179 protein-coding genes, 1 tRNA gene and 1 pseudogene are annotated in these 197,014 nt (G+C 40.9%); 61 read left to right on the top strand and 120 right to left on the bottom strand.

What is annotated here, in order from left to right:
• From FAX86_RS19865 to FAX86_RS19855, 3 genes are all read right to left on the bottom strand, one after another.
• On the bottom strand, nucleotides 1–4,248 hold a 4,248-nt coding region (locus tag FAX86_RS19865), incomplete at its 3' end, for an RHS repeat domain-containing protein (RefSeq protein ID WP_144395241.1).
• 342 nt (nucleotides 4,249–4,590) lie between these two features.
• The gene (locus tag FAX86_RS19860) at nucleotides 4,591–4,854 is read right to left on the bottom strand and encodes a hypothetical protein (protein ID WP_144395240.1); all 264 of its coding nucleotides are present in this window, start codon (nucleotides 4,852–4,854) and stop codon (nucleotides 4,591–4,593) included.
• A gap of 51 nt (nucleotides 4,855–4,905) precedes the next feature.
• Nucleotides 4,906–6,939: an oxidoreductase gene (locus FAX86_RS19855; protein WP_144395239.1), complete on the bottom strand. Its 2,034-nt coding sequence runs from the start codon at nucleotides 6,937–6,939 to the stop codon at nucleotides 4,906–4,908.
• 234 nt (nucleotides 6,940–7,173) lie between these two features.
• Between FAX86_RS19855 and sppA the strand changes: the two genes are divergently transcribed.
• The 3 genes from sppA (at nucleotide 7,174) to FAX86_RS19840 (ending at nucleotide 10,606) form a co-directional block, all read left to right on the top strand.
• Nucleotides 7,174–9,048: a signal peptide peptidase SppA gene (gene sppA / locus FAX86_RS19850; RefSeq protein ID WP_144395238.1), complete on the top strand. Its 1,875-nt coding sequence runs from the start codon at nucleotides 7,174–7,176 to the stop codon at nucleotides 9,046–9,048.
• 74 nt (nucleotides 9,049–9,122) lie between these two features.
• Nucleotides 9,123–10,136, top strand: coding sequence for an asparaginase (gene ansA / locus FAX86_RS19845; protein WP_144395237.1), 1,014 nt, complete (start codon nucleotides 9,123–9,125; stop codon nucleotides 10,134–10,136).
• A gap of 83 nt (nucleotides 10,137–10,219) precedes the next feature.
• The gene (locus FAX86_RS19840) at nucleotides 10,220–10,606 is read left to right on the top strand and encodes an MAPEG family protein (protein ID WP_144395236.1); all 387 of its coding nucleotides are present in this window, start codon (nucleotides 10,220–10,222) and stop codon (nucleotides 10,604–10,606) included.
• Between the two features lie 42 nt (nucleotides 10,607–10,648).
• Here FAX86_RS19840 and FAX86_RS19835 read toward each other — a convergent pair whose 3' ends face one another.
• Nucleotides 10,649–12,598 (bottom strand): GspE/PulE family protein, encoded by a 1,950-nt coding sequence (locus FAX86_RS19835; RefSeq protein WP_144395235.1) that lies wholly within the window; start codon nucleotides 12,596–12,598, stop codon nucleotides 10,649–10,651.
• Nucleotides 12,599–12,777: 179 nt separating this feature from the next.
• Between FAX86_RS19835 and FAX86_RS19830 the strand changes: the two genes are divergently transcribed.
• On the top strand, nucleotides 12,778–13,863 hold the full coding sequence (locus FAX86_RS19830) for a PA0069 family radical SAM protein (protein WP_144395234.1): 1,086 nt from the start codon (nucleotides 12,778–12,780) through the stop codon (nucleotides 13,861–13,863).
• 199 nt (nucleotides 13,864–14,062) lie between these two features.
• Here the strand turns inward: FAX86_RS19830 and FAX86_RS19825 are convergent, their stop codons facing one another.
• Complete coding sequence (locus tag FAX86_RS19825; protein WP_144395233.1) at nucleotides 14,063–14,419, bottom strand: hypothetical protein; 357 nt, start codon at nucleotides 14,417–14,419, stop codon at nucleotides 14,063–14,065.
• A 368-nt stretch (nucleotides 14,420–14,787) separates the two neighbouring features.
• On the opposite strand from FAX86_RS19825, the gene FAX86_RS19820 reads away from it, so the two are divergent.
• Nucleotides 14,788–16,008 (top strand): chalcone isomerase family protein, encoded by a 1,221-nt coding sequence (locus FAX86_RS19820; RefSeq protein ID WP_144395232.1) that lies wholly within the window; start codon nucleotides 14,788–14,790, stop codon nucleotides 16,006–16,008.
• Nucleotides 16,009–16,724: 716 nt separating this feature from the next.
• Nucleotides 16,725–17,300 (top strand): CBS domain-containing protein, encoded by a 576-nt coding sequence (locus FAX86_RS19815; RefSeq protein ID WP_144395231.1) that lies wholly within the window; start codon nucleotides 16,725–16,727, stop codon nucleotides 17,298–17,300.
• Nucleotides 17,301–17,371: 71 nt separating this feature from the next.
• Here the strand turns inward: FAX86_RS19815 and FAX86_RS19810 are convergent, their stop codons facing one another.
• The 3 genes from FAX86_RS19810 to FAX86_RS19800 form a co-directional block, all read right to left on the bottom strand.
• A complete protein-coding gene (locus FAX86_RS19810; protein WP_144395230.1) occupies nucleotides 17,372–18,625 on the bottom strand; it encodes a Rossmann-fold NAD(P)-binding domain-containing protein in 1,254 nt (417 codons plus the stop codon).
• Nucleotides 18,626–18,677: 52 nt separating this feature from the next.
• Complete coding sequence (locus tag FAX86_RS19805) at nucleotides 18,678–18,962, bottom strand: YeaC family protein (protein ID WP_144395229.1); 285 nt, start codon at nucleotides 18,960–18,962, stop codon at nucleotides 18,678–18,680.
• Nucleotides 18,963–19,150: 188 nt separating this feature from the next.
• Entirely contained in the window at nucleotides 19,151–20,470 is a 1,320-nt protein-coding gene (locus tag FAX86_RS19800) for a hypothetical protein (RefSeq protein WP_144395228.1), read from the bottom strand.
• Nucleotides 20,471–20,759: 289 nt separating this feature from the next.
• Between FAX86_RS19800 and mfd the strand changes: the two genes are divergently transcribed.
• The 4 genes from mfd to FAX86_RS19780 all read left to right on the top strand — a co-directional run bounded on the left by mfd (nucleotide 20,760) and on the right by FAX86_RS19780 (nucleotide 26,688).
• Nucleotides 20,760–24,191 carry a transcription-repair coupling factor gene (gene mfd, locus FAX86_RS19795; protein ID WP_144395227.1) on the top strand — a complete coding sequence of 1,144 codons (3,432 nt, stop codon included), beginning with the start codon at nucleotides 20,760–20,762 and terminating at the stop codon, nucleotides 24,189–24,191.
• A gap of 61 nt (nucleotides 24,192–24,252) precedes the next feature.
• Nucleotides 24,253–25,287, top strand: a complete 1,035-nt coding sequence (locus FAX86_RS19790; RefSeq protein WP_144395226.1) for a CsiV family protein — start codon at nucleotides 24,253–24,255, stop codon at nucleotides 25,285–25,287.
• Between the two features lie 2 nt (nucleotides 25,288–25,289).
• On the top strand, nucleotides 25,290–26,429 hold the full coding sequence (locus FAX86_RS19785; protein WP_144395225.1) for a saccharopine dehydrogenase family protein: 1,140 nt from the start codon (nucleotides 25,290–25,292) through the stop codon (nucleotides 26,427–26,429).
• Between the two features lie 10 nt (nucleotides 26,430–26,439).
• Entirely contained in the window at nucleotides 26,440–26,688 is a 249-nt protein-coding gene (locus FAX86_RS19780; RefSeq protein ID WP_144395224.1) for an EF-hand domain-containing protein, read from the top strand.
• On the opposite strand, the gene FAX86_RS19775 is transcribed toward FAX86_RS19780, so the two are convergent.
• Nucleotides 26,685–27,140, bottom strand: a complete 456-nt coding sequence (locus FAX86_RS19775; RefSeq protein WP_144395223.1) for a DUF4826 family protein — start codon at nucleotides 27,138–27,140, stop codon at nucleotides 26,685–26,687. The two genes, FAX86_RS19780 and FAX86_RS19775, sit on opposite strands and share 4 nt — an antisense overlap.
• A gap of 3 nt (nucleotides 27,141–27,143) precedes the next feature.
• Entirely contained in the window at nucleotides 27,144–27,665 is a 522-nt protein-coding gene (locus tag FAX86_RS19770) for a gamma carbonic anhydrase family protein (protein WP_144395222.1), read from the bottom strand.
• A 369-nt stretch (nucleotides 27,666–28,034) separates the two neighbouring features.
• On the opposite strand from FAX86_RS19770, the gene amaB reads away from it, so the two are divergent.
• On the top strand, nucleotides 28,035–29,558 hold the full coding sequence (amaB, locus tag FAX86_RS19765) for an L-piperidine-6-carboxylate dehydrogenase (protein WP_144395221.1): 1,524 nt from the start codon (nucleotides 28,035–28,037) through the stop codon (nucleotides 29,556–29,558).
• A gap of 64 nt (nucleotides 29,559–29,622) precedes the next feature.
• Nucleotides 29,623–30,663, top strand: a complete 1,041-nt coding sequence (locus tag FAX86_RS19760; protein ID WP_144395220.1) for a Glu/Leu/Phe/Val family dehydrogenase — start codon at nucleotides 29,623–29,625, stop codon at nucleotides 30,661–30,663.
• Nucleotides 30,664–30,810: 147 nt separating this feature from the next.
• Here the strand turns inward: FAX86_RS19760 and FAX86_RS19755 are convergent, their stop codons facing one another.
• Nucleotides 30,811–31,689 carry a M23 family metallopeptidase gene (locus FAX86_RS19755; protein WP_144395219.1) on the bottom strand — a complete coding sequence of 293 codons (879 nt, stop codon included), beginning with the start codon at nucleotides 31,687–31,689 and terminating at the stop codon, nucleotides 30,811–30,813.
• A gap of 224 nt (nucleotides 31,690–31,913) precedes the next feature.
• Here FAX86_RS19755 and FAX86_RS19750 point away from each other — a divergent pair, with 224 nt between their 5' ends.
• Entirely contained in the window at nucleotides 31,914–32,726 is an 813-nt protein-coding gene (locus tag FAX86_RS19750) for a class I SAM-dependent methyltransferase (protein WP_205859265.1), read from the top strand.
• Nucleotides 32,727–32,816: 90 nt separating this feature from the next.
• Here the strand turns inward: FAX86_RS19750 and gltX are convergent, their stop codons facing one another.
• Nucleotides 32,817–34,235, bottom strand: coding sequence for a glutamate--tRNA ligase (gltX, locus tag FAX86_RS19745; RefSeq protein ID WP_144395218.1), 1,419 nt, complete (start codon nucleotides 34,233–34,235; stop codon nucleotides 32,817–32,819).
• A gap of 151 nt (nucleotides 34,236–34,386) precedes the next feature.
• On the opposite strand from gltX, the gene FAX86_RS19740 reads away from it, so the two are divergent.
• The 8 genes from FAX86_RS19740 to FAX86_RS19705 all read left to right on the top strand — a co-directional run bounded on the left by FAX86_RS19740 (nucleotide 34,387) and on the right by FAX86_RS19705 (nucleotide 43,867).
• A tRNA-Val gene (locus FAX86_RS19740) sits at nucleotides 34,387–34,462 on the top strand.
• Between the two features lie 336 nt (nucleotides 34,463–34,798).
• Nucleotides 34,799–37,264 carry a penicillin acylase family protein gene (locus tag FAX86_RS19735; protein ID WP_144395217.1) on the top strand — a complete coding sequence of 822 codons (2,466 nt, stop codon included), beginning with the start codon at nucleotides 34,799–34,801 and terminating at the stop codon, nucleotides 37,262–37,264.
• Between the two features lie 8 nt (nucleotides 37,265–37,272).
• Complete coding sequence (locus FAX86_RS19730) at nucleotides 37,273–38,670, top strand: FAD-binding oxidoreductase (RefSeq protein WP_144395216.1); 1,398 nt, start codon at nucleotides 37,273–37,275, stop codon at nucleotides 38,668–38,670.
• A 97-nt stretch (nucleotides 38,671–38,767) separates the two neighbouring features.
• Nucleotides 38,768–39,520, top strand: coding sequence for a hypothetical protein (locus FAX86_RS19725; protein WP_144395215.1), 753 nt, complete (start codon nucleotides 38,768–38,770; stop codon nucleotides 39,518–39,520).
• Between the two features lie 113 nt (nucleotides 39,521–39,633).
• Nucleotides 39,634–40,989 (top strand): sensor histidine kinase, encoded by a 1,356-nt coding sequence (locus FAX86_RS19720; protein WP_164503683.1) that lies wholly within the window; start codon nucleotides 39,634–39,636, stop codon nucleotides 40,987–40,989.
• A gap of 4 nt (nucleotides 40,990–40,993) precedes the next feature.
• On the top strand, nucleotides 40,994–42,340 hold the full coding sequence (locus FAX86_RS19715) for a sigma-54-dependent transcriptional regulator (protein WP_144395213.1): 1,347 nt from the start codon (nucleotides 40,994–40,996) through the stop codon (nucleotides 42,338–42,340).
• Nucleotides 42,341–42,512: 172 nt separating this feature from the next.
• Entirely contained in the window at nucleotides 42,513–43,088 is a 576-nt protein-coding gene (locus FAX86_RS19710) for a hypothetical protein (protein WP_144395212.1), read from the top strand.
• Between the two features lie 191 nt (nucleotides 43,089–43,279).
• Nucleotides 43,280–43,867: a hypothetical protein gene (locus FAX86_RS19705; protein WP_144395211.1), complete on the top strand. Its 588-nt coding sequence runs from the start codon at nucleotides 43,280–43,282 to the stop codon at nucleotides 43,865–43,867.
• Between the two features lie 29 nt (nucleotides 43,868–43,896).
• On the opposite strand, the gene ggt is transcribed toward FAX86_RS19705, so the two are convergent.
• The 48 genes and pseudogenes from ggt to FAX86_RS22880 all read right to left on the bottom strand — a co-directional run.
• Complete coding sequence (gene ggt / locus FAX86_RS19700; protein ID WP_246128685.1) at nucleotides 43,897–45,645, bottom strand: gamma-glutamyltransferase; 1,749 nt, start codon at nucleotides 45,643–45,645, stop codon at nucleotides 43,897–43,899.
• On the bottom strand, nucleotides 45,642–48,956 hold the full coding sequence (locus FAX86_RS19695) for a ligand-binding sensor domain-containing protein (protein WP_144395209.1): 3,315 nt from the start codon (nucleotides 48,954–48,956) through the stop codon (nucleotides 45,642–45,644). Before FAX86_RS19695 ends, ggt begins: the two co-directional genes overlap by 4 nt.
• Entirely contained in the window at nucleotides 48,928–49,503 is a 576-nt protein-coding gene (locus FAX86_RS19690) for a lysophospholipid acyltransferase family protein (RefSeq protein WP_144395208.1), read from the bottom strand. The genes FAX86_RS19695 and FAX86_RS19690 overlap by 29 nt, the downstream gene beginning before the upstream one ends.
• 9 nt (nucleotides 49,504–49,512) lie before the next feature.
• On the bottom strand, nucleotides 49,513–51,036 hold the full coding sequence (gene purF / locus FAX86_RS19685; protein ID WP_144395207.1) for an amidophosphoribosyltransferase: 1,524 nt from the start codon (nucleotides 51,034–51,036) through the stop codon (nucleotides 49,513–49,515).
• A gap of 25 nt (nucleotides 51,037–51,061) precedes the next feature.
• Nucleotides 51,062–51,577 carry a CvpA family protein gene (locus tag FAX86_RS19680; RefSeq protein WP_144395206.1) on the bottom strand — a complete coding sequence of 172 codons (516 nt, stop codon included), beginning with the start codon at nucleotides 51,575–51,577 and terminating at the stop codon, nucleotides 51,062–51,064.
• Nucleotides 51,578–51,666: 89 nt separating this feature from the next.
• Entirely contained in the window at nucleotides 51,667–52,416 is a 750-nt protein-coding gene (locus tag FAX86_RS19675; protein ID WP_144395205.1) for an SPOR domain-containing protein, read from the bottom strand.
• Nucleotides 52,416–53,654 carry a bifunctional folylpolyglutamate synthase/dihydrofolate synthase gene (locus tag FAX86_RS19670; protein ID WP_164503682.1) on the bottom strand — a complete coding sequence of 413 codons (1,239 nt, stop codon included), beginning with the start codon at nucleotides 53,652–53,654 and terminating at the stop codon, nucleotides 52,416–52,418. The genes FAX86_RS19675 and FAX86_RS19670 overlap by 1 nt, the downstream gene beginning before the upstream one ends.
• 5 nt (nucleotides 53,655–53,659) lie before the next feature.
• A complete protein-coding gene (accD, locus tag FAX86_RS19665) occupies nucleotides 53,660–54,574 on the bottom strand; it encodes an acetyl-CoA carboxylase, carboxyltransferase subunit beta (RefSeq protein WP_144395203.1) in 915 nt (304 codons plus the stop codon).
• Between the two features lie 95 nt (nucleotides 54,575–54,669).
• Nucleotides 54,670–55,452, bottom strand: a complete 783-nt coding sequence (gene truA / locus FAX86_RS19660) for a tRNA pseudouridine(38-40) synthase TruA (protein WP_144395202.1) — start codon at nucleotides 55,450–55,452, stop codon at nucleotides 54,670–54,672.
• A 32-nt stretch (nucleotides 55,453–55,484) separates the two neighbouring features.
• A complete protein-coding gene (locus FAX86_RS19655; protein WP_144395201.1) occupies nucleotides 55,485–58,103 on the bottom strand; it encodes a motility hub landmark protein FimV in 2,619 nt (872 codons plus the stop codon).
• Nucleotides 58,104–58,385: 282 nt separating this feature from the next.
• Complete coding sequence (locus FAX86_RS19650) at nucleotides 58,386–59,411, bottom strand: aspartate-semialdehyde dehydrogenase (RefSeq protein WP_144395200.1); 1,026 nt, start codon at nucleotides 59,409–59,411, stop codon at nucleotides 58,386–58,388.
• A 74-nt stretch (nucleotides 59,412–59,485) separates the two neighbouring features.
• Entirely contained in the window at nucleotides 59,486–59,866 is a 381-nt protein-coding gene (locus FAX86_RS19645) for a DUF2802 domain-containing protein (RefSeq protein WP_144395199.1), read from the bottom strand.
• A gap of 31 nt (nucleotides 59,867–59,897) precedes the next feature.
• Entirely contained in the window at nucleotides 59,898–60,401 is a 504-nt protein-coding gene (locus FAX86_RS19640) for a chemotaxis protein CheW (RefSeq protein WP_144395198.1), read from the bottom strand.
• A gap of 196 nt (nucleotides 60,402–60,597) precedes the next feature.
• Nucleotides 60,598–61,869, bottom strand: coding sequence for a chemotaxis protein CheW (locus FAX86_RS19635; RefSeq protein WP_144395197.1), 1,272 nt, complete (start codon nucleotides 61,867–61,869; stop codon nucleotides 60,598–60,600).
• Nucleotides 61,869–62,657, bottom strand: a complete 789-nt coding sequence (locus FAX86_RS19630; protein WP_144395196.1) for a ParA family protein — start codon at nucleotides 62,655–62,657, stop codon at nucleotides 61,869–61,871. Before FAX86_RS19630 ends, FAX86_RS19635 begins: the two co-directional genes overlap by 1 nt.
• A gap of 35 nt (nucleotides 62,658–62,692) precedes the next feature.
• The gene (gene motD, locus FAX86_RS19625; RefSeq protein ID WP_144395195.1) at nucleotides 62,693–63,721 is read right to left on the bottom strand and encodes a flagellar motor protein MotD; all 1,029 of its coding nucleotides are present in this window, start codon (nucleotides 63,719–63,721) and stop codon (nucleotides 62,693–62,695) included.
• A 16-nt stretch (nucleotides 63,722–63,737) separates the two neighbouring features.
• Complete coding sequence (locus FAX86_RS19620) at nucleotides 63,738–64,484, bottom strand: flagellar motor protein (protein ID WP_144395194.1); 747 nt, start codon at nucleotides 64,482–64,484, stop codon at nucleotides 63,738–63,740.
• Complete coding sequence (locus FAX86_RS19615; RefSeq protein ID WP_144395193.1) at nucleotides 64,485–65,528, bottom strand: protein-glutamate methylesterase/protein-glutamine glutaminase; 1,044 nt, start codon at nucleotides 65,526–65,528, stop codon at nucleotides 64,485–64,487.
• A 25-nt stretch (nucleotides 65,529–65,553) separates the two neighbouring features.
• Nucleotides 65,554–67,716 carry a chemotaxis protein CheA gene (locus tag FAX86_RS19610; protein ID WP_144395192.1) on the bottom strand — a complete coding sequence of 721 codons (2,163 nt, stop codon included), beginning with the start codon at nucleotides 67,714–67,716 and terminating at the stop codon, nucleotides 65,554–65,556.
• A gap of 12 nt (nucleotides 67,717–67,728) precedes the next feature.
• Nucleotides 67,729–68,472 (bottom strand): protein phosphatase CheZ, encoded by a 744-nt coding sequence (locus FAX86_RS19605; protein ID WP_205859264.1) that lies wholly within the window; start codon nucleotides 68,470–68,472, stop codon nucleotides 67,729–67,731.
• Between the two features lie 12 nt (nucleotides 68,473–68,484).
• Nucleotides 68,485–68,862, bottom strand: a complete 378-nt coding sequence (cheY, locus tag FAX86_RS19600; protein ID WP_205859263.1) for a chemotaxis response regulator CheY — start codon at nucleotides 68,860–68,862, stop codon at nucleotides 68,485–68,487.
• 82 nt (nucleotides 68,863–68,944) lie between these two features.
• Complete coding sequence (locus FAX86_RS19595; RefSeq protein ID WP_144395190.1) at nucleotides 68,945–69,673, bottom strand: RNA polymerase sigma factor FliA; 729 nt, start codon at nucleotides 69,671–69,673, stop codon at nucleotides 68,945–68,947.
• Nucleotides 69,674–69,698: 25 nt separating this feature from the next.
• The gene (locus tag FAX86_RS19590; protein ID WP_144395189.1) at nucleotides 69,699–70,520 is read right to left on the bottom strand and encodes a MinD/ParA family ATP-binding protein; all 822 of its coding nucleotides are present in this window, start codon (nucleotides 70,518–70,520) and stop codon (nucleotides 69,699–69,701) included.
• A gap of 62 nt (nucleotides 70,521–70,582) precedes the next feature.
• Entirely contained in the window at nucleotides 70,583–72,133 is a 1,551-nt protein-coding gene (gene flhF, locus FAX86_RS19585; RefSeq protein WP_144395188.1) for a flagellar biosynthesis GTPase FlhF, read from the bottom strand.
• Nucleotides 72,134–72,159: 26 nt separating this feature from the next.
• The gene (flhA, locus tag FAX86_RS19580; RefSeq protein ID WP_144395244.1) at nucleotides 72,160–74,226 is read right to left on the bottom strand and encodes a flagellar biosynthesis protein FlhA; all 2,067 of its coding nucleotides are present in this window, start codon (nucleotides 74,224–74,226) and stop codon (nucleotides 72,160–72,162) included.
• 34 nt (nucleotides 74,227–74,260) lie between these two features.
• Nucleotides 74,261–75,388: a flagellar biosynthesis protein FlhB gene (gene flhB, locus FAX86_RS19575; RefSeq protein ID WP_144395187.1), complete on the bottom strand. Its 1,128-nt coding sequence runs from the start codon at nucleotides 75,386–75,388 to the stop codon at nucleotides 74,261–74,263.
• Nucleotides 75,381–76,169 (bottom strand): flagellar biosynthetic protein FliR, encoded by a 789-nt coding sequence (fliR, locus tag FAX86_RS19570; protein ID WP_144395186.1) that lies wholly within the window; start codon nucleotides 76,167–76,169, stop codon nucleotides 75,381–75,383. The genes flhB and fliR overlap by 8 nt, the downstream gene beginning before the upstream one ends.
• Nucleotides 76,170–76,175: 6 nt before the next feature.
• On the bottom strand, nucleotides 76,176–76,445 hold the full coding sequence (gene fliQ / locus FAX86_RS19565) for a flagellar biosynthesis protein FliQ (RefSeq protein WP_144395185.1): 270 nt from the start codon (nucleotides 76,443–76,445) through the stop codon (nucleotides 76,176–76,178).
• A 9-nt stretch (nucleotides 76,446–76,454) separates the two neighbouring features.
• The gene (gene fliP / locus FAX86_RS19560; RefSeq protein WP_144395184.1) at nucleotides 76,455–77,204 is read right to left on the bottom strand and encodes a flagellar type III secretion system pore protein FliP; all 750 of its coding nucleotides are present in this window, start codon (nucleotides 77,202–77,204) and stop codon (nucleotides 76,455–76,457) included.
• Nucleotides 77,194–77,628: a flagellar biosynthetic protein FliO gene (gene fliO, locus FAX86_RS19555; RefSeq protein WP_144395183.1), complete on the bottom strand. Its 435-nt coding sequence runs from the start codon at nucleotides 77,626–77,628 to the stop codon at nucleotides 77,194–77,196. Before fliO ends, fliP begins: the two co-directional genes overlap by 11 nt.
• Nucleotides 77,628–78,038, bottom strand: coding sequence for a flagellar motor switch protein FliN (gene fliN, locus FAX86_RS19550; protein ID WP_144395182.1), 411 nt, complete (start codon nucleotides 78,036–78,038; stop codon nucleotides 77,628–77,630). The genes fliO and fliN overlap by 1 nt, the downstream gene beginning before the upstream one ends.
• Nucleotides 78,031–79,041, bottom strand: coding sequence for a flagellar motor switch protein FliM (fliM, locus tag FAX86_RS19545; protein WP_144395181.1), 1,011 nt, complete (start codon nucleotides 79,039–79,041; stop codon nucleotides 78,031–78,033). Before fliM ends, fliN begins: the two co-directional genes overlap by 8 nt.
• Nucleotides 79,042–79,044: 3 nt before the next feature.
• Nucleotides 79,045–79,548: a flagellar basal body-associated FliL family protein gene (locus FAX86_RS19540; RefSeq protein WP_144395180.1), complete on the bottom strand. Its 504-nt coding sequence runs from the start codon at nucleotides 79,546–79,548 to the stop codon at nucleotides 79,045–79,047.
• Between the two features lie 391 nt (nucleotides 79,549–79,939).
• Entirely contained in the window at nucleotides 79,940–81,346 is a 1,407-nt protein-coding gene (locus FAX86_RS19535) for a flagellar hook-length control protein FliK (protein WP_164503681.1), read from the bottom strand.
• Between the two features lie 47 nt (nucleotides 81,347–81,393).
• Nucleotides 81,394–81,702 (bottom strand): Hpt domain-containing protein, encoded by a 309-nt coding sequence (locus FAX86_RS19530; RefSeq protein WP_246128690.1) that lies wholly within the window; start codon nucleotides 81,700–81,702, stop codon nucleotides 81,394–81,396.
• A gap of 8 nt (nucleotides 81,703–81,710) precedes the next feature.
• Nucleotides 81,711–83,408, bottom strand: coding sequence for a fused response regulator/phosphatase (locus FAX86_RS19525; RefSeq protein ID WP_144395177.1), 1,698 nt, complete (start codon nucleotides 83,406–83,408; stop codon nucleotides 81,711–81,713).
• 35 nt (nucleotides 83,409–83,443) lie between these two features.
• Nucleotides 83,444–83,743: an STAS domain-containing protein gene (locus tag FAX86_RS19520; RefSeq protein ID WP_144395176.1), complete on the bottom strand. Its 300-nt coding sequence runs from the start codon at nucleotides 83,741–83,743 to the stop codon at nucleotides 83,444–83,446.
• A 255-nt stretch (nucleotides 83,744–83,998) separates the two neighbouring features.
• Nucleotides 83,999–84,442 carry a flagellar export protein FliJ gene (gene fliJ, locus FAX86_RS19515; protein WP_144395175.1) on the bottom strand — a complete coding sequence of 148 codons (444 nt, stop codon included), beginning with the start codon at nucleotides 84,440–84,442 and terminating at the stop codon, nucleotides 83,999–84,001.
• Nucleotides 84,439–85,812 carry a flagellar protein export ATPase FliI gene (fliI, locus tag FAX86_RS19510; RefSeq protein ID WP_246128683.1) on the bottom strand — a complete coding sequence of 458 codons (1,374 nt, stop codon included), beginning with the start codon at nucleotides 85,810–85,812 and terminating at the stop codon, nucleotides 84,439–84,441. Before fliI ends, fliJ begins: the two co-directional genes overlap by 4 nt.
• Entirely contained in the window at nucleotides 85,790–86,497 is a 708-nt protein-coding gene (locus tag FAX86_RS19505; RefSeq protein WP_144395174.1) for a flagellar assembly protein FliH, read from the bottom strand. The genes fliI and FAX86_RS19505 overlap by 23 nt, the downstream gene beginning before the upstream one ends.
• Nucleotides 86,498–86,534: 37 nt before the next feature.
• Nucleotides 86,535–87,581, bottom strand: a complete 1,047-nt coding sequence (fliG, locus tag FAX86_RS19500) for a flagellar motor switch protein FliG (protein ID WP_144395173.1) — start codon at nucleotides 87,579–87,581, stop codon at nucleotides 86,535–86,537.
• Nucleotides 87,574–89,220 (bottom strand): flagellar basal-body MS-ring/collar protein FliF, encoded by a 1,647-nt coding sequence (gene fliF / locus FAX86_RS19495; RefSeq protein WP_144395172.1) that lies wholly within the window; start codon nucleotides 89,218–89,220, stop codon nucleotides 87,574–87,576. Before fliF ends, fliG begins: the two co-directional genes overlap by 8 nt.
• A 64-nt stretch (nucleotides 89,221–89,284) precedes the next feature.
• Entirely contained in the window at nucleotides 89,285–89,605 is a 321-nt protein-coding gene (fliE, locus tag FAX86_RS19490) for a flagellar hook-basal body complex protein FliE (protein WP_144395171.1), read from the bottom strand.
• A gap of 60 nt (nucleotides 89,606–89,665) precedes the next feature.
• Nucleotides 89,666–91,003: a sigma-54-dependent transcriptional regulator gene (locus tag FAX86_RS19485; protein ID WP_144395170.1), complete on the bottom strand. Its 1,338-nt coding sequence runs from the start codon at nucleotides 91,001–91,003 to the stop codon at nucleotides 89,666–89,668.
• 1 nt (nucleotide 91,004) lies between these two features.
• Complete coding sequence (locus FAX86_RS19480) at nucleotides 91,005–92,216, bottom strand: sensor histidine kinase (protein WP_144395169.1); 1,212 nt, start codon at nucleotides 92,214–92,216, stop codon at nucleotides 91,005–91,007.
• Nucleotides 92,217–92,435: 219 nt separating this feature from the next.
• A complete protein-coding gene (locus tag FAX86_RS19475; protein ID WP_144395168.1) occupies nucleotides 92,436–93,905 on the bottom strand; it encodes a sigma-54 dependent transcriptional regulator in 1,470 nt (489 codons plus the stop codon).
• A 620-nt stretch (nucleotides 93,906–94,525) separates the two neighbouring features.
• On the bottom strand, nucleotides 94,526–95,710 hold the full coding sequence (locus tag FAX86_RS19470; protein WP_144395167.1) for a tetratricopeptide repeat-containing sulfotransferase family protein: 1,185 nt from the start codon (nucleotides 95,708–95,710) through the stop codon (nucleotides 94,526–94,528).
• Between the two features lie 3 nt (nucleotides 95,711–95,713).
• A pseudogene (locus tag FAX86_RS22880) lies at nucleotides 95,714–95,887 on the bottom strand (tetratricopeptide repeat protein); the annotation flags it as partial.
• Nucleotides 95,888–96,844: 957 nt separating this feature from the next.
• On the opposite strand from FAX86_RS22880, the gene FAX86_RS22810 reads away from it, so the two are divergent.
• The 7 genes from FAX86_RS22810 (at nucleotide 96,845) to FAX86_RS19435 (ending at nucleotide 103,592) form a co-directional block, all read left to right on the top strand.
• The gene (locus FAX86_RS22810) at nucleotides 96,845–98,377 is read left to right on the top strand and encodes a flagellin N-terminal helical domain-containing protein (protein WP_144395166.1); all 1,533 of its coding nucleotides are present in this window, start codon (nucleotides 96,845–96,847) and stop codon (nucleotides 98,375–98,377) included.
• Between the two features lie 369 nt (nucleotides 98,378–98,746).
• Nucleotides 98,747–100,312: a flagellin N-terminal helical domain-containing protein gene (locus tag FAX86_RS22805; RefSeq protein WP_144395165.1), complete on the top strand. Its 1,566-nt coding sequence runs from the start codon at nucleotides 98,747–98,749 to the stop codon at nucleotides 100,310–100,312.
• 101 nt (nucleotides 100,313–100,413) lie between these two features.
• Complete coding sequence (locus FAX86_RS19455; protein WP_164503679.1) at nucleotides 100,414–100,860, top strand: flagellar protein FlaG; 447 nt, start codon at nucleotides 100,414–100,416, stop codon at nucleotides 100,858–100,860.
• Nucleotides 100,861–101,018: 158 nt separating this feature from the next.
• A complete protein-coding gene (fliD, locus tag FAX86_RS19450) occupies nucleotides 101,019–102,404 on the top strand; it encodes a flagellar filament capping protein FliD (RefSeq protein WP_144395163.1) in 1,386 nt (461 codons plus the stop codon).
• 24 nt (nucleotides 102,405–102,428) lie between these two features.
• Nucleotides 102,429–102,845, top strand: a complete 417-nt coding sequence (gene fliS / locus FAX86_RS19445; RefSeq protein ID WP_144395162.1) for a flagellar export chaperone FliS — start codon at nucleotides 102,429–102,431, stop codon at nucleotides 102,843–102,845.
• Nucleotides 102,829–103,128, top strand: a complete 300-nt coding sequence (fliT, locus tag FAX86_RS19440) for a flagellar protein FliT (RefSeq protein ID WP_144395161.1) — start codon at nucleotides 102,829–102,831, stop codon at nucleotides 103,126–103,128. Before fliS ends, fliT begins: the two co-directional genes overlap by 17 nt.
• Entirely contained in the window at nucleotides 103,125–103,592 is a 468-nt protein-coding gene (locus FAX86_RS19435) for a GNAT family N-acetyltransferase (protein ID WP_144395160.1), read from the top strand. The genes fliT and FAX86_RS19435 overlap by 4 nt, the downstream gene beginning before the upstream one ends.
• 4 nt (nucleotides 103,593–103,596) lie before the next feature.
• Here FAX86_RS19435 and flgL read toward each other — a convergent pair whose 3' ends face one another.
• The 13 genes from flgL to FAX86_RS19370 all read right to left on the bottom strand — a co-directional run bounded on the left by flgL (nucleotide 103,597) and on the right by FAX86_RS19370 (nucleotide 116,284).
• Complete coding sequence (gene flgL / locus FAX86_RS19430; RefSeq protein WP_144395159.1) at nucleotides 103,597–104,805, bottom strand: flagellar hook-associated protein FlgL; 1,209 nt, start codon at nucleotides 104,803–104,805, stop codon at nucleotides 103,597–103,599.
• Between the two features lie 11 nt (nucleotides 104,806–104,816).
• Nucleotides 104,817–106,802 (bottom strand): flagellar hook-associated protein FlgK, encoded by a 1,986-nt coding sequence (gene flgK, locus FAX86_RS19425; RefSeq protein WP_144395158.1) that lies wholly within the window; start codon nucleotides 106,800–106,802, stop codon nucleotides 104,817–104,819.
• 85 nt (nucleotides 106,803–106,887) lie between these two features.
• On the bottom strand, nucleotides 106,888–107,964 hold the full coding sequence (flgJ, locus tag FAX86_RS19420) for a flagellar assembly peptidoglycan hydrolase FlgJ (protein ID WP_144395157.1): 1,077 nt from the start codon (nucleotides 107,962–107,964) through the stop codon (nucleotides 106,888–106,890).
• Between the two features lie 14 nt (nucleotides 107,965–107,978).
• Nucleotides 107,979–109,070: a flagellar basal body P-ring protein FlgI gene (locus FAX86_RS19415; RefSeq protein ID WP_144395156.1), complete on the bottom strand. Its 1,092-nt coding sequence runs from the start codon at nucleotides 109,068–109,070 to the stop codon at nucleotides 107,979–107,981.
• A gap of 19 nt (nucleotides 109,071–109,089) precedes the next feature.
• The gene (gene flgH / locus FAX86_RS19410; RefSeq protein ID WP_246128681.1) at nucleotides 109,090–109,782 is read right to left on the bottom strand and encodes a flagellar basal body L-ring protein FlgH; all 693 of its coding nucleotides are present in this window, start codon (nucleotides 109,780–109,782) and stop codon (nucleotides 109,090–109,092) included.
• A gap of 47 nt (nucleotides 109,783–109,829) precedes the next feature.
• The gene (gene flgG / locus FAX86_RS19405) at nucleotides 109,830–110,618 is read right to left on the bottom strand and encodes a flagellar basal-body rod protein FlgG (protein WP_144395155.1); all 789 of its coding nucleotides are present in this window, start codon (nucleotides 110,616–110,618) and stop codon (nucleotides 109,830–109,832) included.
• Nucleotides 110,619–110,645: 27 nt separating this feature from the next.
• Nucleotides 110,646–111,386 (bottom strand): flagellar basal-body rod protein FlgF, encoded by a 741-nt coding sequence (flgF, locus tag FAX86_RS19400; protein WP_144395154.1) that lies wholly within the window; start codon nucleotides 111,384–111,386, stop codon nucleotides 110,646–110,648.
• Nucleotides 111,387–111,432: 46 nt separating this feature from the next.
• A complete protein-coding gene (gene flgE / locus FAX86_RS19395; protein ID WP_144395153.1) occupies nucleotides 111,433–112,713 on the bottom strand; it encodes a flagellar hook protein FlgE in 1,281 nt (426 codons plus the stop codon).
• Between the two features lie 44 nt (nucleotides 112,714–112,757).
• Nucleotides 112,758–113,444: a flagellar hook assembly protein FlgD gene (locus tag FAX86_RS19390; RefSeq protein WP_144395152.1), complete on the bottom strand. Its 687-nt coding sequence runs from the start codon at nucleotides 113,442–113,444 to the stop codon at nucleotides 112,758–112,760.
• Nucleotides 113,445–113,466: 22 nt separating this feature from the next.
• Nucleotides 113,467–113,883, bottom strand: a complete 417-nt coding sequence (gene flgC / locus FAX86_RS19385; protein WP_144395151.1) for a flagellar basal body rod protein FlgC — start codon at nucleotides 113,881–113,883, stop codon at nucleotides 113,467–113,469.
• 2 nt (nucleotides 113,884–113,885) lie between these two features.
• Nucleotides 113,886–114,287: a flagellar basal body rod protein FlgB gene (flgB, locus tag FAX86_RS19380; protein ID WP_144395150.1), complete on the bottom strand. Its 402-nt coding sequence runs from the start codon at nucleotides 114,285–114,287 to the stop codon at nucleotides 113,886–113,888.
• 215 nt (nucleotides 114,288–114,502) lie between these two features.
• Nucleotides 114,503–115,333 carry a CheR family methyltransferase gene (locus tag FAX86_RS19375; RefSeq protein ID WP_144395149.1) on the bottom strand — a complete coding sequence of 277 codons (831 nt, stop codon included), beginning with the start codon at nucleotides 115,331–115,333 and terminating at the stop codon, nucleotides 114,503–114,505.
• Nucleotides 115,334–115,357: 24 nt separating this feature from the next.
• Nucleotides 115,358–116,284 (bottom strand): chemotaxis protein CheV, encoded by a 927-nt coding sequence (locus FAX86_RS19370; RefSeq protein WP_144395148.1) that lies wholly within the window; start codon nucleotides 116,282–116,284, stop codon nucleotides 115,358–115,360.
• Nucleotides 116,285–116,510: 226 nt separating this feature from the next.
• Between FAX86_RS19370 and flgA the strand changes: the two genes are divergently transcribed.
• The 4 genes from flgA (at nucleotide 116,511) to FAX86_RS19350 (ending at nucleotide 119,090) form a co-directional block, all read left to right on the top strand.
• The gene (gene flgA, locus FAX86_RS19365) at nucleotides 116,511–117,206 is read left to right on the top strand and encodes a flagellar basal body P-ring formation chaperone FlgA (RefSeq protein ID WP_144395147.1); all 696 of its coding nucleotides are present in this window, start codon (nucleotides 116,511–116,513) and stop codon (nucleotides 117,204–117,206) included.
• Nucleotides 117,207–117,252: 46 nt separating this feature from the next.
• The gene (gene flgM / locus FAX86_RS19360; RefSeq protein ID WP_144395146.1) at nucleotides 117,253–117,561 is read left to right on the top strand and encodes a flagellar biosynthesis anti-sigma factor FlgM; all 309 of its coding nucleotides are present in this window, start codon (nucleotides 117,253–117,255) and stop codon (nucleotides 117,559–117,561) included.
• A gap of 4 nt (nucleotides 117,562–117,565) precedes the next feature.
• Nucleotides 117,566–118,048, top strand: coding sequence for a flagella synthesis protein FlgN (locus FAX86_RS19355; RefSeq protein ID WP_144395145.1), 483 nt, complete (start codon nucleotides 117,566–117,568; stop codon nucleotides 118,046–118,048).
• Between the two features lie 232 nt (nucleotides 118,049–118,280).
• Complete coding sequence (locus FAX86_RS19350; protein ID WP_144395144.1) at nucleotides 118,281–119,090, top strand: response regulator; 810 nt, start codon at nucleotides 118,281–118,283, stop codon at nucleotides 119,088–119,090.
• A gap of 73 nt (nucleotides 119,091–119,163) precedes the next feature.
• Here FAX86_RS19350 and FAX86_RS19345 read toward each other — a convergent pair whose 3' ends face one another.
• Nucleotides 119,164–120,063 (bottom strand): response regulator, encoded by a 900-nt coding sequence (locus tag FAX86_RS19345; protein WP_144395143.1) that lies wholly within the window; start codon nucleotides 120,061–120,063, stop codon nucleotides 119,164–119,166.
• Between the two features lie 417 nt (nucleotides 120,064–120,480).
• On the opposite strand from FAX86_RS19345, the gene FAX86_RS22800 reads away from it, so the two are divergent.
• From FAX86_RS22800 to FAX86_RS19320, 5 genes are all read left to right on the top strand, one after another.
• On the top strand, nucleotides 120,481–122,265 hold the full coding sequence (locus FAX86_RS22800; protein ID WP_144395142.1) for an ATP-binding protein: 1,785 nt from the start codon (nucleotides 120,481–120,483) through the stop codon (nucleotides 122,263–122,265).
• Nucleotides 122,266–122,456: 191 nt separating this feature from the next.
• Nucleotides 122,457–123,275: an HDOD domain-containing protein gene (locus FAX86_RS19335; protein ID WP_164503678.1), complete on the top strand. Its 819-nt coding sequence runs from the start codon at nucleotides 122,457–122,459 to the stop codon at nucleotides 123,273–123,275.
• Complete coding sequence (gene nosR / locus FAX86_RS19330) at nucleotides 123,275–124,582, top strand: response regulator c-di-GMP phosphodiesterase, NosR family (RefSeq protein WP_144395140.1); 1,308 nt, start codon at nucleotides 123,275–123,277, stop codon at nucleotides 124,580–124,582. The genes FAX86_RS19335 and nosR overlap by 1 nt, the downstream gene beginning before the upstream one ends.
• A 10-nt stretch (nucleotides 124,583–124,592) precedes the next feature.
• Nucleotides 124,593–125,120 (top strand): response regulator, encoded by a 528-nt coding sequence (locus tag FAX86_RS19325; RefSeq protein WP_144395139.1) that lies wholly within the window; start codon nucleotides 124,593–124,595, stop codon nucleotides 125,118–125,120.
• A 7-nt stretch (nucleotides 125,121–125,127) separates the two neighbouring features.
• Nucleotides 125,128–127,017 (top strand): ATP-binding protein, encoded by a 1,890-nt coding sequence (locus FAX86_RS19320; protein ID WP_144395138.1) that lies wholly within the window; start codon nucleotides 125,128–125,130, stop codon nucleotides 127,015–127,017.
• 36 nt (nucleotides 127,018–127,053) lie between these two features.
• Here FAX86_RS19320 and FAX86_RS19315 read toward each other — a convergent pair whose 3' ends face one another.
• The 8 genes from FAX86_RS19315 to leuC form a co-directional block, all read right to left on the bottom strand.
• Nucleotides 127,054–128,109: a saccharopine dehydrogenase family protein gene (locus FAX86_RS19315; RefSeq protein WP_144395137.1), complete on the bottom strand. Its 1,056-nt coding sequence runs from the start codon at nucleotides 128,107–128,109 to the stop codon at nucleotides 127,054–127,056.
• 187 nt (nucleotides 128,110–128,296) lie between these two features.
• Nucleotides 128,297–132,064 carry a transporter substrate-binding domain-containing protein gene (locus tag FAX86_RS19310; protein ID WP_164503677.1) on the bottom strand — a complete coding sequence of 1,256 codons (3,768 nt, stop codon included), beginning with the start codon at nucleotides 132,062–132,064 and terminating at the stop codon, nucleotides 128,297–128,299.
• A 2-nt stretch (nucleotides 132,065–132,066) separates the two neighbouring features.
• Nucleotides 132,067–132,978 (bottom strand): GGDEF domain-containing protein, encoded by a 912-nt coding sequence (locus FAX86_RS19305; RefSeq protein ID WP_144395135.1) that lies wholly within the window; start codon nucleotides 132,976–132,978, stop codon nucleotides 132,067–132,069.
• Nucleotides 132,975–133,343 carry a response regulator gene (locus FAX86_RS19300; RefSeq protein WP_144395134.1) on the bottom strand — a complete coding sequence of 123 codons (369 nt, stop codon included), beginning with the start codon at nucleotides 133,341–133,343 and terminating at the stop codon, nucleotides 132,975–132,977. Before FAX86_RS19300 ends, FAX86_RS19305 begins: the two co-directional genes overlap by 4 nt.
• Nucleotide 133,344: 1 nt before the next feature.
• Nucleotides 133,345–133,872 carry a chemotaxis protein CheX gene (locus FAX86_RS19295; RefSeq protein WP_164503676.1) on the bottom strand — a complete coding sequence of 176 codons (528 nt, stop codon included), beginning with the start codon at nucleotides 133,870–133,872 and terminating at the stop codon, nucleotides 133,345–133,347.
• Between the two features lie 298 nt (nucleotides 133,873–134,170).
• A complete protein-coding gene (leuB, locus tag FAX86_RS19290) occupies nucleotides 134,171–135,241 on the bottom strand; it encodes a 3-isopropylmalate dehydrogenase (RefSeq protein WP_144395132.1) in 1,071 nt (356 codons plus the stop codon).
• Between the two features lie 36 nt (nucleotides 135,242–135,277).
• The gene (gene leuD, locus FAX86_RS19285; protein WP_144395131.1) at nucleotides 135,278–135,910 is read right to left on the bottom strand and encodes a 3-isopropylmalate dehydratase small subunit; all 633 of its coding nucleotides are present in this window, start codon (nucleotides 135,908–135,910) and stop codon (nucleotides 135,278–135,280) included.
• A 1-nt stretch (nucleotide 135,911) separates the two neighbouring features.
• Entirely contained in the window at nucleotides 135,912–137,336 is a 1,425-nt protein-coding gene (gene leuC, locus FAX86_RS19280) for a 3-isopropylmalate dehydratase large subunit (protein ID WP_144395130.1), read from the bottom strand.
• Between the two features lie 144 nt (nucleotides 137,337–137,480).
• Between leuC and FAX86_RS19275 the strand changes: the two genes are divergently transcribed.
• Nucleotides 137,481–138,347, top strand: coding sequence for a LysR family transcriptional regulator (locus FAX86_RS19275; protein ID WP_144395129.1), 867 nt, complete (start codon nucleotides 137,481–137,483; stop codon nucleotides 138,345–138,347).
• Between the two features lie 15 nt (nucleotides 138,348–138,362).
• Here the strand turns inward: FAX86_RS19275 and FAX86_RS19270 are convergent, their stop codons facing one another.
• Nucleotides 138,363–138,572 carry a hypothetical protein gene (locus FAX86_RS19270; RefSeq protein WP_144395128.1) on the bottom strand — a complete coding sequence of 70 codons (210 nt, stop codon included), beginning with the start codon at nucleotides 138,570–138,572 and terminating at the stop codon, nucleotides 138,363–138,365.
• Nucleotides 138,573–138,815: 243 nt separating this feature from the next.
• Between FAX86_RS19270 and FAX86_RS19265 the strand changes: the two genes are divergently transcribed.
• Nucleotides 138,816–139,946 (top strand): sensor domain-containing diguanylate cyclase, encoded by a 1,131-nt coding sequence (locus tag FAX86_RS19265; RefSeq protein WP_144395127.1) that lies wholly within the window; start codon nucleotides 138,816–138,818, stop codon nucleotides 139,944–139,946.
• 11 nt (nucleotides 139,947–139,957) lie between these two features.
• Here the strand turns inward: FAX86_RS19265 and FAX86_RS19260 are convergent, their stop codons facing one another.
• Nucleotides 139,958–141,127: a 4-phosphoerythronate dehydrogenase gene (locus FAX86_RS19260; protein WP_144395126.1), complete on the bottom strand. Its 1,170-nt coding sequence runs from the start codon at nucleotides 141,125–141,127 to the stop codon at nucleotides 139,958–139,960.
• A 159-nt stretch (nucleotides 141,128–141,286) separates the two neighbouring features.
• On the opposite strand from FAX86_RS19260, the gene folE reads away from it, so the two are divergent.
• Both folE and mnmC read left to right on the top strand, forming a co-directional pair.
• On the top strand, nucleotides 141,287–141,859 hold the full coding sequence (gene folE, locus FAX86_RS19255) for a GTP cyclohydrolase I FolE (RefSeq protein ID WP_144395125.1): 573 nt from the start codon (nucleotides 141,287–141,289) through the stop codon (nucleotides 141,857–141,859).
• Between the two features lie 14 nt (nucleotides 141,860–141,873).
• Entirely contained in the window at nucleotides 141,874–143,916 is a 2,043-nt protein-coding gene (gene mnmC / locus FAX86_RS19250) for a bifunctional tRNA (5-methylaminomethyl-2-thiouridine)(34)-methyltransferase MnmC2/FAD-dependent 5-carboxymethylaminomethyl-2-thiouridine(34) oxidoreductase MnmC1 (protein ID WP_144395124.1), read from the top strand.
• Here the strand turns inward: mnmC and FAX86_RS19245 are convergent.
• Complete coding sequence (locus FAX86_RS19245; protein WP_144395123.1) at nucleotides 143,913–144,224, bottom strand: hypothetical protein; 312 nt, start codon at nucleotides 144,222–144,224, stop codon at nucleotides 143,913–143,915. The genes mnmC and FAX86_RS19245 overlap by 4 nt on opposite strands.
• Before the next feature lie 692 nt (nucleotides 144,225–144,916).
• Here FAX86_RS19245 and FAX86_RS19240 point away from each other — a divergent pair.
• The 3 genes from FAX86_RS19240 (at nucleotide 144,917) to FAX86_RS19230 (ending at nucleotide 147,603) form a co-directional block, all read left to right on the top strand.
• Nucleotides 144,917–145,999, top strand: coding sequence for a tRNA-queuosine alpha-mannosyltransferase domain-containing protein (locus FAX86_RS19240; protein WP_144395122.1), 1,083 nt, complete (start codon nucleotides 144,917–144,919; stop codon nucleotides 145,997–145,999).
• Between the two features lie 79 nt (nucleotides 146,000–146,078).
• Nucleotides 146,079–146,702: a fused MFS/spermidine synthase gene (locus FAX86_RS19235; protein ID WP_144395121.1), complete on the top strand. Its 624-nt coding sequence runs from the start codon at nucleotides 146,079–146,081 to the stop codon at nucleotides 146,700–146,702.
• Nucleotides 146,695–147,603, top strand: a complete 909-nt coding sequence (locus FAX86_RS19230; RefSeq protein WP_144395120.1) for a spermidine synthase — start codon at nucleotides 146,695–146,697, stop codon at nucleotides 147,601–147,603. The genes FAX86_RS19235 and FAX86_RS19230 overlap by 8 nt, the downstream gene beginning before the upstream one ends.
• A gap of 134 nt (nucleotides 147,604–147,737) precedes the next feature.
• On the opposite strand, the gene FAX86_RS19225 is transcribed toward FAX86_RS19230, so the two are convergent.
• Both FAX86_RS19225 and FAX86_RS19220 read right to left on the bottom strand, forming a co-directional pair.
• Nucleotides 147,738–148,901 (bottom strand): cystathionine gamma-synthase, encoded by a 1,164-nt coding sequence (locus tag FAX86_RS19225; RefSeq protein WP_144395119.1) that lies wholly within the window; start codon nucleotides 148,899–148,901, stop codon nucleotides 147,738–147,740.
• 33 nt (nucleotides 148,902–148,934) lie between these two features.
• A complete protein-coding gene (locus FAX86_RS19220; RefSeq protein WP_144395118.1) occupies nucleotides 148,935–149,900 on the bottom strand; it encodes a cysteine synthase A in 966 nt (321 codons plus the stop codon).
• A 131-nt stretch (nucleotides 149,901–150,031) separates the two neighbouring features.
• On the opposite strand from FAX86_RS19220, the gene pepE reads away from it, so the two are divergent.
• From pepE to FAX86_RS19190, 6 genes are all read left to right on the top strand, one after another.
• Nucleotides 150,032–150,757, top strand: a complete 726-nt coding sequence (pepE, locus tag FAX86_RS19215) for a dipeptidase PepE (RefSeq protein WP_144395117.1) — start codon at nucleotides 150,032–150,034, stop codon at nucleotides 150,755–150,757.
• 177 nt (nucleotides 150,758–150,934) lie between these two features.
• The gene (cmoA, locus tag FAX86_RS19210) at nucleotides 150,935–151,666 is read left to right on the top strand and encodes a carboxy-S-adenosyl-L-methionine synthase CmoA (protein ID WP_144395116.1); all 732 of its coding nucleotides are present in this window, start codon (nucleotides 150,935–150,937) and stop codon (nucleotides 151,664–151,666) included.
• The gene (cmoB, locus tag FAX86_RS19205; RefSeq protein ID WP_144395115.1) at nucleotides 151,663–152,637 is read left to right on the top strand and encodes a tRNA 5-methoxyuridine(34)/uridine 5-oxyacetic acid(34) synthase CmoB; all 975 of its coding nucleotides are present in this window, start codon (nucleotides 151,663–151,665) and stop codon (nucleotides 152,635–152,637) included. The genes cmoA and cmoB overlap by 4 nt, the downstream gene beginning before the upstream one ends.
• Before the next feature lie 12 nt (nucleotides 152,638–152,649).
• Nucleotides 152,650–153,288 carry an RluA family pseudouridine synthase gene (locus tag FAX86_RS19200; protein WP_144395114.1) on the top strand — a complete coding sequence of 213 codons (639 nt, stop codon included), beginning with the start codon at nucleotides 152,650–152,652 and terminating at the stop codon, nucleotides 153,286–153,288.
• Between the two features lie 31 nt (nucleotides 153,289–153,319).
• Nucleotides 153,320–154,165, top strand: a complete 846-nt coding sequence (locus tag FAX86_RS19195; RefSeq protein WP_144395113.1) for a sulfurtransferase — start codon at nucleotides 153,320–153,322, stop codon at nucleotides 154,163–154,165.
• Between the two features lie 233 nt (nucleotides 154,166–154,398).
• Nucleotides 154,399–155,688, top strand: coding sequence for a cyclic di-GMP phosphodiesterase (locus FAX86_RS19190; protein WP_144395112.1), 1,290 nt, complete (start codon nucleotides 154,399–154,401; stop codon nucleotides 155,686–155,688).
• 92 nt (nucleotides 155,689–155,780) lie between these two features.
• Here the strand turns inward: FAX86_RS19190 and trmB are convergent, their stop codons facing one another.
• A complete protein-coding gene (trmB, locus tag FAX86_RS19185; protein ID WP_144395111.1) occupies nucleotides 155,781–156,434 on the bottom strand; it encodes a tRNA (guanine(46)-N(7))-methyltransferase TrmB in 654 nt (217 codons plus the stop codon).
• A 62-nt stretch (nucleotides 156,435–156,496) separates the two neighbouring features.
• On the opposite strand from trmB, the gene FAX86_RS19180 reads away from it, so the two are divergent.
• The 4 genes from FAX86_RS19180 to FAX86_RS19165 all read left to right on the top strand — a co-directional run bounded on the left by FAX86_RS19180 (nucleotide 156,497) and on the right by FAX86_RS19165 (nucleotide 160,563).
• A complete protein-coding gene (locus FAX86_RS19180) occupies nucleotides 156,497–157,879 on the top strand; it encodes a DUF4397 domain-containing protein (protein WP_144395110.1) in 1,383 nt (460 codons plus the stop codon).
• A gap of 128 nt (nucleotides 157,880–158,007) precedes the next feature.
• Nucleotides 158,008–158,628, top strand: a complete 621-nt coding sequence (locus FAX86_RS19175) for a sigma-70 family RNA polymerase sigma factor (protein WP_144395109.1) — start codon at nucleotides 158,008–158,010, stop codon at nucleotides 158,626–158,628.
• Nucleotides 158,625–159,263, top strand: coding sequence for a ChrR family anti-sigma-E factor (locus tag FAX86_RS19170; protein WP_144395108.1), 639 nt, complete (start codon nucleotides 158,625–158,627; stop codon nucleotides 159,261–159,263). Before FAX86_RS19175 ends, FAX86_RS19170 begins: the two co-directional genes overlap by 4 nt.
• 196 nt (nucleotides 159,264–159,459) lie before the next feature.
• On the top strand, nucleotides 159,460–160,563 hold the full coding sequence (locus tag FAX86_RS19165) for a phosphoribosylaminoimidazolesuccinocarboxamide synthase (RefSeq protein WP_144395107.1): 1,104 nt from the start codon (nucleotides 159,460–159,462) through the stop codon (nucleotides 160,561–160,563).
• Nucleotides 160,564–160,659: 96 nt separating this feature from the next.
• Here FAX86_RS19165 and FAX86_RS19160 read toward each other — a convergent pair whose 3' ends face one another.
• The 10 genes from FAX86_RS19160 to FAX86_RS19115 are packed head-to-tail and all read right to left on the bottom strand — an operon-like array spanning nucleotide 160,660 to nucleotide 169,024.
• A complete protein-coding gene (locus FAX86_RS19160) occupies nucleotides 160,660–161,187 on the bottom strand; it encodes a DUF3833 domain-containing protein (RefSeq protein ID WP_144395106.1) in 528 nt (175 codons plus the stop codon).
• Between the two features lie 22 nt (nucleotides 161,188–161,209).
• Nucleotides 161,210–161,728 (bottom strand): chalcone isomerase family protein, encoded by a 519-nt coding sequence (locus FAX86_RS19155; protein WP_144395105.1) that lies wholly within the window; start codon nucleotides 161,726–161,728, stop codon nucleotides 161,210–161,212.
• A 6-nt stretch (nucleotides 161,729–161,734) separates the two neighbouring features.
• Nucleotides 161,735–162,265, bottom strand: coding sequence for a DUF2878 domain-containing protein (locus FAX86_RS19150; protein ID WP_144395104.1), 531 nt, complete (start codon nucleotides 162,263–162,265; stop codon nucleotides 161,735–161,737).
• A gap of 8 nt (nucleotides 162,266–162,273) precedes the next feature.
• Nucleotides 162,274–163,509 carry an SAM-dependent methyltransferase gene (locus FAX86_RS19145; RefSeq protein WP_144395103.1) on the bottom strand — a complete coding sequence of 412 codons (1,236 nt, stop codon included), beginning with the start codon at nucleotides 163,507–163,509 and terminating at the stop codon, nucleotides 162,274–162,276.
• A complete protein-coding gene (locus FAX86_RS19140; RefSeq protein WP_164503674.1) occupies nucleotides 163,502–164,284 on the bottom strand; it encodes a DUF1365 domain-containing protein in 783 nt (260 codons plus the stop codon). The genes FAX86_RS19145 and FAX86_RS19140 overlap by 8 nt, the downstream gene beginning before the upstream one ends.
• On the bottom strand, nucleotides 164,271–165,530 hold the full coding sequence (locus tag FAX86_RS19135) for an NAD(P)/FAD-dependent oxidoreductase (protein WP_144395101.1): 1,260 nt from the start codon (nucleotides 165,528–165,530) through the stop codon (nucleotides 164,271–164,273). Before FAX86_RS19135 ends, FAX86_RS19140 begins: the two co-directional genes overlap by 14 nt.
• Nucleotides 165,527–166,267 (bottom strand): SDR family NAD(P)-dependent oxidoreductase, encoded by a 741-nt coding sequence (locus FAX86_RS19130; protein WP_144395100.1) that lies wholly within the window; start codon nucleotides 166,265–166,267, stop codon nucleotides 165,527–165,529. The genes FAX86_RS19135 and FAX86_RS19130 overlap by 4 nt, the downstream gene beginning before the upstream one ends.
• On the bottom strand, nucleotides 166,267–166,698 hold the full coding sequence (locus tag FAX86_RS19125) for a nuclear transport factor 2 family protein (RefSeq protein WP_144395099.1): 432 nt from the start codon (nucleotides 166,696–166,698) through the stop codon (nucleotides 166,267–166,269). The genes FAX86_RS19130 and FAX86_RS19125 overlap by 1 nt, the downstream gene beginning before the upstream one ends.
• Nucleotides 166,695–168,086, bottom strand: coding sequence for a deoxyribodipyrimidine photo-lyase (gene phrB / locus FAX86_RS19120; RefSeq protein ID WP_144395098.1), 1,392 nt, complete (start codon nucleotides 168,084–168,086; stop codon nucleotides 166,695–166,697). Before phrB ends, FAX86_RS19125 begins: the two co-directional genes overlap by 4 nt.
• A complete protein-coding gene (locus FAX86_RS19115) occupies nucleotides 168,083–169,024 on the bottom strand; it encodes a YbgA family protein (protein WP_144395097.1) in 942 nt (313 codons plus the stop codon). Before FAX86_RS19115 ends, phrB begins: the two co-directional genes overlap by 4 nt.
• Nucleotides 169,025–169,172: 148 nt before the next feature.
• Here FAX86_RS19115 and FAX86_RS19110 point away from each other — a divergent pair, with 148 nt between their 5' ends.
• Complete coding sequence (locus tag FAX86_RS19110; RefSeq protein WP_144395096.1) at nucleotides 169,173–169,799, top strand: hypothetical protein; 627 nt, start codon at nucleotides 169,173–169,175, stop codon at nucleotides 169,797–169,799.
• Between the two features lie 138 nt (nucleotides 169,800–169,937).
• Here the strand turns inward: FAX86_RS19110 and FAX86_RS19105 are convergent, their stop codons facing one another.
• Nucleotides 169,938–171,683 (bottom strand): DUF885 domain-containing protein, encoded by a 1,746-nt coding sequence (locus FAX86_RS19105; RefSeq protein WP_144395095.1) that lies wholly within the window; start codon nucleotides 171,681–171,683, stop codon nucleotides 169,938–169,940.
• Between the two features lie 66 nt (nucleotides 171,684–171,749).
• Between FAX86_RS19105 and FAX86_RS19100 the strand changes: the two genes are divergently transcribed.
• Nucleotides 171,750–172,502, top strand: coding sequence for a phytanoyl-CoA dioxygenase family protein (locus FAX86_RS19100; protein ID WP_144395094.1), 753 nt, complete (start codon nucleotides 171,750–171,752; stop codon nucleotides 172,500–172,502).
• A 180-nt stretch (nucleotides 172,503–172,682) separates the two neighbouring features.
• Here FAX86_RS19100 and cysK read toward each other — a convergent pair whose 3' ends face one another.
• Nucleotides 172,683–173,645 carry a cysteine synthase A gene (gene cysK, locus FAX86_RS19095; RefSeq protein ID WP_144395093.1) on the bottom strand — a complete coding sequence of 321 codons (963 nt, stop codon included), beginning with the start codon at nucleotides 173,643–173,645 and terminating at the stop codon, nucleotides 172,683–172,685.
• Nucleotides 173,646–174,359: 714 nt separating this feature from the next.
• Here cysK and FAX86_RS19090 point away from each other — a divergent pair.
• Nucleotides 174,360–175,373: a LysR substrate-binding domain-containing protein gene (locus FAX86_RS19090; RefSeq protein ID WP_144395092.1), complete on the top strand. Its 1,014-nt coding sequence runs from the start codon at nucleotides 174,360–174,362 to the stop codon at nucleotides 175,371–175,373.
• Nucleotides 175,374–175,507: 134 nt separating this feature from the next.
• Here the strand turns inward: FAX86_RS19090 and FAX86_RS19085 are convergent, their stop codons facing one another.
• Nucleotides 175,508–175,939 (bottom strand): Hsp20 family protein, encoded by a 432-nt coding sequence (locus FAX86_RS19085; RefSeq protein WP_144395091.1) that lies wholly within the window; start codon nucleotides 175,937–175,939, stop codon nucleotides 175,508–175,510.
• 182 nt (nucleotides 175,940–176,121) lie between these two features.
• The gene (locus tag FAX86_RS19080) at nucleotides 176,122–177,456 is read right to left on the bottom strand and encodes a KamA family radical SAM protein (protein WP_144395090.1); all 1,335 of its coding nucleotides are present in this window, start codon (nucleotides 177,454–177,456) and stop codon (nucleotides 176,122–176,124) included.
• A gap of 232 nt (nucleotides 177,457–177,688) precedes the next feature.
• Between FAX86_RS19080 and FAX86_RS19075 the strand changes: the two genes are divergently transcribed.
• Nucleotides 177,689–179,188, top strand: coding sequence for a B12-binding domain-containing radical SAM protein (locus FAX86_RS19075; protein ID WP_144395089.1), 1,500 nt, complete (start codon nucleotides 177,689–177,691; stop codon nucleotides 179,186–179,188).
• A 15-nt stretch (nucleotides 179,189–179,203) separates the two neighbouring features.
• The gene (locus tag FAX86_RS19070) at nucleotides 179,204–180,676 is read left to right on the top strand and encodes an FMN-binding glutamate synthase family protein (RefSeq protein ID WP_144395088.1); all 1,473 of its coding nucleotides are present in this window, start codon (nucleotides 179,204–179,206) and stop codon (nucleotides 180,674–180,676) included.
• Nucleotides 180,677–180,724: 48 nt separating this feature from the next.
• Here FAX86_RS19070 and FAX86_RS19065 read toward each other — a convergent pair whose 3' ends face one another.
• Both FAX86_RS19065 and FAX86_RS19060 read right to left on the bottom strand, forming a co-directional pair.
• Nucleotides 180,725–180,967, bottom strand: coding sequence for a glutathione S-transferase N-terminal domain-containing protein (locus tag FAX86_RS19065; RefSeq protein WP_144395087.1), 243 nt, complete (start codon nucleotides 180,965–180,967; stop codon nucleotides 180,725–180,727).
• Nucleotides 180,968–181,078: 111 nt separating this feature from the next.
• Nucleotides 181,079–181,633, bottom strand: a complete 555-nt coding sequence (locus FAX86_RS19060) for a SprT-like domain-containing protein (protein WP_144395086.1) — start codon at nucleotides 181,631–181,633, stop codon at nucleotides 181,079–181,081.
• Nucleotides 181,634–181,815: 182 nt separating this feature from the next.
• Here FAX86_RS19060 and FAX86_RS19055 point away from each other — a divergent pair, with 182 nt between their 5' ends.
• A complete protein-coding gene (locus tag FAX86_RS19055; protein WP_144395085.1) occupies nucleotides 181,816–182,220 on the top strand; it encodes a group I truncated hemoglobin in 405 nt (134 codons plus the stop codon).
• 2 nt (nucleotides 182,221–182,222) lie between these two features.
• On the opposite strand, the gene FAX86_RS19050 is transcribed toward FAX86_RS19055, so the two are convergent.
• The 7 genes from FAX86_RS19050 to FAX86_RS19020 form a co-directional block, all read right to left on the bottom strand.
• Complete coding sequence (locus FAX86_RS19050; protein ID WP_144395084.1) at nucleotides 182,223–182,597, bottom strand: hypothetical protein; 375 nt, start codon at nucleotides 182,595–182,597, stop codon at nucleotides 182,223–182,225.
• Nucleotides 182,598–182,643: 46 nt separating this feature from the next.
• Nucleotides 182,644–183,123 (bottom strand): hypothetical protein, encoded by a 480-nt coding sequence (locus FAX86_RS19045; RefSeq protein WP_144395083.1) that lies wholly within the window; start codon nucleotides 183,121–183,123, stop codon nucleotides 182,644–182,646.
• 9 nt (nucleotides 183,124–183,132) lie between these two features.
• Entirely contained in the window at nucleotides 183,133–183,327 is a 195-nt protein-coding gene (locus tag FAX86_RS19040) for a hypothetical protein (protein ID WP_144395082.1), read from the bottom strand.
• A gap of 361 nt (nucleotides 183,328–183,688) precedes the next feature.
• On the bottom strand, nucleotides 183,689–184,027 hold the full coding sequence (locus FAX86_RS19035; RefSeq protein ID WP_144395081.1) for a hypothetical protein: 339 nt from the start codon (nucleotides 184,025–184,027) through the stop codon (nucleotides 183,689–183,691).
• Between the two features lie 286 nt (nucleotides 184,028–184,313).
• A complete protein-coding gene (locus tag FAX86_RS19030) occupies nucleotides 184,314–184,622 on the bottom strand; it encodes a hypothetical protein (protein ID WP_144395080.1) in 309 nt (102 codons plus the stop codon).
• A gap of 683 nt (nucleotides 184,623–185,305) precedes the next feature.
• A complete protein-coding gene (locus FAX86_RS19025) occupies nucleotides 185,306–185,857 on the bottom strand; it encodes a hypothetical protein (protein WP_144395079.1) in 552 nt (183 codons plus the stop codon).
• 167 nt (nucleotides 185,858–186,024) lie between these two features.
• A complete protein-coding gene (locus FAX86_RS19020; RefSeq protein WP_144395078.1) occupies nucleotides 186,025–186,453 on the bottom strand; it encodes a hypothetical protein in 429 nt (142 codons plus the stop codon).
• Nucleotides 186,454–186,772: 319 nt separating this feature from the next.
• On the opposite strand from FAX86_RS19020, the gene FAX86_RS19015 reads away from it, so the two are divergent.
• Complete coding sequence (locus FAX86_RS19015) at nucleotides 186,773–188,056, top strand: hypothetical protein (protein WP_144395077.1); 1,284 nt, start codon at nucleotides 186,773–186,775, stop codon at nucleotides 188,054–188,056.
• 175 nt (nucleotides 188,057–188,231) lie between these two features.
• On the opposite strand, the gene FAX86_RS19010 is transcribed toward FAX86_RS19015, so the two are convergent.
• The 9 genes from FAX86_RS19010 to FAX86_RS22320 form a co-directional block, all read right to left on the bottom strand.
• Nucleotides 188,232–188,450, bottom strand: coding sequence for a DUF6316 family protein (locus FAX86_RS19010; RefSeq protein ID WP_144395076.1), 219 nt, complete (start codon nucleotides 188,448–188,450; stop codon nucleotides 188,232–188,234).
• 170 nt (nucleotides 188,451–188,620) lie between these two features.
• A complete protein-coding gene (locus FAX86_RS19005; RefSeq protein WP_144395075.1) occupies nucleotides 188,621–188,917 on the bottom strand; it encodes a hypothetical protein in 297 nt (98 codons plus the stop codon).
• Between the two features lie 77 nt (nucleotides 188,918–188,994).
• Nucleotides 188,995–190,338: a tetratricopeptide repeat protein gene (locus FAX86_RS19000; protein ID WP_144395074.1), complete on the bottom strand. Its 1,344-nt coding sequence runs from the start codon at nucleotides 190,336–190,338 to the stop codon at nucleotides 188,995–188,997.
• 63 nt (nucleotides 190,339–190,401) lie between these two features.
• Nucleotides 190,402–191,028: a hypothetical protein gene (locus tag FAX86_RS18995; RefSeq protein ID WP_144395073.1), complete on the bottom strand. Its 627-nt coding sequence runs from the start codon at nucleotides 191,026–191,028 to the stop codon at nucleotides 190,402–190,404.
• 92 nt (nucleotides 191,029–191,120) lie between these two features.
• Entirely contained in the window at nucleotides 191,121–191,498 is a 378-nt protein-coding gene (locus FAX86_RS18990) for a hypothetical protein (RefSeq protein ID WP_144395072.1), read from the bottom strand.
• A gap of 100 nt (nucleotides 191,499–191,598) precedes the next feature.
• Complete coding sequence (locus FAX86_RS18985; RefSeq protein ID WP_144395071.1) at nucleotides 191,599–192,084, bottom strand: hypothetical protein; 486 nt, start codon at nucleotides 192,082–192,084, stop codon at nucleotides 191,599–191,601.
• A 324-nt stretch (nucleotides 192,085–192,408) separates the two neighbouring features.
• A complete protein-coding gene (locus FAX86_RS18980) occupies nucleotides 192,409–194,814 on the bottom strand; it encodes a hypothetical protein (protein WP_144395070.1) in 2,406 nt (801 codons plus the stop codon).
• Between the two features lie 17 nt (nucleotides 194,815–194,831).
• Nucleotides 194,832–195,212: a hypothetical protein gene (locus FAX86_RS18975; protein WP_144395069.1), complete on the bottom strand. Its 381-nt coding sequence runs from the start codon at nucleotides 195,210–195,212 to the stop codon at nucleotides 194,832–194,834.
• Between the two features lie 28 nt (nucleotides 195,213–195,240).
• A partial coding sequence (locus FAX86_RS22320; protein ID WP_205859262.1) for a hypothetical protein occupies nucleotides 195,241–197,014 on the bottom strand: 1,774 nt, incomplete at its 5' end.

Genomic DNA, 197,014 nt, shown 5'->3' with positions numbered 1-197,014 from the left:
TGAGCCGTCATTAAAGTTCTCTGACCAAAGTGCGTGTAACTCAAGATACATTTCTGACTCAGTGGTGATCGAAGACGTATCAATTTTATTTTCATAACGCTTCGTCTCTAAGACATTACCATTGGCGTCGTAAACGTTTTCTGATACGTAACCTTCTGCATCGATAACAAAACGGATTTGCCCCATGTTGTTATAAACATAACGCGTTGCATTGCCGTTAGGATCGGTCACCGTCAGCTGATTACCCAAGCCATCGTATTGATAACGTGTGGTACGTTTCAGCCCGTCGGCATCGTGTATTTGTGTTAGTACACGACCAGCTTGGTCGTAAGTAAATTCGGTTTTGATGCCGTTCTTATCAATGCGCGTTGTAACGCGTCCCGCTTTGTCGTAAACCGCTTCACTGACGTTACCTAAAGCGTCGGTGGTACGCGTTAATTCACCTTTGTCATTGAAAGTAAATTGCGTTTTATTACCTAACCCATCAACCGACTCAATAGTTTCACCGTGACGGTTTTGAATGCTTTTTGACGTTGAACCATCGGCAAAAATAATGGTGTTGGTTTTGCTGGCATCGTCGTAGCGATATTCCGTGACATTGCCTAATTTGTCGGTGGTTTTATAGGTGCGATTAAACGCATCGTAGGTGGTGTGTACTTGTCCGTTTAATGGATCGGTGATGAGTATTTCGCGCCCTAACCTATCGTAATCGTAACTCGTGGTATTGCCTAAGGCATCAGTGATGTGTGTCACGCGACCAAAGGCGTCGTACTCGGTCGTTACCGTTTGACCCAACGCATTGGTTGATGAAGTTTGCTCACCTCGGTTGTTGTACGTAAAAGTGGTTTTCGTTGCGATGGTTGAATCGTTGGCGGCGGTGATTAACTGCTCAGAAAGTTCACCCCAACCGTTGTATTGGTAGGTGGTGGTTCGTCCATTGCCTTGGATTTTCGTTGCTAACTGCCCGGCTTGGTTATAGTAGCTGGTCGAAACAACATCACGCACGGCATTGGCGATACTGGAAACACGTTGCTCAAGGATATTCGTCACTTTGCCGCCGGCCAGTCCACTGACGTTAATGGTATCGGCATAAGAGCGCGTGGTTTCTAACTCACCAAAGGCGTTATAAATTTGCTGGGTAACTTCGCCGTCACCATTGACCGAATAAGCCAGCTGACCGGCACTGTCGTAAAAATAAAGTTGACGATTGCCTTCGGCATCAACCGTTTCTACTAAACGCCCTAACTCGTCGTATTGATGCGACACACCTTGCGCACTGATTAAATTATCCAACGCACTGGTTGAAATAAAGGCACTGCTGCTGTCAGCAACTTGCCCGGTTTTTTCACCAAACAGATTGTAACGCGTTCGTTGCGTGCGCGATTCTGAGTTACCGAATTTATCCGTCTCACCCTCGGCCACATTCACTTGCGTTACTTGTCCGGCATTGTTGTAGTAATACTCAGTGACTGTGCCTTGATAATTGGTTTCAGTCGCTAACTGGCCGAGCTCATTAAAGGTTTGAATGGTTTCGCGTTTGTCAGAATTGTTGACGGCTCCGATAATCGTTGATTTCTGCGCATTGGCGAGACCCGTGTATTGTTTCGCGTATTGAATGGTTTTAACTTTATTGCCCGATTCTAAATAACGCGTTTCGGTCACATAACCTTCGGCATTAATCGCCATGATTTGACGACCTTGACCGTCGTATCGGAAATGACTGACCTGGTCGTTGGCAGAATCTTCACGAATTAACTGCTCGAGCGTTCCGGCTTCTCTTAAGTTCTCATCACTGGGTGTCGCGTAACGGATCACGCTTGTTAATAAACCGCGGCCGTTATAAACATTTTTCGAGACAGAGCCTTCCGCATCCAACTGACCGATGAGCTGACCGTCTTCGTTGTAAAAACTGCGAGTAACGCGCGCATTCGCCGAGCTGTTCCCATCACGGTATTCGGTTTTAATGCGTCGTGAGGCACCATCGTAAGAGTGATACGTATTATTCCCTTCACCATCGATGGTCCGTTTAACCCGTCCCGCCTCATCGTAAAAGGTTTGAGTGACGCGGTCTTCACCCGGTGTTGCTACCAATTGACTGCCTAACGTGAGTACAGCGGTCGCCTGAAAGTGGGTGTGATTGAGTTTAGCGTACAACTCAGAAGTATCGATTCTCTTCGCGTATTGTCGACTGCTGGATAATCGGCCGGAATTGTCGTATTCAAAGTAAACAACCGCACCGGTTTCATCGATGGAATACTCTAATTGACCTCGCGTGTTATAGAGCTGATAACTGACACCACCAAGACTGTCTTGCGTCGCCGCTAAACGCCCCTGCAAATCATAAAAATATTGTTGCTCTCGATTGATTGACGAACCTTCGGTCACACCTTTCGATTGGCTAACCAACACACCTTGGCTATTGTAAGTTTGCGTGGTCATTAAGCCTTGCTTGGATGTGGTAATGACTTGATTACCGACGTACTGAAGGGTGGAGGTTTTATCTTTGGCGTTGGTTGAGCTGACCAAACGCTGCATGCCATCGTAAACGAAGGTGGTGGTATTGATTAACGTGCGATTGGTGCCGGAAAACTGACGTTCACTCACTAAATTACCAAAGGCGTCGTAAGTGAAGCGCGTATCGGTCATCGCTTCGTTTTCTACGGGTCGACCTTCCGAGTCTGTATTGGCGTAATCCGCTTTTCGCCATAACTCACCACGAAAGTCATACCAATATAACGAGTAAGCATGAACACTTTTGTCACTCAACCCATCGCGCCATTGGTCAATATTACTGCGGGTGACTTGAGCCGCGCCGTCGTACCGAGCGGAATAGGTAATTTCATTCGATACCTTCCGTACTTCATTACCGTGCTGATAACGATATTCGGTCACTTTTTTATCCGCAGAAACAACATACCTAAGCCGGTCTTGTCCATCGTACAAATAGTGCGCGGTTAACTCATTGGTATTCGTGCTGTTTAAACTTAAATCGGGCTGGGCATAGTTGCCAATATTGGCCGCATCAAACGTAGATAAGAATTGCGTTTCGCTGGCCAGTCGATTGCTGTCGGTATAGGTGCGAACCACACGATTGCCGGCGCTGTCGATTTGCTCGATTAAATTACCGCGCGCATCGTAATCGTAAACGGTGGTTCGGTTTTCCCCATCAATGCTCTTTGTTAAGTTGCCGTCGGCATCGTATTGATACTCCGCCATTTGGCGAATGCCGTTACTGGCCGGAGAAAACATTTTTTCTAATCGGCCTTCAGTATCGTGCTGATAAGTCCAGGCTTGATTGCGAGCATCAATAATGCTTACTTTACGCTGAGCCATTTGGCTGTAATCGAAAGTGAAGCTTTGTTGCTCGCCATCATTGCCCGAGCCGATGCGATAGGTTTTTATTCGGTTACTGGCATCGTAAGTAAAATGGGCTTCGGTACCATCGCTTTGCTTGATGGATTCAATCAGCAGGCCCGTGCCTTGGTATTGATATTCAACTTCGTAGTATTCGCCGTCGGCAATGCTGTTATCACCCGGCGTTAAATCGGTTCGTACATGGGTCAGACGGTTGTAATTATCGTAAACATAGTGAGTGGCCGTACCAAACTTGGTGGGCGTTCCGTCTTGGTTAGTATCAAGATAAAGCTCAACGGAAGTTAAGCGGTTCGAAGCATCGTATTTAAACCAGGTGTTTTCGCCATTGTCGGTCATTAATCGACTGACCCGGTTTTGTGCATCATATCGTAGTGAAAAGCCTTGGCCACTGGCATCGGTGGTTGAATCGAGTAGCCAGCGTCCGCCGACTTGCTTATAGGTTTCCGTTAGTCCCGTTGAACCTTCAGTGTAAGTGTAGTTAGTTCCATCGAAGGTAATGGTATCGTGCGCGCCACTGCCATCGGTGCTTTGGTAGGTATTTGTTCCTGTAGACTCAAAAACAGAACGATGTTCATCGCCCGTGATGCGAGTAAGGGAGCTGCCAATAATCAGCTCGCGCTCAAAACTGAATCGCCAACCATCGGCATCGTTCATATGACCCAGGCTGTTATAGGTGCGCGCTATTTTAGCATCGACCCCTTTGCCCACGAGAATTTCGTCTTTTTGCTGAACAACCAGATTACCGGTTGCGGTATTGATGTACGCCATTCCATTGGCTTGTCCTAATTTATTACCACTCATCGGACTATTGCCCAAACGATCAGCGGTTGAATTAAATAAACCCAGTCCTTCAGAAGAAATGATTACGGCCATTTGAAAACCTATTTGTCTCTATGATTTAAACTACTGTCTATAAGAGTCCAACAAATGGCAGAAATGTTTAGAGTGAATTTCCGAAATCTGTAATATTCACACTAATTAGGAGGAGTGCATCAACTTTTTAATCGCTCACACAACACAAAAGCAATTAATAACTGTTTTTAATTTCTCTATATAAAACTATCTATAAATCGAGTCCAAAGTATTGTGATAATAACAATGAGAGTAAGCGCTTGAGAATTATAAGTAACGAAAGGATCAACAGTGATTATATGAAGGAGTATTCAACAATAATAAGATTGTATCGAACAGAATTTTAAAACGAAAGTTTCGGGTTTACTTTCTTATTTTTTGTTCTTTGACGTGTTTATACAGTTCTTTTTCGAACTTTTTTTCTTTCGCTGAACGAGACAGTTTGAATAAAAAACCAACGAATAAACCTATTGCGGCTAACAATGGAAACGCAATGTAAGGAGATTGATACTCGGTAAAATTTTGAGATTGCAACCAAACGGGAATATTTCGATAACCAATGGCGAACATAACACCCAGTCCACCCAATGATACGATAATGACGATTTTTTTAAACAGCTTTAACATTAACTAAAATCAATTTATGAGGCAGCTGAATTTCAACTGCCTCATCGAGGACTAAATGCTTAGAGCTAACTCTGTGCCTTGGCGGATAGCACGTTTCGCGTCTAGCTCAGCAGCAACATCAGAACCACCAATCAAATGTGCAGTAATACCTTTTTCTTGCAAGCCATCTAACAGTTCTCTCAACGGCTCCTGGCCAGTACACAAGACAACATTATCGACAGGATACACTCGCGGCTCTTCGCCAATCAAAACATGCAAACCTTCATCATCAATTTTTTGATATTGAACGCCGGTTACCATTTCTACCTTCTTATCTTTCAATACGGTGCGGTGAATCCATCCCGTAGTTTTACCAAGTCCTTTACCCATTTTGGATTCTTTACGTTGAAACATAATAACTTTGCGAGGAGAAGGCTCTAACTTTCTGCTATCCAGCAATCCACCACGATTCTCATAATCCTTATCGACACCCCACTCTTTAAGCCAAGTATCCGGACGTAATGTTGTCGAGCTGCCGGAATGTGTTAAATACTCACCGACATCAAATCCTATTCCACCAGCACCCAATATCGCCACAGTTTCGCCGACAGGTTCTTTATGCTTTAAAACATCCAAGTAGGTTTTAACTTTCGGATGATCAATGCCTTCAATTTTGGGTACTCTTGGTGAAACGCCGGTAGCCAAAATAACTTCATCAAAAGAACCATTACTCAATTCTTCAACGGTCGCCACAGTACCCGATTTTATTACAACGTCTGACTCATGCAGTTGGTGAGTAAAGTAATCCAACATACCGTTGAATTCTTCTTTACCAGGAATAAGTTTAGCAATGTTAAATTGCCCACCAAGTTCATTACTTTTCTCGAACAATGTAACCTCGTGTCCACGCTTCGATGCTTCGAGAGCAAATGACATTCCAGCTGGACCAGCACCAACAACGGCAAGCGACTTTTTCTTTTCGAACGGTGACGCGACTAACTCTGTTTCATAACAAGCTCTCGGATTGACCAAACAAGTGGCTCGCTCTTGTTTAAATACATGATCCAAACAAGCTTGATTACAACCAATACACAAGTTTATATTTTCTGGTTTTCCTTCTGCTGCTTTATTCACAAAATCGGGATCGGCTAAAAATGGACGAGCCATCGAAACCATATCGGCATGCCCTTCCACTAAAATACTTTCAGCAACATCCGGCGTATTAATTCGGTTGGTTGTGATTAGCGGAATATTGACCTCTTCCCGCATTTTTTGTGTTACCCAAGTAAAGGCCGCCCGCGGTACGGAAGTCTGAATGGTAGGAACACGCGCTTCGTGCCAACCAATACCTGTATTAATGATTGTTGCACCTGCGGCTTCAATTTCTTTACCCAATTGAACCACTTCTTCCCAAGTCGATCCTTCATCCACCAGGTCCAACATCGAAAGGCGATAGATGATGATGAAGTTTTCACCAACCGCTTCTCTTATCTGTTTAACAATTTCGATGGGAAAACGAATTCTATTTTCGTACGAGCCGCCCCACTCGTCTGTGCGTTTATTAGTTCGCTGGCAGATAAACTGATTAATTAAATAGCCTTCTGATCCCATCACCTCAACACCGTCATAACCGGCTTTTTGCGCAAGCTTCGCACAACGAACATAATGTCGAATAGTCGTCTTTACACCTCGACTTGATAATGCTTTTGGTTTAAACGGAGTAATCGGTGCTTTAATCGCGGATGGAGCGACGTTAAATGGATGATAGGAATAGCGACCACCGTGTAAAATTTGCAAACAAATTTTACCATCCGCTTCATGAACGGCGTCAGTGATAATACGATGTTTTTTTACATGACGGCCGGAAGATAGCTGAGAGGAAAAAGGAGCCAAACGACCTCGATAGTTGGGTGAAATACCACCAGTCACCATAAGACCGACACCACCTTTGGCTCGAGCAGAAAAATAGGCTGCCATTTTCTCAAACCCATCTTTTTCTTCTTCCAATCCAGTGTGCATAGACCCCATTAAAACTCGGTTTTTAAGTTGAGTAAATCCAAGGTCAAGCGGTTTTAATAAGTTAGGATAAAAGGCATTTTGGCTCATTTTTTATACTCTTTATTTCTGGTCTTACCACTAAGGCAAGACTTTAACAGTGCCACATCAAGAAATCTACGATTACATTTAATTACAAATACAAACCCAATGAAATTGTAAGAATCGCGATAATATTAGTACTTAAACAATGTTTAGTGACAATTACGTCTCAATATTATTAAATAGTCTACTTGATTAGCACTAAATAAACTATTGAATCCAATCAGAATTTAGGGAGTTATCGTGGAGAAACCTAGCAGCACAGTTGGTAAAATTTTTTACTACATTTGGCGCGCGTTTGAACTCAACCGCCGAATTTTATTTGGCTTTATCGCCCTGTTTTTGAGTATTTACATACTCATCGATATATTTAGCGACGGCGATAAAATTGAAGTTCCAGATGGCGCAGCGCTCGTCTTCGCTCCAAGCGGCATCATTACAGAGCAGACCGCTTTCGTCGACCCCGTTGAAGAAGCGCTTAATGATGCGATGAATAATTCAAGTCCCGCCGAAGAAAACATTTACGACCTCATCGAGGTATTACGCAATGCAAAAGAAGACGACAGAATAACCACCCTACTCCTTTACCCCGAAGGCATCATCTCAATTCAACCTGCAATGATGGAAATGTTGCGCGATGCGATTGCCGATTTTAAAGAAAGCGGTAAAAAAGTTGTCGCGATGGGCGATTTTTACTCGCAAGCCCAATATCACATAGCAGCACAAGCTGACGAAGTGTATTTACACCCTTTTGGTGGTGTTCTGCTTGAAGGCTATAGCCGAGTGAGAACCTACTTTGCAGAATTACTGGATAACCTCAAAGTCACGCCGAATGTTTTTAAAGTGGGTAAGTACAAAAGCGCGATTGAACCCTTTTTAAGAAATGACATGTCTGACTATGCCAAAGAAGCCAATCGAGCTTTCTTGGCGGATCTTTGGAACGCTTATAAAGGTGACGTCGCTAAATTCAGAAATCTCGATGTCGACCAAATGGACGAGCAAATTAACCAATTTGATAAAACGATTCGAGAAGTCGGTGGTGATTTCGCGCAGGTCGCTATCAAACATGGATTAGTCGATGAGTTAAAGACCCGCCCTGAGTTTAGAGAAATGATGATAGAACGTGTTGGTAAAGATGAAAAAGAGTTAACGTTCAAACAAATTCATCACCGTCGCTACCATAAAGCCATTAAACCAGCTTTCGAGATAATGAATCCAACATCGAAAAAAATCGCCGTTGTTGTTGCAAAAGGTGAGATTGTCGATGGAAATGCAAAAGAAGGCGTTATTGGTGGTGATACTATCGCTCGTAAAATCCGTCGTGCCCGACTCAATGAAAATACAGCCGCAATTGTATTGCGCGTTGATAGCCCCGGCGGAAGTGCATTTGCATCAGAAATCATTCGGCAGGAATTATTAAAAGCCAAAGAACAAGGCTTACCCGTTATCGCATCAATGGGTTCGTACGCGGCTTCTGGCGGCTACTGGATTTCAGCCAATGCTGACGAAATTTGGGCACGCCCAACGACTGTTACTGGCTCTATTGGAATCTTTGGTTTTATTCCAACTTTCGAAAAATCTTTAGCCTGGGCTGGCGTGCATCGCGATGGTGTTGGAACCACTAAACTTGCTGGCGCAATGGATGTTGGTCAAGGACTAAAAGAACCGGTAAAAGAAATTATTCAGGCCAATATTGAAAAAGGCTATGATCGCTTTTTGGAAATTGTGGCTGAAGGTCGCAACATGACGAAAGAAGATGTCGATAAAATAGCTCAGGGTCGCGTTTGGTCGGGAACCAAAGCGAAAGAACTTGGTTTGGTCGACAATATCGGAACTTATAAAGATGCGATTGAAGCGGCTGCAAAACGAGCCGAGTTAGAAAAAGATCAATACGATGTTTGGTATGTAAAACGCGAACTTTCCGATAAAGAAAAGTTCATAAAACAATTGTTAGGTGAAGCGTCGGCTAACTTCTCAGTTGAAGAAATGAACAGCCAGCTGAATAAATCGACACCTGCATTTAAACTAATGGAAGATATGAAAGCGCAATTTAAAACTTTAGAGCGCTTTAACGACCCTCACCACGCATACATTCATTGTAATTGTGTTGTTGAGTAAGGTGTCTTTCAACTAAAATAAAAAGCGAGCTTAAGGGCTCGCTTTTTTTTGCTATAACAAAAGAGTTTAAGTTTATGTCACAACGTTCGGTTTATATCGCCTACACCGGCGGCACCATTGGAATGAAAAAAACTGCCAATGGGTTTGCTCCCGAAGCGGGTTATCTCACGCAAGAGCTCAAACACTTGGCAGATTTAAACCGAGAAGATATGCCACACTATGAAATTCACGAATATCCAAATTTAATTGACTCTTCTAATATCACTCCTCACGACTGGTTTGACATCGCAGAAGACATCAAATCTCGTTATCACGAGTTTGATGGTTTTGTCATTTTACACGGTACCGACACCATGGCTTACACCGCTTCGGCTTTATCTTTTATGCTCGAAGATCTCGATAAACCCGTGATTGTTACAGGTTCGCAAATTCCATTTGGGGAATTACGGAGCGATGGTCGAGATAACTTGATTACTTCCGTTATTCTAGCGGCCAGTTACCACATTCCTGAAGTCTGTTTATTTTTCCATGATCGACTGTATCGTGGTAATCGTGCACAAAAAATTGATGCGACAAATTTTCACGCATTTGGCTCACCGAATTTTCCACCTCTTGCAAAAGTAGGGACGACCATCGATATTGATGAGACGTTACTCATTAAGGCTAATACTCGCCCTTTTAACGTGCGAAAAATCGAACCACCTGAAATCGCGGTGGTTAGTATTTTTCCTGGTATGTCAGCGCAAATGCTCGATAATCTTTTAATTGATCCGATCAAAGGATTAATTTTACAAACTTACGGTATGGGCAATGCGCCTTCAAATGATAAAGCCTTTTTAAAGGTAATAGAAAAAGCAACTAAACGCGGCGTTATCGTTATTAACATTTCACAATGCTATCGAGGCCGAGTCGACATGCAAGGCTATGAGACGGGTAATCGCTTAAGTCAGTGTGGAGTTATCAGTGGCTTTGATATGACAACGGAAGCCGCGTTAACCAAGCTATATTACTTATTCAGTTTGGGATTATCCCGAAATGAAATCGCTAAGAAAATGCAGATAAGCCTTCGGGGTGAAATGACGCAATAGTTTGTCTGTTCACGCCAGGTATTTTCGCTCCAAGTTCTTCATACAATCGTACTATTACAAAAAACAAATGAAGCGTGCTTAAAATGACATTCCTAATTTGGACTGTATTCTTTTCAATAATAATGACCGTGATCACAAAGCTTCCTGTCGCGATAGCTATGAAACGTCAATTTGGTCATTACGATAATCGAGACCCCCGAACACAAGAACGACAACTATCGGGTTTTGGACGACGTGCGATGGGCGCTCATGAAAACTCGTTTGAAGCGTTATCTATTTTTACGGCAGGTGCTGCTTTTGCTGGCATTGTTAATCCAGCTGCTGAGATAATTCCGATTCTCTGTCTTTCTTTTATAGTATCTCGTCTACTTTATGTCGTGTTTTATTACTACGATTTTGACAAGTTTCGCTCTATTGCCTGGTCCATTGGCTTTTTTGCGTCAATCGGCTTACTCTTCACTGGACTTTGATCGAGCTGTATTTTTTGTGATAAAGCTGTGGTAATTAACTTGTTATGAAGAATTTGCTCGCACACGATAGGCTTCTTTTGCAGAAATAATGCCTTCTTTCGCCAAGTTGAAAGCCTGACTCGAGAGAGGAATCATTCCCTCGCCTATCGCTAGCTTCTCGAGAACAGTAGTGCTCTCCTGGTTTTCAACCGACTCTTTCAATTGCTCACTCATAACTAAAAGTTCATAAACGGCAATACGGCCAGAAACACCTGTACCTCGACACTGTTTACACCCCGCTCCCTCAAAAAATTGAGTATGCTCATCAGCACCTATCGCTGTACGAATTGCGCCAGGAACCTCGGCTTCGTGCTTACAATGTTTGCAAATCTTTTTCACTAACCTTTGTGATAACACGCCTATCAGTGCATCTTTTAATAAATAAGGCTCAATACCAATTTCCAGCAATCGAGTTACCGTTGCTGCAGCCGTGTTAGTATGCAGCGTACTCAATACAAGATGCCCTGTTAACGCGCTTTCAATGGCTATTTTTGCCGTTTCTTCGTCGCGAATTTCTCCCAACATAATAACGTCAGGATCGTGCCTGAGTATATTCCTTAATGCTCTGGCAAACGTATAACCAACTTTATGATTAACCGGAATTTGTGTCACACCGTCAATTTGATACTCAACTGGTTCCTCGATCGTAATTATGTGCGGTCCTTCGTCTATTAAAGATTTAATGGCTGCATACAGAGTGGTTGATTTTCCTGAGCCTGTTGGACCCGTTACCAGAAATATCCCAAAACTGGCATGGAGCAAATGAACGAGTTTTTGTTGATCGGCACTATCAAATCCCAGTTCCTGAATATTCAAAACACTTTTTGAACTATCTAATAACCGAATAACAACGCTCTCACCAAAAACTGTCGGCATTACTGATATTCTTAAATCAACATTTTTACCATGGTGGGATATTTCTATTCGTCCGTCTTGTGGTAAACGATGCTCCGCGATGTTCATACCGCCTAATATTTTAATTCGACTCACCAAAGCGTACTTCAATGATTGATTTAATTTTCTAACGGACCTTAGCTCACCATCAACACGAAACATAATTTCGAAACATTGCTTTCGTGGATGACAGTGAATGTCTGAAGCACCTTGTTCAATTGCATCAAAAATGATTTGATGCAACAACCGCTTCACACCTTTTTGCTGTCCCAAACGCTCAATATCATTGACCGTTAGTTCATTTTTTAACGCGCCTTTCTCCTCCAGTTCACTTAATGCATCAAGCTCATTTTGACTTTGAATATAGTTCTCTAACTTAGCGCGAATCTTTTTGGCATTAAAGCTTACTGGTTCGATTGTCTTACCCGCGACAAAACTTAACACCTGAAGTGCATCTTCTCTTGGCTTTTCGGGTAACGCGACATAAACAGCGCCATCACGTTCAAACAATGGTAATGCGTTTAATTGGTTTAAAATTTCAGATGGAAACTGTTCTATCAAGTGCTCATCGATCTTTATTTGGTCAAGATTTTTTGCATTATCAATCCATTGGCTGGTTGAGGAGTTAAATAGTTTCGTCGTTTTTGCCGGCCAAATTTCATGATTTGAAACGTGAATCGATGGAATAACAACGTAGTAGACATGCCCTTGATGATACCTCAGGATGTGCCATAGATTCCGATCCAGCTCGCAATGAACCGCAAGTCCCTCTTTAACTGAACCATCGCTAAATTTGAATCGAAAATGATTAAGGTTTGGTTCTTCTTTCCCATTATTTAAACTTCTTACGTACTCTTCATAATTTTCAATAACAGCTTCATTGACAATCATGTATTTTAGAGCATTAAAAGGAATAGGATGAGATTGTAGATTGATGGCTTGGTCAACATAATTAATCCCCAAAAGATGGGATTCTTCAATGGAATTATCCATCAAACAGCAGACAACGTCTGAATCATTCAATTGTTTGAATGGCACCAATGAAGAGAATGCCGTCATAATTCATTTGCCCAAAAAGTTATACCTACAAATATCTTAGTTCGAGATTTCCAAGTTAACCAATATCTTCCTCCTATTAATTAAAAAACCCTTTTACGATCTGCCAAACAACTACTTGCATAAGTAGCCATTCTGATGTACAGTAAAGATCCCCTGCCTCGTAACTCGAGGAAAATTCTATGCTTTCTCACTCAAATGAAGTATCGATTGATCATTCACTACTCAAACAAGATAAAAGTCGTGGTAGTCAACTCAACTATCATCATCGCTTTTCCAATCTACGTACTATTCCAGTTGAGTCTTCTCAAGCACAAACAAGGATTAAAACTGAGTACATTGAAGAACAGTGCCGGAGTATTATTAGTACAAACCAATCACCCGACGTACCATTTGAACATAGTATTAATCCCTACCGGGGGTGCGAACATGGCTGTATTTATTGTTTCGCCAGACCTTCCCATGCTTATTGGGATCTTTCTCCTGGATTAGACTTTGAAACAAACATTATCTATAAATCGAATGCCGTTGCAGAACTAAAGAAAAAATTAAATAATCCAAATTATCAATGTAAGCCCATCGCATTGGGTGTTAATACTGATGCCTATCAACCGATAGAAGAAAAGCTTCAACTCACTCGAGCTCTGCTCGAAGTATTGTTAGAATTCCGGCATCCCGTTCATCTATTAACAAAAAGTAACCTTGTTTTGAGAGATCTTGATATTATCAAGGAACTGAATGCCCATAATCTTATTTCCGTTGGTATTAGTATTACAACATTAAACAATCATTTAAAAACTATTATGGAGCCAAGAGCAGCTTCGCCAAAGTCGCGTTTAAAAATAATGAAGGAACTCTCTGATATCAAAGTCCCTGTTCACGCACTAATCGCCCCTATTATTCCAGGTATAAACGACCATGAAATTGAAAAAATCGTACGTGCGGTTAAAGCCAATGGTGTCGAGAATATTAGCTATATCATGCTGCGCTTGCCCCATGAGCTAAAAACGATTTTCACCGACTGGCTTGAATTACACTTTCCTTATCGCAAAGACAAAGTATTAAGTTACATTAGAGATCTTAGAGGCGGACAACTCAACAAAAGTGAATTTGGAAAACGAATGACAGGGTGTGGTATATTTTCTCAGATTTTTAACGCTCGTTTTAAACTTGCTTGTAAAAAATTCTCTATGAATAAAGAAGGTAAAGATCATTTATCAACAGAACATTTCAGAAATGAATTACCAACTCAATTACCATTGATTTAATGAAAATTGGATCAGGTTGATACACTTTTTTGCTCGATACTCTTTCGGAAGTGTTATTTTGAGTATCTCAATCCTTTTTCACGGATTTGAGTAGCTCCTATTTTTTTCTTTTAATCATGTTTCGTTTTGAGTTATTGAGGAAGCGGTATTTTCGAGGTACTACCATGAATCACTCCCTCATAAACTCAAAAATGCAAAATTAATCACGAGCTGCCATAATTCGCTCGCCTTTACTTTTTGGGAATTCCCAGAATATATCCTCGACAGATAAATTATAAAGAAGGTTATTAAACACCTGCTTAGATTCAAAGTGATCAGCAGCACTCAGTAAGCTTCCGCCTTTAAACTTACCGTCGGGTGCACAATAGACATCACGATAAGTCGAGTGCAATCGAATGCTTTTTGACGCTAATACGCCTACAAATCCTTTTACATTATCTGTTTTAGCGTAAAAGCATAATTTGCCCTTGGTTTGAACTGCAACATTGTCTTTTGCCATCATAGGCAGCGCACCGAACGCAAAAAGAATCGAAAATGCCAAAGTGATAAATTTCATGAGAACTCCTGCAATTATTTACAAGCTCGCAACGACTTCAATTAATGTCCTCAAAGTTTATTAAAAGAATGAAAATCTGCATTAAGTACTCATTGGTTATTAATGTGCGACATTGGCCATTCCATAAGTGAGTCGTAAGTTAATCGCTGCTCTTTATTTCAGACTTGCGATACCTATCTAATTTATGAGGAGTTTTTCGGTGCTAATTATTAAGCTGTGGTTTAAGCTGGCGTGTCGACCTATACTCCAACTGATGGTTCAATGAACTCGAAAGTAATTATTACCAATTTACTGACAGCCTCTATTATTTCAATTTGATATTTATTTTTGTATAATTTGCGCCCAGATCTGACTTGTATATACTTTAAATGTTTAAAAAGCTCTTAATTCTCATATTTTCAATTGGTTACGCTCATTTAACTTGGGCGAAGCAGAGCGATCTACAAGCACTTGCGCGGTTTGAAAAACTTTCCACTCCTATTTATTACGCTGCAATCTACATGGACACAAAGGCCAATAGCACTCCTGAGCTATTAGATAACACGAAAGCTCGCATGATGGAGTATCGATTTATCGATGATATCTTGTCCTCTCGTACTTTCTCGCGGATTTTCCTTGAGCGAATTGTTGCCAACAACGACCGAGAATTTTTGTCGCATCATATTGCCGATATTCGTCAGTTGGTCGAATTAATTCGACAAGAGTATAAGAAAGGTGACCGTATTCAAGTGGTCTACGAACCGTCGAAACCCGTGATAATCATGATCAATAATGCCGTCGTCGCTGAGTTTCAGCAACAAGGATTCTTTAATGTTTTAATGAACAGTTGGGTTGGCAACACCCTTAATTCAGAAACTTTTATAAAGCAACTTATTGCAGAGCCAAACAAAGATGCGCTAAAGAAGTTTAACCGACTCGAGCTCGACTCACGCCGCTCCAGATGGGCAAAGTCCTTACCGACTTTGAAACCAGATACAAATGAAAAGCAGATTGCTCAATCTGACACGACCGAAAAGCCCAAGCCAGTGAAACGAGAAGTCACCAAGAAGACAAGCTCTAACACTAAAAAAGAACAACCAAAGAAAAAACAGGTCGCGTCAAAGCCGGTTAATAAAACTGTGAATAAGCCAGTGAAGAAACCAGTTAAGAAAGATCCACCCAAGCAAATTGCTAAAACAACACCTCAAGTAAAGAAACAAGTCACAGCAAAGCCAAAGGAAAACAAGGGTTCTGCACGGACAGAAGCTATGAATTCATTGCTGCGGGAGCTCCAGAATGAATATCTTGAAGAGCTGAAAGACAGTATCGTTAAAAAAGCAAACATTCGACCACCACTTAAAATGCGTAGAATTGGTCGAGAAGACTTAGTGGCTTCAGTGAGCTTAAATAAAAACGGCGACGTTCGCTCCGTTACTTTAGACGATAATCCTCACGGAGATAGAATGGCGAAAGTGGTTATTGATGAATTAAGTAACTTATCTGACTTACCTAAGCCGCCACCATTGCTCGAAGAAGCTCGTTTTACAGTTAGCGTTACATTCAATTTTGGTAAGTGTAAACGAACACCATCCGCATGGCTTTGTTTTTAATAGATTACATTTCGCCTAGTCTATTGGAGTCTTTCCGTAAGGCTCCACAACCTAAGAAAAATAAAATGATGTCTTATTTAAGTAAAGTTTCAACTTAAACTTAATCATACTAACTTTTGATAACGAAACTTTATTTCCTGTCGAATAGCGATTATTACAAAAGAGTCCATCCATAAAGAGCAAGTCTCGCCCACTAAAACAGCTTCTAGCTGAACTCTCAATATAATAATACACTCTTAAAACACTTTATTTTTAATCTTTTTCCTTTCGCAGTTTGATGTTAACTAATACCCCCGTAATAATTTGTGACGATATAATCTAGATAGGTATTTGATTTTAAAACAAGCAGGCGTATTATTGAAAGGTGTGAGAATAGATTAATAGCCCAATGCTAAGATTAATTGCTGTTTTCCTTCTTATTATATGTGCTTCAGGCCCGAAAGGTTTAATGATTGACACCTTGGTGAGTCAACAAATCTTCGAAGCCTCTGACGTTACTTTAGATGATTCATTTGAAAACCCTGACCTTGATCAATCTATCTCAAGCCAACCATTGACGACAAACTGTTTTATCACGGTTGGAATTCGCCCTACTCAAAATTTCCTATTAAAGAACCACTACGATTGCTCAGGATTAATAAGAGCTCCTCCTGTTTTACCTGTAATTTAGCTTTCAAACAAAAACTTTTAAACTCAATCAGACAGGTAAAAATGTTATGAATACGCACGTCAAATTTAATGCCAAAGCATTTGAAAAATTGAACCTTACAAAGAAGCAAGAGAATCATTTCTTAACAAAAGAGAATTTATACGACTATCTCACACACCCCATTTATCTAGTAGACTCAGTTAATATTGATCCTGAAACATTAGTGGATGAAGCGCTATTGATATTCTCCCGTACTCACTCACACATTGGTCTTGTAACGAATACCGAAGGTCAACTTTTCGGGGTTGTATCTATAAAACAGTTAAAAAGTCGTAAAGTATTACAACAAGCATCTCGAGCTAATATTCCTCGTTCTGATATGACTATTAGTCAAATTATGACTCCCCTATCACAGCTTTTGTGCGTGGATGGAAAAACATTTAAGGAAATATCAGGCGAAGAATTGGCAGTTCACCTCGCTCATTTGGATGTCGATTATCTTCTCGTAATCAATGAAGACAAGAGACAACTCGTAGGTTTAATTGATCGAACTGAGTTGGAAAATAAAGTAGGAATCACAATACCCAGAAAACATAAACCAAGATCGTTTGCAGAAATTGTTGATAACGTATTACATCATTGATAATTTTCAACTTGAAATGTAGCCGAATCAATTTCGGCTACATTAAATAGACTTGAGTGAACATGATAATTTTATAAATATTTCTTCAAATATTTATAATTAGGTGTCAACTTACCTTTATAAACGATCAATGAACGATACAACTCTGGATGCAGTTCCAAATCATCAAACTCCAGGTTTAAATCAAGTTGCATCAGGTGAGGCATATAATTCTTTAAAATGGCACTAAAGTGATTGGAAGCATCGAGTGACAGTTCACAAGGCAAATTATCAATCGACATGACGGTAGGTCCATCCCAACTGACACCATTTTTATAATCGTCTTTCTCTGGATTATAAGTGAATGCCGGCTCATCAATGGTACTGGCAATTTTAGTGCACTCTAAAGAGCCATTGATATCACAGCTAATATCACCAATTACCCAAGGTAATTTCGTCCGGTTATCAAGCATACGTTGACGTTCAAGATGCTTAGGATACTTTTCTGTCCAATAAGGTGTTTGGATTAATAGATTAAATTTACCCAATAGTTGATCAAACGTACTAACATACTCTTCTGTACCATTGGCAACAAAATCATCAAACTCAAAATCTTTACCATCTTTACGAGCATTGATGTGACGGCTGCTTGCAACAGTGTACCAACTGCCTTCAGGAATGTGGCCTAGCATAATGGATTGAATATCAACTTTCGGTAATTTAAGCCACCGACAAACTTCCTCGGCACCCTTTCCAACATTTCCAGTGCCCACAATTAACACCCGAATAGGTTCACCTTTTTGTAAGTCCAATTGCCCAAAACTTGATTTTATTTCCTCGATACCTTCATAGTTATGCGTTTGCGTAATTTTCTGAATGTCACTCGACTTGTTGATTAACGCAAGCTTCTCTCCAGCAATAGAAAATGTATCAATCGCGCCAGCAATTCCGGCAAACCGACCAAATGCAATGGTTCGTGCCCCGCGCTCATTAACAATGGTTTCGTAATCAAACAACGAAGCCCCTTCGTCAAGAAACTTCTGTAACAGCGGCATGTTGTAATCTTGACCCTTGATCGTATGTGAGAAAGCAACATGAACTTGATTCGGACGAATGGAATTTACTGGAGGCTCTTTAATACCAACAACTAACTCATAGTCATCTGGAGCATTAACCAAAGACGCGCCCGCCGTCTGATAGGCACTGTCATCAAAAATTCGAATGTCAGACGACTCAACATCAATCTCGAATCCTTTACTTTTAAGCTGAAAAATTGCTTCGGGAGTCAACGGTGTGCGACGTTCCCATTGATTTTTGTGTTCCTTTCGAACGATCGTTTTTAACATCAAATTATCCTGTGTTTCTTGCAAAGACTTCGGCCGAGAAACCACTTAACCGCTAATCATCGTTAATCGATTGCTTTACAATGATTGACGCATCATTTGCCAAAGCCTGAGTTGCAGCATCTTTACCGAGTTTAACGGAACCATCAGACTTAACACGAAATGGCTCGTCGGTTTCATTATGATGAGTAGCGTCGTAAATCATGACGGCTTGAATCGCAGTTTCTTTTTGCTCATCAGTTAACTTGGTTCCATCAGGCCACTTGCCTAATTCAACCGCTGTTTTCATATTGTGGTAGATCTCTGGCGTCATTGCTTTGATTAATTGATCGAGATTCATTAGGTTCCCCAGAGGCGGCTTACTACGAAGAGCGCGGATTATAGAAGAGACGATCCAGAGGTGCAATCGCCCACCAAGAGGTAGGGCGAGTTAAGTCATATTAAAAACAAAGAATTATTGTTACTTTACAATAATTTAAGATAACTTATTAAAGTACAATCTTATTTAGAAAAACAACCTGAAAATTCTTAGTATCCGTCAGAAAAGAGTACCATTTGAATACCACGCGTTGTCCAATCTCCACTTTCCCCTCCAGCAAGTGGCATCGGCGCATATTTCCGATCTCCTTGATTGTCTTTCTCATTATTGAGTACGTCTTTAATTTTCTCGGCAATACGTCCCGCAGCGAAAATAGTTTTCCATGAACGATAGCCCGATGGCCAACGCAGAGAATATTCTCGCGGACGGGTTCCGCCCCAGCCAGGAATAGTCCCAATTCCGGTAAAACGATCACCCAACTCAGTCACTCCGGCCTCCACTAGCAAGAAATCCAGGCGTGAAATAACAGAACTTGAGACCCGGCTATTCCAACTCATGAGCGGTAAGTAGCCATCAAGTCCTTCCCGACTAACAAGGGCTTTACTGGCGACATTGGTCCAGCCAGAATTCATTTTTGCGGTCGAGTTTTCGTTCTGTTTCAAAGCAGTCTCAATAACCTCTCGCACATTTTGCCAGGTAACCTCCCGTTGCGGTACGCCAGCAAACATAAAGATTTCGTTCGCCGTCTTAATGGCTAACTCGCGATCTTCAAGGGTAAACTCTTTCCCAGACTCAACCAAATCAGCCAATAAACCAGCACGATAAATTAACGGACTGGCATGATGACAATATTCCAAATAGCCAGTTCGGGGTTTAGGCCAGAAAAACCCTAATAACCGATCATGCCATCCGCTTACTGCCTCACCTACCGGCTTTTTCTGATAGAGAGGTTGAAAAGGATCTTCATCGATCCAGGCAACCATAGCGCGAATAAACTCGTCATCTGAAGCGGAGGCGTCAGGAATCACAGGCGGGTAGATATCTTCACCAATAATTTCCACACCGCTATCATCCAAAATACAAGGCTCATCCGATGGCGACTCGATATCGGCTTGAATACGCGCTTCAGCGAAATTGAGGTAAAGATCTTGCTCCGTATAGGTCATAGAATCCCAATAATCGAGCGCCTGATCGGTTAAACGAGCGGCATCAATCGCTTTACCTGATTCGGGATCAATGAATTGGCTGGGACGTAAGACGGCTGGATTCATACGAATAAAGTCGTCGGTCACTTGATTAGTATCTCGATAGGACCAAGGCACCATGATGCGGGTTAACACCTCAAGCGAAAACCGTTTACCCTGCTCAATCAACTGATGTAAGGGAACATCGTCTTTACCCAGCGGTATTTTCCCTTCTCGCCAGGCATAATGGTCATTACTGAATCGCTTGAACCAAACTTTCCAGGCTGCAATGTATAAAGCTCGCGGCGCCTGAAAGTTATTCGCGTTGAAAAAGGTCATGTGCATAGACGTTATCCCTACTCGGCATCTTGATTTAATTATAGGTTACTTCGATAGTCGACAACGTAACGTTCAGTAAACAGTGTAGCTCCAGAAAAGCAAAATTCTAAGCCTTAAGGTTATAAATTCTTGGTATATCTCTACAGATCACACCTTATTCGCCTTGGGAGTCCCTCTAAGTCGCACCATTGCGACAAAACTCAATCATTTCTCGCAAAATTTACGAATTAAACGAACAGCTGACCAGAGATTTGTCTATAATGCGGGGCTTTTCCAATAGAACCTTTTGATTTTTATGGCATTGAAGCTTGAGTTACCGTCTTTTAAAGTATCTGAGCAATTTATTAATTACTGGCCAGAATTGCCTGGTGCCAGCGAAGCCTTGGTCATTGCACAACTGGCAGAACACTATGATGGACCTATCCTGGTACTTTGTAACCATAGTAGTGAACAGCAACAGCTGGAAAGAGAACTCAGCCAGTTCACAGCAAAAGATACTCCCATTGTCACTTTTCCCGACTGGGAAACTTTGCCTTACGATTACTTTTCAGCCCATGAAACTATCGTGTCAGACCGGTTGAAAGCACTATCGATGCTGCCACAAATGCAACGCGGCATTGTTTTAGCCTCTCTTAGTTCCGCAACGGTCCGGTTATCGCCCAAAGAATTTGTCACCGGAAATGTTTTTGCCATAAAAACAGGTGATACGCTAAATATTGAGCAAGTTCGATTGGAGCTAGAAAGTGCTGGCTACCGCTGCGTCGACAAGGTCATGGAACACGGCGAGTTTTCAGTAAGAGGCGCACTCCTCGACTTATACCCGATGGGAACCGAAACCCCAATTCGTTTGGATTTTTTTGATGAAGAAATAGAAAGTATTCGCACCTTCGATCCCGAGTCACAATTATCAACCGGTACTCTGGATACATTTAATTTATTGCCCGCTCATGAATTTCCGACCGATGAAGCCGGTATTACTCAATTCCGACAAAGCTTTCGTCATCAGTTTGAGGTAGAGCTTAAAGATTGCACCATGTATCAGGATGTCTCAAATGGACTGTTACCCGCTGGCATCGAGTATTTCTTACCACTATTCAATGAGTCAACCGCCAGTCTGTTTGATTACCTGCCCAGTTTAACGTTGTTAATAACGCACAAAAAACAAAAAGAAGTGAAAGCACAACTGTGGCAGGATTTGGAAGAAAGATACGAAGAGCGTCGTTGGGATCGAACTCGTCCAATTTTAGCGCCGCGCTTAATTGCTTTACCCGACGATGAATTCAATCGCCGGTTAAAAGATTTTCCACAACTGCGTTTTTCATCCGAAAAAAGTGAACCAAAACCAACTCTTCAATTTGACTCGACTCGCTCACTGACCATTAACCACAAAGCCAAAGATCCCATTTCTGAGTTACGTGAATTTGTCGATGAACACGAACAGCCTGTCATTATTTGTGCCGAAAGCGCAGGTCGACGGGAAGCCATTTCAGAACTGTTGCAACGTTATCAACTCAAAGCACAACATGTCGATAAATGGCAAGAAGCCTACGAACAACAACTTACTCTCGCAATTTGTATCGCACCAATTGAAAGAGGTTTCATTCACCAACAAGTTGTTCTGATTGCCGAAACCGAATTATTCGGCCAACACGTTTTACAACGTCGTCGCCGAGAAAATAAGAACTACAGTGCCGATTCAGTCATCCACAGCTTGGCCGAACTCAATATTGGTGATCCAGTAGTTCATTCAGAGCATGGTGTCGGCCGCTATTTAGGATTGCAATGCATTGAAGCAAATAATCAACCATCCGAATACTTAATGCTGGAGTATGCTGAGTCTTCAAAATTGTATGTGCCTGTACAATCACTTCATTTAATTCATCGATATTCCGGTGCATCACCTGAAGCGGCGCCACTGCACCGATTAGGCAGTGAACAATGGGCAAAAGAACGCAAAAAAGCGGCAGAAAAAGTGCGCGACGTCGCTGCAGAGCTACTCGACCTTTACGCGCGGCGAGCTTCAAAACCCGGTTTTAAATATCAAACAGACGATGCCGACTACTTACAGTTTGCCGACAGTTTTCCGTTTGAACTAACAAATGATCAACAAGATTCCATTGACGCAATTCTCAAAGATATGACCGCCGATACTCCCATGGATCGATTGGTCTGTGGTGATGTTGGATTTGGTAAAACCGAAGTTGCAATGCGTGCTGCATTTATTGCTGTTCAAAATAGTCGTCAAGTGGCCGTTCTGGTACCTACGACATTGCTCGCTCAACAGCACTATGAAAACTTTAAAGATCGTTTTGCCGACTGGCCGGTTCGAATTGATGTTCTTTCTCGCTTTCGTACCGCGAAAGAAACCGAACAAACCATGAATGATATTCATGAAGGCAAAGTCGATATTGTGATTGGTACGCATAAACTGATTCAAGGGAAACTGAACTTTCGCGATCTCGGTCTGGTTATTATCGATGAGGAACATCGCTTCGGCGTTCGCCAAAAAGAAAAACTAAAGGCCCTACGTGCCGAAGTTGATATTTTGACGTTAACGGCAACCCCTATTCCGCGAACATTGAACATGTCACTTTCTGGTATGCGTGACTTATCGATTATCGCTACGCCACCGGCAAGACGTTTAGCGATTAAAACCTTTGTTCGAGAATACAATAAACCACTGATCAAAGAAGCCATTCAGCGTGAAACTCAACGTGGTGGCCAGGTCTATTTTTTACACAACAGTGTTGATACCATCGAACGAAAAGCCGAAGAGCTGCGAGAACTAATGCCCGACTTAAATATCGGCGTCGCACACGGTCAAATGCGAGAACGTGAACTGGAACAAGTGATGCAACAATTTTACCATCGCCGTTTTCATGTTCTATTGTGCACGACCATTATTGAAACCGGAATTGATGTTCCTAATGCAAACACCATCATCATGGATCGCGCCGACAAACTTGGACTGGCCCAACTACATCAACTGCGCGGTCGCGTTGGACGCTCTCATCATCAGGCTTATGCTTATCTTATGGTACCTTCCATCAAAACCATTACTCGAGATGCTAAAAAACGCCTTGAAGCAATTTCAACTCTGGAAGACTTGGGCGCCGGTTTTTCTCTGGCAACACACGACATGGAAATTCGTGGCGCTGGTGAAATTTTGGGAGATGATCAAAGTGGCCAAATGGAATCGGTTGGATTCAGTATGTACATGGAAATGCTCGAACAAGCGGTGACTGCACTAAAAGAAGGTAAAGAACCGAGTTTAGTTGAGAGTTTGTCGACGCAAACGGAAGTCGACTGTGGCATTCCTGCTCTCATACCTGAAGATTACATACCTGACGTTCAAACACGTCTGACGCTCTACAAACGCATTGCCAGTTGTACGAAAAGACAACAGCTCAGAGATATTCAGGTAGAAATGATTGATCGTTTTGGCCTTTTACCCGATGGCATTAAAAATCTTATTAAGCTAACGGAATTAAAGCTTGTGCTGACGCCCAAAGGAATAAAGAAACTAACGGCTAACGATCGTGGTCTGATAATAGAGTTTGATCCAAATACAGTGGTAAATCCAGAAGTTATCATTAAGCTAATACAGAGTAACCCATCACGGTACAAACTGGAGAAAGGGACTATGCTGCGCGTCAATCGTCCATTGGAAGATGCAACAAGTCGATTTAATGAGATCGAATCTTTCGTTGAAACCATCGGCGGCTAAAGGTAGTCTAGCGAGCATAGACTCAAGATAGTAATCGAGTTTTTCGGAGAAAAGAGCGTTCATGGTGACATCAATATTAAAGAAGTGCGTATTTGCTGGCGTAGTAATCAACTGTTTGATTGCTTCTGCGCCTCTCATGGCTCAATCTTCTGACGACGAACCTCGATGGTTCGACGTTGAAGTCATTATTTTTAAAAACTTGCGCGGCAATATTGAAGAAGAGCTTTGGCCCGACAAGTTGGCTATCGAATATCCAGAATCGATATACGATATCATCACACATAAACTCTATCCCAATTCTGCTCAATTACCTCAATCATCAGGATCTCATTCTCAGGATAATCCTCAATCATCCACACAGCTCCCCGCCAACTCAACTCCGGTAGCCGGTGAGCAAACAGATTCCTTTATTCTTTTAGGCGACGAAGAACTTCAGCTAAAAAATATCGAAGGTTCCCTCTCTCGCAGTTCACAATATCGACCACTGGTACACTTCGCCTGGCGCCAACCAGTTCATAAAAAAAGTGAAGCCCCTTGGGTCCGAATTGTTGGCGGTAAAAATTACGACGATACATTCGATCATGAAGGCAATTTAAAAGCCGAAGGCACGCAATTAAATCGATATCAATTTGATGCCAACTCGCCAAACAATACTTCAATGAATTCTCAAGAAGACAACATGGCAACTATCAATAAGCATCCTGCTGTTCCCGAAATCGATGGTGCATTGCGCATTTATCTTGAGCGATATTTACACATCAATACCAAACTATTTTTACGCATTCCAGGACGAGAAGAAGTGGATCTGAATGATCTCAATTCAAACCTCTCCTCTTCCTTACTTCAATTAACGGACGACGGTGTTATGAGCTCAAACTATGAGTCCAATTTTGGCTGGACGTTTGACTCAAGCAACTGGTTTGATCAAAAACAAAAAACAACAACCGTTGAAAAACTGCTTAATTACGATCTGAGTCAATCGCGTCGTGTTCGCAGTGAAGAAGTTCATTATTTTGATCACCCACTTTATGGTGTGATTATTCAAATTCGCCCTTACGACGACGAAAAATCCGAACAGATATCGGGAGAACAATAATTATGTCGAGAATTTGCGTTTTAGGCTGTGGCATGGTGGGGAGCGCAATGGCAGCAGATTTAGCGGCTAATCATAATGTTTTAGTCGCCGATAAAAACAAAATCGCGTTGAAAAAAATCGCAGAAAATGTTGAAAATGTCCAAACGGCTGTCGCCGATTTATCCGATGCGGACGCAATCGCCGACATTATTGCTGATGCAGATATGGTGGTTTGCGCCGTTCCCGGTTTTATGGGGTTTGAAGTTTTAAAAACCGTTTTAACTCAAGGAAAAAATGTCGTCGATATTTCTTTCTTTCCGGAAAACCCAATGGATCTCGATTATCTGGCGAAAAAGCACAACGTATTTGCCGTTGTTGATTGTGGTGTCGCTCCTGGAATGGATAACATTTTACTCGGACATCACAATCAAGAGATGGCGATTGAAAAGTTTGAATGTTTGGTCGGTGGATTACCTAAGTTGCGCGTTTGGCCATTTGAATACAAAGCCCCCTTTTCGCCAATTGATGTTATAGAAGAATACACTCGACCAGCCCGTTACATCGAATCAGGCCAACTAGTGACACGTCCTCCATTAACGGATTGTGAGATTGTGAAATTTGACAAGGCAGGCTCACTGGAAGCCTTCAACACTGATGGCTTGAGAACTTTGTTAAATACAATGTCTCATATTCCAAATATGAAAGAAAAAACTTTGCGTTATCCCGGACACGCCGAATATATCAATGTTCTCTCTGAATCGGGATTCTTTTCCGAAGAACCGGTTGAAATTGAAGGTAAACCGTTACGTCCCGTCGATTTCACCGCACGCATTTTAATGGATAATTGGAAGCTGAAAAAAAATGAAAAAGAATTTACCGTGATGCGTGTTGTTATAGAAGGGAAAGAAAACGAAAAGAACAAACGATACACTTATAATTTATACGACGAAACTCACGAAGCGTCTGGCATTTCATCAATGGCCAGAACCACCGGCTACACTGCCACTGCCTCAGTAAATTATTTACTAGAGAATACACAACCAGCTCCCGGAATCTGTACTCCAGAAGCGCTGGGGGCAATGGATGGCGCTTGCGACTATGTAATTAACTATTTAAAAGATCGCGACGTTATTTATAAGAAAGAAGAAACCACACTCAACTAGAGAATTTTGTATGAGCGAATTAAAAAAATTACCTGTCGAAAAACTTGATGAAGTTAAAAAGAACTTTGCATTCTTTGATCGTGATAATAATGGCGAAATTGACCTTGAAGAGTTTACTGAATTATTGAAAGTTTTATCGCCAAAATCAACCAAAGAGCAAGCTGAAAAAGGCTTCGAATTCATTGATGAAAACAATGATGGACACATTGACTTTGACGAGTTTCTTGTTTGGTGGGAAAGTTGCTGGTGGGAGTTTTAAGACTCCTCCCATAAGCTGTCTTCATGATAAAGAACCAGCAAGTCCGCAGCGGCTTTAACTAACCGCTGCATTTTCGATTTCTCATCGCTCGGTACAACAGCACTCGCTTGTTTCAGCATTTGAGCTTTACGAATAAATTTACGGCTAAACACTCTCACAGCATCTCGCGCATCTTTCGCCTTCTCTCCGTACACCATATCCACTGGTAAATCGCCACTGATCATCCAGGCAACCTTTTGCACTCCCTGATTATCAATAACCACCTGCCATATCGAGACAATGGGTGTCATAACCTTTGATTGCTGATCACTTATCCGACGGAGCGTCCAACCATGATGATGACAAAAGTTCTCAATTTGCAATAGCTGAAGGCGTGTCCATTCGTCAAGATCTTGCCAGTCGACAAGTAACTTCAGTTGAGACTTAAACGAATGAGCAGGTTGTACCGCCATAACCTATTCCGTCTGCAAACCGTTTTTATACAATTCAATCTTATCAGTATAGACCTTTGCACTCATTTCGAGCTTTTTTCGTTCTTCTTTAGTGAGTTCTCGTACCACTTTACCGGGATTTCCCATCACTAAAACTCCATCTGGGATATTTTTACGTTCTGTGATAAGTGTATTAGCCGCAATTAAACTGTATTTCCCGATTTTTGCACCGTTTAAGATCACAGAGTTTATGCCGATCAAAGAAAAATCATCGATCTGGCATCCGTGCAACATGACTTTATGACCGACCGTGACACCTTTCCCAACCAACAACTCTAAGCCAGGATCGGTGTGTAGGACCGAACCATCCTGAATATTTGACGCCTCACCAATTCGAATCCAGTCAGTGTCTCCACGAATGACGGTATTGAACCAGACGCTCACCCGCTGAGCTAATTCTACCTTGCCAATAATATCGGCACTTTCGGCAATAAAGGACGATTGCCAATGAATTTTCGGCGTGTGGTTATCTAACGAATAAATCATGAATGCTCCTTCCTATTTTTGAGTTATAAAGAGAATAATGCATCGCACAACAGAGAGTGAAGGCCCATACTCATCTGACCAGATAAGTCGCTAAAATATCAAGAAATGACGCCTTTTGCTCTTAAAATGCAATGAAAAGAGGTCAAAATTCAGCCAATCGCTAAAATTAAACTAGAGATTTAAGTAACACAGTGGTAAGGTTGCGCCACCTCAAAAAGGGGGCACGAAGTGAGTGATTTTTATTCAGCTCGAAAGATTCGACGCCAGTTGTAAAAATCGAAAGAAACCGTGTTGTAGATCAGATGGTTGAGTGTGCTCCCCCAATAAACCAGTCTGAACACATATTTAAAGATTAAGCGAGGTTACATAATGGATATACTCAAGGCTCTTGGTATTGAAGCCATCAACTCTGGCGCTTCATTGACAGCAGAAGAGTGGAGCAAAACAGATGACCAAGGCGTCATCGAGTCAGTTAACCCAGCAACCGGCGAACTCATCGCCAAAGTCAACGCAGCCTCTGCCGAAGACTACGAAACCATCATTAAAAACGCAGAAGAAGCATTCGAAGAATGGCGCATGGTGCCAGCACCTCTTCGTGGTGAAATTGTTCGCCAAATTGGTAATGCGTTACGCGAGAAGAAAGACGCTTTGGGTAGCCTCGTTTCTATGGAAATGGGAAAAATTAAAGCCGAGGGTGATGGTGAAGTTCAAGAAATGATTGATATGGCAGACTTTGCTGTTGGTCAATCTCGCATGCTTTACGGCAACACCATGCATTCTGAGCGCCCACAACACCGCATGTACGAACAGTGGCATCCACTAGGAATCGTTGGTTGTATCTCTGCGTTCAACTTCCCTGTTGCAGTATGGTCTTGGAATGCGTTCGTAGCAGCTGCGTGTGGCAACATCACAGTTTGGAAACCATCTCCCAAAACTCCGTTAACCGCTATCGCAGTACAGAAAATCTGTAATGAAGTCATGAAAGAAAATGGCTACAAGCCAATGTTCTTTACATTCGTTGGTGGTGAAGATAACAAGCTGGCTGAAACGTTTATTAATGACACTCGTGTTAAGAAAATGTCATTTACTGGTTCAAGCACGGTTGGAAAAATGGTTGGCGTTAAAGTCGCTGAGCGCATGGGTAAATGTTTGCTGGAGTTATCAGGCAACAATGCACTCATTGTTGACGAAACAGCCGACCTAGACAATGCTCTGCCTTCAGCAGCCTTTGGTGCTGTTGGAACTGCAGGTCAACGTTGCACCACGACTCGTCGACTTATCGTTCATGAGAGCATGGTTGATAAAGTCACAGAATCTATGGTTGCGGCTTACAAACAAGTTAAAATTGGTAATCCTCTGGATACCGATACATTGATGGGTCCCCTTATCGATGAAACCGCGGTTAAAAACTTTGAGAAAGCAGTTGCTGAAGCTCAAGAGCAAGGTGGCGAAGTTGTTTATGGCGGAAAAGCAATTGAAGGCAAAGGCAACTTTGTTGAGCCAACGATTATCAAAGCTCAAAACGATTGGCCTTGCGTTCAAAACGAAACCTTTGCTCCTATCGTTTACATCATGACCTACAAAACAATCGAAGAAGCGATCGCGATGAACAACAATGTTCGTCAAGGTTTGTCATCTGCCATTTTCAGCTTGAATATGCGTAACATTGAGAAATTCTTGTCTGCGGCGGGTAGCGATACGGGTATTGCTAACGTAAACATCGGAACTTCCGGTGCAGAAATCGGTGGCGCATTTGGTGGTGAAAAAGAAACCGGTGGCGGACGCGAAGCTGGTTCAGATGCATGGAAAGCGTATATGCGTCGTCAAACCAATACGATTTTCTGGGGAGAAAAACCCGCATTAGCTCAAGGCATTGAGTTTAATCTCGGTTAATTCTATGAGCGCGAAAGGTTCGTAACACCCTTTCTCGCTTTTTTCCATTACTAGGAGAATTGTTATGGCAGTATTTAATCTGCGTGCTTACGATGAACACGAACAAGTTGTGTTCTGTAATGATAGTGAGTCTGGTCTCAAGGCTATTATTGCAATCCACAGTACGGCCCTTGGCCCAGCAACTGGTGGATGTCGTATGTGGGAATACAACTCAGACGAAGGCGCACTAATCGACGCACTTCGTTTGTCTCGAGGAATGACCTACAAAAACGCAATGGCCGGATTAAGCATGGGCGGTGGTAAGTCAGTTATTATCGGCAACCCACGTACCATGAAATCAGAAGACTTATTCCGCGCATTTGGTCGATTTGTTGATAACCTCAAAGGACGTTATGTCACAGCTGAAGACGTTGGCATTACTCCCGACGACATGGCTATCGTAAACAAAGAAACCCCTCACGTACTAGGCCTCGAAGGTAAAAGTGGCGATCCATCTCCAGTAACCGCCTATGGCGTTTACATTGGTATGAAAGCAGCCGTTAAACATCAGCTGGGTCGTGAGTCACTCGAAGGTATCAAAATTGCGGTTCAAGGCTTAGGTCACGTTGGACAATATCTATGTGAACACCTTGCGAAAGAAGGCGCAAAACTACTTGTTACGGATATTAACAAAGAGTCAGTTGATAAAGTCGTTAGCAACTTCGACGCGATTTCTATCGACAAAGACGAAATTTACGAGCAAGACGTTGACGTTTATGCGCCCTGTGCATTAGGTGCAACCATTAATGATGTTACGATTCCAAAGTTAAAAGCGAAAGTTATCGCTGGTGCTGCCAACAATCAGTTAGCAGAAGATCGTCACGGTGATGAGTTGAAAAAGCGCGGTATATTATATACGCCTGACTACATTCTTAATGCGGGTGGAATTATCAACGTATCTTTCGAAGAAAACTACAATCGCGATGCAGCTCTTCGCAAAGTTGACGAAATTTACAACACGCTAGAAGAAGTTTTTGCAACAGCCGATAAAGAAAACAAAACGACCAATGTCGTTGCCGATGAACTTGCACGTAAGCGTGTTGCTGCAGCAAAATCATCCAATTAAATAAAAAGAAAAACCAGTGAAACTATAGTTCTCTATCGTAATCTGGTTGACACAACATTATGTGTATTTCAAGGCGAACTTTAGTTCGCCTTTTTTATTTTAAAATACAAAGTTCTTTAAAGTTCCGAATTCTGAAAGAAGTGAAACTTATTGGGCATTAACTTGCAAGAATAAAGCAGGGTCAAGTCGTTGATCAAACCAATTGATCCGCCAATCTAAATGAGGTCCAGTTGCTCGACCACTTTGCCCAATAGTACCAATTTTTTGTCCTTGAGAAACAGCTTGCCCTTCTTCCACAACAATTTCATTTAGATGGATATAAGTCGTCGATAATCCTTGTCCATGATCGATAATTAAGGTCGCTCCAGAATAAAACATATCGTTATGCGCTAAACTCACTTTACCATCAATCGGTGCATAGACAGGAGTTCCAACAGGCGCTGCAATATCTTGTCCGTAATGAGGACGCTTTGGCTTCCCGTTAAGAACTCTCTGAGAGCCATATACACCACTAATCCTACCGGTTGCCGGCTGTTTAAATAATTGAGCAAAACTTTGTAAGGTAGAGACCTGAGCGCGTGCTTCTCGAATTAACTTTGATTCACGAATAATTCGGTCGATGGTTTCTTGAGATCTTGGGGTCACCTTGGAAGGCGGCAATCCATCAATCCGCTCAATATTCCATTCTCGAGCTCGAATATTAAACGATTCAATAAAACTTTTATCATCCGATTTAAACGTAACAGTCGCCTGGGCAGGAAAGTCGCGACCGAACCCAATGATAAATTTGCCATCATCCGATACAGGCACTTCCTTATCGAGAAACATAACGTTCATTTTGGGTGAAACTTGACCAATTAAAAAACCGCCCTGCTCCAAGACACCGCGAATCAACGAAACTTTACCTCTTGCTTCGGTGCTCAATTGAATATTTGATAAAGCATGGGGACCAGCGAATACATGTTGACTAATCAAAGTGGAAATTAGCAACAATATTAGCGAACCAAAAAATTGAATTATTTTCATTGCTTAAAGTGTCTTTTATCGAGTGAGTCATTCGTTTTTACCATAACAAAAGACAACGAAATCGCCAATAAATTCAGGAAATGTCACGCAAGGAGATATTTACTGGATAACGTCCGATAACTCACAATCCTCTTAGCAATTGATTGCTCTCAAAGCCATTCATTCGACATATTGTGTTACAAACAGAACTCGATTAAAAACCGCGACTCTCACATAATCTCTGTATGAAAGCATATAAAAAAAGACTCGCGCAATTTAGCGCTTCGATCTTAATGGTCGCCTCCATCGCTGCCAGCGCAAACAACACAAAATTCATTCAGTCAGCGATCGATCACCCTAACCGAATGGAATACGATATTGAACGCGACAGTCAACGCAAACCTGCGCAAGTTCTGGAGTTTTTCGACATTCGTCCAGGTATGACTGTTCTTGATGTGTTTTCTGGCAGTGGATATTACACAGAATTACTTTCGTATGTCGTCGGCCCTAAAGGCACCGTAATCGCACACAACAATCAAGCTTATTTAAATTATTTGGAGAAGAAACTCAAACTGCGGTATACCGATGGTCGATTACCCAATGTTAAACGCATTACTGCTGAAGCCAATGAATTATCCTTACCCGAAAATTCGATCGACACCACTTTTCTAATTTTGGCCTACCACGATATTTATTATCGGCCGAAAAAAAAGACAAGTTGGCCTCAGATCGATCGTGTCGATTTTCTTCGCCGTCTTTATCTTAGTTTAAAGCCAGGCGGAATTCTCGCCATAATCGATCATCATGCAGAAAGCGGAAGTCCAACTTCAACTGGGCACGACTTACATCGTATCGCCGTCGAAACAGTAATCCAACAAGTTTCAGAATCTGGTTTTAAATTAATGGAACGCGCTTACTTTCTGGAAAATGCAACCGACGACTTAGCGAAGCATATGTATGCACCAGAGTTGAGAGGAAAAACCAGTCGCTTTGTTCTTAAGTTTATTAAACCGTTAAATATAGAAAAGCATTTAGTCGACGACAGGATCATTCCTTAATCCAGCCGCCGCGTAGAATCCGCAAAAATGGATACCCATTAAGTAAAACTTGAAACATCTATTCCACTTTAATTAAAACGATAAATCCAATTACGACTGGGCTTCACGATTTTTTATAAACTCAAGCGCAGCATCGATCCGTTGGCTAACACGCTCTTTACCAATCAACTGCAGAGTAACATCAAGATTGGGTGATTGCCCTCCACCGGTTACCGCAACTCGCAATGGCATACCGATCTTACCCATGCCCACGCCTAAAGCCTCTGCGGTCGAATCAATCGCAGATTGAATCGCTTCAGGTTGCCACTCGGTTAATCCATTTAAGCGGTTTTGTACTTCACTCAATGGCTCTTTCGCTACAGGACGTAAATGCTTTTTCGCTGCTTTTTCATCGTAACTGTCAAAGTCAGCGTAAAAATAACCAATAGAATTCGCAAATTCCTTCAATGTTTGCACGCGATCGGCAAACACAGGAATTAAAGATTCAATCGCTGGCCCGTTTGTTAAATCAATTTGATGATTCTCTAAATGCCACATCAATGCTTCTTTAACTTTTTCAACCGGCATTGTTTTCATGTAATGCTGATTTAACCAGTTTAATTTTTCGGTATTAAAAGCGGAGGCGGCTTTATTGATATCGTGAATATCAAATAATTCGATCATTTCTTCAATGGAAAAAATTTCTTGATCGCCGTGTGACCAACCTAACCGTACTAAATAGTTCAAAACAGCTTCACGCAAATAACCGTCGTCACGATATTGCATAACTCCAACCGCGCCATGACGTTTTGATAATTTTTTTCCATCATCTCCAAGTATCATGGGAACATGAGCATACTCTGGAGGCTTTGCATTGAGTGCTTTAAATATATTAATTTGGCGTGGCGTATTATTAACATGATCGTCACCTCGAACGACTTGAGTGATTTTCATATCCCAATCGTCAACCACCACCGTGAAATTGTAAGTCGGAGTCCCATCCGTACGAGCAATAATTAAATCATCCAATTCGCCATTGGAAAATTCAATGTTGCCTTTCACTGCATCAGCCCATTTTACGGATCCTTCGGTAGGATTTTTAAATCGAATCACATGCGGTTGCGAAAGATCACGTTCCTCAGGTGTTAAGTTTCGACATTTACCGTCGTAACGTGGCTTTTCTTTGTTCGCCATTTGCGTCTCACGTAGCTCATCTAAACGCTCTTTGGAGCAAAAACACGGATAAGCATCACCTTGTTCTAATAACTGTTCGGCGACTTCTTTATAGCGATCAAATCGCTTGGTTTGGTAATAAGGTCCTTGAGTATGGTCAAGACCTAACCAACTCATACCATCAAGAATGGCCTGAACTGCCTCATCAGTTGAGCGCTCCCGGTCGGTATCTTCAATTCGTAAGACAAACTCACCTTGGTGTTTCTTTGCGTGCAACCAACAATAAAGGGCTGTACGAGCACCACCAATGTGTAAATATCCAGTCGGGCTAGGAGCAAAACGAGTAACAACAGACATTAAGATCAATTCCTGAAATTTTGAGAGTGCGTATTTTATCAATGCCAGAGAAGCGAATAAAAGCTTTGCTGCGACAAAATGTAAAAAAAATGAAATTTACCATTGACCAATACCATTCGTTACCATAGAATGCGCCCCGTTCTTAAGGAGTGGGCGCTTAGCTCAGTTGGGAGAGCATCGCCCTTACAAGGCGAGGGTCACTGGTTCAAGTCCAGTAGCGCCCACCACTCCAAGCACTTTTTCAACGAACAAGTATTTAATCCCCGCGCCGATTCCAACTTCAATAAGCCAAACTCAAATACGCTACCTGAAAGCTAAAAACCTCTTCAAGCTTCTGTTAACGCTATCAACACATATTCAATTCAAATTAATAAAATCTGTGTGCTTCAAGCAACTCGTTTTGTAAAGCCCTATCAGAATAATTTGTAATCTTCACTAAGCGATATTTTCCCTTTCACAACCAATAGCTCTGGCCAATATTAGAGTTTTTGCTCCCAACTAGTTATTTTTTCGCGTCGTGATACTATGCTTTCATTAATTCGCTTGCGTCGATCAAAATAACAATGAAAAAAAAGCAACGCTCTGTGTTTCGCTCCAAACCCAAAAAGTCACTGGCACGACGATTATTCGGCAAAATTATTGGGTTATCGCTAATGATTATTCTGGTGGCTATCGCTGGTGTTTACTGGATTCTTCAAGCATCAGAACCAACTTATGAAGGCCAAGTCACTTTAAGCCAACTGGAAAACACCGTCTCAATTGAAAGAGATGCTCTAGGAACGGTTAAAATAGAAGCTCAGTCTCGAGTTGATCTAGCACGAGCATTAGGCTGGGTTCATGGCCAAGAACGTTTCTTTCAAATGGATATTTTACGGCGTCGCTCCGCCGGAGAATTATCCGAAATCTTTGGTCGAGCAACACTCGAGATCGACAAAGCCACTCGAATTCATCAGTTTCGGCAAAAAGCCAAAACCATTTATGAAAGCCTCTCACCTGAACAAAATAATATTCTTCAAGCTTACGTTGAAGGGGTCAATCGAGGCCTGACGGATCTTGCTACCAGCCCTTTCGAATATTGGGCCTTGCAGACAGAGCCCGCAGCCTGGCTTCCCGAAGACTCAATCCTTGTCGTATTTTCGATGTATTTTCAATTACAACCCAGCACAATAGAGCGAGAAAAAGTTCTCAAAGCCGGATTTAATACCTTGGAAGAATCATTGTTTGATTTCTTACTTCCTCTGGGCACTGAGTTTGATGCGCCACTCGACATGAGCAAGCTGTCTTTACCCGGTATACCAGGAACGATTAGCAACTTAAACGGTTCGCCTGAGTCGGAGCAACCCTCCTCCGATAATGAGGCCAATTCAACCTCTGAGCCGAAAGTTGACGATGGCGATGCCATTCCCGGTAGCAATAATTTTGCGATTAACGGACCTCGTGTAAAGGGTCAAGGTGCTATCGTTGCTAGCGACATGCATTTGGGGCATGGCATTCCCAACATCTGGCTAAAGGTCAATATGAGTTACCCGAAGAATTCAAAAATCATCCAACTGGATGGCGTAACTCTGCCGGGAACGCCTTTATTGATCGCTGGCACCAATCACAAAATCGCCTGGTCCTTTACCAACAGTTACGGCGATTTCTCTGATGTTTATGAATTAAAAAAGAATCCAGACAACGAAAATCTGTATCAACTTAATAATGAATGGTATGAATTTCATTACGCCGAAGAAGTGATTCTTGTGAAAGGAGAATCGCCCGAATCCATTACCATCAAACAAACCATTATCGGGCCCGTGGAGCAGCAAGATAAAGACAAAGCCTGGGTTTTCCTTTGGATTGCACACAGTCAAAGAGCGGTAAACTTGAACCTTATAGCTTTTGAAAGTGCGGAAACGGCCCAGCAAGCCATTCAACTCGCACCCAATGTTGGTATTCCTGCGCAAAACCTGGTTGTCGGCGACGCTGCCGGCAATATAGGCTGGACCATCGCAGGCCCTCTGCCAAAGCGAATGCCTTCAAGTGACCCCTTTACCACCCTGGCGCATAACAATGGTGTGATTCAATGGCTCGAGGCAACCAACTATCCAACAATCATTAATCCGGATTCTCATGCTATTTGGACCGCCAATGGTCGGATACTCGGCGGACGTGACTTTGCCAAAATCGGAAATGGCGGATATGCCATGGGCGTGCGCGGAAAACTGATAAGAGACCGTCTATTGGAATTATCCGATGCTAATGAACAAGATTTGCTACAAATACAGTTAGAAACAAGAGCTGAACTGTATGATCGCTGGCAAAAGCATTTACAGCAATTTTTGGTGTCTCTGATTCAATCAACGCAAAAGGCAACCCCAAAACATCAATCGTTAGATCATTATCGTGAATACCTGGAAGTCATCAACGATTGGAATGGTACCGCTGATGCCGATCAGGCTGGCTTTACTTTACTCAAAAAATACCGCATTCAATTACGAAAATTACTACTTGAGCCTTGGGTAAAGAAAATGGACCCACAAGCCAAACGCTATTTTTCTTACTACTCGAAGCAATACGAATATTCGCTTTGGCAAATTGTGAATCAGCAGCCACAGGCATTTCTTCCCGAGGGTTTCAAAGGGTATAATGAGGTTTTTGCTCGAGCTCTCGACAAAGTTATTGAACAGCTCACGCAAAATAATCAGGTACTCGGCGATCAAATCTGGGGAGAACACAATCGACTGAACATTCAACATCCTATCAGTCGAGGTCTTTCTCCACTGTCGTGGTTACTGGATCGGCCGAAATATCCAATGCCAGGGGATGTCGATTCGCCGCGAGTCCAAAAGCCAAGTTTTGGCGCCTCACAACGTATGGTAATTGCTCCGGCTAAAGCCAATAATGGACTTTTTCATATGCCGGGCGGACAATCGGGGCACCCGCTTTCACCTTATTACAGTAAAGGTTTTGAAGATTGGGTGAGTGGCAAAGCAACACCATTAAAAGCACAAAGTACAGTTTATCGATTAACACTTAAACCAAAGTAACGAACATTATGAGCAAAGCTAGTATTGAGCAATTGAATGAAATTCTGGGAAAAGACCAGGTAATAACTGACCCCGATTCACTCGAACAATACGGACAAGATTGGAGTAAGCTATTCACTCCCAATGCAATGGCTGTACTACGCCCCAACTCCATAGAGCAGGTGCAAGACATTATCCGTTGGGCGAAAGAACACAAAGTTGCCATTGTTCCGTCAGGCGGCCGAACCGGATTGAGTGGCGGCGCTTATGCGACGCAAGGTGAAGTTGTATTGAGCCTAGATCGAATGAATCAAATTCAATCATTTAATGCTGTCGATCAAACGGTTGTCTGCGGTGCTGGGGTTATCACGGAACAATTACAAAACTTTGCTGAAGAGAATGATCTTTACTACCCTGTCGACTTTGCGTCTACAGGCTCCAGTCAGATTGGTGGCAACATTGCTACTAACGCTGGTGGCATAAAAGTCATTCGCTGGGGCATGACTCGTGACTGGGTTGCTGGTCTAAAAGTAGTGACCGGCAATGGTGATTTGCTTGACCTGAACCAGGGGCTGGTTAAAAACGCGACTGGCTATGACTTTCGGCACCTGATGATTGGCAGCGAAGGCACCTTAGGCATTATTGTCGAAGCCACCATGAAACTCACCCGCAAACCCAAAGAGTTGACCGTTATGGTGTTAGGCTTAAACACCCTAAAAGATGTTTATCCTGTTATGGAACAATTTCAAAAAAGCTTGTCGCTCACAGCGTTTGAATTCTTTTCTGAGCAAGCATTACAACACGTGTTGTCGCATCATGACTTGCAGCGACCATTCGATTCTGAGTCCGACTTTTATGTTTTGATCGAGTTTGAAAACGATTCCGAAGCCACGACCGACCTCGCCTTTGGCGCCTTCGAAAAAGTCATGGAACAAGGCTTAATCGTCGATGGCGTCATCAGCCAAAGCGAAACACAGGCTGAGCAATTATGGGGATTAAGGGAGCGGATTTCTGAATCCATCAGCGTGCGAACGCCCTACAAAAATGACATTTCTGTCGTACCGAGCAAAGTGGCCGACTTTTTATCAGCCGTCGACGGCATTGTAAAAGAGAAATACCCGAGTTTCGAAATCATCTGGTTTGGTCATATTGGTGACGGTAACCTGCATTTAAATATCTTGAAACCCGAAGATTTGGCCGTTGATGAATTTGTTGCGCAATGTAAGCAGGTTAATCCTTTGATATTCGATGCTATTCAATCGCTTGGTGGAAGTATCTCGGCCGAGCATGGTGTTGGTCTGGTCAAAAAAGATTATCTACCTTACAGCCGAAGTGAGATCGAAATTACTTTAATGAAGCAGATTAAAAAGGCTTTTGATCCCGCGGGAATTCTAAATCCCGGAAAACTCATCGATTGTTCCGAATAAAAACTGAAAACGCATAGCGAGCGCCAGTAAATTTATTTACAATGCGCTCGTTTTCATCACTGAGTCTTCCATGATATTTTTAACCATCAGCATTTTGGTGCTCGCGATCGCTCCTGTTGTAGCGAAGGTATTTGATCGCTCTCCCCATTATGAACACCTTCTCTCAGGCTTTCTGATTATCGTACTGGGCGGTATTGTTGTAGCTGAGCTCATGCCGCTATCTTATGCCAATGGTGGTTGGCTAGTCATTCCTTTAGCTATTCTGGGTTTGACCGGCCCGACTCTCATCGAAAAATTGTTCCAGAAGGCTGCCGACAGCACTCATCAACTCACACTAATAATCGGTTTTAGTGGACTACTTTTGCATGTCATGGTCGATGGTGCCTCTCTTAACGAATATAAGTCCATAGATTCAGCGTCTAAATGGCTTCCTTTTGCCATTGTGCTTCATCGAGTTCCTGTCGCTTTGTCTGTTTTATGGATCATCAGACCCGTATTTGGCATTAAAGCGGTTTGGTATGCCTTAGCTGGCCTGAGCATTTTCACTCTATTTGGCTATGTTCTCGGTGTTCAAATGGAATCGGCGATGAACTCACAGAGCTTTGCCTGTTTACAAGCCTTCGTCTCTGGAACCTTACTGCATGTTTTACTCCACCGGCCACATCGCCATAGAGGCAACGGACATTCGCATAATGGCCATTCTCACGGTGATCAGTCTGACAACGAAAAACAAGCTCACAAACACCATCATCACAATATTTTTGAACAATTTAACCACTGGGGTCGATTTCATCTTATTGGCGTGGTGATAGGAGTCATTACCTTAACCCTCCTCTCCCTTCTTCATTAGCTTTCAGCAACATTCAGTGACAATCCCGCTTGGCACGATGTTTGCGATTTCATCAAAGATCCAGTATCTCTATTAGAATGTTCCCCATTTGGGGATATTACAAAGGTTTTTGCATGAATACGTTCGTTAACAACCCCATCGAAATAAACCAAGGTCTGTCGCTGAAACGCATTATTCTCAGTAGTGTTTTGCTCTTTTTGGTCTCCGTGACTGCCATTAATGGCTGGCTGATAACGCAACTCATCGATTCTGTCGGCGCCAAGCTAGGAGAAGCTGCTTTCGAGGTCAGCAAGTCAACCGTCGAATCTTTGTTACCACAGGAGTTTTCGCGCAGCGAAGCGATTGTTTTCCAAAGCCAAACAACCACTGAGGCCTCACACGATTTTGAAATACGCCGTTTGCGCGTACCTCCTCCGCATATTCAACTTAAAAAAGAAGTTGAATTGCAATTAGCCGATAGCGCGAACAGCCGCTCAATTCTATTAAAATACGGTAAACAACAATTCGATATTGATATCCCACGAACACAGTTAGAGAAATCTATCGTCACCGCCAGAAATACCATTATCATTCTGAGCGCGATTATTATTATTTGTTCATTAATCTTCTTTTATTGGTTTGCGACACGAATTTCAACACCGATAAAAAAGATTTCTTATACCAGTTACAAAATTGGCAGTGGTGAATTCGGAGCTACAGTAGATAATGACACTCAGCCTATCGGCCAAGAACTCAAGCAGTTGGTATTTTCCATTAATAAAATGTCAACTCATTTACAACAATTGGAAAAAGAAAAGCAGAAGCTTCAAGATCAACAAACTACCAGCGAAATTTCTGAAATTACTCGAGGCTTAGCTCACAGCATTCGCAACCCGCTGCACACTATTTTACTATCTCTCGAAGTATTACCAGAGAATCTGTCAGAGCAAGAATCGTTTAAAGATAATATTAAAAATCAAATTGACCGCATTGATCGTCATATTAAAAACCTGATGAACATTGCTACGCACCAATCACTAACCAGTGAATCTATTGTACTCGACGATCTAATTAACCGTATTGTAAAAGAAAACAATCATGAAAAGCTCCTGTTAAACTGGCAGAACACATCAAGCTCAATAATAAAAATTCAAGGCGTAGAGTCCGAGCTGTATTCCATTGTACAACCCATTATTGTTAATGCTATTGAATCTTATTCGAAAGATGAAACCGCTTATATTGATATCACGCTAGCCAAAGAAAATAACCAATTTCAACTCACTATCGCCGACAAAGGTAGCGGTTTGACAGAGAAAATTAAACACAATTTATTTAAACCACACGTCACATCAAAATCATATGGCGCGGGAATGGGACTTTATATTGCACAGCGCCTGGTGAAAGGTCGGTATCACGGAAATATTAGTGCCCAAGATAATAAACCCAAAGGCACTGTCTTTACCGTCACTCTGAAAAACCGCGAGGATTAATGCTGTGAATATTTTAATAGTCGAAGATGAAAAAAATCAACGCGAACTCATTAAAACAATTATTGAGAAATCGACTGACGATATTTGTAATGTCTCACACAGTGCTGAAGATGCATTGTCTCAATTAAAAAAGCAACGTTTTGACTTAGTGCTTTCCGACTGGCAGTTGGGTGAAATGGATGGATTAGCACTTATGGAAAACTGTCAAAAACAATATCCCGATACATCATTTATATTAATGACGGCCTATGGCAGCATCAGTCATGCAGTAACGTCAATACGAGCCGGGGCCGATGATTATTTATCAAAACCTTTCGAAAAAGAACAACTTTTATTTGTAATCAATAAAATCCGTAATGCACGTCAACTCAAAGCGGAAAATCTAAATTTAAAAACGGCAAATTTGGCCAAAGAGCGTCTGGGCAATATCATTGGTTCATCGTCGAGAATGCAACAACTTTATCGTCAAATAGAAAAACTTTCCGACACTAACATTACAGTGCTGGTACATGGAGAAAGTGGGACAGGAAAAGAGTTGGTCGCAGAAGCTTTACACAAACATTCACATCGTAACAATCAGCCTTTCATTGCCGTTAATTGCTCTGCAATTCCCGATAGCATTGCTGAATCAGAACTTTTTGGCGCTGAAAAAGGCGCGTATACCGGTTCGAATCAACGACGAGAAGGTAAAATTAAGGCTGCTGATGGCGGTACACTTTTCCTAGACGAAATTGCCGACTTAACACCTGCCATTCAAGCGAAACTGTTACGGTTTTTGCAAGAAGGCAAAATCATGCGTGTGGGATCGAATCAGGAAATTTCAGTCGATGTTAGAGTGATTACCGCTTCTCATAAATCCTTATCACAGGAAGTCAGTCTCGGAAATTTTCGTGAAGATCTTTTTCATCGCCTCAATGTTATTCCATTAGAACTTCCGGCATTGCGAGAACGACTCGATGACTTACCCAGTTTACTCGACTTTTTTATTCACAAATTCTCGAAAAAGCATCAATCACAACCAATACAATTCAATCGGTCGGCTATCAATGCTTTATACGATTACCACTGGCCAGGAAATATTCGTGAATTAAGTAATTTGGTAGAGCGTCTAACAATACTCCATTCTGAGCAGCCTGTAGATTGCCAAGAACTCCCCTTTTATCGAACGACACCAGAACTGAATGATACTTTCGAGTTGCCACCAGAGGGTATTAATTGGGATGCACACGAGAAATCTGTTTTGTCACAAGCCTTAACACGAAGTCAAGGCAACCGCACAAAAGCGGCACGATTGCTTGGTCTAAATTATAAGGCCTTTTTGTATCGACTGGAGAAACATAATATCGCTTGACCATTTGGGGAGCATTTTCCTGATTTCGGGAACTAAATTGTGAATAAATTTAAATTAGATTCGATACGAACTGTAAAAACAGCCTGTTTTTGGGCAACTCAGAGGCGTTTGATCGATCTGGCACAGAATTTGGAACAGCGGGTATGACATTCATAAAAAAGGTTAATTCAAAATGAAAAAAATCGCTCAATTAGTTAGTCTTATTGCTCTTTCAACCGCTGCGTCGCTCAGTTCTGCAGATGAAGAGAAAAACGTCTCTGTGTTTGTCAAAAAGATGAACGATGATGACACCCAGGTTGAACTGAAAGTTAATAACAAAGTCGACATTTTTAATTTACCAGAACTCTCGAAAGGAGAAGAGCATACGTTTACTTCTAAATCAGGAACGGTATACACAATATCGAATTCCGATGGCAATATTAAAATTGTTTCTGAAGGAGCAGAAGACATTATCATTCCTCTTCCTGATAAAAATCACCTTGTCGCAAAAGTGAAGGCGCTCAGTGATCGTGAAAGTCTGCATCAAGATGACGCTATCAGAATCATGGCTGCAGGTCTTACAGATGATCAAAAGGAAACGATTAAGGCATCCATTGCCGCTGCAGGCATCGTAAAACCTGTTAAATTTGTCGAACATCGCATGCTGTTTATTACCGATGACGCTGACACTGGAGATGTAAGAATTGAAAGAAAAATTCGCATTGAGCATTCTCATGAAGAAGTAGAAATACCTAAAAGCAATCAGTAATACACACTTCTAATAGCGAGCTTAAAATCAATTTAAGCTCGTTTTTACATATTCATAACTGACATTAAAGAAACAAAAGCTGTGTAACCAGTAAAAGCCATCATTTAAAATCTCGCTAAGTCTCGTCATTTGAACAATTGATATATGTGTACTAGAGTTGAACAAAAAAGCTCATAGGATGCCGTTTACTTATGACTAAATTGCTAACCTCTAGTATCACAGCTCTGTCTACTTTATGTTTAACCAGTTGCAGTAGTGAATTTTTACGCGCTCTGGATCAAGCAACGGTCGGTATGGGCGGCAAACCGACCTGCCAGTATAGTCGAAATAAGCAAACCGATTCTTACAAAGGGTATAAAGTAACTTGGGGCGGCTATTGCAACTATTGGGAAGTGAAAGTCTCAAACTGGAGTCGGTATACCATTAAGTGTCGTTTGCATAATGGAAGCGGAAGATTTTACCGCAATTTATTTGTTAATCCGGGACAAACGACCGACGAAATGTCGATCGCTCATATGCGTGATCCTTTTTACTATAATTGCGAAAGCTGGGCTCGTGCTCCCTATATGGTCAAATCAAAAGGAAAACTGGCCCTCGAACAAAAAATGAATCAAGGAAAAATATACAACCGGGTGCAAAACAAGAGTAACCGTAAAGCCCAATGTTATTTCAAACGTGGCAAAGCTTATCTATTAAAACAAGTCGTTCAACCTTATGGCTGGACGCAATGGAAATATACCGGCACAGCGAAACTCAGCTATGGTTGTCGACGTATTTAAATTGAATTATTCATTATTTTCTTGGGTATTTAATAATAAATCAATTGTCCTGATTGACTCACCCCAATACTTTTAGCTCCTGAACGACGAGGATCAGACGCACCATACACTTCTTTCTCGTTCAGCTTTGAAATGGATTGAACACTACCACCAGCTCGGCTTTCCTGAATATTTTGACCACGTTGTTTTAACGATTTAATAGTATCTGGTGAAAACCCCGTTTCCATAAATAAAGTATCCGGAAACCACTGATGATGAAATCTCGGCCGATGAGCAGACTCTGAGACATTCATTTTGAAATCAATGGTATTAATAATCTGATGCATTACCGTCGTGATAATGCGACTACCACCGGGACTTCCAGTAACTAAAATAGGATAACCGTTTTTGAAAATAATAGTCGGAGTCATCGAGCTCAAAGGTCTCTTTTTGGGTTCGATGGCATTGGCTTCACCACCAATCAAGCCGTATGCGTTTGCTACGCCAGGTTTCGCTGAAAAGTCATCCATTTCGTTATTTAAAAATACGCCGGTTCCAGGAACAATTTTTCCTGAACCAAAACTAAAGTTTAGAGTGTAAGTATTGGACACCACATTTCCCCATCGATCGATTACGGAAAAATGCGTCGTTTGCCGACTTTCTTTGTCATCAAACTGATTGGGAGAAATTTTGTCTGATGGTGTTGCTTTCGATAAGCTAATTTTTTGCGCGATTGACTTAGCGTATTTTTTGTCGATCAATTTCTTAGTCGGTACAGTGAAAAAATCAGGATCTCCCAAATGCTTACTTCTATCGGCATACATGTATTTAAAGGTTTCGGCCATCACGTGAATGTGATCGGCACTCCCCCAACCCATTTCAGAAAGATTGAAGTTTTCTAAAATATTTAACCCTTGAATAATATGAATACCACCAGAACTTGGCGGCGGCATGGAAACCACATCAAATCCGCGATACGAACCTTTGATCACCTCGCGCTCAACAACTTTATAATTTTTTAAATCTTTCTTGGTGATCAATCCATCATTGTCTTTCATATAGGATTCGAATTTATCAGCAACGTCACCTTCATAAAAACCTGCAGCGCCTTGCATTTTTATTAGATTGAGTGTTTTTGCTAAATCAGGAAAGCGCATAACCTCACCCACACGATAACTTTCAGCATCCTCTTTAAAATATATTCGAGAGACTTCATCATCTTGAACAAGTCGAATTTTACGGGCGTTCAATGAGTCCAAAAATGGATTGTCGGCGATAATTCCTTTCTCAGCTAGATTAATCGCAGGCTGCATCACCTGCTCACGACTCATTGTTCCATATTTCTCTAAAGCGTGTAGTAAACCAGCGACCGTTCCTGGAACACCACTTGATTTCAATGAAAACCGCGATTCAGTTAATGAAACCTGGCCGAATAAATTTAAGAACATATCATCTGTCGCGGCATTCGGCGCCATTTCTCGATAATCTATAGCGATGGTTTTATTTTCTTTTGCCAAGTGAACTAACATAAATCCACCGCCGCCCAAATTACCAGCTTTAGGTAACGATACGGCTTTGGCAAATCCCAATGCAACCGCAGCATCAACAGCGTTGCCACCTTGTGCTAATATTTCAGCGGCTATTTGCGATGCCCGGTGTTCTTGTGAAGCGACCATACCGCCATCAGATTTAACAGGTCGATGGATTGAATTCCACTCGATTAACGCATCATTATTATTATCTGCCCAAGCTAATGAAAAAATAGCTGTTATTAGTACCAAAACACTGTACTGCTTCACGACTTCTCCCGAGTAAAATATTGTGATAAATCCGTCAATTCAAAATAACCAGCTTCTATTAAATACTCAACACCCTGGCTAATTTTCTTATTCAATTCTGTTGGGTGGGAATTCTTTCTACATTCGAATAAATAGACACCTAACTTACCTTGGCGATGCAAGTGGCCTATCAAGTCTGCCGATAAATATGCAAGAACAGTTCGATTGAGAAAATTTGTTTTATGAGGTGAAAATGGAGTCGGTATTTGTGTCACTATAAACTCTAATTTGAGCAAACGACCGTTACCACAGTCAAAAGAACGATTATTAATGAGCTGATAAAAATCGAATAATTTTTTCATATTTTCCTGAGTACTGCCAGATTCAAGCATGATAAAAGAACTTTCATCCCATCGAGAAATTAGATCGTCACCAGTGACATACTCTTGTATCAGTTCACTAAAATCAGAAATAGCAGCTTCTACATTGGCTTTAAATTCTAGACTCAATAATTGCTCGTGATTAGCAATAGACACAGCGATAAGGCTGCCCTCAGGAAACTCCATTTGATTGGAGCGGAAAAACGCATCTTCATTATTAATGATTGCCTCAAAGTAACGTTTCAAATAAAAGTTTGTCAGTTTGTCTTTTTTATTAAACTCTTTTATCTTACGATCATAAAAAATTGCTTTTTCTTTTAATGTGTAAATTTCTTGTTCATTAATTTCGTTTTTATTCTTCTCACTCTCTAGCTCCATTCTGAGCTCTTTAATGTAGTTACGATTACCATCTAACTCTTGCTTTATTCTTTGACCTTTAAGTTTAACGCGCCTTAACCAAATAAATAACACCGTCCCTACGAGCGACAACACAATAAAAAGATAAACAAGGAAAGCCCACTTCGAATCCCATATATTTGCCTTAACATCGAGTGTTATTGTTAGCTTTTGTTCTCCCCAAAATCCGTTTTGCTGACGCGACTGAACTTCGAGCGTATATTTACCGGATTCAAGCCCAAATAGATTAATAATTCGGGCATCGGCAAGATTAATCCACTCATCGTTCAAACCACTCAATCGATAACGATAATGTTGACCTTCCGCATCATGAAAATTAATCGCAGCTACCTTTATTGATAAATAGTCAGAACGTTCATCGAGTATAATATAAGGCGTAACATCGGGCGAAATGTAATGCTTTTGATTATTAATAGAGACATCGATCAGTTTGAGAGGCGGTTTGGTATCTGTATTCTCTAATTGCTCTGGATAAAAAGTGGTAACGCCATTAACGCCACCAAACATAACTTCACCCTCTGAACTTTTATGGCTCGCCCAAATATTAAACTCGTTACTTTGTAGTCCATCTTTAACATTAAAATGGCTGACTTCATTATCAGATGTCTGGAACATCAATAGTCCAAAGCTTGAACTCAACCACAAAGCATCGTTAGTACCCGATTGAATACCATAAATTGAATCACTGATGAGTCCATCATCTTCAGTAAAACGAACAAAGTAACTTTTTGCTAGCGAGTTTTTATCGACTCTCAGTTTATTCAATCCATCACCGGTACCGATCCACAAAACTCCGTGTGTATCTTCGTAAATCATCTGCACATAGTTATTGCTAATGCTTTTTGAGTTATTTTCGTCGGTTAAGAAAATATGCTGTTTATCGCCATTAGGTTCAAAAGCGACTAATCCGCGATCCGTTCCAATCCAAATTATGCCATCAACATCTTCATAGATTGAATTAATGTAATAATCGTCATCACCAACGATAGATTCTAAACGCTCGGTAAAAATTTCAGTCGTTAATGACTTTTCCCTGTAAAACTCACCATCAATATCTTTCACTTTTATTAATCCGGGACCTTGTGCAACCCATAAGTCGCCATTATGGTCTTCAGAAATGTAAGTAATATAACCCGATAAGTTTTTATCCTTAACCAATAACGCACTCGAAGTGTCTGGGTTATAGATAAATAATCCCTCAAAAGTACCTATCCAAAGGTTATCGTAAATATCAAAATGTAGGCTAGTTACAAATTGCCGAGTCAAATCGACATCAGGATTAGAAGACTGAATATGCGTGAGCTTAGATCGATCGGCATTAACACGAAAAACACCTCCGCCATACGTTCCGATCCAGATATTCCCCAGTAGATCAGAAGTCACACTATGCACCGTATTGGATGTTTTAAAATCGCTGGCATTACTTCTTGTCAAATAATGTCGAAAAACCTGTGTTTGAGGATTCCAGATATGAAATCCTGCATCATAGGTTCCAATCCAAATTAAACCGTTAGAATCTTCATAGACTTTAGTAATGTCATTCGAAAGTAAACCGTATTTATTGATCAAATTCTGTCGGTAAATCGTGAAGCTATTTGTTGCGGCATTATACAAATTCAATCCATTGCCTGTTGCTACCCAGACGCGATTGGTAGAATCAACATAGATATCTTGAACCGAATTGTCGCTAATCTTTTCTAACCCGGTAGAATCAACATGATAATGCGATGTTCTACCGCTTAACAAATTGATTGCGAACACACCTTGAGAACTTCCCACCCATAAGGTGTCTTGATCTTTCGAATGAATTGACGTTATCGAGTTATTAGCAGTATTGCCACTTAATAAATCGAAACAACGCTTTTCTTCTGTTAAGTTAATTAGGTCAACACTGAACAAACAATCTTTATTGCCATAATATAAAGTCGAACCATGACTAAATAAACCGCGTATTGATTCGTTTATTGAATCTGATTTAACTTGAACTACATGATGATAAGGAACGAGTTCATTTTGCTCTTCCTTATAAAGAAATAGCATTCCATCTTGAATAACCCAAATTTGAAAATAGATGTCCTCAACGATTGCGCTTATCGATCCACGAGCATTAATGCTACGGGTTTGAACGGGTAAAAAATTCCCATCAATATCCCTGATAACCAACCCTTTCTCGGTTCCAATCCATAGATTTCCCTTTGAACCAACCATCAACACATTAATTTTGCTATCGACTAATGAGTTTGGATAGCCAATTTTCCTTTTAAACGTTTGAAACTCATAGCCATCGAATCGATTTAATCCATCTTCGGTACCGATCCAAATAAAACCATCTTTACTTTCTGCAAAAGCAGTGACTGAATTTAAAGACAGACCATCATTGATTGAATAATTACTGAGGTGTAGTTGAGGTTCGATTGAAATGGTATTTTTTGCATTGAGCGGGGACAAGCAGGACAACAGCCAGCTTATCAACACACCAGTAACAACACGGGCAGAAAAGAATGATTTACGAATCTTTACGTTGATGATCAACATTAATCCTTATATCAGACAGTAACTCGGGACGAATTCCCTGCTTACTTTGATAAAACGATCTTAACCATTCAAAGTCTTTTTCAATATCGCCCGACGGTTCCAGTAATGGACCAAAACCAACTTCTTTTGTTTTTTTATCAAGATAAATCAGTTGAATAGGCACTTTAGCTTTATATGCCACCCGATAAAAACCTGTTTTCCAATATGATTTTTTACTTCGAGTGCCCTCTGGCGCCAACGCAAACCGATAGACATCTTTAGTCTGGAACTTTTCGACAATTTGGTCAACAACGTCCTTTGCTTTACCTCGGTCTACCGGCTCACCACCCAGCGAACGCATGATCCAACTTAATGGTGGCCAAAATAAAGTGTGTTTTCCAATAAAATTAGGCTTTAACTGAGTCGCCGAGCGAAACAGTAGCATCAATGGAAAATCCCAGTTCGAGGTGTGCGGTGCAAAAATGTACACGCACTTATTCAGTTCAGGCTGTTGACCGACAATTTTCCAGCCTAAAACCTTTAGCATCCAACGAGAGAACGATTTCAAAAGTCAGCCTTAGCCATTGCCTTCGTTATGAATGTCCATGACCATATCAACATCTTCAAGATTATTTTGATTCGACTTTGCATCATCATTACGCGCCTCTTCAAGAGCGTCAAGATAAGCTTGATCAACATCACCGGTAACATAGTTGCCATCGAAAACAGAAGTATCAAAACCTTGGATGTTTGGATTACCTTCTTTGACGCATTCAATCAAATCCGACAAATCTTGATAAATCAGTTTATCCGCTCGAATAAGAGCTTGCACTTCTTCCACCGTTTTACCGTGCGCTACCAACTCATCTGCCGCCGGCATATCAATACCATATACATTAGGATAGCGCACTGGAGGAGCAGCAGAGGCAAAATAAACCTTTTTTGCACCAGCTTCACGTGCCATCTCAACAATCTGTTGACTGGTCGTGCCGCGGACAATCGAATCGTCCACCAAGAGTACGTTTTTATCTTTAAATTCCAATTCAATGGCGTTTAATTTTCGCCGCACGGATTTTCGCCGAAGTTGTTGTCCCGGCATGATAAAGGTGCGTCCAATATAACGATTTTTCACAAATCCGTGGCGCATTTTTAAATTCAAACCATGAGCCAACTGCATCGCGCTGGTAGTTGAGGTATCTGGAATCGGAATGACAACATCAATATCGTGATCGGCCCACTCTCGCTGAATTTTTTCTGCTAATTTTTCACCCATGCGCAGCCGAGCTTTATATACAGAAACATTATCAATCATCGAATCGGGACGCGCCAAATAAACCTGTTCAAACAGGCAAGGTGTCAAGCGCGCATTATCATCACACACCTGGCTGTGCATCTCGCCATTAAAATCGATAAAAATTAGTTCTCCGGGAGCAACATCGCGAATCAAGTCGAATCCTAAAGCGTCTAACGCAACACTTTCAGAAGCCGTAATAAATTCGGTACCTTTGTCCGTTTCACGCTTGCCAATAACCAATGGCCGAATGCCAGAGGCATCTCGAAAACAGACTAAACCGACATCTAAAATGACAGCAACGGCGGCAAAACCACCATGGCAGCGCTTGTATAATTCTCTACCAGCCTGAAAAATCTCTTCTGGCTTTGGAGTCAAAGAACAGGATTTCTGTAACTCATGTGCCAACACATTGAGCAAAATTTCAGAGTCAGAACTGGTATTAATATGACGGCGATCGGCCTTATATAACTCTTCTTTTAAAGCTGCAGCATTCGTTAAGTTGCCATTGTGCGCCAGCGCAATACCATAAGGAGAATTAACATAAAACGGCTGAGCTTCCGCCGAACTTGAGCAACCAGCCGTTGGATATCTCACATGACCGATACCAACATTCCCAGCAAGACGATGCATGTGACGAACTTGAAAAACATCGCGCACCAGGCCATTAGCTTTACGCATAAACATTCGACCATTATTTAAGGTCACCATTCCGGCAGCATCTTGCCCACGATGCTGCAAAACCGTCAGCGCATCATAGATATTTTGATTAACAGGATATTGACCGATTATTCCAACTATACCGCACATAAAACAACTGCCTTTAATTACCTAATTAGCTTTGAGATATCGAAATATCAATTTCGGGAGTGACGTCAGGAGTGTTATTTTTAAGATGTTCATAAAACCATCCGCCTATTAATTCAAAATGCTCTTTCAACTGCGATTGCTGCCACCAGGTATCTTGCTCGACGGGTGTAAAAACCTTAAGAGATATCACCAAAACAGAAACAATAAGCACACCACGAATAGCACCAAATGCCATTCCCATCATTCTGTCCATGCCGCTTAAACCCGCACGTTCAATGAATTGACTGAGTAAAAAGTTGACGAGCCCAGACATGGTAAGTGTTAAAAAGAATAGCACACCCCAAGAAATACCCATACGAAGGCTGGGCGTTGAAATATGATCGGAAAGTAAATTGGCGAGATCCAGATAAAACCATTTAGCGACAAAAAAGGCAAGGATCCAACCGGCAAGCGAGAAAGCTTCACGAATAAAACCTCGAACTAAACTGATTAGTGTCGAAATCAAAATCAAGATTAAAATAGCCCAGTCAAACCAAACCATTTATTACTGCGTCCCCAGTCATGTATCGCAGCGCGCATTTTAACAGAGCGAAGTTCGGAAACCTAGCGCTTAATCAATAAGATATCTGATTACTGTCGTTGAGGATTCCAAGCCACAACAATGGGGCTCAGGCGCGTAATATCGGTAATATTCGCTAATTGTTTTTCAGCTTGTTCCTTTTTCAACCAAGGTCCAACATAGACACGATACAATAATTGATCCTTTTCCAGTTCAACGGGACGCACAAACGCTTTCAATCGTTGTTCTTCTAAACGTTTGGATAATAACTCAGCGTTAGCGTGTGAAGAAAAACTCCCTACTTGTACAACCCAAGAGTTTTCTTTCAATCCTGAATCAGCCACAGGCGACGGTTTTTTCTTTGCCGATTGAACAGTCTTTTTTTGTTTCTTTGGTGATATAGCTCTCTCTGATGTCGAGTCGTTATTAGACTGAACTGCTACACTTGGCTTATTTTCTGAGACAGATTGAGCAGAAGGATCTTTCGTCGAATTTTGCCGTTCCGACTCTCTTTTTTCCGTAAAACTCTTTTCTTTTTGATTTTCTTTCTCGGTCGATTCGTCCAGTTGACCCGAATTTTCGGCCTGACGGTTATCTTCGTTAGACGTCAGCTGTTCAGTTTTGGACTGACTTGATTCAGTAGTTTCGTCGTTTCGCTTGACAGGCATTTTACTTTCACTAAACGGCTTTTCCGGAACTTGAGAAACAAACGTTTTTCGTTCCTTTTTTTGCCCCAGAATACCCGGCAAAAAAATAACAGCAACCGCAACCAAAACAATTGCGCCGATGAGTCTTTGTTTGACTGTTTGCTCGAGTGCCATTAGCTTCCGTCGGTTGAACTTTGACCTAGGTATTCAACCATGTTTGCGACCACATGAAAAGAACCAAATACTAAAATACCCATTGAGTCTGTCTTTTCAGCCCAGACTTCCGAAAATGCCGATAACTCATCATTAAATAGCTGAGCCTTTCGACCATCAACAAAAGATAATTTATCCATTAACTCTTTTGCCGTCTGTCCGCGCGGTCCATGTGTATCAACAAAGCACCAATGTTCGATATCGTCCGCTAGATCGCGTAATGCAAGTTCTGCCTTTTTGTCCTTTAACAATCCACAAATGCCAACCCAATGTTTAACATGATCAGCTTTGCTCATTTTATTTTTCAAATTAGCAATCGCCTGTGGATTATGTGCAACATCTAACCAAACGTTCTTGAAATTTGCAAAAGTTTGCCAGCGTCCCGGTAAGACACAGTTGGGAATCGCGTTAAAAACGTCTGTTTCAGAAATGGAAATTCCCAACTCTAAGCACGCAAGCACGGCACAACGTAATGATGTTGGAAAAATAGTTTCAGCAAAAGGTCGCTCGCAATGGTGACTCCACCAAGATAAATGTGCTTCAATATTATCGGATGAAATCTTTCTCGTTGTCTCCGGCAAATACTCTGCTGTTAATTGAACAACCGATTCTCCACCTAATATTACGGTACTGTCAGGACGCACAATTCCTGATTTTTCACCGGCGATTTGCGTCAATTCGGACCCCAACCAATCTTCATGATCAAAGTCGATGCTGGTAATAATACTGCAGACATTATCAATAATATTCACAGCGTCGAGCCGCCCACCCAGACCGACCTCTAGAACAATAACATCCAACGGTGCTTGAGCGATCTGATACAAAGCTGCCAAAGTTGTAAACTCAAAATACGTGAGTTCAATGTCTCCGCGAGTTTGATCGATAGCAGTGAAAGCTTCGACCCACTGGTCGTCACTTTGTTCCGTTCCGTTAATGCGTAATCGCTCGTTGAAACGAAGAATATGAGGAGAGGTATAGGTCGCAACACGTTTACCTTTAAAGGTTAACAATGCTTCTATAGCGGCAACCGCGGATCCTTTTCCGTTGGTACCGCCCACAGTAATAACAGGCGTTGTTAACGACAATAACTTTAGTCGGGTCGCAACGGTTTTAATTCGATCCAGACCAAGTTCGATATGGGATGGATGGATTGACTCAATAAACTCGAGCCAATCCGTAAGACTTTTAGGTTGTGACACAGAAATCAGTCTTCTTCTGCTTCAACTTCGACTTCTGCTTCCGCTTCCTCTAATTGACGCAAGGGTTCTTTTTGATGCGTTAGTTTAGAGAGTAACGAAGCGATTCGAGTTCGCATTTCTCGGCGATCGACAATCATATCAATCGCACCTTTTTCGAGAAGAAACTCACTGCGTTGAAAACCTTCAGGTAATTTTTCGCGTACGGTTTGTTCAATAACTCGTGGTCCCGCAAATCCGATCAACGCATTGGGCTCAGCAACATTCACATCACCTAGCATTGCTAAACTTGCTGAAACACCGCCCATTGTCGGATCAGTTAATATTGAAATAAATGGAATACCTTTTTCAGACATTCTTGCTAACGCAGCACTTGTTTTTGCCATCTGAAATAATGACAAAAGTGCTTCTTGCATACGCGCCCCGCCACTGGTTGAAAAACAAATGAGAGGGCAATTATTTTCCATTGCATAGTTTGCAGCTCGAACAAACTTTTCACCTACGACGGAAGCCATTGAGCCGCCCATAAAACTAAACTCGAACGCGGCACATACCACAGGTATTTCCAGCAACTCACCAGACATAACAATTAAAGCGTCGTCTTCACCGGTAAGCTTTTGCGCACTGCTCATGCGATCTTTGTATTTTTTTGAATCTCGAAACTTTAGTGCATCAACCGGTCTCAAACCATCTGCTATCTCTTTTCGATTGTCGGGATCCAAAAACTTTTCCAAACGTCGTCGAGCGCCAATTCTCATATGATTGCCGCATTTTGGACACACTTCTAAGTTGCGCTCTAATTCTGAACGATACAGTACCGATGCACATTGATTACACTTCGACCAAACGCCTTCTGGTATCGACTTCTTGCGACTGTCGACAGACGTGTTTCTCTTGGGAAGCAGTCGTTCTAACCAGCTCATAATTTCCTCAATGTTGCATTATTATTGATAAATAGCGGCGAATTTTACCATGACTGAACGATTAGAGTAGTCAAATTTGTCTCAATCTGGTCCTATCAGTCAAGCATCCAAAGACCTTGTTCCGGCTTAGGAATATTGACGGTATTGCCATAATTAGCTTGAATAAAATACAAACCATCAGGCTTTGCCGTTGGCGCCGCTTGCGTGCGATCTTTTTTCTCCAATAATTCTTTTATCCAACTAACCGATTGCTCTTTGCGCCCGACGCAAATTAACGAGCCGGCGATATTACGCACCATATGATGGAGAAAAGCATTGGCGGTTATATCGATAATAACATAAGGCCCTTTGCGAAAAACTTTAACTTGAAACACATTTCGAAAAGGCGTTGGTGACTGACAACTCGAAGCCTGAAAAGAACTGAAGTCTTGCTCACCGACCAAAGCCTGTGCCGCTTCGTGCATTAATGATTCATCCAATGGATTTCTAATCCAGGTAACCTGTCCAGTCAATACAGCAGGTCGCGGTTTTTGATTGGCTATTACGTATCGGTAGCGACGGGACAAAGCCGAATAGCGTGCATGAAAATCATCGCTCATCTGCCGTGCCCAGATAATAGAGATGTCGTCGGGCAAATGCGCATTTCCCCCTAACACCCAAGCTTTTTCAGGACGACTGACATCAGTTTCAAAATGGATAACCTGCCCAAGGGCATGAACCCCACTGTCGGTTCTTCCAGCGCAATATACACCGATGGGATGATTGGCTACTTTTGATAAGGCGGCTTCGACGTGAGCCTGAACAGAAGGCGAATGGCTTTGTCGTTGCCATCCGCTGTAAGACGTACCAAGATATTCAACTCCAACCGCTACAATCATAAAAACAACATCTTGGTACGTAAATTATCGAACTATATTTTTTGTAATAAGCTCATGGCTTCGTTTTTGTGTGCTTCGTTACCTTCTTCGACAACTTCATTCAAGATTTCTTTTGCACCGTCAGTATCACCCATATCAATGTAAGCGCGAGCTAAGTCTAATTTGGTTGATGCCTCATCAGTTCCGTCCATCAGGTCGTCGTCCAATCCGTCGTCGTCATCTAAATCGAAGTCACCGTCAAGATCCATATCACCGTCGAGATCCAGGTCACCACCCAAATCATCATCAGAGCTTCCTAAGTCGGCTCCACCTAGATCGGAACCACCAAGATCGGTATCACCGAGGTCAACGTCGGCATCTAAATCCATGGATGCCAAGTCATCATCGGCTCCGGCATCAAGGTCGATTGCATCATCTAAAGATTCACTATCCAAAGATACATCATCATCATCTAAGTCTAACGATATGTCGTCATCACCACCCAAATCACTGGTATCATCATCTAACGAGAAGTCATCGTCATCCAACGATGCTGCCGCATCAGAAGAAGAATCATCATCGATATTAAAGTCCATATCGTCCGTATCGAAAGACTCGTCTTCACCACCAATATCTGGTTCGTCCATATCATCGAGTGATATATCGCTTTCAGTATCGAGGTCATCGAGTGAGAAGTCATCATCTGAGGTTAAATCAGGTTCTTCTTCACCAAATATTTCTTCGGTTGATGGTAATTCGAATTCGTCTTCAACCGAGGATTCACCCGGCCAAGCTTGTGCTTTCAGTTCACTGACCTGTCGCGCGGCATCACTGTCTGACGCCCAAACGTCACTGTGTAAATTTTCGAACTCCTCAAACGCAGACTGATCTTTCGTTTCAGCAAAACACTCAAGCAACTTCACTTTCAAATCACTGCGTTCAGGATGTTGTTCAATCGCTTCTTTTAACAGCTTCTCTGCCTGATCGTATTTACCGTAGGCAATGTAAATGTCTGCCTCTCCCAAAGGATCAGCATCAGTTGAGCTGTCATCATCGAACACATCGTCGGAATCAAGATCACCAAGAAGGTCATCACCGACATCGGGCATATCAATACTTTCTTCAGTATCAAATCCTGAACTCTTAGTGGTACCCACCAAATCATCTTGGAAGTCTTCGTCAGACATACGTTGACGCATTTTCCAGAACACTGCGAGCACAATAAGTAAAATAACTAAGCCACCAGCACCAGCCAGAATGTAAATATTTTCGTACCAAGCCTCTGACGCTTGCGGAGGTTGACTTAAACTTGATTTAGGTTGACTGGGTGATGTGTCAGCTTTCGTGTCTGCAACAGTATCATCAACTTCAGACTGAGAAGAGGTTGATTCAACAGCATCATCGGTCATTGAATCCGAAGATGTCATATCATCCATCGAGCTTTCAGTTACTGAATCTTCCACGGTTGAGTCACTGGTGGAAGCATCGTCTTCCATCATTGAATCATCAATGCTTGAGTCCATTGTGTCTGTTAAAGACTCGTCGGTTGTCTCTTCAGAGGCAAAAACATCATCTTGATTGGCCAGCGCAGCGCCTGCTGTAGAATCGACATCAACCGCTGACGACTGTTGATCCTCGAGCTTTCCCAACGCATCTTGAAGCTTTCGTCTTAATTCTTCATTCTCAGCTTCGAGCGTGGCGGCTGCTTCTTTAGTGCTGGCTAGCTCAGACTTAAGCCGATTAACTTGTTGGCCATTAACCGACGCTCCTGATGAATCTCCCGAAGAAGAGCCCGGTGATGATAGCCTAAGACGGTCCCCGCCACGAGTTGCTCTTTGGTTAGAGGAACTGCGGCCTGAAGTATCTAAAACGGTGTCGCGACTGCCACCACGTAAGCGGGCGACCATATCTTGTAATGCGGCACGATGAGGTGTCGATGCGATTTCGCTAGCGGAAGGAATATCAAGTACCGCACCCTCTTTCAATAGATTGATATCGCCATTAAGAAATGCATCCGGGTTCGCGCGAAAAAGCGCTACCAGTGTTTGATGAATCGTCGCGTTGGTGGGACGAACTTTTGTTGAAATACGCCAAAGGGTCTCAGCGTTTCCCACCGGGCCATACGATGTTCCGGAAAAAACAGGTTGCTGTGAAGGAGGAGTCGATGTACCCGAAGAAATGCTTCGTGTTGTCTGTCTTGCAGGTGGCGTATACGTTTGCGTCGTTTGTTGCGCCAGACTGCTGGCTTGATTCACCGTTGACGAGCGAGATTCTGAAAAAACAGGCGGATCCAACAGCAATGTGTATTCCCGCAACATTCGACCTTTCGGCCAATTCAATTCAACCAGAAAATTAAGAAAAGGTTCTTTAATGGGTTGGCGTGTTGTGATTTCCACAACCAGTCGTTCTGGCCCACGTTTCACCGTTTTAAAACGGAGTTCCCGCAAAAACCCCAAATAATCGATGCCAGCTTTTTCAAACTCGGCACGACTTGCGAGGGTAGCAGCGACCTCAAACTCGGACATGCCTTCCGGGGAAAACAATTCAATTTCGGCCTTTAATGGCTGATTAAGCCCAGACTCAAGCTTAATTTCACCGAGCCCCAAAGCACTGACACCCACCGAAACAGCGCCGAGGACAAAAACCAAAACCAGGCTAAGTTTGCGAAACATATAAAGTTCCCTTTAGTTACTGGCTCTTAATAGAAACCCGTTTTAACGTTAACTAGTTACAGTAATAACTTAAGATTATTCTTTATGATATCGCAGTAACTATAGCAAATACTTTATATTTTTTGGAATTATTTTTTAACGATATCAAGACTTTCTTGAATAATGTCTCAAATTGAGGAGGTTAATCCCTCCGCCAACTGCACCAATAAAAACAACAAGTTACACCCACTGCTTCATGTAACAGATTAACCCAACATGGGATTCCCCAAGAAAAACAGTACCTTACATATATTTTTGGACAAGCTTTTCGGCAATCTGCACACTGTTCAATGCTGCACCTTTGCGCACATTGTCCGACACCACCCACAAATTCAAACCTTTCTCATAGCTGATGTCATTACGAATTCGACTGACCCACACATCGTCTTTGCCAGCACCATGCGTCGACGGCATCGCATATTCATTCATTTCTGGATTATCTAATACCGTAATCCCCGGCGACTTTTTCAACAGTTCGGAAGCGTCGCTGGCATTGATGGGTTCACGAGTTTCAATGTGTACCGCCTCTGAATGACCAAAAAAAACAGGTACTCGTACTGCGGTTGGATTCACCCGGACTTTTGAATCATCCAAAATCTTTTGCGTTTCCCACACCATTTTCATTTCTTCTCGAGTATAGCCATTATCTTGAAAAGTATCGATGTGAGGTAAGACGTTAAAAGCAATTTGATGTGGATAAGCTTGAACAGTCGGCTCCTTACCGCTTAAAAGCTCCGTCGTTTGACGCGCCAATTCATTGATCGCTTGCTTTCCCGAACCCGAGACAGCTTGATACGTTGCAACATTAATGCGCTCAATCCCAACAGCATCGTAAATCGGTTTAATAGCCACCAACATCTGAATGGTTGAGCAATTCGGATTGGCAATAATGTTTCGGTTTTTATAGTCTGCAATAGCGGTTTCATTAACTTCTGGCACAACCAAAGGAATATCGTCTTGATAACGAAATTCAGAAGTATTATCGATAACAACACAACCCGCCGCGGCAGCTTTGGGTGCAAATTCCTTACTGATAGAGCCCCCCGCTGAGAACAGCGCAATATCGGCTTGAGAAAAATCAAATTCTGCCAAGTTGGTTACCGATACAGACTTACCATGAAAAGAAAGCTTGTCACCCGCAGAACGTTCACTCGCCAAAAGAAACAATTGCTTAACTGGAAAATTACGTTCCTCTAAAATTTCTCGCATAACTTCGCCAACAGCGCCAGTGGCACCGACGATTGCTACATTGAATAATTTTTCGCTCACAAATAAACCCTTTCTGTCTGAACATTCAATCAAGTGCGCAGAGTGTACCTAAGGTTGAATAATATGAGAAATAACTAATGGAAAGAAGTGGTTGATAACATTTCTTTAAGAAGTTCGGCTTCGCCTCGTGATATGTGACAACTTTCGATCACATCCTCAATGGAAATACCTTGGCGCAACATTTTTGCCGCTTGCTCAAATGCGCCACTGTTCTGGCTGGTTTGCTCAATTTCTACTTGTGATTGTTCTAGATGAGTTAAATTATTTTTAAACTGAAAAAGCTTTCGTCCCAATCCCAGATTTCCGCTGACGATGGCTTGCTGCTCATGATTCATTTGTTGAATTTTTTTACCTTGAACCTTAATTTGAGTTCTTAACTGCAAGACCCAAAAAAGAATTGCGGCCTGTAATGTAACCAGTAAAGCAATTAGCAAATGTGTCATTGTCAGTGTCATAAGTGTTTCTCTCTATCTTTTGCATGAATAACTAATAATCTAGAAATTCCAGTTCTTGCCATTCTTCCTCTTCAAGCATTTTGTTCAAATCAACTAAAATTAATAAGACACCATCCCGATGAGTCACGCCCTGAATGAACTTGGCGGTTTCCTCATTGCCAACATTCGGTGCGATTTCAATTTCTGACGCTTTCAAATAGACTACCTCAGCAACAGCGTCCACCAAAATTCCAATCACTTGATGATTCGCCTCAATAATCACAATACGCGTTGACTCAGTAACTTCAATTGCGGGTAAACCAAATCGCTTGCAAGTATCAATAACCGTCACAACCTTACCGCGTAGATTAATAATCCCAATCACGTAATGCGGTGCTCCCGGTACTGGCGCAATCTCTGTGTATCGAAGTACTTCTTGCACTTGCATCACATTAATGCCATAAGTTTCACCGGCTAACCGAAAGGTCACCCATTGCAATATTTCATCACCATTTGCCGAATTGACCGATTTCGATTTAAAACCCTGGTTACTCATCGCTCTCCCGCCACAGATCTGTCAAGAAAATGACGATAAAATCATCTTTTCCTCGAGTTACTAGTAAATAGGCAATTTCCATTCCAATTATCAATAAAACTCAAGAATCGGAAATTACACCCGTTTTAGATAAATAATAGACGTTTTTACAAATTCTGACTTAGAGTTTCCGCTTTAGCGATCAATACACTGACTTTTAAGATTTTGAGTCGTCATTTTGAGGAGGCTTTTTCTTCGAGCCTTTCCCTTCTCGATACAAAAGGTTAATTAACGCATCAACTTCCAATAATGCGCACATAAACTGAACAACCATACCGGCAAACCATTCTTTATTGGATCCTTTTTGCGCCCACCGAATATCATCAAGCTGTAAGGATTTTGCTTCTCTCACCTCACTACAGGCTAACGCCCAGCGGGTATCATCTAGCAGAATTGCATACTTATAATCTAAATCCTTTTCAATCTGTTCGTATTTTTCTGGCATGATCAACTTTGCGGTATCCACCAACATGATATTCCCTTCTTCTGATGGAAGAATGCCTCGAAACCAATCAGGCGTACCGAACATTGGCGTGATATCTTCCTCTGAATACACGTGAATTCCGCCCAGCTTCACCAACGGAACGGCTAAGGGTAGCTTGCCCACTTCAAAAACCAAGGTTTGAAAGTTTTCCCCCAACATTTCACGGGCTCGAGCAACATCGCGTTCCAGTCCTTCAAAATCGATCGACTCTGACTCGGTCGCCTGTTCGGTCTGCTCTGAAATATCCGATGATGGCGCCTGCGAATCTTGGGTACTCTCTTTAAATATCTTCTCTTTAACTATATTTTCTTTAGTTGTCGTTTCTCTAGCCGAAGTCTCTTCAACAACTTCTGTTGATTCAGCCTGTTTTAAATCAACTTCCGCTAACGTACTAACGTCAACTTGCGTTTCTACCTTAGCATTTGCGGGCGTGTCTAACTTGGTTTCGAGCAGCTCTTCTTTTAAAACTGACGGCTTGGGTTCAATTTTTACTTCAGAGTTTGTCTCTACCACATGTAAAGCTTCTTCCCCGCGTGGCATGCGTGAAAGCAACTCCTTCACTTTTTCTAATCGTTCATCATGTTCAGGATCAGCGAAATCATTGTCTGGTGACAGTTCTGGCGGATGCACTTCAGTAACAGCAGCAGGAGGCATGAAAGAGGAAGAACTGGACTGCACCTCGGTCGAACGAATTCCGTCTGCATTGTTATCAGACGATTGATTATTTGTCTGCGCCATCGATGTTGAAGTATCTTGGACACCTTCACCAGCCTCCTCCAATGTAATTGAAGTAGAACGCTTAGCGTCGGATTGATGCTTTTCAGTCAAAGATGATTTTTTAACAGAAGTATCGACATCGTCTTCAAATAATAAATCCTCGATAAAATCTTCGAGTAACTCGCGATCTTTTTCTTTCGGTGGTGGCTTATCGGGTTTCCACATCATTAAGCCACCTGTATTTTTGACTCATTATTTTTGAGTGTTTCGAGTAACTTTCGATACGCGTAAACACCACGCGAATCCGGAAAACAGTAATTGATTGCCTGGTGCGCTTTGCTCGCGTCTCGAAATTTTGTATCGATAGGTATCACTTTTTCCCACAAATGCATCCCAAACTCATCACGCATATTTCTCAGCGTTGCTATCGACGCTCTCGTTCGGCGATCAAACATTGTCGGAACAATCACATATTGAATCGAATGCTTTTTGGCTTTTGTGATCATGTTGATCGTTTGCATCATCCGCTCAACACCTTTTAACGCCAAAAACTCCGTTTGTACCGGAATTATCAGTTGTTCGCAGGCAGCCATTGCGTTAACCAATAAGATTCCCAATACCGGAGGACAGTCTAATAACATGTAGTCGTAATCGTCATTAAAGATCGATTTCAATCGCTTAATCACCAATCCCATGCCGGGCTTTTGGCTAAACTTCTTATCCAACGTTGCTAAGCCAATAGATGAAGGAATGAAATCTAAGTTTTCATGCGTCGTATGCAAAATAAAGTTGGGAGGTATTTCAGTTTTGTCGTGCGGCATGATATCGAATGCATCGAATAATGAACTGTCCAGTGAGTCTGAGTCGTAACCAAAATAACTGGTAAGAGAAGCGTGAGGATCACAATCGACCATAAGCACTCGATGGCCTGTTTCAACTAACAGTCCACCCAGCGTAGCAACGCTGGTAGTTTTCCCAACGCCGCCCTTCTGATTTGCAATTGTCCAAACTTTCAATTAACTCACTCACTTCGACCAACCCCATTAAGCCATCAAGGGTTTTGATCATCTTGTTGCTCGTTTTCATCTGTCGAGCTTTCTTTTTCGGGCAACTTTTTGCCGCGAATAATGAGTCCACCATCTTTTAATCGAATGATTTCGTATTTCTTCTCTGAAGACTCTTCTTGCTCTAACGTTTTATCTTGCGACTTTTCCGACACTTTCGGTTGTTCGGTAGCCGTCGTTGTTTCCGTTTTACGCTCCTGGTTTCGATCCGGTTTAGGCTCAGGTTGTCGCACCGTCTTTTTCTCTGGCGCATTGTCAGGAACACGATAACGGGAAATGGCTATGGTCACTCGTCGATTTTTGGCTCGCCCTTCCGCGTTATCATTCGATGCCACGGGTTGATGTTCACCAAAGGCCTCGGCTGCCAGACGCGTTGGCGACAATCTATTTCTCTGCAACAAGCGTACCACTGCAACCGCCCTTCCCGCAGATAGCGCCCAATTGGAACCAAAACGCTCCGTTTCGATAGGAATGTTATCGGAATGTCCACGAACCTTAATTAAATGCTTGTTCTTTTTTAATGTATTGGCTATCTCAGATAAAACAACAATAGCACCACGCTCTAGTCGATCGCTTCCACTTTCAAATAACAAGGCGCTACGAAGATCTATTTCCAACCAGTCTTTTGATCGATTTATTTCAACTAAATCGTTATCAATAAGATCCGCCAGTTGTTTTTCCAACGTTTGCTCAATGGCATCAAATTCTTCCGTCGATGCATAATTTTCTAAGTCAGACTCACCCGAAGCAGGCTGTTTCGTCAAATCAATAATTTCTTGCGTAATAGGTGGATCAGAACGATTAATATCACCCACCTGAATCGGTTCCATGCTGCGCTCGGGTGAATCAAAAGCCGATAAAAGAGATTGTGATAAAATGCGGTATTTACCTTCGTTCACTTGAGAAATCGAATACATCACGACAAAAAAAGCAAACAACAAGGTAATAAAGTCAGCGTAAGAAACCAACCAGCGGTCAAGTTTTTCTTCTTCCTCCATAGGTTGTTTTCTTAACATAATACGACTCAATAACTTATGACGTTGGAATAAATCCAGCCAACCGACTTTCGATGACTTTTGGATTTTCCCCTTCAGCGATTAAAGCAATTCCTTCGATAAACATTTCCCGATATAAACTTTGTGTTTGCACAATATTTTTTAGTTTTCCAGCAATGGGTAAGAACAACAAATTTGCGGAAGCCACTCCATAAATCGTTGCGACGAACGCCGTTGCAATACCACTGCCCAATGCTGAAGGATCAGACAGGTTTCCCATGACTTGAATCAGCCCTAACACAGCACCGACAATTCCTAGTGTCGGTGCATAACCGCCTAATGCTTCATAGAATTTGACAGCTTGCATCGACTCCCGCTCAACCACTTCTAAATCCACCAATAAAGAATCACGAATGACCTGGGGCTCACCACCATCAATTAATAAAATTAATCCCTTTCGCTCAAATTGGTTTCGTTCAACATCAATTTCATCTTCTAAACCAAGCAACCCTAACTTTCGAGCCGTCATACTCCAGTTGATTATTTTATCTATTGCAACTTTGGGTTCCTGTTTTGGTGTTTTAAAACTCCAACTTGCCATTCTCAGAGCACGCTTCAGCGTTTTAACATTGGTTTGCACTAGAACTGCGCCAAAAGTTCCTCCAATAACAATGACAAATGCTGGAAAATTTAGTAGCGATTCAATAGAGCCACCTTCAAGGACTTGACCACCGAAAATTGCAATAAAGGCAAACAGCAGTCCGATGAAGGTTAGGCTATCCATTTAAACCACCTTCTTAACCTGTGTTGCAAAAGCATCAATGCCTAATTCAAGATCTGAAAATCCAGCTCGTTTTACTGACATTGGCATGCCATAGACCACACAACTGGCCTCATCTTGAGTCCACACGGTCGCACCGACTTCTTTCAGTATACGAGCGCCTTCTCGACCATCAGCGCCCATTCCTGTTAAGACGATAGCGAGCACATTGGCACTAAACACTTTCGCTGCGGACGCGTAAGTCACATCAACGCAAGGCGCGTATTGCAATCTTGCATCGGTATCTTTAATACGGATTTTTGCACTTGAGCTCACACCTTCAATTAACATTTGTTTTCCGCCCGGTGCAACATAAACATGCCCTGGCCGCAGCGGCGTATTGTTTTCCGCTTCAACGACCGTCAATTCACAAAGGCTATTCATGCGCTGAGCAAATGCACCTGTAAAAGTGCCTGGCATGTGCTGAGTAATTGTAATTGGAATCGGAAAGTTTCCCGGTAACTCAGTTAAGATCTTTTGCAAAGCGACAGGCCCTCCTGTCGAAGCCCCTATCGCAATTAATTTAATTTGTCCTTGAGGAATCGATGCACTGGTCGCACGCGGCGCTTCTGGAGCTTTCTGAGGCGTACTGGTTACGGTAGAAGTTCGAACGCTTTGCCCTATACTGCGTACTTTCTTTCGTAATAAACTCGCCAACTCGCCCGACGCTTGCGAAATACCTTCGTAACTTTTTAACATGAAGTCGACAGCACCAGCATCGAGCGCATCCAAAGTTAACTTGGCGCCTTCATAAGTCAACGAGGAGAGCATTAGAGCTTTAGTCGGATGCTCTTTCATAATTTGCTTTAATGCTGTAATGCCATCCATGACGGGCATTTCAACATCCAAAGTAATAACATCCGGTTTTAGTTGTCGAACTTTATCAATGGCTTCACGACCATTATTGGCAATACCAACAACTTTAATTTCAGGATCAGCACTAAGAATTTGCGCGACGCGACGGCAAAAGAAATTTGAGTCATCAACAACAAGGACTTTGATCGCCACTGACTATAACTCCCCTTGCCACACGTTAACCACGTTTCGCGTATTGTTTAAGAAGGCTTGGAACATCCAATATTAACGCAATACCACCATCACTTGTGATTGTTGCACCAGCCATTCCCGGAGTACCCTGTAAAGATTTACCCAGCGGCTTAATCACAACTTCCTCTTGGCCAATTAACGAATCGACAACAAATCCTATTTTATGCGTACCCACCTGAACAATCACCACATGCCCTTCTTCAGGCTTACGGTTACCTCTCTGATTGTAGGCAAGTAGCCATTGATCCAAATAGAAAAGAGGCAATGCTTTGTCACGAACGATGACCGTTTCTTGGCCATCAACAACATTTGTTTTGGTTAAATCAAGGTGAAAAATTTCATTAACACTGGCCAATGGAAGTGCAAAAACTTGTTTGCCGACAGTTACCATTAAAGTAGGAAGAATCGCTAAAGTAAGCGGTACTTTTATTAAAATTTTAGTACCTAATCCAAGATTCGAGTCAATCGTCAAACTACCATTGAGTTGGGTGATTTTTGTTTTAACCACATCCATGCCAACGCCGCGACCAGAAACGTCAGAAATTTCTTCTTTCGTTGAAAACCCCGCCATAAAAATCAGGTTAAAACATTCCGTATCGCTCAAACGATCCGCTTGGTCGGAATCCATCAGTCCTTTTTGTACGGCTTTGTTTCTTAATGCAACCGGATCCATTCCTTTACCATCGTCTTCGATGGCCAATAGAATGTGATCGCCCTCTTGCGCCGCAGACAACACGACTTTACCTGTTCTTGGTTTTCCAATCGCCACACGATCTTCAGGACTTTCGACACCATGATCAACAGAGTTTCGAACTAAATGAACCAGAGGGTCGGCTAAAGCTTCAACAAGGTTCTTATCCAAATCGGTTTCTTCGCCCACCAATTCGAGAGTAATTTCCTTTTTAAGATTACGCGCCAAATCTCTTACAACTCGAGGGAATCGGCCGAAGACTTTTTTGATGGGCTGCATACGTGTTTTCATCACTGAGCCTTGCAAGTCAGAGGTGACAACGTCAAGTGTTGCTACCGCCTTATTGAGCTCTTCATCTTGATAATTTTGCCCGAGCATTTTGAGTCGATTGCGCGCCAGCACCAACTCGCCCACCATGTTCATAATGTCATCGAGTCGCGCTGTATCCACACGGACCGTCGACTCTCCTGTCATTGCACCCGCCGCCTTTACCGACTTGGGCTGTGCCTTCGGCTTATCTTCTTTCGGTGCACTGGCCGCCGGTTGAGGTTTGGGAGGTTCAACTTTTGGTGGTTCTGGCTTTGGCGGTTCAGCTGGCTTCTCAGGTTCAGGCGACTTATCCGAAGCAGAACTGTCAGAGTCCGTCGCAGAGCTACCAGGAGAATCTCCCGAGCCTTGAGGACCTTTGCCACTGCCATGAATTTGATCGAGAAGAGCTTCAAATTCATCATCAGTAATCGCCTCATCACTCCCTGCTGGTTGAGCAGCCGGCGGTGCTGGAGAACTGGCACTGGAAGAAGCGGTAGGCTTATCTTTACCGTGCAACTCGTCAAGTAACGCCTCAAACTCTTCATCCGTAATTTCATCATTACCTGAATCGCTTGTTGGAGCAGGAGTTTCAGGTTCAGCAGGCTTAGAGCCACCGGAACCATGTATTTGATCTAACAATGCTTCAAATTCATCGTCAGTGATTTCATCCGAGTTTGAAGCCGAGGTCTCTTGGGTAGGTTGCGGCTCCTGCTTAGGTTCAGGTTGACTCGCTGCAGGAGCAGATGTACCCGAGCCATCATCGGGTTTTGCATAAACTTCTAATTCTTCGAGTAGTTCACTGGAAGCAGAACTCGGCTGATCACCTTGTTTGACTTCATCAAACATCTCATTGATTTGATCGAGCGCGCGTAATACGGTGTCCATTAATTCTGCGTTTGCTTTTCGGCCACCGTTTCTTAGAATATCGAATATATTTTCAGTGATATGGCAAACTTCAACCATTGCTGTCAGGTTTAAAAACCCTGCACCACCTTTAACGGTATGAAATCCACGAAATATGGCATTTAACAAGTCCATATTTTCCGGTTCATTTTCTAATGCCACCAATTGCTCGGAGAGAGTTTCAATAATCTCTCCGGCTTCTATGATAAAGTCCTGAAGGATTTCTTCGTCGGCATCAATCGCCATTAAGCGGCTCCTCTAGAATCCAAGACTGGAAAGAAGGTCATCGACATCATCTTGACTGGTAAGCACATCATCTCTTGTCTCATCGATAACAGGTCCCTCTACACCACTTGTCTTAACTTCTTCTTTTTGTGCTTCTTCGTATTCATCGGTGTTGCCAAACATTTTTATTAATTCGACCAGGTTTTCCTCAACATCATGAACCAACGTAATAACTTTACGAATCACTTGCCCTGTTAAATCCTGATAATTTTGAGCAACCATTACATCATTGAGTATCCCATTGAGTTCCGTTGATTCACTTGATACATTTTTTAGAAAATTTTCGATACGGCCAGCCAATTCACGAAATTCTCCAGGCCCCAATTCGCGGCGATAAAGACGCTCCCAATCTAATGATAATTCTTCGGCATCAACTTTAATCTTGGCGGAAATCGGAATACTCTTTTCTACGAGATCCATGGTTGTGTTAGCCGCATTTTCTGTTGTCTGAATAACATAATTAAGGCGCTCTTTTGCGTCAGGAATTTCTTGTGCAGCGATTCCCATTAATTTGCTATCAAGTTGAAAGTTCGTCAGAGCTTCGTGAAGTTGGCGAGTTAATTTTCCAACTTCAACAAACAGGCTGGCTTCACGGATCTGCGATAGTCCATCTATCGCTTCACGAGCTTTTTCGACGTTACCGTCTTCGAGATGCTGAATTAATTCACGTGCTTGGTTTAATGTAACCTCGGTCATCAGCTTATCTTCATTCTCCATCCTGATGCTCCGTTAGTTACCTTCTATGCGTTCAAATATTTTTTCTATTTTCTCTTTTAAAGTTCCAGCAGTGAAAGGTTTTACGATGTAACCGTTAACACCCGCTTGAGCAGCTTCAACGATTTGTTCTCGTTTGGCTTCAGCGGTAACCATTAAGACCGGCAAGTCTTTTAAGCCAGGATCAGCTCGCACATTCTTGAGCAAATCGATGCCTTGCATTCCTGGCATGTTCCAGTCGGTGACCAGAAAATCAAAGTCACCTTGCTGTAACATAGGAAGAGCGGTTTGACCATCATCGGCTTCTTGAGTATTGTTAAAACCTAAATCTTTAAGTAAGTTTTTAACAATACGCCTCATTGTCGAAAAATCATCAACAATGAGTATTTTCATATTCTTGTCCAAGAAAAACCTCCCCTAATAACAGTTTTTCATTCTTGAAGTGCCAGATATAAATAAAGTTAGTCAAAATTATCTATTTACGCCAATCTCTTAAACGACTTTGTAACCGAATCATAGCCTGGCTGTTTATCTGACTAATACGGGATTCACTCACACCCATAACCTCACCAATTTCTTTCAAATTAAGCTCTTCGTCGTAGTATAACGCCAGAACTAAACGTTCTCTTTCGGGTAATCCACCGATAGCCGTTGCTAAGCAATTTCTAAAATCTTCTGTTTGCAATCCTTCGTATGGATTTTTCGCGGTTGTTGAATGCGATAATCCCTCACTAAACTGTTCTTCCGAGAGTCCTAAATCATCAAAGTCCAGCATGTGGCCATTCGACGATTCCATCAGCATAATTCGATAATCTTCAACACTAATATCCAGCGCATCAGCCACTTCCGTATCGCGTGCATCTCGACCGGTACTTTGCTCTATCTCAGAAATCTTTTGTGCAATCATCCGAGTATTCTTATGCACTGATCGTGGAACCCAGTCACCACGACGAATTTCGTCGATCATCGCACCACGGATTCGAATACCGGCAAAAGTCTCAAAGCTGGCACCTTTCGCGGCATCAAAATTATTTGAGGCTTCCAATAATCCAATCATACCGGCTTGCATTAAATCTTCGATCTGTACACTGGAAGGCAATCGCGACATCAAATGATGCGCAATTCGCTTAACTAACGGCGCATAGCGCGTCGTTATATCTTGGGGATCTGCACCCGCTTTTTTGTATGCATCGATGCGCGACACAAGGCATTCCTCTGTGTATTAACGGTCAGATAGCTCCTTGTGCAACCAGTCGTTCCATAAAGAATTCGATATGCCCACTGGCGTTCATCGGAATCGGCCAGGTTTCGACTTTCTTGCCTAACGACTTAATTGCTACTGCAGCTGGCGACCGAGGAAACAACTCTAAAACAGGCTTTTGCTTCTTTATCGCTTTTCGGACATTTTCGTCAAATGGAACAGAACCTGCGTATTCCAACATAACATCCAAAAATTTATCGGTCACCATACTTAGCTTAGCAAAAATGTCGCGACCTTCCTGGGGAGTTCGCACCATATTAGCCACAATTTTAAAGCGACTAATTTGATGATCCTGATTTAACACTTTCATTAAAGCGTATGCATCGGTGATAGAAGTGGGCTCATCACACACCACTAGCAGTACATCTTGTGCAGCGCGAGTAAAAGAAACCACGTTATCGCTGATGCCTGCTGAGGTATCGACCAGTAGGTAATCTAAGTTTTGTCCAAGATCGCTAAACGCACGGATAATCCCAGCGTGCTCAGCTGGGGATAGCTCAGCCATTCGTTGGGTACCCGAAGACGCTGGAATAATTTGCAAGCCTGACGGGCCATTAATCACAATATCTTGAAGGTCGCACTCTCCCGCCAGCACATGTTTTAGATTACGATGAACTTTTAGACCTAGCATAACATCAACATTGGCTAACCCAAGATCCGCGTCTAACAACATCACTTTACGCCCCAATGAACTAAGATACACGCCGAGATTCACCGAAACATTTGTTTTTCCTACCCCACCTTTACCACCGGTAATTGCGATAACTTTTGTTGGTTTTATTGATGTCATTAATCTTAACCCTGACGCTTGGTCATGAATGCTGCTTGCATTTAAGCTCGTAGATGAGACGTTCACTGATGAGTTCCTGTTGCCTCTTTTTCCCGTGACGACAATTGGCGATTTTTCATCAGCCAAACCATTTTTGAGACCAGGTGATGCGCTCTGGCGACACGGATATCTTCCGGCACACGTTGTCCATCGGTGGTGTAAACCACTCTCAATCTGTTCTCTATTATAGTCGAAATAATTTCACCCAAACTGGCCGCTTCATCAAGCTTTGTCACTAAAGTGCCAGATAATTTAAAGGGACGAAAAAGTTTTATCGCATCGTTCAATACTGAACTTTGACTGGTCGCTGAAAGCACCAAGTAGTTTTGTATTGTTCGATAGCCTTGCGATAAACATTGCATTAATTGTGTCATACGCTCGTCGTGTTGACTCATACCAGCAGTATCAATTAACACCAGTTTTTTGTCATTAAAATGATACAACGCTTCTTTCAATGTTTTTTCATCGCCAGCAATTCTTACCGGAACTTTCAAGATTCGACCATAAGTTTTTAATTGATCGTGTGCTGCTATTCGAAAGCTGTCTGTCGTGATCAAACCGATGCTTTCTGGTCCGTTTTTAATAACATGTTTGGCAGCTAACTTCGCTAACGTTGTTGTTTTACCAACGCCCGTTGGCCCAACAAGCGCATAGACACCTCCATTTGCTAGAATGTCGTCATCTCCCGCCATAATTTTTTTAGCCAGCAAGGCCAGACCTTTTTGCCAGGCGCATTCAAAGTCTTGTTCGCTTTCACACATCTGACCGATTGGTTCAATAATCGATGGACTCAAACCGAGATTGGTAAACTCACGCTTTAACGCCACACCAATCGGCGATATTTTTGATTGTTTATCCCACGCCAATTGCGACACTTGTTCTTGCAATAAATTTCGCAATAAACTGAGTTCTTCTTTCATCGCGACTAACGTTGGCTCTTGTGACCATTCAATTTTGGGAAAAGGCTGTTCTATCGGATGCTCACTGTGCTGAGCGGGCGAAAGAAACGCGTTAGATAAAGATTCCTCGGAAATATCGTCTTGTTTGCGACCAACACTCAACCGATCTCGACGATCTTCTTTGGTTCTTTTGGATTCCCTTTTACTGTTTAAAAATTTTTGTTCTTGTTGCTTTAAAAACTTCAATAATCCTGACTCACCTTGCGAGGGTTCTGATGCAGGCTCGTTGTAATTGTTGTTCGTGCGTGATTCATTTAACTCAATCGATTCTCCACCAATTCGACCACTTAAAGATCGTGAAGAAATGTTTTGCGAGTAGCGATTAGAGGTCCCTTCTTGTTTTGCATTTGCATGCCTACCCATTTCAACCGGATCGTGATAGTCATCATTAGGTGTCTCAGAAAACCGACTGGAATCCTCAATTGCATTAGATTGACTGGAACGCGGCGTTCTCCGCGTTTGCATCATGGCTTCTTCATAATCAGTCGCGGCAACGACTTCAACGCCACCATTGACATTCGTACTCGATAAAATCGCAGCGTCTGGACCCAGCTCAGCTGAAACCTGATTTAACGCACTGCGCATGTCTTTCGCAAAAAATCGTCTTATCTTCATCGTCTTGCTCATTCAATTTCGCTGCGTTATTGCCCCACGGTAGCAACGACACGAACCTGTTTGTTATCCGGAATTTCCTGGTAACTCAATACATGCAATCCGGGTATTCCAAAACGAGCAAAGTGAGCCAAACTACTGCGTAAACCTGGTGAGGTTAACAATATCGTCGGTTTGCCTGCGGCTTCCTGATTATCTGCAGCTTCTTTTAACGAAGACTGCAATTTTTCCGCAAGACCCGGCTCAATGTTAACGCCTTCATCTCCACTCGCCTGTAGAGACTGCAGCAATATCTGTTCCAAGTTTGGATCTAAAGTAATTACCGGCAGCTCAGTTTCTAACCCATTGATATTCTGGATAATTAAGCGATTTAAAGAAATTCTGACGGCAGCCGTTAACATGGCGGGATCTTGACTCCTCACACTGTACTCCGCCAAAGTTTCGGCGATCGTTCGCATATCACGAATGGGAACTTGCTCGAGTAACAGATTTTGCAAGACTTTAACGACAACACCTAACGGTAACGAATCGGGCACTAAATTTTCGACTAACTTGGGAGCTGACTTAGAAAGTTTTTGCAACAGATGTTCCACTTCTTCATGACCTAACAATTCACTGGCATGAGTTTGAATGAGCTGACTTAAATGAGTTGCCACTACGGTACTGGCATCTACCACCGTATATCCCATAGACTGCGCCTGTTCTTTTTGCGCCACATCTATCCATACTGCATCCAATCCAAAAGCCGGATCTTTGGTATCAATACCTTGTATTTCACCGAATACCTGACCGGGATTAATAGCCATTTCTCGATCAGGATGAATTTCTGCTTCGCCAACAGCGACACCCATCAAGGTAATTCGGTAAGCATTTGGCGAAAGTTCAAGGTTATCGCGAATGTGCACCGATGGAACAAGAAAACCCAGTTCTTGTGAAAGCTTCTTACGAACGCCCTTCACTCGCCCCATTAACTTTCCATCTTGAGATTGATCAACTAACGGAATCAAACGATAACCCACTTCTAAACCAATCGGATCGACGGGTGGTACATCATCCCAACTCAACTCTTTAAACTCGGGCTCTTGAGTTGCGACCTCTTTTTCAACACGCTGTTGTTCCTTTTTCTCTTCCGCTACTTTTTTGCGTTTTTTATCAATCGAAAATGCCAAACCCGCGGCTAAGATTGCCAAGGATAAAAATGCCAGGTGAGGCATTCCAGGAATTAATCCCATAACACCCAAGATTGACGCAGTTATCCATAACGCTTTAGATTTGGTAAATAATTCGCCAACAACCTGCGTACTCATATCGTTAGAAGTGTTTTGTCGAGTTACCATGATTGCTGCAGAAGTCGATAATAGTAACGAAGGAATTTGAGCCACTAATCCATCACCAATGGTCAGCAACGCATAAAACTGCATCGCGGTACCAAACTCGAGTCCGTGTTGACTCATGCCAATGGCAACACCACCTAAAATATTAATAAATAAAATGAGCAAACCGGCAACCGCATCGCCGCGCACAAACTTCGAAGCACCATCCATTGCGCCATAAAAATCAGCTTCTTTTGCTACATCTTCACGGCGAACTTTAGCTTCTTCCTGAGTCAATAAGCCGGCATTTAAATCGGCATCAATTGCCATTTGTTTGCCTGGCATTGCATCTAAAGTAAATCGTGCACTGACTTCTGAAATCCGTCCGGCACCTTTAGTCACCACAACAAAATTTATAATCACCAATATCGCAAACACCACCAGTCCAACCGCGTAATTTCCACCCACCACAACGGCACCAAAAGATTCAATCACGCTCCCAGCAGCGCCAGGTCCAGTATGCCCGTCCAATAAAACGACTCGAGTTGAAGCAACGTTTAACGCCAATCGTAATAATGTGGTCACCAGAAGAACGGTAGGAAAAGCTGCAAACTCCAGCGGACGCAAGGTATAAACGGTCGCTAACAAAACAATCAATGCTAGTGAAATGTTAAACGTAAAAAGCATATCCAACATTATCGGTGGTAACGGCAAGGTCATCATTGCCAAAATCATTAACACCAAAATGGGAACACCCGCTCCTTTGGGTGATAATGCTCGCATTCGATTTTGAGTAATCTCTACCACGCTCACTCTCCTAATACTTCATTGAGTCGGGAATTGGATAGTTTTTAATGGGCTTAGGTTTGGTTGCACGTCCTCTCTTATATTCATTCATTTGTAAAACGTAAGCCAGAATTTGCGCCACCGCTAAATACAGCTCCTCTGGAATTTCTTGATCCAGTTTAGTCGTGTGATATAACGCACGAGCTACCGGGGGCGCTTGCAAAATAGGTACATGATGAGCGTTAGCAACCTTTCTAATATTCAATGCCACTTCATCCAACCCTTTGGCGACAACAACAGGAGCGCCTGATGTGGTCTGCTCGTATTTAAGAGCGACTGAGTAATGTTCTGGATTGGTAACCACCACGTCAGCGTCGGGCACTGACTCCATCATTCGACGATGCGTTAATTCTCTTTGAACTTGGCGAATGCGACTTTTAACTTCTGGTTTACCCTCCGTTTCTTTGTATTCATCACGCAGTTCTTGTTTGGTCATTTTTAATTGCTTAGCGTGATTCCAAATTTGAAAGGGAATATCAATTAAAGCAATAACAATTAATGATGAAGAGACGAGTAATAGTCCAACCAACATAAATTCAATGGCAGCAATAACATCAGCTTGAGGTGTCGACCGACCCAGTTGCATATAATCGGAAAAATAGGCACTGATTACCACCCAGCCAAAAAAAGCCACTAACAAAAACTTACCGATGGCTTTCAATAACTCCATCGCCGCATTCGTTCCAAACATTCGTTTAAAACCAGCAAGTGGTGATAAACGATTTCCTTTAGGCGCTAATGATTCAACACTAAACGTTAATCCTCCGAGTGCCAAAGGAGCAAAAAGAGATACCACAAAAATTGCCGCAAAAAATAGGAGTAATGTCGAAAATACAGAACCGACACTCGCTGCTAAAGCATCAAGCATGTAGCGTTCATCGAATAAACTTTGACGGTTAACCGACAATGTAATGTCTCCCATTTTTAAGAAACCTTTGGCGATATCCGATGACGACAACATGAGTATTAACGGACTCATGATTAATGCCAGTGCAGTCGTTAGCTCTTTCGATCGGGGAACTTGCCCTTTCGATTTTGCTTTTTCCTTTTTCCTGGGTGTGGCCTCTTCGGAACGTTCACCACTATCTTGTTCAGCCACCGGCACACTCCATCAGCAGCAATTGACACACCATTTCATTACCTCGTGCCATTTGATTCATAAAATGAGGTAAGAAACTTCTTAACAGCAACCAAATAATGGACAAACCGACAACGGTCATAATGGGAAAACCCACCGCAAAAATATTCAGTTGAGGTGCAGAGCGAGTCACCACACCAAGACATAAATTCATAACCAGTAAAGCAACAATGGCCGATAAGACCATCATAAATGCGGTTAAAAAAATCATTTCAGCCCAATAAATCATTTGATCGAGTTGCACAAAAAACAAACCTGAATCCTGAATGGGTAATGTCGCAAAGCTCAACACAACCAATTCAATTAATCGAAGATGCCCATCAATCGATAAAAAGATCAATGTCGCCATCATGACAAACATTTGACCCAGTGCCGGAACACTGACGCCCGTGTTCTGATCAATAAGAGATGCAAACCCCAAGCCAGTTTGCATCGCAATAACTTGGCCGGCGATAACAAAGGTCTCAAAGACCAGTCGCGTAATAAATCCAACACCGATTCCTATCAGTGTTTGAAGTAAAATTTGAATAACCATTGAGATACTGAAAAGCTCTAATTTCACATCAATGGTTATCATTGGTGTGGCCGCGATACTTATCGCCAACGCTAACAAAATTTTGACTCTTGGAGTAACCGTTCGAGAACTGATAACGGCCATTGAAATGAGCATTCCCGATAAGCGACAAAAAGGAAGAATGTATTGAACGAGCCAGTCGTTAATGGCAGAAAATTCAACAACCATCGTAAACTAGCCGATTAACTCTGGAATACTCAGGTAAAGATTGAGCGCAAACTCAACTAAATTACCAACAAACCAATGTCCTAGGAAGGACATCGCAAGTAGAGTGACAAGCAATCTGGGTAGAAAAGTTAAGGTTTGTTCATTAATACTGGTAGCGGCCTGAAAAATGGCAATAATTAATCCGATAACGAGGCCCGGCAGTACAACCGATCCGGTCAATAATATAACCAACGCAAATGCTTGAGAAAAAACATCAACCACCACTTCAGGCGTCATAGTGCTCTCCTAACCAAAACTATTTGCGAGCGTACCAACAATCAATGCCCAGCCATCAATTAATACGAACAGCATTATTTTGAACGGTAAAGATACGATCATGGGTGATAACATCATCATCCCCATTGCCATTAAGATACTTGCAATAACAAGGTCAATGACAAGAAATGGGATAAATACAAGGAAACCTATTTGAAAGGCTGTTTTTAATTCGCTGGTAATAAACGCAGGAACTAAAACGGTAAAAGGAGCTGCCGAATAATCGTTATTCTCAAAACTCACTTCCGCCATATCAGCAAACATTAATAAATCGTTTTCACGCACTTGTGCCAACATAAAATTGCGAAACGGTCCTTTCGCCATTTCAATTGCTTGAGTTGAGGAAAGCTCTTCGTTCATGTAGGGTTGCACGGCCTCGTCGTACACCCGCTCTAAAACGGGCGCCATAATAAATAAACTCAAAAATAAAGTAAGACCAACCAAAATTTGATTCGAAGGTGTTTGTTGCAAACCCAATGCTTGTCTGAGAATGGCGAACACAACGGATATTCTTATAAAGCTGGTCATCATGATGACAATCGCTGGCAAAAAGGTCAGCAATGTCATTAAAATTAAAATTTGTAACGTTACTGAATATTCTTGAGAACCGTCTGGTGCGGTAATCACCTTAACTGCCGGTAGCATACCCGTGGGTTGTGCCGAGGCAGGCTCAATGAAAAAAAAGGTAAAAAGGACGAAAAGTATCAGTTTAATTTTCATCACGCTTTCCAAGCATTTTTTTGACTTGTGAGCTAAAAGCGCTTTGAAAACTGATAGGATCCGAAGAGGTTTCTTCTATGCAGTTTTCAGAGAGCTCTTCAATTTTATTAATGCTACTGGGAGTAACACCCAGAAGAATATGTTTCCCATCCACTTTAATAATCACCAGTCGTTCTTTTGCGCCCAACATGTGACTGGCACAAACTTTAATATCAGCAGACTTTTGAAAACCAGCACCGCCCATCCGTCGCAAAACCCAGGCACAAGCAATAATAATTATGATAATAAAAACAAGAGCGATAAAGACAGAAACGACGGAACTGGCTAATGAAGGAACTTGCGTCGTTTTTTGTTTAGTAACCTCTTCTATGGCAACAACCGCTGAAGAAAAAAAAAGAAAGGTAGTTGATAATAAAAATCGCATTATTTGAGCTTTTTAATTCGTTCGCTGGGACTCATGACATCAGTAAGGCGTATCCCATATTTTTCATTAACCACCACCACTTCACCGTGCGCAATTAAAGTACCATTAACCAACACATCCAACGGCTCGCCAGCGAGTCGATCCAACTCAACCACTGAACCTTGATTCAGTTGCAATAAGTTGCGTATGGCAATATTAGTTCGTCCAACTTCCATCGATAACGACACGGGAATTTCAAGAATGACATCGAGGTTCTCATCCCCCAACTTTTCGCCTGTGCCCTCGTCGTTTAAATCTTCAAGTGGCGCAGATTCAGTTTCATCTTGCTCCGACATTGCCGCTGCCCATTCATCGGCCATCTCGTCTTGATTCACATCACCATTTTGATCATTATCGTTTTCATTACTCATCTTCAGACTCCTCAATCAAGTTTCGGGTAATGTGATCTCGAGGAATATACTCTAGTATTTTCAATGCCACTTTTTCTCTTGATTGACCATACTTGGCACGAAAAGATGGCAAGCCACCCACATTAACAACCACTTTTTCGGGTAATTCGACTGGAATAATATCTCCTGCTTTAAAATTCATGACATCACGTAATGAAACTCGTGTTTCTAGCAATGTTGATTGTAAGTCGACTTCGGCACTCATCACTTCATCTCTTAATGCTTGAGTCCAGCGAGTATCAACATCATCTCTATCACTCTGCACACCGGCATCGAGCTTTTCTCTAATCGGCTCAATCATTGAGTACGGCATGGTGACATGGAAGTTTCCACCACCACCGTCAAGCTCAATATGAAAGCTGCAAACCACAACGACTTCTGATGGACTCACAATGGTTGCCAATGCAGGGTTTACTTCAGAATCCATATATTCAAAGTCCACTTTCATTACAGGCGACCAAGCTTCTTTTAAATCGATAAACGATTGTTCCAATAAAATCTGAATAATTCGACGTTCGGTTGGTGTAAACTCTCGACCTTCGATCTTGGCATGAAAGCGACCATCACCTCCGAAAAAATTATCCACCAGAATAAACACAAGCTTGGCTTCCAGGGTAAACAAACACGTGCCTCGTAAAGGTCTTATTCTCACCATATTCAAACTGGTGGGTACAAACAGACTATGCACGTATTCACCAAACTTAATCATCTGTATTCCGTTAATCGAAATGTCAGCACTTCGTCTCATTAGGTTAAACAGGCTAATACGCATATGACGAGCAAATCGTTCGTTAATCATCTCCAGCGTGGGCATCCGACCACGAACAATTCTATCTTGCGACGTAAAGTCGTAGGGTATCGCTTCTCCGGGCGTCGAGTCGGAATCGTCTACATCGATATCACCATCATCAACACCGTGAAGTAACGCATCTATTTCGTCTTGACTGAGTAAATCGGTAACCATAATCTATTGCATCACAAAACTAACGAATAAAACTTTTTCTACGAACGGCTGCCCTTCGACTTCAGTCATTGTTTCCTGAACTTTAAGCAGCGCATTGTCTTGCAAGGTTTGTCGTCCATCAGGCTTAATAATGACATCCGCATTCGCCTGACTTACCAGAGTTAACAAATCATTAGTTAATCTTGGCATGTGTTTTTTCACCTTGTCTTCAGCTTCTATTCCTCGAACCAAGAAACTGATTTTGATTTGTACCATGCGGTCCCGTTTATCACCCTTAATCGGTGAAATAATTGCCCCCGGAACGCCAACGTAAATAGCGGGTTCTTTTTTCGGTTCAGCTTCGGCATCCACGGTGGTAGCTTCACCTGAGTCATCACCCGATAAAAAAAACCAGGCAGCACCTACGCCCAACCCCAATGCAGCAACTCCAACAATGATGATAATCAACCATTTGTTACCACCTTTCCCTTCTTCGCCATCTAGCGCTAGTTCTTCATCTTCGGCCATGCAAACTCCCCTTTTATTGACTTCATGGCGCTCAACGCTTTTGCTAAATCAATACTGATATTGATAAAGCAATTATAGTGCCACGAGGCCACATTAAAATTAGTAGATATTTTTCAACGAGTTACAATACATTGCTGTATTATTGACGCCTCAATTCAATCAGTTAGCAAGCTAAATCAGAACGCGACAATTTTTCGTCACTCAATTAATGGAATTGACATCGTCCAGTTCAGTATAGAAGGAAAACGAATAATGAAAGAAAAGAGTTATGCCGCATTACTTAAGTAAACAGGTATAGGGATAAAAAGAAAAAGAGCTGTCTGAACTTATAAAAGGGAATACTCAATAGCAATTGTTAGCTATTGAGTATTCGAGAAACGAAGGAAAATTCTTAAACAAAAAAATCAAGGCGCCCACTTTGCCAGTTTGTAACCAAGGTTGGCTCAGTTTCTATCGTGGATTCTAAATCGCCTGTTTCGATAGAATCATTGTTCGCCAATTCAGAATCTGATGTCTCCTTCTCCTGATGATTTTCACTTTGCACATCAAATTGCGATAACTGAATGCCCTGTTGCTCCAGCATATCTTTCAGTCTTTCTTGATTCATCTCAAACAACTCTCGGGTTTGGCTGTGATTCGACTGAACATTAACTTGTACTTCACCGTTACTTTGTGAAACTCGAATAATGAGTGGGCCTAGCTCTTTGGGATCAATATGAATTTCCGCACGATCAAGTTTCCCCTGCATCATCCAGTTAATTTTTTGACTAAAATCGCTCTGCCAGTTTTTTGTATGCAGTGCGAGTGGCGTATTCAAGACAGCATCTTTAGCTTTCCCTTGCGAGTCAGCATTGCCTTCCAATGAAAAAACAGAGCCCGTTGAAGCCGTTTTTGCCATTGCATTATGCAACAAATCGTTACTGCTGGAAGATTGGTTCGCCGAAATAAACGATTCACTCAATCGATTTGAAATAGCATTCTCAGTATTTAACGAGGATAGTTTATTCCCAATAATGTTCTTCAAGTCTTCGCTAATTGCTTTCGCTGTAGGTTCCTGTCCGGAGATTGAAAACTTATCGCCGGTCAATGTTTCCCACTTTTGAATATCCATTTTAAAAGGTGATGCATTAAAAGAGTTTGCCCCTTTCAAATCAAAATCAGCCGACTTCAAATCACCAAGAAAAGTAGCAAATGGATTTTTAAGTGCACCATCGTTTTTAAACGATATTCGATTTTGCTCAGCAAATACTTCATCGGGCACAGCTGAAGTTCCCTTTGTCTTGAGTATTTCATCTATTGAAAGCTTCAAACCCTCGGTACGGCTATTGGGTAAGATAGCGCCCAACTGCTCTAGCAAAGCCTCGACTTCTTTTTCTACTTCTGTGTTACTTTGCAGGTTGAGCTCGTTCGCACCACTGCCGTTGGACAATATCGAATCTAACTGATCCAATATATTTTGTAGCTTTGATAACTGCTCTTCACTTAATGAGTCCAGCCCTTCTAGTAATGAAGGATCAATTCCAAGATTAATAAGGTTTGACTTAAGATTTTCAGGCAATATGTTGCCGCTCTCACCGGAATTATCAGTCAAATAAAACTTTGGTTTTTCCAGTGACTGCGATGAACCTTCGCTCTCGGCAGAGGCATTGCCACTTTCGATAGATTGGACAATATCCTTAAATTTGGGAGCATTTAACTTAGAGTCGTCAGTATTAGACAGCTCTCCGACGCTCTTTTCACGTGACGTTTGTTGCAGGTTAAGCAGGTTTTGCGAATGAACGTGTGACACTTTCGACACCTCAATCTCCATCTTGTGTGATAGAGGTAACGCAAGTTTGATGCCAATTAAGCTTCTTTTAAAAGGGTTACCGCCTCTTCAAACTGAGATTGAATGGTCGCTAATAGTTCTGGTGCATCTGATAAATCACCCGCTCGAGCGTTATGCTCAAGTGTCTGGCAGGTTTGTGATAAGTTTTCTGCGCCAATGTTTGCACTGGCACCTTTAAGACTGTGAATTTGACGAGCAACCTCTTCCGATTGGCCTGATTTAATCAATCCCCCGAGTGAGTCAAGAATTGCCCGGTTGTCTTCGTCATAGGCTTTAACCAGTGTCGAGAAGTCGTCTCCAAGAAGGTCTTTGAGCTGCTGTATCATCTCTTTCACTATTGCGGCTTCCCCGTTGAGTACCATCGAAACTTAATCGTGACTGTTGATCCATTATTATCAAACACTACCGAATCCGCAAGTTTATAAATTAATGGATATCCTCGACCACTTAATTTCGAATCGTCCTTAATGTTTTCCACGCTTTTATAGTCAAAGCCCTCTCCACTGTCTTCAAAATGAATGGTTAACATGCCACCATCCGCTAAGTCAGCATGTGAAATAGCGATCTTTACATATCCATCTTTCAATGCATCAAGACGAGCTTCTCGTAAACGATAATATTCAGCAAAGCCATCAGCCGAACGTTTGAGCGAAGAACTTAATTTTAAAATGCCATGTTCCAGTGAATTAGAATACAGCTCAGTAAGAATGGTAAAAAGCGGCGTCCGATAACTTCTAAGATTACCAATCTCCATTAACATATCGAAAAGCATTGGCATCGGATTATAGCTCTTTAGAGATTGCGGCCCCAAGAACAAATTAATTGAAGAATCACTAGGGCCACTTTTCACCTGCACCTGCTCCACTTCGTCTGGGGAATAGGTTTGATCTTCAAAATGATTACGAACTTCTAAAAATGTAATATCATCGCCTTGAGAGGAACCTTTCGAATGAGACTTTATTGCCTGAGAAACTGAGTCAAAAGACTTTCCTTCACTAACACCGTTTAATAGCGCTAATACTAAATTGTCTCGACCAAACATTTCTCCTCTATCATCCTCCGCTTCAATAACACCATCAGAGTAAATAAATATACTATCACCATCTTCAAATGCCATCATGTCAATGTTGATATCGTACTTATCGTTTTCGACAATACCCAAAGGCAAGTGACTTGATGGCAGCTCCAATAACTCTCCTGACTTTCTTTTTATTAAATAAGCATCCGGCAGTCCGCCATTCCAGAAAGTTAAACTATTTTGCTCAAAATCAATCTCAGCCAAAATTGCGCAACAGAAAAATCCTGTCGGTAAAATGGAATGCAAACGTTCATTTAGTTTGCTGATAATTTCAAAAAGCTCGAATCCTTTCGTCGTCATGCTGTAAAAAATATCGCTAACAGGTAACGCACCGATGGAAGCAGGCAAACCATGACCAGTAAAGTCCCCTAGCAAAACATTCACACCACCTAAAGGACGTTTTGCGGCTAACAGAATATCGCCATTAAATATTGAAAGCGCTGATACTGAGTAACTAATGTATGCTTCTTCCAGGGCGCCTTTATGAGCAACATTATCAAATATCTGTTTGGCGACGCGTTGTTCTTGAACTAAATGCTCAGAATAAAGCTCTATCTCTTGCTTTTGTTTAACAACTGTCTGATATAGATTTTTTGCTCGAATAAAAGCGTCAATTTTGGCCTGAAGAACAATGCGATTGAAGGGTTTGGTAAAAAAATCATCGCCACCACTTTCGATACACTTCACCAAAAATTCGGTTTCTGTCAGCGACGTGATAAAAATAATGGGGGTGTAGAGCGCATCGTAATTTAGCTTTATAAATTTAGCAACTTCAAAACCATCGGCTTCCGGCATTATTACATCGAGCAATACGATTCCTGGTAGCTCACTACTGTATTTTTCTATAGCTTCCTTGCCATTCTTGGCTTCAACTACTTCGTGCCCTTGTTGTTCAACAAGCTTCTTTAAAATTAAGCGATCAGTTGCATTATCCTCTGCAATTAATATTTTCATTTAAATTTTCTTTAATGAAAGTATCAGATTGCGCTTTAACTGACATCGAAGAGTTGTTCAAAGTTAGAAATCGATAGAATTTTCTTAATTTCAGGACTGCAGTTCTTTATGTGTATTTGGGCCGAATCACCACCCGCATAGTCGCGCAACAACAAAAGCATCCCAAGCGCTGAAGAATCGAGATAGCTGGTTTCACCTAAGTCCACAATATATTTTTCTGGACGACTGTCACTCCCCTCGTAAGAGCTTCTAAATTCTTGATGACAACTAAAATCAAACTTTCCATTAACTTTTATGGTTAACTCATTTCCTGAAGCATTGCTTGTAACAGCCATACTTATACTCCAAATTTATCAATATTAAGGTGTCATTTTGTCAATATTTTAAGGTAAACTCAGACACTTACCCTGTAGATAAGGATAGAATATAAGCCTGTTTTGGCAAGAAATTGATTTACTGAGAGAAGATCGTGTTAAATACTCGTCTGCCTATCTTATTGATCAATTCAGAAGCAGACTCAAGGAGAGATAAAAATAACGATAAATTCAATCTAATCATCAACCTAAATACGTTAGATAAAACGCTTTAAGCTATTTTCTAGAAAATCTCAAACTATTAACATCATCTTCAATACGTCGGTCTTCAGAAGCAGCTCGCTTAGCCTGTTCTTTACCGCGCATTTTTTCTTGATACTTGGTCACCACTTTTGCTCGTTGATTCGTTTGCTGCCAAGCTTGACGTTGTCGAGTAACCTCATGTTTTAACTGTTCGATTCTTTGTTGCTGAGACTCAATCGCTTTGTCTAATTGCGATAAAAAAGATTTGTAATGTTGCAGCTGAGTGCCCGTCATACCGCGTTGCGCTAAATATTGAAATTCTGACAAATAGTCGACTCGGTATTGAATAAGCTCATCCAGTTTGGCTTGCGCATTGCTAAAGTTAGATTGCGCCTGGCCAAGAGACTGTGCGGCTTGTTGCTCTTTCTGTTCAGCAACACGCTTGACGGGTTCGATTCGTTTTGAAGTCGATTTCATTGCGTAATCATTCCACCTTGCTCGTTAGGTACCGCTTGTAACAATGCTTCCAGCTGCGCCACACTATCTTCCAAAGATCGGCTTTCACCAACACCTTGTTGCAAAAATTGCCGCATTTGTGGAATTAAATCAATCGCTTCATCAATTTCACGATCACTACCACGTTCATAAGCACCTATATTGATTAAATCTCTATTGCGCATGAATGTCGAGTAAATTCTTTTAAATTCACGCACCCGCATCAACTGCTCATTAGGCACAATCTGTGTAATGGCACGACTGACAGAGGCTTCAATATCAATGGCTGGATAATGGCCTGAATCAGCGAGTTCTCGGGATAATACGACATGACCATCCAAAATTGCACGCGCCGCATCAGCAATCGGATCTTGCTGGTCATCCCCTTCTGCTAATACGGTATAAAACGCGGTGATCGATCCTGCTCCTTTTTCAGCGTTGCCAGCCCGTTCGACGAGTTGCGGTAATTTTGCAAACACTGATGGTGGATAACCTTTTGTTGCTGGCGGTTCACCAATGGCCAAGGCAATTTCTCGCTGCGCCTGACAAAATCGGGTTAAAGAATCCATCAACAATAAAACATTTTTACCCTGGTCTCGAAAATACTCCGCGATACTCGTGGCCACCATCGCACCTTGTAAACGCATTAAAGGCGAATTATCAGCTGGCACTGCAACAACCACCGCTCGTTCGCGTCCCTTTTCTCCGAGAATCTCTTGAATAAACTCTTGAACCTCACGACCACGTTCACCAATGAGTCCAACAACAATAACATCAGCCGAGGTATATTTGGTCATCATCCCTAGCAGCACCGATTTACCGACACCACTGCCCGCAAACAGTCCCATTCGTTGTCCCCGTCCAACCGTCAGTAAGGCATTAATAGCTGCAACACCAACATCAAGCGGCTCTTCAATGGGATGACGTTTTAATGGATTAATGGGCCTGCCTTGTAATGGATATTGTTTCTCAGAGTGAAATTCAGATTTGTCGTCTAGTGGTTGTCCGTACCCATCAAGCACGCGTCCCAGCAATTTATCACCCACTTCGACACGTGCTGAATGCCCAGTCGGTATGACACTCGCTCCTGGACCCAAACCATGAATGTCTCCAGTAGGCATTAAATAAATCTTATCGTCGGAAAATCCAACCACTTCTGCCGGAATTTGTTCACCGCGGCTGCTCGTTACCAAGCAGCGCTCACCAATATTAACTTGACAACCAACAGCCTCCAGAGTCAAACCAACCATTCGAGTGAGTTTTCCTTCAACCACAAGTTTTGGCGCGGTTGCCAATTGCTCTTTGAATACATTCAATTGTTTAGAAAACTCAAACGTCATCTTTGGGTTCATCTTTATGAGCTCGTTGTTCACCAAACACATGAGAAAATATTTCTATCACACGTTTTTCTAATGTCGCGTCAATTTTCGACACATCCGTTGTTATAAAACATCCGCCTCGAGAAATGGATGGATCATCCGCAAGAATCCAATGCGACTCATTGCCATTATCAACAGAAAATATTTTTCGAATTAAATTGGCATCTTCTGGATGAAGGTGAATCATCACTTTTCTTTCTGAAGATGGAAGCAGCTTTAATGACTCACGAATAACAGCAATAATTTGCTCTGGATTAAGTTTTAACTCTCGACGTATTATTTGACGAGTCATCATCATTGAGAGTTCGGTCAATTCTTTTACGATAGACTCTTCTTCTTGAGCCAAAGGCTGCTCAAGTAGTTCCATTATTTTCGAAAATTCCGTTTTCATTATTTTTATTTCTTGCTGAGCTTGTTGCATTCCTATCTTGTAACCTTGCTCTTTACCCTCATCAAACGCAGATTGACGTATGGCTTCAATCTCCTCGGCAGTGGGTAAGCTTAACTGCTCCTCTTCTTCTTCAACGTCCTTCTTAACCTCGCGTTTCTTGTCAAAACTGGGCAACTCCCAAGGCTCTGATCGTCGTTGATCATCATCAGACATTACCTGAACTTTCTCAGCTTCAGTTGTCCGTTTTTTTTCACCCGAATGAGTCACCTTACAACTCCTAAATAAAGACGATCAATAAACCGGTTTAAATCATGTCCTCACCCACACCGCCGAGCGCGATTTCACCCGCATCGGCCATGCGACGAGCCACAGTTAGGATTTCTTTCTGCGCATTTTCAACTTCACTTACTTTAACCGGACCCATGGCTTCTAAATCATCTTTCATTAGCTCAGCAGCACGTTTCGACATATTATTAAATATTTTTTCTTTGATATCTTCATCCGAGCCTTTCAGTGCAAGCACCAATGTATCGGTTGAGACTTCTCGCAATAGTGACTGAATGCCTCTATCATCAATATCAATAAGATTATCAAAGACAAACATCAAGTCTTGAATTTGTTGACCCAAGTCTTCATCAACCTCTTTAATGTTTTCAATGAGAGTACTCTCAACATTCGTATCAAGAAAGTTCATGATATCTGCCACTTTTTTGACGCCGCCAATTTGTGCCGCTTTTGATGAGGTACTGCCAGAGAATTGTTTCTCCATAATGGTATTTAACTCTTGGAGAGCATTAGGTTGCACGGCTTCTAAAGCGGATATCCGTAATGATAAATCCAATCGCGTTTTTTCTGGAAACAACGCTAAAATCTCGGCACTCTGATCGGGATCCAGATAGGATAAAACGATTGATTGAATTTGCGGATGCTCATAGCGAATTATATCCGCTACAGCTCGAGGGTCCATCCACTTTAAAGTATCGAGTCCCTTTGTGTTGGCACCTAAAAGAATTCGGTCGATCAAAGCATCGGCCTTATCATCACCCAATGCAGACTTCAATGTTTTCTTAATGTACTCTTCTGTTCCAATACCAATTCCGGTTTGGTCCTCAACGCTTTCTAAAAACTCATCCAAAACATCTTCTACCGATTCTTTGGCCACATTTTTTAATGTCGCCATCGCAGAACCGATTCGCTGAACCTCTTTCGGTCCCATATGTTTTAGAACGGCCGCCGCGTTTTCTTCCCCCAACGACAAAAGTAAAACAGCCGCTTTTTCCGTACCAGTGTACTTTACTTTTATCTTTTGTTTTTCTTCTGGCTTAGCTTCCGCTTTCGCTTCATCACTCATCTTCTTCTACCCAAGATTTAACAAGCTGCGCAACCATGGTTGGGTCCTGGCTTGCGATTGCTTTTGCCTTTTCACTTTTTGGAGAACCTGCCAAGTTTGGCCCGGGTAATTCGAGGGCTCCATCACTGTCGAGATTGAGACTATCGGTATCGATATCATCCATATCCATGTCGTCTGCCATTGTTGCAACCGGCATGTCAGGTTGACGAGTAAGTTTATTAAGTAACGGTTTAAGCAAACCAAATATAAGAAGAATTCCGAGCAAAAATGCGGTAACAGGCTTCCACAATGCTTTAAACAACGCTTGTTCGTAAAACGGAGTAGGACCGGGATCAGGAATTGCCTCGGGACGTACAAATTCAAAACTTTCAACTTCAACCATATCGCCTCTATTAGCATTATAGCCTATTGCACCACGAATAAGCCGTGTAATATTGGCGACCTGACCGGCCGGCATGGGTACTGTCAATGTTGCGTCATTAGGGTCGGTAATATAATCGAGTCCAACAGAAACACTGACTTTGCGGACCACTCCCACTTGCTGACGAATATGACTGATCGTTGTATCAAGATCGTAGTTGCGTTCGGATTCCTTACGTCGATTAACCGGGCCCGATTGCTCACCATTATTTTGGTTTTGATTTTGCTGTTGTAAGTTTTCTGGAATATTAGCGGCCGCTGGAGGTTGATTCGTTAATGCGCCAGGAACTCCTGCCGTCGCACCCTTCGCCGACTCATCTTCTAATATCCGTTCACTACGAACAGCGGGTAATTCTGGATTAAACACCTGCTGCGTTTGTTCAGTTTTGGTAAAATCCATGTCAACGTTAACTTGTACAGTGTAATTACCTTCACCTACGATCGGCGCTAAAATTTGCTCGATCTTTTGCTGATAATCAATTTGTTTCTCACGCGTTAACTTTAAAGCACGATTAGTTTCTCTTTCTTGGGGAGACTGCGTACCAGAATGCAATAGACGACCAAATTGATCGGTCACAGTCACGTGTTCTGCATCGAGATTAGCGACACTTCCAGTAACCAGGTCAACGATGGCTTGTACCTGTTCACCTTCAAGTTTTCGATTGCTGTATAAATTAAGTAAAACCGATGCACGAGGTTTACGTTTGTGTTTTAAAAAGGCCGTTTGTTTGGGAATGGCCAAATGAACTTTCGCCGCTTTCACGCCACTAAACTCACCAATCGTTTTTGCTAGCTGCAACTCCTGACTTCGTTTTAAACGCGCTTTTTCCAATTGTTGAGAAACACCAAAACCGGTTTCTTTATCAAGGTACTCATCCGAATGAGCATCCAGGGCAACACCTTGTCCAGCCAGTTCCATTTTAATTCTTTGATAATCCTTACTGGTCACTAATATTCGCCCTGAGCCATCCAGACGATAGGTATGATTTCCTTGATCCAAATAACTGATCACATCCATTGATGTCGTCGCATCCAACTGTCCCAAAGGTCTCATTTCCGGCTCCGATCCCCAAAGAACCAAAAATACACCTAAGGCAACACTCGCAGCTAAGCCAATCATTAATCCCAGCTGCTTAAATACACCGAGATTATTCATTCCTGGTAAGAAGTTTCCTCCAGGATTAACACTTGCGAGTTCAGTTGAAGCTGAATCAGCCACCTTGAGTACTCCTCTTAACCATCAATATTTTCAAACATTGGAACTCAACATTATTTCGATAGGTTTATAACGGCATGTTCATAATGTCTTGATACGCCGACACGACTCGGTTTCGCACCTGTACAGCAGCGTCAAATGCAACACTCGACTTTTGTGATGCAATCATCGCTTTAACAAGACTCACACCGCCATCACCGCGCTCAATACTGTTAGCAGCATTGCTGGCTTCCATTTGATATTGATTCACTGTTTTCAGTGCCGAACTCATTGCATCAGTGAACGAACTGTTCGCAGAACCGGCAACAGGATTACTGGTTTGACTTTGTGCTGCTTGTGTTAGTTGTCGCATCTGAGCCAGTATTTGATCTGGAGTAATTTGTGTCATACTCACCTCTGTGTCTTCAATTAATTTAGTTTAATAACGAGTTTTTAAAATAGTTCTGTTCTAAACCGGCATTTCGTATCCCAGTTCACGCATTTTTGCTAGTTTATAACGCAACGTTCTCGGGCTAATACCTAATTCTTCTGCGACCTTTTTCTTTTTGCCGTTAAAGCGTTTCAGTGTATCGATAATAATTTGATATTCATGTTGACGAACGCCGGCACCTAATGTTGAGCTATGGTCCACATCGTCTTCTTTGGTCATTTCAAATAGCTCATCGGTGGTCTCAAACATTAAATGTTCCGGTTCTACCAACGCACCACCTGACAGAATCAGGCAACGTTGTACGACGTTATCCAACTCTCGTACGTTGCCAGGCCAGTGGTAACTTAATAGTTTTGATCGTGCTGAGGTTGACAGCGATGGCGTCGGCAAATTATTTTGTCGAGCGTATTTTTCTAACAATCGAGTTGCCAACGGAATAATGTCGTCGCGTCGATCAGCTAAAGCCAAGCACGTTAAGGGAAAAACACTTAGACGGAAATACAAGTCTTCACGAAATCGATTATCTTTAACTTCTTTCTTTAAATCGCGATTGGTTGTCGCAATCACTCTCACATCTAAAGGAATCATTTTTCGACTGCCTAATCGCTCGACTTCTTTCTCTTGCAGAACACGCAATATTTTTGCCTGCAACGAAAGATCCATTTCTGAAATTTCATCCAGTAGAATAGTGCCCTTCTGCGCCTGTTCAAATTTTCCTGGGCAAGATTGATGAGCGCCGGTAAAAGCCCCCTTTTCATAACCGAACAATGTGGCTTCCAGCATATTCTCAGGAATTGCTGCACAATTTAAGGCAATAAATGGTTGGCTGGCTCGATTAGAATGCTCATGAATATAGCGAGCCATAACTTCTTTACCCGCACCACTTGGACCGTTTAATAATACCGTCGAATCGGTTACAGCTAAACGATCGGCTAATTGATACAGTTGCTTACTTTTATCATCTTCAATGACTGGTGTTGATAAATCAGTATCGTCAAATTTATATCGCTCCAATACTTCTAGCAAAGTCTGTGGTTTAAATGGCTTTTGAATAAATTCGTTTGCGCCTTCTTGCATCGCTGAAACGGCCATATCAATGGTTCCATACGCCGTCATAAAAATAAACGGTGTATTCATATCTTTACTGCGAACAAATTTTAAAAACTCTTTACCATTTTTCTCACCGAGATTAACATCACTTACGACGACATCGGGATTATTGGCTGACCAGGAAACAATGGCAGAGTCGATGTCGTGCGCTTGATCCACATCGAAGCCCGACATTTCTAAACTATCCGACAAAGCTTCACGCAAAGATTCATCATCTTCCAATACTAAAACTCGAGTATTAGACATACTACAACTCCTCAGCTAATCGGTTGAGTGTGATCGTCATTGTGCAACCTTCACCTTTCTTTGACGCAACATCAAGACTGCCTTTATGGGCATTGACTGCGCCATGAACAACCGCCAAACCTAAACCGGTACCGCCTGATTTCGTGGTATAAAATGGGTCGAGAACTTTATCTAAATGCAGTTCGTCTATTCCTGAACCATTGTCTTTTACAGCGACGCACCATTCATTCGTATTTGAATAGATGCTTAAAGAGACCGTTGGATTGTCTATTGCTTCCGTTGCTTCGTAAGCGTTATCAACCAAATTAAGAATGGCACTGAATAAAGAGTCTTGATTAATACTAATCTCAAAGTCGTGACTTAAATTAACTTCAACTGCAATATCGGGATAATGTTCTTTCACATGTCGAGATAAATCGCTAGTGACGTGTTTAACGCTTTTACTTTCCATTGGGATTCCGCCCGAACGCGCAAACCGCAACATATCATTGATGTGTCTTTCCAGATGAGATAAGCAGCCAACCAACTTCTTACTAAATTTTTGCTGCTTTTCATGAGAAATATTTAAGTTACTCAAGCTGTCCGCATAGATAAGCGCAGACGACAGCGGCGTTCTTATTTGATGGGCTAGAGACGCCATCATTTTACCCATACTCGAAAGTCGTTTTTGTTGACTGACTTTATCTTGCAGTTTTCGTGTTTCTGTTAAATCCGTTAATACAATCAACTGGCCAGGCTCATAATCAAGCGAACGTGTTTCAATGTGCACACGACGACCGTCTTTCAGCGAGATTTCATGACCGTCATCCACTCTCGGCGCAAAGCAACGTTGAATGATCGAAATCCATTTTTCGCCTAGTAGCGGACGACCTAATAAATCAACTGCGACTTTATTGCATTCTTGAACACAGCCGCGATCGTCTAACACGACAACACCGGCAGGAAGAATGGATAACAAACTTTGTAAACGCGACGCGACACGCTCTTTTTCGTGAAGCTGTTGTTCTTTCTTGCTCGCCTCTTTCGCGAGCTTGTCAGCTAGCGACTCAACTTGGTCTTCAAGATTTTGATAAGAGTGAACGAAGTTTTCAGAAAGTCGATTAAATTGCTGAAACGCTTGTTGCAAATGCTCAATATCGAGTCCATTTGACGTTGGCCCAACCGTCTCATGAGCCAAACTCGATTTTTGCACTGCGCTCTGTGGATGCGACATTATTAAACAACTCCCAGTATGAGATACATTTCGTACCAAGAGCAGCAAATACTGTGCCTAGTTTAGTTTTTTATTAAAAATCGGTAACTTAGGTAATACGGAAAGATTGAATTATCGCGGATGTCAAATTAATGGCGATCAATTTCGACTAAGTTCTCTAACGAGAGGAGAATCCATAAAATAAAAATAATGACGCAAGAAAAAGCGATTCGCTCACGCTCAACCTGAGACACCGTCGGCACGACTGATGTCATACTTTTTCATTTTCTCGACTAATGTAGTACGGCGCATACCTAAACTTTGCGCCGCTTTGGCAACCACCCAATCTTCTTTATCCAATGCTTTGTTAATGTACTCTATTTCCAGTCGCGCCATAAATTCCTTTAAATTAAGGCCTTCTTCTGGAATGTCCAAACTCTGTGACTCAGAAATAAACGACGAACTTGAAGACTCAGCCTCTTGTTGCTCTTGCAATTCAATTTGCTCTTTCAATTTCGGAGGTTCGTAAGGTGTAAGTCCATCAAGATATTGATACTTTTCGGGTAATTCGTTGACATCCACGACACCGTAGGGAAACAAGATGCACAGTCGCTCTACCAGGTTAGCCAACTCTCTTACATTGCCCTGCCAGTCGTGACGCATTAACGATGCCATTGCATTGGCACTAAACCGCACGGAATCTCTTCCATGTTTTTCCAATCGAGTTGTGAGTTCATTCACCAACAAAGGTATATCATCAGATCGATCGCGCAATGCTGGCATTTCAATCGGAAAGACATTGAGTCGATAAAATAAATCTTCGCGAAAATTCCCTTCTGCAACTTCACTCTCTAAATTTCTATGAGTCGCCGCAATTATTCTAACGTCGGCTTGAATGGTTTTATTGCCGCCCACACGTTCAAAGGACTTTTCTTGCAGAACGCGAAGAATCTTAACCTGCATAGCCAAAGGCATATCACCGATTTCATCAAGAAATAACGTTCCACCTTGCGCTAACTCAAATCGACCTTGTCGAGCAGAGAGAGCTCCAGTAAAGGCTCCTTTTTCGTGACCAAACAATTCAGATTCCAGCAATTCGCCCGGAATAGCACCACAGTTTACAGGGATAAAAGGTTGATCGGATCGATCGGATAAATAATGTATGTTGCGGGCTGCTACTTCTTTTCCCGTTCCCGACTCGCCGAGAATTAAAACATTCGCATCACTTTTTGCCACTTGGCCAATGAGTTTTCTAACTTTCTGAACCGGCTTACTGGCTCCAACCATGCTACGAAATAATTCGAGAGGTTGTTTTCCTAGTTGCATAATATGTTGATTGCCATGACATTCCTGACAAGCATGCAACACTTCGAGTAGATCATTGTATTTGGGCGGCGTATCTATGCGGCCAATAATTTGCATTTCTAAATCGTCGGACATTTTTCCAGAATAGCTGACATCGCCAATGATCAATAAAGGAAGTGAGCGAGAAAGCGTTTGAATTTCTTCGACCAGATCCGCAATACTTTCATACTCATTAAGCTGGCCAATCGCCACTGTCAAAAATTCATCGGGATTGTTTAACAAGGTCTTCCAAGAGTCGGAACGAACGGAAACACACTCTTCACCTATAAAGTCGAGAATTGTCTTTATATCGTGGCACCGCTGGTGATCATCATCAATCAATAATACTTTCAGTTCCGAAAACACCGTTACTTCATCCTTTTACCGAGTTCGATTCTATTGATCAATGATCGAACATTTTCTTTTTAAAATAATAATCTACCGTATTTAATAGATGGGGTTTCAGGATCTGTCAATTATTTGGCTGATTTTTAAGTGTGTTTTAAATGACTTATTATCTTAGTTATAAGAAAATATGTTTTTTATAAAAAAAGAGCGCATTATGCGCTCTTTATTATTAAATTGAGATCTCTAAATCAAGTGATACTGAGTTTATGATATCAACATAAGCATTTCGATCGGATAAGATCGCATATATAAATAAATATTCGAAAAAGAGCTCCCAGTAAAAATAAATTTTTCAATATGAGATCTCATTATTAGATGTCTAATACATTAACCTTGTTTATCATTTGATCAACTTCAGAAAGAACATATTTTGAGTATTGTCAAGAGCGTACTCGTTTTTCGCATCATCTATTTTATTGAAGAAGTATTTAAGTTCCATTTTTTAAAACATTAACTGGAAAGCCAGAAATAAATTTCCTTAGATCTAACAACACGTCACCTACTGACAACTCGAAACCGTTTAACCCTTTATCTTCTATTTCTTCATAAAGGAGTAAAATATATCGAAAAGCTTGAAGTTAGCCGAGCAATTTGCAAAGTTCATTTAAATCCTTACTTAACAAGTAAGTTATATCTCCTAACAAATCACCATAAGATTCTGACCGTCGTAAATATTTCTTAGAAACTTTCTCTCGAACTTGATAATTACTTAGAGTTTTAACCACCCTTTTATCTTTATAAAAATCCATATAAGAAGTATCCCAGCCTAATCCAATAAAGGAAAATATTTGCTTCCAATTAGACTCACCGTTTGTAACTAAATCTTCGTAACTGACATTCAACACTCTATCAGGATATAAAGAACTGAGTTTATTCATAAATATTTCATGCCATTTGTATGCAATAACAATCGATGGCAAACTATAAGCATAAAGATGCCCCATTGTACTACCAAAATGTTGTCTAAATAATGATAAACAAGCATCAAGCGGTTCTTTGAACGTGTTTATCAGTAAAGAGTCCGGACACATTCTCAACAAATAATCAGCATAAATAAAGTTGTTGGGCATTTTATCAACAAACACTTCTTCTGATATTGATTGAAAATCATTGCTGTCGCGGTATATAGAAAAAAAAATATTTAACTCTTTTTCTTCGCTTATTTTATCGATACCCTTAAGTTTTTTGACAGCATTACTCACTCCATTGGATTCACCTCCAGCAAAAACACCTGGTGACTTTGATAGTACTGACTCAACCAGAGTTGTTCCAGAGCGAGGCAAGCCACAAACAAATACGATTTTTTTACTCTGCTTTGGTTTGTTTATTGGTTTACTGTAATTACTAACTAAACGTTCATAATTAGCACTGAACCACTCAATATATTTTTCCTTATCTAATTTCGAGGAATCCCAGACAAACGCATTCGCTTTTTTAAAATACTCAAAAGCAGATTTAAAGTCACTCAGTCGCTCGTAACCAAATGCAATTGCAAATAGGATCCATGACTTCCCGTGAAAAGAGCTAAACTTAGATAAATCTGATATTGCTTGTTCGAAATCACTCTGTATAGGCTCGAGTAAAGGCGAAGTCATAACATTCCAATGAGATTGGGCCTTCACTTTTTCAGTATCTAAATTCAGGGCTGCTGGAAAAACAATAACTTGTTTAAAGCACTCCATAGCTTTTTGCGCCTCACCGATAGAACCGTATATCATTCCTTTCTTGAAAAGAGCCTGGAGATTAGTAAAATCAATATCCAAAACTTTATTTATCAGTGATAACGCTGATTGGTAACACCCTTGTTGCTCATAACACTCTGCGCAGTAATAGAGAGGCTCAGAAACTTTATCGTCTGACTTTGCTAAAGCAATAGCTTTATTATAAAAGTCTATAGCTTCCTTGAATTTTTTCTCCGACTGCAGTGCAAACCCTAAAATATTATAAGCATTATAACTATCTTTATTTATACGAAGAATTTTTTGACACCACGACTTTGCAGCTGAAAAATCTCTTTGGTTAAGAGCTTCTGCCGCTTTTAGAGCAAATTGGACTTCTTTGTTAGTATTATTCAGAGCTTATTCTCTTATTTCGCTAAATAACTTCTAAAGTTATTGCATATGATAATGTAAAGTTCAAATACAGCTTAACGGAAAAAACAGGGGCTATTTCTAGCCCCTTACCGTACGAACATAAAGAACCCTAGTCTTACTTGTTCTCAGCAAGTAAGTATTGTTCTTTAAAGAAGACCATACTTTATGAGTGTTCTCAGCAAACATAAAGCAGTTGCCTTCGCCGAAGTACATTCTATTAGTGTTCTCAGCACAAAGAGCCTGTACTTCGTAAGTGCCAATAAAAAAAGCTAAATCGATCTATCATGGGTATTCAAGATGCTTCAACTTGAATTGGCACTTACTGTAAAGCACTTAGTGTGCCAACAATTCAAAAGTTTAAGCTTAGTCCAACAAAGAGAAATGTATCTCATTGAATTTATTAAACTTTTAAACTCACCATAGTGTTTTTCTCTTATAAACTTTAATCACATCTTACCTACTCATTGAAAATATTTGCCGCTTTTTACCGGTATCTCAGCCGCTTTTGCCGCTTTTACCGCTTTTACCGCTTTTACCGCTTTTTTTCAAAAAATTTAAAATTATTTTAAAGTCGCCTTACCCTCCGCCGATACCCAAAACTGAGTGAGGAAATATCGACAAATCACTCAATCCGACGGACGGATTTTCTCAGAGTCCTCCGCATTGTTGCCAAGTTAGCTTTCCACTTTGCAACTTTGCGAAAGAAATATTCTCAGTGTTTCTTTCCCAATCTTTAACCCTTGTATGTTCACTTTTAAAAGTTTTGATATTTCAAAATATTTAAAAGTTTTATAGGAGATTAAAATGGGAAACGTACTCCAAACTAATGTTTCATCATTAAACTCACAGCGTAATTTAACTTCGGTTAATGAAAACCTACGCGTTACATTTCAGCGATTATCGTCTGGATTTCGAATCAATAGCGCAAAAGATGACGCCGCAGGTCTGCAAATTTCTAACGGGCTTACGGCACAAATTAATGGCCTTGGCGTAGCGAGTAGAAATGCTAATGATGGTATTTCGTTAGCTCAGGTCGCAGAAGGAGCATTACAAGAAACGACCAATATCTTGCAGCGAATTCGTGACCTTGCCATTCAATCGGCAAATGGTTCAAATGGCTCTTCTGAACGAGCAGCTCTTCAGCAAGAAGTGGCCCAGCTCAAATCAGAAGTCAATCGAATAGCTGAGACGACCCGATTTGGTAGCCGAGTTGTACTCGATGGTACCTTCGGCACGCAAACCTTTCAAGTGGGCGCTCAAGCTTTTGAGACTATTACTGTTAACACAGGTGACTCTCGTGCAACCTCCATTGGTTCTCATCAAATTAACGCAGGCGCAGCTTCTTCTGGGAATATAGCACAAGTTGGCGCAGGTGTTGCTGTTACAACCACAACAACTAATTCAACACTTGCTGAAACACTTACCATTACAGGGGCGCTTGGTAGTTCGACAGTAGATATTGCGGCAAACGCTTCGATGGACGACGTTGTCATTGGTATTAACGCTCTGACCGATAATACAGGTGTTTCTGCTTCTGCAAGAACCAATGTCAAACTAGACAACTTATCAACCGCAGGTACAGTGTCAGTGCAACTCGTCAGTAACAATGCGGATCCAATTTCTGTAGCAGCTTCAATCGATGACCCCGGTGATTTAACTCCACTGGCTGAGTCAATCAATCGGGTCACCGCGCAAACCGGAGTTTATGCCCAAGTCTCCGATGATCGAAGCGAAATTATATTAACGAATGAAACTGGTGAAGATATTACTTTGCAAGACATTACTCACAGTAATCCAGCTGCAACCGTAGATGTTGCACTACTCGATTACAGTGGAGGATTTGAAACAACTGATGAAATTGAAAATACCGTCGGTGCTGGTTTAGTAATGAATGGGACTAACGATGCTACGGTGGTAGGAATTCTTCAACTGAACTCCGACCGATCGTACACGATTTCTCAAGCGACGGGGAATACACTTTACAATGCAGGTGCCGGGGTAACCGTAGGTTCAGGTTTAGAACAAGTAGCAAACATTGATATCTCCTCTGCCATTGGCGCGCAAAGTGCAATTGCCGTCGTCGACCAAGCTTTACGTACGGTCGATAGTATTCGTGGAGAACTCGGTGCGGTTCAAAACCGTTTTCAAACGACTATTAGCAATCTAAGAAATGTTCAGGAAAACGCGTCTGCAGCTCGTTCTCGAATCAGAGATACGGATTATGCAGTTGAAACAGCGAATCTGGCAAAAAATCAGGTTCTACAACAGGCTGGTTTATCGGTTCTTTCTCAAGCCAATGCGTCAAGTCAGTCTGTTTTATCCTTACTACAGGGTTAGACAATGAAAGCCTTAAATCGCCCCTACCGTACGGCATAGCAAGGCAGAAGATAATGAGGATCCCTTTTCCCTCATTATCTTCCATCAAACCTCGCATCCTAACCTACTGTATTTCTTGCATATTTTATAAATACGTAAAATATTTCCTATTTTTCTAAAGTCCGAATTCACTAAGCCGATAAATTCTTAGAACGGAGAGTGTTCTCAGCACTTTTTCCGGATGGTTTCAAACGAAAATTATTCTTTTGAAGCAGGAATAGTTGTTCTCAGCAGCTTTCCACTTTGGTGAGTAGTTCTCAGCTACTTGTTCTTAAAACACTTTGTAGAGTTCGGGTGCTCCCGAAACGTCAAAGGTTTAGGAGATCTATCATGGGTAATGTTATTCAAACCAATGTTGCGTCGTTAAACGCGCAGCGCAATCTATCCGGTACCAACGAATCGTTACGAACCTCGTTTCAGCGTTTAAGTTCTGGATTAAGAATCAATAGTGCAAGGGATGACGCGGCCGGTCTGCAGATTTCCAACAATCTGACTTCTCAGATTAATGGTCTTTCTGTAGCGGCACGAAATGCGAATGATGGTATTTCACTTGCTCAAACTGCAGAGGGAGCATTGCAAGAAAGTACCAACATCTTGCAACGTATGCGTGACCTAGCAATCCAATCTGCAAATGGTTCTAACGGTGCTTCAGAACGTGCTGCACTTCAAGCAGAGGTCGCTCAACTACAATCAGAACTCGACAGAATCGCTAATACCACCTCATTTGGAAGCCAGAAAATCCTCGATGGTACTTTTGGCACGAAATCTTTCCAAGTCGGAGCTCAAGCTTACGAGACAATTACTGTTAACACAGGTGATGCTCGAGCCAGCTCAATCGGTTCATTTCAGATAAACTTTGATAATACAGCGACTAATGTATTGGGTGGAACAATTGCAGCTCCAGGTACAGCAGTTGATATTACCACAGGAACTACAGCAACCACAGCCGGTTCAGGAATCGTGTTAGCGAATAGTTTGGCGGGTACTACTTTGACTGTATCTGGGTCTTTAGGTACTGATGATGTAGTGTATGCGGCAGGTACTACGGCGGCAGATGTTGCTTCGGCTATCAATGCTAAAACTGATGATACAGGTGTTTCTGCTTCGGCCAGAACTAATGTTAAATTAGACACGTTGACTGCAGCAGGATCCGTTTCATTCGGCGTTCAGGCCTCTGGCAACAGCATAGTCACAGTATCGGCGAGTATTACTGATACTAGCGATCTTTCAGCTCTCGCTGAGGCTGTGAATAAGGAAACAGCTGCCACTGGTGTTTTCGCTACTTTATCGGACGATAAAAGTTCAATCATTTTAACTAATGAAGCGGGCGAAGATATTAACCTTGTTAATATGACTCATAGCGACGCTGCACAAACAATTGACGTTACATTGGTTGATTATGACGGTGGCTTCGATGCTGACTCTGAAGTAACAGCTGCAGGTACTACGGTTACAATGGACGGTGCAAATGACGCCAATGCTGTGGGTTTACTGCAGTTTAACTCTTCGAAGTCTTACACTGTAACAGCTGCAGCTGACACTGATTTCTTCAGTGTCACAACAGCTGTTGGTGGTGGTTTAGCATCAGTAAACTCAGTAAACATATCCTCTCAAGCAGGCTCACAAGAAGCGTTAGCTATTCTTGACAACGCGATAAAGTCCATTGATGCGCTACGAGGTGACTTAGGTGCCGTGCAAAATCGTTTCCAAAGTACTATCAGCAACTTAAATAGTATCTCCGAAAACGCATCGGCTGCTCGATCACGTATTCGTGACGCCGATTACGCTACAGAAACGGCTCAATTGGCAAAAAGTCAGGTGTTACAACAGGCAGGCTTGTCAGTGTTAGCTCAGGCTAATGCATCTAGTCAGTCCGTGTTGTCACTTTTACAATAAACCAAGCGATAGCCTGATGATGAAATTATTAACTTTTTTAATCAGGTACAGGTGAGCGAAATTTTTCGCTCACCTCGCGGCTTTACATGAAGGTAACGATTATGGCTATTAACCCATTATCAGACAACTTTCAATCGCTTGACATAAGCGGCGGTAAGAAATTGCCGCCCAAAAGCCAATCGACAGCCGTTAGCTTGGATACAAATCCTGCGAAAGTGGATTTATCCAAAGTAGATCCGAAAATATCGCAAGACAATGTAAAAGCAGAGGAACAAGAAAAGCAATCGAAAGATGGTATTGGTGCACAGGAAGTTCAACAACAGTTGGAAAAATTTGCTCAGGCAACTAGCAGTATTCAACGCAGTTTGCGCTTTCAAGTAGACGACAACACTGGAGATACGATTATTAAGGTATTTGATCGTAAAACTGATGAACTCATCCGCCAAATACCACCCGAAGAATTGTTGACTTTGTCCAAGCGGTTGAAAGAACTGAACGATACTTCGTCTCCATCTTCTTCAGGAGTCCTTCTCCGAAAAGAGGTCTAGAAATAGGAGGCTCCTGCCTCCTTTTTTTTGGCGTATACCTTGCATTGTTTAACTTAAATTATCACTAATTTTTTCGTTATTTTTTAAAGTTGCGCTTTTCACTTCCGATAACTCTAGTATTGGATAATATATAATTTCAGTTTACTAACAGGTTTTTTATGGGTTTAATTCAATTCGGTGGTTTAGGATCTGGGCTAGATGTTAACAGCATCGTATCCGCTTTAGTTGAGGCAGAGCGAGCTCCCAAACAACTCAGCTTGGATCGTCAAGAAGCTAATCTTCAATTCACTTTGTCAGGCCTTGGCTCTTTAAAAAGTGCTCTGAGCAATCTTAAAAGTGCAGCCGAGAAGTTGGCTGACCAAGATATTTATAACAATAGAAAGGTGACCACCGAATCTAACGAATTCTTTTCAGCATCAGCTTCATCGACAGCAGCTGTCGCAGATTATGATATTGAAGTTGTTAGTACTGCACAAGGCTCAAAACTAACATCTAATGTATTTACGGGAGGCCCCACATCAACTTTTGGAACCGGCGGCACTCTCACATTGACAGCTGGCGCAGAAACATTCTTTATCGACGTCGAAAGCACGGATACGCTAGAAGATATTAAGGATAACATTAATGCTGCGACAGATAATTTTGGCGTAAATGTCAACTTACTTGATAATGTAACGGTTGGAGTAGATACTGGAAGTGTATTAAGTTTTAACTCTTCAGTTACAGGTTCAGGAAACGATCTTGCAATCACTTATACTGGTGATGCTTCTCTCGCTGACCTCTCTGATAACTTAAATACGGATCAATCCGCCACTGATGCTTCTATTAATATTGATGGTTTTTCTGCGACCAGTCAAGATAATACTTTTGATGATATTCTTGAGGGTGTCACTATTACCACGCTCGTAGCGAATACGGCTTCAGAAACAACTTCCTTATCAATTGATCTTGATAAAAGTTCAATTAAAAATCAAATAGAAAACTTCGTTAAGGCATATAACGAATACTTTTCGACTGCAAAAGAACTAGGTCAGTCTAACGAAGGTGCTGAAGGGGTACTTTTAGGTGACTACACACTTCGGCAGGCAACGTCACAAATAAGAAATTTATTCGCCCAAAGTATCTCGAGTGTTTCTGGTGATTTCGATAGTTTATCAGCAATTGGAATAACGACAACAAAATCTGGAAGCTTGAGCCTTGATTCAGGAACCTTAGATGACGCTTTAAGTAATAACTTTGATCAGTTTGATGAACTCTTTACTGGAGACAATGGGTTTGCAGAAGAAATGAGTTCTCTTATTGACCAATACGTTGGTTCCAATGGCTCTATCACATCGAGACAAGAGAGTATCAATAACCAGCTTGCAAACGTGACTGACGAAAGAATTGCTTTAAACTATCGAATTCAACTTCTTGAAACTCGACTTAGCAAACAATTTGCAGCGATGGATACCACTGTTGCACAATTTAACAATACCGCTGATTATTTAGCACAACAACTTGCAAACCTTCCTGGATTTTCCAGTGGCTCCAAAGATAAGTAGTATACAACTGAAAGGTAATTTATTATGAGCATTTCTCGCGCAATGACCTACGCTAAAATGAATACTGTCACAGGTATTGATAGCGCAGATCCTCACACATTAGTTCAAATGTTGCTTGATGGTGCGATAGAAAAAATTAACAAAGCCAAATACTCAATCAAAAGTCAGCAAACGAATAAAAAAGGAGAGTTTATTAGCTGGGCCATTTCAATAATCGGGGGATTACAAGCCAGCCTCGATATTGAGAAAGGAGGAGAAGTTGCGCAGAACTTAAATGACCTTTACGAATTTTCTGTTCAACATTTGGTAGATGCCAATATTGAAAATAGTGAAGAGAAACTCGATAATGTACTTAAAGTATTGACCAATATATCTGATGGATGGAAAGGTATTCGAGAAGAAGTGGTGGAGAGCAAAAAAAACAATGCCAACTCTCTCTGAAGCTATCGATCTAACTAAATCTATTGAGCTTTACATTATTGAAGAACAATGGGATAAAGTAGTCGAAGTCACTGTCAAGCGACAAAAGATTTTAGAAAATTACTTTTCTCAAAAACCTTTAGCAGACTCGGACGAAAAAGTTGCTGAAGCCATCAACTTTATTTTAGAGTCAGACAAAACAAACAAAAGAAAAATTGACGATTTAAAATCTGACGAAGTGAAAGATGCCCTTAACCTAAAACGTCAATTCAATGTTGCCAATGCATACGCTAAAAACGAATGACCATAACCATAGAGCAAGCAACTAACGAAGACTTCCCTATTGTACTAGAGTGGACTATTAAACTTTACCATCATGAAGATGATGGTAAACTTGAAGTGTCGGAGTGTTTTAGGAGTAATTTAGAAAAATGGCTTTCTAACTTAATGCATGACAATAACAATCTAATTCTAGTTGCTAAAGAAAATAAGAAACCCTGTGGTTTGATGATTAGTTCAATAGTTATTAATGACAATGGTTTTCTTAAATCACCATTTAAAGGCTCTATAGATATCTTATGGGTATCCAAAGAATATAGAAACAGAAAAATTGCATCCATGTTGTTAGAGCAAACAGAGTTATGCTTTAAAAGTCTTGGAGTGCCATACATAGAATGTAACTTTGTCTCACATAACCAGGAAGCTCGCGAATATTGGAAAAGCAATGGTTTTGAAACCGTGAGCGAAACTGCCAGAAAATTTATTTAACTAACTATAAGAATCTAAATATAGAAAGATTTTGCACTCTCACAAAGCTCGCCTGAGCAGCATCCAGCACCGCCGTTTGCCGAGACAACTCACTAGCAGCTTCAACAACATTTAAGTCTTGCAATTTAGAAAGCGTCGACTTTTGACTGACAATAAGATCACGGTTGGTATTTAATTCCGAATCGATGGTATTAAGACGAGCACCTATCTTAGCCCTGATAATATCAATATTACCCATAAAATTGTCGAGAGCCCCATCAAGTGAATTCATACTCGAACGAAAAATCGCCTTTTCAGCAGGAAGGTCAACATAATTATCAATAGCAGAAATTACACTTTCTAGCGTTGAGAAAATGCTCTGTCTCCGTGATGGCTCCACTGTAAAAACATCGCCAAGTAAAGGTTCTCCCTCAACCGCTACAGTAAAAGATTCTGTTCCGGCAGTATAAGATATATCGGCCCCCGATGTATATGTCGCTCCAGCAACCACGGTTACAGCATTCGTAACATCAACAATGTCATAGGTTGTTGAGCTAGTAAACTGTATTTCATAATCATTTAAAATATTATTTGTAGCCGAATTTTTCGGCTCAATTATACCGCTTCCTGTATTTGCGGGATTAGCCGCGAAATCGATATCACCGTTGCCACTTAAAGAATTAACGAAAATATCATATCCAGAGTCAGATATGGGTACTTTTACGCCGCTACTAATTCTTAATTCTCTTTGGCCTTGATCGCCATTATAAAGAACATTACCACTCACATCTTTAGTAAACGGCTCAGTTTTAATTTGAAAGCCAGAAAAGATATAGTCGCCACTCGAGTTTTGTGTATTAGCTAAGCCAATTAATTCTTCATATCTTTCTATGATTTCTGTTTTGAGCGCATCCAGCTCTTGACCTGAGTAGGTTCCATTACCAATACTAACAAAGAGCTCTTTTAGTCGGAAACTGATATTAGTAACACTATTCAACACACCTTCTTCTAGCTCTCCCGCAGAAACAGCTAAATCAGCATTTCTATTGTACTGCTCTGTCAGTGCAACATCTGTATCTATATTCAAAATAGTGGTTGCTGCGACGGGATCATCCGCTGGAGTTAAAAACTTTTTCTGCGTTGCCATGCGTAACTGAAGATCACGTAATTCTGTCTGGCGCTTGAGTATTTCTTGTAAACCCGATGTATTCATTTGATTCGATGAAATTCTCATGATGGTTACTCCTACCGGGTAGATTCGATGACTGTTTGAAACAGTGCTCTAGCAACCTGAATAATTTGCGCCGACGCTTGATACGCTTGTTCAAACTTAATCAGTTTAGCCGCTTCCTCATCCAGGTTAACACCTGAAATTGACTCCCTCCTATTTTTAACTTGCTCAAGTAAACTATTAGCAGCTTCGCTATTTATACGCGCTTCTTGGGTCCGTGTTCCCACTTCACTTACAATTCGCCCAAACGCTTGTTGATAGTTAGAACGATTATTATCCATGGTATTGGCTTGTTGTAAATCACCTATCAATAACATATTACGGTTATCGCCAAAACCATTAGTATTATAGCTTGCAGTAAATGTATCGTTGGCTGCAGGAGCACCCGCGATTGTTATTTCATAACCAAAATTCAATCCTGCCAAAGCTAACATATCATTCTCCTGATTAGGTACAAAACCTGCGACAGGTCCGGAAATAACTGCATTTGTATTTGCATCACGCACGTTAAAAGTGGTTGCATTGATAAACTCAAAGGTTAAAGGAGGATCTAGATCACTCGGAATATTGATAAACTGAGGCGTTGATGTGTCTGTAACAGATACACCAGCAATTTCTCCACTCCCGGTATTTGCAGGACTGCTGATTGCATTAACAGGTAAAGCAGCAGCAATTCGATTAGGGTTTGTTATTTCAAGGCTTATATCTGCCGCACCATTACGAGATGGAAAAACGGCAAAGTTATCGCCGTCGACAGCCGCTCCCGAATTTAAGATCAAACTAAAACCCTCCGAGGCAACAGGAATTGTTGCCGGAACAGCACCCGGCGGAGGAAAAGTTAATACTGTAGAATTATCCGTAATGTCCGTCAAAATATAGTTGCCAGCCTGAAAGCGCAACTCATAGTTAGAACTATTCAAAATACTAGTATCATCTATTAGCACAGAAAAGTTCGCTGTCCCTACATTAGTTGAATCGGTAACCACTCGAGCATCCATAAGTTGTTGATCATTGATATCTTTAAAGAATAAATCACCTATCTCATTATTTAAATCCATTCCTAATTGATGTTGCTCATTCACCGTATCTTGAATGGCCAAAGCAACACGACCTAACACATTAAACGCGGGTTCAATAATTTGCTCGTTTACTCGTAAGAGTCCACCTAATTCTCCACCTTGGATAGTCTCAGTGACAGGCACTTGGCCTGCTCCCGAATCTAATATCAAATCGAGACTTCGCGGATCATCTGTTTTAGCTTGGGAAATTAATTGATTCGCAGTAGCACCAACTACTAGAGATTGCCCGCTGCCAACAAAAACACTGATGGTGTTGTCATCCAAACGAATGGTTTGAATGTCTACCAATTCTGCAAGATTATTAATGGCTCGATCTCTTTGATCTTGTAAATCGTTTGGATTACCCAGACCACCTCCAGTTGCCGCGGCAATCTTAATATTCAAGTCGGCAATAGTTTGCCCTAAAGCGGTAATCTCTTCCGCTGTTGATTCAATGCCAATATTTATCGAACGTGCTTGTGAAGTTAACTGATTCGATAAAGTTTGAAAGCGACCAACCAGTAATTGCGACTGACTCACCAATACTTGACGAGCAGAAATTGATGAAGGTTCATCGGCTACGGTTTGAATGGCAGAAAAAAATTGTTGTATTCCTTCCGTTAATCCAGTTGAACTATCCGCAATAAGATTATTGACTCGCGAAGCTTGCTCTAAATAGACATCTAATTCGCTTGAACTTGAAATGTTTGCTTGTAACTCTAATGCCGTTGACACGTCAAATATGCGCGTAATGGTATCTAGCTCTGCACCTGTACCAACATAGTTCCCACCAATAAATTGCGGAAAACGGGTATCAATTTGTGCGACCTGACGACTGTAACCTTCGGTGTTCGCGTTCGCGATGTTGTGAGACGTTGTGTTTATTGCTGCTTGATTAACGAGTAATCCCGATACACCAACGTCTAAGAAATTGCCCGACATATTCGACACCTTACCTTCTTCATGACTATTGCGAACTGCAAATAGCCGGTTTACTCATTAATAAGTGTGCAAGTTATGTGCCGAGTTAATCGGTTAATTTAAATAAGGCTTCACGTACAAATATGGAGTGAATTTTATCGACATACTGAGGATCGGTCGCATAACCACCTTGATGAAGTTTTTCGAGATATGCTTTCGGATCTTTTACATTTTCAATGGCCGATTGATAACGAGGGTTTTCTTTGACAAATTTAACATAGTCATTAAAACTTTCTTTCAAACTGTCGTAGGCTCTAAATTTTTGTCGAACTTTTTCAGGAATCCCCTGGTTAAATTCGATCGTCATTGTTTTTATTGAATCACCTTGCCATCGATTGTCAGCCTTTATACCAAACAAGTTCATCGAGGGTTGACCAGCTTCGTTCTTGCCGAAAAACCTACCCCAGCCAGTTTCTAATGCCGCTTGAGCGATTAGAACACCAGGATGAACACCTAATGCTTTTGCAGCCTCTATCGCATAAGGTTTTACAGTATCGATAAAGTCGCTCTTCGAGTTAAAATTAAAATCCGTTTGATTAATCGCTGATTGGTTAGAAGAGCTTTCACTAACGTCTTGATTCGTTCGCTTCTGATCACTTTCACTCTGATAATTAATATTGACTCCTGATCGAGCGCTTCCAAACATAACATGGTTCATCGCTCTCGTATCAGAAGTCGAGTTAATCTGGTTGTCCTGTTCAATGATTGACGTTGATTGACTATTTGTATTTTTGTTATTGATTACCGCTGATCGCTGCAAAGGATTAAGTGGAGATATGTTTGCGGGCTCCGATTTTTCTGCCGGTTCGTTGGGTAAACTTTCTGATAACTGTCGATACAATGCAGCGCCAATTCCAAAGTTAGACGACCTGGCCATGTTGATTGCCAGCTGTTGGTCGTGCATCTCATTAAAAAAAGAAACTTTATCGCCGGTAAGAGGATTCGACTCGTCACTGATCAACTCATTCGCTGAACGCATGTTTTTGAGCATTAAATTGATAAAGTAGGCTTCAAACTCTTTGGTCGCTATCTTTAAAGCTTCGCGTTCAGTTTTTCCGTTATGCTCACGTAAACTATTTAAAGAATTTAAATCGTAAAATGACGTCGAATTTGTTGGATTCATGGTTAACGCTCTACCTAAATAACCACAAGTTCGCCTTCAATGGCACCCGCTTGTTTGAGTGCTTCAAGAATCGCCATTAAATCTCCGGGCGCTGCTCCCACAGCATTAACTGCGCGCACCAATTCATTTAAATTCACGCCAGGAGTAAAGTGAAACATCTTGGCTTCTTCTTGAATAAGTTGTGCTTCAGATTGCTCAGTAACTTCAGTTTGACCTTGACTAAAAGCATTAGGTTGCGACACTTGCTGGTTTTCATTAATAGTAACGACTAGTGAGCCATGAGCAACCGCTGCTTCGCGTAACCGAACATTTTTACCCACAACGATAGTGCCCGTTCTGGAATTAATGATAATTCTAGATCTACCTTCAGCCGGTTCAATTTTGACATTCTCAAGCGCAGACAAAAATGCGACTCGGTGTGATACATCACGGGGCGCACTGACTTTAATGGATGTTGCATCCATAGGCTTGGCGGTATGAGGGCCGACAAAATCATTGATCGCTTTTGCTAAGGTTTTGGCGGTTGTAAAATCTGGGCGATGCAGATTAAAAATAAAATGGTCTCCGTCACCAAAAGAGCTCGCGACTTCTCGCTCAACAATAGCGCCGTTAGGAATTCTTCCCGCAGTCGGAATATTGACCGTCACTTTTGAGCCATCTAACCCTTCAGCACCAAATCCACCGACCACTAAATTACCCTGCGCTAATGCATAAATATTTCCATCCACTCCTTTAAGAGGTGTTAGCAATAATGCTCCACCGCGCAAGCTTTTCGCGTCTCCCAAACTGGAAACAGTTATATCGATGGTTTGTCCGGGCTTGGAGAAAGCAGGCAACTCAGCATGCACTGCAACAGCGGCAACATTTTTCAACTTTGGATTAAGCCCTTGCGGCAAAGTTATGCCGAAACGATTTAACATGGTCTTAAAGGCTTGAGCGGTATAAACCGTTTGCTCACCGGTTCCATCTAAACCAACAACCAGTCCGTATCCGACCAGGTGATTGGTTCTAACACCTTGAATTGAGGCAATATCTTTAACACGCTCTGCGAAACAGAGAGCACTCAAGAATAGCGTTACAATGAGTACAAAGCGATTAATAGACATGGCATACCTCACACATTTTTTAAAAAGGCCACCAAGGACTATTAAAGAATCGTGCCAACCAACCTTGACGGTTCGCATCAGCCACTTGGCCCGTGCCACTGTATTGAATTCTCGCATTCGCCAAACGATTAGAGGGAGCTGTATTATCCGAGGTAATATCTTGGGGACGAAGCAAACCCGATAAGCGAATAAATTCATCGCCCTGATTTAAGGTCAGCCACTTTTCACCACGTACGATTAGATTACCATTAGGTAGTACTTGTTGAACGGTAACAGAAATAGTGCCGTTTAATTTATTGCTTTGTTTCGATTCCGCTTCACCTTTAAATTCGGTTTCAAGCCCGATATCCATTTCAAATGAAGACTGCCCCGAGTTAAACGTGTAATTTCTGCCTGCAATCAATGGATCAGGTAAAGAGACATCGGATTCTTTTTTGGTGTCAGTATCAGCTTTCTTCGATGCATCCGTTGTTTCGGTTAAAATAATCGTAATAATATCGCCAACCTGGGTTGCTTTTCGATCTTCATACAGCAACATATTATTCGAAGATGAAAATAAAGACCCTTGGCTCGCCTTTTGTTGCATCGGTGTATCAGGAATTTTCGGTGCGAAGTAAGGATCGTCGGGTTCAGGAGGAACGAAACTCGCACACCCAGTTATCAATAAACTAATAATAAATAGAAGCGAGTTGATTATAATGTTGCGTTTCATAACTACCTCTCTCACGCACCGGTAAAAGACAACTTTAAAAACGTTTACTAGAGCGTTTGATTGACGTATTGAAGCATTTGATCGACGCCCGAAATTACTTTGGCATTAATTTCGTAGGCTCGCTGAGTTTCAATCAGTCCAACCAACTCTTCAACCACAGATACATTTGATGACTCAAGCTGACCACCGCGTAAATTGCCTAATCCATCTTCAGATGGATTTCCCACTATTGGCGCGCCACTCGCTTGAGTTTCTAAAAATAAATTTTGACCAATCGGCTTTAAGCCAACAGGATTAATAAAGTTAGCGGTTTGAATTTGTCCCAAAATTGCGGGAGCTGCCTGATTAGGCAATTGAACGGAAACAATACCATCGATACTCACATCAAAACTGATAGCATCATCGGGTACATTAATGGCAGGCTGAAGTGGAAAGCCGGATCCCGCCATGACCACCTGACCATTTTCATCCAACTGAAAGTTACCCGCACGGGTGTAACCCGTAGAACCATCAGGACGCAAAATTTGGAAGAAGCCTTCTCCTTCAATCGCCATATCCAATTGGTTTTGAGTCAGTTGAAAAGAGCCCTGTGTAAAATCTTTTTGCGTCGCTACGGTTTTCACACCAGTACCCAACATCAATCCCGAAGGAAGTTCGGTATTTTGCGAAGACTGACTGCCTGGAGCTCGTACGGTTTGATAAAATAAATCTTCAAAAACGGCACGACTCTTTTTATAACCAAGAGTGCTCGCATTCGCCAAGTTGTTTGACGTCACCTGAAGCTCAGTTGACTGGGCATCTAAACCGGATTTACTAATCCAAAGTGCGGGATGCATAATTTACTCCAAATAAGTTTTGCGTTATTACGACATTCTTACTAACTGACTAATCGACTGATCATTCTGCTCAGCGGTTTGCATCATTTTCACTTGCAATTCAAATTGACGCGATAAACTAATCATATTCACCATCTCTTCAACGGCATTCACGTTACTACTTTCAATGGCACCACTAACAACTTGAACTGCCGCATCAGGTGGCTCAATACCGCCATCTTTACGCACAAAAAGACCAAAGTCGTTTTTCATCAATTGCCCATTATCTGGATTGACTAATTTAATGCGATCAAGAATGAGCATTTCATTGTCGGCGGCGCCCTGTGGTTTAATTGTTATGGTACCGTCAACGCCAATATCAACTTTCTCAAAAGGAGGAAAAGCGATGGGTCCACCATTACCTAACACTAAATGCCCTGCTCCATTTTCTAATAAACCATTCGCATTAATTTTTAAGTCTCCACGGCGGGTATAAGCTTCTTCGCCAGTCGGCATTTGTACCGCAATCCATCCTTGATCTTTCACTGCGACATCAAAGTCATTGCCTGTCGTTTGAATGGTTCCTGAATCGAATCGGTAACCCGGCCGTTCCGTTAAAGAAAAAACACGACTGGGAAATCCATCGCCAAACGCTTGGAGGGATCGCGCATGTTGTAGATCGGCTCGGAAACCCGTGGTACTAACATTGGCCAGATTATTTGCTGACTTTGCTTGAGCCAACATATTTTCTTTGGCTCCTGTCATTGCAACGTAAACTAGTTTATCCATCGTCGTGCCCTTCTTTCATTACTTACTCATTCAATAAATATTATTTCTATCTAATCTGAATAATTGTCTGTGTTACCTGATTATTGGTTTCAATCGTTCTTGCATTCGCCTGAAAGTTTCGTTGCGCTGTTATTAAGTTCACTAATTCGGATGTTAAATCCACATTGGAAGTTTCGAGCGCACCTGAACGAATTTGCCCAAAACTCGAAGTTAGTGCTTCACCCGCCAGAGGCTCCCCAGAGTCGATTGAGTCAGACCAGGTGTTATTTCCCAGTTGGCTTAAACCTTGTGGATTTGGAAATCGAACAAGCGCAATTTTTCCGATAGAACTGGATGTACCATTGGTAAAGTTAGCTCGAACGGTTCCTGTTTCACTGATTTCGATTCCTGCCAAACGCCCAATTGTCGCGCCATTTTGATCAAGGGTATTAACCGTAAACGGTGAAGCGAATTGAGTTGGCGCATTGTTAACATAATCGATGGCAAACGTTTGAGCAGGATTTGATCCGTTGGTAAATCCTAAAGGCTCGGTTGTTGGATTCGCCGGATTCGTCTGGATAAACGAACCTGCCGCATCAAATTCGATGGTGTGATACAACTGGCCATTAGCGCCAGCAGTACCACCCTGAATATCAACTGGATTACCATCAACGTAATGATAAGCAGCCCAGGTGTTTGGTGTAGCTGCATCTTTTACGTAGTAAATCGTCGTAATATGACTTTCACCTAACGAATCAAAAATGGTAACCGATGTCGATGCACTGTAAGTTGAAGGCGCAGTGGGATCAAATAAGTTAACGTTTTGACCAACAGCATTTGCGGGAAGATTAATTCCAATTTCTAGCTCAGTCGTTGCTGTCGGAGAACCTGCTGACTGTGGAATTTGTAATGCTTGTGTACTTGATAAAGCAGTCGCGGTTACTGTGCCATCAGGATTAGTAGGAAACGCTTGTAAACGAGCACCAGAACTGTTGACTACAAATCCATTACTATCGACACCAAACTCTCCTGCACGGGTAAAAATTTTATTTTCATTATTTTGTCCCGGCTCTAAAACAAAAAATCCTTGACCAGAAACGGCAAGGTCTAATGTGTTTGATGTAAACTCAAGGTTTCCCTGGTTAAATTGTTGTGCAACATTACTTAATATCACACCATTACCAATTGCTGTTTTTGAACTGCCCAGCGTTGATGTTGCAAAAATGTCGCCAAATTCAGCTCGAGAGAACTTAAACCCGGTTGTGGATACATTTGCAATATTATTACTCGTAACATTTAAATCGGCTTGCGCTGCGTTTAAACCACTGAGTGCTGTATTAAATGACATGGTAACTTCTCCCGACTGACTGCTTTTACATATAGATTAAAACTTTAGATACCGATTTCATCGATATCCGATAATTTCACTTGGCCCAGTCCAGTTAAATTCAAAACTACGCCGCCCGTACCACCACCAAGATTGACACTGTTAACTTGAGCTTTCATAACGGTTCCTAATTGTTCAGTGGTACCGCCTACTTGACCATAAACATTGATGGAGTAAGCGCCTTCTGGCATTCTTTCACCGGTATCACTCATGCCGTCCCATTCAACCGGCAAATCGCCTTGGCCAAAAGACCCCATTTCAAATCGACGCACGACTTGTCCAGACTGATCTTTTACCTCAACCCAAACATTTTGAGTGGGTTGATTTAAGGTGACACGTCCTTCAACGCTACCCTCTTGACCTAAGTAACCAATACTGGTGGGCACCATGACACTGCGCCCGACTAAAGAAGACGCTTGTAATGCTTGATTCGACGACAAAGAACTCGCTAGCGTACCAAAACTTTGATTAAGTTCTTCCATTCCAGACAAACTGGAAAACTGAGCCATTTGAGAAATGAATTCTTTATTATCCATCGGTTCAAACGGATCTTGATTTGCCAATTGCGTAGACAATAACGCCATGAAATCTGATTGATCCAGGGTTTCCTTGCGACCGGATTCCAGTTCTTCTGGCTTGGTCAATCCAAGGTCGTTGTAAAGGTTACTGACATCGTTATTTATGGTACTCATGATGGTTTCCAGTTAAGCTGTTTTATTGACCTAAGTTCAATGTTCTCTGTATTAGTGTTTTTGCAGTATTCGCGATTTCAACATTGGCTTGATAATTTCTCGATGCAGAAATCATATTTGCCATTTCTTCAACAATATTAACGTTCGGTAAAAAGACATTGCCGTTTTCATCTGACAATGGGTTTTCTGGCTGGTATTTCACTCTAGGTTCGGCCGCACTTTCAACAACTCCTAAAACGTTGACACCCGCACCAGAATATTTAGAACCACTGAGCGACTCATAAACGGCACTAAAAACCGGATGACGAGCTTTGTAGGTTTCATTAACACTACTTGAAACACTTTCGGCATTTGCCATATTACTGGCAGTGGTGTTGAGACGAACACTTTGCGCACTCAATGCTGAACCCGAAATGTCAAAAATATTATGAAGACTCATAACTATTCACCTTTTAATGCTTTAGTAATGCCTTTGAACTTATTACTCAAATACAAAAGAGTTGTCTGATAATCGATCGCATTTTGCGCATACTTTTGCATTTCTTTTTGCGCATCTACTGTATTTCCATCACCCGTATCAGGTTGGTTAGGTACACGGTATTTCACATCTCCGTGAGCGAGCGATCCTGAACCTCCGTTAAAATGACGTTTATCGGTTCTGCGAAGACCAAATTCTTTTCCCGACATTGCATTTTCTAACGCTCGCTTAAAATCTATATCTTGCGCTTTGTATCCGGGCGTATCGGCATTCGCCATGTTATTCGCTAAAATCTCAGCGCGTTGAGAACGTAGTGCCAGCGTGTATTGCTGAATGCCTAATGCTTTGTCAAAATTGATCGCCATTATGACGCTCCTTTTACCGTTTCTCCTAAATGAGCAAGCACTATGCCACAAATACATTCTTCTTTATTTTCAGTAAGATAAGGAAATAGCTAACTAGGGAGAGGCGTTACAAAAGGAAAAAGCGGCAAGGTCAAACCGCGCATGCGGCAACTAAAATAGGTGCAGAAGATTAATTGAAAATATCGAACAGAAGACGCGAGAAATTACTCTGAATTTTAAATAAGTTGATAAGCTAAACCAGGATTACAACGAATCATTTTAAACCGTTTAATGGAAGACGGCATTGATTCAGAAGCACCAAGAAATAAATAACCTCCCGGATGCATACAATCGGCCAATCCATTGATAACGTTCTCCTTAAGTTCACCCGAAAAATAGATTAATACATTACGACAATAAATGATGTCAAACTTCCCAACTGAACGATAGGGTAACTGCATTAAATTTAAAGAGGTAAATCTCACGCGCTTCTTGAGCTCTGGATTAATTTTAAATGTTCGACCGTCTTCTGTTTCAAAATATCGGCTTTTCATTTCTTCAGACAACCCACGCGCGATTTCCAAAGATTGATACTCTCCCTGCCTCGCCTGAGCTAACATTCGTGTAGAAATATCAGTTCCTAGAATTTCAATTGAGTCTGGAATGGGTTGACGCATAGAAGTTCTAAGATGCTCCTCGATAGACATGATAATGGAATAGGCTTCCTGCCCCGACGAACACGCCGCAGACCAAATATTAATGTTGTTTTTCCCATTGCTTTTCAGTTCCGGAAGAATATGTGAAATTAAAAATTTAAACGGAAAACTATCGCGAAACCATAATGTTTCATTCGTTGTCATACGATCGATGACTTGTTGCAAAATGGTCATTCCATTGGGTCGAGAAACCTCATCTAACAATCTCTCGAAAGTATCTATGTTCTTCTCTTTGATAAAACCACTAAGACGACTCGAAACCAGGTACTGTTTATTATCTCCTAATAAAATCCCTGTTTTCTCGTGCAAAATTTTCTGGAATTTTCCATACGTATCCGATGAGATAATCATTACTGCGTGTGCCCCTGGCTTTATTTAAACTTCTTCTTCAATGAGTTTTTGCACCGCACCGGCCAGTTCATCCGGATTAAATTTAGGAATAAAGTCATTCGCTCCAACTTTTTGCACCATCGCTTGATTAAATACTCCGCTTAATGAAGTATGAAGCAACACCCAAAGTCCTTTTAAAGACTCATTATTACGAATTTCCGCAGTCAATGTGTAACCGTCCATTTCTGGCATTTCAATATCTGAGATCAATAACAGCAGCTCGTCTTTAATCAATTTTCCATCATTCACCAGAGCCAACAAATAATCCAAAGCTTCTTTTCCATCTTTTTTCGTAACCACTTTCAGTCCCAGCTGCTCAACGGTCCGCTTGATTTGATTTCGCGCGACCGATGAGTCATCAGCGACCAACACTATTTTATCTTGAGGCTCCCTTCCCGCCGATTTCTGGACGATATCATCACTAACAATGTCACTGGCAGGATTAATTTCGGCAAGGATTTTCTCAACATCAATAATTTCGGCCAGCTGTTTATCGATTTCAGTCACGGCGGTTAAATAATGATCCTTCCCACTTCCCGATGGTGGAGGATGAATATCGCCCCAATTCATATTAACAATACGCTCTACCGAACGAACTAAAAATCCCTGAACGGCTCGATTATATTCTGCAATAATAACGAAGCACTTTTCGATATCTTGCAAAGCGGGACCACCCGTCGCCAGACTTAAGTCGATCACTGAAATTGTTTGACCGCGAATATGTGCAATACCGCGTACAACTGAGTGTGTTTTTGGCATCTCAGTAAGTGCTGGACACTGAAGCACCTCTCGGACTTTAAAAACATTGATCCCGTACATTTGCGGACCGCGGAGTTTAAACAACAGTAGTTCCAGTCGGTTTTGACCAACCATTTGAGTGCGCTGATTGACGCTGTCCAAAATGCTCGACATTAAGCTCTCCTGACTTTAAAAGCGCTACGATCTTTTCAATTCGGCATGTAGATTGCTTCAAGACTGTTAAAAGCTATTTAACTAACACGATTTAACACGCACAACATGAATCACAATATGCCAATACATCAATAACTTGCGATGTTTTACTTAAGCATAGCTGAAATTTTGGGCTTTGCAGTAATTATGCATTATCAAATAAACTTTAATAAGTTGAGTCAACCACATGATAATTAGACAGTTTTTTAGAATTTCAATTATCTTCTTTCTGGCTGTAATAGCGCTTGCTGGGCATGCTGGTATTCAATCAGTATCAGAAATTAAAGAAACGGCAAAAACCTTCCTGCAAGAGCACTTTTCTGCCGATGAAAATAGAATTAACTTACGCATTGGCAAAGTTGATCCTCGGCTTAGACTAACGGCCTGCGATCAAGCATTAACAGCATTTGTCCCTCAAGGGACTGATCTCAAAGGCAACGCCATTATCGGAATTCGCTGTGTCGGCACAAAGAGCTGGCACATCTATGTCCCTGTTTATATTGAAATTCGTCAAAAAGTACTAAAGTATTCTCGATCTTTGCCGAAAGGTCATGAAGTGGGAGCAAAAGATATTGAGCTAACTGAAGTCGATATAAGTCATATACGAAGTGCGCCAATCACCGATCCTAAAACTGTCATCGGTTCGATATTAAAGCGGCGAGTCAGAGCCGAAGAAATTGTTAATCCTCGCTCGCTCTGCATGGTCTGCAAAGGTGATGGTTTAACCATTGTTAGTGGCAATACTCGATTTCAAGTAACAATGGAAGGTGTTGCACTTGAAGACGGAAAACATGGTGAGCGCATCAAGATTCAAAACGCTCAATCGGAACGGGTAATAACTGGAACAGTTATTGCTAAACAAAAGGTACAGGTTGATATTTAATACCCCTGACAGTTCGAGTAACAAACTGAAAACTGAGAGTTAATTTATGGTGATTGATGTAAAAAATGTTGGTTCTAGTAAAGTAACCACCACTACCACCAAAAGTAAAAAGTCAGAAAAAACATCGGATAGCGATGTTAACACTACTGAAACGTCCGAAGATTCAGTGGAATTGACTGGCAAAGCTTCTCAAATTCAATCTCTCATTAAACAAATGATGGCAGCTCCTGCAGTTGACCGAAGTCGCGTCGATCCTGTGAAAGAAAAAATTGAGGAAGGACGATACGAAATCGAAACCGAAAGAGTCGCAAACAAAATGCTCGATTTCGAGGCCAGTTACAGTAAAGTGAGATAAAATCATGTTAGATAAAAATGTCCGCGATTTTCTTAGTACCGCAATGTCAAGAGAGCTCACACTCTGCCAAAAGCTATTTGAACTTTTATCTGATGAACAGACCTGTTACGAATCACAAGATATCGACAAGTTAAATTCAATTTTGAAAGATAAAGGGACTTTAATTGACCAAATTGAAGAATCCTCAAAACACAGACTAGCGGCTCTTGGAATTAAACCGTTATTACAAAATCACCAAAGTCTTTTCGAGCAACAAATTGATGGTGAGACGTCACTTGGTAATCAATGGCAGTCACTCAAAGACGTTATGTTTCGATGTAAAGTCCAAAATGAAATCAACGGTAAAATTATAATGTTGTCGCAAAAAAGCCTGGAAAGATCCATCAATATATTTAAACAGGCTCTTAGACCTAATAACCTAACTACCTACTCTTCGAAAGGTAAAGCGCAACAAACTCAACTACACATTCGAAGCGCTAAAATTTAATACATCTCAAATTAATGTTACAGATAAGTCGATTTACTTTCTTATTCTAGAATAGACCAAACAGTTAAAGAGATGCTTATCGTAGTTTAAATAAACGTTACTCTACCACTTATATCGCTAGGTCGACATAAACATCTTTAAACTCTCATCCCATGTCATTAGCATAGTTCGCACAAATAGAATGCTCGTCTATACTATTTAAATTATCGACTTTTAGAGAAATTTGGAATTAATGGAAGAGAATCTCAGAACCATCTTATTAGTTGATGACGAAGAGAATATTATTAAATCACTAAAGCGGCTCTTACGTCGTGATGGCTATAAAATTCTAACAGCCAACTCAGGCCAGGAAGGTCTCGAAATACTAAAGAATAATGATGTAGCAGTCATACTTTCCGATCAACGAATGCCCCACATGAGCGGAACTGAATTTTTAAAAGAAGCCAAAGAAATTTGCCCTAATAGCATCCGAATAGTTCTGAGCGGATACTCTGAATTAGAGTCAATAACGTCTGCCATTAATGAAGGTGCAATTTATAAGTTCCTTACCAAACCATGGGACGACCATCTTCTAAGGGAACACATTCGCAAGGCTTTCGAATATTTTGAGCTAGAAAAGAGCAATCATGATCTTTCAGAAAAGCTACAAAATGCGAACAAGGAATTACAACAACAAAATAAGAAGCTGGAAAGTTTACTTGAAGAGCGAGAGGTTCTGATATCCTCCAGGACTAAAATGTTACAGTCAATTCACGAAATTATCGAAGCATTACCGATACCCGTTCTGGCCGTCGAAACTAATGGGTGTATATCTCTTCATAATCAGGCATTAATCACCGAGCTAGAAATTCCAGTTCATGCTGTGCTTGGTCAAAACTACCATGAAGTTCTACCTGCTGAACTTGTCAAGTCAATTGAAACCGTTGCCATAAACAATACCAATTTAATTACGATTCGCAACAGGACGTTTAAATATTATGTGAGAAACGTTAATCAAGGAAGCAACAACCAAAGCCGGTTGATCACATTAACTCCAGAATAACTATTTTTAATACGTTATAACTAATTTAAAGTACTCTATCAGCGATATCAAACCTCCGAACTAATGGCATACTTCAATTGCAATTAACAATGTAAATTAAGAAACCCGGTAAACCAAGAGGATCCATTAATTCCGTAACCTTAAGTTGTTTTCCGTTAAACTCTAATGTTTTAATCTCTTTGTCAATCAAGCTTAAATCCAAGAGCTGTTTACAAAAACTCTCAGGAAACATATCTTTCAAGGCAACGCCAACAAAGCAGTCAGGCACAATGTCTAAGGCTACAGCAGCGGCCTCATTAACATTAGAGACACGGTAATCACTGTCGAATGTCATAATACCAATCGGCAGTTTATCTATCATATATTGGGATGAAATGAGTATATTGTCCTTTATCTCATTTATTTGCTTTTGCTCTAAAAACAGAGACTCTAACTTTCTATTTGCCTCAGCAAGCTTTCCATTAGATACTTGCACCTCATTAAGTAACTGTGTGTTCTCTAATTTTAGTTCATAAGTTTTTATACACTCTTCAATTTGGCTCATCAAAAACTCATTATTCCAAGGCTTCATCAAGTACTTGAAGATCCCACATTCATTGATGATATCCATCAAACCATCGAAATCCGAGAAACCACTGATAATCACAGGAATTGCGTCAGGCTGTGTTGCCTTTGCTTGCTTTAAAAAATCCACACCTGACATATTCGGCATGTTGAAGTCAGACAATATGACTGAAAACTGATGTTTACTTAACATCGAAAGCGCGTTTGTAGGACAATCACAAGTGACAATTTCCCACGGAGATTTGCGTAATGTTCTATTTAAGGCTTGCAAAACATAAGCTTCATCATCAACCAGTAAAATCTTATGTCGTACATGCTCAACCATTATAAATTTTCCATCCGTTACTGCTTGCTTATAGCCATAGTTTAGACTAATTTTATACAACCACCACCAATCTAATTTATTCAAATATTGAGTGGCTTTTAAACCGGTTAAAAATGGAAATGTCGAGTGTCAGGGGAAACTTATAGCGAGATAAGCACTATGCCGACGCAGCAAAGTAAGCATTCTATCTCACAGAGTATTGCTTCTCACAGAGTAAAGAGATTAGCAGCATCTTTTAACACTCCTGAAGCCAACAACTTATTAAATGAACTCAGTTGTGCGCATCTAATTTCTAATGACTTAAATAACTTATTCAGCTTTATCACTACGTCGTTTAAAAAATTCAATTTGATTCATTATTTCCAGATATACTATTTAGATCGGAAAGAATACCGAGAATGCTTTGAACCTATTCTTCAGCCCGTCAAGTTAAAGGACAAAAACATCTCGGTAGGAAATTCACAAACAAAAAAGATCATACAATCAGGAGTATTCGCTTGCTTGCCTTATGAGAAAGGCAATAGTGAATTTATATCCAACATAACAGCATGCTCTCGAGGAACTAATTTATTTTGGCTGAATATTCCATTTGACAATAGTAGCATTAAAGCAAGCCTATCATTCATCGTTGAAATTCCAGACAGTGAATCTTCCAGTGAAGTGATCTCAGCTCTTACCATCGCAACTCAAGGTATAAGCCTTATGGTTGAAAATTATTGTCATATTAAGGATCTCGATGGTTTACTTCATAAAAACATCTCTAGCTTTGATGCTTCCTATTTATTAAAAGAAGTTAACTCGGACTTTCCAATTGTAGGTAAAAGTTTAGAAGAACCTGTTAGCCGAAATGAGACACATGCGTTAATCAATTTAATCAACTCAAAAGTCCATGAAAACCGAATGCTTCACAGAGAACTTAAAATTAAAACCGTGCTCATCGAGCTAGCACAGTTTTATGCCTACGAAGGTGATGAGTTAGGTCTTTTTAATCAAATATTTCTGGCACTATCCAGCATTGTTAAAATTGATAGCTTTTACATTGCATTCAAGAAGGACAACATTCTCCATATACCCTACTATGTTGATAAGAAAGACCATTTTACCGAGCATCAATTCTCCGAGGCAGCCGATCCGAAACTCAGCAATAGCCTTATAAGTTATGCGATAGAAAGACGAAAGTCATTAAGCTTAACCGAAGAGGAACTAAGGTCTATTACTAAAGAAAAAAAACTCATTCATTTCGATTCCATTCCTAAACAATGGTGTTTTACTCCCTTTCGTATAGAAAATACTTTAGGCGGTATTTGTGTTCGCTCTTACAAAAGCCAAAATCACTTCCATCAGGCTGATATAGCGCTACTCAACTTATTTGCATTGCATATTGGAAATTTGTTGCAATTGAGAAATACTCAAAAGAAAGTAAAGGAACAAGTATCTGAGCTGCAAAAAACCCAGGTTCAACTCGTACAATCGGAAAAGATGGCATCAATTGGCCAACTAGCAGCCGGAGTTGCCCATGAGATTAACAACCCTCTTGGATACGTCAACAGCAATTTAAACTCACTTAAAAACTACATTAGCGATTTAAATCGCTATCTCGCTCAATCTGGCCAGTTACTCTCAAAATCTGAAAGCTTTCATGACACTCCTCTTGCCGATGATTTCAATCTTCTTTTCAACATTGGGAAAGATATCGATATACAGTTCATCCAAGATGACCTGGATGAACTTATCAAAGAATCCATTTTTGGGATGAAAAAAGTTAAAGACATTGTTCAGAGTCTTAAGGATTTTTCAAGAGTGAGTCAGGAAGAAGAGGCTTATCCCGCCAATATCAACGACTGCATTCGACAAACCATAAAAATTGTTTGGAATGATTTAAAATACAAGTGTGAAGTTATCGAAGAGCTTAGAAACGTTCCTGACCAAGTTTGTTATCCTGGCCAGCTCAATCAAGTGATTATGAACTTATTGGTCAATGCTGGTCATGCAATTGAAGAAAAAGGAACTATCACTATCAAAACTTATGATGATAAAGACAACCTATATATTTCAATTAAAGATACTGGCAAAGGCATTCCAGAAGATAACTTAGAAAGATTATTCGAACCCTTTTTTACAACGAAACCTATAGGACAAGGAACTGGTCTCGGATTATCTATCTCATATGGAATTATAAAAAAACACAAGGGAGATATTAAAGTCTCCAGCCAGGTTGGAGTTGGAACAGAATTTCTTATCAATTTACCGAAGCTTGCCCTTAAACAAGCAGTGAATAGTACTTAGTAAGTAAAAACAGACAAAAGATAACAAAGAGCGTTAGTCAAGGACAATGCAGTATGAATCATATAAATGGTAACAAGGCCTCTCTTGTGAAGACACGAGTGTCACAAAAGCAACTAATATATTATTACTATTTATTTACAGCTAATTATTCAAAACAACAAATAACAATACGGCAAATAGGAATTTAAATTGTGATTAATATAATTCAACTAGCCGAGAAATATCCACCATTAAATCAAACCGTACAACGATCATTATCTCAACTTAATGACATTGAAACTTCGATTGAAGATGTCGCCAATACTATTTCAGGCGATGCATCTTTAGTATCGAGCATATTAAAACTGGCCAACTCACCGCTGTATGGAATAGTTAAAGAAGTCGTATCAATTAAAGATGCATGCGTATTACTTGGCCGACACTCTATAAGAAATTTGATCTACTCGACTTCTCTATTCTTAAAGTATGAAGACACCCTACCTGACTTTTTTGATCGAGAATTCGAACTCAATCATGCAATTTTGTCGGCTTCTATTGCGAAACAAATCGCATCCGACTTGAACATTGATAAAGATACAGCGTTTACTTCAGCGATACTTCATAAAATGGGAAAATTGGTAATGGTTTGGGCCGACAGTCGACGTTACGCTCAAGTCATTGATTTTCAGAATAAATTTAATGAACCAGATTTTATATCGGAAAGAGGCTTTTTCAATCATGATCATGCAGATGTCGGCGCTTCTATCTTAACCAGTTGGGAGCTGCCCACAACAGTTGTTGAAGCTATTGCAAAATACCCAACTCAATACCAAGAACCTAACGACCCATTATCTTCTGCCATTGCACTTTCCAGTGAAATAGCATTAAGTATTCTCAATAAGAATACAAGCGACATTAGTAATTCTTTGAACTCTGATATTGTTAATAAGTTTCAGATTAATAAGGAGAAACTACAAAAGATTGTAGAAGATGCTAAACTTCATTTAGAACAAAATAACGCCGTGGCATAATGAATACTTTAGACTCTTTACCCTCTCATAAAGCTCAGATTCTCTGCGTTGACGATGAGAAAAATATTCTCTCTGCACTTCGACGGACATTTCGAAAGACAGCGCATACTATACATTTGGCGGAAAGTGGTGCTGAAGGCCTAAAGATTATCGAAGAGCATCCTATCAATTTAGTGATTTCCGACATGCGTATGCCCAATATGGATGGCGCAGAATTTCTTAAAACGGTTAGAGAAAAGCATCCTCACATACATAGCGTACTTTTAACTGGATATTCTGATTTAGACTCGACGATAAAAGCAGTTAACGAAGGAAAAATCAGTGGCTATTTAAGCAAGCCTTGGGATGATACTGAACTGATCATCAAGGTTGATTCGATACTCAAAGTTTACTTTCTTGAGCAAGAACGTAAGCGTCTCATAGCTGTAACTCACAAACAAAATAAGAAGCTACTCGAACTCAACGAAAAACTTGAAGATAAAGTTAAAGCTCGCACAGCCGAATTGCAGCAAATTGTAGAGATGCTTGAAAAAGCGTTGTCAGAAGTTGAAGAAAGTCATGACTCTATCGTAAAAGTTTTATCTAATGTGATTCAAACCCGGCGTGGCAATTCCTGTTTCGATTATTCAAAACTGGCAGCTCTAGCGCAAAGGGTTGCCAAAGAAGTCACTAGTGATCCGGTATTTATTAAGCAAGTTTATCATGCAGGCTTACTATTCGAACTTGGAAAGCTTTCCATGACTGATGAACTGTTCAATCAACCAATCTATCTATTGTCGGACGAGTTAAAAAAAGAATACAATCAATATCCAGTATTGGGCGAAGCTGCCTTACTAAGCATTCCTTCCTTATCAGATACCGGAAGGACTATTCGTTATCATCGGGAGTATATTGATGGCTCCGGTGAACCCGAAGGCCTTGAAGGAGATGATATCCCTGAAAGTTCAAAATTACTTTCAATTGTCGTCGACTATTTTTTCCTGCAATGGGGAGTATTCCAGAAAAAGCAACTCACGGCTACAGAAGCTAGAGATTATATTTTTGAACGTAAAGAGAAACGCTATGATGAAAAATTAGTTAATGCGTTTGTTAAAGCAACTAAAAGTGCAGCGATCAAAAAAGTCAAAGAAAAATCGGTAACTTCTAAGCAGCTAGCCAACGGTATGGTACTCAGTCGAGATTGTGTAAGTAATAAAGGTCAACTACTTCTCTCTAAAGGAACAACTCTTGATGAGTTATTAATTGAGAAACTTAAAAAACTTGAGAAATTCCACAGTGCTCCAATAAGAATATATATCGCTTACTAAAGGGTACGATATGACCAAAATATTGATTGTCGATGATGACGAAATGATTCTCTCTGCATTTCACCGAAGTGTGAGAAAATATGGTTGGCAGATAGAAACTCTTTCCTCACCCGTCGAAGCTCTCAAAAGAACCAACGAACACTGGAATATTATAATTTCTGATTACAAAATGCCTGAAATGGATGGAATTAAGTTTTTAGAACGAGCAAAATTGAATGCCCCAAACGCTTTGCTTATAATTATGAGCGCAAATATAGATTTAAATGGTTTAGCAGATGCCCTTAATCGCGTTCATATTCACAAGTTTATACCTAAACCATGGGATGACATTCTGTTAGCTCAAGCATTAATTGAAGCTGTTGCCCACCAACAATTACTGGAAAGCAATCAAAACTTAGCTAATCAGGTACGAGAACAGCAAAGAATTATTAATAAGCAACAAGATGAGTTATCCAAGCTCGAAAAAGACTCCCCTGGGATCACCCATGTAAGAAGAGACGATGCGGGTGCTATTTATCTTGATGACGATGATATTTAAATAAACGATGAACATCGAAGACTACAAAAGCTTATTTCAAATTTGCCAATCATCAATCGTAAATATTGCAGAAGAAAAAAGCTTTGAAAGTTCTGAAGCTATTATTAAAGCCATTCAACAGCTGACACATTCTGATGAATGCATTTTGCTTATTAACAGCATTGATGACAAGAGAATCAACTTAATATCTCAATACGGAACCTATGAACTTGAAAAGTGGTCGCTACTCGAAACGTTCGACTTGATGCATCTTTCGCTACATCTAACATTTTTGGAACGATCGGATGTCGATAAAATATCAGATATCGTCCATCCCAAAATATTAGAAGATTTCAACTCTGGAGTTTATATTTCAAATCAGATTTCTCATTCGCAGTCTCTAATTATTGTCTTAATTAGAAAAAATGAAAGCAAAGCTTTTGACAAAGAGGATCAAACAACCCTAACAGCCATCGATCAATTCATTACCATTTTTCTCGATACAGTTTCAACCAGCGAGAACGCTAAAAAATATCAAAAAGAGAGTCAAAGAATTAGTCGTGAGCGTTCAATTTGGATGGAATCACTTGCTTGGATTAACGAATCTAGAGTTGATGAAACGCAAGAACACACCAATGAAGATTTCTATCAAAAGCTGATTTTTCAACTTTCAACATTAGTCAGTGTTCAAGATGCCTATTTATTGAGACTTGAAGAAAACAATGATTTTCAACGCTTATCAACACAGGGCGATCACAAACTGTACAACAGTGTAAAAAATAAATTAACAACATTAATTGAAACAGGAGAAATAAATAAAGAGCGATTAATAAAACATTCTTTACATCCTGAAAATAGCGATTCGAGTCTACACGCACTTATCGTTCCCTTGCAAATAAACGGGAACTGTCGCTTTACCGCAGTCCTCTTAAGTGATAAAAATTACTCGCTTTTACAAACTATGATTGTACGATTGTTTTGTGATGGTGTTGAAAATATTCTGGAGCGTAGAGAGCTATTGGGTTCAATTCAACAACAAAATCAGCGGCTTATCAAGGAGCAAGAGGAACAAAAGGCCCTAATTTCTGAATTAAAGTATACTCAAAATCAACTTCTTCAAAGCGAAAAGATGGCATCCATTGGACAACTTGCAGCAGGAGTTGCTCATGAGATTAATAATCCCGTCGGTTATATCAGTTCCAATTTATCCAGTTTAAAGTCATATATCACTGATATTTTTCGTCTTGTTGATCTATATTCATCAGAAGAATTGCTTAACGACATTTCAGAAAATAACTTGGTAAAAATTGAAGAACTTAAAAATGCTATTGATATGGACTACTTAAGAGAGGATATTACTGAACTTTTACAAGAGTCATTCGAAGGCGTAAATCGAGTTAAAAAAATCGTCAGCGATCTTAAAGATTTCAGCCGAGTAGGTGAGCACGAATGGCAATTGCATGACGTACATCAAGGAATTGACAGCACATTAAATATCGTGCACAACGAGCTCAAGTACAAAGCGAAAATTGTTAAGAATTTTGGAGAAATACCGGAAATAGAATGTATTTCATCTCAGCTCAACCAAGTTTTAATGAATTTATTTGTTAATGCAGGGCATGCTATAGAAAACCAGGGAACGATCACTATCTCTACCTATCTTAAAGGGGATGACCATATTTGTATCGAAGTTGCAGATGATGGAAAAGGCATACCCGATAAAATTATCAACCGGATATTTGATCCCTTTTTCACCACGAAGCCGGTCGGTAAAGGAACTGGTTTAGGTCTATCTTTATCATATGGTATTATTGAACGTCATCATGGAAAACTCTATGTAAATAGCAAAAAAGAAATGGGCACAACTTTCTTTATCGAGCTTCCCATAAAAAAACCTGTTGCAGAAACGGCCCATTAATTAAATATTTATTTTGAAATAGAGCGGATTTAAAATTTATTTTAGTTCAGTAAAAATAGTTTCACTGCTTCCTTCTAATTGATGCACTAATTGATTATTAATTAAAGTACTTGGCGTAAAGGCTCCACCTGTTCCATTATAACCAATCAAAAACCGAGCGATTTCAATAGCGCCCGAAGCCGTCAAAGAATAACCGTTCGCTGTTTTAATTCGCGCCTGTAGTATTTTTCCATTCTCATTGATTACCTCGCCCCACACATAAGTGCCTTGATTTTTTCTTTTTGATGCATCAGGACCTTTCGTTGTGTTACCAACCTGCTTCTTTAAATATCGTTGCACAAATGGCATTTTTAAAATTGGTCTAATCCAGTTCAACCGTCTCATCTTTTTTGCACCACGAGGAGAAACAGGTATATAAACCTCTATATTAGGAATGCGCGTAGAGTAAAATGCTGTCGAAACATCTCCCCAAGGAATCGTAACTGCATTCTTCGAACCGTTTCCAAAATCTATTGTGCGTGACTTATACGCTAATGGTACCGACTTAATAATTCCGTCACTTCTAACTTTACCTCCCTGCCCCAAACCTTCAACAGACGTTTTAGCAGTACCTGGACTTAATCGGCTGCTGGTATCAAACCCCAAAGAAAGGTACTTTGCATCTGGCATTTTCTCTTTTAATTGACTTGCCAGACAGTCGGTAGGTATTACATCAAAACCCACACCAGGACAAATAACAATGTTCGAATTATTAGCTTTGTCAGAAAATGATTGTGCTAATTCAAAAACACTTATTTCTCCAGTGATATCTGTATAATGAGTTTTACTAGCAAGACAGGCTTGCATCATTGGTGCTGCCGTTGATGAAAAAGGACCCGCACAATGAATAAGAATGTCAATATCCGACAGCTGTTTTATAATTGATTCTACATTATCCAAATTGAAGACGCGTCTTTCTAAGGGATAATTCAGAGCAGATAGTTTATCTGCACTTCTACCAGCTATTATTGGATTAAGGTTATGTCGCAAGGCCTCATCAATAATCAGCTGCCCTGTATAGCCATAAGCGCCATAGATTAATATTTTAGACACAACTTTCTCCGTAAGTTTTTGAGGCGATCACTATTTTGAGGTGATCACTATCTAATGAATATTCTTTAAAGCAATCACCATTATTTAATTGGCAAAATGCTGTTTAGACTAAGAACAAAGTGGCAACAGGTTATATTGTTTTATCCATAAAAACAATGCAGGCGTCAAAATAGACGCTCTTTAAAAATCAATCGCTTATTGAATAACCGTGATTCAATGATATGACGAATTCAAAGTGAGTACTTTGATTCGGTACGCTGCGGATTCGAAGGGTTCCATCGAGTAACTTAGTGTATCGTAAAACAGCCGACAAACCAGTACCCCGACCAGATAGAAATGTGACTTCAGTTTGACGTAGTATCGCATTCTTGCACATTTTTTGTATCTCATCTTCTTCCCATAAAACCTCATCGCCCTCTTGGTATTTAGTATTGTTACTTTTATTTGAAACACCATTGGCAATACTTGATGCGATCCCTTTTCCGTCGTCCGCTATAATGAGCTTTAATCTATCACCTTCTATTGAAATGCAAACCTCGATTCGTCCCGCCGCACATTTCCCAATTTTTTCTCTTACTTCAGGAGGTTCAATTCCATGAGCAACAATGTTTCTAAAAATATGTATTGTCGATAAAAAAAATGATAGATATTTTGAATCGAGTTTTATATCAACACCTTCGATCACGGATTTATCTATATCTATACCGACTGTTCTAGCGTATTCCTTGACCGTCTTTATATGATTTTTTAGAATTTCTTTTGCACTAAAATACTGAATCTCATTTAACTCGCATAATAACTGCTTGTTACTATTAGAAAGCTTCTTTAAAGAGTTAAGCTTCTCTTCGCTTATTTTATATTCATTTCTTTGCTGAAAAAACTCGATATTAAATGCTGTATTTAAAACAGCCTGGTCGGCATAGAGCGCATTAAATGAATCTTGTCTAGCCATTTCACATCTTTGAACAAAGTCGTCAGTTAATACATCAGAGCTGATAAATTCAAGTAGTAAAGACTCAACACCATGCAGTACGTCTGCAGTCCTGTTAAAGTAAATTTGCATACATAAGCTTTTAAATGTGTGAAGCTTTTGATAAATAAACACACCTGCTTTCTTATCGACAGATTGAATATTTTTCACATCATTTATGATCAAAAACTCCTCTAGCTCTTGGTTTATAAACAGTACTTCATTTTTATGACTTAAAGCATAGACTATCATGCATTGCTCGAGATGCTCTTTTTCAATTTGTTCTCGTAATTTAATTTCCTCAGTTATGTCTTTTGCGATAACAATAATACGATTCTTCAATAATGAGTAATTTAAGCTAAGTATTCTGCTATTAACGTTTGAGCGTTTAGGTAATAAATCAGCAAAAACTCGCCTCTTCTTTTCATCACTCGCTTTGAATATCAACCCAACTCCTTTTACGAAGGTATCCTTGGAGTCTCCATCATTTTGAAACAAAAGTTCATCAACTGTTTGATCATCCATTGATTTCTTTGTAAAAATGTCCAAGCACTTTCTACTAAATTCACTATCTACCCTAAGATTTCTTCCAAAGGAAAAATATCCCTCACCTGAACTATCCAACAATACTTTAACTTTACTTTTAACAACTGACAATCGACGATTCCAGTAAACAAAAGAAGCAAAGACTATTAAGAAAATAATAACAACCTGTGTTATTAGGCGATAGTCAATTCCTTTTTGATATTTTATCGGGTTGTATTCCAATAATATATTTTCAATGACATTGGGATTCGAATTACTTATCAATTTACTTAGGATGCTATTGAGTAATTGATTGTCTTTTCTCGTTGCTATAGACCATTGATCGTTATATTTTTCTGGCAATGTTCCGGATATCTTAACCAATGCCGAGTGCTTATTATCGATTCGACTAACAATATTCGTTATGCTATCAATATATCCAAAGACTTCTTTTCGAGATACGAGTTCAACAGCCGTCTCCGTATCTTTTACATAAGACAAATCAATGGTTGGAAATTCTTCCAATAGATTTTCAGCTAGAACGTCCCCTTTAATTACAGCGTACTTTTCTGAAGCGTAATCATTAAAATTAAGGATAAACGGTTGTTCGTTACTGGTTAAAATACCTCTTTCTTCTTGATAAAACGGGGGAGTAAAATGCATTATTGCACGACGCTTTTTTGTTTCACTCGCTTGAGGTAACATATGACATTCGCCTCGTTTTAATTGCTCAAGCGCATCACTCCAAGTAGTGCTCTCATTAAACTCGTAATTTGCCTGAGTCTTTTCTAGTAAATAATCAACAACATTCTTAATGGGTTGTCCTAGGTTAGGATTACATATTGTTATTAGATTATTTCTTAGATAGGAACGTTCACTACTATTTAAAAACTGATCGGAGATATTCTTTAGAGGTTCAGCCCTTAATAGCGATGCAATTTTAGTTTTGTCTGAAAGATCAATATGCTTATTAATAATTTCCATTAATACGGAATCTTCTTCTCGAGCAGCAAATGCTTGCAGATCATCATATTCACTACTCAATCTAAAATTTATCTTTAGAGCATCTAGGTCGTATATGTACAATAGATTTTCTGCTGTTGTTATCACATCTATTTGACCATCAACCTCCCCACTTTCGACTAATAAAGAAGCATCGTGAGGAGTCATAACTTCTGTGATTTGAATATTAGGGTATTTAGCAAGAAGAACATCTTTGACTATATCACCCTTTACGATAGCAATTCTCTTATCTTGGTAGCTTGATATATCGCCAGAAAAAGGATGTGTTTTGAGCGTAATTAATACACGACTGACTCTTATATACGGCTTACTAAAGGCTAGTAATTTCCTTCGCTCAACCGTTTCTGTAATATTCGGTAATAAATCGCATTCACCATTCAGTAGTTTGTTGATCGCGTCACTCCACTCATGAGGCTCACTGACTGTTATATTTAATTTAGTTTCTCTCGTTAAGTATTTCGCCAAGCTCACTGCTGTATCCGAACCCTCATTTAGTTTAACTTGACATAGTCTAATAGTAGGATTATCGCTAACATATTTCTTCTCTTTGTAACTCATAGAGATCAATGAACTATCGTCGTTTAAAAACTGAAACATCATCTGTCTCTCATTCATCCCCTGAATTTTCTTTGTTATTGCTTTTTCCAGAATTTGATGAAGAAGAATCTCTTCCTTTCGAGTCGCAAAGGAATAAATGTCATCAAACTGCTTATCCAATACGATTGATGGAATAACGTCTCGATAAGATTGACGGTACGGTGATTGATTAAGCACTTCATTTCCTATAAAACCAAAGGCATAACTTGAATCTACTTTTTTTAAGCCTTCATACTCATGCTCAACCTCTTCTAATTTAATATTTGGATAAAGCTCTTTGAGAACAGGAATGAGATAACTATTCTTTAATATTAATAGATTCTGATCCAGGACTTCATGCAATTCCTTATGGCTTGTTCGTCCTGCTTTGGTAAAGATCACATGATTTAATCTTGAATAAGGACGCGTAAAATTGAAGGATTTACTTCTTGCTTCCGTTTTTGTCGCTTCAGGTAAAATATCACATCCTTTATTTTTTATAGCTTCTATTCCTTCACTCCACGAAACTGGAGGCCCCAAATTTAAAGAGAGTCCAGTATCCTCTATCAACCAACGCATGTATCTTAGATCAAAATCAGGTCGACCTGCAAAAAAAACAAAACACAAAGTTTTTGGTCCTGAATTCTTAATAAATTCAATTTCTTGTTCATTGAAATCATATAACAAGCTAATTTCGTCGAACTGAGAAGCTTTTTCGATATCATCCCGAGATTGATTTGAAAAACTAATAGAAGAGAAAACAACCGGACTTAGAGCAAAGAAAACAATTAGTACTCTTGAGATAGTTCTTAAGATAGTTCTTAAGATAGATCTTTCACAAGTCACACCATCAATGCTCATTATCATTCCATGGCTACAACACGATTTCTTCCCGTTTCCTTAGCACAATATAGCCCTTTATCTGCCCGAGATATTAAATCATCAATCGACTCTTCACTGATGTACTCGGCGATACCGAAACTTGCTGTCACTCGATTCAACTGGGGGAATTCAGTATCTAATAGTTGCGTTCGTAATTTTTCTGCTACTTGCTTCGCCGCCAGTAATGGCGACTCGGGACATACAACAACGAACTCCTCTCCTCCCCAGCGAGCAAGATGATCGTAAGAACGAAGAGAACGCTTTAAAACTTCCGCTGTTTGTTGTAATACCTTATCACCAACAATATGCCCAAAGGTATCATTGATGGATTTAAAATGATCGAGATCAACGAGTATTACCGACAACTTAGCTCCCGAACGCATGCATCGCGATACTTCCCGCTCTAGAATTTCCTTTAACTTATATCGGTTAAACAGTCCCGTTAACGGATCGGTAATCGATTTTACTTCAAGATGTTTCGAGCGTAATGCAAGCTGAGCATGAGCCTCTGCTAGTTGATTTTGCGTCTTCTTTTGTTCAGTTATATCGACACCAATTGAATACTTCACTATTCTACCATCAGTCCAAACAATATACTTATCTTGCAATTGATACCATCGATCATCAAGCTCATTAAAATACTCAGAAACAATTGTTTCTTGATCAGGCTCAATGGGAATATCGGGGTTAGCTTTTATAGGACAATGAGGACAAGGTTCTTCGAACTGATAAACTCTTTTGTAGCACTTCCCAGTAGTCCCATTGGTCATTGTAGTTCTTAATTGCTTGTTCACAAAAACCAGTTCGAAGGTTTTCACATCAGAAACATAAACATTAAAGGGCATTTCATCAAATAACTCTGAAAAAAGTTCTTTGCCATTTTTAGAGCTCATAAAGAAGCCTCTTTAATCACATTTTCCAACTTTTCTCGACTGAAGGGTTTTAAAATGTAACCAACCGCACCTGCTTCAATAGCATCCATCACCATTTTCTCTTGGCCATGGGAAGTTACCATGATTATCTTTGCATCTTTATATTTTTGCAAAATACTTCTCGTGGCATCAATTCCATTCATCTGGGGCATTGTAATATCCATAGTTACGACATCTGGCTGCACATCTCCATATTCATCAACTGCTTCTTGACCCGTCGAGCAAGTTCTCGCAACATTATGGCCTAAGTCGTGAATAATAAAAGATAACTTTTCTATGGTAATGGAGGAGTCATCGACGACCATAAAACTTAACGGCTTACTCATCTTAATCTCCTTTGTAATTCAGTCTATGATCAAATAGCACTTGAGGTCCCAAGCAAAATATTTTCATATTTCCCTGCTCCGTTTCTATTTCAGAAGAATAGAAGGTTGCCGTTTGTTTTCGGTATATTGTTTTAGCACCCACTAAAACAATCGGAGGAGTTAACTCAATTGCTTTATCATAAATTTGAAAACTGGTTAGTGAATTACCTAAAACAATATTAATCACATCTGCTGCGGAATCTTGAACATATTGTGATTCAGAGGAAGGATCAACATCGAGTTCTATTGTGTAAGACTTCATAACCGCATAAGCCAAAGGTTCGTCAAAACTGAAGGCAAAAATAACACTCATAGGTTCTTCGATGACAATCATTGAGGTTAAATAATTGAGCTTCAGCTGCTTAACATCATTAAAGTCATATCGAATATTTGTCGCCGCAATCTTGAACTCATTCTCAAGTAAAACGAGCATTCTTGAAGTAACACGTTCGATTAGAGGTTGAACACTTTCCTGCGGCTGAGACATCATCAGTAAGAGGTTAGAATCTAATCTCAATAGTATAGTAGAACTCGCAAACATCGCACGGTTCTATCTACTATAGATAAGAAACGTTAAATATTATGAAATCGTAAGTCCAATCATTGCCTTGTACTTAAAAAGCATGCGAATATCATTTATCAATGTTCTAAACTAAACACTTGCCGACCAGATTAAAGTTGAACTTAAATAGGATTTTGATATTAAAAATATCTATTTTTATACATAAAAAGCTTAGCCTGTATGCGGTAAGCCTCGGCTTAACATTGAGTAATGATGTGAAATGTCGTTACTTTATGGCCGTAACCACTTGCTCCCCCATATCGGTCGTTGAAATATAGGTTTCACCTTCTGCAATATCAAATGTTCTGGCACCATTACCTAACACATTTTCAACAGCAAGATTAATTCGATTGGCCAAATCAGCCCGATTCAAGCTATAGCGAAGCATGAGTGACACTGACATGATGGTTGCCAGAGGATTCGCTTTGTTTTGTCCAGCAATATCAGGTGCAGAACCATGCACAGGCTCGTATAATCCTTTTCCATTCGAATCCAGACTTGCCGACGGCAACATACCGATTGACCCAGTTAACATTGCTGCGACATCGGACAGTATGTCACCAAACATATTACCTGTAACAATAACATCAAACTGTTTTGGAGCACGAACCAATTGCATCGCCGCGTTGTCGACGTACATATGAGAGAGTTCTACATCGGGATATTCCTTTCCAACCTCGGTGACAACCTCTCGCCAGAGCTCCGTGACTTCAAGAACATTTGCTTTATCGACCGAACATAATCGGCCATTTCTCAACTGAGCCGTTTTAAATCCAACATGAGCAATTCTTTCAATTTCACTTTCAGAATAACGATAGGTATTGATCCCCACTCTCTCGCCGCCTTCCTCAAACACTCCTCGAGGTTCCCCAAAATAAATACCTCCCGTCAACTCACGAATAATCATAAGATCTAAATTTTCGATACGGTCGCGCTTTAAACTGGAAGCATTTACCAATTGAGGATACAACATGGCAGGCCTAAGGTTGGCAAATAACTCCAATCGAGATCGCAAATCTAACAAGGCTTTTTCAGGACGAACTTCTCGCTCCAATGGTTCCCACTTGTGCCCTCCTACGGCTCCCAATAAAACAGCGTCGGCTTGCAACGCTTTATTGAGTGTTTGCTCCGGAAGAGGAGTCTCTGTTAAATCATAAGCTGCGCCGCCAACAACGTCAGTGTCTAATTCGACATCAAGGTCAAAATTTTCAATTAAATGAATCAGGACGTTTTCAGCCTGAGCAACAATTTCAGGTCCAATACCATCGCCTGGTAACAACAATACTTTCTTCGTCATAAAATTCGTTTCCCTTAATGTCTAACTTTCATTGGTTTAAAACAACCATGGAAATCGGTTTCGATAAGCAGCTTCAAATGAACGAATATCGGATAAATGCTGTAAAGTTTGGTCAATATCATCCATGCCTTCCAGCAAGCACTCCTTTCTCACAACATCAATTTCAAAAGATATTGTTTTGTCATCATCAACAATGAGTAACTGGTTTTCTAAGTCGACTGTCACATGAATGTTTCTGTGCCGCGTTAATTGAAATAACTCATCGATTGTTTGCTCAGCTAATACCAAAGGTAAAATGCCATTTTTAAAACAGTTACTAAAAAAAATATCGGCAAAGCTTGATGCAATTATGACTCGAATACCAAAGTCTTCGAGAGCCCATGGCGCGTGCTCACGACTCGATCCACAGCCAAAATTATCTCGCGTTAACAACACTTGAGCTTCTTTAAACTCATCTTGATTCAGCACAAAACTTGTATTTATTGGTCGTTGCGAACAGTCCATTTCTGGCTCACCAGTATCAAGATAGCGCCATTCGTCAAAAAGATATGGGCCGAATCCGGAACGCTTTACAGACTTTAAAAACTGCTTAGGTATAATGGCGTCAGTATCAATATTGGACCGGTCGATTGGTGCAACGATAGACCGGATCAAATTAAACTTCTCCATGCTAAAACTCCTTTTGTAGTAAATCATTTCGAACATCTACAAAGTGTCCATGAATGGCCGCCGCCGCTGCCATTTGAGGACTCACTAAGTGTGTTCGCCCACCATTACCTTGTCGCCCCTCAAAATTTCGATTAGAAGTTGAAGCACAACGCTCTTTTGGTGCTAAACGATCAGCATTCATAGCCAGACACATAGAGCATCCTGGCTCTCGCCATTCAAATCCCGCCTCTAGAAAAATTTTGTCGAGCCCTTCCGCTTCCGCCTGCTCTTTAACTAAACCCGAGCCGGGAACCACCATGGCCAATTTTATCGTCGGTGAGACTTTTCGCCCTTGAATCGTCTGCGCCGCTGCACGCAAATCTTCTATCCGAGAATTTGTGCAAGATCCGATAAAAACTTTATCCAATGCGATATTTTGCCACGACTCTTTAGCACTTAATCCCATATAACCCAACGCTTGTTGCTGACTTTTTTGAACAGCCTTGTTGATAGCTTCATCAGGATCAGGAATAAGATCATTGACTGAAATAGTCATTTCAGGAGACGTTCCCCAACTGATTTGGGGAGCAATCGTAGAGGCGTCAATAACAACAACATTATCAAACGTTGCGCCATCATCGGAATGTAGCGTTCTCCAATAATTAACGGCTCGATTCCAATCCTCATTGGTGGGCGCCATGGGTCGATCTTTTACATACTCAATTGTTTTCTCATCAACCCCAACTAATCCGACTCTGGCGCCAGCTTCAATGGCCATATTACACAGCGTCATTCGCCCTTCCATTGACAACTTGTTAATTGTTTCACCAGTAAACTCAATTGCATATCCAGTACCTCCTGCAGTTCCAATCTCAGAAATAATGGCTAAAATCAAATCTTTAGCTGTTACCCCAGGCTGTAGCTCACCATGAACTTCAACTTTCATATTTTTGGATTTTTGCAGGCGTAACGTTTGTGTCGCTAATACGTGCTCTACTTCAGAGGTTCCAATACCAAATGCCAAAGCACCGAATGCTCCGTGAGTCGCTGTGTGAGAGTCACCACATACAATAGTCATTCCTGGTAATGTAGCGCCTTGCTCAGGTCCGATAACGTGTACGATACCTTGACGCTTATCGGTCATCCCGATATGTGTTATGGCGTAGGATTTACAATTTTCTTCAAGTGTATTGACTTGTATTCGGGCTATAGGATTGGGAATGCCACGGTGTCTTTCCTTCGTAGGGACATTATGATCAGGCACTGCCAAACTCGCTTGCGTTCGATAAGGCTGCCTTCCAGCCAGCCTTAATCCCTCAAATGCCTGAGGCGACGTTACCTCATGGAGCAGTTGCCGATCGATGTAAATGAGTGATAACCCGCCTTCTAACTCCTTGATTTTATGTTGCTCCCAAAGCTTATCGTATAAAGTTTTTGAAACACTCATTTTGCTGGCCTGATTTCGTTGACTTATTTAAAAGACTAATGCTTAGTCCAGCATAAGACAAATTCATATTTATTATATTTTCCATAACCTTTAGTTATGATTTAAAATAGGTTTACTATTGGGATGAATTAAAAAGAGACAGAATTGGACTATCAATCACTGAAAGTTTTTCTTGCTGTTGCTCGTTTTCGATCATTTACAGAAGCATCGGAACACTTATTTTTAACGCAACCAGCGGTTAGCAAACGGATCAAAAGTTTGGAAGATGATTTGGGGTGTTTGTTATTCGATCGAGTCGGCCATCAAATCGAACTCACCTCCGCTGGAAAATTATTAAAGTTAGAGGCATCAAAAATTCTTCGGGAAATCGAATTTACCCGGCAAAAGATTAAAAACTTAAATAAAGGCATTTCCGGTCCATTAAGTATTGTGACCAGTCACCATATTGGCTTACACCGACTGCCACCCATTCTTCAACATTTGCGTCAGAATTTCCCAGACATCGATTTAAGCGTCCAGTTTATGGACTCTGAAGAAGCATACGCAGGCGTTCTTGACGGAGAAATTGAGTGCGCACTGCTTACCTTACCAAAGTACATAGACAAACAAGTGAAAGCCTTTACGATTTGGCAAGATAAATTAAGGGTATTTTGTGCGAGTAATAGTGAACTGGCTTCTATTAAGAAGCTTCACTACCAGCACCTTAATGATTACCCTGTTATTTTGCCCGAGAAAAAAACCTTTACTCGAGAAGCCATTATTACCTACTTGAAAGAGAAACAAGTTCATTGCAATGAAGTTCGAGCAGGTGATTATTTGGAAACGATAAAAACATTGGTCGAATGTGATTTAGGCTGGAGTGTTTTGCCCGAGGCGTTAAATAATCCAAAGCTTAAACTTATCAATCACCTGGATTTTGATTTAACAAGAACATTGGGCTTAATTCATCATAAAAAGCGCCCACTATCGAAAGCAGGTGAGCGGCTTCTTAAAACATTGAAAGAGATGTAGAAATACCACTTAAAATTAGATATCCATCGCTCGGCCAGTGATTGTCAAACGAACCGTTTTTCGACGGTCGTGTTTGCGACGATCAATACCGGAGCGCATGTCAGGTACGGTAATTGAGCGTCCTTTCACTTGCCGGCGATCAATTCCCGCTCGTCGATCTCCGACTCTGCGATCTACCGCGACACTAGTCCACTCAATTTCGTCTTTGTCTTTGACTTCACCCATTCGGCGCTCTCAAATGTTGGTTGGATTTCATTTAAAGTTCATACAGTATAGAGACATTATAGTTTCCTATCACTAAATGATGAACCGTTTCGCAAAAATAAACTGGCCAATTCCTGTATCTTTATGAAAAGCGGTATAAAATTAAAGTGGAATTTTCACAAATTAATTCCAAAAACAGAATTTATTCTGCAAAAACTCGTCTTTTTATAACCGTGTAGAATTAACTGGCGACACTTATAACCAATGGCAATTATTCACCAAGCAAACAGTCAACTCGGTTCGCTGGAACAAGAGAATGAGCGTTTAAAATCGCTACTTGAATCATTGGTTTCCAAAGCAGAGAAAAACACGTCGATTCAGAAGAAATTTCACCGCCTTGAGTTTGATTTGCTCAACACAGCATCATTGCCCCTATTATTTCATCAACTAGCCAACGATTTTAAACAGCGACTCGATGTCGAAGCAGCCAGCGTCTTTGTTTATGATCCTTACGGTGAGTCACAAAATTTATTAAGGGAAATATACCCCGAAGCGCAACTCGATGAAGTAACTTTCACTAAAGAACTGCACGATATTGAAGAGCTTTACCCGAAGGGATTTATTACGCAGTTATATAAAAAAAATTATCTGTTGGCACGCAGACTCTTTACAAATGGCAATCAAATAAAGTCTTTAATCATGTTGCCTCTTATCCGTAACGGTGTGCTATTAGGCAGTTACCAACTTGGTAGCGAAAACCCTGATAGGTTTTCTCCCGAAATGTCCACAGACTTTTATCAACACTTTTGTCAGGTTGTTGCCGTCTGTTTAGAAAACACGATTAACAGTGACAAATTAAAGCATCTGAGCCTGACCGATCCATTAACAAAAACCAAGAATCGACGTTGTTTATATCAAGCTTTAAATAAAGAAATTTCTCGCGCAGAAAGAGAGCTCTCACCTCTTTCCTGTCTTTTCATTGATATTGATCATTTCAAACAAATCAATGACAACTTTGGACACTCAACAGGTGATTACACTCTCGAATATGTTGCAAAAGCAATCATTCCAAACTTACGTGCCACCGATTTATTGGCACGATACGGCGGTGAAGAGTTCGCTATCATTTTACCCAATTCGGACGAAAATATTGCGCTTTCAATTGCTGAACGAATTCGCGTGATGATTGCCAGACAAACCCTTTCATCGACAAGGGGAAAACCTTTTCATATAACTTGCTCCATTGGTTGCACAACTTGGCATCCCCAAGTTACTCAGGGTAGCAATCAAGAGATCTGTGACGCTTTAATCTTTAATGCCGACAAAGCCGTATACTGGGTTAAAGAAAACGGAAGAAATGCTTGTAAAGAACTTCCATTTTCATTAAATCAATAAAGACGTAATGCTCACACCAGCGTTTCTAAGTAATGTTTTAAATTTATAATTTCCTTTTTCTGAGTCGGCTCTAGTGAATCAGTGTTCCATACTTGACCACTATAATCACGGCGTAAATTATAACTATCTCTTATTTTCGAAAAATTAAAAGTGCCTGATGTATAGTCTTGTTTAAAGCTTTTCGACTCTTCAAAAATTGGGTAGGACTTAATAAAGGAACGATACAGGAACTTCTCTTTCGTCATTTGAGACGGTATATCAAACTTATCAATATCGACTCTCTGAAGCGGAGGAAGACTCTCGCTCGTTAATTCTAAACTCAGCTTTCCAAAATGAGACTCTATTGCTTTTAGTACTTCCTGAGAAGCTTTTAACTTCCCCTCCAAAGAGTAACCTGCAATATGTGACGTTGCTATATCAGCAAGCTGTACCAGACTCTTATCAACTTGAGGCTCTTCAGGCCAAACATCTATCGCCAAACTTCCTCCTTTTTGCTTCCAACGCCGTAGCGAATCAGCTGAAATAATACCTCCTCGAGAAGTATTAACGAGCAACTTGTTACTGGCTTGCGATAAATAAGAAGGGATATCAAGCATGTTTAATGTTTTATACTTACCCGACAATATAAGAGGCACATGACATGTAATAATGTCGCTGTTGTGAAATAAATCCGCCAAAGAAACAGATTCTTCGATTTTCTCTTCAGCTAATTTTAAAGGATCATGTACCAGCACATCCAATCGTAAATATTCAAGCAACCTCCTTAATCTTCCTCCTATCTCACCATGACCTATTATTCCTACAGTAAGACAGCTAAAATCCTCCAGCTGTTTATTAAATCCCCACCAGGCGATAGCGCTCATTACATATTGGACAACTGCCAGTGCATTACAACCGGGGGCTGATTGCCATTGAATGCCTTTTTTATCTAGCCAATCAATGTCTAAATGATCCGTTCCAATAGTTGCCGTTCCCACAAAGGAGATTCGAGACTGGCTCAATAGATTTTCATTGACTGGAGTAACAGAACGCACAATCAAAGCATCGACATTTCTTAATGACTCACTGGTGATCGCAGAAGCAGGTAAAGCGATGACCTCACCCAGTCCTTCATCCATTTTGAGAAGATCGACAATAAAAGGAATGGCCTCATCGACCACGAAAACAGGTTGATTATTCATCAGGCTTCTTATTTTATAACTTATTATCCGTGAATTAGGGCTTCAAACTATCCAAATGGCGACAAGATTAGCTAAAATACACCGATAGCCGCCAATACACACTTGGCTTTAATAGTTTACACATTACAACTATCGTATAAAAAATCAATTAGGCATTTTATGAGCAACAAGAATCAACCGACCGATAAATTAGCAGAACACTATCAAGCGATTTTGTCAGAGCTTGGCGAAGATGTAAGTCGCGATGGGCTAAAAGATACACCTCAACGAGCCGCCAAAGCCATGAACTTTCTGACTCAGGGCTATCATCAAAGTCTGGAACAAGTGGTCAATAACGCTATTTTTGAAAGCGACAATGACGAAATGGTTATCGTCAAAGATATTGAGCTCTACTCGTTGTGCGAACACCACTTATTGCCTTTTATTGGGAAATGCCATGTCGCTTATATTCCAACCGGTAAAGTCATTGGTTTATCGAAAATTGCACGTATCGTCGATATGTTCGGTCGCCGATTACAAATTCAAGAAAATCTTACCAAGCAAATTGCGGATGCCGTAATGCAAGTAACCCATGCCGCTGGCTGTGCTGTTATCATTGAAGCCAAACATATGTGCATGATGATGCGCGGTGTCGAAAAACAAAACTCAATCATGACAACTTCGGTAATGCTCGGTCAATTCCGAAAATCCCAAGCAACCCGAACAGAGTTTTTACAACTGGTGAAGAGTTAAATAATTTATTTAATATGAATCCCGCCCTACTTGAAAATGCATCGATTGATTGGCGTGATGGTGTCCCCTTTTCCACAGTCTTTAATGATATTTATTTTTCCCGGCAAGATGGATTACAGGAAACGCTATACACCTTCATCGAGGGAAATCATTTACATAAACGTTGGTCATCAGGAAAAAAATCTAAATTTATTATTACTGAGCTTGGATTTGGCACAGGGTTAAACTTTCTTTCGACATTGAAATTTTGGCACACTCAAAATACCAGCCACTCACATCTTGATTATTTTTCTGTCGAAAAATTTCCACTGACACTTACCGACCTGAAACAAGCAATCGATTATTGGCCTGATCTCAATCCATACGCCAAACCTCTTGTGAAACACTATCCGTTACCTTTCAAAGGTATTTGGAAAATCGAGTACCCTCAGTATAATGCAACATTGAATTTATTATGGATGGATGTTGTTGATGCCTTCGAACACTGGCGGACAAACAATCATCAGTCAGATGCTTGGTATCTAGATGGATTTGCTCCTGCTAAAAATCAAGATTTGTGGGAAAGACAGTTATTTAAGGAAGTCGCACAATGTTCTGCAAACAACTCTACATTCGCAACCTTTACTGCTGCTGGATTTGTAAGACGAGGACTGGTAGAAGCGGGATTTAATGTTACGAAGCGAAAAGGTTTTGGTCACAAACGAGAAATGCTTATTGGCACTCTAGATAAAATAAACCATTTATCAGAGCAACCGGCATCAAAACATGAAAGCAAGCCAAAAATTAAACCGTCAGCCCCTTGGTTTCAATACCAGAAACGACAGGTCCCAAAAAATATCGCCATAATTGGTGGCGGAATTGCTGGTTGTACAACCGCAAGAAAGCTGGCCGACGCAGGCTTTAGTGTTCATTTATTTGAAAAAGATAACGCTGTTGCGCTTGGTGCCTCAGGAAACAGTGCTGGCATTTATTATCCTTTTTTATCGAAAGACATTAACTTAACCACTCAATTTTTTCTACAAGCTTATCATCAATTGCTACATGATTTCGATTACTATCAGTTGAATGAATATGTTAGAAAAACAGGAGTTATTCGACTTCAACCGACAAAGGATGATGTCACTGGTTTATTAAAAGACTTTAAAAGAAACCCAGAAACTCAGCGTTGGTTCACCCATGTATCTCCGCCTCAAACACATCAGGCATTCGAAGCCTTAAAAGATAAAGAAGGTTTATATTTTCCCTGTTCTGGCTTTGTCTTTCCCCAGAAAATCTGCGAAAAACTCATTAAGCACAAGAACATTAAAGTCTCATGCAATGCCGATATAAAAAGTTTGACGCTTCTTGAGTCAGGATGGCAACTACTTTGTGATGCAACAACATTTATTTTCGACTCAGTGATTGTCTGCAATAGCTTCTCAGCGAACCATTTACTACCCCAAAACTTTTTGCCCGCAATCACCGTTCGCGGCCAAACGTGCAAACTTAATAGAAACTCTTTACCTTTTAACTTACCTGAAAAAGTGATTTGCGATGATATTTATTTAATTCCTCAAGACGAATCATCACTGTACGTCGGTGCAACTTTCGAACACAACAATCACGAAGAACAATTATTAACAAATTCTCAAGATTTACTATTAGAACAGTTGGAAAAATTGACTGACAGTCAAATAAATGGACAAACACTGTCTGGAAAAGTTGGATTTCGCTATTGTTCAGTTGATCGCTTACCTTTCGTTGGTCCTCTTATTCAACTGCAATCGGCTAAAAGCGAATATAACGACTTATGGAAGGGAAAAAGAGCATCAAATTACTCAACCGCTGAACACTGGCCTGGCTTATATGTAAATCTGGCTCACGGTGCTAGAGGAATTACCAGCAGTTTCCTTTGCGCAGAAATAATTAAGGGCTACATAAGTAACCGTTCTATGCCAACAACCGAGCGATTACGTGAGTTGGTTCATCCTTCACGGTTTCTGATAAAAGAATTACGAAAGCCAGAGTCAAAACGACTGCCTGGAATTGCCAAGTTGTTTCAAGAGATACAAAATTAATCGGATAATTCTGTCAGCTCGATTAACTCAGGAACACTGTTAGTTTGCGTTTCATTCGTAAGTGCCGGAATTTGTAGAGAACCTTTTTCAATATCGTCGAGGGAGTTTTGCATCACTCTCATCGCTTCAGCTTTCCAGTCTTTCTCATAAAATTCATGCTTTAATTCCTCTAACGCAATGGCAGCTTGAACAGGAATTTGGTATGTGCCATTAATCACCAAAACATGTTCTTCACTGTTCGCATTGACCGACATGATTGCTCCTAGCACCACCAGCATACTTGCTTTTAATAACTTTAAATTTTTCATCACTATTTCCTCAGTAACAACTAAAAAGAGTTCGCGGGTAACGTCTCTTCACTGTAGAAACAGGATGGCACAAGTAAATATGACAAACTGTCAGCGAATGCAATAATCCGTGTCAAAAAGACTGTTTTGAAATGATTTGCAATAGATATTGCAAAAGAGAGGAAAACTTAATACGCAAAAAACAAAAAAGGCAGCTGAAAGCTGCCTTTTTCGCGAGATTTAACTCATTTCCTGAATATTCCGTTACCAGTTCCGTCTAGTTCCTGAAGCTTTCCCTAAATTCCAATTCATCAAGCGCTGTTTGTCCTGCCCTTGTTTCCCTTGTTTGCAAATACCTCATTTGCATCCCTGTAGACTGTGTCGCTTGCGCGTGCTTCATGCTTTTCCATTTCCCTGTCCACAATTGAAATGTTACCGTTTTGATGATTTTTAACAATCCCGGAAATTAAAAAAATCGTAAACTCAATCCTAGGAGACAACTTATACAATGCAGCTTTATTCTTTATATTCAATATGTTACAAAACAGCGTGTCGGTTTTTGTCCCTTTCACTCAAGCATTATCACTAGGATATCTCACAACTCTGTGAGATATCTCTTACAAGAACAAGGGCGAATATCCTAACAAAGTAAACTATTGAGATATTTAAGCACGCAAAAATACCGAAAACATTGCTCATAAAGGCATCTTTTAATGACCAAACCACGAGTATTACTCTTATCTTCCTACGATACACCTAGCCACCGGTATTGGTGTAAGTTGCTACAATCAGAACTTGATGACTATGAATGGACCTATTTAACTTTGCCGGCACGACATTTTGCCTGGCGAGTACGAGGCAATAGCCTCACGTGGGGATTGGGGAACTATTCAGAATTAAACACCACCTACTCCTTGATAATAGCCACATCGATGGTAGATATAAGCGCGCTAAAGGGATTTCGTCCAAATTTGGCTGCAACACCAACCATTGTTTACTTCCATGAAAATCAATTTGCCTATCCACTTTCACAAAAACAACAACAAGATGTGCATCTGGAACTTCTCGCAATTTACAATGCAGCCTGCGCAACTCAAGTCGTTTTTAACTCCAACTACAACAAATCAACATTTATGGCTGGTGCTGAAAAACTATTAAAAAAATTACCCGACGGTATCCCCGAAAGTCTGCTCGAATCTATCAATCATAAAACGGCCGTACTGCCAGTTCCCATCAACCGAGAGGTCATAACCCCACGGAAATTAGAAGCCCATAAACCCCTTAAAATTTTGTGGAACCATCGATGGGAATACGATAAAAATCCGGAAGATTTTTTTCAGGCGTTAATTGAACTCCAACAGCGAAACATTCCTTTTGAAGTCAATATTGTTGGGCAAACATTTCGCAAAATACCACCAATTTTTGATGAAGCAAAAACTAAACTCATTGCCCACATAAAACGTTGGGGATTTCAATCACGGGAAAATTATGAACTGTGTTTAAGGGAATCCGATATTGTTGTTTCAAGTGCGTACCACGACTTTCAAGGGCTTGCCCTACAGGAGGCGATGGCCGAGGGTTGTATTCCCCTCTGCCCAGAACGGGTGGCTTATCCAGAATATGTTCCAACTCAATGTTTATACTCCAACACAGGCAAGGATTCGTCACTACTTGTTCAAAAACTAGTCGACATTTATGAAAATGGCCTTCAGGAAAGTAACGACACTTTAAAACCTTATTTATGGAGTGCTCTCAAATCAAAATACAACGAACTTATTCAGAAAACAATTCTGTAAATCATGGTTACTTTATTCTCTCAACCAATCAACAAAATAATGTTAGGATACCTGACAACAATAAAATAGGTTGAAATATATGTATCGCGCGCACATTTTATTTTTAGCTTTTTGCTCTGGCTTTTCCATAATGACCGTCGAACTTTTAGGAGGCAGAATAATGGCTCCTTTCTTTGGTGGTAGTATTTATGTTTGGGGCAGTATTATCACTATTTTTATGTTAGCGCTTTCTATTGGCTACTTACTCGGCGGACGATGGTCAATTCGTTCTCCCAATAATTTAAAATACGGCTCCTTATTTTTAGGCTCAGCATTACTCTTGTTACCCATGATATTTTTTGGCGAAGCCATCATGGAGTGGATTTTTGAACACTTTTCCGATCCCAGATATGGCTCATTACTTGGTGCCAGCGGATTATTTTTCTTACCAACCGTCGTTATGGGTATGATTGCTCCATATTCCGTTCGATTATTGGTCATCAATGCTGAAAGCAGTGGCCAAACGGCTGGATTTTTATATTTCGTTTCAACCATCGGTAGCGCATTAGGTACTATTATGACCTCGTTTTATCTCGTACTTTGGTTCGAAATAAACACCATACTTTGGTTTATCTTTGCTACCTATCTGTGCTGCGGATTATCGGCAATTGCAAGACATTACCTTGCAGGCAATCGCCTTATACTGGAAGGCAACCATGCATAAACCTGTTCTATTTTGCGTGTCAGTATTACTCGTGACAGTCAGTTTACTCGCATACGCTGATGCGAAGACTGTTCATACCGAAAAGTCATTGTACCGAAATATTAGTGTCGTCAAAGAAGGTGATCTCACTTGTTTAGTTTTCGAAACACGAAAAGAAAATCCACCGTATCAAACTTGCAAAGATGAAAATGATCCCAAAAGATTTGTTTTTTCTTACACCAAACTTATTTTGACAGGATTACTGTACAACGCCAATCCAGAAAAAATACTGGTTATCGGACTCGGCGGTGGCACCCTTCCAATGGCACTTTCTGAAATGCTACCGAACGCCGAAATCACTTCGGTAGAAATCGATCCTGCCGTAATCAAGTTAGCAAAACAATATTTTGAGTATCAGGAAAGTCCGAGAATTAAAACCGTTGAAAGAGATGGCCGTCTATTTATAAAACGTGCCGCCTTAAAAAAGGAATCCTTCGACTGGATAATTTTGGACGCATTTAATGGCGATTACATTCCAGAACATTTGATGACTCAAGAGTTTCTACAAGAGGTTAAATCTGTTCTGTCGGAAACTGGAATAATTACGGCAAATACATTCAGTCAGAGTAAGCTCTATGCCTATGAGTCGGCTACTTATCATTCAGTATACGGCGATTTTTACAATGTTAAACGGAAAAATACAGGAAACCGAATCGTTCTCGCGCCGGCTCAACAACCGCTTATTAAACTAAGCAAGTTAGAATTAAACGCTACACGATGGGAATCAACTTTTGAGCAATATGGAGTCGACGTTGACTGGCTGCTCGATCACATCCAGACCAAAAAAGATTGGGATCAAACCAGCGATCTTTTAACCGATCAATACGCACCCGCTAACCTTTTAAAGTTCGATAAAGAGTAGAACTTAATGTTGTCACTTTCAGTCCGCCCCACAATACATAGGGCTTACACAATTCATACACATTGTTAGAAAAAATACACTATTACAAAAAAGCCGCTTCGTAAGCGGCTTTTTCATTTACTCAAATAACAAAATTATTTTCGTAATGCTTGATCGATATCTTTCATCAAATCTTCAGGATCTTCAATTCCAACCGAAAGACGCACAAGACCATCGATTATGCCCAATGCCTTTCGAATATCTTTTGGAACTGAAGCATGCGTCATGATCGCAGGATGATTAACAAGACTTTCCACGCCGCCCAAGCTCTCAGCCAACGTAAAGACATTGAGGTTTTCCATAAAGCTTTTCGCTTTCGCCAGTCCACCGCGCACTACAATCGAAATCATTCCTCCAAATCCACTCATCTGCTCCGCTGCCAATGCGTGTTGAGGGTGAGAGTCGAGTCCAGGATAATAAACTTTCTCAACTTCAGGGTGAGCTTCTAACCAGTTTGCTATGCGCAATCCAGATTCGTTGTGACGTTGCATTCTTAATGACAGTGTTTTTACACCACGCAACGCCAAATAACTGTCAAATGGCCCGGCTACTGCACCAGCAGAATTTTGTAAAAACGCCAGACGTTCACGCAAATCATCATTATCACCAACGACAGCAATTCCGCCAACCATATCCGAGTGTCCATTAATGTACTTGGTCGCAGAGTGCATAACGATATCAAACCCTAATGCCAATGGACGCTGATTGTATGGCGTCGCAAATGTGTTATCTGCAACAGCAATCAAATCGTGTTTTTTTGCAAATTCTGCAATTTTTTTAAGATCGACCACTTTCAACATTGGATTCGTCGGTGATTCAATCCAAATCATTTTAGTATTAGGCCGTAATGCTTTTTCCAAATGACTTAAGTCGCTTAAGTCTTCAAACGAGAATTCTATGTTTGCGGAGCGCTTTCTTACTTTATCAAATAAACGAAAAGTGCCGCCGTACAGATCATCCATTGCAATAACATGATCTCCCGCATCAAGTAATTCTAAAATAGTTGCTGTTGCAGCCATTCCAGAAGCAAAGGCATATCCCTGTTTACCACCTTCTAAATCGGCAACACAACGTTCGTAAGCAAAACGAGTTGGGTTTTGACTGCGTGAATACTCAAAACCTGTATGTTCACCCGGACTTTTTTGCACGTAGGTTGATGTTTGGTAAATTGGAGGCATAACAGCCCCCGTTGTTGGATCAGGTGCCTGACCGGCATGAATGACCCGAGTATCAAATTTTAAATCTTTGGTATCTTGCATTGCATTCACTCTATAACGTGAGTTAAAAGTTAATTACAGATATTGGTTCTCTTTCATCCAATCATCATTGTACATTTTCGATAAATAGCGATTTCCTGTATCACAGGCGAGAGTCACTACTGTTTTTGGAGTCTTCTGATCACGACAATATTTTAATGCACCCGCAATAAGCGTTCCGCTTGATGAACCCGCCATAATGCCTTCCTTCATCAACACATCACGTGCTACGTTTAAAGCTTCTTTATCGGAAACTGTGTAAGCCGCATCTACTAAACTCATATCACAGATATCAGGAATAAAGTCTTCACCAATACCTTCTACGATCCAGCTGCCTGGCTCGATCATTTCACCTGTCTCATGATAATGCGTTAAGATCGAACCTTCAGGATCCGCTAAAACCATTTCAAAATTTGGATTTTTCTCTTTCAGGAATCGCCCAACGCCAGTCAAGGTACCACCGGAGCCGACGCCACAAACAAACGCATCAACTTTACCGTCCAGGTCTCGCCAAATTTCGGGCGCCGTTGTTTCGTAATGCGCTTTCCAGTTCGCTTCGTTAGAAAACTGATTAATAAAAAATGCGTTTTCTTCTTCAGCAATACGAGCGGCGACATCTTGATAATATTCTGGGTGCCCTTTATTAACATCAGAACGTGTACGTATGACATCCGCGCCCATTGCACGAACATTGTATTCTTTTTCCATGCTCATTTTATCAGGCATTACGATAATCAAACGATAGCCTTTCTGAGCTGCAACTAAAGCCAAACCCAAACCAGTGTTTCCTGCTGTCGCTTCAATTAAAGTATCTCCAGGACGAATTTTTCCTTCTTTCTCTGCTGCTTCAATCATACTTAAAGCAATTCTGTCTTTAATGGAATTACCTGGATTCATTAGTTCTAACTTTAAATACAAATCACAACAGCCGGTGTCAATGTGATTCACTTTAACTAGTGGCGTATTACCAATCATTTCTAAGGTGTTTTGGAAAACTTTCATATCTCAATTTTCAACCGAGTTTTAAATTTCGCGTGCAATTTAACATATTGACGAACAGAACTCATGCTTCTTATCGTGCATAAAGTCAAATTGCGTTACACTAGAACTTTTCGTGATTCGGGACTGTCGTTATGAGAAACTTACTTCTACTAAGCAGCTCAAAAGAGGGAAATTCGCAATACTTGGTTCATGCTCTCCCACTAATTGACCAGTTTTTAATCAAGACGGACCCAGAAGCAACGAAAAATGCCCTTTTTATTCCGTTTGCGGGCGTCAGTGTTTCTTTTGACCAATACCTTAAAAGAGTCCAAGGCGCGCTGGAGTCAACAGAACTACGTATCAGCTCTATTCATCAGGCCGAAAACCCAGAACATGCGATTAAAACAGCATCGTGCATCATTGTTGGCGGAGGCAATACCTTCCACCTATTACATCAGTTGTACCAGTTTGATTTAATTGGTTTAATTCGCGATAAAGTGATGTCAGGTACACCTTATATTGGGTGGAGTGCAGGCTCCAACATTGCAGCCCCCAGTATTCGCACAACCAATGATATGCCCATCGTTCAGCCACCTTCTTTCAATGCATTACGTTTGGTGCCATTTCAAATTAATCCTCATTACATCGATCAACATCCACCCGGCTTTCACGGCGAAACTCGAGAAGAGCGATTAGTTGAGTATATGACTGTTAATCCCAATTCGACTGTCATTGGTTTACCCGAGGGAACCGGTATTGAAGTAAATCAGGAGCGGCTTCACTTGGTTGGCGGTAAGTCAGCCTATCGATTTAAAGCAGGTAAAAAAGAAACGATCTCAGCAGACGATCATCTCAACTACCTGCTGTCAGAATCTTAAGACTGATGGTTTAATCCGAGAGCGGCCATTACCACTCTCGTTAACTTCTTCTTTTCTTCATTACCTTACCTTTGACTAAAATGAAGCCATAATATCGCTTCAAATTATGCTATCAATCGGTGCTAAAATATCGAGAATCTGGTATTCTTCGCGCCAGTTATTCCAGTGGTAAGCTTCATGAGTTCAAATCAAAAAGACACGATATACCGAGGTCAACAACCGGCCAACCCATTTAAATTTGATGAAAAAGTCGCAGCCGTTTTCCCTGACATGATCCAACGTTCAGTGCCAGGCTATGACAATATCATTCACGGTATCCAACAACTGGCTAAAAAATTCGTAGCAGCAAATACCCATTGCTATGATTTGGGATGCAGCCTGGGCGCTGCAAGCCTGGCGATGAGCCAAGGCATCGAAAAAGAGAACTGTCAGGTCATTGCCATCGACAATTCTGAAGCTATGATAAAGCGCTGTGAGTTATTTGTTGAGTCTTATCACCACGAAACGCCTATTACTGTCGCGTGCGCCGACATTAGTGACCAAAAGATCGAAAATGCCTCGATGGTTGTTCTTAACTTCACACTTCAATTTATTGAACTGGAAAAACGCCAAGTAATTATCGATCGTATTTATCAAGGATTGAATCCTGGAGGTGTTTTAGTATTATCGGAAAAAATATTATCACCCGATAATCTCTTTAATCAGCTGCTCATCGACCTCCATCATGACTTTAAGCGCGCTAATGGATACAGTGAACTGGAAATCAGTCAAAAACGTAATGCACTTGAAAATGTGCTGGTACCCGAGACCATTGACGATCACATAAAACGGTTAAAACAATCGGGATTTAAAAGTGCCGATATCTGGCAACAACAATTTAACTTTTGCTCCTTCATCGCCATAAAATGATTGCTCTCGACGATTTATTTAACGACCTTAAAACAACTCGTTTGCACTTTTGGAGCAACGAATTAAGAGAAGGTTTGAACCGACGATTTCTAGACTACACTCATGGCGAACTCAATGAGTGGGTTGAACTCCTCAAAACATTGCCTGAACTGTCCCCTTCTTCAATCGATTTTGTAAACCAGGTTCGTATTGGCGAAGAGAAAGACTGTAGTGACGAAGTTCGGCAAATGCTTCGCGATAAATTAATGCCCTTACACCCTTGGCGCAAAGGCCCGTTTGAGCTCTTCGGATTACACATTGATACCGAATGGCGCTCCGACTGGAAATGGGATCGACTAAAAGATCACATTGAACCGCTGGAAAACCGAATCGTTCTCGACGTCGGATGCGGTAACGGCTACCACTGTTGGCGAATGCATGGCGCTGGTGCCAAATTAGTGATTGGCATTGATCCATCGCAAAAGTTTCTTATGCAATTCCAGGTAATGAAACATTATGCCGGTCAACTTCCCATTCATCTTTTGCCCGTTGGGATTGAATATATGCCCGACGATATGGGCAAACAAGGTTTTGATACTGTTTTCTCAATGGGTGTTCTTTACCACAGGCGTTCACCGATGGAGCATATCCAACATTTAAAAAGGTTGATTCGACCGGGCGGACAATTGGTCTTGGAAACTCTTGTTGTTGAAGGCGATGAGCAAACTGTTTTTCTACCGGCTGGACGTTATGCTCAAATGCGAAATGTCTGGTTTCTTCCTTCTGCGAAAGCACTAGAACATTGGTTAACCCGCTGTGGCTTCAGAAACGCAAGAACCGTTAATGTTGATCAAACCCAATTATCTGAGCAGCGGGCAACCGACTGGATGACCTTTCACTCTCTTGAAGATTATCTGGATCCAAATGATCATAATTTTACCATTGAAGGGCATCCCGCCCCCAAGCGCGCTTTGGTAATTGCAGAAACCTAAAAACTCCAAAGCATGCCAACCATTCCCGAGCATTGGATCAACTATATCGATGATGATCTTATCGTCATCGATAAACCAAGCGGGCTACCTTCCGTTCCCGGAAAGACTCCGGCCTACACTCAAAATCTGTATCATTGGTTAAACGACGAAATTCCTCCGGTTTACGTCGTTCATAGACTTGATATCAACACATCTGGGTTAATTGTTTTTGCACGAACCAAAGCTGCTCAACGTACATTAAGCATTGCTTTTCAAAAGAGAAAAACGAAAAAAATTTACCGAGCTTTACTCCACGGCTACCTAAAAAGTCACAGTGGAAAAATCGAACTGCCCATAGTAACCGACTGGGAAAACCGACCGCGACAAAAACTGTGTTTTATTTCGGGAAAAGCATCGATGACAGAGTTCAAACGATTATCTTACGTTAACGACAATACCCTTGTTGAATTTCGGCCAATAACCGGCCGCTCGCATCAATTAAGAATTCATGCTCAATTAATCGGGCATCCCATTGTCGGTTGCCGACTTTATGGATTTGGTACACAGAATGAACAGCAGCGCTTAATGCTTCATGCTCAACAATTGACAGTACCTCATCCGTCAACAAATTCATTGATCACTTTCTTATCGTTAGAAAAGTTTTTAGAATAAAGGAACCATTCACTCACCAAAGATAAATCTTGTGGCGCATTGGTCAGACATATTTATTGAGCCCGCAGAACTCAACAACTTATTAGAAAAAAAACACTTGCCGTTAAAAATATTTGACTGCCGTTTCGAACTGGCGATTGGCGACAAGCCTGCAAAAGGTGTAGAGTTTTTTAACGAAGGACATATTCCGGATGCGCAATATCTCGATCTCGAAAAAGATCTTTCAGCGCTAACGACTCCAACTTCTAGTCGACATCCAATGGTCACGCAACAACAATTCAACCAAATATGTGAACACTTTAATTTAACGCAAGAAACACCCATCGTCTTTTACGATCAAGGCAAGCTCGCATTTGCTGCTCGAGCCTGGTTTGTTTTTCAGCTTTTTGGCTTTAACAAAGTTCGTATCCTGTCGGGCGGTTGGCGATCATGGAAAAAACTTCACAGCGAAGTAAATAGAGCGCATCATAAAAAAGACCACTTCAATTTCACTTCGGTGAAGTTGCCCATTAGCGTTTGCCATTTAGATGACGCCCTAAACTCCAGTGCACTTATTGATGCGCGAGAGGCTATTCGCTTCCGTGGTGAGCATGAACCAATTGATCCCATCGCAGGCCACATTCCAGGCGCAGAAAATCTTCCGTGGCTTGAAAACTTCGATTCAAATGAAAATTTTCACTCTATTGCCTGGCACAAAAATCGCTGGCAATCTCGAAAAAATTTAACACCAGTTCATTACTGTGGCTCGGGGGTCACGGCAATAGTCAACCTGATTTCTGGATTATTAGGCACGCCGCAAAAACAGATATTATATTCCGGTGGGTGGAGTGAATATATTTATAGCGAAAATTTCTTAAAATATTCTAAAAATAGATAAGTTACCGATTTTATTCATAATTCTGATTTCTAGTAGTGAGATATTGCTGGAGTGTCAAATTTTTTACCTATGTCTCACAGTTGAGATTTTGTGAACTAAGTCATTATTGCCGCTTGATTTTTATGACTCATAATTCATAATTATTAGCATCCGGTTAGTTCTGACTCACCGATTCATAACGCATACCAAGTCGATAAACCATCGCAATGGCCTTTTGGAAGTAGAAGTGATATATGCATTTAAAGACCCAGCAAGTTTCAGTCGGTAACTTAGAAATCGGCATGTATGTGTCACGTTTAGACGTGCCTTGGGTCAAAACACCTTTCCCCATTCAAGGCTTTTACATCACTAAACAAGATGAAATTGATCTTCTCGATCAATATTGTAATCACGTTTATATCGATACCATTCTTAGTAAAGTCGACTCTTCTGCTTTAAAAAGCGTTAAGAGTCAACCGGGTCAGGATAAAATCGATCCAAAAACTCAGCGCTTGATGAATGAAAAAGCGCGGATGAAAAGTCGTGTTGAAAATTACAAAGTAACAACATCTATTAAGAAAGAGTTGAAGACCGCCGAGAAAGTTTTCAACAACGTCACGTCAACCATTTCACAAGCCATGTCGCAAATAGAAAATGGCGAGCCAATTCAAATCAACCAGATCGAAAAAAGCATTCGTAAAATGGTTGATAGCGTCATTCGTAATCCCGACGCACTCGTCTGGATGTGCCGAATTCGACAAGAAAATGCTCACTTATTCGAAAGTTCTATCAGGGCTTCTGTTTGGGGACTCGTTTTTGCTCGTCATTTAGGTTTATCTCGCAAAGATTTAAATGATGTCGGTGCGGCATTGATCTTATCGGCAATTGGTAAATCAAAACTACCTCGCGAATTGCACATCGGTGAGTTGGAAGAAAGAGAGCAAGAAGAGTACAAACAACACATTGAAAAAACTCTTGAAGAATTAGAGTACATGGGTGCTGTTAATGGTCAAATTAAATTTATTATCAGTAACTTTTGCGAACGCAATAACGGCTCCGGTTATCCTCGTGGACTCATTGGCAATCGAATTCCATTCTTAGCACGTGTTGCTGGCTTAGCCGATTATTACGAACAAATGATAAATCCTCGTCCAGGCATTGAACCCATGACACCTGTTGAAGCCGTGGCAGATCTCTATCACAACCGTGGCATTCTCTTTCAAAAAGAAATGATAGAGGCATTCATTCAAGCCATTGGCATTTACCCAACGGGTAGTCTCGTCGAGCTTTCCGATCATTCAATTGGTATCGTTTTAGAACAAAAAGAAAAGTCAAGATTACGCCCTAAAGTTGCCTTAGTGAGAAATACCTATGGCATCGATTTGGAGCAATCTAAAATCATTGATTTGTCAGAAACACCGAACGATGAAAATGGTGCACCACTTGAGGTGCTTCAAAGTTTGCCTTCTTCTGCGATTGAAATTGATACCGATGTTTTAACCGATAAACTTTTCGGTTTTAAATGGTTTGGTTTGGCTTCATAATTCGACATCATAACTAAGACACTATTCCTAAGCTATTTTCATATCAAAAAAGTAAACTCAAAACTAATTGAATGACTCTTTACCTCTATCGTTCATTTTTCAACGACCAGCTTAAATAGATCATGACCGCTTTCTGCGTATTTTTTTTCAAATAACGTTAAGTAGTTTTCTGGTTGGAAAGCGACGGGCTCACTATCCCTCTTAGTTAGGATCTTCCACGCATAACTGAACTCTTCCAAATAAATTCGCCAGTTAGATCGTAACTCAACTTTATGACTTAGTTGCGGTAGCACTGGAAAAACAGGATGACCGTGCCAACGTCTTTGCAAGTGCTTTTTTTTGGGCCAAGGATTCGGATAAAGAATGAAGTGCTGTTCGAAAAATAAATTAACTTGCAAACACAAGCGCCAGAAGTCCTCACAATTGGCTCGAACAAATAATACATTATCCAGCGGATTATCCACCTTGCTCAAACGAACTTCAGACTGGTCAATACCGATCACCCAATGCTCTGGAAATTTCTCCGCCAGCTGAAGCGTACTCATGCCTGTTCCGCAACAAGAATCTAAGATCATCGGACGCTCACCAACTTGTATAACCTTTAAAAACTTATCAAATCCCTGTTGGTTGTGTGCTTGAATTGGCTTTTTGTAATCAGAATCTCTATGAGAAATAACCACTTGTTCTAAATTTTCGTTTAATCCAACTTGATTGCTCTCAATTTTTTTTGAGTTACTTTCTGTCATTGCTCCAACTTGTATATTTGCTCGTAAGTATTGCCAGGTTTAACTCTCAACGAGGCAATATTATGATTAAGATGTTTCAAAAAATAAGTACAAGCATCATTGTGATGTCTTCGCTAATCTTTTTATCGGGGTGCGACATCATTGATGACGATGATGATAACACCAATAACGATGTCGGTACCGCTAAAGTTCAAGTGATTCATGCATCTCCCGATGCGCCAGCAGTCAATGTTTGGGCTGACGGAAATTCATTGTTGGAAAACTTTGATTATGCAGAAGCGAGTCCTCGACTCGAGGTCAATGAAGGTGAACTGACAGTCGAAATTCAAGGGATTTTTCCAGATGGCACAACTCCCACGGTTATTGGCCCTGCGACATTAGACTTAACCGCCGATATGCTCTACACGGCAATTGCTGTTGGAGAAGTTGCGGAAATTGACGCTCTCATTGTTGCGCGTGAAGATTCCGACATCAATGCAGGCGAGCTTCGAGCACAGGTGGTTCACGCAGCTCCTAACGCGCCAATGGTAGATGTTTATGTCACTGAGCCTGGTGCAGATCTAACCACCACAGCAGCATTGGGAACCTTCTCTTTCGAAGGGTCGCTCGGACCCGTTGATGTTCCCGAAGATACCTATCAAATCCGCGTAACGCTTGCCGGAGACCCTGAAACTGTCGTATTCGATTCAGGCTCACTCGAACTGACTTCCGGACTTGATCTAACCATTGCGGCCATCGAAAACACGCTGACCGGAGAGAGTCCGATTAATTTGTTGGTTACAACAAATAGCAGTTCGTTTATCGTTCAAGACGTTGATGCAACCGCAGACCTTCGAGTAGTGCACGCATCTCCAGACGCACCGGCCGTCGATGTTTTGGTCAACGACGAGACGACTTTGGTGTCTAACCTTGATTACGCAGAAGCCACCGGCTTTGTTGGCGTGCCTGCAGATACCTACAATGTAAAAGTTGTTCCCACTGGTGAAGTTGCTCCGGTCGTTATCGATGCAGACCTTACCCTGGATCAAGGAACCAACTATACCGTTCTTGCCGTCGACTTGCTCGAAACGATCGAACCTTTAGTCATAACTGAAGACCGACGTTCCGTTGCAACTGAAGCGAAAGTACAAATCATTCATGCTTCTCCCGCGGCAGGCAATGTCGATATCTACGTCACAGCTCCGGGCGCAGGAATAGCAGATGTCGACCCGACATTCTCAGATGTTCCCTTTAAAGGCACTACGGAAGGTTTCGTCTCTTTGCCTGTCGACAGTTACGATATTACGGTTACTTTGGCTGGTACTAAGGATGCCGCGATTGGCCCTGCAGAACTGAGCTTTGAGGCGGGTGGTGTATATACCATTATCGCCCGCGATGCCCAGCGCTTGACTGCCGAAGACAGCGGCTTGCCACCTTCTGTCATATTGCTGGACTTTCCGCTTTAGTTTGACAAATAAATTGTTTCTTTTGCTCTGTTTGAGCACAACAAACGTAAGTTATAACAGAAACAATCTCGGAGCCCCATAACAGGGGCTCCTTATTACTAACCTAACGATTTACAACATGGCAAATTATGGCTAGTGTAGTCTCTATCAAAGAATTCAAAAAGAAGAGCTCAAAATTGAACTCGAATACAGCCAAAAGCGAGCGTTCTATCCAAAATCAGCACTGGATAGATTGCCTGGTAAACGTAGCAAAAACCCAAGACCAGAGCGCTTTTAAAGAACTGTTTGACCACTTTGCACCGAAAATCAAAATGTTTTTTATTAAACAAAATCTTTCACAGCAAGAAGCCGAAGAACTAATGCAAGAAACATTCATTAGCGTCTGGCGCTACGCTGATTATTTTGAAGCCAACAAAGGTCAAGTCTCAACATGGATCTACACGATTGCCAGAAATAAAAAGCTGGACTACTTTCGCAAATCCAGCCGCCAAGTCACAACAACCGAAATGGCCTCAGAAGAAATGGCCGTCGATTCAGGCACTCAGTTCGAGAGCCGAATGGGTGACGAAGTTTCAAGTTTTCTACCCGAACTACCCGAAGAGCAAGTGGAAGTGATTAAAAAAGTTTATTTTGAAGAATTGAGCCATCAAAAAGCAGCCGATGCACTCAATATTACACTAGGTACTGTGAAAGGCAGAATCCGCAGTGCCGTTAATAACCTAAACAAATTAATGCGAGGTGGCTTATGAGCTGTAATCACCACCCAGGTGCAGACATTCTACTGCAATACGCGTCAGGCAAATTGACGGGCTCATTGGGTTTAATGGTTTCATTACACGCGCAAGTTTGTGGTTCGTGTAAAGCGGCTATTGCCGAAATTGAATCGATTGGCGGACAAATGATTGAGGAACTTGATGGCGCAGCGGTCGCCAGTGGTTCTTTCGATACCATTTTGGCAAGAATTGCTCAGACTGATACTGAATCAATCCAACCAATGGAGCAGACTTTCGCTTACTCGAGCCTTGTAAAGAAAGTTTTACTGGGCGGAGAAGCTGGTGAACTCAACTGGCAATGGCGCACCAAGCGTTTCGCAGAGCTTCCATTACCCACTAACGATGACAATTTTGAAGCAAAACTAATTTACTTCAAGAAAGGTATGAAAGTTCCACGTCACACACATAAAGACAAAGAGTACACACTGGTATTGTCAGGTGCATTTTCTGACGAGTCAGGACTTTATAAACGTGGCGACTACATTTGCAAATCTAAGGTCGATGAGCACACACCCTATGCCGAAAGCGACTGTGTATGCTTAGCGATTACCACAGAACCACTGAAGTTTACTGGCACTATGGGTCCCGTACTCAACTGGTTCTTTAACTAATCCTCAAAGTGCGTTAGTTCTTCAAGCGGCACTTCAAACTGCCGCTTTTTTTTGCCTCTTAACTTTAAATTTGTTGAATTAAGCAACATGGACTCCGTCAGCAGTTCTGGTATCATACGCCCTTCACCGACTTCCGGTATTCAGTACCCCAAAAGCCATTGATTTTAATTACCTTAACTAATGAAGGGTTTACAACATGAGTCTCGCTGATAAAGTTTTAGCCGTGAACAATGATTTACCTATCCGAACCAACCAGCCAGTCCACAGCGGTAAAGTGCGGTCAGTTTACTGGTTAACCGAAGAAGACAGTAAACGTCTCATTAAAGAAAAGAATTATAACGTTGCTTCAGAAGCTCCTCTGGCTATTATGGTTATTAGCGATCGTATATCAGCTTTCGATTGTATCTGGCATGGCGAAGGAGGAATGAATGGCGTTCCTGGTAAAGGCGCGGCGCTAAATGCAATTTCCAACCATTGGTTTAAACTATTTAAAGAAAAAGGTTTGGCTGAAAGCCACATTCTTGACATCCCGCACCCATTTGTATGGATTGTCCAAAAAGCGAAACCGGTGATGATAGAAGCCATATGCCGTCAATACATTACAGGCTCTATGTGGCGCTCATATTCAAAAGGGGAAAGAGAGTTTTGTGGTATTCAGTTGCCTGATAATCTAGAAAAAGATCAAAAACTTCCTGAGTTATTAATGACGCCATCTACCAAAGGTGTTTTAAAAGGTATTCCTGGTGTTCCTGAGGCTGACGATGTCAATATCACACGCAAGAACATCATCGATAATTTTGAGGCTTTTAATTTCCGGTCGATAGAAGATGTCGACCTTTACGAAAAGTTATTGCAAGAAGGCTTCGACGTAATCAGTGATGCTTTGGCTAAGTTAGATCAGGTCTTCGTTGATACCAAATTCGAGTTTGGCTATGTTGAAGATGCTAATGGTAATGAAAAACTAATTTATATGGATGAAGTAGGCACACCAGACTCATCCAGAATTTGGGATGGACCTTCTTACCGTGAAGGAAAAGTGGTTGAAAACTCAAAAGAAGGTTTCAGACAGTTGCTACTAAACCATTTTCCAGATCCCGATATTTTATTGAATAAAGATAGAATGGAAGAGCGCCAAGCCCTTGCAAAAGATAATCCATTACCAGAAAGCGTACTGATGGAAGTTTCTAAAACCTACATTGACATTGCAGAAAAAATTACAGGGTCACGATTGCATCTATCGGATAACCCGAAAGCTGAAATTATCAATATATTGAAAAACGACTATCAGCTTATTGATTAATAAGTCGTAAAAAAGGCTTTAGATCGTCTAAAGCCTTTTTGTTTCATTTAACAACCCAATCGAACACGTTCAATTTCGTCACTCATACAAGTGCTCTTACATTTTTTGGATGTGGATAATCACCTCACCCACAGTTACGCCGAACTTGCTCACTTCAGCCCGATTAATCACATTTTTTTCGTCCACCAAATACATCCAGTCGTCAAAGTGGACTTCATAAACCTCATCATCAACTGGAAGGCTCATGGTATATTGCCAATTAAAAGCGAATCCATTAACTTCACCAAAAGCTTTACCAACAACATCTGGAGCCGTACCCGAATATTTATTACCACCTTCATGCGTTAAGGTCCATATTCTTTTTTGCTTCTCGCCATCAGCATAAAAAAAATCTTCATCAAGAATACCGGTCTTTCCGTCCCAGGTACCTATCATTTCAACATAAAAGCGGCGGACCACTTCGCCGTTAATGTCTTGGAACGTTCCCCATGCTTTAAGCTCACCATTAAAAAATCGTTCCAGCTTAAATTGCGGCGTCGTACCTTCATAATCTGATAATGACGTTGAACAAGATGTTAGCAACATCACTACTAGAACAGTTAAAAGAAACTTAATCATTTGCATAAAATAACTCAAGTTGATGAATTTAGAGGGAAAGTAAATCTTCTCTCAGATCCTGAGCGGAAGAGTCTTCCGCAAGCCAAATCGCCAAAAAGCAAGTAGAGAAATTAGGGTCCTTAATTGACCCAATAACACTGTCGTTATGATAGAAAGTGGAAGATCGCTCTTCATCGACAAATAGCTTGAGTCGATCGCCTTCTTTCAGATCTGGCCATATATCTAAAAGCTGTTCGGACCATAGTTTTTTACCTTGGCAAAAATTTGTTTTACCAATGGCAATCTCTTCCCACTCATCATTAGTTGTTTCAACCAAATCGCTACTATCGATATCCATATCATAAAGAATTTCTAATGCCAGTGGTGCAGATTTTTTAAAGTCACCATCAAAGTTCTCTCCTGCTAAAAGTTTTGCATCATAGACTTTAATACCAAACCAAGTGTATTTACCATTTCCAACTTCAGTCAATTGGTGAGTGTTGGCCCAACCTTGGCTCAGTGTAAATACGATTGACGCTACAATCAGTAGCTTATAAGACCTGACCATAATTATTCACCTCACCTCTGACTTCAAATACATACGGTTGACGGGTTTGCGGCTGTAAATCGTTGAAAAGATTACCATCAATATTGCCCAGCTAACAGAAAGAGCCAAGAAACCTTGCCAACCGTTCACCACCAATGCATCAAACTGAACACCTGCAAAATAGGCTAATGGTCCAAAAATAGCACCACCGAACAAAGCAAATATTCTATTTCGCATCATCCAACTCAAACTGACAGACAAAGTACTTGCGAATAATAACCACAGAGACATAAACCAAAAAGGCAGGCCCCATGAACTATCAAAGCTAATCAATCCGAGATAAGCCAATAATGAATCCGATGCAATACCAATCGAAGTCGCGATCAATGTGAATTTAATTCGCAATTTACTCCATGGCTCTGCGTAATAAAGCCAAAGCAAAATAATAAAGTTTGCTATTATCGCTCGATAATCATGCCAGTAAGCAGACATAAACCATCCTAGTTGAAACACCAGGAAGTTATTAACAATCTTTGATAGAGGCAATTCTTTAATCATGACTTGTGTTATTTTTCGAAAACAAAATGAGCAACATCAATGCGATCTTGCCAGAAGCCGCCTTCGCAATAATGAAAATAAAAATTCCACAAACGATAGAATTTATCGTCGTATCCTGCGGTACGAATTTCAGCCCAGTTTTTGTTAAATGCTTTACGCCAATCCTCTAAAGTTCGGGCATAATCATAACCGAAAGAAAAATATCCAATAGGACGTAAACTCGTGTTTGCGGCAACGGTATCATGCACTATCTTTTTACTGGGTAGAGCCCCACCGGGAAAAATATATTTCTGGATAAAGTCTTCACCTTTGACATATTGATCGTATCGATTGTCATCAATCAGTATCGATTGAATTAACATCTTGCCGCCGGGCTTTAACAATCGATTACACACTTGAAAGTACTCTGAAAGATATTCATGACCGACAGCTTCAATCATCTCTATTGACACAAGCTTATCGAATTGACCTTCAAGCTCCCGATAATCTCTTTTCAAAAGAGTCACTTTATCGTCAATACCGTTTTCTTTGAGCAACTGAGCTGTGTAGTTGTATTGCTCTTCAGAAATCGTGGTTGTAGTCACTTTACATCCATAATTCTTGGCAGCAAAAACCGCTAACCCACCCCAACCAGTACCAATCTCAACCAAATGATCATCCTTAGATAATTCAAGAGAATCACAAATGACTTTGAGCTTATGCAAAGATGCTTCGTATAAACTGGCTTTTTCGTCGGGGTAAATCGCTGCAGAATACAGCATGGTGGGATCTAGAAAATTTTTATACAACACGTTACCCAGATCATAGTGAGCAACAATATTCTTTTTAGCACGCTTTTTCGTATTGGTTTTAAAAGGCTTTAGTATTCGTTTAAAGGGCAGCTTTACCCAATCGACCAATCCCTCAATACGATCGATAATATCCAAGTTCGCGGCAAACAGCTCAACAACGGCAGTTGTGTCTGGCGAATCCCACCAACCTTCAATGTAAGCCTCTCCGGCCCCGATACTTCCACCGGACAATAAACGAGAATAAAAACGAGTGTCATTGACTATAATTTGTGCTTTTATGTCTTGATTTTTGCCGAATACCTTTTTGTCGCCATTTTCAATTAGAGTCACTTCTCCAATCTGCATTTGTCTAAAAAAGTTTTCAACCAAAAACCGACTGATTCCTGTCGATATCTTTGCCGAAATTCCTGTTGTTTGTTTTAATTTATGGGTAATCAGTTGTGATTCAGCCACCTTTCTTCTCCAAGCTTGACGATTGTGGATGGTTATAAATAGGTATACGTTTTAAGAACAATTTTAGAGCTTGCCAATAAATGCCTAATACAACATGAAAGGACAAAAACGGCATGGCTATCAGCCCCTTGTAAAGTCGTTTTGCATCAAAAGCATCACGCTGATAATCAAAAGAAGCGACGAAATGCAGCTCTCCTCCAACTTTGAGTCGTAAGCCTAATTGAATGCATTTGTCTGTAATGGTAGATTCCCAATCGTAGGTCATCGCCATTGGGTTGTACGGAGAGACATGAAACGTTTTCTCACTTTGCCACTTTTCTCTTTCTCCCGCATTTTTTAATTCATAACAATAAACATGACGTTCATTCCAAGGAGTATTGCTCACTTCAACACACAAGTACTTCACTTCATCATTTACCGCAATGTAAAAGATAGATATTGGATTGAACACTTTTCCCAGAAACCGCCACTGGGACAACAATAGAACTGACGTAGACTCAGGATTCAATGATATTTTGAGTGCATCCGATGTCACTCTTAAAACACGCTGTTTAAGCTCCTCACCGCTTGTTATTTCGTCTTTTAAGTAATCTCTTTCACAAAAAGAATATAGTCCGAAAGTTCCTAATCGTATTAGGCGTGACATTCGGTTAATTTGTGACATTTCATCTAAGTTTAATAACGGCATAAACATCCGATATTTAAATCCATGAACTTTAGGTTTAAATCGCTTGTGGAATACAGAGCCAAAACAAAATGAACTAGAGAGTTTCAATGTTGACTCCCAGTCCATTTACAACATCTAATGCGCTACGTAAGCCATCTTCGTGAAATCCAGCGTACCAGTAGGCGCCACAAAACCAGATATTACCAACACCATTAATAGAGTCTCTTTTACTTTGTGACTCGAGAGAACCTCGGTTATAGACTGGATGTTGATATTGATAACTACCTAAAATTTGGTTCGGATCGATCGACTGAGTATCATTAAGAGTAACTACAAACTGCGTTTTACAGGTCAGCCTTTGTAGTATATTCATTGAATAAGAAAGTGTTGCCCTATCAGAATCACCTTCTTTTAACCGGTAATTCCAACTCGACCAAGTTGTTTTATTTCTTGGTAATAGCGAGGTGTCCGTATGCAAAACAACTTCATTATTCTGGTACTCAAGATTCCCCAAAACCTGACTTTGTGCATCCGTTGGTTTTGCTAACAACTCTAATGCTTCATCGGAGTGACAAGCCAGAATGACGTGTTCAAACTTATGAGTCTCCCCATTTACCTGTAGTTGAACCTCAGAGTCATCGAAATGAACGGAATCGACAGCTGAGTTGTAATGAATCACAAACCTCGCAGATTCAATGAGCTTATCGACATAACTTTTCGATCCACCTTTAACCACCGACCATTGGGGTCTATCATTTACATTCAACAAACCGTGATTTTTGAAAAAGCGGACAAAGTACAGGGCCGGAAAATCATACATATCCTGTAAGCCACTGGACCAAATTGCAGCGCCCATGGGAATCAGATATTTTTCAATGAAAGTTTGCGATAAACCAAGCTCTTTTACGTAGTCTCCCAAAGTTATCGACTCGTCTAAACTCCCGGCTTCAAGACGTTCTTTTGACTCTCGATTAAACTTCAATATATCAAAGATCATTTTCCAATGTTTAGGCTTAAATAAATTCCTTTTTTGCGCAAATAGAGTACCCACGGATTCACCGCTGTATTCCAACCCACTTTTATCACAACTTACAGAAAATCCCATGTCTGTGTTTAAGTAATCGACTCCAAGCTCCTTTAATAAGCGATTAAAGTTCGGATACGTCCAGTCATTAAAAACAATAAAACCCGTATCAATATTAAAAACACCCTCGTCTACCTCAACACGTTTCGTAGCAGTATGACCTCCTAAATAATCATTTTTTTCAAACAGGTGCACCTCGTAGGCTTCTTGTAAATAATGCGCACACGCCAATCCCGAAATACCACTACCGACTACTGCAATTTTTTTCATTTTTTAACCATTCCTCGCCCCAGCTTGTACCTCAAGCTGGCAGGTAACATTCCCAATATTCGCATCAACAAAGTAAACACTAAGGGGAAATTAATTTGCAATTTTCCTTTTTCGATTTTGTTCGCCATTACTAAGGCGGCTTCTTCCGCAGTAATTCGCATGGGCATGTCAAAATCATTTTTATCCGTTAACGGAGTTTTAACAAACCCAGGATGAACCATCGAAAACCGAATGTTCGGAAAACTTAACTGAAGTGACTCAAAAAAATAGGTTAGTGCTGCTTTACTTGCTCCGTAGGCTTCCCCTCTAGGCATTGCCAGGTATCGCGCCGAACTGCTAACAACGACAAACTGCTTAAGAGAGTCTTGATATTTATCTAGAAGAACTTTTGCACCTCGAACATTAGCAAAAAAGTTAACCTCAAATACTCGCTCCACTAATCCTATATCGATGCTCCCAGCCTCTAAATATTCACAAGTTCCCGCATTTAAAACGACAATGTCAGGAGAAACATTTAGACTTTCAACGAGCGTCGACCACCCTTGTTGTTCCGATAAGTCGGCGGTTCTACTTTCAAAAAAATCACCATGCTTTTCACTTAATGCTTGCAGCTTGTCTTCACTGCGAGCAACACCAATAACTCTTGCACCTCGAGCAATCAGCTTTTCCACTAATGCCTCACCGATGCCCGAAGAAGCTCCCGTTAGAAGTACTGTTTTTCCATTTAATTCAGACATTACTTCACCCTGTTTTTGATGATTTGAATTGCACGTCCAAGCAAAGGAAGATGCTCATACAACATTTGACCTGCATCATAAAAGTCTCGATGATAGGCAATTTTCTCCTCAAACTTGAGTTGACTAGCCCCATCAAACTCGATCATTTTGCCTTTATTTAAACGGGGATGAGAAAATCGCATTTCCCAAACAAGAAAAGCCGAACCATCGCCGATAAGTTTTTCCTTGATATCAATGGAATAATTATCAACATTGGAATACATTAATTCCATATAGCGTTTTAAAGCAGCAATCCCCTCGATTTGATGCAATGGATCGACAAACTCGATATCAGGGGTATAAATGGATTCTATCGTCGCAATATTACTTGCGTTTAAACCACCGTAAGTCTCGATAAATCTATCAACAATATTAATTTGAGCTTCAATCATGCTGCTTGTTCCTTTGCGACTTTAAAGGCATCTATCGCTTGCTTTCGGCTGTCTTTTAAGTCAACCATCGCTTTGGGGTATTTTGAAAAACGATTCGTTTCAAAACTGTGAATTTCTTTAGCACTGTATCTTGCTAACTCAGGAATCCACTTACGAATAAACTCCGCATCTGGATCAAACCGCTTGCCCTGACTCGCGGGATTGAAGACTCGAAAATAAGGTGCAGCATCAGTACCGACCGAAGCGCTCCATTGCCAACCTCCATTATTACTGGCGAAGTCAAAATCAAACAGTTGATTCGCAAAATAGCGCTCACCTTCACGCCAATCGACCCATAAGTTTTTAGTTAAAAAGCTAGCGACGATCATTCGAAGACGATTGTGCATCCAACCAGTTTCATTTAATTGTCGCATCGCCGCATCAACGATTGGCACTCCAGTTTCACCCTGCTTCCAACGCTCAAATGTCGAGGTATCTTTGTTCCAACGAATTTGTCGATCCACTTTATTAAAGCCTTGATGTTTTGCAACGTGCGGAAAGTGCCACATCACTGAACGATAAAAGTCTCGCCAAATAATTTCATTTAACCAGGTCGACCGTCCTTCTCCTTTATGTCGACTCGCCTCAACGAAACACCGGCGAGGAGAAATTACTCCAATGGCCAACGCAGGAGACAATTGAGATGTTCCTTTAATAGCAGGAAAATCGCGCTGATCTTTATAATTTGCAATAGATGTTTTTATAAACTTTTCCAGCTGTGTCGATACAGATTTTTCGGTAATGTCTGGCATTGCCACTTGTGGCTCTGTATTTGGCCATTCGTCGCTTTCATGTTCAATAATATTTTCATTACTACGTTTCTCAGGTCTGCTGAAACACTCTATTGGATGTTTATCTAACAAAGCCAAGCTTGCTTTTGAAAAAGGAGTAAAAACTTTAAACGGCGCATCCGACTGAGTTTTAACCTCCCAGGGTGGCAACAGCGAATCCGCTACATATCGGCGACAACTGACTGTATCTGGCAGCCGTTCGACGACTTCTTTGTCACGATGTCGTTCGTTTATCGGGTACTCAACATTAAAATGCAAGTCAGTTACATTTAATTGATGACACAGTTCATTAATTGCCTGACTGGCCTTATTGAAATTAGGAACATGACGAATGATTAGAGAAATATTAATTAATGATAACTCGTGGGATAAATGTTTCACGGCACGAAGAATTAAAGCTTTCTGATTATCTCCAACATCATGATTAGACCATTGTTCATCCGCCACAAAAAAACAAGCAACAATTCGTCCTTCTTTGTCTTGGCATGCTTGCGCCAGCGCCGGATTATCGTCGAGACGAAGGTCGTTTCGAAACCAGACTAAATGAGTTCGATTCATTGCATAACCACACGAATTGCTAGTTCTTTTGGATATGGCGATAAAAAGGACTGTCGCTCAATGTATTTGTCAGGATGGTGTTTAAAGTGATGATTTAATAACGTCAGTGGCGCGAGTATTGGTTCGATGCCTTTACGATAATTCAAAATGCTTTCCGTGAGCTCTTCCTTATCATTTTTATTCAGCTCTTCTTTCAAATACCCCTGGAGATGCATCAATACATTGGTGTTGTTTTTCCGAGTCGCCATTTTTTTGAATCCATTCATTAAGTGTTCGATATACCGAAACGACTCTGACTCAAGGTTTTCTTTAGTCACTTTCGCCACTAATGGCCCCAAAAAGCGATAAGTTTGTTGGCAATGGGCTAAGAGGTTTAACTTATGACGAGCATGAAACTGTTGCAGTTTATGGACTGTCATACCTTCCTTCTGCAGAGACTGCCATTCGTGATAGATATAGACTCGTTTAATAAAGCTATCGCGTAACAAAGGATCGTTAAGCCGACCATCCTCTTCCATAGGTAACAGAGGAAACAGTTGTTTTAGACGTGCAGCAAATATTCCTGTTCCAGATTTTTCTGCATGGCCTGAAGGTTTATATACTTTGACCCGTTCCATTCCACAGCTGGGAGAAGCTTTACACAGAATATAGCCCGAAATTGTCGACAAAACGTCGACATTTTGGTCCGCAAAACCACTCAAAGCTTGCGTAAAGTCGCCATCAGAACCATCGGAATAGACTGCGCTTGGTGCTTGCGCATCGCCATACAAACGCAGAGTTTTTCGAGGACTTCCCATGCCTATACCCATTTCAGGGCATAAATCAACGAATTCGAAAAACTGAGACAGTTTATCGGTGCAAAATCGATCTCGACGATGCCCTCCGTCAAAACGCACGGGAGCGCCCAAAAGACATTGACTGATACCTACTTTGATCATGTAATTACTCCTGACTTCTCTTGCTTTTGTTATACGTAACTTATACAAATGTAGATGAGTAATTTCAGATTATTTGTCAATTATTCACTTGCGCAACGCACCATCTCAAATTAGAATTTGCCGACTTTTGAACCAAAAAGAATTGATTATGTTACGGATTATATTAACCTTTCTCAGTATTATTTCACCATTGACTCTTGCCGACCAACCTCAGAATGCAGACTCAATACCCAAAGAAGACTTTGTATTTCAGGCCTCAACCTGGAGTATCGCCGCTGGTTTAACAAATATTGAACAGAAAGCCGCATTTGAAGAATGCGTCGATGATACGGCTTTCTATCTAAACTTCACTTACACCCAACAAGACGGGCATTTTATCTATGGTGCGGGAATGACGGGCTATCTCTTCGATGATAAGTGTAAGTTCCGACAGGATGTAGAAGATACCTGGGGCGATCGACACACAGCAAGTTCGTCAGCCAACGGTTTTGGTTTTTTCGGCGAACTAGGCTATAGCCACCCTATCAAACCAGAAGCGATTCACTTCGATACTTTGTTTGGCCTGGAAAAACTTTGGGCAGAAAGAAGTATTTCGAATTGTTCCAATTGCTACTCTGAAGACATCGACATAAATGCCGGCTTCTATCTAAAACCTCAGTTTAAGTTTATTCGAGAATCTGGATTTACGATTATTGTTGGCGCGCAAATCTTTCCCAGTGCAGAAATAAATAACAATATATTTATTTCATTTGGCTCAACACAAGACTTTTTCTAACCCTGAAAATCTCAATCAATGGAGGCTTGTCAATCAGCCTCCATCTTTCCAACAATACTTAATTGATTCGCGACTCGAATCCCAGCAGAACCAATTTTCGGCGCTAACTCACCAAAAAAGAAAACCAAATCCTTTTCACTAAACATCAGCTTGTTTTTCAATCCACTGATTCATCAGTTTTTCCAAAATGGGCAGAGTGACTGGGCCATAAGATAAAATTTCATCATGAAAAGCTCGAATATCAAATTGTTTTCCCAGTCGCTGTTCAGCTTTTTCTCTCAACTCTAAAATTTTAAGCTCGCCCATTTTATAAGACAAAGCTTGACCTGGCCACGCAATATAACGATCAATCTCCGTTTTTACATTATGTTTTGAAAGTGCGGTATTGTCTTCCATAAATTGAATGGCTTTTTCTCGACTCCATCCTTTTGCGTGCATTCCAGTATCTACAACTAGACGAATAGCACGCCACATTTCATAAGAAAGTCGACCAAACTCACTGTAAGGCGATTGATAAAACCCAGCTTCAATTCCTAATTTTTCACAATATAATGCCCAGCCTTCACCATAGGCAGAAAGATAAGAATCGCGACGAAATTTGGGTAAATTTTGCAATTCCTTTGTTAGAGCATTTTGTAAATGATGGCCTGGGACAGCTTCATGCAACGTCAATGCTTCGAGTACATACAGTGGCCTCTTATCCAAAGCATATGTATTCACCCAGTAAGTTCCTGGCCGTTGGCTATCTAACGGAGCGTCAACGTATCTACCAGTGGTGTAACGAGGAGCGATAGACGCTGGCACTGGCTCAACCGTATAGGGCTGACGAGGAAGTTTGGTAAAAAAGCGTGGTAAAGCTCCATCCATTTTTTTTGCAATGTAAGCCGCTTCTTTGAGTAATTCTTCGGGAGACTTCGCATAAAACTTTGGATCCGTTCTTAAATATTCAATAAATTCTGAGAAGGAGCCTTTAAACTTAGCGTCTTGAATAACCTTCATCATTTGCTGACGTATACGATCAACTTCTCGCATACCTATCGCGTGTACTTTATCTGCCGATAAACTCAACGTCGTATAATATTTTATTTGTGACCGATAGTAAGCATCACCGCCAGGAATATCATAAATCGCAATCGACTTTCTTCCTTGCGGTAAATAATCGTTTACTAAAAACTCAACAAACGAATGAACCGCCGGCTCAACGGCCTTATCAATCGCAATAACAGCGCGCTTGTAAAGTTTTTGTGCATCGGACTCGTTCATAATTTTTTGCAAAGCGTCTAGTGGCTGCATCAAAGGATGCTCTTCGATATTCTCAGAAACCAAGCGTTCCAATGGCTTTTCAAAATCCACTAATACGACATCAGGCATGAGTTTTCCTTTCTTAACGCCCAGTTCGAGGTTGCTTTGCCAACGTTTAAAATAGGAATCTATTGCTTCAATTTTTTCAATGTAAAATATCGCATCTTCTTTCGTTTTAATTTCCGCGGTTTCACCCATCCTCAAAAGGTCAAAATAAAATCCGGTATCGCCATACATGGGAAACAGGTAACTTTCATGAACGATGTTTTCAATATCTGAGGTCAATCGAAAATCAAACATATCAAAGTTTACTTTATCTTGTTCCGATAACGACTCTCGATCGATAGACTTAAGTTGACTCAATAGTTGGCGATAGGTCTTTACCTGTTGCTGATATGCTTGGGGTGATATGTCTGCAAAACCGCCCTTTGACATTTCATTTAGGGGATGATCGACTCGTGGTGATAAATCTCGAACATAACTTGAATACTTTTCAAACAATTCGTGCAAAGATTCACTGGTGTTTGCAAATCCACTCATTGAGCAGGTCAAACTGACAAATAACAATAAAAGCTTTCTCATTAAACATCCCAAATTTATAATAGGCGGCTGAGTCATTGTAAATTTCATAAAGAAGTCGTCAAGCAAATGTTAACAACCGAACAAGCCGAACAATTTAATAGTGAAGGCTATATAATCCTGGAAAACTTTACCAGTACTGATTCGATTCGGATATTAAAAGAAACTACTCTGGAGCAACTAGAAAACAGAGTCCCTCCTTTTGAGCTCGAGTCAGACTTGCAATATCCTGGAGCTCCTGGCGCCAATCAACTTGGAGCTCATACCATACGACGACTCAAACAAGCTTACGATCGCTCATTTTGTTTTCAAGACTGGAGTACTCAGCCAGCACTGTCAGAGATGCTTCAACAGTTACTGGGCGAGCCAGCCATGCTCGTAAGAGCTCATCACAATTGTGTTATGACAAAACAGCCGGAGTTCAGTAGTGACAGTCTTTGGCATCAGGATCTTCGTTACTGGAACTATTCGACAGGTCGGTTAATTTCGGCCTGGTTAGCTTTGGGAAATGAATCTCTCGAGAACGGATGCTTACAAGTGATCCCACAAAGCCACACATTTACTTTTAAACAACATCAGTTTGATGAAGCACTATTCTTTCGGCATGACCTACCCGAAAACCAAAAGATTTTAAACAAAGCCATCCCTGTCGAATTAAAGCCCGGTGATCTTCTTTTATTCCATTGTCGACTGCTACATGCGGCAACACGCAATTACTCTTCAGAGACCAAACTCTCTGCTGTTTTCACTTATCGAGCAGAATCCGACGAACCGGTAACGGATTCACGGTCTGCGTCAATTTCTGATATTTCACTTTTTTGAAGAGAGTTACTAGCTTGCGCGCTTAAACGCACTTGACTTGGTCCGCTTTCAATATCGTCATTTAACATTTCAGCGGTTTCTAGAGGTTCGCCAAGACCCATTCCTTGCAAATAATGCCAAACAAGATTAGCCGCTCTGAAAAAGCGGCTCGATTTTTCTTCATCAATTTCCATGAGTCTTTTACAATGCACCCACTGAGTGCAACCATTCATCATCCGAATCTTCGGTAATATCTTCGAATAGAAAAGTACTTAAATAACGTTCTCCTGTGTCGGGCAACATGGCTAATATTGATGATCCTTTCGGCGCATCTTCAGCCACCTTCAGAGCCGCAGCAAAAGTACCTCCCGCTGAAATTCCCACAAAAATCCCCTCTTCTTTTGCTAACGCCAACGAAGTATCTCGTGCCAAAGTATCGTCAACCGGGATTACTTGGTCGATAATTTCTCGATTCAACACTTGTGGAATAAAGTCGGGAGTCCAGCCCTGAATTTTATGTGGCTGCCACTCTTTACCCGTCAATAACGCAGCGCCGGTTGGCTCGGTTCCAATAACATTGATTTTCGGTCGAGCGACTTTAAGCACCTCACCCACGCCAGTTATGGTTCCACCGGTACCGTAACCACTCACAAAATAATCCAAATTATGCCCGGCAAAATCACGTAAAATTTCCGCTGCCGTCGTATTACGATGATACTCAGGGTTGGCTTCGTTTTCGAATTGCCGCGCCAGAAACCAGTCGTTTTGCTTAGCAAGCTGTTCTGCTTTTTTCACCATTCCAGTTGCTTTCTCCGCTGCTGGAGTGAGAATAACTTTGGCTCCTAAAGCCTTCATCAATTTACGACGCTCAATTGAAAAGGTTTCAACCATTGTTGCCACAAATGGATACCCTTTTGCAGCACATACCATGGCCAACGCAATCCCCGTGTTGCCCGACGTCGCTTCAACAACTGTTTGACCAGGCCTAAGCTGACCTTTACGCTCCGCGTCTTCTATTATCGCTAACGCTAGTCGATCTTTTACCGACGCCATTGGATTAAACGATTCCACTTTAACGAACATATCAACATGTCCGGGCGCTAAACGATTAATTTTAACCACCGGTGTACGACCAATGGTTTCTAAAATATTGCTGTAAATCATTCGTGACTCCAAAAATTTTAAAGATATCTTTAATAATCCAAACGCTATACGTTGGTATTCACTCGATTGTTCGTCAGTACTGTCAGGCTTAACGTTAAAACACTGAATGACAATAAATGAAATAGAAGGATAGTCTTAACTCATAACTATTGGTTATAGGAGGTTAAAAATTAAATTGACTTATACGATCCTGTCATGTTGAAATAACCACAATAGACGTTTAGATGTCTCCACATCCAAACAAATCTAAGTTTTCAGTGCTCGATTTGAGATATTTAGAAGATTGATGTTTACGGTTATAAATTTATCGTATATAACATAATCATGCAGCGCACAATTTTCGTTGCAATTTCAACGAATAAGAACGTATACAACTAAAGGTTAAATTATGCTCACAACCATGACCTCTCTCTTACGCCAAATTAAATCGGTGTGTATTTATATGTACACACAGGCTGGGTGGCCATGGGAGTAAAGCACTGAAGTAATTAATTAATCTCTAAAAGCCGCCAAGCCTCAAGCAAAGCGGCTTTTTTTGTGCTCAATTTATCAACAATGTCACACAATAAAGCTATACAACTTAAATTAACAACTGGAGAAATAATGATGACTGTAAAAACTGTAACTAAACGCCTCGCCCCCATTTGCTCATTCTTCTACATGGAAGCAACTCATTTCAGACCGCCGTTGAGTGAACAAATAGGGAGATAAAACATGAAATTACAGCAACTACGTTACTTACTAGCTATCGCTGAAAATGACTTAAACATTACAGCGGCATCTGAAAAACTTTACACTTCGCAACCTGGTGTAAGTAAACAACTCAAACTACTTGAAGAAGAACTTGGGCTTCGCTTATTTTCCAGAAACGGAAAGAGTCTCGACGGTGTAACTTATGCTGGAAATCTTGTTTTGGAAAAAGCAGCAACCATCATGAGTGAAGTTGAAAACATCAAGCAACTCGCCCACGAATTGCAAAATGAGCAAGAAGGCTCATTATCCATTGGAACCACGCACACGCAAGCTCGATACGTGTTACCCGACATTCTCCAGGCGTTTCGAAAACGTTACCCCGATGTGCGGCTGAATTTACACCAGGGAACCAGTGAGCAAATTTCTGAAATGATGAAAAATGGCCTAATTGATTTTGCCATTGCAAGTAGTTCTGGGGCCAAAAATAGCGATACAGTAACGTTGCCTTGCTACCATTGGGATCGAGCTATTTTAATGCCTCAAGATCATCCCTTAACGAAACTCGATGAAATTGAACTAACGGATCTTGCCGAATACCCAATGATCACTTATGTGCTAAATCAGTCGGGCAGTTCATCTTTCAGAGACACATTTGCAAAAGCGGGCATTACTCCCAACATTGCGATTACCGCCAGAGATGCTGACGTCATTAAAACCTATGTTCGAAAAGGCTTGGGAATTGGTATTGCGGCAAGTATGGCTTATGACCCCGAGCAAGATCACGATCTTGTTGCCATCAGTACGCACGATATATTCCCCTCTTGCACAACATGGGTTGGGTTTCGAGAAGAACAGTATATTCGAAGTTACATGTATGACTTTATAGAAATGATAGCACCGCATTTAGACCGCAATACGGTTTCCAAAGCGGTGACCGAGTTCAGAAGAACCGGAGAAATTCACTCCATCGATGAAAACTCGTTACCCTATCAGTTAATCGCTCGACCCAAAGCAAAAAAGCAGTACGCTGCATGAAAGGAAGAACCGGAAAGTGAAGTTTGACTATCCTAAAAAAAGGGCTGATGAATCAGCCCTTTTTTGACAATTAAACTAACTTTTAAGTTTTTTAAAAAGTACAATGAGTATGAAGTACTTTTAATAATATCAATTTATGAATTAATCGTAATTTTCTTTACCATTTCCTCTTTAGGAATTTCTCGAATCAATTCAATTCTCAGTAAACCATGTTCTAAATTAGCATCTTTCACTTCAACATGGTCGGCCAATCGGAAATGACGCTCAAAAGCTCTCGTCGCAATTCCACGATATAAATAATGAACTTCTGACTCGTCTTTATCAGCTACTTTACCAGATACAGTTAAAGTATCTTTTTTGATGCTAATATCTAAATCATTTTCAGTGAATCCAGCAACAGCCATGGTGATGATATATTCGTTCTCGCCGGACTTTTCAATATTATATGGAGGATAACCCCCGCCATTTGTGTCCTCTCTTTGGAACACATTTTCAAACAAATCATTAAAACGATCAAAACCAACAGACTGGCGGAATAAAGGTGTTAAATTGAATCGTGTAGTCATAAATCTTTCTCCTAGTATATAGCAAGAATAATTAATTAATGTTTTTACAGAACCCTAATCAGGCGTCCTGTAACTCATATATAGGGACGAATTACGAACTATCAAGACCTTTTAAAAAAATTTTTAATTCATAAAAAAACGCAGCCGTTGGCTGCGTTTTTTAAAATAGCTGAATATAACAACTACTCTTCAAAGAAAAATTTCTCTTCTCCAAATGCAGGTTTAAGATGATCCAGCCAACCGGCTTTTTCGTCGTACTTGGCAAAGAATGGACGTTGTACCCAATCTGGATTACGGCCTTGAATAAAGCGCAGTGTAAAAATTTTCTCACCATTAACTTCAGCAACACCTTGAACTTCAACTTTGCCAGGTGAAGCACTCATCGATGGTCCACGAGCGGTTCGACACACGCCTGAAACTTTTTGTTGCGCCTCACGGTAAATAGTCCACGCTTCAACCAATGGCACCTCAAAATAGTGGCGAGCCCCGGTATCGCGCTCAACAAACATATAGTAAGGAATGATTCCCAGTGATACCTGTAGCTTCCACATAGTCGCCCAATCTTCAGCATTATCATTAATACCGCGAAGCAAAGGTCCCTGACTTCGAATTTCAGCGCCAGTAGCCCGAATTCTGCGAATCGCTTCTTTTGCTATATCTGTGGTTAACTCTTTCCAGTGATTATAATGCGCCATGATCGCTAAATGCTTTCCAGAACGCACGACCTTTTCCAACGTTTCAATGAGTTCCGCAGAGTCGTCATCAGATACAAAACGATAAGGCCAAAAAGTTAAAGCTTTGGTTCCAATTCGAATGGTTTTAATGTGATCGAGCTCAGGATCCAACATGGCTTCCAAATAAGCTTTCAAAGCTTTGGTTTTCATTACCATTGGATCACCGCCCGTGAACAATACATCGGTCACTTCAGGATGCTCTTTTAAGTAACCAACCAGCTCATCGACTTCTTTCGAAGCAAATTTTAAATCTTTGTCACCAACAAATTGAGCCCAACGAAAACAAAAGGTGCAATAGGAATGGCAGGTTTGTCCCTGAGTTGGAAAGAATAAAACAGTTTCACGGTATTTATGCTGAATACCTTCAACAGGCTCACCGTTAACGGTCGGCACATTCAATTCCATTTGGCCAGCAGGATGAGGATTCAACCCCTCACGAATCCGATCCACCAACTCTTTGATTAGAGCCTTGTCTTCAGCGTTGTAAGCTTTTTCCAACTCAGCAAAATCTTCGTCCAACAACATTTCTTTCTGAGGGAAGGTCAATCGGAAGATTGAGCAGTTTTGCCAGTCGTCCCAATCGATCAGTTCATTAATTACGTACTCATTGACTCGAAAAGGGAAAACCAACGCCGCCACTTCAACACCTTTACGGGCATCTTCCGGCAATTTCATGAACTGAGGGATTTTGTTCAACTGACGCTGGGTGAATACTTTTAACTTTGGGGCTTCGTTCAAATCTATTTGATATAAATTCTCCGACAGCTCAACCGCTTTATTCATATGCCACCTAACTAATTGATTTTAATGATTAATTCTCAAATCTAAAGACAAAAAAACCGGTTTCGAAAGCCGGTTTCATTGAGAATAGCGCGAAATTTAGTCGCAAGATCGTAACGAATATTGTGACGACATTCAAACTTCGCACCCGAAAGTTGCATAATTTACGCTAGAATCGAAGAGTAATAGACGGTAACATGACGTTAGCAATGTATTTCTATCTATTTGATTTTTAATGAAAAATATACTTTTAACGACTTTAAATGCTAAATATATTCATGCCAATCTTGGTTTAAGATATTTATTTGCCAATATGCATGAACTGAAGCAGTGCACACAAATCGCAGAATATACGATCAAAACCCGCGCGATCGACATTGTTGAAAATATTCTGGACAAAGATCCTTCAATTGTTGGTTTTGGCGTCTACATCTGGAATATTGAAGAAACTTTCGCCGTCGTTGCTCAGCTCAAAGCTGTTCGTCCCGACATAACGATTATTCTCGGTGGTCCAGAAGTCAGTTACGAGTCGGACGTTCACCCTATCGCCCAACAAGTTGACTACATTGTTACCGGAGCTGCAGACATTAGTTTTTACGAGTTGTGTAAAAGCATTCTGGATTCACGAGCGCCAATCAACAAATTGATTAAATCAAAGCCCATTGATTTGAAAGAGTTAGAATTTCCTTACGAGTATTATACGAATGAAGATCTGGCACATCGACTCATCTACGTTGAAGCCTCCCGTGGCTGCCCTTTTAAATGTGAATTTTGTCTTTCAGCATTGGATAAAACCAGTTACCCATTTGAGTTAGAATCATTTCTTAATCAAATGGATCAACTATTCCAACGCGGCGCACGCCATTTCAAATTTGTGGATCGTACATTCAATCTGAAAATTGCCACAACATTAAAAATACTCGACTTTTTCCTTGAGAAAATTGAACACGAACTGTTTCTACATTTTGAAGTCATTCCCGATCATCTGCCCGATAAACTTAAAGAAAAACTTAAAGAGTTCCCGGAAGGCAGTTTGCAGTTTGAAATCGGTATACAAACCTTTAAACCAGAAGTGCAAAGTTTGATTAGTCGGAAACAAAATAATGACAAGTCAAAAGAAAATTTGCGTTGGTTAAAAAACAATACCCATGCACATATTCACGCGGACTTAATATTTGGGCTTCCTAGCGAAACATATGAGTCGTTTGCTGAAAGCTTTAATACTCTGTATCAATGTGCTCCACATGAAATTCAGTTAGGAATACTAAAGCGCCTAAAAGGCAGTCCGATCATACGTCATACTCAAGAATTTGATCTGACATTTAATCCATTACCGCCATATAATATTCTAAGTACGTCTACAGTTGATTTCGCAACGATGCAAAGAGTCAATCGTTTTGCTCGCTATTGGGATATGATCGGTAATTCGGGACGATTTAAACACAGCCTTCCGTTGTTAATTGAACAATCACCATTTGAAAGATTCACCGCACTGACCGACTGGTTATTTTCTATAACACAGCAAACTCACCAAATTAACTTGAAAAAACTGTTTGGAATATTACTCAATGTCGATGAATTGTTTCCTGATGTTGATATAGAGGCCTATAAAATACAGCTTTATCTTGATTATGAAAAAACGAAACTCAAAGGTCGCTTAGAAAAAACTCCGCTTAACAAAACAGATAACAGTCAAAAGAAACGTTCAGTACGTCAATTGCGACATGCAGGATAACAAATAGGACAAATTATGACGCTCGACAGTATCGCTTACCAGTCTTTTATTTATATGTCACTTTTGTTCACTATATTACTCGGGCTTGGTGTCCTTGTTGTAATTATTATTTACATCATTGATGTAAAACAAAAGCAACATACCATTCGTAGAAATTATCCCGTTATTGGCCGATTTCGCTATTGGTTTGAACATCTGGGTGAGTTTTTTCGTCAGTATTTCTTTGCTATGGATCGAGAAGAATTACCATTTAATCGCGCAGAACGCAGTTGGGTTTATCGTGCGGCGAAAGACGTTAACCGCACCATAGCGTTTGGCTCTACCCGAGACTTAACGGAGCCAGGCACTGTGCTATTTATGAATTCTGCTTTTCCGACTTTGGAAGAAGATATAACCGTAGCCGATCCGCTTGTCATTGGTGAAGGGTGTTCTACACCCTATCACGCAAAATCATTTTTTAATATTTCAGGTATGAGTTTCGGTGCATTATCGAAGCCAGCCATTCAAGCGTTATCCAAAGGTGCAGCGAAAGCAGGCTGTTGGTTAAATACTGGCGAAGGTGGACTGTCTCAATATCACCTTGAGGGCGGTTGCGATTTGGTAATGCAAATAGGAACAGCCAAATATGGCGTACGTGACGAACATGGAAAGTTAAGTGATGAGAAACTAAAAAAACTAGCGCAACTTGATCAAATAAAAATGTTTGAAGTAAAGCTCAGTCAAGGGGCAAAACCAGGGAAAGGTGGCATCCTACCGGCTCATAAAGTTACCGAAGAAATTTCAGAAATTCGTGGGATTCCCGTCGGTCAAGCCTCAATATCACCCAATGGTCATCCAGAAATCAAATCTCCCGAACAATTGCTCGAATTTATCAATCATATACGTCGCGTTACCGGTAAGCCCGTCGGATTCAAAGCCGTCATTGGCGATGCACTTTGGTTACTGCAATTATTCGAACGCATCAGAGAACAAGGTGAAGCATCTGCACCCGACTTTATTACCATCGACAGTGCCGACGGAGGAACCGGTGCAGCTCCTCAACCCTTAATGGATTATATGGGATTAACCATCAAAGAGAGTTTGCCCTGGGTCGTCAATGCATTAGAAGAATACAAGCTACGGCAACGCATTAAAGTGATTGTTTCAGGCAAGTTAATCACACCTTCTCGCGTTGCCTGGGCGCTTTGCGTTGGCGCTGACTTTGTTGTATCGGGTCGTGGATTTATGTTTGCGCTTGGATGTATTCAAGCAATGCAATGTAATAAAAATACATGTCCGACAGGCGTAACAACGCACGATAAAAAGCTTCAAAAAGGATTAGTTCCAATGAACAAAGCTGAAAGGGTCGCTAATTATCACCATGCAATCGAACATGACGTTGGAATGATTGCCCATTCTTGTGGCGTTTCCGATCCGCGCAAATTGAATCATTCACACATACGAGTGGTTCAACAAAATGGCTATTCGATACCAGTCAAAGAATTGTGAATGAAATAGGCCTTTTATGAAATTAAAAATCATTAAAGGCCGATAAGTTCATTGCTGGCCTAAATAATCCACAATATCTCGACTCTCATAGAGCCACTGCTCATTGCCGTTGTCGATTATTTTTAAACAAGGAACTTGAGTTTTACCTCCTCCAGCCATGAGCTCATTTCTAAAGTCCGTATTTTCCATAATATTTTTTAAAATAACCTCAACTTTCATGTTAGGTAGTTCACTAAGAACTAACTGACAAAAAGGACAAGATGGAAAATAAAATAATTCAAAAGATTTCATAATTAATACTTCTCTAAAAATAACGATCAAAGATTAAAATCGAGCATTTCTGGTAATAGCATTAAAAACCATTCGCTCTATTTCAACCACTTTAAAAATCGAAATCAGCGTTTACTGCTCCAGACGAACTTGGCTAATGTTTTTGTGTCCATCATTCCACAGCTGATATTCGTTACTGCAAATATAATAAAGTTGGCCCAATGATTCAGGACGACCGCGCACCATTAAAGACTTTATACGTCGATTTTTACGATGTCGTTCTGCGACTTTCATTAATGTTTGATTAGTTTGGTCATAATAGACTATATACCATGCAGCTTGCGGAGTTTTAAAGTGACCGCGCGCTTTAGGAACTCCGCCTAAGTCACTGACAATACGCTTCCAATGCGAACCATGCCCATTTTCTCGGTAAAGCTCCCAAGCTACAGCATGCGCCACTTCATGTAAAAAAGTATCCATGATCACCTCATGAGAATTTAACTTGAGATGATGACGACTTAATGTTAATAATTTTCTCGAAGGAAAACAGGCTCCAGCACGCCGTTTGGCATTATCTTGCCCGAGTCGCCATGTCTTAAGCTGAGGAAAACGACCTTGCAATGTACGAAAACTTTCTTCAATAGATTTCCAACTATTCGAGGTACATTGCTTATTCAACCCAGTCACATCATCCTACCTATCTCATAACTTCCGCGACTTTGATTATCCCATTTCAAGGCAAAATATTCCAATGCATACAATGACTAAGCTGTTCATTCTTTAAACTACAATATATCGGTTTGATATGGCAGTAAGTGGAGAATTAAATTATATTTATTCAATAAAAGCTATCTTTTGTCTGAGTGCAAATGAACAAAACCCTTTTTATCAGGATGGGAGGCGAAGCCGCCGTCGAAGCTGCCGTTAATCGGTTTTATGATAAACTGCTCAAAAACAAGGATTTGATTCCTTACTTCCAACATATTTCAATTAACGAGCAAAAAGATAAGCTACGGAATTTTTTTACCAATATTATGGGCGGACCGGTGCAAACCACACCGAAAGATCTCAGAGAAGCTCACTCGACTTTAGTGGACGATGGTCTCGGTGACTATCATGTTGACTTATTTATTGACTATATGCGTGACACTCTAACCGAATTAGAAGTCCCAGCAGAGCTTATCGAAGAATTCATCGAATTATGTGAATCATATCGCGACGATATACTCAATCGTAATTCATCATCTAATGATGTCAAACATCCTCAGAACTAAAACTAAGATGCTACATCGACAAATTGTGACTTCATACTGATGCGTCTTTGTTTAAGCCGCTCTTTTTCTTCCCAGCAATGAACAATGTGTTCATATAATTCGTTCAGTACCTCTTCTTTTTCCATAACCAATTGGTCGAGATTACCTTCTCCTGAATTTTGTTTCTCAATAATTTCAACTATTTCTTCCGCTAAAGCGTGAGAAATAATTTCATCGTCGTACTTACCTTTGCGCAAGTTTTTGATATGGAAAGCAGCAAACTCTCGATTCAGCTTACGCTGCTTATAGCGCGATACGAACGAATGTATCAATATTCCACTGCAAAGTGAAATAATTACGGACATAATAAGAATTGCAACATCAGGTGACAGTGACATAACTCTTTACTCCTTCGCTGTAGACGCTTAGATGTATTCCTTAGTTTTAAACAGCTTTCGATCGTTTAACAAAACTGGCCAATCGATCAAACCGTTCGAAAATAAATCGCTTAAATAAAACCATGACGGTAAGCAAATTAATCGTCGGCATTGAATAAGTCATAATTTTCGCCATGGTTCCGCCATCGAAATAATTCCAATCGATGGCTTGAATAAAATTAAATAACATATAAGCCAGACTCAAATACAAAATCTGTAAGTCTTCATCGCACGAATAGCGAGAATTAAACTTTAAATAAATAACCGTAAATACAGGAAATTCGAGAGCTACCCACCACAAGTTCCAAGTAACTTTCGCATTTCCCCAGTCCCAGATGTAATCAAACATTACAAAATAAACAACATGGGACAGAAATATGATTAAGGACAACAAAAGTAAAGACGTTAATCGGCGATTCACAAAAATAGCCAGCGCCATTAACGCCAGCAATATAAACCGAAAATTATCTAATACTAATTCTGTCATTAATCCTACTTAATAACTCAATGTGTCTTCTTCTTCACCTTCGCCTTTATCACCTTCAGGGTTGTCAGGTGGTGTTGTTCCACCATTTCCACCAACCAACGTAGGCTTACACTCCGACTCAGCAGTTTGGTCGACACAATTGTGAACACTATCCGGGTTCGAGCTGTTCAAAAAAAACGTCAAGATAAACGCAAATAAATCCATAACAATTCTCCGATGAAAGCTTTTTTAATTTTATAAACGCTAAAAATCGTTCAAGAACAAATTGCTCTTGCGTAACTGCCCTGTCGTTGATCGAAACCAAATAACTTAACTGCTAACTTTTTATTTTATAACAAGCAGTTACACAAGCATTTATTACAAATTGAGAAATAATTATCCATTTATTTTGATAGATGAGATGCACTTTTTCGGCTATTTGAGAACCAATTCATCATACTTTTTTAGTGGATTTCTATTTGAGATTACTAAAATTAGAAGTCTAGATGGCAAGTAAGATAGCTTTATATTTTCGATGATATTTCTTTCAATGATGTGAATAATATTATTTCTCTCTATGAGCGTTCTAATAGGATGCAAACTCTTCAATTAAGTTAGCCAACTTATCATCCAAGTGCCCTTCAAACTCATCTAAGCTTTTACTAAAAAGACTTAAATATTTTTCTGCTTGTTCATGGTTCATTCTCTTCCCTAGAACATAATACTCAATCTCAGGTAATGTTTTGTCGTTTCTCGGTACGATATTCCAAATGACATAGTCAGAGTCGAGTGTCTGTACATTCTTTTGAGCAAATGCACAAAAGTCGTCGATAAAGCTTTTACCTTGAGGACCCAAGCAACCTGGCTCAACTCGAAATGTTACCGCTAACTTTTTGTCCTCGGATAGAGGTAGTGAACTTTTCATAATACGACTCTCGAGTTCCAATAATTCATCAATCTTCAGAGACCGACATCGAGCTTAAAATACAGACACGCTTTATAAAAACGATCTTTACAACAAAAAATAAGTGTCAACTCACTATTTGATAAAAAACTTACTCCAGTTGTAACAACTGGAAAGCCATTTTTCTAAAGCTCGAGCCTATTCCTTCAGTGTAATAAATATAAAACCGACCGCAACTTTATTTGTAGAACTTAAAATATGAGGAAATCAGAGCTTTCATCGTTTTTAATCCTAAAGTCATTTTTGGTTAAGATGCGAAAATTTCATACAAAGCAGACACTCCACCGTCCAAAAAAGAAGTAATTAAAAATGGAACGATTAACCCTATTATTAATCCCCAAAATAATGAAAATACTATTGGGCTTTCCTTTTTCGCTTGCGTAGCCCAGATTGAACTCATATGAGTCGCAACAACAATTACGACTATCGTTAGCAGTGCAAGTGCATAGCCGGTGATTGCTGAAGACTGGGACCCAAGAAAAGCCAGACTAGCAACAATAAGTGCTCCCAATAAGGATTGTTTTTGAGGCATTACTAATGCCTGCCCACTCAACATAGCGTCCCCCCTGAGAAGTGACGGTTAGATAAACCATTTTTCAGAACTAGCTTAGGTTTGCCCCGGAATAATTCCAAACTATGTAAATCGAATCCATTCATTCTACGAGCACAGTTCATTCTCATCGGCCCCAAACAGAGTAAGTCACAAAGGTTTCAATATAGAACATTTATAAATTATTGATGTCGGCGAATTTGATGAGAGAAATGCATCGGATAGCATTTAATTTGAGAATAAGTCTTTAGCTTGTTAAGTCGGTATCGACTGTCATTACTTGCTCAATTCTTGAGCTGTATTAATGCGGCTCTAACTCTTTCGCCTTAAAGAAAAGCAAAAAGCCCAGCACAGAAGCCGGGCTTTTTATCAACTGGCGGTGAGAGAGGGATTCGAACGCTCTGAGCAAGCTTTTCGAAGCTGAGTTGAATCCTTCTCTTTCCGTAATAATACTTATTTTTCAATAAATTACAGTAAAGTAGTTAAAACCGACTTTGGAATGCACCGGAATAAAAAAGTACTCCATTTGTCACAAATTTGTCACAGCTGAACCAAATCATCCCCTGAATCAGCGAGGGATTTTAAGTCAGAATCATAGCTAAATGAAATCAATTGGTTTGAAGCCAAATATACTCCAATTGCAATTCAATAATTTAACGTTACTTTTTCACCCAAAAGACTTAGAGCCCTTATCTGCAACCAGGAAGTGTAACAGTGGTTAAGTGGCTGCTCTTCACATAAGTGCTGACAGTCTTCTCTTTGTACTCATAGAAATCGCCATTTATTTCAAAACCTTCTGACCTCCAATACAACTCCGTATCCTCGGACCATACCTCACCTATATCCAAAGCTAACACTCCAAATTCTGGCCACTCAACCTCCGCTATGAAAGCGCTACTATCATAGTCAACATAATCCAATGCACCTAAGTAATTCTCGTAGTCTATAAAGCGAAACTCCATAGCGAATGTTCGATTGAGCTCATGATCTAAAGGATAATCAAATCTTTCATAACAACTGTAAATTGTATTAAATGCCAATTTTGCGGCTTCACCCTTCTCAATAGCCAGAAATACACGTTCCTTAATCGAACCATCCGTATTAGTGTAATGCCAAATACCGACGATATCTTCCCAAGCCTTTTCTTCTGAAATAACTTCCTTTGAATCTGAACCGCCGCCAGAACATGCCATTAAGATGGATAAAGATAAGACTACAATCAACAACTTGTGCTTTAACATACTACTTCCACAAAGATAAAAAGGCGCACACAATATCTCTTTTTGCAATTTCCGTAAAGACCAAATATTCCCCAAAAACTCAGAATTTTAGGCAGAATTAATCTGTTTCCATAGAGGCTATCGAACAGCTAACGCTATGTGATAAGTATACCGTTAATTGTTTGAATCTACTTTCGTAGGCTACTTAGCAAGTATACTTTATCGACTGTCCCACTGCTTGAATCTGTCCAACCATTTATAAATGTGCCTTCAAGAAATACAAATTTCCCGTTATATTTTTGTAAGTCACTAAGATGTATTCCATCAAATGATGCATGAAGAGAATTCATATAAAGCCCATGCTTAGCATCATTTTCGCTAACATAAAGAGAAACCTCGCGATCTACTATTTTTAAATAGCCAGAAACATTTACGAGTTTGTTATCAAAATCCTTTCCATTGGCAATCAATCGATAAATGGATACATACTCGATCTTACACTGATGAGTTCTATTCTCCGGCTTAATACATGGTTGTCCCTCTTTGACAACGGCATAAGATGCTGCCGATTGAAAAAGAAAAACAACAAATATTAGTCGTGCCAATAGAGTTATCATGTTTCTCACCGGAATAAAAAGAATACCTGAAAAAAGACAGGGATTTTAAGTCAGAATCAAAGTTGAATGAAATCTATTGGTTAGAAGCCATTTTCCGAATACGCCTTCTAAAAACACCCTTTTGTTTTTCAATACTTTAAATACTTTTGAAAATAAATATTCAGAAACCAAAGTAGTAACTTAGAAACCTTTAGCTCAACTGCCCACTACTAGAAATAGTTTTCTATTAAGCCCAGAGAATAATTCTAATCTTCGACCACTTAACCTATATTTAAACTTAATCAACAGGATAGTCACTAAAAATAAGAGGAATAACGTAATGCCTGAAAAGACAAAGTCTCTTTTGATAGGTGTCCTGACTTGCTTATTTATCACTAGTAATATCGTTTACAGTAATAATCATTTAGCAAGCTGTGGTCTTTGTATTGCTGGAAAAGAAGCTGAAAAACGCCGAGATGCTGTTAAGAAAGAAGCAGAAAACCGTGTTAATGGCATTTTGAAAGAAGCTGAAAAACGCCGAGATGCTGTTAAGAAAGAAGTAAAAAACCGTGTTGATACTGTTACAAAAGAAGCTAAGAAAAGAAAGCAGACTGCTCAATACATAGTCGAACTTAAGCCACACAATAATCTTGTTGTGTGCAGAAATAAAGCTTTTAGAGATACAGTTGAAGAAATCAAACGTGCTGGCATTAATATTAATGATTTAGCTTTAGCAACGGGTAACTTTGTTGAAAGCTCAGTAAATAAATGGGGAGATACTCTTTCTGATGCTGAAAAACGCGTAAGAGAAGGAAAGATTGTAGATGCCATTTGGCATGTCGCTACAGATCCTCTACGTCATAGCAGCGACAACCTTGCAAATGCAGCGATGCAATCGGACCTAGTAAACTACGCAGGGACAGCGATTGCATCTGTTTATGGTGGACCAGAAGGAGCTGCGGCTTATTCGGCTTGGCTAACTTATGAAACAACAGGAGATCTCAACTTGGCACTAAAGTCTGGTGTCACTGCAGGTTTAACTGCTCACTCAATGAACATAGTTAATACGATGCCAAATACAAGTGACTATCTATTCAGGAAAGCTCTCGCTAATGCGGCAATTAGTGGAGCAGCAGTAGCCGTAAGCGGTGGAGACGAAGCTGCAATTCGCGATGCATTTTTTAAAGGTGTGACTGTTAGTGTAGCTAGGCACGTATATCGAGAAATGACAAATTCTGGGATCGAAGGCAAAGCACCGACAAAAGAGCCGCTTTTAAAAGAATCCGAAGATGTAAAAAACAACTATCCCAAATTGGATAATGGTAACCTCGATATTAGTAAAATGGGCAAAGGGAATTCACACACTGGCCTTGCAACAAATCAAGCTAACCCGCCTTATATTTCATTTTACGAAACATCAGGCCTCATGAAAGATTTAGGTAAGGCCCCTTATATTAACGATATGGCCTATTTTCATGACCAATGGGCCGCTATTGCAGATTTAAAAGGAATTTCTGTGCAGTTAACTATTATTCCTGCAACTATTCTAACAATGAGTGGCACAAACGAAAATATTACACTACAAGTTACAAAAGAGAATATTCAAAACAAGAATAAACATTAAAGAATATTTAGCTAATCAGAGTAGTTGGCTTCGAACCAATTGGTCGGGAGTTCGAATCTCTCCGGGCGCGCCACATACCAAAGGGTTAATAGTTAATGGCTGTTAACCCTTTTTCATTTTCCCCAAAATATACCCCAAAAAACAACATATTTTAGGCAACATTATTCTGTTTCCGCTAAGGTAATCCAGCAGTTAAGGCTTGGTGGTAAATTGTTGAGTTAACATGCTGGTCCATAAGCGAAATATAATCCCATTCCATCTTTAGCAATGTTTGAATATCTTCGAAAGGACCTAAAAGATCTCCCTCTCGTGTTTTGAAATACCAGTACCTTCCTTTTTGTATATATCGAGACGTCCGTCTGAATGATCTATTCTGAAAATCCGTTTTACGCATAACCTACTTCCTTGCTTCAAGTTACACGAGTGATCTTAATTGATAAGCTAGTTGATCGTTAACGAGATTAACGGATGACTTTGTAAGTGATATCTCAATAAGGATAGTAAATTTTAACTGGAAAAAATACATTACAATTCCTTAAGCAGAGCGTTTTTGTCAGCATCTATTTAAGTGTTTTCATTTACAATACCTTGCATCTTGCTTAATACTTTTTTTTGTTCAGGTTCAACTATAAAAGTAGCAAGTCGATTTAGCCATGCCTGTGCACTGTTGTAACTTAAACCGACTTCAATACTTGTTGTTCTATTCACTAAAACAGGTTCTTTAAATACTGGACTCTTCAAGTCAAAACTTTCTATCGGAAACATTAACCAGTATTCACAGGAGTCATCTGACTGAAAGCTCACAACAAGCGAACCTCCATCCCGTAATACTTCAACACTTAAGACGTGGTTGATTTCCATATAGCACTTAACGCCGCGCTCTGCGGCAAATTTGGAGCGTAGCGGAAAATTCGTCCGACAGCAGCGCCTTGTTATAACTACTTTTCCAGCCTATCAAGCTCATACCTCAGACTTGCCATATAATCATTTAGCCTATATGGCCCTGACCAATTATTCTTTACGTTTGCGAACTGGGACGCTACGAATTTTAATAAAGCCTCTTCTTTATTTTTTACTTCAATAGCTAGGCGATATTGGTTTAATGATGCATTTAAAGGAAAGTCTTTTAACGCCTCAAGTAAAAATGTCTTGAACTCCGCTGACTGAGGTTCTATCCCAGCAAGAAAGCTCAAGGCATACTTCTCAATTTTTAGTTCTTTCCATCCGTAACGATCAATTTCTTTGAGTTTTTCTTGATCGCCAACATTCGCATACAGGAACGCCAAAACATCAAAATACTTTCTATCAGCGGGGTGACGTTTCGTAAATTTGACTAGTTGCCCTTCATATCTCTCAAGAAACTCTGCCGGCTTCATCGACTTTGACGAGATAAGCTTCTTTAATACTTCGTAAATCAAAGTAGAAGATTCAGGCAATCTAGCATTTTTCTTAAACAGCCCTATCTCGCGTAGCCGCTCAACATACGCTTGATCATCTATATTTTCATTTGAGCTGCATAGGCTAAAGTATTTCTCATTCAAGGAGTCATTTTCTAGTATTTCTGATGCCAGATCGACATCGTACTTTAGATATTCTTTCTTCGGCCGATAATTCCACCAGTCGATCTCCCATTCTGAGTCTAGTTGATACAAATCACATAATTTAAGCTTTTCTCCTGCTTTGATTTCCGATATCAGCAATTCCCGCCTTTTCTCCTGATTCTGATCAGAGAAGATTGGATACATGGCTTTTTCTATTGATGTATGATTCCTACCAAAGTCCGCTTCTTCCCATGACGAAAAAGCCTTTTCGGCTTGATCAGTCAGCAGGTATGCATGCGTCATATATGCACTTACAATGGGATTGTCATTGAAAATGTTACTCTCACGAAATTTTTCATAATATGCAAGAGCCAAAGAGTAGTTACCTAATCTATGCTCGTGAATCCCTCTTTCAAACATCACATAAGGATTTTCTGGTTCTTTTTTCTCCGCCTCGAGCATGAGTTTGTAACTTGCATCAAAATCGCTTTGAAATAGCATATTTCCCAGTATGAAATAATCATATATGGTTTTTTTAGAATCAGGGATTAAGGCCTTAAGTCGTTTATTGGATTCACTTACTCTGCCCTCTGTAAACAGAATCGTGATCTCTTTTTGAGAGGTAAAATCATTGTATACCCCCCCCTGTTTCGACATTCCATTTTTGAAGGCTTCGACATCAAACGCATGTGAACCAACACTAAGAAATAATATGAACATTAAGCTTAAGGCTCGAACCATGAGTGCTCCTAGTTATAACGCCCGCTTAAAGTGCGCCGCCAGGCGTCACCTTTGAAGCGATTGTTATGCAATTTCAACCACCAATGCGCTGCCTTTTCTCCCTGCTTTACACAAAGCATCATATAGATAAAAGACACCACTCTCTTGCTCATTTTCCCACTCTTTTATTCTGGTAATAGGTGCTAGATCCTTTATTAGATCTTCAATTTCACTCGGTAGAACCCAGGAGATCTTATATACACCATCATCAGACTCATATTTATGACCGCTACACTTTGCGATCGACATTCCATCAAATAGGAGCGTATTATAGATTCTTTGAGCATGATTCGAGCTATCGGGCAGCACTGTCTTTAAACTGTCGGCATATCTGAATAATTTCATCATTGAGGTATCAATCTTTTCAAATAATGAATATTCAACACCCGTGACTGAACTCAACTCTTCATACATAATCAATTCGTCTACAACCCTATCAATAAGCGCAGCCTCTTCGCTAGAATCAACGCTGAGAGATGAAGGGCCATGCTTGTTCATATGGCACGCCATTCTATAAATAGACTCGTTATAGTCTTCTGGGTATTTGATTCGACAATTATCCATGCACTTAATTAAATTATGGAGATTCTCAAAGACAATACTCTCTATACCATCCTTTTGCCCTAGAGAATAATGTACATATGTACCCATAAAGCTACCTTACGTTGAACTCTGGTGCGACCGCCTAACGTCGTACGCTGATGCCGGAGCACTTTGTGCGGAGGTCTTGCAGCCGTACTTTGTTAGGAGTTTTCACTGTTTAATATTTCCAATATTCTAGGCATTGTATATTTCTCATGAGGAACAACGTCATCAGCGTCACCTCTGTGTTGATATTCACCCTCATCAAAGGCCAAATATATATCCCATGCCGGTGAAGGAATCGTGTTGCAATTTGATTCCAAAAACTTCTTTTCTGTCATAAAAGCAGACAACCAATTTGCTGCGCCGTCACAAAACTCGTAATCATATTTTGAATCACGATACCCTCTCGCCAATTCAATAGCGAAATCATTCACAAACTCAACCAGGCTATATCCTTGCTCAGAGGCCCACGAAATTGCTGTTTCGAATTCCAGCTCATTATCACTAGCTTTTATCAACACTTCAGCCAGGTTCATCTGTACTCCTAACGCCCGGCTCACCGAGCAAATTTTTGATGGCGGCTTTTTTGCCACGCAAAAAAGGTGACAGCGAAAATTTGTCCGGTACAGCCGCTTGTTAAGCGCATTGTTTCAGGACCCGAATGATACGCCTTGCCTGTTTCTCTACATACTTCCATTCCCAGAGGGAAGGCTCTTTAAATTCTGGGTAAGTTTGAAACCATGCCTCAGCACGCTTTTGTGAATTAACTGAAACACTTACCGCTGGTTTAAGTTTGTTTTTTAAATCGATTTGCAATTGGATTAGACCCCATCCGCTCGCCACATAGCGAAAAGTTGCTCCGTTGCACTTTGCGGGATTAAGTGACTTCCTTTCTGAGAAAAAGTAGCCTTTTGCCTCCGGGTAATATATCGAAAAATTCGCAGAGTGAGCATTGCCATCAATTGCACTGCTAATACCGCGTAACAAGGCTTCTTCAGTTTTATATTGCTTCAACTCAGAATCAAAGTCCGAGTAATCCTGATAGGCAACAGCGGGCTCAGAGAATATTGCACTCACAATATCTCCAATTTTGGATACTTCTATTTCCTCTGCTCGTTGCATCTTCTTTTTCGCTTAACATTGGGTTAAACGGACCCTAAGAACCGTTTAATAAATTAAGTTCATTTTAACACATCTAACTGAAACCGTTGCCACAACAGGCCTATAAACAATTCACAACTCTCTTTTGAAGGACAAAAAGCGGACCGCTGCGCGTTATAATATCCTAGCTCATTCCTTAACCGAAAATTAAAATATTTAAATCAAAGACTTACAGAATTTTGAAAATCACTACCGAAAAAGTACGGACCGCTAAACTTAGTATGAAAGAAAAATTTACTGTCTCACATAAGCAAGTGCGAATTGACCCAGTACTATCGCAGCTTTTTACGTGCTGACAGGCACATAAACCACCCGAGCATTATTCATCCCTAAATCAATCACGCCGAAGGCTTTGCCTTGCCCAAAATCATTCACTAGATTGGGTGTTGGACTCAATCCAAATTGCGCAACGACTTTACCGTTGAGCACCGGGTAATTATTCGTATTACCATCGATTAAAATAACGAGCGATCCTGGCGCGCCCCCGCCCCCAGAACCGGCAGAAATCGGAGACGCATCAACGCCCTGCGCGCCTCCCTCACCCGATAAATCATAAAGGCCGGAAACACCGACACCCGAACCTCGTGATACTAAAACCAAAGAACCTCCACCGAATCCGCCAAGCCCGCCATCAACAAACGCATTCGTTTGACGATTCCAAGCGCGCCCGCCTTGAGCGCCAACCGTCCCACGCATGTCTTCTGGAATGCCCGATAAGGTTCCCGAATTATTCTGAATGGTTAAATCCGGCAAGGTATCGTTGAGACCATTCATCTGCGGCCGACTGCCATAATCAATAACCGGCTGACCATCGGCAATCCGATAGGTGACTTGCGCGCCGCCAATGGTGGTTCCGATAAAGTTCGAATTTCCTTCGGTACTTTTCGCACGCACCAAACCATCATTCTGAAAATAGCCCATCACCGCCAAACCCACATTGTTTTCAATCGTTAAGGTGCGACCATTCGGCACCGTTAAATCCCCCAGCACAAAGTACCAAGTGCGCGTGTCGGGGTTCCCGGTGAGGGTTCCGTCTAAAGTTAAAAATCCATCACTGTCGATACTCAAAAGCGTACTCGCATCGGTGCCTTGTTCGCTGTACCAACTGTCGGGGAGTGTTGAGTCCGAACCATCGTCGGGCGCTTCTTCAAGCGCTCTTGAGGAAGCAAAAAGCTTTACACTGACGCGCCCATCGATAAGATTCGTTTTCACTTGTTGAACTTCAAACACACGATTCAGCGGGGCATCGGTGGTCGGGTCAGTGATGGTTGGCAAGTCCACACGCACCGTTTCCCCCACTTGCAAACCAAACACCGTTGGCAGTAAATCCAAATCCAATTCAAACGGTGGAAACGAATACCTGTCCCGAAATGCCGCTAAGAGTTGTCGCAGGGTTGAGGTCGTTTGCCGCGAGTTATGAAGCCCTTTGAGTTTTATCGATAAGGTATCGTAACCACGATTAAACTCACGACTCGTTTCCGACAGGAGTATTGACTGCCGGGAATAGCCTTCGGCCTGATTTGGAATGGACACAAAATTCCATTGAATGTCGATGAGGTTTTTCACCTTCGATAATTGATACCTTAAATCGGAATAACGAATGATGTTCGAGGCATTTAAGGTTTGCGTGTAATCGGTTTGCGCAATCACCCGCGATAGACGTTTTAAGGATAACGCACCTTCGGCACCAATCGGTAAATACGCAATCATCCGTAACAGCTGCCGCTCAATAAAACTTTTCCCTTCGGTTTTTTCCAAATCCTGAAAACGATAAATCAAACCGAGTAAATAATTATTCGGATCAAACCAATCTTCACCGACGTTTTCAAACGAGTCACGATTCACCCAACGCTCCTCAATGCCTAAATGCCAACGTTCAGGCAGAGAGCCGCCGCCGATAATGTCACCCGTTAAGAGCGCATACACCATCGCGGGCATGGGCATTTCTAAATACACGTATTCCATTACCGTAATTTGGTCGTCTTCCTCACCGCTGTCATCAAACTCAAAGGTCAGTGGCGTGGTGTAAAACAACCCGCGCGTAATGCCCGTAAATTGATTCTCCGTTTTTCCGGTCACTCTTACGATTTCAAAATCATCGCCGTTTTTGAGTTTTAAATAGAGCACCGTTTCATTCGGTGCATCGCCAAAGCTTGACGTGTGCTCACAAAACTCAAAGCCTTCGGTTGAGACAACCGACATCACGTCATCACTCGGTAACACCGATTGCGTTATCGTGGTTTCCGCCACATCAAAAATCTGTTTTTTAGCGCTGCGCTGAATGTCGGAACATTGAAACCGATAACGACCATCACCCATCGAAATGGAGTTATCAATCAGTTGCGTTTGAATCAGCAGAAAGTCAGCAAAGTCGGTGCCGACTTTGCCGCGATAAACCTCAACCGGCACCCGCTTTAACCCTTCGTTATTATCAAACCGCGCTTTCAATTCAGTGCTTAATCCTAAATCCAAAACAGTAAAACTTATCGAGCCAATTTCCGCACGCGACTCATCCGAATTTAATTTTTGCGAAACAGAGGTATTCGGAATGAGAGAGCCTTGAAGCGTCGTGTTTGGCAAGCCACTCGTAACATGCGTTGTGATAAATAAGGGCTCGGTAAAATCAAACTTAATAACGGTCGCAATCGACTGCGAGTTCGAGCGCACTTCATTGAGAAAAATTTCAGACATGATTTTCCTTAAAGAAATTAACTCACTCGAATGACTTTAAAGGACGGACTTAAATACGCCCCAAACCGCGATTCTTTGTAAGAGTTTTTCACCAGGCGGCAGGTAATAACCGAGTCGGGACCGTCAGGAATATTTCGCGCATCAAACGAAAACGTTTCACCGTTGGTACAGCTTGCCGCAAACTCACGCCATTTTTTAATTTGCGTAGCGTCTTGCGCTTCGATTTGCAGTGCGTAACCCGTTTCATAACGATGCAAGGTCGACACCATCGTGCCATCGAGTGATTCAAACTGTTTACCAAAAAACTTGGGCGCGTAATCGAACACTTCACCCGCTCCAGCAACAACACCGGGGCCACCGACAATTTCTCGAAGCGGTGTGTAATTGATTGTGATCATTAAGAAGTCTCTTTAAAGTGCGTTGTCGTTAAACCGCTTCGCGAAGCTCTTGTCCATTCCGCGAATTGGGGTCGACTAAAATAATGTCGTTTTCTCGAACGACTTGGGCAAAGCGCTCGGCATCGGCAATCGGATCAAGGGCGTTAAAGTTTTCAAAATGAAAGTTATACACCGGCGCGACGTTTTGCTGCTGCGTTTCAAAGCCGCCCAGTTGCGTGTACTGGCGTTCAGGCGCATTAACACTGGGGGCGGCAGGCGCACTGCCACCCAGTGACACCGAACTTCCGCTACTTCCCAAATTCGTGCCTTTGATTTTGGAGACTAAGGTTGCCCCTTGCGCTGCCACTTGCGCGGCAAAACCTAAGTTCGCGGGGTAGGGGTTATTGAGCGCTTTGGCGACACCGCCTGTGATAGAAATAATACTTTCGGCAATACCGAGTGTTTTTGTTAAACCAAACGACTCGCCCGCAAACGAAGACACCAGTTGCAGCGCACTGCTCGCAAACTGCATGGTGTTTTGAATGCGCTGTTGATTTAAATTCGCTTCCAGTTTTTCTTGGCGTTTACCGTAGTCTTTGGTGAGCTTTTCTTTGCGATCAAAGTACTGCCACTCGCTGATAAAGTTTTTATCGAGCGCTTGATCCAATAACATCTGATCCCGCTCGTACTTTTGCAGCAATAACTCTTCTTCGGTGAGCCACTGCTCTTGCATCCGTTCGAGTTTCGATTGAAAACGTCCGGCTTCTTGCTCATCGGTTTTGGGTCCCGTCGAACCCGTTTCGACTTTCTCCGATTCACGAATTTCCAAAATCTTTGCACGGATTTTCTCATCCGCTTCCGTCATGATGGATTCGATGTTTTCCGTAATGACTTTCGACGGTAAGTCTTGCGCCAATAAGGTTTGAAGTTGGTTGGTGGTTTCTTGAAGCGCGGCCGCTTGCGCATCTCGAAACATTTCAAGGGACGCCGGAACTTTGGCTTGAAAGTCTTCAGAAAAATGTTGAACTTTTTTAAGCGCCGCTCCGGCTTCTTCTCCTACTCGCCCGGGCAATTCAGCGAGCTGTTCAAGCGTCCAGCGAAGAGGTTTGGTAATGCCTTGCATGATGGCATTAAATACCGTGGCCGCAGCTTCCGTCGCTCCAACCGCAAGCTCGGCCATGCCAAGCGATAAAATATTCGCGCCCGCCTTTGCGCCTTTGAGTAAAATATTAATGCCGTGCAAACCATCGGCAAAAATACCGACACCGCGAGCGCCGACATAAAAGGCTTTGCGCACCGTATCACCCATCACATCGGAATCGTTCGCCGTATGAACTATGCGCTCACCAATGACTTCTAAAATCGGAGACACTTGGGTGGTCAGTTGATTACCAAAGCCTTGCCAGAGTGCACCGACGCGTTCAAGCGAACGCTCCGCCGCTTTCATTTTCGCCGCATCGAGTTCCGAAATGGACACACCAAAGGCGCGCGCTTCTTCTTGTAAGGATTTTAGTTTTTCTGCGCCGTTATCGAGCAGCGGTAACAAATAGGTCGCATCGTTTCCGAGCTCTTCCAGATAAAAGGATTTCTCCGCTTGCGAGCCAACGCTTTCTAATCCTTCGGCTATTTTTAACAGCTGCTTTTCAGGCGAGAGCTTAATCAGCTCATCCACATTCAAATTCAGCTGCTTAATGGCATTGGCCGCAGGGCCTCCCCCGGTCGCGGCAAAGTCACCAATCTTTTCATTCACGTCTTTAAAAATGTCGGCCATTTTATCCGACGAAATGTTCACGGTACTGGCGGCGTAACTCCATTCACTCATC

This window comes from Pleionea sediminis (assembly GCF_007570825.1).
Lineage (GTDB): Bacteria > Pseudomonadota > Gammaproteobacteria > Enterobacterales > Kangiellaceae > Pleionea > Pleionea sediminis.
The sequence above is the reverse complement of the archived record's forward strand: the minus strand, read 5'-3'. Positions and strand labels throughout refer to the sequence as shown.

Excerpts from the sequence above, each read along its gene's own strand:
- FAX86_RS19860 (WP_144395240.1), bottom strand. The coding sequence starts at position 4,854 with ATGTTAAAGCTGTTTAAAAAAATCGTCATTATCGTATCATTGGGTGGA.
- FAX86_RS19855 (WP_144395239.1), bottom strand. The coding sequence starts at position 6,939 with ATGAGCCAAAATGCCTTTTATCCTAACTTATTAAAACCGCTTGACCTT.
- ansA (WP_144395237.1), top strand. The coding sequence starts at position 9,123 with ATGTCACAACGTTCGGTTTATATCGCCTACACCGGCGGCACCATTGGA.
- FAX86_RS19840 (WP_144395236.1), top strand. The coding sequence starts at position 10,220 with ATGACATTCCTAATTTGGACTGTATTCTTTTCAATAATAATGACCGTG.
- FAX86_RS19835 (WP_144395235.1), bottom strand. The coding sequence starts at position 12,598 with ATGACGGCATTCTCTTCATTGGTGCCATTCAAACAATTGAATGATTCA.
- FAX86_RS19830 (WP_144395234.1), top strand. The coding sequence starts at position 12,778 with ATGCTTTCTCACTCAAATGAAGTATCGATTGATCATTCACTACTCAAA.
- FAX86_RS19825 (WP_144395233.1), bottom strand. The coding sequence starts at position 14,419 with ATGAAATTTATCACTTTGGCATTTTCGATTCTTTTTGCGTTCGGTGCG.
- FAX86_RS19820 (WP_144395232.1), top strand. The coding sequence starts at position 14,788 with ATGTTTAAAAAGCTCTTAATTCTCATATTTTCAATTGGTTACGCTCAT.
- FAX86_RS19815 (WP_144395231.1), top strand. The coding sequence starts at position 16,725 with ATGAATACGCACGTCAAATTTAATGCCAAAGCATTTGAAAAATTGAAC.
- FAX86_RS19810 (WP_144395230.1), bottom strand. The coding sequence starts at position 18,625 with ATGTTAAAAACGATCGTTCGAAAGGAACACAAAAATCAATGGGAACGT.
- FAX86_RS19805 (WP_144395229.1), bottom strand. The coding sequence starts at position 18,962 with ATGAATCTCGATCAATTAATCAAAGCAATGACGCCAGAGATCTACCAC.
- FAX86_RS19800 (WP_144395228.1), bottom strand. The coding sequence starts at position 20,470 with ATGCACATGACCTTTTTCAACGCGAATAACTTTCAGGCGCCGCGAGCT.
- mfd (WP_144395227.1), top strand. The coding sequence starts at position 20,760 with ATGGCATTGAAGCTTGAGTTACCGTCTTTTAAAGTATCTGAGCAATTT.
- FAX86_RS19790 (WP_144395226.1), top strand. The coding sequence starts at position 24,253 with ATGGTGACATCAATATTAAAGAAGTGCGTATTTGCTGGCGTAGTAATC.
- FAX86_RS19785 (WP_144395225.1), top strand. The coding sequence starts at position 25,290 with ATGTCGAGAATTTGCGTTTTAGGCTGTGGCATGGTGGGGAGCGCAATG.
- FAX86_RS19780 (WP_144395224.1), top strand. The coding sequence starts at position 26,440 with ATGAGCGAATTAAAAAAATTACCTGTCGAAAAACTTGATGAAGTTAAA.
- FAX86_RS19775 (WP_144395223.1), bottom strand. The coding sequence starts at position 27,140 with ATGGCGGTACAACCTGCTCATTCGTTTAAGTCTCAACTGAAGTTACTT.
- FAX86_RS19770 (WP_144395222.1), bottom strand. The coding sequence starts at position 27,665 with ATGATTTATTCGTTAGATAACCACACGCCGAAAATTCATTGGCAATCG.
- amaB (WP_144395221.1), top strand. The coding sequence starts at position 28,035 with ATGGATATACTCAAGGCTCTTGGTATTGAAGCCATCAACTCTGGCGCT.
- FAX86_RS19760 (WP_144395220.1), top strand. The coding sequence starts at position 29,623 with ATGGCAGTATTTAATCTGCGTGCTTACGATGAACACGAACAAGTTGTG.
- FAX86_RS19755 (WP_144395219.1), bottom strand. The coding sequence starts at position 31,689 with ATGAAAATAATTCAATTTTTTGGTTCGCTAATATTGTTGCTAATTTCC.
- FAX86_RS19750 (WP_205859265.1), top strand. The coding sequence starts at position 31,914 with ATGAAAGCATATAAAAAAAGACTCGCGCAATTTAGCGCTTCGATCTTA.
- gltX (WP_144395218.1), bottom strand. The coding sequence starts at position 34,235 with ATGTCTGTTGTTACTCGTTTTGCTCCTAGCCCGACTGGATATTTACAC.
- FAX86_RS19735 (WP_144395217.1), top strand. The coding sequence starts at position 34,799 with ATGAAAAAAAAGCAACGCTCTGTGTTTCGCTCCAAACCCAAAAAGTCA.
- FAX86_RS19730 (WP_144395216.1), top strand. The coding sequence starts at position 37,273 with ATGAGCAAAGCTAGTATTGAGCAATTGAATGAAATTCTGGGAAAAGAC.
- FAX86_RS19720 (WP_164503683.1), top strand. The coding sequence starts at position 39,634 with ATGAATACGTTCGTTAACAACCCCATCGAAATAAACCAAGGTCTGTCG.
- FAX86_RS19710 (WP_144395212.1), top strand. The coding sequence starts at position 42,513 with ATGAAAAAAATCGCTCAATTAGTTAGTCTTATTGCTCTTTCAACCGCT.
- FAX86_RS19705 (WP_144395211.1), top strand. The coding sequence starts at position 43,280 with ATGACTAAATTGCTAACCTCTAGTATCACAGCTCTGTCTACTTTATGT.
- FAX86_RS19695 (WP_144395209.1), bottom strand. The coding sequence starts at position 48,956 with ATGTTGATCATCAACGTAAAGATTCGTAAATCATTCTTTTCTGCCCGT.
- purF (WP_144395207.1), bottom strand. The coding sequence starts at position 51,036 with ATGTGCGGTATAGTTGGAATAATCGGTCAATATCCTGTTAATCAAAAT.
- FAX86_RS19680 (WP_144395206.1), bottom strand. The coding sequence starts at position 51,577 with ATGGTTTGGTTTGACTGGGCTATTTTAATCTTGATTTTGATTTCGACA.
- FAX86_RS19675 (WP_144395205.1), bottom strand. The coding sequence starts at position 52,416 with ATGGCACTCGAGCAAACAGTCAAACAAAGACTCATCGGCGCAATTGTT.
- accD (WP_144395203.1), bottom strand. The coding sequence starts at position 54,574 with ATGAGCTGGTTAGAACGACTGCTTCCCAAGAGAAACACGTCTGTCGAC.
- truA (WP_144395202.1), bottom strand. The coding sequence starts at position 55,452 with ATGATTGTAGCGGTTGGAGTTGAATATCTTGGTACGTCTTACAGCGGA.
- FAX86_RS19655 (WP_144395201.1), bottom strand. The coding sequence starts at position 58,103 with ATGTTTCGCAAACTTAGCCTGGTTTTGGTTTTTGTCCTCGGCGCTGTT.
- FAX86_RS19645 (WP_144395199.1), bottom strand. The coding sequence starts at position 59,866 with ATGACACTGACAATGACACATTTGCTAATTGCTTTACTGGTTACATTA.
- FAX86_RS19640 (WP_144395198.1), bottom strand. The coding sequence starts at position 60,401 with ATGAGTAACCAGGGTTTTAAATCGAAATCGGTCAATTCGGCAAATGGT.
- FAX86_RS19635 (WP_144395197.1), bottom strand. The coding sequence starts at position 61,869 with ATGATGTGGAAACCCGATAAGCCACCACCGAAAGAAAAAGATCGCGAG.
- motD (WP_144395195.1), bottom strand. The coding sequence starts at position 63,721 with ATGTTAAGAAAACAACCTATGGAGGAAGAAGAAAAACTTGACCGCTGG.
- FAX86_RS19620 (WP_144395194.1), bottom strand. The coding sequence starts at position 64,484 with ATGGATAGCCTAACCTTCATCGGACTGCTGTTTGCCTTTATTGCAATT.
- FAX86_RS19610 (WP_144395192.1), bottom strand. The coding sequence starts at position 67,716 with ATGGCGATTGATGCCGACGAAGAAATCCTTCAGGACTTTATCATAGAA.
- FAX86_RS19605 (WP_205859264.1), bottom strand. The coding sequence starts at position 68,472 with ATGGAGAATGAAGATAAGCTGATGACCGAGGTTACATTAAACCAAGCA.
- cheY (WP_205859263.1), bottom strand. The coding sequence starts at position 68,862 with ATGAAAATACTCATTGTTGATGATTTTTCGACAATGAGGCGTATTGTT.
- FAX86_RS19590 (WP_144395189.1), bottom strand. The coding sequence starts at position 70,520 with ATGACATCAATAAAACCAACAAAAGTTATCGCAATTACCGGTGGTAAA.
- flhF (WP_144395188.1), bottom strand. The coding sequence starts at position 72,133 with ATGAAGATAAGACGATTTTTTGCGAAAGACATGCGCAGTGCGTTAAAT.
- flhA (WP_144395244.1), bottom strand. The coding sequence starts at position 74,226 with ATGCGAGCATTATCACCCAAAGGAGCGGGTGTTCCCATTTTGGTGTTA.
- fliR (WP_144395186.1), bottom strand. The coding sequence starts at position 76,169 with ATGGTTGTTGAATTTTCTGCCATTAACGACTGGCTCGTTCAATACATT.
- fliQ (WP_144395185.1), bottom strand. The coding sequence starts at position 76,445 with ATGACGCCTGAAGTGGTGGTTGATGTTTTTTCTCAAGCATTTGCGTTG.
- fliP (WP_144395184.1), bottom strand. The coding sequence starts at position 77,204 with ATGAAAATTAAACTGATACTTTTCGTCCTTTTTACCTTTTTTTTCATT.
- fliO (WP_144395183.1), bottom strand. The coding sequence starts at position 77,628 with ATGCGATTTTTATTATCAACTACCTTTCTTTTTTTTTCTTCAGCGGTT.
- fliN (WP_144395182.1), bottom strand. The coding sequence starts at position 78,038 with ATGAGTAATGAAAACGATAATGATCAAAATGGTGATGTGAATCAAGAC.
- fliM (WP_144395181.1), bottom strand. The coding sequence starts at position 79,041 with ATGGTTACCGATTTACTCAGTCAAGACGAAATAGATGCGTTACTTCAC.
- FAX86_RS19540 (WP_144395180.1), bottom strand. The coding sequence starts at position 79,548 with ATGGCCGAAGATGAAGAACTAGCGCTAGATGGCGAAGAAGGGAAAGGT.
- FAX86_RS19530 (WP_246128690.1), bottom strand. The coding sequence starts at position 81,702 with ATGATACAGCAGCTCAAAGACCTTCTTGGAGACGACTTCTCGACACTG.
- FAX86_RS19525 (WP_144395177.1), bottom strand. The coding sequence starts at position 83,408 with ATGAAAATATTAATTGCAGAGGATAATGCAACTGATCGCTTAATTTTA.
- FAX86_RS19520 (WP_144395176.1), bottom strand. The coding sequence starts at position 83,743 with ATGGCTGTTACAAGCAATGCTTCAGGAAATGAGTTAACCATAAAAGTT.
- fliJ (WP_144395175.1), bottom strand. The coding sequence starts at position 84,442 with ATGAAATCGACTTCAAAACGAATCGAACCCGTCAAGCGTGTTGCTGAA.
- fliI (WP_246128683.1), bottom strand. The coding sequence starts at position 85,812 with ATGAACCCAAAGATGACGTTTGAGTTTTCTAAACAATTGAATGTATTC.
- fliG (WP_144395173.1), bottom strand. The coding sequence starts at position 87,581 with ATGAGTGATGAAGCGAAAGCGGAAGCTAAGCCAGAAGAAAAACAAAAG.
- fliE (WP_144395171.1), bottom strand. The coding sequence starts at position 89,605 with ATGACACAAATTACTCCAGATCAAATACTGGCTCAGATGCGACAACTA.
- FAX86_RS19485 (WP_144395170.1), bottom strand. The coding sequence starts at position 91,003 with ATGTCTAATACTCGAGTTTTAGTATTGGAAGATGATGAATCTTTGCGT.
- FAX86_RS19480 (WP_144395169.1), bottom strand. The coding sequence starts at position 92,216 with ATGTCGCATCCACAGAGCGCAGTGCAAAAATCGAGTTTGGCTCATGAG.
- FAX86_RS22810 (WP_144395166.1), top strand. The coding sequence starts at position 96,845 with ATGGGAAACGTACTCCAAACTAATGTTTCATCATTAAACTCACAGCGT.
- FAX86_RS22805 (WP_144395165.1), top strand. The coding sequence starts at position 98,747 with ATGGGTAATGTTATTCAAACCAATGTTGCGTCGTTAAACGCGCAGCGC.
- FAX86_RS19455 (WP_164503679.1), top strand. The coding sequence starts at position 100,414 with ATGGCTATTAACCCATTATCAGACAACTTTCAATCGCTTGACATAAGC.
- fliD (WP_144395163.1), top strand. The coding sequence starts at position 101,019 with ATGGGTTTAATTCAATTCGGTGGTTTAGGATCTGGGCTAGATGTTAAC.
- fliS (WP_144395162.1), top strand. The coding sequence starts at position 102,429 with ATGAGCATTTCTCGCGCAATGACCTACGCTAAAATGAATACTGTCACA.
- fliT (WP_144395161.1), top strand. The coding sequence starts at position 102,829 with ATGCCAACTCTCTCTGAAGCTATCGATCTAACTAAATCTATTGAGCTT.
- FAX86_RS19435 (WP_144395160.1), top strand. The coding sequence starts at position 103,125 with ATGACCATAACCATAGAGCAAGCAACTAACGAAGACTTCCCTATTGTA.
- flgL (WP_144395159.1), bottom strand. The coding sequence starts at position 104,805 with ATGAGAATTTCATCGAATCAAATGAATACATCGGGTTTACAAGAAATA.
- flgK (WP_144395158.1), bottom strand. The coding sequence starts at position 106,802 with ATGTCGGGCAATTTCTTAGACGTTGGTGTATCGGGATTACTCGTTAAT.
- flgJ (WP_144395157.1), bottom strand. The coding sequence starts at position 107,964 with ATGAATCCAACAAATTCGACGTCATTTTACGATTTAAATTCTTTAAAT.
- FAX86_RS19415 (WP_144395156.1), bottom strand. The coding sequence starts at position 109,070 with ATGTCTATTAATCGCTTTGTACTCATTGTAACGCTATTCTTGAGTGCT.
- flgH (WP_246128681.1), bottom strand. The coding sequence starts at position 109,782 with ATGAAACGCAACATTATAATCAACTCGCTTCTATTTATTATTAGTTTA.
- flgG (WP_144395155.1), bottom strand. The coding sequence starts at position 110,618 with ATGCATCCCGCACTTTGGATTAGTAAATCCGGTTTAGATGCCCAGTCA.
- flgF (WP_144395154.1), bottom strand. The coding sequence starts at position 111,386 with ATGGATAAACTAGTTTACGTTGCAATGACAGGAGCCAAAGAAAATATG.
- flgE (WP_144395153.1), bottom strand. The coding sequence starts at position 112,713 with ATGTCATTTAATACAGCACTCAGTGGTTTAAACGCAGCGCAAGCCGAT.
- FAX86_RS19390 (WP_144395152.1), bottom strand. The coding sequence starts at position 113,444 with ATGAGTACCATAAATAACGATGTCAGTAACCTTTACAACGACCTTGGA.
- flgC (WP_144395151.1), bottom strand. The coding sequence starts at position 113,883 with ATGAGTCTTCATAATATTTTTGACATTTCGGGTTCAGCATTGAGTGCG.
- flgB (WP_144395150.1), bottom strand. The coding sequence starts at position 114,287 with ATGGCGATCAATTTTGACAAAGCATTAGGCATTCAGCAATACACGCTG.
- FAX86_RS19375 (WP_144395149.1), bottom strand. The coding sequence starts at position 115,333 with ATGATTATCTCATCGGATACGTATGGAAAATTCCAGAAAATTTTGCAC.
- FAX86_RS19370 (WP_144395148.1), bottom strand. The coding sequence starts at position 116,284 with ATGTCGAGCATTTTGGACAGCGTCAATCAGCGCACTCAAATGGTTGGT.
- flgA (WP_144395147.1), top strand. The coding sequence starts at position 116,511 with ATGATAATTAGACAGTTTTTTAGAATTTCAATTATCTTCTTTCTGGCT.
- flgM (WP_144395146.1), top strand. The coding sequence starts at position 117,253 with ATGGTGATTGATGTAAAAAATGTTGGTTCTAGTAAAGTAACCACCACT.
- FAX86_RS19355 (WP_144395145.1), top strand. The coding sequence starts at position 117,566 with ATGTTAGATAAAAATGTCCGCGATTTTCTTAGTACCGCAATGTCAAGA.
- FAX86_RS19350 (WP_144395144.1), top strand. The coding sequence starts at position 118,281 with ATGGAAGAGAATCTCAGAACCATCTTATTAGTTGATGACGAAGAGAAT.
- nosR (WP_144395140.1), top strand. The coding sequence starts at position 123,275 with ATGAATACTTTAGACTCTTTACCCTCTCATAAAGCTCAGATTCTCTGC.
- FAX86_RS19325 (WP_144395139.1), top strand. The coding sequence starts at position 124,593 with ATGACCAAAATATTGATTGTCGATGATGACGAAATGATTCTCTCTGCA.
- FAX86_RS19320 (WP_144395138.1), top strand. The coding sequence starts at position 125,128 with ATGAACATCGAAGACTACAAAAGCTTATTTCAAATTTGCCAATCATCA.
- FAX86_RS19310 (WP_164503677.1), bottom strand. The coding sequence starts at position 132,064 with ATGAGCATTGATGGTGTGACTTGTGAAAGATCTATCTTAAGAACTATC.
- FAX86_RS19305 (WP_144395135.1), bottom strand. The coding sequence starts at position 132,978 with ATGAGCTCTAAAAATGGCAAAGAACTTTTTTCAGAGTTATTTGATGAA.
- FAX86_RS19300 (WP_144395134.1), bottom strand. The coding sequence starts at position 133,343 with ATGAGTAAGCCGTTAAGTTTTATGGTCGTCGATGACTCCTCCATTACC.
- FAX86_RS19295 (WP_164503676.1), bottom strand. The coding sequence starts at position 133,872 with ATGATGTCTCAGCCGCAGGAAAGTGTTCAACCTCTAATCGAACGTGTT.
- leuB (WP_144395132.1), bottom strand. The coding sequence starts at position 135,241 with ATGACGAAGAAAGTATTGTTGTTACCAGGCGATGGTATTGGACCTGAA.
- leuD (WP_144395131.1), bottom strand. The coding sequence starts at position 135,910 with ATGGAGAAGTTTAATTTGATCCGGTCTATCGTTGCACCAATCGACCGG.
- leuC (WP_144395130.1), bottom strand. The coding sequence starts at position 137,336 with ATGAGTGTTTCAAAAACTTTATACGATAAGCTTTGGGAGCAACATAAA.
- FAX86_RS19270 (WP_144395128.1), bottom strand. The coding sequence starts at position 138,572 with ATGGGTGAAGTCAAAGACAAAGACGAAATTGAGTGGACTAGTGTCGCG.
- FAX86_RS19265 (WP_144395127.1), top strand. The coding sequence starts at position 138,816 with ATGGCAATTATTCACCAAGCAAACAGTCAACTCGGTTCGCTGGAACAA.
- FAX86_RS19260 (WP_144395126.1), bottom strand. The coding sequence starts at position 141,127 with ATGAATAATCAACCTGTTTTCGTGGTCGATGAGGCCATTCCTTTTATT.
- folE (WP_144395125.1), top strand. The coding sequence starts at position 141,287 with ATGAGCAACAAGAATCAACCGACCGATAAATTAGCAGAACACTATCAA.
- mnmC (WP_144395124.1), top strand. The coding sequence starts at position 141,874 with ATGAATCCCGCCCTACTTGAAAATGCATCGATTGATTGGCGTGATGGT.
- FAX86_RS19245 (WP_144395123.1), bottom strand. The coding sequence starts at position 144,224 with ATGAAAAATTTAAAGTTATTAAAAGCAAGTATGCTGGTGGTGCTAGGA.
- FAX86_RS19240 (WP_144395122.1), top strand. The coding sequence starts at position 144,917 with ATGACCAAACCACGAGTATTACTCTTATCTTCCTACGATACACCTAGC.
- FAX86_RS19235 (WP_144395121.1), top strand. The coding sequence starts at position 146,079 with ATGTATCGCGCGCACATTTTATTTTTAGCTTTTTGCTCTGGCTTTTCC.
- FAX86_RS19230 (WP_144395120.1), top strand. The coding sequence starts at position 146,695 with ATGCATAAACCTGTTCTATTTTGCGTGTCAGTATTACTCGTGACAGTC.
- FAX86_RS19225 (WP_144395119.1), bottom strand. The coding sequence starts at position 148,901 with ATGCAAGATACCAAAGATTTAAAATTTGATACTCGGGTCATTCATGCC.
- FAX86_RS19220 (WP_144395118.1), bottom strand. The coding sequence starts at position 149,900 with ATGAAAGTTTTCCAAAACACCTTAGAAATGATTGGTAATACGCCACTA.
- pepE (WP_144395117.1), top strand. The coding sequence starts at position 150,032 with ATGAGAAACTTACTTCTACTAAGCAGCTCAAAAGAGGGAAATTCGCAA.
- cmoA (WP_144395116.1), top strand. The coding sequence starts at position 150,935 with ATGAGTTCAAATCAAAAAGACACGATATACCGAGGTCAACAACCGGCC.
- cmoB (WP_144395115.1), top strand. The coding sequence starts at position 151,663 with ATGATTGCTCTCGACGATTTATTTAACGACCTTAAAACAACTCGTTTG.
- FAX86_RS19200 (WP_144395114.1), top strand. The coding sequence starts at position 152,650 with ATGCCAACCATTCCCGAGCATTGGATCAACTATATCGATGATGATCTT.
- FAX86_RS19190 (WP_144395112.1), top strand. The coding sequence starts at position 154,399 with ATGCATTTAAAGACCCAGCAAGTTTCAGTCGGTAACTTAGAAATCGGC.
- trmB (WP_144395111.1), bottom strand. The coding sequence starts at position 156,434 with ATGACAGAAAGTAACTCAAAAAAAATTGAGAGCAATCAAGTTGGATTA.
- FAX86_RS19180 (WP_144395110.1), top strand. The coding sequence starts at position 156,497 with ATGATTAAGATGTTTCAAAAAATAAGTACAAGCATCATTGTGATGTCT.
- FAX86_RS19175 (WP_144395109.1), top strand. The coding sequence starts at position 158,008 with ATGGCTAGTGTAGTCTCTATCAAAGAATTCAAAAAGAAGAGCTCAAAA.
- FAX86_RS19170 (WP_144395108.1), top strand. The coding sequence starts at position 158,625 with ATGAGCTGTAATCACCACCCAGGTGCAGACATTCTACTGCAATACGCG.
- FAX86_RS19165 (WP_144395107.1), top strand. The coding sequence starts at position 159,460 with ATGAGTCTCGCTGATAAAGTTTTAGCCGTGAACAATGATTTACCTATC.
- FAX86_RS19160 (WP_144395106.1), bottom strand. The coding sequence starts at position 161,187 with ATGCAAATGATTAAGTTTCTTTTAACTGTTCTAGTAGTGATGTTGCTA.
- FAX86_RS19155 (WP_144395105.1), bottom strand. The coding sequence starts at position 161,728 with ATGGTCAGGTCTTATAAGCTACTGATTGTAGCGTCAATCGTATTTACA.
- FAX86_RS19150 (WP_144395104.1), bottom strand. The coding sequence starts at position 162,265 with ATGATTAAAGAATTGCCTCTATCAAAGATTGTTAATAACTTCCTGGTG.
- FAX86_RS19135 (WP_144395101.1), bottom strand. The coding sequence starts at position 165,530 with ATGAAAAAAATTGCAGTAGTCGGTAGTGGTATTTCGGGATTGGCGTGT.
- FAX86_RS19130 (WP_144395100.1), bottom strand. The coding sequence starts at position 166,267 with ATGTCTGAATTAAATGGAAAAACAGTACTTCTAACGGGAGCTTCTTCG.
- FAX86_RS19125 (WP_144395099.1), bottom strand. The coding sequence starts at position 166,698 with ATGATTGAAGCTCAAATTAATATTGTTGATAGATTTATCGAGACTTAC.
- phrB (WP_144395098.1), bottom strand. The coding sequence starts at position 168,086 with ATGAATCGAACTCATTTAGTCTGGTTTCGAAACGACCTTCGTCTCGAC.
- FAX86_RS19115 (WP_144395097.1), bottom strand. The coding sequence starts at position 169,024 with ATGATCAAAGTAGGTATCAGTCAATGTCTTTTGGGCGCTCCCGTGCGT.
- FAX86_RS19110 (WP_144395096.1), top strand. The coding sequence starts at position 169,173 with ATGTTACGGATTATATTAACCTTTCTCAGTATTATTTCACCATTGACT.
- FAX86_RS19105 (WP_144395095.1), bottom strand. The coding sequence starts at position 171,683 with ATGAGAAAGCTTTTATTGTTATTTGTCAGTTTGACCTGCTCAATGAGT.
- FAX86_RS19100 (WP_144395094.1), top strand. The coding sequence starts at position 171,750 with ATGTTAACAACCGAACAAGCCGAACAATTTAATAGTGAAGGCTATATA.
- cysK (WP_144395093.1), bottom strand. The coding sequence starts at position 173,645 with ATGATTTACAGCAATATTTTAGAAACCATTGGTCGTACACCGGTGGTT.
- FAX86_RS19090 (WP_144395092.1), top strand. The coding sequence starts at position 174,360 with ATGAAATTACAGCAACTACGTTACTTACTAGCTATCGCTGAAAATGAC.
- FAX86_RS19085 (WP_144395091.1), bottom strand. The coding sequence starts at position 175,939 with ATGACTACACGATTCAATTTAACACCTTTATTCCGCCAGTCTGTTGGT.
- FAX86_RS19080 (WP_144395090.1), bottom strand. The coding sequence starts at position 177,456 with ATGAATAAAGCGGTTGAGCTGTCGGAGAATTTATATCAAATAGATTTG.
- FAX86_RS19075 (WP_144395089.1), top strand. The coding sequence starts at position 177,689 with ATGAAAAATATACTTTTAACGACTTTAAATGCTAAATATATTCATGCC.
- FAX86_RS19070 (WP_144395088.1), top strand. The coding sequence starts at position 179,204 with ATGACGCTCGACAGTATCGCTTACCAGTCTTTTATTTATATGTCACTT.
- FAX86_RS19065 (WP_144395087.1), bottom strand. The coding sequence starts at position 180,967 with ATGAAATCTTTTGAATTATTTTATTTTCCATCTTGTCCTTTTTGTCAG.
- FAX86_RS19055 (WP_144395085.1), top strand. The coding sequence starts at position 181,816 with ATGAACAAAACCCTTTTTATCAGGATGGGAGGCGAAGCCGCCGTCGAA.
- FAX86_RS19050 (WP_144395084.1), bottom strand. The coding sequence starts at position 182,597 with ATGTCACTGTCACCTGATGTTGCAATTCTTATTATGTCCGTAATTATT.
- FAX86_RS19045 (WP_144395083.1), bottom strand. The coding sequence starts at position 183,123 with ATGACAGAATTAGTATTAGATAATTTTCGGTTTATATTGCTGGCGTTA.
- FAX86_RS19040 (WP_144395082.1), bottom strand. The coding sequence starts at position 183,327 with ATGGATTTATTTGCGTTTATCTTGACGTTTTTTTTGAACAGCTCGAAC.
- FAX86_RS19035 (WP_144395081.1), bottom strand. The coding sequence starts at position 184,027 with ATGAAAAGTTCACTACCTCTATCCGAGGACAAAAAGTTAGCGGTAACA.
- FAX86_RS19030 (WP_144395080.1), bottom strand. The coding sequence starts at position 184,622 with ATGTTGAGTGGGCAGGCATTAGTAATGCCTCAAAAACAATCCTTATTG.
- FAX86_RS19025 (WP_144395079.1), bottom strand. The coding sequence starts at position 185,857 with ATGTTAAAGCACAAGTTGTTGATTGTAGTCTTATCTTTATCCATCTTA.
- FAX86_RS19020 (WP_144395078.1), bottom strand. The coding sequence starts at position 186,453 with ATGATAACTCTATTGGCACGACTAATATTTGTTGTTTTTCTTTTTCAA.
- FAX86_RS19015 (WP_144395077.1), top strand. The coding sequence starts at position 186,773 with ATGCCTGAAAAGACAAAGTCTCTTTTGATAGGTGTCCTGACTTGCTTA.
- FAX86_RS19010 (WP_144395076.1), bottom strand. The coding sequence starts at position 188,450 with ATGCGTAAAACGGATTTTCAGAATAGATCATTCAGACGGACGTCTCGA.
- FAX86_RS19005 (WP_144395075.1), bottom strand. The coding sequence starts at position 188,917 with ATGGAAATCAACCACGTCTTAAGTGTTGAAGTATTACGGGATGGAGGT.
- FAX86_RS19000 (WP_144395074.1), bottom strand. The coding sequence starts at position 190,338 with ATGGTTCGAGCCTTAAGCTTAATGTTCATATTATTTCTTAGTGTTGGT.
- FAX86_RS18995 (WP_144395073.1), bottom strand. The coding sequence starts at position 191,028 with ATGGGTACATATGTACATTATTCTCTAGGGCAAAAGGATGGTATAGAG.
- FAX86_RS18990 (WP_144395072.1), bottom strand. The coding sequence starts at position 191,498 with ATGAACCTGGCTGAAGTGTTGATAAAAGCTAGTGATAATGAGCTGGAA.
- FAX86_RS18985 (WP_144395071.1), bottom strand. The coding sequence starts at position 192,084 with ATGCAACGAGCAGAGGAAATAGAAGTATCCAAAATTGGAGATATTGTG.
- FAX86_RS18980 (WP_144395070.1), bottom strand. The coding sequence starts at position 194,814 with ATGTCTGAAATTTTTCTCAATGAAGTGCGCTCGAACTCGCAGTCGATT.
- FAX86_RS18975 (WP_144395069.1), bottom strand. The coding sequence starts at position 195,212 with ATGATCACAATCAATTACACACCGCTTCGAGAAATTGTCGGTGGCCCC.